Genomic DNA, 212,252 nt, shown 5'->3' on the forward strand with positions numbered 1-212,252 from the left:
CAGGCTCAACAACTGGTTCAGGCTCAACAACTGGTTCAGGCTCAACAACTGGTTCAGGCTCAACAACTGGTTCAGGCATAGCACTAGTCATTGACTGTGCTAAATTGTCATTATAATCAATACCGCTTTGCAGCTCATCGTGACTTGGTGTCTGATAATCAACATTATAAAGCTCTGGCGGCGGTGCTGACGCTTCATGTGCAACAGCATCTGGAGCTGATGTAGAAGATACTGGTTCTATAGCTGGTACTTTGGTAGCAGACCCATCACTATCATAAGTATTGCTCAAGACTTCATCGACTGGTAATGGACGAAACGCCAGCAATCGTAAGATGCACATCTCAAGCGCTTGCATCGGTGTACTTGCGAGCTTGACACCTTCACGGGCTTGTACAACAATCTCATAATACAGCTGCAAGACATCAGGGCTAATATGCTGAGCTAGCGTATAAATGTCTTTTGCTTGCGCCTCATTAACATTGAGAGCCACCTCAGGTAACAGCTGAGTCAATGCCAACTGATGTAACAGCTCAGCGAGCCCATCAAACATACTAGTCGCATCGACCATTTGCGCACGCATTTGTTCAATATGAGCAGCAACCGCCGACTTATCATGATTATAAATATCTGTGATTAGACGCACTAAGTCAGCGGCATCAATGAGGCCAAGCATTGCGTTGACAGTCGCATCATCCAGTGCGCCTTGACCAAAAGCAATGGCTTGATCGGTCAATGATAGCGCATCACGTACAGAACCCTTGGCTGCACTTGCCAACTGCCAAATGGCTGGCTGAGTATAGCCTACCTGCTCTTTGGTCAAGATATTTGCCAAGTGCTCGCTAAGTAACGTTTGAGGTAATGGTCGCAGTACAAACTGCAAGCAGCGCGAAATAATCGTAATTGGTAGCTTTTGTGGATCAGTCGTCGCTAATAAAAACTTCACATGTTCAGGTGGCTCTTCTAGCGTTTTAAGTAGCGCGTTAAAGCTGTGCGTAGACAGCATATGTACTTCATCAATCAGATAGACCTTATAACGCCCTTGGCTTGGCGCATAAGGCACATTGTCTAACAGCTCACGCGTGTCTTCGACCTTGGTACGAGAAGCGGCGTCAATCTCAATAAGATCAATAAAACGCCCCTGATCAATAGCAACGCAGTTATCACACACGCCGCAAGGGGTACTGGTAATACCTGTATCACAGTTCAAGCATTTAGATAAAATACGCGCAATCGTCGTCTTACCCACACCGCGTGTGCCTGTAAACAGGTAGGCATGATGCAGACGATTGTAATCAATCGCATTAATCAACGCTTGAGATACATGCGTCTGCCCAATCAACTCATGAAAGTTTTTTGGTCGGTATTTGCGAGCTAAAACTTGATATTGCTGCGTCATAAGAAATGCCAATGTAAATAATACAAATATAGAGGGAGCGTCAAACTAATGAATCATACTATGTTTAGGTTATAACTGAGTTTAGGTTATAACTGAGCTTGAAGTTGGGCCAGTCGGTCATATAAGCGTTGAGTGCTTTCATCAATCAATGAGCCTGCTTGATGAAAAATATCCAGATAAACCTCAGTGTTTACACTGTCTTCGCACGGCCTAAACTCTACGCCTAGTAAAAATAAATCGTCCATTACTGGCTCTTGTAACTGGACGTTGATGTCTGACAATAAATCTTTATAAGAGAGCCTAACATTCTCTGCGCTTAGCGAACTGCTATTGTCTTGCGCATAAAACACCATGAGATAATGGCGTCCAAATACATGGTAAGAATGCTCATGACGGACATAACCATTCCAGCGCGAGTCTTGATCCATGGTTCTATAAGCTAAGATTTTTTCTACTAGACATGCATAGGTATACATTGACTCATCTACCAAAATATCAACCTGATCATTTGGTAAAGGTGTACCTGCTTCATAATAACGCTCAAGCACACTGTTGAATAGCTTGAACCACATCCCAGTATTTTTTTGCATCTCAGCCATTAAGGCATCGGCAAACATAGTCTGATTCGGCTCTACTGCTTTAAGTAAGCGTAATTCAACTTGCTCAATTAACTCGTTGTCAATTAGCTGTTCTTGTACCCTAATCGCTCGTTGATGAAAGTCAGGTGATTGTAGAAACTGTTTAAGCAATGTCGATTCGTTTTGAAATGATGCAAAGCTAGATAGTTGACGACGATGGAAATCTAAAAAGGTTGTTAAATCACTTGGAGTAACCAACTGATTGAGGATATCAACGAAGTTTTGATGACTAAAGACTTGTAGGATACTTTGCTCATCATCTAAGTCTAAAACACAGTCTTCTGCAAAAAACCGACTGCCATATTCGTAGCCAACTGCATAAGATGCATGGCCCGATTGATCGTCTTGATGATTGATAGATAATGACGTTAAACCGATAAAATAAACCGCTTTATCAGTTGTCGCGGCACTTCTATCTACAATTAGGCTATCGTTTTTTTGATAAATCTGAGCGTGGCGTTTGATAAGTTGGTTAACAACTTCTTTTCTCCACTCACGAACTTTAGCATTATCCACTTCTTGCTTATTTGCCTGCATCACAACCGTATTGACGAGCAAATAAATAGTAGCGCCAGAAAACTCAAAAACAAAATCATAACCCTGAAAATGATCAGAGTCAGTGATTTTGTCATCAGGCAACTCATACAATGATAAAAAACATTGCTGAATCATTTTTTGCCATGGCGCATGTGATGCTTGCTGAATATCCATAATACCTCTATAAACGATATTTCACAAAAAAGCTGATACCCATTCTGTGAAAATGAGCAAAAGCTTTTTATGCTGAGTTAAGTATCAGTTTGGATTTATAGCAAGCAAATCCACCTTAGCTGTCTTGTTTGCGGCGCATATGCGGGAATAAGATCACATCACGGATACTAGCAGAATCGGTAAATAGCATTACTAGACGGTCAATACCAATACCCTCACCGGCTGTCGGTGGCAAACCATAAGACAATGCTTCGATATACTCTTCATCAAAATGCATAGCTTCATCATCGCCCGCATCTTTTTCAGCAACCTGACCACGGAAACGCTCGGCTTGGTCTGCTGGGTCATTAAGCTCGCTAAAACCATTGGCCAACTCACGACCACCAACGAACAGCTCAAAGCGATCGGTAATCTCAGGATTGTCATCACTACGGCGCGCTAGTGGTGAAGTCTCAGCAGGATACTCAGTAATGAACGTTGGCTGACGTAATTGATGCTCAGCCGTTTCTTCAAAAATAATTGTCTGTAGTTTACCCACACCAAACACATCTTTGACTTGCTGCTTAAGTGTCGTAGATGCATATTCTGCTAGGTATTCACGATCATTGATACGCGCCATGTCAAAGTTTTCAGCATATTTTGCAATCGCATCAGACATTGATAGACGAGCAAATGGTGCTTTTAGGCTAATGGCTTCTTCTTGATAGGTCAGCTCTGTTGTGCCCAACACATCTATTGCTAACTGATTAAACAGACGCTCAGTCAAATCCATCAAGTCATGATAATCAGCGTATGCTTGATAGAACTCAATCATGGTAAATTCTGGGTTATGACGGGTTGAAACCCCTTCATTACGGAAACTACGGTTAATCTCAAATACTCTCTCAAACCCACCAACAACCAGACGCTTAAGATAAAGCTCAGGCGCGATACGTAGGTATAAAGGCATGTCTAATGCATTATGATGTGTCTCAAACGGACGGGCTACTGCGCCGCCTGGTATCGGATGCATCATTGGCGTTTCAACTTCCATAAAACGCTCATTAAGCATAAATTGACGAATACCACTAACGATCTGACTACGAACCATAAAGGTATTGCGAGTCGTCTCATTGGTCATCAAATCAAGATGACGATTGCGATAGCGCGCTTCTACATCAGCCAAGCCATGGAACTTATTCGGCATTGGACGTAGTGATTTGGTCAATAGCGTAATTTCTTCAATATGCACATACAAATCGCCTTTACCTGAGCGACCGATATAGCCTGATACACCAACGATGTCACCCAAATCTAGTGATTTGATGCTCGCACGCGTCTCCTCATCAAGCTCTTTACGTGCTACATATAACTGAATACGGCCTGTCATATCTTGGATCACGATAAACGAACCACGGTTGAGCATGACTCGACCTGCCACGTTTACTTGTGTTTTTTCACCATTCGCTGCTTTTTCTTCAATTTCCTGCTTTGAGACACCATCAAAAGCCGTCTGTAAGTCTTGCGCATAATCAGTGCGTTTGAACGTATTAGGATACGGCTGTTTACCTGAAGCACTGATATCGTCTAGCTTGGCTTGCAGTTGTGCGATTAGCTCGTTAGCATCTTCTACGACTGGGGTTTGATCTTGGTTCTGATTATTGTGCTTTGACATAACACTCTCAATATTTTTAGGTAATTAAATGGATAAACGAAAACAGAAAAATTAAATCAATACTTATTATTATAAGAACAGACATGGTGATAAAAACGATAAAACTGTTAATACTTTTACAGACCAACTACTAGTCATTGCCACCGATACTGGCCATCAAATCAGCCTGATGCTCACGTAATAGTGCATCAAGAATCTCATCCAAGTCGCCTTCCATAATAGAGTCGAGCTTGTATAAGGTAAGGTTGATACGATGATCGGTCATACGGCCTTGTGGAAAATTATAGGTACGGATACGCTCTGAGCGATCGCCACTACCGACCAAGTCACGACGTATAGAGTCCGCCACATCGACCTGTGCTTGTACTTTGGCTTGTTGGATTTTAGAGACCAACATTTTCATAGCATGCGCACGGTTTTTGTGTTGGCTACGCTCTTGCTGACACTCTACCACGGTACCCGTTGGAATATGCGTCAAACGTACGGCAGAGTCAGTTGTGTTCACGTGCTGACCACCAGCACCGCTTGAGCGGAAAGTATCCATCTTGATATCAGCAGGATTGATATCAACGGTATCATCAATCTCAACTTCTGGCATGACTGCGACCGTACAAGCTGACGTGTGAACACGACCTTGGCTTTCGGTCTCAGGGACACGCTGTACACGGTGAGCACCCGATTCAAACTTTAGGCGACCATATACACTATTGCCAGATACGCGAGTGATGATTTCTTTATAACCGCCATGCTCACCTTCATTTGCAGAGAGCACTTCTAGTGTCCAGCCCTGGCTCTGCGCGTACTTTTGGTACATACGGAACAAATCACCAGAGAAAATCGCTGCTTCATCGCCGCCTGTCCCGGCACGAATCTCCAAAAACGCTGGTACTTTATCGTTAGGATCTTTAGGTAGCATCATCAGATTAAGCGCTTCTTCCATCTCTACGATGGTATCACGCGCACTCTCAATCTCATCGATCATCATCTCTTTCATGTCAGGATCTGTTGCATCGGCTAGCATCGCTTCTGCATCGGCCTGATCCGTTTCTGCACCCACGTAGTTTTGCCACAGCGTCGTGATCTCCATCAAGTCGCTGTGCTCAACAGACAATTCACGGAACTTATTATTATCACTGATGACACTAGGATCTGATAATAAAGCGGTGACCTCTTCATAACGGTCTACCATCTGGTCTAAACGCAGGCGTAAGGATTCTTTCATAAAAGGACTTTTAATTGGATAAGAGGAATAAGCACGTGATTATAGCAAATTTTTTGGGGTAAATTAAAACCTCTAATCATTCTTGTTGATATTGTCGGTAATCTTGACGTTACCTTCTCCAACATCTCTGTTTATATTTAGATGTCACAGCTTAATTTCAATAGCAAAAACGACAGACAAAAAAATAGCTAAGAATATTCTTAGCTATTTTTATCAGGACAAATAGTTAAAGCATTAAACCTTGCGAACTAAGACCGAACCAATAGAGTAACCGGCACCAAATGAGCAAATAACGCCCAAATCACCTGATACCAAATCATCTTTGTGGCGATGGAATACAATCATAGGACTCGCTGAGCTGGTATTGGCAAATTCAGCAATAACACTTGGGGCAATCGACTTATCGGCATCTTTACCGACCACGGTACGTAGAATCAAATCCAACATATTGGCATTGGCTTGATGCAACCACATCATCTTAACATCAGATGTTGGGATGTCGTTTTCTTGCAAGTGCTCAGTGATGATCTCTGACACTTTTGGACAGACTTCACGGAATACTTTACGACCGTTTTGCAAAAACAGCTTGTCAGTGACCGGTGCTTTGATATCTGGATACATTTCAGTCTGCGCTGCTAGATACTCTGAGCGATCCATAAAGCCATATTCGTTTTTGATGTTGGTCGAAAACTGAGTAAATAGCTTAGAGTTTAGAATCTCGTAACCTTTTGGCGTATCTAATTCTTCAACGATAGAAGCGGTCGCTACGTCACCGAAGATAAAGTGGCTGTCACGGTTACGCCAGTTTAGATGCGCTGAGGTAATCTCAACGTTGACCACAGCAATACGTTTGGCCAAACCAGAGATGATAGAACCATGTGCTTGTGACAGACCAAAAGTCGCCGCACTACATGCAACGTTCATATCATAAGCAAAGCCGCCAATCATACCAATTTCGTTTTGGATTTCGATAGCCACCGCAGGATAAGTACGCTGAAAGTTTGAGCAAGCAAGGATGATACCGTCTAAGTCATTGGCCTCAAGTCCAGCATCCGCCAAAGCGTCTCTAAGTGCTGCTGCACCCATTTCGGCCATTACCGACAGCTCTTCGCCCAAGTTGCGGTAAGGAATAACTGGTGCCATGATTTCAATATTTAAGATACCTTCTTTTTCCATCACATAACGTGATTTGATACCAGATACTTTTTCGATGAAAGCAGCTGAAGAAGGCTCAAGTGCCGTCACTGTCTCTGCAGCTATCTCTTCAGCATGTTCGGTATTATAGTTTTCAACATACTGGTTAAATGACTCAACTAGCTCTTCGTTACTAATGCTGTAAGGTGGGATATAAAGACCAGTGCCTGTGATACAAGTCGTCATGATAAGCTTCCTTGTCTACTACTGTGGTGCTTGGAATAAGCATAAAAGTGGAAAAATAATAGCCATTCAAATTCAGTGAATAACTGTAAACTTAAAATCAGTGTGTTTATTATGCCTGAATATTATAATTTTTCTAATACTTTGTTACAAATAATCTGTTTCTTGCCATAAATTAGCAAAGACTGCCGTCCTTTTTCGATAGCTACGTTATAATTGGCATCATTTTATTCTGTACTACTAATCGCACTATCTTAATTATTCAGAACATTGATACGCGCTCATACTTAGGAATGCTCATGGCAGAACTTCTCAACTGGTTATTTGGTCAATACGCTGACTACTCTACGATATTTATCATTCTTGAATTGATTGCTGTTGTCTTCGGCGTAGCAAGTGTCTTACTCGCCAGCAAAACCAATATCCTAGTCTTCCCTATTGGTCTGGTCAGCACTGCTATATTTGTGTACCTACTGTGGAAATGGCAGCTGTTTGGCGATATGTTCATCAATGCTTACTATACCGTGATGAGCTTGTATGGCTGGATTAACTGGTCAAAGAACAAGAAAAACCAGTCTGTTGAGCACAAGCAGTCAAATGCCAATAATGTCCGTATTGAACATTTACATGTAAGTGACATCCCGATACTTTCTGCTTTGGCAGCGGGAACGATAGCTTTTGTAGGATTGGTTTATTATTTCCGTCCAGTGATTAATAATGGCTTTAGTTTCGATGGTGCGGTACTTGGAATCCATCTATTTACTTGGGTCGACTATACTGACATGCTCACTACGGCTTTATTTCTGATGGCAATGTGGCTCATGGCAAGACGTAAAATCGAGCATTGGATACTCTGGATCATCGCTGATGCGATATCGGTACCGCTATACTTCTATAAAGGTTTTACTTTTACCGCGCTACAATATGTAGTCTTCACTCTTATTGCAATCTGGGCATACTATGAATGGCAACGACGCTACCGCGTACAACCTCGAGCAGCATACGCCTAAATCTGTCATTAAAGTCGCGGTCTTAGGAGCAGAAAGTACGGGTAAGACGACCTTATGTCGTGATTTGGCCGCGCATTTTGATAGTCCTTGGGTGTCAGAATATATGCGTACCTACTTACAGGCAAAGTGGGATGATGAGCAGCTGACTTGTACGTGGGAAGATCTGCTCCCTATCGCACAGGGGCAGGTTACACTAGAGAATACCTTAGCCAAACAAGTCGCTCAGTCGTCTAATGCCAGTCATTATTTGTTTTGCGATACCAGTTTGTTTGAGCTGATGGTTTATTCTTATTGGTATTATGGCGACTGCCCTACTGCCCTTGAGCAAGCAGCATTGGCCCATCATTATGATTTGATATTATTGACTGATATTGATACGCCATGGGTGGCTGATGACCTGCGAGACAGTCCACACCAACGCGATGAGATAAGTGCTTATTTCGCCAATCAATTGAGCAAGCATCAGAAATCATTTCAGCGTATTAGTGGCGATAGAAAAGCGCGCGTGCGGCAAGTAGTAGCGCAGCTCGCTGATATAGACAACATATCGCCACGTCAGGGCTAAAGTGGCTATATCTATAAATTTACTCATATTTGTGTCTTTAAGACTTTCTTGTCTTTAAAAATTTTTTGTATTTGAAACCTAAGAGATACCCATGCTAAAGAAGTTTGAGCTTTATTTAGAAAAAACTATATTTAATAGCCGCTGGATACTGGCACCCTTTTATCTAGGATTGGTGTTAGGCATTATTTTATTATTTATTAAGTTTGTCCAAAAGCTATGGCACATGTTCGCTGACATTCTGACGGCCTCTGAAGCCAGTGTGATTGTAGATATATTGGTATTGGTTGATATCTCTCTGGTTGCCAGCTTATTGCTTATCATTATATTCAGTGGCTATGAGATTTTTGTCTCAAAAATCGATACTGGCACTCATGATGATCGTCCTAGCTGGATGGGCAAAGTAGACTTCTCTGGTCTGAAGCTCAAAGTCATCGGAGCGATCGTTGCTATCTCGGCGATTGATCTTTTGAAATCCTTTATGGATATCTCTAGCGGAATGAGTGAACTTGATGCCGACAAACTCATGTGGAAGGTTATTATTCATATGACCTTTGTATTGTCTGGCTTGTTATTCGCTGTTATGGATAAAGTCGTTGGCGACACGAAAAAGCATTAAACACATTAATAATCGAAAAATAACTATCCGAAAATATCAACTTTCGCCCTTTCACAGTTTTTCCATATTTCCTGCACATCTTCTCTTCATGCCCTCTCTATGATGTCTTTTAAAGCCACAGTCTGCTATCTCGGCAGCTGTGGATTAAAGACACTTAGGAGGCGACAACATGCAAAAAACATTATTGACTAAGTTATCCATCATTGTAGGACTTTGTATCGTTTTTTCGATTGGTCTCAGTATGATTAGCGATATCATATACGAGAGACAATACTACGCAGAATCAGTGATAAAAGAAATCAGCGAGCAGCATGTCAATCCACAAGAAGTGATTAATCCATTTATCGCTATTCCCACGACAGTCACACCGGAATGTCAGTCAAATGCATCTGATACACCAAATATAAAGAGCAAATGCGAACCGTCATACTCGAAAATTGAGACGATTTTTGCCTCTCAGACGCAGGCTGCACAAAACCTAAAAGTAAACACAGACACTTATAAACGCGGTATCTATAGCGCTACTAGCTATGATGGTCAGCTGACATTCGATCAGAGTTATACGCTTGATGAGACTTTAAAAAATTTAGATCAGATTGGCACTACAATTGACGATGATGCAGATAAGACACAACTAGCCAAAACCATTACCCACTGGAACAAGGCAAAACTGATCATTCCCGTGTCTGATTTGCGCGGTGTCGCTACCCTGCCTACTGTCACAATCAATCAAAAAACGATTGCAGCAAACTATCCGCAGATACCAATGATAGAGAACTTAACCTATGTCGAAGTAGATATCCCTAAAGATGTATTGGATCAATTAAGCAATCCTACTAGCCAAAATAATAAAGACAGCCTTGTTGCCACAAGCTCAGCGGGTATAAATTTAGATAAATCAGAGGTAAGTAGCCAATTATCCAGCCCTAAAGACAATCAAGCGCTCAATATTGTGATCGACTTGCCATTAGCTGGCATTAGTAATTTAACGACTGTCCCAACTGGGCAGAGCTTTACTCTGTCTATGCACAGTGACTGGCAGACACCAAACTTCATCGGTAAAGCATTACCAAATACCAAGAGTATTACCGCTGTAGGATTCGATGCCAGTTGGCAAAATCAGTATCTAACCGTTGCCAATAACCAATACCTTTCTCAATGTCTCAGCGCGCCTAATCAACAATGTACTGTCATAAGTGAATCAACGATCAATACCGATAGTCATTCGTACAATCCTGATTCGTTTGAGGCATCAAGAGGTCTGACGACAGACAGTGTAGCAGTAGCTGGTAGTAATCAAAGTGCTCTGCTAAACAGCTTTGGCGTTAGTTTTGCAAGCCCCAATGATGTCTATCTACAAACTGAACGAGCCATGAAGTACGCCTTGTTATTAATTTTGGTATCGTTTGGTACTTTCTTTTTATTTGAAGTGCTCAAATCAAGTCGCATCCACCCTATTCAGTATTTGCTCGTCGGCTGCGCACTATTTGTCTTTTATGTCTTATTACTACCGCTTGCAGAACAAATCGCATTTTGGCAAGCCTATATGGTAGCGGCCAGTGCTTGTGTTGGGCTTATTGGCTGGTATAGCTACTATGTATTTGGCGGTTTAAAACGGGCAGTCATCTTTACCGCAACACTTGCTGGACTATATGCTGCATTTTTTGGGATTTTAAGTACAGAAGATCTCAATCTATTACTGGGTGCAATATTCTGCTTTGTGATCCTTGCCTGCGTGATGGTGATGACTCGCAAACTTGACTGGTATAAAGTTACCTAAATAAAGTCACGTAAATTATGCATGCCACTTAACCCATATACTTTATGAAACCAGTCAAACAAACTGTCAGTAAATGAAAGGTTTTTATATGACACTTTGAAAAAAGCACTTGGCTGCCTTAGCTTATCAACTGAGCTAAGGCAGCCAGGTAATAATATTATTTGACGATATGATTGTTTAACGCTTTAGCCCAGTTATTGCAATTATCCTCGCAGCGTGGGCAGCATTGGTTAGGGTCAGAGATTTCATTGACGTAACCGCAATACATACAAGCATAATAAACCCCTGCTTCTACTTGCTCGACCGGTCGGTATTGCTTAGGGAAAAGCGGCATCCCGTAGTCTGTTTTTTCAGATGTGTGCAATAAAATACTAAAATTGCCATCAGCTTCGAGCAAACCGACACGAACTTGTCCTAAATGCTCAACCCCTTGTTGGCGCATTTCAGCAAAAAACTCATCGTGTGACATCTCCCCTTGTTTAATCTTATCAAGCACTAGCATGCCATCTTCTACAATATACATTGAGCGACCCTCTAGCAGGTCCTCAAAAGGCTGGAACTTCATCATCGCCCAAGTACAGAGCCTATAGAGTGAAATGACCGTACCCATGATTAGTACTGCTTGGATAATGGGCAGGTCTTCGGTGAACATGGGGTCACCTGCAATAGAGCCCAATGACAAAATAATGGTTAGCTCGAAAATAGAGAGCTGACGGACGCCGCGCTTACCAGTGAATCGCAAAAATGTGATAATTAATACAAACATTACAGTGACACGTATTAAGATTTCTACGGCAAACAACCAAGTTGTGTCATAAATAAAAATACTTGCCCAATTCATACTATCTTTCCTATTTATTTATCTAATTATTGTGTTTCATGAGTGTTGTTCTAATAGTTCGTTTGATACGACGCACATCATCCCTATTTTTAGACCTTATCGTCAATACAACTATCGTTATTCTGATTTAAAAGAGACTTTTTGCCATAAGTACGACAAAATATCCTGTCTTGTGAGACGGCTATGGATTAGATTAATCAGTTATAAATCTATTATCTTTGCTAAGACATAAGCGTTCGTTATAACAGCGTATCTCAAGACCTAAAACTAAAATCCTATGTTTGCCTGTTTTGTGCCATTTATTCATTGTAGGAATTACTTTTGAAAGCCACTATTTATACTATTATTGCGTTAATCGCCTTTGCCGCAAACTCCCTGTTTTGCCGAATGGCATTGGCAGAAGGCTATATCGACGCTTGGAGCTTTACAGTTATCAGGCTAGTGAGTGCGACAGTTTGTCTAGGCATTATCATGGCTGTACATGCTTACAGACTGCGACGCCAAACGTCTAATCATGACAACTCTACTGTTCACGCCATATTAAATGATAAAGGCAGTTGGTTAAGTAGCGTCAGCTTAGTGATTTATGCGCTGTGCTTTTCAATTGCGTATGTAGAGCTAGATACTGGCACTGGGGCATTGATTTTGTTTTCAGCGGTTCAGCTGACGATGATTGGCTGGGGTATTTATAAAAAAGAACAGCTCAGCGCGCTACAGTGGTTAGCCTTTGCCGTTGCAGTGGCAGGGTTTGTATATCTGATGCTGCCATCAGCTGCCATACCATCACCATTGGCGGCAGCGTTAATGGCTATGAGCGGCATAGCTTGGGGAATATACAGTATACGCGGGAAATCATGTGTCTCACCGCTTCGAGCGACAGGGTTTAACTTTGTGCGTAGCTTAGTCGCTGTGCCTATACTATTACTGGTAGGTATGACGTATCTAGATGACTTGGGTTTGAAAAATATCAATTTGGAAGGTATTACCACTGAAGGTGTACTACTCGCCTGTGCATCAGGAGCGATCGCCTCAGGGTTGGGCTATAGTATCTGGTATACAGCAATGCCACTATTGAAAAACACACAAGCCGCTATCGTTCAGCTATGTGTCCCTGTGATTGCTGCGTTGCTAGGTGTGATATTTTTGTCTGAACAGCTGACTATGCCATTTATAGTTGCAAGCACAGTCATTTTGGGCGCGGTCTTGGTGTTTACCTTAAATAAAAAAGTACCAGCATGAGATAAGGCTATTAATGATTTATCATTAGCTAAGCTGCTCAGAAAAGGTTCCAGCTAATTACATTACGTTGCCAAACAATATAAAAACGCCCCGACTTTTATAAATCGGGACGTTTTATATTCGAGTTATTATTTTAATATTGTTAGTCTACGGTCACTAGTCTTTAAACAACCGTCTGTACGCAACAGCCTTTAAACAACGGCCACTTCTAGACGAGTATCGACATTGCCGCGAGTAGCATTAGAATACGGGCACACCTGATGCGTGGCTTCGATCAACTGCTGCGCCTGCGCTTCATCAATACCTGATACTTCTACAGACAACTCTATCTCTAAGTTATAGCTACCGTCAGCTTTCATACCGATACCCACTTGCGCAGAAGTTTTTGAAGCGGTAACAGGCAATTTCATGTGCTGTGCTGTCATGCTCAAAGCGCTATCAAAACAAGCCGCGTAACCCATGGCAAAAAGCTGTTCTGGATTCACGCCTTCTTTGTCTTGCTCTTGAAAAGACACCAAGTCAAATCCCAACGAACCATCGTCTAATCCAGTATGGCCAGAACGTCCACCAGTAGCGGTTGCGCGCGTTTTATAAAATATTTTCATGAGTAATTATTCCTTGTTTCATATTATTAGAGGTCGTACTTACGCTGTTGCGATGAGATTATTATAGAACCCTCTGCATTTATACGTTAGAACAAATCTCTATAACTCTTGCCTAATCCTACAAATATTTATACTATCAGGCAATCTTATAAAATAAGCACTCGTGATGAATCAAACGACTATTGACCAACTTTTAGCAGCACTACCTAGAAATAAAACCATCGAATCTGCTGTTTCAGGCTTGTTCTTTTACTGCGCGGACAAACCAAGCAAAGCCGTAAGCTATATTCAAGAGCCAAGTATTTGTATTGTACTGCAAGGTGAACGAGAGATTTACTTGGGTGCTGACTGTCAAAGGTTTAACAATAGTAACTTGATGTTCTGTCCAGTTAATATACCGCTAAGTATGCATATTAAACACGCTTCGATAAAGAACCCTGTCATTGTTTTATCAATGAAATTAGATTTAGCCATGATTAGAGATGTCTTAGCGCAGATACCGACCACACAACCAGTAGCAGACAGTCATTTAGGGATAAAGTGGCACTTAGATGACACCATAATGGACGCGTTTGAGCGATTGATACGCTTGCTTGATTATCCAAACGATATTGATTTTCTGTCTTCTTTGATCCAACAAGAAATATACTATCGCCTACTCTTAGCTGAGCAAGGCAACAAACTTAAGCAATTGGTCGTTAGCGGTAGCCATACACACCGCATTACCCAAGCGACTGACTGGATAAAGGCACATCTAGATGAGCCTATCATGGTTGAAAGCTTGGCTAGTAAATGCGGCATGAGTGTCTCAGGGTTTCATCAGCACTTTAAAGAAATAACCCAGCTGAGTCCGTTACAGTATCAAAAAAGCTTACGTTTAATGGAAGCCAGACGCTTAATTAAGATGCATGGGGCGCAAATATCACAAATAGCGATGCAAGTAGGTTACGAAAGCCCTAGTCAGTTTAGCCGAGAATATAAGCGACTGTTCGGTCTGAGCCCGAGTAATGAGTTGTAGTTGTAACCTTGTCTTTTAATAGAATTAAAAATTTTGCTTAGGCTATTTTCTACTATACCTATGAAACTCTTCCCAAAAAAACAACATTTTTAAGTTGAATAATTTGTGAAGTATTTCAAATAAATAGAAAAATTGGTTGACGTGACCATATATTCGTATTATAACATATTGTATATATTTAAAATAATGAATGTATAGGAGCAGCTTTACTCTGCGTACGATCGATGTAAAGCGATCAATAGGAAGCTTAGGGAGGAGATAACATGATTCGTTTAAGCTACACTCTCAAATGCTGGGCACTTGGCATCACGTTTTTTACAGTGTTCTATTTTATGGTAGTCATGAGTGACCCTGGCTTTAGCAAGTACATTTACATGTTGGCTTTTAGCACTTTGCTATTCCCTATTGCTAAGCGTGCCGTCGATGTCATGACCGATTTTTTCGCACCAGATATTGAGCTGTTCAATGGATTGCTACCATCACTTTTGATTAATATTGTAATTTGGATGCTTACTCCATTTATCGTCGCATTAACCGTGATTGCTTATGTACTTTATAGCATGGGTGTACTGACAGAAAAGATTAGTCATTAAATACCAATCATTAAGTGTCAATTATCAAGTACCAGTCACTAACTATCAAACATTAATCCTCAATAGCTCATAGAGAAGATAGTTTGCAAACTATCTTCTCTAACTATGTATATAGCGACTAAAACGACTAATAGATTTAACTTACAACGGCTAGTTGCTGACTTTTTTACCAACAAACTGTACTACAGCGCTAAGCCCTTGATGCCGCTTTCCTTCTGATACCATACGCAACTTCTCTACACCAATCACTTCGTTCAGCCCTACAAGCTCATTTTGAAAGTTCTGTAAACAGCCAAAACGCTCCCTTTGACTGGCTGGTGGTCCACCGACTGCCTCTGTTTCAAGCTGTCGTTCTGTATAAGCTTCGACGATAAATACGCCATCTGGCTTGAGAGCGGTGCCAACTTGTGCATGTACATATTGGCGTACCGTTTTAGGTACATGTGCCCAGATAGAAACTATGGCGTCCCATTTATCCTGACCAAAGTCGTAATCTGCTAAATCAGCTACTTGGGTGGTGATGGCTACCCCTCTATCTTTGGCCAACTTGTTTGCTTTGTTTAACCCTACTTCGGACATATCCATCGCAGTTACCTTGAAGCCTTGCTCAGCTAAGAATACTGCATTCCTACCCTCGCCCTCTGCTAGACAAAGTACGTGTCCACCTACAGGTATCTGCTCAAACATCTCTCTCAAAAAATCATTAGGTTCGGTGCCAAATGCGAACTCTGTGCCGCTATAGCGTTCATCCCACATTTTAATCGTCCTTTTATTTGAGATTGATATCCAATTTAGTAGGTAATATATGGCACCTAGAACACTTAGTCATAGAGCCCCTATCTTGAAATTGATGTGCGCTCTATAACATAACGTACCATACAAAACTAAAATTTAGCCTAACTCACCTTATCCCACATCTTGCTTAGACGCTTGGGCGATACTGCCATACGAGTTTTCATAGGCTGGGCAAACAATTGAATACGGTACTCTTCCACCATCCAGCGATACTCACTGATGGCTTCCTTATCTGCACGCCCTGCTAACCGTTCCATATGCAAGTCAAGCGCGTAAACACCGTCAAGGTCAGCGTCGAGATTGTGCTCCAGACGCTCTAGTCGAATCTGTAACGCTTCAAGATAGCGTGGGTACTGTTGCCAATGGCTATAATCCATCCGATAAACAAAATCTGCCAAATGCAAATCTTCCAACTGATCTTCAATATCATCGATAGACTCACCAAATATCTCGCGATCTAGCATCAATAACCCTTGGCGAATACGTTGCCAACGAGTGTAGACATTCTTAAGCGTTTTGATAACGCTTTGACCAGTTAATAAGAAGTTATTCACTACCACTTCGAGAGTCTGGGCATACTCTTCAGAGGTAAACGGTAGCTCTTCGCTCAATCCAACTACGATGTCATCGGCGCTTTCTGGTAAATTTTCAGAATGATCGAATAAGACGTAGTGCTCTTCGAGAGCCGCGTCTAACGCAGCATCTATAACGATCGTCTTGAGTTTATCCATGTCGCCAAGTGGCGCAAATGCCAGTTTAAATATACTGTCGATTTGGCTCGTTAACTGCTTTTTCTTTGCACCAAGTTTGCCTTTGATTAAAGTCAGCACCCCGATACGATGTGCCTGAAGTGCTGCATTGACATCAGTGTATTGATGAATCGATACAGCTTCTCCCGCTTCATCAGCGACGAGTGCTGCAAACTGTTTCATCACCACGCCTGCGCTATGATGATTTTTGCTAAAAGCAAAATGCTCAGGGAACTCAGTATGCACGCCTTGCTGCTCATTTACCGCTTGACTGGTCTCAGATGCATGACGAATCTGTAGGGTTTGTAGATCACGGCCTTTTTCGATGATACGGTTTTTCTCATCGACTACGCAGATTTGTGGCTGCAAATAACGATCAATCGTAGATGGATTGAAGTTCTCTGGCGTCACCGACATGATACCGCGACGATGCAACGCCTGACATAACTGCTTCAGCAATCCTTGTCCACCCTTTGGCTGCAACTCATCAAACAAACTGTCTGCGGTATTGGGTATCGGTACGATTTGACGACGTATCTCTTTTGGTAGCGACTTGAGCAGCTGCAATACCAATTCATAGCGCCAACCGGGCACACCCCATAGTAACTCAATCGCGTCTAGCTGCGGTAATGCGGCAAGCGGTACACGTATGGTCACACCATCATCATCGCTGGCTGGATCAAAGATATAACGGAGCGGCAACTTTAGATCGCCCAGCTTCCACACTTCTGGGAAGTCCCCTGTGGTCGGCGCTTGGCTATTAAGTACGTCTTCATCAGTAAAGAATAGATGCTTAGTATCATGCTTTTCGACTTCTGCACGCCAATCTTCAAATGCTTTGCGACTGGCAACGTGCTCAGGGATTTTCTTATCATAGAACTGATAGAGCGTCTCTTCATCTACCAATAAATCACGGCGGCGCAGCTTGTCTTCGATACGCTCAACATGAGCAATCTTATCCATATTATGTTGTAAAAATGGTGCATTGCGACCAAAGTTACCTGTCACCAAGCCATCACGAATAAATATCTCTCGTGATTCAACTAAGTTAACTTGCTCATAGTTGGTCAGCTGCTTACTAATAATAATCAGTCCAAACAGACTAATCTGCGCGTAAGCTTTGACGCGTCCTGTTTTTTTGGACCAATGTGGCTCGAAGTAATGATATTTGAGCAAATCACCTGCTGCTGAGATAATCCATTCTGGCTCGATTTTGGCAACAGTACGCATAAAAACTTGTGAAGTCTCCACCATTTCAAACGCCATCACCCAAGGGGGTATTTGTTTAAACACCGTACTGGCTGGGAATATCTTGGCCTTTTGCTGACGCGCAGCCAAATACTCACCGCGGCTTTCAGTCTTATGCGCGATGATAGACAACAATCCTGTTAACAATGCTCTATGCAGATTGGCATATTTGACTGCTTTTAACTCTTCATCTTCGATCGCTGTCGGATCATTGACAGCCACATTTTTATCAGAAGCTTTTGACTCATTAACATCAGTTAACTTCAGCTCAGTGACCATTTGCACTAATTGACGGTGTGTCTGATGCCATTCACGTACACGCGGAAAGCTTAAATAGTTTTTCTTAGCAAACTGCTTACGCTGATTGCCAGACAGTTTATTACCGTCTTCATCTTTTTCAAACAGCGCCTTCCACAGACTTAAATAAAACAAAAAGTCAGAGTCGTCTTGACGGAAGACCGCATGCTTTTGATCCGCTTGCGTACGTTTATTGGCAGGACGCTCGCGTGGATCCTGTACAGCAAGCGCGGCCACAACGATTAGCATTTCGCGAATACAATCAAAATCAGAACCAGCCACCAGCATACGTGCTAGCCTTGGATCGATTGGCATACGTGCCATTTTCTGACCAGTTGCTGTCAAACGCAGATGATCAAGCCCTTTTCTCGCTTTTGGTTTATTGGTTTTGTCCTGAGCAGCGGTATCTTTCTTAGAAGTAATAGCGCCCAGTTCATCTAGCAATTTATGACCATCAGTGACCAATCGGCTATCAGGCGGCTCAATGAACTCAAAATCATCCACACTACCTAGACGTAGATTGGCCATTTGTAGGATTACTGACGCTAAGTTGGTACGTAGAATCTCAGGCTCAGTGAACTCAGGGCGCCCACTAAAATCTTCTTCACTATAAAGACGAATACAAACACCTGGAGCGACACGGCCACAGCGACCTTTACGCTGATTAGCCGCTGCTTGCGAAATCGCTTCAATCGGTAAACGCTGTACGCGCGAGCGATACGAGTAACGCGAAATCCGCGCAAAACCCAAGTCAATCACATAGCGAATACCCGGCACGGTCAATGCAGTCTCAGCAACGTTGGTCGCGATAACAATGCGGCGACCTCGACCCGATGGCTGAAAGATACGCTGCTGCTCTTCGTAAGTCTGCCGTGCAAATAGTGGCAGTACTTCGGTATGGCGCGGGCCATGACGCTCAAGCACCTCTTGCGTCTCACGAATCTCCGCTTCAGTCGCAGCAAATATCAAAATATCAGCTTGATCAGCGTGACCTTTACTCTGCGCATCGCCAAAGCACTCTTCGACAGCGGCAACCACAGCACGCGGCAGGTTCTCCTCAAAATCATCGTAGCTGTCATCTTCTGAGCTGTTCACTGGCTCATCTGTCAACGGACGATAACGGACTTCTACCGGAAAGCTACGCCCTTCTACATTAAAAATAGGCGCAGGGACTTGTCGTTTGAGTTTATTGTCATAACGGCTGAAATATTCACTAAAGCGCTTGGTATCGAGGGTCGCCGAGGTAATAATGACTTTTAAATCTGGGCGCTTGGGCAGCATCTTTTTGAGATAACCCATAATAAAATCGATGTTTAAACTACGCTCATGCGCCTCATCGATAATAATCGTATCGTACTTACTCAAAAACCGATCATGACCCAACTCAGCGAGTAAGATACCATCTGTCATGAGCTTTACAACAGATTGTGCTGTCCCTTGCTCATTAAAGCGAATCTTAAAACTGACCGTATTACCTAATGGCTCACCCAGCTCTTCTGCGATACGGTTTGCCACACTACGAGCAGCCAATCGTCTTGGCTGTGTATGCCCTATCTGGCCTGTAATACCGCGCCCTGCCAGCATCGCAAGCTTAGGCAACTGCGTCGTTTTACCAGAACCGGTCTCACCAGCGACAATAATGACTTGATTATCGATAATCGCTTGTACTAAGTCTTCTGCCCGTTGGCTAACAGGCAAATCCAGATTTAGTTTGGCAGGTAAATCACTTGGAATACTATCGATACGTGCCTGCACAGCTTGTTGAGAACGCGTTTTTATTTTCTCGTACTGAGCACGTTTCTTGGCGAGTACATCATCTGAGTTGTTCTTTTGTTCAGAACCCTGATTAGATTGTTTATTCTTAGACACAGCAGCACGTGCCAGCTCTCGTTCAAGACGGCTTAAGTAATAGCTGTCTTTAGCAAGAACTGGTAAATCCGCCAGTGCTACTGCTGGCTTCTTAGTATCTTGAGTTTCATTTACAATAGATGTATCTGAATCGCTATTTTTAGAAGTATTGGGCTTAGAAGTATTGGGCATATTTACTTAGGCTATTTATTATGTAGAAGTGGTTAGATTATGGAGATAAATGCGGGGTGATTCAAGGTAGTTATCATGCTTAGCAGTATTAAACGAAGACACACTTAGACCATAAATATTAAATTTCACTTCATTAAAGGCATAGAAATGGTCTAAATGAGAAAACTAATTACTAACAGTATAAATAATCTGTTGTTTAGTCGCAGCCCCCACAAAAAAGGTGTGCATTTTTTGCAGTGCCAGCCTAGGAAAAGGAAGGTGTAGTGACAGTATTAATTTTTCAAACCCTAACATCTCATTAGCTAACTCTTTCGCTACATCAGGACGAATCTGCAGATTTTCATAAATATTGTCAATTAACCACGTTAATTGTGGGAAGTTAGCATTACTGTGAATCTGATAAAGGATGGGTAACATTTCATCAGAGATTTGACAGCGCGTTTTTACAATCATTCCACTTTTATAATACATATCTAGTGACATATTAGGATAATTTCCTTAAATTTTTAATACTCAGATAACCCACGTATTCTTTGTCCTCTTTGATATGGACACCGTCTGAATCAACGACAAGCTCAATCAACAACTGAACATTTGAGATAAGATCATTTACGTTATATATGTCATCTATATCTACTGCAAACTTATCATCAATATGAGAAGCTGTATTGAAAGATGACGTCTCATCTTTAAAAGTAAACTGCTTATAAAAATCACTTTTCTTCGCTTGTTTAATCGCGTCCGCCTTACTAGATGCAACGATGAGTAGCTTATAATGGAATTCTTCAAAACTACCCTGCTGATAGCCACCTAGATTGATAAAGAATAATTTTAAGTCAGTAGCAGCCTTTAATTGCTCACTTGATTCGATTAACTTGATGGCATAACTACCCACTTTAGTAATTGCTCGATATGAATCAATATGCCATTTATTTTTTACCTCAGGCCAATGTTCATTGATATCTGCTATCAAGCCACTCACTTGATAGGCTGCGCCAAAGAAAATATCGTGTTGCTCAATCAGACGGCCTTTAGGACGACCGCCCAGTTGAACCATATATAGTGTTAGCATTTTACGTAATCTCTATTAAATCAAAATCCATAGTTAATCTAAAGGTAATGCTATCATTGCTAGAATAGAATGTTTTTAAGTACTGTCGTACTGGAACTACTCTACCCGTCTTCAATGCAAATGCCCAATCTTCACGTCCGTTTCTTAGAGCCATATTTGCTGCTGCTTCATGGTTATAAGCCACTTTGACATGCTCTGTTTGCCAATGTTTACCTTGTTGAGTCTCAATACACTTGATAAGAGCATAATTAGCATGAGGCGAATAAGTTTGCATCTTATGAATAATAGGCAAATCATCTTCGTAAGCTGGATAGCCAACTCTACCACTATTCACAATAGTTTGTCCTGACGACAGTACTACTGTTCGCGGGATGTGTGTATGACCACATAAGATAACATCATTATCAATACCATCAAGTAACGCCAATATAGTCGCATCATTACGCACTATTGGTTGACCCGTTTCGATATCCTCTAGTAAATATATCATGTCATCGGTCGGCGAACCGTGGCAGAGGTATACATCCTCACTTACATGAAAATCAAATGGCAAAGACCGCATCCATTCAATCGCTTTTTTAGAGAGATCTTTGATAATAAAACCCATGGTTGGATTATTAGCAATTTCTGCCGTAGTGGCTTCATAAATCTGTCTATCCTGATTACCTCTAATGGTAATAGTATCATCTCGATTTGCCATTAATAGCTCATAAGTAGCATGAGGCGCTATTGGCCCATATAAAATATCACCAAGATTGACAATCTGATCAACATCTCGATATCTTATATCCGCAAGCACAGCTTCAAGGGCGTAGACATTACTATGAACATCTGAAATTGCAGCGATAGTTGTTATCTGTTTCTTTTCTAAGTTATCCATTTCCTGACTCACTAATCAAAAACTGCTTTACAACGTCAACGGTTGCGAACGGATCTTCTTCGTGCGGTACATGACCTAAATTATCAAATATTTTAAGCTGACTATCACGTATATCTCTATGAAATAACGCGGCGTTTTCTACAGGAATAAGATCATCTTTTGCACCCCATAAGATCAAAGTCGGCATGTCTAGCTGCTTTATTTGCAATTGATCGCTCTCATCATCAGTTTCATTTAGGCGACGACTTAATGCTTGCCGATTACCTTGGCGCAAGGTCAGTTCGTAGTATCTGTTAATCAACTTCTCATCGACTTTGCTATTATCTGCATACACACTTAAAACGCTTTTCTCAACAACACTTCTGGGTAGGGTACGATTTAAAATTGGTGACAGCATTGGATATTTAGCAAGTTTAAAACCAATAGGAATGTGTTTGGACGTTGCTGGATAACCAACTGAATCTACCAATATCAATCGATTGACACGCTCAGGATACAAAGCAGCGGTACGCCACGCTACCTTGCCTCCTAATGAATTACCGGCTAGCGTGACACGATCCACTTTCAAATAATTAAGTACCTGAATGACAAACGCCGCATAATTTTCGCTACTATATCGCGTACTCTCATCCACGTAAGGACCGGTCAAACCGAACCCTGGCAAATCCATGCTCACGACACAGTATTGATCAGACAGCGCCTTGGTCCAACCTTCCCATGTATGCAAACTTGCCGATGTACCATGCAATAAAACGATTGTTTCGGGTCGATTTTTTTCGGCTGCATTGCCACGATTTGCATGACAATTAGCTGACTGCGATACATGCGCCTGCATACCTTGTATGTTTATAAATTCGCTGTTAGGTAGTTGCCATTGTTTTAGCTCAGCGACGGTACGATCAGGTGCCCAGTATTTTGCTATAAATGCCATTACCACGGCAATTGCGCCTAGTAATATCAGAACAGTTGCTTTTAATAAGTACTGTGTCATGTGATCAAATCCATTTAATAAGATGACGTTAATAATAAACATTCTATACCGTTATCTCATACGATAAGCCATAAAAAACCCCAACGTTCAATTTGTCTTGAACATTGGGGTTCCATTTATACTAAGCAAATATGACTACGATTATAGTAACTAACTGATTATATCAAGAAAAAGTACGCCCATAGCCCGATAACGATAGTAGCAATAATATTTAATATGATACCTGTACGAATCATTTCTGTCTGTTTGATCAAACCTGTACCGAACACAATAGCGTTTGGCGGTGTGGCAACTGGCAACATAAAGGCACACGATGCACCAATACCGATGACCAATACGAGCACCTCATGTGGCAAACCCATCTGCTCTGCAATAGCAGCAAATACAGGCACTAACAATGCTGCCGAGGCAGTATTGGAAGCAAATTCTGTCAAGAAAATAATAAATGCTGAGACTGCCATCATAACGATAATAAGTGGTGCAGAAGACAACGCAGTTGCTACGGTTTCCCCTAGTACCAAAGACGCCCCAGATACTTTCAAAATTGTCGATAGCGCAATACCGCCACCAAACAACATGAGCACACCCCAATCCGTATTATCTGATACTTGCTTCCAAGACACTAACCCTAAGCTCACTACTGCTGCCGCTGCTGTTAGTGCAACGATAGCATCAGTATCCGTGATATCTAAAGCTGCTCCGATCTTTTTGGAGAATATCCAGCTCAATGCCGTAACGATAAAGACGATGATAGTGACGATACGTGGCTTGTTCCAAGCAATCGGCGCATCGTCAACAAGGACAATGGTACGATTTAGGTTCGGCTTTAGGAACACATACATCGCACCCAACAATAATGGTAACAGTACCAACATCATCGGAATACCAAACTTCATCCAGTCTACAAAGGCAATATCGAGCGCCTTTGCTGCAATAGCATTGGGCGGCGAACCAACAATCGTACCTAGACCACCAAGGCTGGCTGAATAAGCAATACCTAATAGTACAAAAACAAACGTACCGCGGTCTTTTTCACGATCAACTTGCGTCAAGATACCGAGTGCCAATGGGAGCATCATCGCAGCTGTAGCAGTATTCGATATCCACATCGACAAAAATGCCGTCACACCAAATATCAAAAATACTGCTGTACTGAGCTTGCCACCAGACATCGATAGAATCTTTAGTGCGATTTTTTTGTCTAGCTGCTGCACATGCAATGCTGCTGCCAAGGCAAAACCACCAAAGAATAGATAAATAGTAGGATTGGCAAAGCTTTGCAGACCGATTTCAGCATCGAAGTCTGGTATGCCAACCAAGGCACCGATTACTACGACAAGTAGCGCTGTTATGGTGACGTGCACAGCTTCTGTAAGCCAAAGCACCCCAATAAAAAACAGGACTGCGAGACCTTTATTAGCATTGATATCGAACGGCAACACATTATAAATAATCAACGCAATAATCGCGGCAATAGCGACAACGATCAGCCCTTTGCCTGTACCTTTTGGGAAAGTATCAGTAAATAAATATTCATTGCCATCATTAGGAAGATGGCTATCTAGCTTTTGCTCTGACATAGAATGTCCTTATTGAATCAAAGACGGTGTAAGAAACCTAAAAATAAAACATAAATTGTTGGTTAATGTATTTTAATAAACACATGACCATTGAGGTAAATCTAATTATCTGCAGACATCACTTGGGATATATACGTCGAAACTCGTCTTTCTACAACTTATGCTAGTAATTCGCAAACTTAGTCATTAACCATGTGATCAGCTTCATTATTAGTTGCATCATTAGTTACACATAGTCACTAAACAAGTGTACTCTGTATATGTACAAGACTATGACCACACTGCATACTAGATAAGTTAAATAAAAGCCAAGCGCTACTAAATACGAGCGTCAACAAATAAAGATTTAATTAAAACATCTCTATTAAGAAGTAAATAAAAATACTGGAGTACTTTATGACAGACTCACATAAAACTGATGCAACCACCAAAATGGCACCAAAAGACATTAACCAAGATGGCCTAGCCAAAGAAGATCAACAACGTACTGATGACTCTATGCTCGATATGATGCAAGGGATGCATGAGCACGAAGACCATAAAGAATAAGACCAAAGCATGTTTTGATAGCTCGCTATTCTACACCTAAATAAACATACAAAAACCAATACGGTTAATAATAGGCACGATAGTCGTTTATCACTATGATAAGCGCCTATCTTTTTTTGGTTCTCTAACCTCTGGCAGATGATCTGAGACATAGTTGTATACAAATGCTGCTGTCGACACAATCGCGATGGGAACGAACAAAGCATCATAGCTGACTTTTGCAAACAAGAAAGCGCCTACTGCGCTACCGCCGCAAAAGCAATACCAGATAATGGCTTGGAACCCCAAGGTTGGCTTACTAATAGAGCGACCAGCAAGCCAATTACCGATTGCTGCACCCATGTCTGAGGTCAGCCCTGTTAAGTGAGTGGTACGAATGACCGCCCCACTATAAGTTGCCACCATCGCGTTCTGCAATCCACATGCCATTGCTGCTGCTAACTGCCCCAAGTAATCGTGCTGCTGATATAACCAATAACTCACCAACAGTAGTGCTGCTTCTAGATATAGCGCTCGTCCATAACGACGACCGAGTTTCAATGATGTCTGTCCAATGACAAAGCCGCTTAGTATAGCCCCTGCCAAAAAGGACAGCAACAAGGTACCAATATATAAAATACTACGCGCGTCTGAATGAGCGATAGCCGCTGCAAACAAGCTTACATTGCCCGTGACATGCGACACTGATAAATTGGCAAACCCCATTAATGCCGTCGTATTCACGCAACCAGCACTAAATGCCAATACTGCCCCGCCCCATAGTATCCACTTTGGTAACTTGGTTATCATATCCCTCGCTCAAAGGCACGTAGCTAAAAAGGCGCATTGCTAAAAAAGCACGTAGCCAAAAAGACTCATAGTATAACTAGAAAAGACAGCCAATTGGCTGTCTTTTCTATTATCAAACGAATCATCTATAACAATTACTGTGCTGGTTCATCAAGCATCATCAACTGCTCGCTGATAGCTACTGTATTAAATCCTGCATCAACGAACATAATCTCACCTGTGATACCAGATGCCCACGGCGACAATAAGAATAATGCAGCGTTACCTACCTCTGTCTGTGTGATGTTGCGCTGTAGTGGCGCAATTTTTTCGCTGATATCGAGCATTTTACGGAAAGACTTAATGCCGCTAGCCGCTAGCGTGCGGATAGGACCTGCAGATATCGCATTAACACGGATACCTTCACCGCCCATAGACGTTGCTAAATAACGAACACTGGCTTCTAAACTGGCTTTTGCCATACCCATAACATTGTAGTTTGGCAATACTGAAATGCTGCCTTCATAGGTCAATGTCAGCATAGAACCATGACGCATCGCTAGTAACTCACGAGCTGCTTTTGCCAATGCAACAAAGCTGTAGCTAGAGATATCATGCGCGATGTGACTGCCTTCACGAGTCGTGGCATTGACAAAATCGCCATCCAACTGATCCATCGGTGCAAATCCAATGGCATGTACCACACCATCAATACCGTCACCCCAGTGAGCAGTCACTTGCTCAAAGCATGCAGCAATTGACTCATCAGAAGCTACGTCACATTCTAGAACCAAATCTGCTTCAAATTTTTCAGCGGCCATATCGACGCGTTTTTTGATTTTGTCATTCGGGTAAGTCAGAATTAGTGAAGCTCCTTCGCGGTGCAGCGCTTCTGCGATAGCCCAAGCGATAGAGAGTTTACTTGCGATGCCAGTTACGACAAATCGTTGTCCTTGCAGTAGCATAAGATTTCCTTTTGAATCAATCGAGATGATTTAGAATAAGAATTTATTTAGAGTAATTAGAAGATTGAGACTACTAAATAGTACAAATGAAAAGATGAGTTATTATACACGAATTAATTTAAGTAAACAGTCGTAAACTGTATTTGATTCTTGTTATTGGATTGACTGATACAAACAACTAATAACGTCAAAATGACTATATAGCAGTTTATCACTTGAAGTAGTATCGACAGTGAGAGTTTTTTGTGAGTTATTAAATTGCATTTTAGCATCAACGCTTCACGATAAAATACTCAGACTATAGTAGCTTGCTTATTTTATGAGAAAATCGTATTTCGAATATTAACACTACAACCGTTTCGATTAAGTACCAAGCACCCCTTTATTGATTAAAGATTCAACTGCTAGCCACAGCAGTATGAAGTTCAGCAGATTTCGAGTATAATCACAGCCCTTCCCAGCTTGCACAATTTTTATAAGAATCCTCACATGATAGGATTCAACGTTAAGCTACACCCACATTTTGGATGGCTGCCAAACTTATGAGTAACACCCCCATCATAACCCCAGATTATAAAGAAAGTACCGAATCTTATCGCCAACTGATTGCTTCAACTGGCGAAGACTTAGATCGTCCGGGTTTGCTAGATACGCCTGTACGTGCTGCAAAGGCCTTTGCCCATCTGACCCAAGGCTATCATCAAAGTATAGATGAAGTGGTCAATGATGCTGTGTTTCCATCAGCGAATCGCGAGCTGGTACTGGTACAGAACATTGAGTTTTATTCACTGTGTGAGCATCATATGCTACCGTTCCATGGTGTCGCTCATATCGGCTACTTACCTGACGGCCAAGTACTGGGACTGTCAAAATTTGCCCGTATCGTCGATATGTTTGCCCGTCGTTTGCAGATACAAGAAAACCTAAGTGAGCAGATTGCACAGACAATCATGGATGTTACTGGCTGCCGCGGCGTAGCAGTTGTTATGGATGCATCACATATGTGTATGATGATGCGCGGTGTTAGCAAACAACATTCAACCACGCGTAGTACCGCGATGCTTGGCGAATATCAACATAATAATCAAGCCCGTAATGAATTTTTAGGTGCGGTTCCTAAACGTCAACCAGCGTTTTAATTGGCTGTTAATTGATTAGGCTGTTGTGAATAGCAGCCAAATAAAAAGGACGCATCATATGCGTCCTTTTTGTTTGGCCGAGCGGTAGAAAAATAGTACTAACCAACTGGTTTTACATCATCTACCCAATCACCATAACCAGCAGCTTCCATATCTGCAAGCGGAATAAAGCGGAGCGCTGCTGAATTCATGCAATAGCGTTTGCCTGTCGGTGCTGGACCGTCATCAAACACATGGCCCACGTGTGAGTCCGCGTAACGGCTACGAATTTCAGTACGGGTTCCAAATATTCCTCGATCTGGCTTTTCAACCACTAAGCTCGTATCCAATGGGCGAGTAAAGCTCGGCCAACCCGTACCAGATTTATATTTATCACGCGAAGAATACAGTGGCTCACCAGATACGACGTCTACATACAATCCAGGCGCTTTATTATCCCAGTACTCATTATCGAAAGCGCGCTCAGTACCTTCTTTTTGAGTGACTTTGTACTGAATATCACTAAGCGATTTCTTTAGCGCATCTTGTGAAGGCTTTACGAATGTATCTGGGTTAAAACCTTTGCCTACCTTACTATCTGATATGTTATTTGACGTCACTTGCTGTGTGCTATCTGCTTCGGGCGTAAACTTACTAAAATCAAGCTCATAGTTTTTACCATAGACACTCTCGATAAATTGATAGCGACCAGAATTGAAGGTATAAGCTTTATAGCGTATCGGGTTCTTTTTATAGTAATCTTGATGATACTCTTCAGCAGGATAAAAAGTGCTAGCAGGAACAATCTCGATCACTACTGGCTTGTCATACACACCAGAGGCTTGCAGTGATTGCTTGGCCGCTTCTGCGATTTGCTTTTCTTGCGCATTATTGTAAAAAATTGCTGGACGATACTGTGTGCCGCGGTCAACATACTGTCCTTTATCATCAGTAGGATCAGCGATTCTCCATAGCGCCTGTACTATGCCATTGTAAGTAATCTTCTTAGGATCATAATACACCTGCGCCGCTTCTGTATGCCCAGTTCCACCTGCTGACACCTGCTTGTATGTCGGGTTTTCAGCGGTGCCACCCGTATAGCCAGACACGACTTCTACCACGCCAGGGATTTTTTCATAACCTGCTTCAACACACCAAAAACACCCACCCGCTACTGTGGCTACTGCCAATCCTGGCGTAGTCGGTGCATATGGGTTAGCGGCAGTTGTGTTTTTTACAGTAGAGCTGTTTTCAGTTGATGCACAGCCTGCGTAAATCGCACTACTCGCTATGATAACTAACCCTATAATTTTAGATGGTAATATGCGATTCATAAAAATCTCCTAAGCGTAATGTCCTTTAAATATCCTAACGCTTTTGTATCACTGAAACATTCCTATACTGTTATATATTTACAGTTTATTAAGATATTTTTTATCAACTGAGTTTAATTACAAGATAAATTAAACGGTTGTTTGATAACGATTATATATTTTATTATGACTTAACTATGGAAATAAGACAGAAGCTTTATTATCTCAATGCATTAAAAAAGCCTATCCTCCAAAGAGTAATAGACTTTTTTATTTTAATATCAGTAGCCCTACCAAAAACTATGACGCTGTTTCATTATTACTATCAGCACGTTCATCACTTGCCTGCTTAATTTTCGTTAGAATTTCTTTAATTTCAGCGGCTGATAAATACGTTGGTACTGCATAGGTGTCACTGACTTCTTTTGCAGCTGCCTTTACAATATCATCAAAGTCGCTGGTTTGCATACCATTGACAGTCGGATCAATGTTTAGAGCTGCAATCAAGTCTCTAACTTGCGTGATAAGGTTATCTGCTATCTCACTATCGCCATTGGCTGCTTGACCATTCTGTACCATACCGGTTCTTTTCGCCAATGCAGCCAGTCTTTTTTTGCTCGCTTTACGATTGACGTCAAGCACATAAGGCAACACGATGGCATTGGCACGACCATGAGGAATACTATAGTAAGCGCCTAACTGATGCGCGATAGCATGCACATAACCCAGACCTGCTTTATTAAAAGCAATTCCGCCATAATGAGCGGCGATACCCATCTCTTCTCTTGCTTTTAGATTACCACCGTCTTTATAAGCTAATGGTAGGTAATGCATAACAGATTTTACGGCAGAGGCTGCATAATAATCTGTCTCTACGCTGGCATTGGCACTCATCCATGCTTCTAAGGCATGGGTCAATACATCAATACCAGTATCTGCTGTTATATGGGCTGGCATGCCTTTCATGATAACCGGATCGATCGCTGCGGCTAGCGGTACCATTCTTGGGTCGATAGACAGTGCTTTCTGATGCGTTTTATCATCCGATACTACTGCGCCAAGTGTCGCTTCTGAACCCGTTCCAGCTGTCGTTGGTACGCAGTACAGCGGAGTCGCGGGCTTTCTTGCCTTAAGAATACCGATCAGCTGCTTTGGCTTACACTTGTTGCCTTGAGACATAGCTATCATTTTAGCCGCATCGATCACTGAGCCGCCGCCAATGGCTACGATAGAGTCACAATTGGCTTCGATAGACTGACGGAGCCCTTCCTCAACTACTTTAAAAGTAGGATCTGGTGTAATACCGTCATAGATGTGATAACTGATATTTTTCGCATCTAGATAATCGGTAACTTTTGCAGGTATACCCAGTTTGTTGAGCACCGTATCCGTGACAATAAACACATTGGTATTGCCTTCATTGATAAGCATATCGCATAGCTCATCGCAGGCAGTCTCACCGACAAAGAGCATTGGTCTTCTGATAGGTATCACATAAGACACTGCTTTTAATACCTTTGCCCGAGTCTTAGCGACAGCCAAATAACCAGCATGCTGCAAGCTGTTGTTCTTTACCAATTTAGTAATACTATTTTGTGTTTTCATGGGCACAAAAATCCTTTTTAATGATGGTTTTAACTGCAATAAAGACCGTTTTGACGAGCCAGTTAAATATTACTAATTTATGAGCGCCAGAATGTATAAGGATACGCATCACAGCATTATAAAATGGGCAGCTCTCTAAAATTATTGTACCACTGCTCTTTTCAATATGTTGCTATTATTATGAACTGCGATGTGTCAATTTTATACTAGGTCGCTTAGTTTGATTGATCAATTTAAGTGGCTACAGCAAGTCGTTTAAACTAGTCGGCACTTGCCTTTAACAGTTGCTGAGTATAAATATGTTGTGGGTGATTAAAGAGATCTTCGGTACGTCCAGACTCTACGCAAGTGCCTTGTTTTAACACCATAATATGCTGACACAGTGCGCGTACTACTTTGAGATCATGACTGATAAAAACATAGCTGATTTGCAGTCTTTCTTGGATTTCACGTAATAAACTAACTACTGTTATCTGTGTGGTACTATCGAGCGCGGAGGTCGGCTCATCTAATATAAGTAAGCTTGGCTTCATAATGAGTGCGCGCGCCAGTGCCACGCGTTGACGCTGGCCACCTGACAGCTCATGCGGATAACGCTGCGCAAATGCTAAAGGCAAATGTACTGTAGCAAGACTATCTAGCACCGCTTGCTGACGGGCGACTTTATCCACGCCTTGTACCAGCAGCCCTTCTTCAACGATTTGCATGACCGTCATACGCGGATTAATACTGGCAAATGGATCTTGAAATACCATCTGTATCTGCGCGCGGAAGTTACGTAGCGCTTTTTTGGACAATATCGAAATATCTTGCCCGTTGACCACTATCTGCCCATTCACACGTGCTTGATTGCTCAGTAGTTGGCTAAGCGCCAGCGCAATGGTGGTTTTTCCAGAGCCAGACTCACCGACGATACCCAATGCTTGGCCTTTTTGTAGCGTCATATCGACATCTTTGACCGCATCGAACCAGCGCTTGGTACCACCAAACAGACCTTTTTCAATTGGGAACTGTACGTTAAGACGCTTCACTTCTAGTACGCTTGGGTGCTTATCCGCGTTATCGTCTTCTATGGTCAATGCTTGACCAAAGTCTTGCTGAATAAGCGTCCGAGTATAATCGGCTTTGGGCTGACTAAATACCGCTGACGTTTGACCCTGCTCAATGGTTTGACCATGACGCATGACGATGACCTCATCACTATAGCGTCTGACTAGGTTGAGATCATGACTGATTAATATCATCGCCATATTATGCTGACGTTTGAGATCATCTAATAGCGCCAAAATCTCATGCTGCAACGTCACATCGAGTGCAGTCGTTGGCTCATCAGCGATTAAAATATCAGGCTGCTGAGCCAATGCCATGGCAATCATTACTCGCTGACGCTGACCACCTGATAACTCATGTGGGTAACGGTTCAATTTGTCAGCAGGATCTGCAATATTGACATCATTTAGCAAAGCAATGCTAGTGTCTCGCCATTGCTTCTTAGGTATTCCGCTTAGACGCAACGATTCAGCGATTTGTTTGGCGACCGTATGCAACGGATTTAATGCGGTCATCGGCTCCTGAAATACCATACCAATCCGCTGTCCACGAATAGACCGCAATGCAGCATTACGCGCCTTATCATTGGATATGGGCAAGGTAGACATACCTGCCGTACTTGCCAACTGAACTTCACCAGTAATCGTTAAACTATCTGGTAACAGACCTAGTAGCGCAAGACTGGCGATCGATTTGCCAGAGCCTGACTCACCAACGATAGCCAAAGTTTGCCCTTGTCTTAGCTCATAAGACAGCGCATCGACCAACTGGACGCCTGTAGTCGTTGTGATAGTGAGCTTATCTACGGTTAGCATAAGCTTATCTTGTGCACGATGAAGACTTTCATTTGGCTCATTGCTGTGCTTGGTGGCGACAATATTTTTAGTCATATTAAGAACGCCTCGGATCAAATGCATCACGCAGCGCTTCGCCGACGAAGATGAGCAATGACAAAATAAAGGTCAAACTAAAGAATCCTGACAAGGCAAGCCATGGTGCATCAAGGTTGTTCTTCCCTTGTACCATTAGCTCACCTAGAGACGGCGAGCCAGGCGGCAACCCATAACCTAAGAAATCCAGTGCAGTTAAAGCGATAATATTGGCCGTTAAAATAAATGGCAACTGGGACAAACTAGAAGTTAACGCATTGGGTAAAATGTGTCTAAGCATGATTTGGCTGTCCGAAACGCCTAAATTGCGTGCAGCTCGCACATAGTCAAAGTTGCGAGCTCGTAAGAACTCTGCCCGTACCAAACCGACCAAACCCATCCAGCCGAACAGTAGCATCATAGCGAACAACATAATGATGCTAGGACTAAACAGACTGACCAAAATAATGATCATAAATAGCTGAGGCATACCGCCCCACACTTCCATAAATCGCTGTCCTGCCAGATCTACCCAGCCGCCATAATAGCCTTGCACCGCACCGACGATAATCCCAATCAGTGCGCCCGCAAGCGTCAGAGCCAGACCAAACAGTAATGACACTCGCATACCATAAAGTATCCGTGCCAGCACATCACGCCCCATATCGTCCGTACCAAGCCAGTTTTGGGCATTGGGTGCTGCTGGATAAGGCAGACCAAGCTCAACATTCGGCGTCTGATCAGCAAACGGAATAAGCGGCATCACATAAAACCCTTGCTCATCAATCAGCGACTGCACTGCAGGGTCTTTATAATTGGTTTCGGTCTCAAATACACCGCCAAACGTCGTTTCAGGATAAGCTTTTAATACTGGAAAGTAATAATCGCCTTGATATTGAACCAGTAAAGGTTTGTCATTGGCAATGACATTAGCCGCCATGCAGATGACAAATATCACTGCGAAAACAAACAGCGATATCACTCCAAGTCGATTTTGGCGAAAGCGATTTAAACGCGCTTGCCATATAGGGTTTAAGCGTTGCTTTTTTGTGGTAGATAGCTGCTCAAGCATTGGCGCTTTATCTGGTTCGCTATTAATAGGACTGCTCTTTGATGAATGTTGATTATTTGACATTAGCGCCCCTCAAAATCAATACGAGGATCGATTAAGTGATAACTTAAATCACTGATTAATTGCAGTAGCAGCCCCACTAAGGTAAAGATAAATAGTGTGCCAAATATTACTGGATAATCGCGTTGTTGAATGGCTTCAAAACCTAGCAAACCGAGGCCATCTAGTTTAAAGATAATCTCAATCAAAAAGTTACCCGCAAAGAAGATACCAACGATAGCGGCTGGAATACCTGCAATGATAATCAACATCGCATTGCGAAATACATGTCCGTATAGCACCTGACGCTCACCTAAGCCTTTTGCGCGAGCGGTCAGTACATACTGCTTGCCCAACTCCTCTAAAAAGCTGAATTTGGTTAAATAGGTCAAACCTGCAAAACCGCCTACAGTACTTGCCAGCAGCGGTAACGCTAAATGCCAAAAGTAATCTTTTACTTTACCAAGCTCGCTGAGTTGATCAAAGTTCTCGGACGTCAGTCCCTGTAATGGAAAGATATTCCAGTAGCTGCCACCTGCAAAGAAAACCAGTAAGATCACTGCAAAGACAAACACAGGTATCGCATGTCCGATCGCTAGTAGCATAGCCGTGGCTTTATCAATGCCTGAGCCATGATGCATCGCTTTATACACTCCTAATGGAATGGCAATCATATAGATGAGCAGCGTACTCCACAGCCCAAGCGATATCGAGACTGGCAGCTTCTCTATGATAAGATCGGTCACCGACTGCCCTTTAAAAAACGACTCACCAAAATCTAGCTGAGCGTAGTTCTTTAACATAAGCCAAAATCGCTCTGGGGCAGATTTATCAAAACCATATTGGGCATTGATCGCAGCGACCATCTCCTCAGAGAGACCACGCGTGCCTTGATAAGTACTGTCGTTGCCACCTGCACTGCCCGCACCAATATTACTGCCAAGCGCATTATCTTTTGCGCCCTGCTCGATAAGTGCCAGCTGCTGCTCAACAGGCCCGCCAGGTGCTGCTTGTACGATTACAAAGTTGGCAAGCAAGATCAAAAATAGTGTCGGCAATATCAGTAGTAGTCTTTTTAAGATATAACGACCCATAATGGCGACTTCCTAAATAAAGAGAGAGGGCAATGACGTTCAGCAGCGAATTGATTTTTGTTGAAGCAGTACACAAAAGCATTTTTTAAAAGTTGTTTTTCAGCTCACGTAACGCTGCAAATACTGTCAATGACTTATCATCATCGATAGGCATTTTGGATTTCACTCCTGCGATTACACTTGGCTCTTGTGTACGTAAAAACACATTTACCGCGCGTTCATGCTCTAGTGTTACTGGCAGTGTTGCCATGCCTTGCTCAGTTTGAGCCTCTGCTCGTGCTAATGCTTGCTGCATCGCTTCGTTGTCAGGTTCAATAGACAGGCCAAAACGCAGATTACTCGCTGTATATTCATGCGCAGGATACAGTAGCGCCTCATGAGGCAAGCCGTTCAAACGCTTAAAGCTCTCGTGCAACTGCTCAATCGTACCAGTAAAGACACGTCCGCAACCTGCACTAAACAACGTATCACCGCAGAAACAATGCTTTTGCCCATCAATATCTAAGATATAGGCCATATGGCTAGCGGTATGCCCTGACACATCCCAGACTTGCGCAGAGCAGCCCCATGCGCTCACCGTGCTACCGTCTTTGATAGTTTGATCTTCATCGACGTCATGCTCACTATGCGCAACCAGATGAGTCATCGGATACGACTCCTGTAACTCTGCGACGCCGCCGATATGATCATGATGATGGTGAGTCGTCCAAATCGATGTTAGCTCAAGCTCATGCGTCTCTAGATAATCAATAACTGGTTGAGCTTGACCTGGATCGATAACAATCGCCTGCTTATTATTTTCATTGATCAATGTCCAGATATAGTTATCGCTAAATGCTTTGATTGGGTGAATACGGATACTCATGTTAAATCCTTACCGGTAGTTATTTTTGTTACGTGTTATCTTGAGTTATCTAGGGCGTGTTCTCAATTCAATCGAGTGTCCTCTAAATGGGCTAAAAACAGCTAAATTTTGCCAAACATCGTCAAATAGTTGGTCAATATCTCGATATTGACCAACTATTTTCCTCGTTTGACGGCAATTTATCTCATTTTTATCACCATTTTTAAAATGAGGACACGCCCTAATCTAACTGTTATTTGATAGCAACAGCATCTATGCTCAGCTGTCCGTTGTTACAAGGTCAAACCCTGTAGTAAATACTGTCTACTGCTTTAAATACTTATTGATACGCCCTTCTGCCTCTTTATCCACCCACCAGTAATCGATACCAACAGCATTGGTCGGTAGCTTTTCGGTATGGCGATACTGATCCCAATAGGCGACATTGGTGCCAGATTTGCCGTATAGCGGTACGACATAATGTCCTGCGCGCAACAACCGATCTAGCACCTGCGTATAGAGTACAATCTCGTCACGATTTTTAGCATTACCAAGGGCAGCAACGACTTGATCGACGGCTGCATTCTTGATACTAGCACTATTATGATTACCCGGTTCATCAGCAGCAGCACTTCCCCAGAATGCTGCTTGCTCAGCACCAGGAGATAGACTTTGAGCAAATACGTCCACGACCATATCATAGTCAAAACGTCGCATACGCTCATAATATTGCGGCCCATCGACTTGGCGCAAGGTTGCATCAAATCCCAAGCGTTTTAGATTGCGAATGTAAGGTAACAAGACACGGCCCATGGTCTCGCCTGTCATCAAAATCTCAATCTGAGCAAGCGACCCATCAGGTTGATATAATTTCATATCCTCATAATAAAACCCAGCCTCTAATAGAAGCTGGCGCGCTTCTAATAACCCTTGACGATTAAAGCCGTTCCCATCACTGGTGGGTAGCTGCCATTCTGCTAATGTTGCTTTACGCTGTGTCGGTTCGAGCTCAGATAATAACGGCGTCAATACCTGCATCTCTGCATCAGATGGCGTACCCGTTGCAGCAAGCTCTGAGCCATGGAAGAAGCTCTGCAAGCGCTCATATTGCCCATGAAATAAGGTTTTATTCATCCATTCAAAATCATAAGCAGCTGTCAGTGCTTGGCGAACTTTGATATCTTGAAATATTGGGCGGCGCAAATTCATGACCAATGCTTGCATCGGAACCGGATTTTGACTGGTTATCGTCTCTTTTTGGATAAGCCCTGCTTTTACGGCAGGGAAATTATACCCAGTTACCCAGTTCGATGCTTTATTTTCGGGGCGAAAACGGTATTGACCAGATTTAAAACCCTCAAAGGCAATCTCATCACTTTGATAATAAACAAACTTGATCATATCAAAGTTGTAGCGGCCGCGATTGACCATCAAATCACGACCCCAATAATTGGGATCACGTATATAACTTACCGAACGCCCCGCATCGACTCGACCTAGTTTATAAGGACCACTACCCATCAATGGTGACAGACTGATTTTCTCAAAATCGGTATCAATGGAAGATTTGGCAAATATAGGAAACTGCCCAACGGTCAGTAAAATCTCTTTGTTTTCAGCAGAGGTAAAGACAAACTTTACTTGTTGATCATTAATGATTTGAATGTCTTTGATATCACTTAGGTAACTGCGAATATACATGGGGCCTTTGTTCAATATCGCCTCAAAAGTTGCTTTTACATCGCGACTGGTCACACCCGACCCATCCCAAAAACGAGCATTAGGATTGAGATGATAGATAATCCAGCTCGTATCGTCTGGATCATATGTCACTTTACTTGCCAGCTGTGGATACATGGTAAATGCTTCATTTAATGAACCAGTCATCAAAGTATCATACAGATAGTCTGTGCCAATCATCGCCACACCTGTGGTCATCCATTTGTTGGCGCTATTAAACGTACCGCGAGCATCTAGAGACAGCGTACCCCCTGATGGCGCTTTTGGATTGGCATAAGGTAAGTAAGGTGCATTGATGTACTCAGTAGGACTATTGTGGCCAAGCGCGGTCGTCGTGATAGGTGCAGCGATACTGCTCGGTATCCAACTGACGGTGATGGTTAGCAATACAGCTTTTAACAGGGCATTTTTTATTATCATGACGTTATAACAAACCTCTATGCTAACCAATATAAATATCAAAACGTAAAGCCTGACAGCAAAACAGCGTTATAGCAAAATTTTATCATAACAAACTTAGGTTTTTTAACCTAATGGTTTGCCGTGGATATGATTTAATGCTATCACCATTAAGTCATATCCACGGCAAACCATTATTACTACGCGCTAGCATGACCAAACTGTTTGTTTATAAATATAAAAAAGGCGCAACCATGACTAGTTACGCCTTTCTTGATATGCAGTTTATGTATGAAGACTTTATACGTTAGCAGTTACTCTTTTGATTACGCGTGCTTTTTTTCAAAGGCAATCATAAAGTCAACCAGCTGCTGTACCCACTCAAGTGGTACGGCATTGTAGATACTGGCTCGCATACCGCCTACGTCACGATGACCCTTTAGATTTAACAAGCCAGCTTTTTCTGACTCTTCTAGGAATACTTTATCAAGGCTGCTGTCTGCTAAAGTAAATGGCACATTCATGATAGAGCGATACTTAGAATCTATTGGATTATTATAGAAACTGCTCTCATCGATTGTCTTATAAAGTAAATCGGCTTTTTGCTGATTGATTTTACCGATAGCAGCCACACCACCCTGCTCTTCCAACCAATCAAACACTAGCCCTGCTAAGTACCAAGAATACGTCGCTGGCGTGTTAGACATAGACTCTTTGTCAGCTTGATGCTCATAATTCAGCAGCATAGGACACCATTCACTTGCTTGCCCCATCAAATCCTCACGAATAATGACAATAACCAGACCTGCAGGACCGATGTTTTTCTGCGCACCCGCGTAGATCATGCCAAATTTAGACACATCTATCGGCTGTGACAAGATACAAGATGACATATCAGCAATGATTGGCGCATCTACTTGTGGTGGCTCAAATATCTGTAGGCCATGAATCGTTTCATTGGCACAGTAATGAAAATAAGCCGCGTCTTCACTGATATTCCAATCGCTTTGCGCTGGTACGTCAGTAAAGTTATTCTCTTTGCCAGTCGCAACTAAGTTAATCTCGCCCAAACCCAATGCTTCATAGCGCTTGGCTTCTTTGATCGCTTTGCCTGACCATGCACCTGTCGTCAAATAGTCACCGCGTCCACCATTTAACAGATTCAATGGAATCGCAGAAAACTGTAAACTAGCACCGCCTTGCAAAAACAGCACTTTATAGTTATCTGGTATTTCCATAAGCGTGCGTAGCTTAGCTTCCGCCTTGTCAGTAATGGCCATATACTCTTTACTACGATGGCTGACTTCCATGACCGACAGGCCGCGACCTTGCCAATCAAGCAGTTCGCTCTGCGCGCGCTCTAATACGGCTGTTGGCATAGTAGCAGGACCAGCACAAAAATTTGGCAGGCGATGCGGTGTGGCAGTTGCTGTAGACGTTGGGGTTGTAGGCATAATCACAGTCCTAGGTATGATGAAATAAAAGGATGTTTTTTATTTCAGTTTGTTGATAAAGGCATTGGTATCGATGTTAGTTTTCATACAACTCAATGAGATATCTGTTCCCACAGCTGACGTTTAGCATCACTGTCTGCGAGCATTTCTTCTAATGTCGGCACGGTGGTCAGATTGGGATGTTGGAGGCCGTCAGGCAGCGCGGTCAGTGCAGCAACTTGTATTTCTTCACTCCGGCCAATTCGAAAAATATATCCTGCAAGACTGGCATTGGCAAGCTCAGCAGTATCCATACCATCACAAATCGGGAATGATGTGGTCTCGCAAGTGATTGATAGCGCTTGAGTGATGTTTTGCCATAGTTTCTGGCTGTCACTATCTAGCGCTTTGATATCAACCAATATCACCCAGTCACCATAGCGGCCACCTTGCAAGTCAAATGGTGCTACTTTTTTTAAGCTATCATCATTTATGCTGTCATCACTAGTACTCTGTGGAAAAGTACTCTGCGCAAATTGAGGTTGCTCAATAGGTGAACTCGTAGAGGTTACAGCAGTTTGGTTCGATGCAGTACTTGGGATGTCATGATAGTTAGACCCAGCACTTGAACTAACAGTATTCGAATCAACGGAATCAAAACTATAGGTAACAGGGCTTTGCTCACTAGCCGTCTGTTCAGTGGTAGCTTGCAAATCAGTACCATACTCATCGGTAACATAGCCGTTAGTATTATAATCATTGATATGATAACCATCAGTCGGTTGATCAACTGTGTCTACCACTCCAACGCTCGCTACTACTTCATTGTTATTAGACTCAATATCAGTGGAATCGATATTTGATGGCTTCACCGAAGCTGTCGCAATGTCAGTCATATTGATGGTTTCTGACTCAGGCTGCACCCACTGATTGATACCCATCATCGCTAGAATTTGGCGTTGCTGCACACGGCGCTGTAATACAGTTAGCGGGTCTTGGGTATCACTCATTCGACTCTACTATCCTACTCATTTTGTTTATATCATTTACAGATGTGTTTATGGTTTTGGTAGCTCTCATTAAGCATGCATCACACTATTAATCAAATACTAGATTCATACCAATCAAAACAGCTGTCGAATGCCGAGCCAACGCTCTGATATTGCCAGCAAACAATCGTATTCATTTTGGCTGATTATCGTATCGTGTAACATCACCGTATGCAACGTACTTAGCCATTGGCGATACTCATTATGAGTCGGCTGGTTCATCTCACTTTCATTATAATCTATTTGGCTGCTATCCTGTTGCTTCTCTCGATAATTATCAGCATTCTGAGCACCTATCACGCGCTTGAGAGAGTGATTGGCAGAGACAGGAACCGCAGAAATAATCGCCAATAACTGAATGCTATTCAAGTGCTGTGCGGTCAATAATAACCACTGCAAATTAACATCGCTTACTGTCACAAGATCAATATCAATCAAGCGCGCATGCCGTCTCAAATCTACAATATAATGCGCCACACTGTCATTACCTTCACTCAATAACGATCGGTCATACATTGAGATCATTTGGCCTTTGGCATCTTTTGATAGTCGATAAGCCAATAAGACAACAACTGATACTTCTGCTTTATTAAGACCTGTAAACACCTGACCCGAAGGATCTAGTTGCGCCCTTACGTCTTCCATACCAGCCTTCAATATCTGTGACCATAGAGACTGCGCGTCTGTATCTTGTAAAACTTCAGACAATATCGGTAGCAACTGCTGCAAATGCAACGCTTGCCATAGTGACAATATTGGCGATTTTTGAAGTGCTAAAGCTAATGGGTTATTCAGAGCCGTAGCATTGGAGTTATCACTAGGTATATTTTTATCTGACGAATCATAAGCTAAACTTTTGGTTAAGTCAGATGTCAGCTGTTGGTTAAATAACTTAAATATTCCCTGCTGATAACGCAACAACATCGTACGGCATTTCTCTTGTTTTTTATAGTACTGATGACTGTCGTAACTGTGATCGTCTTTACTTTTAAGCTTTAGATCTTCGATACATAGTTCAGATAAATTCTGTTGACGCAATTGGTTTAAAGCGAGCTCAATCAAAGCGCTGTCCAGACGCCTATCCAAACTGGCTACTACTGTCATTAGCTTAGTATCTATCCTATGCGGCAATACTTGCTCATGGGAAGTCGAGTCAGTCGCAACAGAGAAGCCATCATTCCAAATATCATTTAAACTATAAATGGCAGTCGTTGATAAGGGTCGATGCTGATGACAAAGCAAGACAGCTTCGACTAATGCTAGCGCACCTAGAGGATGATGACTATGATTAAGTATATACTGAGGTAGTGACACCTTTTGGATATCGCTAACTTCAATTAGCGTATTTTCTGGTAGATCAGCGTCAGGTTTGGACTGCCACGGTTTTAATAGCTGGTGAACGCCAACGTCTTCGGCCTGTACTTGAAGCCGCCCATCAATTACTACAGCAAACTCTAAACCGTCATCAATCTCTGATTCGCCATTATCTTTATTACGATTGTCGCTTATAGATTCAGCAAGAACTTTTCTATCATTTGGCTGTTTCGTGTCACCTGTATCAATCGTTGCAGCTGTTTGAGATCCAAGTAACGACGACTGCTGCAAGTTTTTGTCTGGCAAATTTTCACTTAGGCTATTTTCTTTTGTTTCTGCCCAATCACCTAAGCGTCGTTGCCTATATATTTCTTTGACCTTTTGCTGATTTATTCGCTTTTCTTTGGCGACTTGTACCGCGAACCTATGATAAGCATCCGCATTAATAGCGTTCATACGCTCTGTCAAGCTTGGATGGGTGGCAAACCATGACACATCACCTAAGTCTGCCCCACTACTAGCAAAGAAAAAATGGCTGAGTCCATTGATATCGGCGATGCCAGACAAACGCGAGCCGAGCGAGTCTTGATGAATGGCTTTTAAGGTTTCGACAATCGCAGGCGTACGTGTTAACTGAACGCTGGTGGCATCAGCAAGTAGCTCGCGCTCACGATTAAAACTGTGCTTAATCAACTGCGCGCTTGCCATACTAGAGAAGCTTAAACCATGCAGTAGCAATGTCCAAGCACTACGCGAGGCTTGACGATCTATTATAGGTGGCGTTTGCACCCATTTAGACTGACGCTTGGCTGAGGACTGCTGTTGTTGTGATTGCTGCTGCCAGTAAGCGACCCATTCACTATGCGTGGTGAAATTGGCCGTTTGCGCTTCTGTATTGCGTGCTAGCATATCAACCTGTCTCTGTGATAGAGACTTTTGGGAAATACTATCGCTATCAAAGTGACTATAATTAGAGAGACGATTAGAAATGTGATTAGATATTGGGTCACTCCAGTCGTATAGTATCTGCAAGCCTGCCAATACCACCATCAGCTGTAGATTGAACGTAGCATCGCCGTGCAATATATGACCATATTCATGACCAATGAGTCCGTATAGCGCCTCATCAGACAGTTTATCTAGCGCACCTTGAGTAACGACGAGTACCATATCTTGACTATGGCGACCAGCGACAAAACCATTGATACCCTGCTCATCAGGTAACACATATAAAATAGGGGTTTGCAAACCTGCCGCAATGGCCAGTTGCTGTGCAATTTCATAATAGCGGCGATAGACGGGCGGAAAATCACGCTCGTCACGTACTGCTATATGACGTGAACGATAGCGAACCTTTTCTTCAGCTTCGTGTTGATGAGCAATTCCTTGACTGTGTTCCCATGGTTCTTGGCTGTTATCGATAAATAGCCTAACCGCTCCTACTCGCTGAGCAATAGCACGGCCACCTGCTCGCAGGCGTCGATACTCTAAAAAACTACCACCAACGAAACTACCTAACGTCAAGACAATGACCAGAACCAATACCCAATGATATATACCGCCTGTAAATACTGTCAGCAGTATAGACATGACAGCCAGTCCTAAAGCCATATGAGCAAGTACAATCAGGAAAAACAGTCCATAAAGTAATAGACTGCGCCGCGTACGTATTCGCTGTTCACCAAAAAAATCCATCAGATTAGGCTGCCTAGAGTTCGCCAAAATTATCTAAACCTTAGCTCATATTGACAATCGGTGCCTGAGCAATCGCTTCTCTATCTTCAAATACCAACGGACTGAGTGGCCGAAAGCCAAAAGTCGTACTAACGAGGTTATTCGGGAATACTTCGCGATCGTTATTATAAAACATCACGCTGTCATTATAATGCTGACGCGCGAATCCGATGCGATTTTCCGTATTGGTTAATTCGTCCATGAGCTCCTTAATCATACTATCGGCTTTTAGCTCTGGGTAGGCTTCGACGACAGCGGAGAATTGACTCAACGCTTTAGACAACATACCTTCTGCTTTTGCAAATAGTGCCATATGCTCTAGCGAGTCTGGCTGATGTTTATTAGAGTCTTGTAGATCTTGTGCGTGATTACGTGCGCTAATAACGCGAGTGAGTGTTTCTTCTTCATGACTCAAATAACGCTTGGCAGTTTCGACCAAGTTTGGAATCAGATCATGACGACGCTTTAATTGCACATCTATTTGAGCAAAGCCATTCTTTGCTTGGTTACGTGCGCGTACCAATCTATTAAAAATGGATACCCCAAACACAACTACCAACACCACAAATGCAATGAATAGCCAAACAAACATCTTCATAATCAAACTCCAAGGTGTCTAGAATGTTAATAAAAAGTTAATACATTGTATTTTAACTCATATTAATCAATAAAACCTTAGAACTAGATAAGAACTACAAAGGAAATCGAACAGGAAGTTAAATTGAAAACTACATAAGCAAATAGATAACCATCAGACAAAATTTTGACCAAAAAAAAGCCCTTTACAATGAAGGGCTTAATACATCACAAATATGTCTTTTATACTTTATAAATATAATTATCAAATTTTAGGCAAAAAAAAGCGACTCCAAAAGCACATCCTCGGCACACACTATAACTATTACCGTTGCTACCTTCCGGTCCTGGCGGGATTCATAGAACAATGTTGCGAGGCTACCAATGGAGCCACCAGTCGCAAATTATACAAGAAATTTTTAATTTTACAACCCCTATCTTAAAACTGTTTGCTTTAGACCCTAAATAGCACTGTCATTTAGTTCATTAGCTCATGTTCGCAATGTATGAGCACAAATTATATCAGTAACTTAGGTCACAAAATTCTCACAGCAACTTATATGAATTTTGCTATTTTAGTGAATGAAGTTGCACCCATGTCGATGTTTAAAAAACAATAGGGACAACTTTTCGTGTATAAATGAGCGTTGATAATTGTCATTTATATATTATTAGAATCAACTTAGGAGATAATAATGAAAAATACTTTATTGAATAAAGCAGCACTAGTTTCTGGTACGGTTTGTCTTATGACAGCGATGATGGGTAGCGCCCATGCAGAACCCACTGGCTATGATCAACTGACGTTTCAGACAGAAATAAAAGAAGAAATTCAGAACGACGAAGTACGCGCCAGCTTGTACAAGAAAGCACAGGCCACTGACTCTAAGACCCTAGCCACAATGCTTAACACCTCAATCAACAATGCCATGAAAATCGCTAAGCGCTACCCTAGCGTGACCGTGAGCACAGGGCAACAGCGTACCTATCCACGCTACGACAAAAACGATAAAATCATTGGCTGGACAGGTCAAGCAAACATAGACTTAAAAAGTACAGACTTTTCAGCGACCAGCCAACTCATTGCTGATTTACAAGAAACCTTAGTGATGGATAATCTTAATTTTGGTGTATCAGATACCAAAAAGGATGCTTTAGAGCAAAAGCTAATGACCGAAGCCTCTCGCGCTTTTCAGCAGCAAGCTAAGAGCCTTACCCGCGCTTGGGATGCTCGTGGCTACCGCGTCATCAATGTTAACCTAAACACAGGTAGCAACTATCCACGTCCAATGTATAGCGCTATGAGCATGAAAGCAGATTCGCTTGAATCTTCTGTACCAAGCCAGAGCTTTGAGTCTGGCAATAGCACTATTTCGGTGACTGCTAACGGTACAATCGAGTTAACTAAATAAGATAGCTTATAGTTAAAATAAGTGATTTATATTAAAAAAGGCAAGCATCGTTAACGGTGCTTGCCTTTTTATTCTGCTAGCGATGTCTATTCATTATATTCAATCATTATTGAGACCATTATTGTGAATTAGCAACTTCCTGTTGACGCAGTTTTAGCATCAATTTTTGATACCAAGCTAGCTTTTGATAAGCCAACAGCTGCTCTGCCTTTCTTTTGTTGTCTTGCAATGTGGTCGTATTTTGAATTACGTATACGGTACGTGTGATTTGCTCAAGTGTTTGGCCAGTTTCGCTTTGTATAACAGCCTTGATTGTATGAGCACCTGGCAAAACATCAACAGTAGCAATAGACGCGCTCAAACCTTGTGCAACCTCTTTATCATCAAAATAAATACGGGCATTATCACCTGCCTGTAACGCAGGCTTAATCTGCACATTGACATCGATATTCTGTACGGGACGACGATAGGCTCTCTCTTCGCTAGGTTCAGTAATGGCTAACTGATAGTTTACTGGCGTGGTAACCTTAGTATTTATCGCAGGCGACTCAGTAGCAGTCACTGTCTGCGACGCATTTGATGATTGGCGACTTGTATTAGGATTGGTTGTCGTATTCAGACTAGTTGATCTGCTCGTCTCATTACCCGTCGTAATAGCCATTTGACTGACTTTTTTGTTAGCTTGCTGCTCATAATCCTGTGGACGGTCGGTAAAAGTAACTTGACCGGTTTGCTCATCGACCACCTTATAAATGGGTGCAGCATTCGTGAGAGATGTACAAAGACTAGCGAGAGCAACCGTAGTCCATAACCCAACTCTAATCCTACTCTTCAAGAAACTCGGTTTTGCTAATAAAGTCATAATCCATCAACCTAGATAGTGTCTACTATTAATATAATTTTATAAAACTATTATGCGTGAGTTTTGACATGAAATCAGTAGCGATTTCAAAGAAAATTCAGCAATGGGACTGATACACTTTATTGATACGCATAAAAAAACCAGCTAAGAATAACTTAGCTGGTTTTTTTGACTCAAAATAACTGAGTGCTTTAGCGACTAATTAGCAGCTGTAGTACATGTCAAATTCGACAGGGTGTACAGTTACGTTCAGACGTTGTACTTCTTCTTCTTTCAAAGCGATAAACGCTTCTAGCATATCTTCAGTGAATACATCGCCTTTTAATAAGAAGTCATGATCGTCACGCAATGCTTGCAATGCAACATCTAAGCTCTCTGCAACCGTTGGGATTTGTGCTTCTTCTTCTGGTGGCAAGTCATACAAGTTCTTGTCAGCAGCTTCACCTGGATGCATTTTGTTTTGGATACCGTCAAGGCCAGCCATCAACAATGCAGCAAACGCTAGGTATGGGTTAGCCGTTGGATCAGGGAAACGTGCTTCTACACGTACCGCTTTTGGGCTACTTACGTGTGGAATACGGATAGATGCTGAACGGTTAGAAGCCGAATAAGCAAGCTTGATAGGCGCTTCATAATGAGGAACTAGGCGCTTATAGCTGTTCGTTGATGGGTTGGTAATCGCATTCAACGCACGAGCATGCTTGATAATACCGCCAATGAAGTACAATGCTGTTTCAGACAGACCCGCATACTCATCACCAGAGAATGTGTTTACGCCGTCTTTTGAGATTGACATATGTACGTGCATACCTGAACCGTTATCACCAACGATTGGCTTAGGCATAAAGGTCGCTGTTTTGCCAAACTGATGCGCAACGTTATGAACAACATATTTCAATTGCTGAACTTCATCCGCTTTACGTACCATCGTGTTGAATGCAACACCGATTTCAGACTGGCAAGACGCTACTTCATGGTGATGAACTTCAACTGAACCTTCACCAACGATTTCTTCGATACGTTCACACATAACAGCACGCATATCATGTGAGCTATCGATTGGTGGTACTGGGAAATAACCGCCTTTCACACGTGGGCGATGCGCCATGTTGCCCCACTCGTAAGTCTCGTTAGTCGACCATGCTGCTTCTTCAGCCGTGATTTTATGACTAACGCCAGACATATCGACTGACCACTTCACATCATCAAATACAAAGAATTCAGGCTCAGGACCGAAGTAAGCAGTATCACCGATACCAGTAGACTTTAAATACTCTTCAGCGCGACGTGCGATAGAACGTGGGTCACGGTCATAACCTTGTAGCGTTGATGGCTCGATGATATCGCAAGTCACTACCACAGTCACCGCGTCAAAGAACGGGTCAACAAAAGCAGTTTCTGGATCAGGACGCAAGATCATATCTGACGCTTCGATACCTTTCCAACCAGCGATTGATGAGCCATCAAACATTTTGCCATCTTCCATGACATCTTCATCAACGGTATGCGCTGGGAAGCTGATGTGCTGCTCTTTGCCGCGTGTATCAGTAAAGCGAAAATCAACCCATTTAGCATTAGAGGATTGGATAAGATCTAATAGTTTATTCGACATGAATAGTCTCCGTTGTGTTGATCACGTAATTGCGATTTAAAATTATTAATATGATGTTCTTGTCCAAGAATGTCAGATGTGCTCTCAATACTAAAATAGCGCATTCGATATTATGCTTATTATCAGCACTATTTTGCGTATTAGTCAAGATGCTCATCTAAAGCGTTTACTCAATCAGACCAATATTTGTGCACATGGTCTAACATACGCCAATTCAATCCTAACGACATTCTAGCAATATACAACTCATAATGCTGAACTCTTCGGGCTCTTGTTAATAATTATTTTTAGACCAGTTTTTTGGCTTTAAAAATAATCATAACAGCAATAATGCAAAGGCTATGCCAATGTATTGCCACTCCAACTCTAGATATAGTTATAGATATATTTAATTATCAATATTTACAGTGATTTATACGATTAATATCGTTATATATTAATTAATTCTCATCTAGTTCAGTTTCAGAATAGCACTTAATTAGAGCACCAGTTGAGAACCAAAAGCACTAAATTGGTGCAAATACAAATATATTTATTATTGAAATGCTATTTTATAGTGCAATGTTAATAGCTGAATTTATAACATTGGTTCCGACTACGTTATTTTATTCGTCGACAAAATAATAAAAAATATGTTTTTACTTGGTGCTTACTTAGATAGCCTATACCCTACATTTGATAGAGAACAAAATAGTGGTAAGATAACCGCGCGCAATAACGCCCTCTGTTATAGTCATAGCTGCTTGTCTTTGACAATCAAGTGACTCGATAACAGTGAGAACCAATTTTATGTTAAAAATATAATAAAACTGATAAGTTGAAGCCTTAATGATTTTGATGATCGATAATTACGATAGCTTTACGTACAATATCGTACAGTACTTCGGTGAGCTAAAGCAGGACATCACTGTCTGGCGTAATGATCAGGTCAGCATTGAGCAGATTAAAACCCTTGCACCTGATGTCATTGTGATTGGCCCAGGTCCATGCGATCCTAACCGTGCGGGTATTTCGCTGCAAGCCATTGAGACATTTAAAGGAATTATTCCTATACTGGGTATTTGCTTGGGTCATCAAGCTATCGGTCAAGCCTTTGGCGGTCAAGTGGTCAAAGCTGGCGAAGTCATGCATGGCCGCTTATCAGCTATCTATCACAACGAGCAAGGTGTGTTTGCTGGATTACCTAACCCATCACGGGTTACGCGTTATCATTCGCTCGTCATTGATAAGACAAGCCTACCAGACTGCCTTGAACTCACCGCATGGACACAAAATGCTGATGGTAGTATTGAGGAAATCATGGGTATTCGCCATAAGGCGTTTGCTGTAGAAGGTGTTCAGTTTCATCCTGAGTCGATATTGAGCGAAGCAGGTTACCAATTGCTCAATAACTTTTTACAGACTCATGGCTTGGCTACTCTGACATCCGATGAGCTACCACAAGTTGGCTAGATTTGACTAAAAGCACCTTGGTAAAAATACCGCTTTCCTAAGCCTATGCCAAATTTTACACAGATTCATATAAAAAATAATAGTAAGTGAGACTACAATGAGTACGACAAAAATAGAAGAAACGCACACGCCAGAGAGTATTGCAGAATTGTCTGATGAGCAAACACATCAATTGTTAACCATAGCTTTGGGTAGAATATTTCAACACATCGATTTAACTTTTGATGAGATGTATCAAGTGATGCTGATTATCATGCAAGGTAGATGTAGCGACGCCATGATGGGCGCTATCTTGACAGGACTACGCATGAAGGGCGAATCCATTGACGAGATTACTGCGTCTGCCAGCGCCATGCGTGCACTAGCTGCCAATATTGAACCAAAGAACTGTGATTACTTAGTAGATATCGTTGGTACTGGCGGTGATGGTGCTAACTTGTTCAATGTCTCGACTGCATCGGCGTTGGTTGTTGCGGCGGCTGGCGCACAAGTTGCTAAGCACGGCAATCGTGGCGTCTCAACCAAATCTGGTAGCTCAGACTTACTTGAGCAAGCAGGTATCAGTCTTGCGCTCACTCCAGAGCAAGCAAAAGACTGTATCGAGAATCAAGGCATTGGGTTTTTATTTGCACCCAATCATCACAGCGCCATGCGTTACGCCAACCCTGTACGCCGTGAGCTAAAGGCACGTACCATCTTTAATATTTTAGGCCCATTGACCAACCCTGCTGGCACGCCAAACTTAGTCATTGGTGTATTTACTGCGCAGCTATGTGAGCCGATTGCCAAAGTGATGAAAAACTTAGGCGCACGTCATGTCATGGTAGTAGGCGCGAAAGATGGTCTTGATGAAATCAGTCTTGCGACTTCGACCACAGTCGCTGAGCTAAAAGATGGCGAGATATCAGTCTATGACATGATGCCAGAAGATGCGGGTATCGAGTCACAAACTCTTATTGGCCTCGATGTCGACTCTCCAGCACAAAGTCTTGAGTTGATTCGTGCTGCGCTATCTGGAGCCGACACTCATGACCGTGCCGTACTTAAAGCACGTGATATGATTGCGCTAAATGCAGGTGCCGCGATATACACCGCAGGACTTGCCAGCAACTACCCTAACGGTGTTAGCCGAGCACAAAAAATTATTCAAAATGGCGATGCTTTACTAAAACTTGAGTCTTTGGCCAACTATACCCAACAGTTAGTCGCTCAAGGTTAACTTATAAGCACTAATCTACTGTCTATAGTCAAAAAAATCTAAAACGGATACAAGGCAGCCGACCGCAGATTGTACAAATCGCACATCTAGGAAGGGAAATGCCGTAGCCATTTAGTAGTTATTAATAGCTCTCTGACTATATTTACATTTAACGATATTCGGATACCAGTATGACCACAACCCATTCAGACATACCATCAGTGCTACAGCGTATTGTCGCCACCAAAGTAGAAGAAGTAAAAGCCGCTCGCGAAGCATTGTCTCTAGAGGACTTGAAAGCACAGGTCGCAGCTGATGATAAACCGCGTCGAGGTTTTGCTGCGGCATTACGTGCTGCTGGCACTAAAGAAAATGGTATCGGGATCATTGCTGAGATTAAAAAAGCCTCACCGTCTAAAGGCATTATCAATCATAACTTTACCCCTGCTCTATTTGCGCAGCAGTATGAGCAAGCGGGCGCTAGTTGTCTGTCTGTATTGACCGATCGTGATTACTTTCAGGGTGATGACAGCTATCTTATTCAGACGGCTAATACTTCAAGCTTACCGATATTACGTAAAGACTTTATGATTGATGTCTATCAAATCTATCAATCTTACCTAATGGGCGCTGACTGCATCCTACTCATTATGGCTTGCCTAGATGATGCGCAAGTACAAGAGCTACATGCACTCAGTATTGAGCTTGGTATGGACATATTGATAGAAGTACATACCCAGTCTGAGCTTGAGCGTGCGCTACAATTGCCACGCTCAGCGCACAATATTTATGGTATCAATAACCGTGATTTGAATACCTTTGATGTTGACCTACAAACCACGCTTGATCTTAAGAATATTTTAAACGACGCACTCGCTGCTGATGCTAATAGCGCTGAGCAAAAACCACTAATCGTGACCGAGAGTGGTATTCATAGCAGTGATGATATTCGTCTTATGCTAAATAATGATATTCAGCACTTTTTGATCGGTGAGCAATTTATGAAAACTGATCATCCAGGGCAAGCGTTACAATCCTTACTTGCGGGCGTCGCAGCAGACGGGTAAAGTAACTCAATAATTTATGCTTAAATAAATGCTCAATAGCTTGAATAATGTCTATGCTATATACATTGTTCAATCAACCATTCATCAATCAACGATACATTAACTTTTATGTCAAACTCTCTGTTTTCAAAAGAAATGCAAGACCAGCTCAAAGAACTCAAAGGCCAACTGAGCAAAGGCCGTGATACCAATTCACCTGAAGGTGAGAACCAAAAGCCAACTGAGCCGGTATCGCTACCGACTCAAAAGCAAGTAAAAAAGACGGTTAAGCAGCTAGATAGTGAACATATCGATGACGATAAAGTTCTGTTTATGCAAGCCATGCACGGTGTCAATCAGCTAGAAGACAAAAATGTCCGCTCACCTGCCAGCGCAACTAAAGCAGGTAAGCCTGATGCAGCGACACTATCAAAACGTGCTGCAGCTCAAGGTAGTGAAGCCAGTGATCTAGGCGCAGGCTTGTCAGATATGCAAGCACTACTGAACCCTGTCGCTGCTGAAGCTTATTTGTCTTATAAGCAGCCCACACTGCAAAATAAAATCTTTGATCAACTCAAAAAAGGCAAGCTGCGTTGGTATGATGCGGTAGATATCCATGGCTGTACAATAGAAGAAGCACGCGAAGCGATGACTCAACTATTGAGCCAAGCCAAGCAGAAAAACGAAACCATGGTAAAAATCGTCCATGGTAAGGGTAGCGAAGCGATTCTAAAAACCTGTATCAATGGTTGGTTGCGTCAATTGCCAGAAGTATTAGCTTTTTGCTCTGCGCCACCAAAAGATGGTGGTAACGGTGCGGTACTAGTACTACTCAAAAAACCTAAAGCAGATGGTGAATAGGTCTACTGTTAGTGATACGGTACTACATCAAAAGGACTGCTTATTTGCAGTCCTTTTTTTATCAATCACTTATGGTCTAGAGGTAGACTGCAACGATGTTTCCTTCAATGAACGCTCTCTTTAATGTACATTCCATTTAATGTGAGCTTCTCACCTTTTATTAATATATAGACTTGAGCACCTTCTAATTAGCAAAGCGAAATCACTATGAACATACAGACTATTGAAAACATTAACGAACTAGAACAGCAAATTGCTGCACTGATTACCATTGAACCAAGGTTCGCCCCTGTCCATAAGCAGGTCGGCACACCTAATCTTAGGCACAACGCAGGTGGGTTTGAGCAGTTGATGAGAGCGATGGTCGGTCAGCAGTTATCAGTTGCCGCCGCTGCCAGCATTTGGAAACGGTTGGTTGATGCAGAATTAATCACCCCGCAAGCTATACGCGAGGCGACAGATGATACTTTGAAGACACAAGGATTGTCTAAGCAAAAAACTCGTTATGTGCGTTCATTAGTAGATCATGATATAGACTTTGCAGCCTTAGAAACTTTGCCAAATGAAGAAGTCATAACAACCTTGACAGCCGTGACAGGGATTGGACGTTGGACAGCTGAGATGTATTTATTATTTTCGCTAAAACGTGCAGACATACTTGCAGTCGATGATTTGGCCATTAAAGTTGCAGCCATGGAGTTGTTAGGCTTAGCAGAGCGCCCAACACCCAAGCAGCTAAAAGACTTAACTCAGCATTGGTCACCTTATCGTAGCGCTGCCAGTCTACTGCTTTGGTCGTACTACGGTTTATTACGTGATAAAACCGCAGTACCTTTATAACTAATTGAGCAAAAAACATAGCCAGTGTTATTCACTACCATTCGTGAGCAAAAAGTCTCCTTTAAGGCTGATTCCATATAGAAAAGCCAGATTTATTTTTAGTGTGCTTAAACTTACTTTTTCTTAGCATATGACTTTTATGCTTTAGTGCCTTAAGCGCACCACTTCTGCTGACGGTCGCCATAGAGAATTTGTGGTGACTTGCAACATCATTTTTAGCCTTGTCGCTATCTTTACGAATATTAACGCCATCGTCGTTGTAATCTTTCCTGTATACGCTTGTGTTTACTTCCTTGTTATCAGACACTTCATTATTAGCAGAGTTACTACTGTTATCTGATTCATTTCCTTCTGCTGATTCATCAGTGCTACTTCCCACATGATGTTCAAGCTCCGTTTGATTAACAATCAACTGCTGAGTCGGCAATGCATGTTCTACTTTATATTTCGCGACTTTCTTTAATATATCGACAAACAAAGCGTTTTGTTTGTCATAGAACTCAATGATACCAATAGCATTCACATAAGCTTGCAACTGAATAACATAGCAATCTTGGCGCAGCTCCAAAATATTGACCTGATTCCATTCTTGATTGGTCAAATCATGCTCTTTTATAAATTCATCCAAGTCATTAACCATTTTGAATATTACGTCAAGATCAGCGGTACGCTTAATATATAAGTAGTGGAAAAAACGAAACATATCGCGAGAGGTAAAGTTTTCGATCTGCATCGATGAAAAGTCACCATTTGGTACCGTAACAATTGTCCGCGACAAGGTCCGTACACGCGATGAGCGAATACCAATGTCGATAACTGTGCCTTCGTAAGTACCAAACTTACAATAGTCACCGATACGCACAGGTGAATCTGCGACGACGACGACACTACCAACTAAGTTTTCAATCGTCTTTTGCGCACCAAGGGCCAACGCCAAACCACCCACACCCAGTGCGGCAATACCAGTGGTCAAATCAAAACCCAAATTGCCAAAAATGACAATCACTGCAAATATCAGTAATAGCGCTTTGACAACCTTGCGCAGCAGTCCCAATATAGAGACTCGCTCAGTATAGTTTTTCTTGTAGCTTAGATTTACCGCTCGGGTGAATATCGCATCAATCACTCGCAATAGTAGCCAAGTCAGCGCTAACCAAGAAGCGATATCCGTAAAGCGATTGACCGGCTCACGCAGTGTCACCGATACGCCTGCATAAACCATAACCTCGGATAGTATCAATGCCATAATGACCACAGAGAGTGGCAATATTACCTTGTTAGGTAATGGCAATGGCGTACCACGCAAATACGGATAAACAATCCTCAATAAGTGGTACATTAACCATACCGCGACATAAGTAAGTACAAAGCTAGTCACAATCATAGTGAGCGCGGCGACCAAATCAGCTAGTTGATAGCCGAAAAGCTTTTTGCCATCTAAAGAGTCAACCGTATAGCGCGAGACCAAGGTCGGCTCAGTATTTTCTATCACTTCTGGTACTGAGGTCAGCGTATCGCTAGAGAATTGCCAATATTGCTCATTCTGTTTTGAGACCACTCTTTCTAGCAATAGCGGAACACTTCGCTCCCCAATATTAATCACACCGACATTTTCTTGGCTAGGTGGCAGTTGGTCAGTTAGATTACCCTCAGGTGAGTTACTAATCTGTAGATCCGGCTGAAAACGCCCTCCTGCATCCAGTGCCTGTTTAAACTGTCGCACAACGGTCGTTGGGTTATCGGACTTAGATAAGTTGAGATAATTACTTGCCAGCAGATAATCATTTTCACCCAGCGCACTGATAAACCCTTGTACCGTATGACGCGGCGTATCTCGGCCAAACGAATCAGGCAATGGCGTACTTACTGTCTCTCCGCTACTGTCATTACCCACTCCAAGCGCACCAGCCTCCACAGCATAAGCATTATTTGGCAAGGTAATACTTAACAGCATAGTCAGTAATAGCATCGCGACTATAAATGGTATTTTAGTAATAGCAGAGAATGAATTAGGCGAAGGACTGGGAGTCAGATTATGCTTGATAGACAAAACAAACCTCTTAGTTTAAAAATGGCATGATAAATGACAGGTGGCGTCCATACTATAGTAACAATTATTTATAACAGCAGTGCTTTTGATTACGCAATTTTGTAGCTAACTGTATTGGTATTTGGTTTCTTACTCTATGTGCATTTCTAATAATAAGTATTTATTAAGACAGCTTTCTCTTATAAAACTAAAAAGCTGCTCATAGAATGTTTAGGTAAATTAATTTTTAATAAATTATTTAGCAAACTAACATGAATACCATTCAGCCTATCCTGAATAAAAATTAGGTTAAAGTAGTTTATAAAGCAGAATAATTTGTAGATAATGAGTGCAGTTTTGCTTATATACTGTTTTTTTGTAACTTTTGGCCCCTTTTACGTCATAATAGTTACCTCTCATTTCTGCATTTTTAACTTGATTACTTTGGAATCGACTATGTCTGTATCACGTGCATCTTCACGTACCTATCTTCGTTTAAGTATTTTGAGCGCGCTTGGCTTACTTGCAGTAAATACCGCAATGGCAGCCACTTCTGAAAACACTTCCATCAACGATAGTAACTTACCACAAGTTGAGCTTGATAAAATTGTCGTAACAGCAACCCGTACGCCGACTAAGACCAGTAATATTATCGCTCAGACACGGGTAATCGATAAAGAAGAATTGCAACGTTATCAAGGTCAAACCGTAACAGATGTATTAAAGAATCAACCAGGCATCAACATTACTCAAAGTGGTGGCATGGGAAGTGTTAGTAACTTTTATATGCGTGGTTACGACAGCAAACAAGTTCTTGTAATCATTGATGGTATCCGCTACAGCTCTATTTCTACAGGCGCGCCTGCGCTAAATCTACTATCTGCCGATCAAATCGACCGTATAGAAATTCTATATGGCGCATCAGGTTCTAGTATCTATGGTTCTGATGCAATGGGCGGTGTCATTCAAATATTTACTAAAGGCAATAACGTAGAACAATCTAACGTTTCAACGACCGTTGGTTATGGTAGCAATAACCATTACCAAGTAGGCTTAACAGGTCAGCTTAAAAATGAGACTTCTTCATTGAGTTTGGGTGTCAGCCGCAACGAAACAGACGGTTTTAACGCGCTTGCTAACCCTAGTTCTTATGATTACAATGCTGATGATGATGGCTTTAAATCTACCAATGCCAGTCTGGCATTACAACATAAGATTTCAGACTCTGTAAGTGCTGGACTCAGTGCATTATATTCTGACTCTACGACGGATATTGACTCTGCAGGTAACGCTTTCCCAAATGCTTATTCAGATCAAAAAAATGGTAGCGCCAATGTTTTTATTCAGCATCAAACACCATTAGCTGTCACTAAATTTAGCTATGGCCAAAGCATCGATAAATCCACTACTCATGATGCTAACTCTATTGATTATCAAGATGGCAGTCAATTTGATACTATTCAACAGCAGGCACGTTCAGAAACAAGTATTAATGCCCAACCTGGTACCGTGATTATTGGCGCAGAATGGTTATCACAGAAATTAGAAGCATCTGATGTTTTGGATTTTTCAGGTTATCCTGCCCCTGCCGCTCAAACTGCTTACGATCCTGAAGATAGAACTGTCAAAAGTGGTTTTGTAGGCTATCAATTATCAGAAGATAGTTATGACCTACAAGCCAATTATCGCGTCGATGACAATTCACAATATGGCAATGAGGACACATACAACATAGGTGCCGCTATACGTCCATTAGATGGCTTGCGTATCGGTGCAAGCTATGCGACGGGGTTTCGCGCGCCAACCTTCAACGATTTATACTACCCTGGTTACAGCGACCCTGACTTAAAGCCTGAGACTAGTAAAAATACGGAAGTGTTTGTAGAGTACAATAAAGGCAATCAAATCTCCCGTCTAACTGGCTATCATACTGACGTTGATGATTTCATTAGCAATGCCACTAATACGAGTAAGGCACAAATCAAAGGATTAAGTTTGACTTCAGACTGGCGCGTTAGCTCGTTTGTATTTGGCTTAGGATATGACTATTTAGACGCGAAGAACAAAACCAAAAATGATGTCAACTTTGATCAACAACTGCCCTACCGTCCTAAAAATAGTGGTTTAGTTTATATCGGATATCAGCAGCCTACGTTCGATATGCGTCTCGAGGCAAAATATAGTGATGATAGACTTACAACCGAAAATAATGAACTTGATAGCTATACGCTGCTTAGCTTAAGTGGAAGCACCTATATCACATCCAATCTGCGCGCTAACTTACGCGTTGATAATATTACTGATGAAGATTATACCCTTGCCAGCCAATTCGGTAATGAGTACGCTACCGAAGGCACTAGCTATTTTGGCTCTTTAACCTATGATTGGTACTAAACCAGTCATAAATTAATATAGTATCTATTGCAAACAATATAAAAGGTCATCTACAGGTGGCCTTTTTTTATACCTATGAAAAATATACAGGTACTTATGCCATGACTGCCTATCATTTATCTCAGTCAATAGGTGACAATTAACCACTCATCTATTACAATAACGACCTCCGAGAGGTGTTGCGCCATAACAGTGATTTACTGCATTAACATTCTATAGTTATGCAATCACAGGTTATGTTAGGCTCGGTTAACTGTCGAAAGACCATATTTTTGGTCGCTCACAGCGCAAACAACGGCACCTGCGTTTTTATTCTTTTTATCATTCGTTAACCACTGATAGGAGCATATTATGGACGCAGTGTCTACTACACCATCTGCCCATACGATCGATCCCTCTTTCACTGACTACAAAGTCGCTGACATCAGCCTTGCTGATTACGGCCGCCGTGAGATTACCCTTGCTGAAGCCGAAATGCCTGCCCTAATGGGCTTGCGTCGTCGCTACGAAGCAGACCAGCCGCTTAAAGGCGCGAAAATCGCTGGCTGTATCCACATGACTATTCAGACTGCCGTACTTATCGAGACACTAGTCGCGCTAGGTGCTGAAGTACGCTGGACATCATGTAACATCTTCTCAACTCAAGACCATGCTGCTGCTGCAATTGCTGCTGCTGGTATCTCTGTTTATGCTTGGAAAGGCGAAACAGAAGAAGAGTATGAATGGTGCCTACGTCAGCAAGTCCATGTTGGCGGCGAAGCATCAGGCCAACTTTGGGATGCTAACTTGATCTTGGATGATGGCGGTGATTTGACTGCTTTGATTCACAGCGATTATGCAGAGCTTCTTGATAATATCCATGGTATCTCAGAAGAGACCACTACTGGTGTTCATCGCTTGGTTGAGATGCTTGGTAAAGGTACGCTTAAAGTACCAGCCATCAACGTCAACGATGCGGTTACCAAGTCTAAAAATGATAACAAATACGGCTGCCGTCATAGCTTAAACGATGCTATCAAACGCGCTACCGATATGTTCCTTGCTGGTCGCCGCGCTTTGGTTATCGGTTACGGCGATGTAGGTAAAGGTTCTACGCAAAGCTTACGTCAAGAAGGCATGATCGTACGTGTTTCAGAAGTTGACCCTATCTGTGCTATGCAGGCATGTATGGACGGTTTTGAAGTCTTATCACCATACATCGACGGTGACAATACTGGCGGCGCAGCCAGCATCAACAAGCGCTTGCTTGAAGACACTGACATGATCGTCACGACTACTGGTAACTACCATGTTTGTGATAGACATATGCTAGCAGCCCTTAAGCCTGGAGCTGTGGTATGTAACATCGGTCACTTCGATACCGAAATCGACACACAATTTATGCGTGATAACTGGCGCTGGGTTGAGATCAAGCCACAAGTTCATCAAATCTTCCGCTCAGACGATGAGAACGATTATCTAATCTTGCTTGCTGAAGGTCGCCTAGTTAACCTCGGTAACGCAACTGGTCACCCATCACGCGTAATGGACGGCTCATTTGCCAACCAAGTATTGGCTCAAATGTATCTGTTTGAAGAAAAATTCGCTGACTTGCCAGCTGACCAACGTACTGACAACCTATACGTAAAAGTATTACCTAAGAAATTAGACGAAGAAGTGGCCGCTGCGATGGTTGCAGGCTTTAACGGTACGCTAACTAAGCTGACTCAAAAGCAAGCTGAGTATCTGGGTGTGCCAGTTGAAGGTCCATTCAAGCCTGACGCTTATAAATACTAAAAGGAGCCTGACTGTGAGTAAGCCTGCTTTCTCCTTTGAGTTCTTTCCTGCAAAGACCGAGCAAGGTCACGAAAAGCTTCTCAGCACTTACGATGAGCTTAATAAGTTGTCACCAGCTTATTTTTCGGTAACTTATGGTGCGGGCGGTTCAACCCGTAGCCGTACCTTAGATATCGTACAGGCACTAAGTACGCGTGGTACCACTGAAATCGCGCCGCATATGTCTTGTATTGGTGATGACAAAGCTGAAATCGCTGAACTGCTCGAGTATTATAAGACTTTAGGTATTAGACGCTTAGTAGCGCTACGCGGCGACTTGCCATCAGGTCAGGTGGGCATGGGTGAACTACCATTTGCGGTAGATTTGGTAAAGTACATTCGTGAGCATTCAGGTGATCACTTCCATATCGAAGTGGCATCCTACCCTGAAATGCATCCACAAGCGCGTAGCTTTGAGTTTGATATCGATAATCTGGTAAATAAATACCAAGCTGGTGCCAATGCGTCGATTACTCAGTTTTTCTACAACGCTGACAGCTATTTGTACTTGCGTGATAAGTTAGAGAAACGCGGTATTGATACGGTAGCTCAGCCTTTAGTCGCTGGTATCATGCCAATTACCAATTCAAGCAATCTCTTGCGTTTTGCTGATAGCTGTGGCGCTGATATTCCGCGCTATGTACGTAAACAGCTGACGGATTTTGGTGATGATCGTAAGGCTATTCGTGAGTTTGGCTTTGATGTGGTTTATCGCTTGTGTGAACGCTTGATTGCCGAGGGCGTACCTGCCATGCATTTTTATAGCATGAACAAAATTGAGCCAAACAAACGCTTGGTAGAAGCATTGGGATTGACTGCTTAAATTTGTAAGCATTCTAGAATATCCCTTAATCATTCCTGAATATATTATTAATGACTGGCGCTTCTAGGAGCGCCAGTTTTTTATTGTCAAAATTCTGACTAATAACCCTTAACCGTTTTATTCATACACTTTATCTTATTTGATTTTTAAAAATTTCTTCACTGTGTAATAATGCTGCTCTAAAAATAATTTTCTTTATTAAGAAAAATTCTCATAAAACAAATGTCATTAATTGTCTCAAGTGATATTCTATAGATCTAATAATAACTATACTCAATCAAATAATAGGAATAAGACCACGTGCGACGTTTTTTTTATGCCATTAACAACGACAACGCTGATGCCTCACCACTACCTAAATTGGGTGAATTACCGCTAGGTAGCAATGTCGAATTACCAGATAGCGTTGTCCATCACTGGTGCCGTGTACTACGAGCCAATATTGGTGATCAAGGAGTTTTGTTCGATGGATTTGGCGGCGAATATACAGTAGAGCTACAGGCAATCAGTAAAAAAAATGCCACGGCTACTTTGCTTGCTCATATAGACGACGATCGTACGCCACCTACTATCACCCAGATTGGTTTGGTAATGAGCCGCGGTGAGCGTATGGATTATGCTATTCAAAAAGCAACTGAGCTTGGGGTAACTGCTATTCAGTTACTCAGCAGCCACCATGGTGAAGTCACATTGAAACCTGCTCAAGTTGAAAAGAAACTGGCACACTGGCAACAAGTAGCAATAGCCGCTTGTGAACAATGTGGTCTTAATCGTCCACCTCTTATTCTTGCGCCACAATCTATCAATGAATGGCTAAGCAATACCAATTCTGATGCTAAGACTACTGAGGCTATGGCTACTGACGTTACGAAGGCGCGAATGGCTGTCAGTTCTATCGTTTCTGTGCTTAGTCATGATTCTTACTATCAAGTATTAGCAAACGCTGCAGATCTATGTATGCAAATGAGTGTACCAGCAGCAGGACAACCTGCCATACCTGACGCTCTATCTGATATTCTCAAACAACAAACCCCTTATATCAAAATGTTGATCGGGCCTGAGGGTGGTCTGAGTCAAGATGAATGTCAGCAGGCGGAGATTGTTGGATTTGAGCCTTGGCAAATCGGTACAAGAGTCTTGCGTACCGAAACTGCACCAGTAGTAGCATTAGCTACTTTACATGCCTTAAGCACCTAGTAAAAACTGATAAGTATTAGTATGACTATCGTAGTTTTTATCTTTTATGCTTATAGTCAAAAATAACGTCTATTCTGTATCGTACACAGTAAAACGCGATGCTAACTCAATGTTAATAAATTGATAATGCAGTTCTTATTTTTATAAGCCCTTATCTTTTGTGAGCCACTATTATGAGCAATTTTGACACTATTCCAGTATCAATCAAGCAGCAGTTGATGAGTACGCTATGTGAACAGCTTGAAGACGCCATATTTGTATTAGATGATAATTTACGTTATTTAGCGGTCAATGCTAGTTATGAGCTTATGATTGGCTACAAAGAAGAGTTCTTGGTTGGTCGGCCACTTGGTATTTATGCTGCCAAGTTTTTATCAGAAGCAGAGCAGCTGATCTTAAAAGATATCAGCAAAAACCTAGACAGTCATGGATTTTACGAACTTGATTTTTCGATGATCAATCGTTATGGCGAACCTATTGATTGCCATGTCACTTATCGCAAGATTTATGTTGAGCAGACGGCTTACCATGTGGGTATGTTGCGTGACATGTCATCCGTTATCAAAGACCAAAAACAAGTCGCGCATTTACTCAACTATGATCAGCTCACAGGTCTCCCTAATCGCAAGGTATTTTTGAGTCAGACAAGTGACATGCTATTGGATAGTTATCAAGAGGTTGTCCTTGTACGATTAAATATTGATCGTTATCGCAATCTTGCCAGCCTACTAGGGCCTGATGGCGCCAATGATTTAATAAAAAACTTCGTAGAAGGAGTCGAAAAGCTCAAGCTGCATAATTTACGCTCTTTTTCTCACTTTGGTGGTGATGATTTTGCGCTATTGTTTGAAGTTAAAGATGCCAATATGGTACGTCATCAACTAGACACACTTATGCAAATGTGTGAGCGCCCCTTCTCTACTGATAAGAGCCATGCAACAGATACAAATATCTATTACCATATTTCTGTAGGTGTCAGCTGTTTTCCAAAAGATGATAACGAAGTAACGGGTTTATTGATCAAAGCAGAAAAAGCATTGGACTATGTCAAGCAGCATGGTGGCGATGATATTCGCTGGTACGACGAGGCAATTGAAAGCGCCACCGCTGGTAGCTTAGAGCTAGAGTCTGAGCTTAGGACTGCTACCCTTGAAGGTCAATTCGTTCCTTATTATCAGCCAAAGTTCTCATTGGAGACTGGGGCTATCACAGGTTTTGAAGCATTGGTACGTTGGCAACACCCTACTCGCGGATTACTCAAGCCCGTTCATTTTATCAATGCCATTATCGCGCACAAGCTCTCCTTTGATTTATTTTCGCAACTGGCTATTAAAATCGTCAAACAACTAGCCGTTTGGCAACAGCAAGGGTTTCATCAACACGTCTGTATCAACGCTGATGCCGCGGAATTTAGCCACCCTGACTTCTTTGATATGGTGAGCACACTACTGACAGAGAATGGTGTCGATGCCCATCAGTTGCATATCGAAGTGACCGAGTCGTCTTTGATTCAGCGTCATGATAATGTAAAAAAACAGCTTAACTCGCTTAGAGAGCTTGGCGTGCGTCTAGCGCTCGATGATTTTGGTACTGGTTATGCATCATTGAGCTACTTACAAGAATACCCATTTGATTTTATCAAGATCGATAAGAGCTTTATCTCCAATATTGAAACCGATCGTACCCAGCACGCGATTGTAAAAGCCATTTTAGACTTAGCAGTCGCTTTAGACATGCAAGTCGTTGCTGAAGGTATCGAAACTGAGCAGCAGCGTGATGTGTTGTTAGATATGGGTTGCAAAATTGGTCAGGGCTATTGGTTTAGTAAACCCGTGGCTGCTGATGTCGCCACTGAGATGCTGATTAAACAAAATACTTCTGAGTAAACGCTAAGCTACTAACAAACATAAACTACCATGTTCAGACTCCTAGCATACGAGCATGTTTAATGTTTATCACGTTTATATCTGTGAAATAACTTACATGCCCGATTCTACCAAATAGTGTTGTAATTTATACCGATGCGTTTGTCTTTATGACGAACGCTATTTTTTTGGCTGTCGTTTTTTCACGTTAATACTGGTCGTATAAAGGACTATCTGACTTAGTAACGTTAGAGTTTTCATATGCTTAATACTGCTGTTTCCGAGCGCCTAACGTCGATTGCATAACCGATGCAAGATAGGTTCATGACTTATCAGTCCTGTCACCAAACTTGTATAATCACCTATGAAAGCCTATCTTTTATAGTGAATTTGTTAGAGCATATTTAATCTCTCATTGACTCTGACAATCACCACTCTTTTCAACACTATTTTATGTAATCGATAGCATGGTTGACCTGCTTTACTGTTTATCCTTTATTTAGATTTTCAGATTGGCTAGGTAAGAATAACGCACTAGAGGATAGTGCGACTATATGCTCATTATTGGCTATGATCGGTTACATTCCAAAAAGGACAGGAAGTTATGCAATACAAAGCGCCCTTACGTGATATCCAATTCGTTATGCATGAACTACTCGATAGTGAAAGCCACTACAAAACTTTGCCTGCGTTCCAAGAAGCTGACCGCGAGCTAATGGACAGCCTGTTTGAAATGGCTGCAAGCTTTGCTGAAAACGAACTGTCACCATTAAACCAAAGCGGTGATGCTGAAGGCTGTAAGTTTGACAATGGTAAGGTCACCACGCCAAAAGGCTTCAAAGAAGCTTATGATGCGTATTGTGAGCTTGGCTTCCCTGCTTTATCAGCTGAAGAAGATTTTGGCGGTCAAAACATGCCGTTCTCATTGTCTACTGTCATCAATGAAATGGTTGGTACGGCTAACTGGTCATTCTCTATGTACCCTGGCCTATCACATGGTGCTATTCAAACCATCGAGCATCATGGTACTGACGAGCAAAAGCAAACCTATTTAGAAAAAATGGTTACTGGCGAATGGTCAGGCACCATGTGTCTTACTGAAGCACATGCGGGTTCTGACTTGGGTATTATCCGTACCAAAGCTGAGCCTAAAGAAGATGGTAGCTATAGCATCACGGGGCAAAAGATTTTTATCTCTGCTGGTGAGCATGACCTAACCGGTAACATCATCCACATTGTATTGGCTCGTCTACCAGGCGCGCCTGCTGGTACCAAAGGTATCTCACTATTTATCGTTCCTAAAATGACGGTTAACGCAGATGGTAGCGTTGGCGAAAGCAACAATGTCGTTTGTGGCTCTATCGAACACAAAATGGGTATCAAAGCCTCTGCAACTTGTGTCATGAACTTCGATGGTGCAACGGGTTACTTGATTGGACCTGAAAACCGCGGCCTACAGTGCATGTTCACCTTCATGAACGTGGCACGTATCGGTACTGCTGTGCAAGGTTTGACTGCAGCAGAGTATGCGTTCCAAGGTTCACTGACTTATGCAAAAGACCGCTTAGCGATGCGCTCGTTATCAGGTACGAAAGCACCAGAAAAAGCAGCTGATCCTATCATTGTACATCCAGCGGTTCGTAACATGCTATTGACTGAAAAAGCCTTTGCTGAAGGTGGTCGTGCGCTAGTGTATTATCTCTCACATTTTGCAGATACCGTTGCAAAAGGCGAAGGCGAAGCGTTGAAGTTTGCTGATCAAATGTTGTCACTACTGACGCCAATTGCTAAAGCGTTCTTGACTGAAACAGGTCTAGAAGCTGCTAACCATGGCATTCAGGTTTATGGTGGTCATGGTTTCGTTAGCGAATGGGGTATGGAGCAGAACGTACGTGATACGCGCATTTCTTGCTTATACGAAGGTACCACAGAGATTCAAGCACTTGACTTATTAGGTCGTAAAGTCCTAGGTTCACAAGGTAAGCTACTTGCGAACTTTGTAAACGTTATCCAAGAATTCTGTGAAGAAAACAAAGAAAATGACGAGATGGGTCAGTTTATCCGCCCACTTGCCAAGCATCTTAAAGAATGGGGCGATTTGACTGCACGCATCGGTATGCAAGCAACTGAAACTCCAGATGCTGTCGGCGGCGCTGCGGTAGACTATATGTATTTCAGCGGTTATGTGACCCTAGCTTACTTATGGGCGCGCATGGCACTGGTTGCTCAAACTGCTATCGCAAACGGTACTGGCGAAAAAGCATTCTATGATGCTAAAGTTAAAACGGCTCAGTTCTACTTTGCTAAGCTATTGCCACGTACTACTACGCACGTACAGCGTATCAGCACTGGTGTAGAGCCATACATGAGCATGGACGTTGATCAGTTTGCCTTTTAATTAAAGCGCTAAATTTCGCAATCGTATAATCTGAGCGGCAATATACTTCGGTATGTTGCCGCTTTATTTTGCGCGTGCTTATGACAACTATCAACATAGTTTTAACAGTAGCAACTATCTATAAGCACCGACCCGTCTACCTTCTCACATTTCAGTTATCAGCAAGGTATCTATAAGCACTTCAATAGCCGTTGCTAACTTTTGGTGTACGCACAATTCACGAAGAAATACACTTGCTCACAAGCTTATTTGTTAAACTTTGATTATTAATCGCTAAGGTTATACCAAGAAAACAGTTGATAATCTTAACAACTTCAATTTTAATTATTTGAACCAAAGGAATGTTTATGGCTGTTTACAATGCCCCTCTTAATGACATGCGCTTTATCTTAAATGACGTATTTAAGGCGCCAGAGTTTTGGCAAAACAACGAAAACTTGGCTCATGTTGACATGGAAACTGTCGATATGATTTTAGAAGAAATGGGAAAACTGTCAAAAAACATTCTACTACCTATTAACCGTAGCGGTGATGAAGAAGGCGCAACTTTCGAAGGTGATGGCGTCGTCACGACTCCGACAGGCTTTAAAGAAGCCTATAAGCAATACGCTGAATCAGGCTGGGTTGGCTTAAGCGGTAATGCTGAATACGGTGGTCAGGGCTTCCCTAAAATGGTTACCATGCTCACCGAAGAGATGGTTTTCACTGCCAACCAATCATTTGCTCTGTATCCAAACCTAACAGTTGGTGCGACGCTTTGTTTAAATGCAGCTGGCTCTGAAGAGCAAAAGCAAACTTATCTAGAAAAAATGTACAACGGCGAATGGGCGGGCACCATGTGCTTGACAGAGCCGCATGCTGGTACTGATTTAGGTATTATCAAAACCAAAGCCGTGCCTAATGATGATGGTAGCTATGATATCTCTGGCACCAAAATCTTTATCACTGGTGGTGAGCATGACCTTACTGACAACATCATTCATTTGGTATTGGCAAAAACACCAAATGCACCAGAAGGCTCAAAAGGCATCTCACTATTTGTCGTACCAAAATTCTTGGTCAATGCAGATGGTAGCTTAGGCGAGCGCAATACGTTAGCAGTAGGCTCTATCGAACACAAAATGGGTATCAAAGCCTCTGCGACTTGTGTCATGAACTTTGATAATGCCAAAGGCTGGATGGTTGGCGCGGAAAACACTGGTCTATCATCTATGTTTATCATGATGAACTATGAGCGCGTCACTATGGGCTTGCAAGGCCTTGGTGGTTCTGAGCTTGCCTATCAAAATGCAGCGTTATATGCCAATGACCGTGGTCAAGGCCGTAGCGATACCCAGCTACAAAGCCCAGAAAAACCTGCTGATGCTATTATCCATCATGCTGATGTCCGTCGTATGCTATTGAACGCTAAAGTAAACACTGAAGCGTCTCGCTGTTTTGCGATGTACGTTGCCAAAAACCTTGATGAAGAGAAGTTTAGTACCGACCCTGAGTCAGCCAAAGCGGCTGCAGCTCGTGTTGCTCTATTAACACCAGTTGCTAAAGCGTTCCTGACTGATAAAGCACTAGAAGCCACTGTTGATTGTCAGCAGGTATTTGGTGGTCATGGCTATATCCGCGAATGGGGTATGGAGCAGATCGTTCGTGATACCCGTATTGCGCAGATTTATGAAGGCACCAACGGTATTCAAGCGCTTGATTTACTAGGTCGTAAAGTTGCTCGTAACAACGGCAAGTACGTCACTCACTTCTTGGGTGAGATTCGTGACTTTGTTAGCAACATGCAAGCAGACCACGCTATCAAACAAGCTACATTGAATGCAGCGGATACTATTGAAGAGCTAACCACCACTGTGCTTAATAACATCGGTGAACGCAAAAACGAAATCAATGGCTGTGCTGTTGACTACATGCATGCGTTTGGCTACCTTGCCTATTCATACATGTTTGCGTTGATGGTAGAAGCTGCTAATGGCAAAGAAGGTGAGTTTTATACCAATAAAGCCAAGCTTGCTGACTATTTCGTCGGTCGTGTCCTACCGCGTATCGATGCTCATGCACAGATGGTCAAAGCTGGTAGTGACCCAATGATGAACTTTGATCTTGCTTATTTCGACGTTCCTGCAAGCTAAGCTAGCTTTAGAACTAACTTAAAATACCTTGATTAAAAGGACAGTCGTGTTACTGTCCTTTTTTTTGTCAAAATAACTGCTAACAAAATAATTCAATATCAATTGGCAGTTCCGATTAAAATAACGCAAGACAAGATGTCGCTCGACTACAATTGAACGATTGGCAAACATTACTCAACCACTTATACCGACTTAAATAATAAAAACGATTAAGACAACCATGATAAAGGGTGCGACGTGTCAGAATTAAAACGCATTTTACAACAGATTACCGCCTTGAGCGACGTGCCAGATCCTGCGGTACTCAAACGCTTGATTGATGAGCTACGAGTCAGTGATAAAGAACCTGCATTGGCCAACGAAAAAATTCAATCCCTTATTGATATCATACATCAGCATCCAGAATATGGAGATGGGCTGTCTAGTTTTGTGCTAAAACTGATTATCCAATATCGACAAATTGCGCTGTATACCGATACTGGTATCATGTCCGACCAAGGGTTCTTTAACAGTTTACGCCGGTTAATTGGCCATCGGTTTTTACCATTATTACCACAAGATGACTCTGTCGTTGAACTGGTAGGCTACTTATTTAATAAACGCTCTGATGAACGTTGGCTGGCCAATATCGAAAAGGAAAAATGGGACAAACTGGTTGAGCTGGTTCGCGTAGAAGAGAAACATTTAAATCTAGTCGCTACCGCAAAAAACAGTATTTTAAACGCTATTATCATTTTGTCTTATCGCATCAGCGGTATCGGCTTGCATCCTGATCTGATGGAGTCGTATCCGCAGATACTGAACTACTCCGCGTCTTTTGTTGCACAAAATCAAGAAGCCGTACTCTTCGTCAATCAATATCGTCAAGCACATGAGCTTGATACCTTGACAGATATTACGCCTGAGCAAGCAGTCGATCCTGCACCCCTATTGGTTATGCTCGAACAGTGCGAAGATATCGTCGCTACCGTACGCAAGCGGATTTATAAGACAGGTATCTCTATTCGTTTGACTAATATGATGCTGCGTTTGGATCAAAGCTTGCAGCGTATGCGGATTTTGACTGAGCTGGTCACAGACGATAATCAAAAGCGCGATCGCGCTGTTATCGAACTGATACAGGCGCTCATCACTACGGCCAATCAGCGCTATAGTATTGGTTATTTGATTGATAACAATACCAAACTGCTCTCTCGAAAAGTCACAGAAAATGCCAGCCGCGTCGGTGAGCATTATATTAGTACCGATAAAGCTGGCTATCAAAAGATGCTCAAAAAAGCCTCTATTGGTGGCTTTATCATTGCATTTATGGCAACCATAAAAATACTGGCGTATCATTTAGCGCTCGCTCCCATGGGTCGCGCGTTCATCAACAGTATGATTTATGGGTTGGGTTTCGTATTCATTCATGTCATCCGCGGCACAGTCGCGACTAAGCAGCCAGCCATGACCGCGGCTGCAATCGCCTCTACCATATCTGAAGGCTCTGGTAAAAAATCACATCAGTTGACTAAGCTATCAGAATTGGTCGTCGATATCTTGCGTACCCAGTTTATCGCTATCATGGGTAACGTCATGCTAGCCGTACCCGTCGCTTTGATTATCTCTTTTGCTTGGTTGCAATATACTGGCGCGCCAATGATTGATACCGAAAAAGCAGGACACTTGCTACATGATCTCGACCCGTTCCACTCATTAGCACTGCCCCATGCTGCCATTGCTGGGGTTTACCTGTTCTTATCTGGTTTGATTGCCGGTTATTACGACAACTTGGCAGTTTATAACAACGTAGGCGCACGTATACAACGTCACAAATTATTAAAATACATACTACCTAGTTCATGGCTTCAGCGTTTAGGCGGTTTTATAGAGGCCAACTTGGGCGCTATCATGGGTAACTTCTTATTCGGGGTGTTCTTAGGTAGTACTGCGACTATTGGCTATATCTTCGGCTTACCAATTGATATTCGTCACATTGCCTTTGCTTCAGCAAACTTGGCACACGGGCTATTCAATATATCTGCTGATGACATCAGCTGGAGTCTCATTCTAATTTCTATACTTGGCGTGGCACTTATTGGTCTGGTCAACTTAATTGTTAGCTTTTCACTGGCACTGTTTGTCGCCTTACGTTCTAAAGAAGTTCGCTTTTTTGAATGGAGTCGCCTCACAAAACTGGTGTTTGGCCATATTATTAGCCATCCGTCTGACTTTTTCTGGCCACGTGATAAGCCAATGAAATATGCGCGTATCGATAGTCAGGGTCACATGATATTTGATGATACTTCCGCACAAAAAAATGGAAAATCTATACCAAGTAATTATGTGGTAAGGCGTCTGTCTGATGTCAGGATACTGCCTGAATCTAAACATGCTGATGCTCAACATTCCCAGACCAACACAGACATCAACTATGAAAAACAGCCAATAGATGAGCATACGCAGCCGTATAACTCTCCTGAAAAGATAATGGATTTGGATGATGGTTTAGTCGATGACGAACTAAACAGCGTTCCTTATACCGATGATATCCAATACGACAAGGCCACTAAAACGATAAGTGCGATTGATAGCGATGTCGTTAGTGATGAGCCACACCATACTGACTTTGATGATAAGCAGACCGGTGACGCAAAAACACCTCTACCAAAACCTAAAAAACCACCAAAGCTGCCTAGTTAAATAGGTAGTTGCGGTGGCTTTATGCTCGATCGACTGTTGATAATAAATTAATTTTTTATAAGACCTGTTATGAGAGTATGTTCGGTGCGCTATACAGGAATCGAACTGCTTTGGGAAATTCTTTTATTCCAACTTCCTTTTTATCTAGGAGATTTTCAAAACTCAGGCATATTAGGGAAATTTACAAACTCTTCATCTATTCTCTCAATATATGTTAATCCATCTATAGCAACATAGTCTTCATCGAACAAATCGCCCCATAAATTAAGTAGAACATTTCATTACATGATTCACGGTAGTATTTAACTAAGTTACAACCAATACAGTTAGCTTGAGATGCTTCAAGCTACATTGAATACATGTAAAATAATGGATTGGATATGACCGAAAGAGTAACCAACAAAGCAATTTTCAGTGGTAGAATTTTTTCAATTAATTATGTTACCTACCCTACTAACCACAGCGTTATGAAGCACTGTGACCCCGTGCAAAAAGGCCGTTATTACAAATTAAATTTTGTTTTAATTCAGCCTAAAGTTGGTGGTATGTTCGAGTGTTCAAACTGCATTATAAACCTGTTCGACAGAGTTTATTTATTTCGTCCCGATAAATATGAGCACAGTGTTTCACGAATTCAGTCTGGTAAACGCGTGTTATTGAGTTTTGCTTTGAATATTTAGCCAAAGCTTATTAAAGCTAGGCAAACTGTCGAGTTATTTTCCTTTGATTGGTTTGCCATAGGCATACCCCAACGGAACTAGCTATTTCACCCTTTAAGTCTATTAACAGACTACTTAAAACAGACTGGTATAATGGAACTACTTATAACAGACTATTTATTTAGCCTTGTATATTAAGACGCTTATAACCCTCTTTATGGACTCGGGCACTGTGCGCTTGAGGTTATTACCTTGCCGTCACCCAATCTATAAGCCAATAGATAATTACCCCACACGCAGCCACCGTCGAGTGCGCGTGCATGTGGCAAATCAATCTCGCCTTTTAGCGCAGCCCAATGTCCAAATAGTATCTTACGAGTGCGCGGTACTTGCCACTCGAACCAAGGCAAAAAATCGGTTGGCATAGCCTCATCTAAGCCTGCTGAAAAGATAAACTCAAGCGACCCATCCTGCTTACACAAGCGCATACGCGTAAAGTAATTAGCAATTGCACGCATCTTGGTAAATCCTTCAATACCTGCATGCCATTCATCCGCTTCTTTGCTATATAGATTCGGCAGCAATTGATCGAGCTGATTCAAATTACTTTGCAGCTGAGCTTCTAGTTGCTGCGCATATCCTGCGGCGGCCTCCATACTCCAATGCGGTGGAATACCCGCATGTACCAGCACCGTATGCTCATCAGGATAGGCTAATATCGGCTGCCTACGTAACCATTCGAGCAACTCATCACAGTCATCCGCAGCAAAGATAGGTGCCGTTTTGTCTTTATTTTTAAGCTTGGCTGCCCCGCGCCAAACTGCTATCAAATTAAGATCATGATTGCCCAATACCGTTGCCGCAGCGCCCTGCTCACACAACGCTTTGACATGGCGCAGCGTATTCAATGAGTCCTCGCCGCGTGCTACCAGATCACCAGCAAACCACAATTTGTCTTGTTTAGGATCAAAATCCAGTGTTTTTAGCAATTGTAGATACGCAGCATAGCAACCTTGCAAGTCACCGATAACATACTGATGGCGAAAACACATAATACCTCAACGATTTAAATACGATAGTTAAAGACAGATCGATAAGAAATAAATACTTAAGTACTAGTCATAAAAATAAAGCATAAAAAACCGCCATTATAATTGACGGTTAGTAGCATGCTTTTATGTATCAAAAATACATTATACGTCTAGCTGTTGTGAACGATTGCTTAGGTTCACAAAATCTGTGACGCTCAATGTCTCAGGTCGTGCCTGCGAATCGATACCACAAGCCGCAAAATCGTCTTCGCTCAATGTCGGCAGCAACGTTGATTTTTTGAAGATAGCACGTAGCGTCTTGCGACGATGGTTAAAAGTCTCACGTACGACAATAGCAAAGTGCTCTTCATCGTTCGCTACTACTGGTTTGTTGATATGCGGCGTCAAGCGGAAGACAGCACTGGTCACCTTTGGTGGTGGATTAAACGCACCGCGAGGAACGGTCAGCAAATAATCTGTATCACAGTGGTATTGCATGATGACCGATAAGCGGCCATAGGTCTTGCTACCCACGTCGGCTGTGATACGCTCGACCACTTCTTTTTGTAACATAAAATGCATGTCTTGAATCACATCGGCATAGCTAAGCAGATGAAATAAGATAGGCGTTGATATGTTATACGGTAGGTTACCTACCACCCTCAACTTACCGCGCTCTTCACTATACAGCTCACGGTAGTCCACATGCATCGCGTTGTCTTTAATAATCTCAAAGTTTGGATGGCTATTGGCACCGATACGAATACGCAAGCTATCTGCCAAATCACGATCCAGCTCCACCACTGTCATCGCATCCACTTCTGCCAATAACGGCTCGGTCAATGCGCCCATACCAGGCCCAATCTCGATCAAATTGTCATCGCGCTCTAGACGAATACTTTCGACGATTTCGCGAATGACGCTAGTATCATGCAAGAAATTTTGGCCAAAGCGCTTACGCGGCTGATGTTTGGCAGCACGTAAGCTGTTAGAAATAGTTTGAGCATCAAATGAAGTTTTGGACATAAAAGAGTCTTAATGTATAAAAGATAAATGGGCGATAATAATGTAATGGCAGCGATACGCTGACTTTATAATGACAAATTATACCACAGCTCATAATTAGGCTGTGTTTTTGAATAATTATTATCGATAGACGAGCCATGATTTCGAGTAACCGACCCAGTGATTTTTTACCTATAAATCCATTTAATATAAACTCTGATCATGCTAAATGGCAGCGTTAAATAAAGTGCTAGCAGACAGAAACAAGTCCAAAGATAAAGTCATCATAACGATTGCGGTGTAAAACCAAATCGATAATTAATCGATTTTTAACGCTTCTTAGGTTTAATAAAGCCTGACTGCATAACGCAATTGGTTATGTTTCACCTTTTGATTCTGAAAAGCGGTATTATGATAATTTAATCCTGTCAGGTATTGCTGTCTGACTCCAGTAAACCAGTCTTTGATATAGTCGGGGCTTTTCAGCCCTACGCGATCGCCAGCTCACTAAATAAACACCCTTAGGGAGTTCAATTATGATCCTGAAACTTAACGTCACACTCCATTATCGACTCTCAGAGCCAATGGATCTTTTGCTTCAGATCGAAGCCGCCGATCTTGTGGATCAGCAGGTGCGTTCGACCGAGATTTGGACATCAGACGTTGCGCATTTTTCACGGGTCGCCGCCGATGACGGTATAGGAGAGCGGATTTGGATTCACGCTGAAGGAGATTTTAGCTGCACTTACCTTGCAGAAATCGCCGTTGACCGTCCTGCCTTAGACATATCAGCATTGTCCCAAACGCCCCTGCATCTTTTGCCCGGAGAGACGATCAGGCATTTAATGCCGTCTCACTATTGCCCGTCAGAACAGTTCCATGCCTTCGTGGACGCCGAGTTTGGCGATCTCACTGGCGGCGCACGGATTGCCGCGATGCGCGACTGGATCGAGTCGGCATTTAGCTATGTACCCGGATCGAGCCATGCACAAACCACCGCGCTCGACAGCTTTGCTCAACGTCAGGGCGTATGCCGCGACTTTGCGCATGTTCTCGTAACACTAGCGCGCGCGTCGTCGATACCAGCTAGGTTTGTGAGCGTTTATGCGCCCGATGTGACACCACAAGACTTTCATGCCGTGGCCGAGGTCTATCTCGAAGGGAGCTGGCACCTCATTGATCCGACTGGCATGGCAGGTGCCGACACAATGGCCCGCATCGGTGTTGGGTCCGATGCGTCCAGCGTCGCGTTCCTAACCTCGTTCGGATCCATGGAGCTGATCAACCAATCGGTATCCGTAACCAGACAAGCTTAGGGTCCTGATCCTAGGCTTTCGAGGCTGTGTTTAAGACAGATGCTGTTCCTCATGCACGATAAAAATTTTACTAAAACGTCTTAGGCGGCTGCCTTTTTAGATAGGCATTACTGATAATGAAATTATTAAGTACTATGTGAAAAATATCTATAAGCACTGACTTATACAGCAGGTACATCGATAAGTGATTTATCAGCCATCTCATTAGCCATACTTAGTGCTTGATATAAGCTAGTCGCACTCGCACCGCCGTTTCCTGCCAAGTCTAGCGCCGTACCATGATCGACAGAAGTACGAATATAAGGCAAGCCCAAGGTTAGATTGACCGTATCGCCAAAACCGTGTGATTTTAACACTGGCAATCCTTGGTCGTGATACATGGCAATGACCGCATCACAGTTTGCTAAATGTCTGGTGGTAAATAACGTATCCGCTGGCATTGCCTCTGATATATTGACACCTGCATCGATGAATTCTTGCAACACGGGATTGATAATTTCAATCTCCTCACTTCCCAAGTGCCCGCCCTCGCCTGCATGTGGATTGAGGCCGCAAACTAAAATACGAGGCTGCGTGAGACCAAACTTTTCTCTCATGTCATCGATGACAATTTGTACAGTTTGGCGTACATTGTCGGCAGTAATCGCAGCAGGGATGTCCTTTAATGGTAAATGCGTAGTGACAAGCGCCACTTTCATCGCTTGATTGGCAAGCATCATGACGACCTTCTCACAACCACTTTGCTGCATAAAAAATTCAGTATGACCACTAAACATAGTGCAATCTAACAGCTTGATACCAGCATCTATCAACGCTGATTTTTGCAATGGCCCAGTGACGATGGCAGCGACTGTATTATTTATTGCCAGTTTATGAGCAATATCTAACTGCTGAGCCACCATCACTGAGTTAGCGATATTGATTTGCCCGCAGACAACTGGTGCCGCACAAGGAATATCCAGTAGGATGAAAGCACTATCAGCGTCTATATCTTGCTGCGATATCTGCTCTACCAAGTTAACATCGAAGTTATCGGCATTTATATCTGTATTGATAGTATGCCAGCTAGGTGTGCTTTTGAGCACGCCAGCTGCAATCAATTCCTCCGCGCGAGTTTGCATGGCTTTAGCATCAGCAGTCACCCAAATTGGTCGAGCAAAGTCTTGCAACTTACCCTCTGCTGCTAGTCCTAGTACGACGTCCATGCCAATACCTGCAGGCTCACCTGTAGTGATTAATAGCGGGCGCTTTTCTTCTGTCATAACAATAGCCTTATATCATTCAAATTATTGATTTTATTATACTTATAATTATTATTCTAAGTTTTTATACTTAGATATTGTATGGTATTTCTTAGTTCATGAAAAACAATCACTTCAGATTTAGTTCTTTATCGAGTCTAAAAAACCACATTATGTGTTAAACTTTCGCATCTGATTGTAGCATTTACAGACAAACCTGAGACCGCGTTTTGGTACTTCTATCGTAGAGGCGCGCTACGTTTGTATTGCTCTATCATCGACATCCTTTTTCATACCCATTTTAACTCATTAGGCACTCATGGCAGAAAACGACAAAACCGACGACTTACTCAATCAGACACCGCCGCACAATATTGATATTGAAAAGGCATTGCTCGCGTCTTTGATGAGTATCGAAGAGGCGTACGACAAGATTGCCGATATTGTCACCAAAGATGACTTTTATGCTGGGCGACATCAATATATTTTTGATGCCATTGCCCATTTGGCGGCAGTGAATGAGCCTTATGATACGGTCATGGTACACGACTGGTTAGAAGCACAGAAATTACTCAAAGGTGCAGGTGGTGACAGTTATTTGGCCGATATTTTGAGCCAAAGTCCTGCGACTTTGTTTAACCTGACTGCCTACGCCCAGCGTGTGCGTGAACTATCAACCCTACGCCAGCTGATTACCACTGGTAATGATATGCTGACGCTTGCCTATAATCCAAAAGACCAAAGCGTTAGTGACATTCTCGACAATGTCGAGGGTAAGATATTTAGTATCAATGAGCAGCATAACAAACGTGCGGAACAGCGCGGACCTGTTGGTATTACTTCTGTCTTGACAAATGTTATCGATAAGATTCAAGAACTAAAATCTAATCCCGATGGCATGATTGGTTTGCAGACACCATTTGCCGAGCTGAATAACAAAACCCAAGGCCTACAAGCCGGTGATTTAATTATCGTTGCTGCGCGTCCTTCGATGGGTAAAACCACTTTTGCGATGAACTTGGCAGAAGGGATTTTGTTTAATGAAGATTTGCCCGTCGTGGTGTTTTCGATGGAGATGCCTGCGGAATCTATCGTCATGCGTCTGCTATCCTCATGGGGTGCGATTAATCAGACGCACCTACGTTCTGGGCAAATGAATGAAGATGAATGGGCAAAGATGATGAACGCCATTCAACACTTGCAATCAAAGCATCTATATATTGATGACAGTACTGCCCTACCGCCGTCTGAGATGCGTTCTCGCTGCCGACGTATCGCCAAAAACCATGACGGTCGCTTGGGTGCAATCGTAGTCGATTATCTCCAGCTTATGAAAGTGCCAAGTCTAGATGGTAACCGCGTTGGCGAGATTTCCGAGATTTCTCGTAGTCTAAAAGCACTAGCACGTGAGCTTGAATGTCCCGTGATTGCATTGTCACAGCTTAACCGTAGTCTAGAAAACCGTCCGAATAAACGCCCTATTATGTCGGATCTACGTGAGTCTGGTGCGATTGAGCAGGATGCCGATTTGATTATGTTCATCTATCGTGATGAGGTTTATAATGAAAACTCGGACCATAAAGGCGTGGCGGAAATCATTATTGGTAAACAGCGTAACGGTCCTATCGGTACTATTCGTCTAGGCTTTGAAGGTCAATTTACCCGCTTTATCAATCTAACGCCAGAGTACTATCAAGGCGTGAGTTTTGAGAATGATGAGTAACTAACCTTATAAAATTTAACCCTGATCCGTACTAAGCCTTATATAGACTCAGTTTCAATTATAGGTTAATGAATAATTTTACATAACCAGTTTTAATACAATAGCCAGTACCGCATCAACCCAATCGATGCAGTACTGGCTTTATAACTTCATAATTCTACTCATATAGAAGGCGATTATGCGCACAATTACTATAAAACCAAAAGCTCTTAGCCATAACCTAAATCAAGTCAAACAACGAGCACCTCAGTCTAAAGTGTTGGCTATGGTCAAATCCAATGCTTACGGGCATGGCGTGGCGGCAGTCTTGCCAGCCCTGCAGCAAGCAGATGGTATCGGTGTCGCTACGTTGACTGAAGCGCTAGAAGCTAGAGAGTTAGGTTGGGAGAAAACCATCGGTCTAGTAGAAGGTGCATTTAGCGCTGATGAGTGGCAGCAAGCGATTGATCATGAGATTAGCTGCGTGATTCACCACGGACCACAGCTAGAATGGGCCCTGCAAAATGTCCCGCCAGCTGGCAGTGCAACCAGAGTGGCTTGGCTCAAATACAATACAGGTATGAACCGTTTGGGCTTCAATGCTGAAGGTGTGCTATCAGCAGCAAAACGCCTACATGAAGCGGGTTATCAGCTGATTCTAGCCACGCATTTTGCCAATGCTGATGACCACGACCACCCATTAAATGCGATGCAGATTGAGCGCTTCTCAAGCGTACTAGCGACTTTGAAAGATACCATTAGCCCAGATATCCAAGGCTCATTATGCAACTCTGCTGGTATCGTCAACTTCCCAGAACATCATTATGATTGGGTACGTCCAGGCATTATCTTATACGGTAGCTCTCCTGTCGTTGATAAGAGCGCACAAGAACTAGACTTGCAGCCCGCGATGGAATTTAGTGCTCAAATCATTGCTCTACAAACCGTTAGCGCGAATGATGCGATCGGCTATGGTAGCCGTTGGCGTGCGCAGCAAGACACCAGAACGGCATTGGTCAGTGTTGGATATGGCGATGGCTACCCACGTGTGGTCACTGACGATGCGTATGTCACTGTCATGGATGCTAACGACAATCAAAGCTACCGCTGCCCAGTAATTGGGCGTGTGGCTATGGATATGATTGTCATTGATATCAGTAGCGCACCTGAGAGTCTTGCTATAGATAGCAAGGTCATGCTCTGGGGCGATGCGCCGCGTGTCGACGAAGTAGCAGGTCATGCTGGGACGATTAGCTATGAGCTATTATGTCGCCTAAGCATACGTCCAAACCGTACACAGGCATAATCATTAACGGCACAGTCATTAGCATATAAGGTATTGCGGCTTGCTAATGTGATTTCGGTCTATTTGGCAAGCCATTTGATCTTGATAAAAATGAACGTTTACATTGAAAGTAAATACGCTATACTAAAAGTTTGTTGTCAACCCAGTATACGCACTGACGCGATGCTATTGAAGACTGATGACGTTTCACTGACTGCGATCGACTGCTAGGATTACTATGAGTTTGCGCCATTTTTTAACCTTATCTGATTTAACCAAACAAGAACTAGAAAACTTAATCAAACGCGCAAGCGAATTGCGTAAGATGCAACACGCAGGCGAGATATACCAGCCTTTTGTTGGTCGTACGCTTGGCATGATATTTGAAAAATCTTCAACGCGTACCCGTATCTCATTTGAGACGGGTATGGGTCAATTTGGTGGTAATGCCATATTTTTATCACCAAACGATACGCAGCTCGGTCGCGGCGAGCCACTAGAAGACTCAGCACGCGTGATTTCTAGCATGGTTGATATCATCATGATTCGTACCTTCGGGCATGAAAAAGTTGAAACCTTTGCTGAATACTCAAGTGTGCCTATTATCAATGCATTGACCGATGACTATCATCCTTGCCAGTTGCTTGCTGATATGCAAACCTATTACGAGCATCGCGGTAGTATCGAAAACAAGATCGTCACGTGGGTTGGTGATGGCAACAATATGTGTTCATCATTTATGCAAGCTGCCAATCAGTTTGGTTTTGAATTACGTGTCGCAGCGCCTTATGGGTTTGAGCCTGATCCGAAACTTATGGAGCGCTTTTCACATTGCGTCAGTTTGGTAGAAAACGTACAAGACGCGGCAAAAGATTCTAACTTAATTGTCACCGATGTGTGGGCAAGTATGGGTCAAGAATCCGAGCAAAATACGCGCGCACGTCGTTTTGCCCCTTATCAAGTGACGCCGTCTCTATTAGACAAAGCCGATCCTGAGGTGGTGTTTATGCATTGCTTGCCAGCCCATCGTGGCGAAGAAATCTCTCATGATATGCTTAATGACCCACGCTCTGTCGTTTGGGATGAAGCTGAAAACCGCTTACATGCCCAAAAAGCATTGATGGAGTTTTTACTCAAAGACAAAATCAAGTTGCCTGCATAACTTAGGCTATTCTATCAAAAGACAGTGAGATCAATAGTAAGATAACTTGCTAGTACACTCCTAAATAAGTTCCTATATAAAAAAGCCGTCCAGATCTGGACGGCTTTTTTGTTTATACAAATGATTTAGAGATAGTTTAACGCGTGAGCGTTGTCACGCCATTAGCACCTGCTTTTAGCAGAACGTCTGCTTGGTTTGCCGCAAAGATACCATTACAGACCACACCTACGATATTATTTAGCTCTTTTTCAAGCGCGATTGGATTACTCACATCCAAATCATAAGTATCTAGAATGACATTACCATAATCAGTGACAAAGTCTTCACGATATACTGGTTCACCGCCTAATTTGGCCAATTGGCGAGCCACATACGAGCGTGCTTGTGGTAATACTTCAATCGGTACTGGAAACGCGCGACCTAAGATATCAACGCTTTTGCTATCATCGACCATACAGACGAACTTATTTGAAGCTGCGGCCACAATCTTTTCGCGAGTCAATGCACCGCCGCCGCCTTTGATAAGTTGCAAGTGCTCGTTAACTTCATCAGCACCATCGATATAAACATCCAATGTACCAGCAAAGTTTAAATCGACTATTTCGATACCAAGCGCACGAAGTTTGTCTTCTGTCACCTGTGAGCTAGCGACAGCGCCAGCAAGCTTCAATTGTGGCAACAACTCAATCAAACAGTTGACCGTACTACCTGTCCCTACCCCAAGTATCATATCGTCTTCGATATAGCTTAGAGCAGCTTTGGCCGCGGCTTGCTTTTGTGCTTGCTGATCACTCATCATAAATCCTTGGAAAATAAACGTATGGTCTTAAAAAAAGTAAAAGGCTAAAACAGATAAAATGCGCGGCTATTATAACCGATGATATTAATGGATGTTAGCGCATCATGACGCTAATTTGTGAGTCCCATCGTGCCTAGCTAAGGCTTAACTTCGGCAAATACCTGCACTTCATGTAAATTCAAGCATGAAATCCCAAGAAAACTGCAATTGAGTCTTGCAAGATACTAAAAATCGGCATAGGCTAATCTATTTCGTTTTTATATTCATCTACACTTTTTATATTCACTTTGTTTAGGGATTACTATGCTGTCACACTGGGTACGAGCCATCTTACAAGCCACCGTCTATGACGTTGCTATTCAAACACCACTTGAAACGGCGCCCAAGCTGACCCAACGTTTTGCCAATGACATTAGATTTAAGCGTGAAGACTTACAACCAGTCAAATCATTTAAATTGCGCGGTGCCTATAACCGTATCAGTCAGTTGAGCGATGAGCAAAAAGCGCGCGGTGTGATTTGTGCTTCGGCAGGTAATCATGCGCAAGGCGTGGCTTACTCTGCGCGCAAACTATCACTAAATAACATCATCGTCATGCCAACCACGACTCCCGACATCAAAGTGGATGCGGTAAGAGCACTTGGTGGCAATGTAGATCTACACGGAGATAGTTTTGATCAAGCAAACCGTTATGCGATTGACCGCGCTGAACGTGAAGGCCTTACTTTTATTCCACCTTATGACGATGAACTGGTCATCGCAGGACAAGGCACCATCGGTCTTGAGCTGACCCAACAGTGGCGCAACATGGATTATGTGTTTGTTGCCGTTGGTGGTGGTGGCCTGATTTCAGGCGTTGCCGCATTTTTGGGAGAAGTTGCACCACATGTCAAAGTGATTGCGGTAGAAGCTGAGCAGTCAGCCTGCCTAAAAGCAGCGCTTGAAACAGGTGAACGTGTCAAGCTCGAGCAAGTCGGACTGTTCGTTGATGGGGTGGCAGTCGCACAGATTGGTGAATTACCTTTTGACGTTGTCCGTACGCAAAAAAGCGATAACTCAGGTCCTATCGTTGAACCTGAAGTGATTACTTGTACCAATGATGAAGTGTGTGCGGCTGTCAAAGATATCTTTGAAGAGAATCGCAGTATCGTTGAACCTGCTAGCGCGTTGTCAGTCGCGGGTATGAAAAAATATATCGAAGCCAATAATATTCAAGATAAAAACTGCGTCGGTATCATTTGCGGTGCCAATATGAATTTTGACCGCCTGCGTTATATCGCTGAGCGTACCGAAATCGGTGAGAAAAAAGAAGCCATCTTTGGGGTCACTATCCCCGAGCAAACAGGCGCTTTCTTGAACTTCTGTCGCAGTCTACACGGTCGTAACATCACAGAGTTTAACTACCGTGCCGATAGCAAGAAGTCACCAGACTCAATGGAGCCTGCCTCAATCTTCGTCGGTATTGCTTTAAAAGAAGGTGAAAAAGAGCGTCAAACCATCAGTAACCAATTGTCAGACGATGGCTACACTGCTCACGACCTGACTGATGATGATATCGCCAAATCACATATCCGTCATTTGATTGGTGGTCATGCTCATGTCGAAAACGAGCAATTGCTACAAGTGGTATTCCCAGAACGTCCAGGCGCATTGCTAACATTCTTAGAGAAATTGGGTGATGACTTCAATATTACCTTATTCCATTACCGCAACCATGGTGCTGCTGAAGGTCGTGTACTGGTTGGCCTGCAAGCCTCTGTAGGCAACTCTCGCCAGCTACAAGACGCGCTTTTAGATATTGGTTATGACTGTGCCACGGTCAATGACAACATTGGCTATCAGTTGTTTTTGAGATAGTAAAAATAGACGTAATATTTCTTACCTAATGGCAGTTTTTAAGTCGATTGAAAACTGCCATTTTCATATTAATAATGATTATTAGCTGGCAGGTATGGCACAGTGATAAACAAAGTATTAGTGATATTGACCTGTCTGATTTTCGTGCTTATAGGTTATAGAGTTCTTCAACCTAAAAATACAGTACATCAACCTGCAACCAATGCAGCAGCAGATATCGTAACGCAACCTACTCTTACCTCTAATGACGTTGATAATATTGATGATATACCGCCAACATACGTTGATTTGGGTACCACTTCAACATCAGCGCCAACTGCCACTCCAGTCTTATCAACACAATCGGTCTCAAAATTTTCATGTGATGGCAGAACGCATTGCTCACAAATGACATCCTGTGCAGAAGCCACCTATTTTACAAACTACTGTCCTAATACCAAAATGGATGGTAACCACGATGGTGTGCCTTGTGAACAACAATGGTGCAACTAACCCACAGTCATCAAATTTATTTGCAAATATTAAAGTTGCCCTAATATTGTTTATATAAAACTATGATTTAATATAAAAACGAATGCAGAGTAACTCTTATGAAAAAAAATACTGATGATAACAACCAAGGTTTGGTGAAAATCCGTCTTGATAAATGGCTTTGGGCAGCTAGGTTTTATCGTACACGTACTCTAGCCAAGCAAGCGATTGAAAGTGGACGCGTACACTATGCTGGTAGCCGGGTAAAAACCAGTAAAGAGATTTCAGTCGGAGATGAGCTAACCATTCGTCAAGGCTCAGCGACCGCGATGACCGAAAAGACTGTCGTTGTTGAGGCGCTATCTGCACAGCGTGGCAATGCGACCGCCGCTGAAGTGCTATATTCAGAGACAAAAGAGAGCGAAACCCGGCGTGCTTACTATGCCGAACAGCGTAAACTGGCTAATCTTGCTCGTCCTGACAACAAGCCCAACAAAAAAGAGCGACGCGATCTACAACGTTTTAAAAGTAATCAAGATTAAAACCGTTTCACTATCTTACCTTTTGGCCATGCATCATATGGCCAAAGCTTAATTGTTAAATGACGCTATTGTTTAGTCTCTATCCTTGCCATTCCAAGCATTAAGCGTTACGCTAGCAGCTGATTCAATCGATTGCATGCTAATAAAAGCCGCATTAACAATGCCGGTCTCTTATAGCATGTTTTTTTTGTTATAGAAGGTCATATTATGCTGATGAAAGCCTGTACTCCCTCGTCTGTATTATTGGTATGTTTGGGAAATATCTGCCGCTCCCCTACTGCTGAAGAAGTTTTTCGTCAGCAAGCAGCGATTGCTGGACTATCCATAAAAGTAGACTCAGCAGGCACCAGTGATTGGCACGTTGGCAGTGCGCCTGATGCTCGCTCACAACGTCATGCTAAATCACACGGCTATAAAATTAATAAGCTGGTCGCTCGTCAAGTCAGTGCCAATGACTTTCGTGATTTTGATCTAATCTTAGCCATGGATTCACAGAATTTAGCTGATCTGCAAGCGATCAAAGACAGCATTGCAGAGTCAGAAGATAGTTTAGCAACACTAGCGCTGTTCAGTGAAGAAGACCCTACCTATTGCGGCAGTGATGTACCAGATCCATATAAAGGCGATAACGATGATTTCGAAGAAGTGATCGAGCGTATCGAATCAAGCGCCCAAGCTTGGATAGAAAGCTGGAAAGCCTGCTAGCCATACTGTCTATATTTCTGCTACTCTTGCATCCGGTATCCTCTATAATATAGTTAATCCTCTATAAAAGAGCGACAGCGTTAATCTCGCTTGAAGTATCACAGTTACGTTTGCACTCAGTTGCCTTGTATCTCTTTTAAATTGAAACAACTATAGCTACCTTATCATTTATTATCATTTTGCCACATAGGCTATGTTATGACACAAGCTTCACGCCTTGACCACAGTACTCAGTCTACCATCAGCTCTGATGTTTCGAATGTTTCAGCGACTGCCATAGTCAATGATTCAATCGACTTATCACATGACAACACTATGGCGTTAGCCTGTATTGCTGATTCTGTCGTGACATTGGAGAATGAGGCGCAGCTTGATGATTTTATGGCAGCTTATGTAGAGGATACAGCAGACAAATTGCCATTGTTTGTGCTGTCTGGCGGTAGCAATGTTTTATTGCCTGCCGCTTTAAAAGCCATAGTATTACAGCCAAAGATGCGTGGTATTCATCTGACCGAACAAACCGACGATTATATTGATATCGAAGTAATGGCTGGCGAGAACTGGCATGATTTGGTCGTACATACGGTCAATCAAGGTTGGTATGGGTTGGAAAACCTTGCACTAATACCGGGTCTGACGGGCGCAGCACCCATACAAAATATTGGTGCATACGGCGTACAATTAGAAGACCGCTTACAGTATGTACGCGCCTATCATTTGCCGACACAAACTTGGCACCATTTATCAGCTGCTGATTGCCAATTTGGCTATCGTGACAGTATCTTTAAACGCACACCAAACACTTGGCTGATTAGTCGTGTAGGTTTCAGACTACATACTGATCCTGCTAATATTTTAGCCAGTTATGGTGATGTACAGACTGTGGCGCAACGCTATGCTGAACAACAAGGGCGTGAGCAAGCAACTCCTGTTGACGTTATGCAAGCTATTATAGATATTAGACAACAAAAGCTGCCTGACCCTAAGCAGCTACCTAATTGTGGCAGTTTTTTTCAAAATCCTATTATCGCTCAGGAGCGGTTCACAGCGCTGCAAGTAACTTATCCAGCTATCGTTGGTTATGCGATGCCTGATGCAATGGTAAAGGTGGCTGCAGGGTGGCTCATTGAACAAGCGGAATTAAAAGGCGGCGGGATTGCACCTATTTTTACGCATAAACAGCAAGCACTAGTACTGACCAACCATACGCCTCAGCAAGCCACGCAAGAGGATGTAGCTATAGCGCAAAAACATATCGCTGCTACTGTCTATGAAAAATTTGCCATTCAATTGTCACGTGAGCCAGTCTGGGTAAATGCTGATGGCTCAATTGGATATGCTGAGCATGTGGCCTAAAAAATCATGGTCTAAGCGGCTATTATCTAAACGATTATGGCGATATTACTTGCGATTTTCTGAACGCATGGTGACGCTATTTCGCATTATCAATATTACTTTTATACTAGGCTCCACCTCTGTCATTTTAGTGATTATCAGCCTATTTACCCCGCTATTTTCGCAAGCAATCGTTTATATCTTTTCTCTATTGCCGCTACCTGACATGCCTTCTGCTGCCATGAGCTCCCCGCCTACCGCATATGTAGTCTTAGGCGGCGGTCTGACCAATGACCACAACAACCAAATTATCTTGAATCGCTATAGTCTCAATCGCGCTCGTACCGCTGCAGGCGCTTACCATGACTTACCTCTACCAATTGTACTGAGTGGCGCTGAAGCTCCATGGCTCGGTCAATGGTTGATGGAACACGGTATCGATGGACTGATCAGTGAAAATGCTAGCATGAATACATGTGAAAACGCCCGTTTTACAGCCAAACGCATTCCGCTACGCCATGTATACCTGATTACTGATAGCTACCATATGGCACGTGCTCGCAGACAGTTTGCGTTAAATGGTATCAATAGCACACCACTCCCTGCGCCACTGCCAGTTAGACGCGATTGGATGAAGCCTGCGCACAATTTAAGTCACTCACGGCGTGCTGTCTATGAGGTCGCAGCCTACTTGCGCGATGTGATACGTCCACAGATGGACTGCCGCCATGCCAATGATGTGACTTCACAGCAGCTATTGACCCCAAGAGGCAATGCCGCAAAAAACACTGACGAATAAACGTTAAAGATATATACGATACCATTGAGAGACGCATTCTAAATGCTACCAGTCATCCACTACATTTGTGATGGGTGTATAATAAGAGACACTGCTATTTAAGAGATTTGCCATGCTCAGTATATTTTTATTAATTCCATTAAGTCTTATGCTGTTTGTGGTTGCTATTTGGGCAGTGCGTTATGCGGTCAAGTCAAATCAATTCGAAGATCTGGACAATGCATCACAGCGTATTATATTGGATGACCGTCAAGAACGCCGCCAAACTATGCAGGCTCATGAACGCTCAGCACCTACCCAGCAGCAAGATAAAACAGCCGCAACTGATGGAAATAACGATAACTCTGAGATAAATAAAGATTCAGAAACCTAATTTATCTACCTTATAAATGCGTAATTTATTGGTGCCGTTTTATTAACCAGTTCAGCACTAGCAAGTTCGCCCTTTACTATTCTTAGGAGACGCATTCATGACCATCGCTTTACTTGTGGCGGCATTACTAATGGGATTCTTTGGTTCACCGCATTGCTTAGGCATGTGTGGCGGTCTTGTGACCGCGTTTGGTCTGTCTATGAAAGATGTCAGCCCCGCCAAACGCCGTGCCTTGGTGGCCACTTACCACCTGGGGCGTTTAACGAGTTACGCATTATTGGGTTTAATCGCAGGGCTTATCGGTATTACTGTATTAAAGCCATTGATGACGGGTAATAGTACACCGCGTATTTTATTAGGATTGGTACTGGTATTCGTCGGTGTGACGATGCTTGGTGCACCGTTTTTGACTAAGCTCGAACGTTTTGGTATGCGCTTTTGGCAATACCTTAGCCCATTGCGTCAAAAGGTATTTCCACTCAATACTTTTCCGCGCGCATTAACAGCAGGGTTGCTTTGGGGCTTTTTGCCTTGTGGTTTGGTATATGGCGCTCTACTAATTGCGGTCGTTGCTCATAATCCATTAAGCGGTGCTGCGTTGATGTTTGTCTTTGGTCTAGGAACCATACCGATGTTAGTTGCGACGCATGAGACGGTCGGTTGGCTACGTGATAAGATTGGACGTTTTCGCTTAAGGCAGTTAAATGGTGCGGTTATGGTCATATCAGGTTTGGCAGTAGCGGTCGTGCCGATGGTCATGGCAAATATGCATGGCGGCCATGGTGAGATGAATCATGGTAGCCACACTGCTATGATGTCTGATATGGACTCTCATGATATGAGCCAGATGAATCATGATATGGATATGGCAACAGACATGGATCATAACATGCAAAATATGGACGACCATATGGATCATAGTATGCATGACATGAGTGATGAATCAATGAACATGAATCACCATGAGCATACTGAGATGATGGAACACGCTCAATAAAGTTATCGGTAACAGATATTATTAACACTTCGCACATAGAAAAGCCCTCAATACCATTTTTGATATTGAGGGCTTTTGCTTATTAAATAGTGCTCAGTTTATAGCAATTATTCCTGCCACTGCTCAAGCGTAAACTTAGTTTCCAAGTGCTTCTCTAATGCCGGTATATTAAAGGCATCATCCTCACTCACAAAGCTGATACTAATACCTGTCTGGCCCGCACGGCCCGTACGACCGATACGGTGTACATAATCATCTGGTTGGTCAGGCAACGTAAAGTTAACCACATGGCTGATATCATCGACATGGATACCGCGCCCTGCTACATCTGTCGCCACCAAAATAGATGCATGACCATCTTTAAATCGCTGTAAGTACTTCTCACGTTTTTGCTGAATGACATCGCCCGATAGCATCACAATATTATGCGCTTGACGCAGTTTGTGATACAGACGCTTTACTTGGTCTTTACGATTGGCAAAGACGATGACCTTCTCTACTGCTTCATCACTGATAATACGCTGTAGGGCGTCTAGCTTTTGATCTTCTGTCAGCAAATAAAAATGCTGATCTACTAACTCGCTGGTCTTGTGTTCAGGCTCAATTTCAACAAACTGAGGCTCATGTAACCAACGATAGGCCAAATTCATAACATCTTGGTTGAAGGTTGCAGAAAACAACAAGCTTTGGCGATCGGTATTGGCAGGCATTCGACCAACTAGGCGCTTGATATCAGGAATGAACCCCATATCTAACATGCGATCGGCTTCATCAAGTACCAGTACCTCTACTCTATCTAGATACACCATGCCTTTATTAGCAAGATCAATTAGACGGCCAGGCGTCGCTACCAAAATATCAACGTATTGACGTTCAAGCTCGTGCTGCTGAGTTTCATAGTTAGTACCGCCCATAATACAGACGCTATGTAGCGAGGTATATTTGGTTAATGCAATACAGTCATCAAATATTTGCTGAGCCAATTCGCGAGTTGGCGCCATGACCACAGCGCGCGGCTCACCAAGATAGCGCTCTTCGTCATTGGTAAATGGACGCTTAAGCAGGGCTTCCATAATAGTCAGTAGAAAGGTCGCTGTTTTCCCTGTGCCAGTTTGTGCTTGTCCGATAGCATCTTGATGTGCCAATGTATGCGGTAGTATCTTTGCTTGAATGGGCGTCAATTCAGTAAAGCCTAGATCACTTACTGCACGCAAGGTCGCTGTTGAAAGTGGCAAATCAGTAAACGTTGTAAAATTGCTCAAAAAAATATCCTTTTAAATGAATTACTTGTATTTTATTAATTATAAATAGGCTCACAATGAACCTTTATAGTGTCAAATGTAGCGTTTAAACCGTAATCAGTAAAAGTAGCTTCATCAAGTCTGCGGAAAATCATCAGACATGTAGGCATAAAAAAAGCCAAGCCCAAATCCAATCCTACCAAATATGCTGCAGTTCACTCAACATAGGTAAGATAAGATGGGCTTGACTCAGTAGTATATCAGTAGTTTGTACAGACATTATAACTAAACCGCTTTAATGTCTGAGTAAATTACTCTTCTATCTTTCTGACTTCTTCAGCTTGCAGACCTTTGTCACCTTCTACTACGCTGAACTCAACTTTTTCGCCATCTTTTAGAGAACGATAGCCATCACCCTGAATCGCGCGGAAATGGACAAAAATATCTTCTCCGCTGTCACGTTGAATGAAACCAAAGCCTTTTGAGTCATTAAACCACTTAACGATACCTTGCTCACGAGCTGACATAATATTACTTCCTAAAAAAGTCCGCTTAGCCCTAGCTTCCTTTGCGACATTGCATATAAACAGGGTCTAAGATCATGAAATCAAAAATTAAGAGTATTACTACTCTACTTACCATCGTCTATGTAGTGCTTTAATTACCTACATAGTGTTTTCATAACGAATTCGCCAAACGCACTTATCGTCATAAAATTTGATGATAGCAACAAACTTGCAATATTTATTGCATAAAAAATATCATAGCACGGGTTTTTAGCAACATAAAGACTTTTAATATGCTTTTTGATATCTAAATAATTTTTTAGACAAATTTTTATAACCTAGCTATCAAGCTGTTATGATAAAGAGCAAAATGCGTTGAAGCCATTTTAGCTTAACGCCGCGCACCTTAGATTATTCTTATACTATAATAAATTATTAACATTGCTCAATAGTTACCGAGACCATTATGACCTCTTCTACTCCGTCAAAAACAGCCGAACAATCAACTAACGACAATTCAAATCAAATACTGACTCATAAATTACTACTGGTAAACGGCGTAAATCTGAATTTACTAGGTAAACGAGAACCGCATATTTATGGTCATACGACACTTGCTGATATAGAAAAGCAACTAGTTGAGCACGCCGCTCGCCACGGTGTAGAGTTAATATGTATACAGTCCAACCATGAAGGTAAGCTAGTAGACGATATCCAGCATCATGGACTATTAGCGGATAAATCTGCCCAAGTCGATGCTATCATCATTAATCCGGCTGCATTTACGCATACTTCAGTGGCTCTGCGCGACGCGCTATTGGCCACCCAGAAACCATTTATAGAAGTACATTTATCCAATGTTCATGCCCGTGAGCCTTTCCGTCATCATTCATATCTAAGTGACATTGCGGTCGGGGTTGTTTGCGGCTTGGGACAATTAGGCTATCAAATGGCGCTTGATTACTGGTTGAGCAATATGTATGCAGTTGACACGAACAAATGATATGACGGCGCTTACTTTTTTATAAATAATTACTCGCGTCTTCACACATTAGTCAAACAGTAATCTTGCAATTAAAATAATAGAATTACGACTGAGTAAACAACCCATTATACGGTGACATGAATGGCAAAATCGTCCGGAAAACGCTTTATGAAACTCGCTGGCATGACAGCGAGTATTGCTGGCAAAGCCGCCAAAAACTCATTTAAGCATCTCTCAAGTGACGAAGAGAAACGTCTGCAAGCTCGCTCAGATCTGATGCAAGATGTGGGTGTTCAAATTGCCGAAACGTTGGGTGAGATGAAAGGCGCAGTGATGAAGGTCGGACAGATTGCTTCACAATATAAGGATGTGTTCCCGCCTGAGGTTGCGTCAGCGCTCGAAAAGCTACAGAAAGATGCGCCGCCAATGCCGTATGCGCAGATACAAGCCCAAGTTGAACGCGAGCTAAAAGCGCCTATCTTAGAATTATTCAGCGAGTTTGAAGAGACACCCTTTGCCGCAGCATCCATTGGACAAGTGCACAAAGCAACGTTGCCATCGGGTCAAAAAGTGGTGGTCAAAGTCCAGTATCCTGATGTCGATGAAAACTGCGATAGCGATCTCAAACAAGTACGTATGGCATTAAAAATCGCTGGCGTGCTCAATATGAGTAAGCAACTACAAGAGCAGCTTTTTAATGAGATTCGCCAGAGTCTGCATGATGAATTGGACTATGTCAAAGAAGCTCATAACTTACGCGTATTCGGCGCTTTTCATGCAGAAGATGAAGGCCTTATTATTCCAAAAGTGATTAGCAGCCATTCTTCTAGACGGATTTTAACGTTGACCGAAGAGATGGGAGAGACATTGACTGTCGCTGCGACATGGGACAATGACATCAAACAAAAAATAGCAGAGCGTCTGTTTCATTTTACCGCAGGGCAGCTGTTTGGGTTGTACCGTATGCACTGCGATCCTCATCCAGGTAACTTTGCGTTCCGTCATGACGGCAGTGTCGTGGCTTATGACTTTGGCGGTATTCGCAGCTATAGCGATAGCGAAGTACAGCTATTTAAACGCTTTGTCAAACATGCACTAAGAGGTGACGTCACTGCACTTGAGCAAGATTTGATTGCGCTAGATATTCGCCGCGAAGATGACAAAAACATCCCTGGTGAGTTTTATGAAAAGTGGTTATCAATTGGACTCAAACCTTTATCCATTAGTCCTTATCAAGAAGGCGAATTTGATTTTGGGAGTAGCCAAGTCCATCACGAGGCCATTGCACAGATGCGTACGTCTTTGAAGTACTTTGGTCAGTTTCAACCCTCAGCCACCACTATGATGCTAGACCGTACTGTATCAGGACAATATTGGAATCTGGTCAATCTAGGCGTCGAGATCGACCTGTCACCACTGGTTGATGAATATATCGATGCGTAGTAGATGTATTGACTGTCACGATTAAATCTATTCCTAGATATGTAGCGCGTGACCACAACGATCGCAAAAGTCTGCCCCTACTGCATGACCGAATTTACCACAGTTGGGGCAAGTCACTGGGTTAAGTTGTGGACGCATATTACGTGCTAACTCTGACGTAAAAATACCTGTTGGTACCGCAATAATCGAATAACCCGTGATCATGACCATGGTTGCAATTGCTTGGCCGAGCGGTGTCTTGGGTGACATATCACCATAGCCAACCGTCGTCATCGTAACAACGGCCCAGTAGATAGACAATGGAATACTGGTAAATCCATTTTCCGGCCCTTCTACGACATAAATAATTGAACCAAAGATGGTTACCAATAATACAAGCGATAAGAAAAAGACCGTAATTTTCTGTTGACTGGTTTTTAATGCAGACGCCAAAAACCCAGCCTGTTGCATATAGGCCTTGAGCTTAAGAACGCGAAACACACGTAAAATACGTAATACCCGTATCACGAGTAGATACTGCACGCCTACAAACATTAAGCTCAAATAACTTGGCAATACAGATAGTAAATCTACTATTCCAAAGAAACTAAAAGCATAGCGTAAGCGGTTGGGTGCTGAAAACAGCCTTAACGCATACTCAATAGTAAACAAAATGGTAAAAAACCACTCTGCATAAAAGAACAACGTGCCATACTGCAAACGCATATATAGCACACTATCAAGCATGACGACGGCCACACTGGCTAAAATTGCAATCAGCAATACAATATCAAAGAGCTTACCCAGACGAGTATCTGTGCCTTCAATAATGATATGTGTACGGTTACGCAAGTGTGTAAGAGCTTCGGCGGTTGGTTGCTTCATAGAATCAGTACTTTATAAAATCAATGGCTTGATAGCACACAATGACTTAAAATGTGATGGATAAGGGCAAGTTGGTCAAAATAGCTAAAACTGGTTTATAATATCGCTCACCTATCACAGTGAATACAATCTATAAGTTGCCACAGTGTAGCAAAAAAGCACTCTCAACAACATACAAATCGTTAACGTGCCAGTAGCGCTACTACCTCAAATAGACAAAGTAATGATAGTATAAAATCAGGCAATCAGATACCGAAGGTTGTTGTTGATCACTCTTTTTACCCATAAAAATAGTACGTAGAACTTAAGGATGTTATATGGCAGGCCATTCAAAATGGGCAAATATTAAACACCGTAAAGCCCGTCAGGATGCAGTAAGGGGTAAGATATTTACCAAGATTATTCGTGAAATCGTTTCAGCTGCCAAACAAGGCGATCCCGATCCTGACAAAAACCCACGCTTACGTGCCGTTATCGAAAAAGCCCTATCCGTCAATATGACGCGCGACACGATTAATCGTGCTGTCGACCGTGGTACAGGTGGCGGCGATAACGAGAATATGGAAGAAGTCAGTTACGAGGGTTATGGTGTCGGTGGTGTGGCTGTATTGGTCGAAACCATGACGGATAACCTTAACCGTACGGTCAGCGAAGTACGTCACGCTTTTACCAAGAATGATGGTAATCTTGGCACATCGGGCTCAGTGGCGTATCTATTCACTAAACGTGGCGAAATCACTTTTAACGATGTCAGCTTAGAAGATGAAGTCATGCTCGTTGCACTAGATGCGGGCGCCGTTGATATCGAAAATGATGGCGAAAGCTTGCTCGTTATCACTGAATGGGAAAGTTTCGGTCAAGTCCAAGATGCTCTTAATGCGGCTGGTCTTGTTTCTGACAATGCCGAGGTCACTATGTCACCATCTACTACGGCTGAGATCGACAATGTTGATGATGCTGAAAAGATCATAAAGATGATCGATATGTTAGAAGATGCTGATGATGTGCAAGAAGTTTATACTAACGTGAATTTCTCTGCTGACGTCATGGCCCAGCTTGAAGCGTAATCTTATTAATTGTTCAGTAAAAAGGGCCAGATACTAAAAGTATTTGGCCCTTTTTTATTAAGACAGATTTGGACTCAGTTTTACGTCCAACTTCCTTCTAGTGCTAGTAAATACTCTTTTTTATCCAGCCCGCCTGTATATCCACCGAGCTTACCGTCGCTTGCAATCACTCGATGACAAGGCACGATAATGCTAAAAGGATTTTTGCCATTGGCCTGCGCGACCGCACGAAACCCCTTTGGACTTTTGACACGCTGCGCGAGTGTGGCATAGCTAATGGTTTCGCCATACTCAATACCTTGTAATGCCTGCCATACTCTTTGCTGAAACTCAGTGCCCATAGAGAAGTCCAAAGGCAAATCCAATGTCTTACGTTTACCATCAGCATAGTCTTTAAGTTGAAAAATCGTTTCTATTAATAATGCTTGAGCAGGTTCATTCATGCTTAGGCTATTTTTGTCTATAAAAGTAAAATCTTCGTCTGTCAGACCATAGTACTTTTTAAGTTTAGGTACAGATTTTGAGCTATGCCATGAGTTACCTGCCAGCAGCCAGTTGGCTTCAACAAGCATAGGCTGACCATGCTCATTGACACGAGCAATCAGTGTTAATCGATGTGACCCAAAGGCTGCTGTGGTAACTATCATAGCGTCTACTTCCCTATTGTCTTAAAAATAATTTACCAGTTAAAACTGGCTCTCTTATTCTTTATCATCGGTCTCGAACAAAGCGGCGACAAATTGCTTCGGACTAAAAGAACGTAAGTCGTCAATCGACTCACCCACACCAATATAGCGGATAGGCACATCTGTCGTTTCGGCAATATTAAACACCACTCCACCTTTAGCCGTACCATCTAGCTTAGTAATGGTGATGCCTGTCAGCGGCACAACTTTATTAAACAGCTCGACTTGGTTAATAGCATTTTGACCCGTGCCAGCATCTAGCACAATCATACCTTCATGCGGAGCACTTGGATCCGCTTTACGCATGACACGTACGACCTTCTCTAACTCTGCCATCAAATGTGTCTTATTTTGCAGACGTCCCGCAGTATCGGCGATGAGCACATCGATATTTTTTGCTTTGGCTGACTGCATCGCATCAAAAATGACAGAAGCGCTGTCAGAACCATGACCTTGCGCTACCACTGGAATATGATTGCGCTCGCCCCAAATCTGTAGCTGCTCAGTAGCTGCCGCACGGAACGTATCGCCCGCTGCCAGCATGACTGACTTACCTTCGCCCTGTAGACGCTTGGCAAGCTTACCGATCGTTGTGGTTTTCCCTACGCCATTGACACCTACTACCAATATAACAAACGGCTTTTTGCTAGTATCAATCACCAATGGCTCAACTTTTGGTGTGAGGATATCAACCAACTCACTTTGCAATGCTTTATATAGAGAGTGTGCATAAATCAAGTCACCACGATCTGTTTGCTCGGTAAGGCTCTTGATGATACGGTTCGTCGCGTTGACGCCGATATCGGCTACCAATAGCTGATCTTCGACTTCTTCTAATAGCTCGTCATCAATCTCCTTACCACCGATTAAGATACTGACCATGCCTTCGGCTAAGTTTTTGCGTGACTTACTGAGGCCCGTTTTCATACGGTTGAACCAGCTGCCCTTTTTCTTATTCTCTTTTCTCTCTTGTGAGTCTGTAGCAGGTTCTTTGCTAGTAGCTGCTTGTGCGTCATTGTCAGCTACCGGGTTTACACTTGGCGTATCACCCAATTGCTCTTGCAACGGCATAGCAGGAATGGTTGACGCAGTATTAGTTTGACTTGTAGCAGCTGTCTCTGTAGCGCTCGAAAAGCTTTCAGAATTACCTTTAGGGACGTTATGCTCTTCTGTCATGACAATTGGCGTCGCCAAAGCAATATTGTCTGCAGCATCATTGCTAGAGACATCTTGGTTTACCGTACTGTCCTTTTGTGGAGCAACACTCTCTGTTTCATCAATAACGGGCACAGATTGCACCGGTAGACTGGGTAAGGTAATATCATCGTCATCTAAGTCGTCAAGACCCGCATCAAGGTTAATGACTACGCGGTTGCTATTGTTTGGGTTGTTCATAAGTTTGCCCTAAAAGTTATCACGATTAATTATTTGTTTATTGTTAATGGATTTGCATATTGTCATCTGGCTACGAACGACATGATTCTTAATTTTGACCTATTTTAGCATAATTCAAGTCATGCTCAGCCCTTACCCTATTAGACTATCGTCAAAATTGATCTGTTTAAAAAATCACTCAATGATTTGAGAAAGTTTTGCTTAAGGTTTGGACACAAAATTCTGACTTGTTACTTGTCGGACTTCGCCTACTCTACCAAGACTTATTCGATAAATACTTATTAGGAATCCGTTATGTCATTATTCTCTAAGCACTACAAAAAAATCAGCAGCATCAGTGTGGCTGTTTTATTAACGACAACTATATTGGTGACGGGTTGCACTACGACGCAAGAGTTTAGACCGACTGCTAGCGTTATGGTTGGTGCTCAGACCTCTTTGTAACGCTATTTATCACTATGATTAGCCTCTAATCCTTCTATTATTATTTTATATAAGTAGACCATACCATGCCATTGTCTTTATCTCTAGCAGCTGCGCCATTACGAATGGCTTGTACCTTAGCAGTAGCAACGTCACTTGCTGCGTGTCAAACCAATACGATGCCTACTAATTCTGCAACCGTGACAAGCTCAATCGCAACAGATAGCTTGGCTCTAAACATATCAGATGAGAATAAAACGAGCAAAGACACTCAGCCGTCTGAGTTGACAATGGACATGTCAGGTCGACATGAATATCAGTTAGAAAATGGTCTAAAAGTCGTCATAAAAGAAGACCACCGTGCCCCAGTCGCTATGACACAAATCTGGTACCGAGTGGGCTCGGCAGATGAGCCTCTTGATAAAGGTGGTATCTCTCATTTACTCGAGCACATGATGTTTAAGGGCACGACCAATGTCTCTAGTGATGACTATGAGCGGCTAATGGCCAAGTTTGGCGGCGTCAACAATGCCTTTACCAGCTATGACTATACGGGGTACTACGAGCTATTCCCTGCCAATCGTATGCCATTAGCGTTAGAGCTTGAAGCAGATCGCATGAAAAACCTTATATTCGATGACAAAGAATTTGCCAAAGAGCATCAAGTGGTCATGGAAGAGCGCCGCCAACGTACTGATGACAATCCACTTGCCAAAGCGTATGAGTCATTTCGTCTACTGGCCTTACCTGACAGCCCAAAGGGTGAGTCTGTCATTGGACCTATGAGCGAGCTAGAATCGATTAAACTTTCAGATTTAAAAGACTGGTATAAGACATGGTATGTACCAAATAATGCGACGTTAGTCATCGTCGGTGACGTGCAACCACAAGAAGTACTTACTCAAGTCAAACGTTACTTTGGTGATTTAGAAAAAAGCAACCTACCCAAACGTACTTCTGTGACTCAAAAAGGCTTCCGTGGTTATCAAAAGGTTGACTCTGAGCAAGCCGTACAAGTGCCCGTTCTACTGATGGGTTACAACGTGCCAAGCCTTGCCACGACAGACTCAAACAATGAAAAACAAGCTTATGCCCTGTCACTTGCGCAAGATGTGCTCGATGGTGGCTTATCTGCACGTTTAGAGAGTCGACTGATACGTGAGCAAGGTATATTGACGACGGTTGGTACTTCTTACGACTTGTTAGATCGCGGCGATGGGCTGTTTTTAATACAAGCAACACCTCGTGAAGGCGTCAGCTTAGAGCAAGCACAACAAGCCATAACCTCAGAAATAGAAAAGTTAAAAACCGATCCTATTGCCGATGATGAAATCAGTCGCGCCAAGACTAATACGGTGACTGGTTTGATTTATGCACAAGACAGCATGGAAGGACAAGCACGTATGATAGGCTCGTTACAATCTATCGGTCTAGATGACAGACTGCTTGCTAAGTTGCCAACTAAGCTCGACGGTATCAGTGTGGCTGACATTCAGGCTGCCAGTAAACAGTATTTGGTCAAGGACAACTTGACGGTGATGCATGTCGTGCCACCTAAAGACAATAAAACCCCAGCAAAATAGTAGCTGCCTATTATCAAACGTCTCATAAAAATGGCCATAACACTGTATTCTTAATAAGAAGAAACTCATGATTCAGAATAAATACGACTCTAAAGCAAGACAAGAATCTTTTAAGGCTGCTTCATCCTCTATAAGAAGCACTATCGCATCTACAAAGCGAGCCTACCTCAGTGCTAGCGTAGCTTTTGCTTTTAGCGTCTTAGCTACTACCGCGCAGGCAGATGCAACAGCTGCTGAAGATTACCGCTCACCTGCTGCAGTCGATGCAAGTGCGCCAATTGCTGCCTTATCTAAACTGACCAGCTTAGATGATGACAAACCTTTAAAAGTCACTGTACCAACCATTCAACAGTTTAAGACCAAGTCTGGCGTACCTGTTATGTTTGTACAAACGACCACCTTGCCAATTGTCGATATTGATTTGCGTTTTAATGCTGGTAGCGCGCGTGATGGTAGTATCAAAAAGGATGGTTTTGGTATTGCTAATATGACAGCGACGATGCTCGAACAGGGCTCAAAAAGTCTAGATGAAAACGCATTTACACGTGCAGTGGAAACGTTGGGCATCAATCTAAGCAGTAGCGCCTATAAAGATATGTTTGTCGTTTCACTGCGTAGCTTATCTGATGATAAGCATCTCCTACCAGCCATTGATTTAATGACACAGATGGTAAGTGAGCCTACGTTTGACGAGCAAGTTCTAGCACGCAATAAAGCAAGACTGTTGGTAGGCCTGCAGCAACAAAAACAAGATCCCAATAGCCTAGCAAGCATCGCTTTCAATGATGCTTTGTACGGTACTCACCCTTACGCGCATCCATCAGTCGGCACACTAGAAAGCGTTCCTACGATTGAGAAGCAACAACTGATAGACTTTAAAAACAAATATCTAGTGGCAGCAAACGCATCTGTCGCTATGACCGGCAACCTGACATTAGAACAAGCCAAAAAACTGGCAGAAGACATCACTGCTAAATTGCCTGCTGGCCAAGCTGCCACTGATTTACCTGAGCCGAAACCGCTTACCAAAGCGCAGCACGTTCATATTCCATTTCCAAGCACTCAAACCACTGTACTCATGGGACAGCTGGGTAGTAAACGAGCTACCGACCCAATAGCACAGCAGCAGCAGACCAACTTTGCTGTTGGAAACGAAGTCATGGCAGGCAGTGATTTTAATGCGCGGCTAATGACTGAGGTGAGACAAAACCTTGGCTATACTTATGGAATCTCAGGATCGATGAACCCAATGCTCTCTCGAGGTCCCTACCAGATTGGTTTTTCGACACGTAATGACAAGGCGCGTGCGGCCATTGACGCAAGCTTAGCGGTTATCAATGAGACGCTGGACAAAGGTATCACCAATGAGGAGATGCGCCTAACTACAGATAATTTGAAAAACAGCTTTCCGATGGGATTTGCGAGCAATGCAGGTATTAATGGCTTACTTGGAATGATGAACTTTTACCAATTGCCGAATAACTACTTAGCTGACTATACCAATCGCATTGATCAAGTCACACTTTCAGAGGTCAATCAAACCATGCGAGATACGCTAAAACCTGATAACTTTTTGATAGTTACAGTTGGACAAGAAGATCCGTGGAAAGAAAAGAAAGTGGCAAAGAAAACCAGTAAGAAATAAATCGCTAGGAAGTAGGTTAGAAAAGATAAGGCTTATTAATTTTGTAAACGTATTATGAGTAGTAAAAAATACTGCTCATAACATCTACTTTGATATTTGAACGGCTATAATCTTTAAATAAGAAGTGAAATATTAGGAATGCTTAGTATTAAGAATACTTGGCGTCAGAAATTTTTAGCGCAACATCATAGACAAAATGCTCAGGCTTATGGGTGGCCCCGTTATAGCTCAGACGGATAACATGCTTATCATAAGACGTCACTTTATAATTACCGTTGGCAAAGTTATGTAGCGTCGGCACAATTAATAGCGCTTCTATTTGACGGTTATCTACTTTAACATTGAGGCGCTGACCCTCTCGCGGATATAAGAAATAATCACAGTAGTCATTTACCATGACCTCTGATATACGTTCAATAACCTGATTACCTGTTTCTTCTTGAATTAATTTTGGACAGACATCAGAGCGCTTAGAGGCCAAACGAGCATAAGAGTTTTTGATACTATCTTCTATCTCTTTAGAGCTTTGTATATGTCTATCAGCCTTATCCGTCACTATCATATTGTTTTCAGAGGACATCTCTGTACTACACGCACTAATCAGCAATACCGACATAAGTGCAGAAGTAAACAAAGCACCATACTTATAGTTAGAGTGCAAAAAACTTTGTTTCTCGTTATTTAATTTATGATAGCTTTTCATTGTCGAGCGCTGATTTTTCATAGTTTTCGCTTAAAGTAAATTTGGTGGTTTTCTTTATAAGCCATGAAAATATAAAGGCGATTGATAACACATATTATTAAAGCATAGTTTTTAAAGACCAAACAAATTTTTAATGAACTCATGCGTCTATCCTATGAATCCTACCAAATAATTACAAAATTATTATTTTTAGTAAACATCGGAATAGTATATATAAAAATGAATATATATCTAGCGTTATCTCGGCTAACTTTATATTCATTTGAATTCTCGATTCTTGACAAGTCAGTTAATAGCGGCAAGAAGAAGAACTACTAGCGTGATTAAAACCCCATTTGCGATAACCATCCGTATCTAAATGAATAGCTCCCGTCGCATATAATCCTAAGCCAAAGTTATAAGGCTGCCCTTGATACTGCCAAAACTGACATAAGCCATCATGCATGGTACTCAAGCGCCATAAATTGTCTTCGTACTCAGGCACCCAGATATCCATAGCACTTGCATTCATATGCTTACTACCATCTGCCCCGCCTGCACAGTCATTCAAACCTGGGTTACGATATACCGAACGTATCTCACTGCTGAGTGGTAAAATACCTTGGTTTTTCAACTCACTATAAAGGCGCAATGTTGGTACAATGTTAGACCATAGCTCTTGAGGTGGCAATTGATACGGCTCATACCCGCATTTACTCCAGCTACGAGCAGTCGTCAGCAGTTGCGACAGTGGCGGTACATTCTGTGACCCGACTCGTGCGCTGAGATAGCGTTCATACTCTGCTACCTGTCTGGCACGATAGCTATTGCTATTTAACCATGCGTTAAAGTCCATATTCATAGAATCGTTATAAGCACCATTATAGGTGTTGTTTGCTGTACTATAAGTAGCACCGCGTCTCACTACATTCACACGTTTATTTTCTTCAATGGATAACCTAGCATCAATCTCGAAATCACGCTGTTTTTGTACAATCAAGTTTTGCATACTGTCGCCACTTGATGCATTCGCACCACTCAACATGGTGACACCAGGACGCTGATTTGAGCTGTTAGTAGAAGGCGTTATATACGCATTACTGTTATTGCTTGTACTGCTACTTTGACGTATTTGAATACGGCGTTCACTATCGTCACTGATAATAACGGCATGAGCACTGACACTGCCAACACATAGGATAAGAGTAATAATAGGTTGGCAAATTTGCCTATACGCATGGATTTTTGATTTTATCATTGCAAGAAACTACCGCTAAAAACGTTTTATCGATACTATCAAATTTTCAACAAGCAGGCTAAACTATCGCTTCTAATTTGAAGTCCAATATTGATAATTAACACTTATCCTTATAACTTTTATAATTGAGTGACTTTATTATTATTTGTGAATTATATAGCGATCGCTTGCTCGCATACTTTTATTAAAGTCGGTACTTTTAAGTACGCTTCTCATCATTATTTATAATGAGATAATTTAGTTAGTACTTCCCTCCTACACCAATTGTTAGCCAAATTCTGCCTATGTCTTCTAACCCGCAATATCGTTTTTCACGTCAAAGCCATCATTTGGGTCAAGGTCATGCACCGACACTATGGCAACGCATTCATATCGACCCATGGTTAACTTTACTGTTATTGACGGTTTGTTGTATTGGTCTGACGATTCTATACAGTGCCGCAAGCCAAGATATTGGTATGGTTATTCGCCAAATGGTCAGTTACGGTGTGGCATTTGCTGTGATGTTTACTATGGCGCAGATACCGCCCAGTCTCTATCGTACCTTTACGCCTATATTTTATGTCTTAGGACTTATATTATTAGTATTGGTAGATATTATCGGTGAAGTCCGTATGGGTGCTCAGCGCTGGATCAATTTGCCTGGGTTCGGTAGTGTGCAGCCTTCAGAGTTCATGAAGCTGGGCATGCCAATGATGTGTGCTTGGTTTTTGTCTAAGCGTGATTTGCCGCCGTCAGCATCTAGCATCGCTATTACCTTGGCATTGATCATTGTACCGGTGCTATTAATTGCTAAAGAGCCTGATCTTGGTACATCACTACTGGTCGCTGCTAGTGGTATATTTGTGCTGTTCTTAGCAGGCCTTTCGTGGCGATTGATTTCTGCTGCTGTAATTTTGGCTGTACCATTTATTGCCTTTGCTTGGAACTTTTTACTCCACGACTATCAGCGTACGCGGGTATTGACACTACTTAATCCTGAAGCAGATGTACAAGGTGCTGGGTGGAACATCATTCAATCGAAGACAGCTATTGGCTCTGGTGGCCTCACTGGAAAAGGCTATCTAGAAGGCACGCAATCGCACCTACATTTCCTACCAGAAGGCCATACTGACTTTATTATTGCAGCCTTCTCCGAGGAGTTTGGTTTGCTCGGTGTGATGCTACTGATGTTCATTTACTTTTGCCTTTTATCACGCGCCTTATATATCGCTTTCACCCATCCTGATGTTTACAGCAGATTGTTGGCTGGTGCTATCGCCATGTCTTTCTTTGTGTATATATTCGTCAATGTCGGTATGGTTGGCGGCATTTTGCCTGTCGTAGGTGTTCCACTACCATTCATTAGTTATGGTGGTACAGCTATCGTGACTCTGATGGCAGGATTTGGCCTACTCATGTCTATCCATACACATAAATCTGGCTAACTGGAATAAGATGCTTTCTGTATAAATTGTCTTTAGAGTAAGTCGTTGTAATAATTATGGTAGTACCATTAAGATAAATTGTTTTGTACTACTAATGATTTGATAAAAGACAATTAGCCATAACGCGAAGAAGAGTTTTATTCTTCGCGCTATGGCTTTTTTATTTTAATGGTTTTCATATAATGGATGTTCGTATCAATCACTATAATAGTTACAAATCCGAAATAATTATTTTTTTAGCATCCGCTATTTTTACTAAAAAATATATATAATTTCCGACATTAGCTAATCACCTACAAGTTCAGAAAGATTTTATTCCTTGTTTTTTACAAAAAATTGCGTTAACCTCGTTTTACTGTACTCTGATACATAACCCGTACATAGCTACTAATAAACTTTGCATTTAAATATATTTAGGTTGTAGCGTAGCCGTATAGTTAGCATCTTGTAGATTCCAGACTTTCAAATACACTACTTAATTAACGGTTTGATAACAAAGCGATACGCGATGTCCTCTGAACCTTTTACTAACGTAGCATTCTAAAGAAGTTTGTATATCGCACATCATGTAAATACGACATATAGTGACATTGTCACTCAGTCCTGATTTTGGACTTTGTATTCAATGCTTATCGCTAACTATCATTTGAGCGTATCGTCAGTCACTTTATCTATTAGATGTACTGAATACTGATGATAATGAAATGAAAAATTACCATATATTAATACCTATAAGAGCCATTCGTTAATCAATATGAAAACAATAGATTAATGCCATGCTCAATCTAAAATACTTAGAGTTAGGTTTTGATGTATAAGTTATAGAGGTATTTATGAACAAGCGTTTATCTGGTTTACTTACAATGTCAGCAATGTTATTTGCTGGCTCTGCAGTCGCTACCAATGCAAATGCTGTAGAAGCAAAGACCACACTTGCTATGATTTCGCAAGATAACGCCTCCCACATCGACCGTGTACTTGGTGAACTAAGCCGTCAGCATGATGGTGCATCAAGTTTGGTAAAGTCAGCCCGTCAGCCGACTTCATTGGCACTTAGCAGCTCATTGTTAGCCAATGATACGACACAAGTTACCAATGATGAAGATGTATTAGAGCGCCTAACAGCTGTCGCCTCTAACTCTGTCAGCAAATTTAAGCAAACTGGCCTTGCGTCTTGGTATGGTCGTAAGTTTCATGGTCGCAAAACTGCCAGTGGCGAAACTTTTGACATGAACGGTTTAACTGCAGCGCATCGCTCATTACCATTGAACTGCTATGTCAAAGTTACTAACAAGACCAATGGTAAAAGTGTCGTGGTAAAAGTGAACGATCGTGGCCCATTCCATGGTAACCGTGTTTTGGATTTATCTTATGGTGCTGCCAAAAAACTCGGTATTACGAGCAAAGGCGTAGGTAACGTTGCTATTGAGCGCGTTGCAGGGCCTTAATTTTAGGTATCGGTTTTAAAGACCAATAATATTACTAGCCCATATAGCAAAAAACGCCTAACTAATCATTAGTTAGGCGTTTTTTATGGTTTATATTTATCGTTCCAAACTAATAGTAGCTACTAAGCTAGTCAAAACACAGTACTATTAGTCCTATGTACTTTATAACTCAAATGCGCTTTCGATAGCGTCATCCAGGCGCTCAACAGCAATCACGTTGATACCTTTAAACTGAGGCGCATCCTTAGCAGGCGCATTGGCCTTTGGAATGATGGCATGCTTAAACCCATGTTTCATCGCTTCTTTCAGGCGCTCTTGTCCGTTAGGTACTGGGCGTATCTCACCCGATAGACCGACTTCACCAAATACGGCTAATGAAGATGGTAATGCTCTCTCTTTGATACTTGAAGCACAGGCCAACAGTACGGCCAAATCAGATCCTGTCTCTATGACTTTGACACCACCGACGACGTTGACATAGACATCTTGTCCACTGGTATGTATTCCGCCGTGACGATGCATCACCGCTAGTAGCATGGATAAACGTTGGAAATCTAGACCCAACGCCATTCTTCTAGGCGAGCCTTGTGAATCATCGACCAAGGCCTGTACTTCTACTAGTAGCGGCCTTGTTCCCTCACGACTGACCATGACAACTGACCCAGCAACAGGTTTGTCATAACGACTTAAAAATATCGCTGATGGATTGGCAACTTCTTTGAGCCCCATATCAGTCATACCAAAGATGCCCAGTTCATTAACCGCACCAAAACGATTTTTGACCGCACGAATCATACGAAAACGTGAGTCAGACTGGCCTTCAAAATAAAGTACGGTATCAACCATATGCTCCAATACTCGCGGACCTGCTAGCGTGCCTTCTTTGGTTACATGCCCTACTAAAAATAGCGCTGTACCTGTTTGCTTAGCATAGCGCGTCAAAATCGCTGCAGACTCCCTAATCTGACTGACACCACCTGGTGCAGAGTTGATAGCATCCGTATAAATAGTCTGAATAGAATCGATAATAGCGATGGCTGGCTGCTCTTGCGTTAATGCAGCACAAATGGTTTCTACGTTAGTTTCGGCCAGTACACGCAGTCTATCAGCAGGTAAATCTAAGCGTTTGGCTCGCATGGCCACCTGTGCAAGTGACTCTTCACCCGTCACGTATAGTGCACTACCTGCCAATGAATCGGCTCGTGCCATGTTGGTCGCCGTTTGTAGCAATATCGTTGATTTGCCAATACCCGGATCACCACCGATTAGCACCACAGAACCCGCCACTAACCCACCACCCAGTACGCGATCAAACTCACTAATACCGGTTGGTAGGCGTGTGTCGAGCGTCACACTTACTGCGTTAAGCGGCATGACAGCACTGTGAGTACCGGAGTAGTTACCAGCTGGCGCACTGGTACCACGAGTAGCAGCTCTAGCGTTATTGGGCTTAGCGGTGCTTTTATTATGGTGAGGCATGCTGACATTTGGGGCTTCAACCAAGCTATTCCATTCCCCGCAATCCGTACACTGCCCAGCCCATTTACCAAAATGCGCACCGCAATGCTGACAGACATAGCTGCTTTTATTTTTTGCCATAGCTTATAAGCCTTATTCAGAGGATCAATCGAGAATAATGAAGAAAGTATTGTCACGCTTTATAAGCGCTGATTCAAAAATATTTGTCATGATAAGTCAGCCATTGGTTTTGCAAGCTGTACTTGAAAGAGGATAGTGTTAATTGTAGATATAAGTAGTAACTGGCTTATAAGCTCTATATAAAATAGTGTTAGCCAGCTCTATTAGTTAATCAGAAAACACAAAATTATTGGTATGAATTTTACGTAGCGTTTGGAAAGCAAAATGCATAGGGAGTAAGGAAAATCCATACCAGATAACTCTACTTTAACGGCACCTTTTTATTTTGAGCGCACTATATAAAATAGAGTATGAGATAAGCAACTTAACGCTCTCACTTATACTTGAAAGTCTTTACCTAGATAAACAGATTTTACTAAATCATTTTCTAACACTTCAGCTGAAGTGCCTTCTGCAATGATAGCGCCTTCTGATACGATATAAGCCTTTTCACAAATAGCCAGTGTATCTCGAACATTGTGATCCGTGATTAAAACGCCAATACCGCGATTTTTCAATGTCAAAATAACGTCTTTAATATCACCGACAGAGATAGGATCTACCCCTGCAAAAGGCTCATCCAATAAGATAAACTTAGGATCAGCAGCCAATGCTCGCGCAATCTCACAGCGACGACGCTCACCGCCTGACACGCTCATACCCTGAGACTTGCGCACATGTTCTAAATGGAACTCGCCAATCAACTTTTCAAGCTCTTGCTGCTGTTCAGCTTTACTTAATTCTGTACGAGTCTGTAAAATAGCTAAGATATTGTCTTCGATAGATAATTTACGAAAGATTGATGCCTCTTGCGGCAGATAGCCGATACCCGCACGCGCACGCTCGTGCATTGCGTATTTAGATAAATCCATTTTACCTAGCGTAACACGGCCCTTATCCATATTGACCAGTCCCACCACCATATAGAAGCTAGTTGTTTTACCAGCACCGTTAGGGCCTAACAATCCAACGACTTGACCTTGCTCAACAGAAAATGAAACGTCTTTGACTACCCAACGCTTTCCATAGCGCTTGCCTAAATTTTGCATAGTCAATCGAGCGACAGGCGCCGTATTGGTATTTGATGCCGATAGGTCTAGATTTTTATCATCGCTCATAACTTACTCTTACTTTCACAAAATTTAAGCATTACTAAAGGCAGGCTTACCTACTCATAGCCTATTTATCTGGATTAACGTACGCCACTTTGGTTTGTACCATTGTTAGGCGGGAATACCAATTCAACGCGCTGATTACCACCAGCGGTTGCTTCAACATCACCTGCTTTTAGGCTATAACGGATAACATTACCAGCGAAGCTTGCACCATTTTGAACCAGTTTTGCATTGCCAGTTAGTGTAATAATCCCAGACACTGCGTTGTAGTCAATCTTGTTAGCCTGCCCTTTTGCCAAGCCCTTTTCTTGCGTGACTACTTGCTGCATAGTCGCTGGACGGCCAGTTGCTACTGCTGAGTTAATGCTACGCTGCTGAGAAAGATTGACCGTGATGTTATCAGCCGTCATCTTAAACGTACCTTGAGTGATAATGACATTCCCTGCATAACTGGTCACGCCGGTACGCTCACTATAAGTAGCTTTGTCCGCTAGCAATTTAATCTGCTGATTAGAATCTGATGGCAATGCATGACTATATAGCGGTAGCGCCAATAGCAACACCATTGGTAGTGCGCGCAATTTGTGCAAGCAGAATGACGATGCGCGTAAAGTAGGCAAAAATTTAAGTTTCATATAAATAACTCATTTCATAATAGGTGGTAGGATTTGCAAACTTTATGCTAGCTGCTATTTTTTGACACAGTAAATAAGAAAGACTTTGATTAAAATAATGCTTTATCTTGGCGTTCAGATGGAGAAAAGGCAACAGCAACTTGGCCAAATTCATACTCACCTGTCTCAAGATTGGCAGTCATACTAGAGGCTTCAAATCGATTCATGCCTTGTTCGATTTTCACAGGCGCGTCACTGTATACTTTGCCTGATTTCGTATTGCCCTTTAGCGTACTACCAGTTACTTTTATTGGTTCGATATCAGGGGTACTCTTATTGCCTTCGCTCACCAGTGTAAATCCACCTGATAAACTAAGCTCCCCTGTCTGTTGACTAATAGCTGCACTGCCCGCTTGAATACGATAGCGTTGCTCTGCAGATGGTTCCCAATTCATGGTAATGCCTGACATTTCATCCTGATTGGTCTCAGGATTATGCGTCAAAGACTCAGCGGTAAGCTCGTATTCGGTTTCACCCTGATCATTAGTCTGTACGGCTTTGATATCAGTGGCTTCATAATCGACATCTGTCGTTTCAATGTTGACTGGCGGCGTTACGTCGCCTTGCTGCTGAAAAAACCAACCCGCGATACCAGCAATAATTAAGGCTAATACAATTAAGACACGTGTATTCACGACTGTTTATCCTGAGTTTGCGCCTCATCAAGCGTGTAATGCGCGATAAAGTCTTGATAATGTCCATGACCTTTTAAGATAAGATCACATATCTCGCGCACTGCACCAGTACCGCCAGCACGAGTCGTTACCATGTCACTGCGCTTGATAACTTCAGCATGCGCATTAGGTACGGTTGCTGCAAATCCTACTGTTTGCATCGCCTTAATGTCTGGTAAATCATCGCCCATATAGGCACAGTCGGCAGCAGTGATATTCAGGGTAGAATCTAGAGACGATAGTAGCTCGTTTAGTGCAATGAGCTTATCATCACGGCCTTGCACCACATGGTTGACGCCCATTTCTGCTGCGCGCTTGTTTACCATCGCACTACTACGGCCCGTAATGATGGCTGTTAAAATACCGTAACGGGCTAAAGACTTAACACCCACACCATCCTGTACGGAGAACGCTTTGGTCTCAACACCATTGGCATCATAGATGATTTGACCATTGGATAAAATACCATCGACATCCATGACCAATAGTTTTACTTGTCCGGCTTTCTGTATCAAGTCCTGCATTATTTGTCTCTTTTTAATATTTATTTTCGAAGCGTTATTCTATATAGCTTAACTATTTCAACGGCAACTCACAGACCTTATTTGACCCCAGCTTGTAGCAAATCATGCACGGTAATAATAGCTTCTAAACGATCTTCATCATCGATAATCAATAACTGGCTAATACCACTTTCATTCATAACACTTAGCGCATCTGACGCACGCATCGTTTTACTAATATGGCGTGGATTGTTGACCATCACTTCATGCATTGGCGTTTGTAGATCGATGCCTTTTTCTAACCCTCGGCGTAAGTCACCATCTGTGAACACACCGACGACCTTATTGTTATCATCAGTCACTACGGTCATGCCCAATCGTCCGGCAGACATAGTAAACAAAGCTTGTTGCAATGGGGCCTGCTGATGAATCAAAGGCAAGTCCTCTGAGTTCGTATGCATCAAATCTTCAACACGCGTCAATAGCTGACGACCCAAGGCACCAGCAGGATGCGATAATGCAAAATCTTCAGAAGTGAAATTACGTGCGTGTACTAAAGCAACCGCCAATGCATCTCCGAGCGCTAAAGTAGCTGTCGTACTGGAGGTAGGCGCTAGATTAAGCGGACAAGCCTCTTGCGACTGACCAAGTGTCAATACAATGTCAGCTGCTCGTGGCAACATACCGCGTTTATCACGACTGATACTAATGAGAGGAATATTTAGATGCTTAACAACTGGCAGTAGCATCTTGATTTCATCTGACTCACCTGAGTTTGAAATAGCAAGTAGCACATCACCTTTTACAAGCATACCCAAGTCGCCATGTCCCGCTTCACCAGGATGCATAAAAAAAGCAGGCGTACCAGTTGAGGCAAAGGTCGCTGCAATCTTGCGTCCAATTAGCCCTGACTTACCCATGCCTGTAACTACCACTCGACCCTTACAAGTCAGGATGATGTCACATGCTTGGGCAAATCTGTCGTCAATCTGCTCTGTTAGTAGTGCTAACGCAGATATCTCTGTGTTAATGGCCTCGATAGCAGTGGTAATAAATTGCTCATGGGTTAAGTTGTTTTTGGTATCACTCATGAATCTGCTCTATTTTTATAATGAATCAATACGCTATTTTACTACACTATGTTTCATATTAGTAATGGTCTACAAAATCTACACTAATATAGTGCTTTATACTGAATAAAGAGCTTGCTGCTATTTATACAAAAAAAACCCACTATTATCAGCAGGTTTTAAACGAATAAATCATGTCTTAATGTTTTTTCAGACAACACGCTCGATTAATTCAATACGTTAGCTATTGCTATCATTAGAACCGTCGTTTGGCTTATCTTCAAAGCCTGTGTTATCTACCGTGGCATCAAACCCACGATCTTGGCCGAAGCCACCACGCTCAAACCCGCGCTCTTGACCTTGACCGAAACTACCGCGTTCAAAACCACGATCCTGACCTTGGCTAAAACCACCACGATTAAATCCACTACGACTCGATGCAAATCCGCGCTCTTCAAAGCCGCCAGCAGCAGGATTACTACCACGTTCAAAGCCACCGCCTTGATATCCAGTCGGTGCTGCGCTCTGAGGCTGAGCACTTGTACCTGTCGTTGTGCTACTACGTGGGTTACGTGCTGGCACGACTGTTGAAATGGCATGCTTATATACCATTTGGCTCACTGTATTTTTCAGGAGAACGACATATTGATCAAATGATTCAATTTGGCCTTGTAATTTAATACCATTTACCAAAAAAATAGAGACAGGAATGCGATCTTTGCGCAGCGAGTTCAAGAACGGATCTTGTAAAGTTTGTCCTTTTGACATGAAATCTCTCCTAAATATTATATAGTTATGTTTTGAGTGCCAATTATTTTAAGTGTTAATTTAATTATAATGGCTAAAAGGTAGATACAATAAGGTGTTTTCTTTATAAAACGTATCTAAATAAATATTCGTTGCTCTTAAGTGATTCCACTTTATCGCGAATACGTTATTATTGTAAATAATTAAGTAACTAGTTGTTTCGTTAATGATTTCTGCCTACAAAAGTTCATAAACCAGACAACATAACAATGCTCAACGCACTGAGCTAAATTATAACAGCTATCTATGTCAATTTTTGAAACTAATTGTGTTAGCTATCATTGCACCTTAAGACAAGTACTCTCGTGCTTCGGCCATGGTTTCAAACGTTTGTAATATCATACGACTGCTAGCATCAGTCCCACTCTCAGGTTCTGCTATGCCATTTGATGATGCACTGGGTAATTGCATTACCTTTCTTAGCCATGTGTACTGACGTTTTGCTAGCTGTCTTGTAGCATATAATGCCTTATTTTGCATTTCCTGACAAGCAAGCGCCTCGGTCTCTTGGTTAGCCACGTTTTGTTGAGCAGCTGACTGAGCAACATTATCTGAGATTTCTTTTTCTCCGTTGACAGCTGTATGCTTTCCAAAAGCTTCATAAAATTGAGCTTTATCTAGATGAGTCTCATCAAATATCGGATGCTCAATATGTACCAAATATTCTAGTACTTGCCTGTAACCCACACAGCGCATCGAAGGCATATTAGGCGTGAGCGGATACTTTTTTAGTAAGTCTATGACTTCAGTCACTAGCCCTTCATTCCACATGATATCTAGACGTTGTTCGATACGATCATGTAGCCATGGGCGATCTGGCATTACCGATAGCGCATGCCATTGCTGATTCGGATTATGTGCCAATGCTTGCTTTGGCTTGCGCTGCCAGTCACTTATTGGAATATGTGTTTGTAGATAAACTTCAACTGCTCGCGTGATACGCTGAGTATCAGTAGCATGCAAACGCTCATGGCTTATAGGGTCTATACTCCCCAAATAATGATATAGAGCTCTAATACCTTCCTCTTGACGCCACTGCTCTACGCGCGCCCGTACGCTGTCATCGCTATCGGGCACAGGAGACAACCCATCGAGTAGCGCCATGTAATACATCATGGTGCCGCCTACTAATAATGGTATCTTGCCATTTCTATGACATTCGTCAATAAGACGAGCAACATCACTGACAAACTCAGCCACACTATGGCTTTGCATAGGATCAATGATATCGACCAAATGATGTGGATAACGCGCCAGCTCAGCCGCTGTTGGCTTGGCTGTACCAATGTTCATGTCACGATATATCAGTGCTGAGTCCACAGAAATTAATTCAAAACGGCCAGTATCGTATAGCTCGTACGCCAGTGACGTTTTGCCACTAGCGGTTGGTGCCATAAGACAAACCACGCTGTTATCCGTCAGTTTGTGAGGTAGGCTATCAGACGAATGTTGCATAAAGTGGCCTTTCATAATATATGGATAACTCAGATATCAATTGGTTTAATTGCTTTAAGATGTTGTAATTATTTTCAGATATTCAGGATAGCATTAGCTTTACTAAGCGGTGACTGTCTATCGTTTTAATAGCATTGCTCATAATTATTCCAGTAAGATCATTCACAAAAATCATTGAATCCTGTGCAGACATTTGCGTATTGACACTAATAAGTTGCTGATTAAAATCAGTAGCCTTGTTTGGTAATCTATCTTTTTTGAATACTTGCTGACTAGAGGTAAGTGACTCAAATAACTGGCTTACTTTAAACTGCCAGTCTTTAGCACTTATCAATACATACTGCCCTTGGTAATAAAATAACAGCCAAGGTAGCTTTTTATCATCTGCGTTTAAGTCCATATCAATAGCTTCTAAATCATTGATGATATCTAAGCAAATTGGTAAAGATGCAGGGGTAGCTCCTACAGCGGAATAATGTGACGTGCTGTTGTTACTGTTGTTACTGTTGTTACTGTTGTTACTTTGGTCTGATCGCTCATTGATATAAGATTGCACTGGCTCTTGCAATGAAGGGTTATTCGAAAATGATTGGTTTGCAGTAGACTGGTAAGACTGTCTAGTAGACTCTACTTGATTATTCTGCCTTAGGTTATTAGTAGGCTGAATACTCGAGATGGGCATTTCAGAAGAACGACTTAAAGAAGCATCATTATTTGCCCGTTCCGCAGATTTGTATTGGCTATCAGTTTCGGTCGTCGCTACGGACGCAGATGCAGACTCAGACCCAAACTTAGCTACATCAATCGTTTTCAACTGCGTACGAACTGTATGGCCTAAGTGCGCCATAATATTATTCAATGGACTGATTTTGATACGTTGTTTAGATGGATGCACATTGATATTTAGCCATTGAGTTGGTAAATCAAAATACAGTGCATACCCCATACCTGCTAGCTGTGCACCTTGTGCCAGTTGACGTATTTGATTGCTAATCAATGCTTCTTTTACCAGTCTGCCATTTACATAAATCAGCTTTGGTAAATCAGTTTTTTCATAATGCAATGGCCATAACCAACCACTAATCGCTGCCTGATTAACATTGCTATCGTCGTACGCTACAGACGACTGTACCAGACTCGACAAATCTATCGATATTGCTAATGCATTATCTGTCAATGCCATACCAGTCGCCTGTTCCAACCGCGGTAGTGGCAAACGACTGTCATTGTTACCACTAATACTCGTAGCACTTGCAGATAATGATAGACGTTGCTTATTGTCATGAAAAAGTGTCAAAGCAACATCGGCACGCGCCAGTGCGACTTCTCGGACAATCGTTTCGATATGACCAAATTCAGTAGCAATAGATTTTAGATTGCCACGGCGGGCAGGCACATTGAAATATAAGTCTTTGACTATGATTGTTGTGCCGCGGTTATGGACAACTGGTAACAGTTTCGGTGTGTCATCCAATACGCCAGCGACCTGTAATTGACGACCGATACCGCTCCCATCATGACTACTGGTTAAGGTTAAACGCGAGACAGCAGCCATCGCCGCTAACGCCTCACCGCGAAAACCCAACGTCGTAATACCATGCAAATTAGCAACGTCAGCAACCTTACTGGTCGCATGACGAGTGATGGCCATAACCATGTCATCAGGATGAATACCGACCCCATTATCCACTACCTCAATTAGGCCCATACCGCCTTGAGTGATGCGCACCTCAATATTGGTCGCACCAGCATCGATGGCATTTTCAAGCAGTTCTTTGACTACTGCTGCTGGACGTGTCACCACCTCACCTGCTGCTAATTGATTGATTAGCAACGGCGATAGTTTTTTAATACGTGTATTAGGATGATTATCTGGCATAGATAGATGTCATATTTTTGAAAAGTAGCGATTGGTATAATTTAGATATTCATTTAGATGATAAGTTGCGATAGATCCAAGCCCTGCGCTTGACCTGCCTTTGACAGTCTCAACTGCACTTGGCGAGCTTCAGTGTCGTTATCATCGCTGACACTTTGAGTCATATCGATGAATAACGTGGGCGGCGGAAGATAGCTATCAGCACGGCTAGCCCATTCGATAATAACTAATGCTTCAGGCTCATCGAGATACTCATCAAACCCAATAAAAGACAGCTCTTCTGGATCTTGCAGACGATATAAATCTGCATGATAAACTGGTTTGATCGAACCATCTTTTCGCTGAATACTATAAGGCTCAACCAAGGTATAGGTTGGACTTTTCACCGCACCTGTATGACCAAGCGCTTGTAACCAATAACGCGTCAATGTCGTTTTACCAGCGCCCAAGTCCCCTGCCAGCCACACGCTACCTGTCAGTGGTAATGTCGCTAATTGCTCAGCCAATGATTGAGTATCTTGCTCAGAGTTTAATATCAGAGTCTTTAAGTATTTGCTATTTTCTATAGATTGACCATCACACATCAGACTGAACCTGCTCTGTCTGTACCTGCATGGTCACCGTTGGATTGGTAAAGCTTTCACCGCGAATCAGTTTGGCATACAGCTCAGAGTCAGTCCACTCAGCACGAACCTGCTCACTGAATTCAAAATCCTCTAAGAGCAGTTTACCCATTTGATCGTTTGCAACATCATCAGCAAAACACTGCGCATACCCTGTCGCCGTCTCGTGAGCAATTACTGAGTACACGCTGACATCTGCTTCACCATTTTGCATTTGTGTCTGGCGTAGTATTTCTTGCGCCCAAAAAAATATCACTCGTGAAAACTGCTCTGCCGATGGTGAAACTGGCAAGCTTATCCAACGTGCGCTAAATTTCTTACACGCTGCGACATACTCAGGATCATCTTTGTTCCAAAAACAAATAGCATGATCAAAGCTATCAATAATGTCTTTGATGGAAGATTTTAGCAGACCAAAGTCGTAAACCATTTGCCCATGGTCTAAACGAGTGGCCTCAAGGATTAGCTCAATCTGATAGCTGTGGCCATGAATCGAGTGCTTACAACGCTCAGAACTACAGTTACGAACGATGTGAGCATTTTCAAATTTGAACAGTTTACGAATACGCATAATAATTTGACCAAAACAGTAAGCACTATGGTGCTAAATGTTAATAAATAAGAGTTTGCCGCGTTTATGAATCGGTTTATGACGCATTATAGCAAATCGCCATGTATCCGTAAGTAAGCACTTATTAATACAATGATTGATTGAACGAATCAATTGATGAACTAGGACTAACCGTATTGGGTTTGCTCATCATTCTGCGCAGAGAACACTTAGCGAAAACAATAGAGGATTTGAATGATACTTGAATCGTAGAGGAATTGTGCGAGCGCTATCTATTCCTAAAGCTTAAGCCTATACTCTATTCAGTAAACAGCTATGTTAGCTGTATTCACACTGTCTTGAATTCGCTTAACTTGGCGTAATGAGTAGTGTGCTGTAAAAAAGGAAACGATGATGAGCAAAGGTCAAGATAGTAAGAAGAACGTTAAGAAAAAACCCCTTTTGACCGCTAAAGAGAAGAAAGCTGCCAAACAAGCCAAGAAAGACGACAATGGTAGCATCCTAGGCAAACATTAATAATCGATAGATCAATATACCAATCTGACCTAACCTAACCGTTTGATTGGTATTTTTTTGGTTCGTCATTGGCTTTTAGCTAAGCACTGTCTTTAATTAAGCTTAGGTTTTGATTAAGCTCCGCGCGGTGCAAACATAATAATCGCCATTCCTAATAGCGCAACTATCGAACCCACTATGTCCCACATGGTTGGTCGTATACCATTGACCGTCCACAACCACAAAATCGCCATGCATATATAAACGCCACCATATGCCGCATAGACCCTGCCCGCAGCAGTCGGATGTAATGACAGCAGCCAAACAAACGCGACCAAACTCAGCACACCAGGTATCAGTAGCCAGATTGACTTGCCTTCTCGCAGCCAAAGATAAGGTAGATAACATCCTGCAATCTCAGCCAATGCAGTAAGCGCAAATAGCCCAACCGTCTTTAATTCTGTCAAAACTCACTACTCCTCACCTACTACTGTTCTAACCTGCTAAAACCAGTCAGGTATTGTACGGCATTTCCCAAAATAATCACCCTATCTCTATCACTACTTATAAATACTATTTTGGCTGACATTACAGTTAAAATCACAGTAAAATCTATCATAACAAACAAACCTCTTAGATAACCGTTTATCGAGGCCATACCGACATTGTAAATAGGAAGTTAGCATCATGATGCGTATTGGATTATTTTTATTAACCAACTTAGCAGTGATTGTGGTATTTAGCATTGTGTTTGGTATTTTATCGAGGTTTTTTGGAATCGGTGGTGTGTACAGCGCAGGTGGTCTTAACTACATTAGCCTTGCTGTTATGTGTGGTATCTACGGCATGGTCGGCTCGATGGTGTCGCTATTTATATCAAAGTGGATGGCTAAAAGATCCACTGGCACGGTAGTCATAGAAGCACCACGCACCGCTACTGAGCAATGGTTAGTTGATACAGTCGCCAAACAAGCGCGAGCCGTAAATATCGGTATGCCTGAGGTTGGTATCTTTAATAATTCGCAGCCAAATGCCTTTGCGACTGGCTGGAATAAAAATAAAGCGCTGGTGGCGGTTTCATCTGGTCTATTGCAAAACATGAATCAAGATGAAGTCGAAGCCGTATTGGCACATGAGATTGGTCATGTGGCTAACGGTGATATGGTAACCCTCGCCCTCATTCAAGGTGTAGTCAATGCGTTTGTAATGTTCTTTGCACGTATTGTCGGCAGTTTCGTTGATCGTACTGTGTTTAAAAACACTAGTGATCGCCCAGGTATCGGTTATTTTATCACCAGTATCATAATGGATATTCTGCTTGGATTTTTGGCGTCTGCTATCGTAATGTGGTTCTCACGCTTACGTGAATTCCGTGCAGATCAAATGGGCGCAAAGCTTGCCAGCCGCGAAAAAATGATTAGTGCGCTTGATGCGCTTCGTCCTTCTGCACAGCGACTAGATCAAATGCCTGAGAGCATGAAAGCATTTGCAATTTCATCTGGGCAGACTCAAGGCTTTAGTATTGCCAACCTATTCCGTTCACACCCAACGCTTGATGACCGTATTGCAGCGTTGAGAAAATATAATCCTAATCAAGACTAACTCGGGCTACTGTTCTAGGCATAACTTATAGGTCGATTTAATGACCTATAAGTTACGCCTACTATAATGTTTATCTAGTGCACAAATGCACCCTACTCTTTAAACCTATTTCTTTCTCCACTCACGCGTTCCACTAATATTAGACATTACATCATTAAAATCAAAATTGGGATCTATATTGGGTGAGCGTTCACCTGATTTTTGATCATAAATATAGCTAACACAATCACATCTATCACCTATTTCACCACAATCAATACATTCAATATATTCAGAGTCACAGAAATCAATAATTCTATCAATAGCGTCGTATGGTTCATATTCATAAAGAAAATTACCATAACCAAAACTACCATGTATCCTACCATTAATAAAATCATCTACGTCGTTATGCGTTTTTATATTACAATCGAAAATTTTTGCAATAGGCCTCATAACTACTCGGCAATAATCAAAGCTATATAGTTGAGACTTAAAAAACACCTTTCCATCCTCAGCAGACAAGTTATGGAAATTCAAATCACCATACATTTTTATTAAATCAGCATATCTTTTTTGTTCTAATTCAACATGCTTAAACGAATTGTTCACAGCATCTAACAATTTAAACTTATTATTTATATGAGAACATCCGTCTACATGATATTTTTCATCAAATTTAGATATAAAATCCTTTCTTTTGATGACACTTGAATTGCCTGATAATTTATTAACTTTCTTGGCAATAAAAACCATGTAGTCTATCGCATGAGATAATATCGTATTGAAAGAAAAAGCGTGGTGAAGTAAGACTTGGTTTTGATTCAATAACGCAAAGAATTCTTCAGACGCTGGAATCAGCACGTCATTTATATAAGAAAGAAGATATCTAGCATCACTTTCTTCTGATACTCCTTTATAGACTTCCATTTTTTTCCTTAGATATTAGCCTTAGGTTGCTCCCAGAGCACCGAGAAATCATATATAGTTGTAAATTTATGAGCTCGCTTGTAAGCATGCAAGTCAAAACTTATTTAAATATATCTAACCACAATAAATAGTAGCAAGAATGAGATATCACCGCTAGCCCTGACAGTAGCGGCTAGGTTGTAAAGGTGGCATGGTAGCAGAATTCTATCTCGACATCAGCTACTGCCCTATCGAAGTGGCAGACAATAGTGGTTAGCAGGAATAACCTCCCTACTTCTTCATCCAATTAAAGTAAAAAAAACAGACATAAAAAAAGCCTATCTATATAAGACAGGCTTTTCTAAATAACGTTTGCTAATTAAATATCAAACTCAAGCGCTCTATCGCCTTTGTCGTCTTTGATACGCGTTGGCAAACCAATCTTATTTAGTAGATTGATAAATGGCTTGGCATCTAGCTCTTCGACGTTGACCATTTTGCCTGCATCCCATTCGCCAGTCGCGACTAGTATCGCAGCAGCAACAGGTGGCACGCCTGCGGTATACGAGATACCTTGGCTACCAACTTCATTGTAAGCATCTTTATGATCTGAGACATTGTAGATAAACACTTCAGTCTCAACGCCATTGATCTTGCCTTTTACTTTGTCACCAATGCAGGTCTTGCCTGTATAGTTCGGTGCAAGCGAGCTTGGATCTGGTAGTACCGCTTTAACAACTTTTAGTGGTACAACTTCTTGGCCTTCAGCAGTCATCACTGGCTGCTCAGACAACAATCCTAAGCTCTGTAGGACAGTGAAGACATTGATGTAATGCTCACCAAAACCCATCCAAAAGCGAATGTTTGGTACATCTAGATTGGCTGACAATGAATGCACTTCATCATGACCGCTTAGATAGCTGTTTTGCACACCCACAACTGGCAAATCGTCTGTACGTTTGACTTCAAACATTTTATTAGACTGCCACTTGCTGTCTTGCCACGAGTAAACCGTACCGGTGAACTCACGGAAGTTGATCTCTGGGTCAAAGTTGGTCGCAAAGTATTTGCCATGGCTGCCCGCATTGATATCAATGATATCGATATCCGTCACAGATCCTGCATCCATCATGTCATAGCCAAGACGCGCGTAGGCGTTGACCATACCAGGATCAAACCCTGCACCTAAAATGGCAGTGACATTGTTGTCTGCACAGCGCTCTTTACGTTGCCACTCATAGTTGTTGTACCACGGCGGTGTCTCACAAATCTTACGTGGGTCTTCATGAATAGCCGTATCTATGTAGGCAGTACCTGTCTCAATGCAGGCTTCTAGTACGGTCATATTAATAAATGCCGAACCAACATTGATGACTATTTGTATTCCAGTGTCTTGTATCAGCTGCACGAGTGCTTGGCTGTCCATCGCATCGACTTGATGCGTATGCAAGACCGCAGCCTGCTTAAAGCTGTCTTTTTCTTTTACACTTTGGGCGATGGCATCGCATTTGTCTTTGGTACGTGAGGCAATATGAATCTCGCCAAGTACATCATTATGCATCGCACATTTATGCGCGACCACTTGAGCGACACCGCCTGCTCCGATGATCAGTACGTCTTTTTTGTTGGGCTTAGCTTGTTGGTTTGTGTTCAATGAACAATCCTCCTTTGTGTCCCTGTCGATACCATTGATAGCGGCTATGCAAAACAGAAACGAGTGAATGATATGCGTGAATTAAAAAGGAAGACCGAGGAAAACCCACGCACCCGTCGGGCAAATAATACTCCATTATTTGCCCGACGCGATTATAACAATTTTTATTCCCTTATCGGTAAAAAATAATGTATCAATAGCAGATACCTTAAAATCACCCGTTATTAAGACTAAGCCTTTGTTTTCTAATATAGAAAAGTCTTAGAAATATCGCGTTAAGACAAGCTGGCTTTATAATCTTGATAATCAAACTCGCGCTGGATATCGATACTGCCATCCAACCGGCGGATGACTATCGCTGGCATGTTGACACCGTTGAACCAGTTTTTCTTGACCATCGTATAACCGGCAGCATTACCAAAGGCAATCTTATCGCCTATCTGAAGCTTACTCGGTAATGCATACTCGCCGAAGATATCACCTGCTAAACAAGAACGACCATAAATAATGGTATGGTCTGCTGACTCAGCATTCGCTTCAGACGGTGCAGCTTCTGCAGGATTGCCAATAGGCGCAATATCGGCAGCTGTATGGTTAATCGCAGCAATCGGTGCTGACTCACGATAGATTAGTAGATCAAGCATATGTGCTTCGATAGACGCATCAACGACGGCTAGGTTTTTTTGATTGTGCATGGTGTCTAGCACGGTGGTCACCAATGTACCTGCGCCATGAATACTTGCCTCACCTGGCTCAAGATACACTTGCACGCCATAGGTTTCGCTAAACGCTTTTAAACGTGCGGCTAGCTTTTCTAATGGATAGTCAGGCGCGATAAAATGAATGCCACCGCCCAAGCTAACCCATTCAAGCTGCGCTAAAATATCACCAAATCTTTCTTCAATATCCGCCAAGCTTTCACTAAAGGCTTCAAAACTGTCATTTTCGCAGTTGTTGTGAATCATGACGCCAGTGATATCACCAAGTACTGCTGCAATTTTCTCTTTGTCATGTTCACCAAGACGGCTAAATGGACGCGCAGGATCAGCGATCAAAAACGATGAGTTGCTAGTCTTTGGATTGAGTCGTAGACCTACAGGTATATTTTGCGCGGCGGCTTGCGCTTTAAAAGCGTTGAGCTGTGAGATTGAGTTAAAGATAATTTTATCCGCATAGTTCAGTACTTCAGGGATTTCATCTGCACTATAGGCGACGCTATAAGCATGCGTTTCTTTCTTATCACTGCTACTGGCATCGTCGTTCTTACCAAAGGTCTCATAGCCCAATCTGACTTCGTTAAGCGAAGATGAAGTCGTGCCATGCAAATAAGGCTGCATCACATCAAACACGCCCCATGTGGCAAAACATTTTAGTGCTAATAATGCTTTTGCACCAGACAGTTCACATAGCCTAGCAATGATTTTCATATTGGCAACGATGGCCGCTTCATCAAGCACATAGTAAGGCGTTGGTGGCAATGACGCGTTGATAGAATTCTCTAGATTTTTTGCATTCATAATAGATTACCTAATAGACACTCTGCTGTTGGTATCTTGACAGACAGATATAAATATTTGCGCTATAGTAGACTAAATTCATCATAATTAGAATATCTTATGGCACTCTCAACCGATTATTCCACCTCAGCCAGTCGATCCCATTCATCACAATTGGATCCGAAAAACATAGATTTGACTTATCTAGATCCTAATGCGCGCGCCGTGTTGGATTTTTGGTTTGATAAAAACAATGAAGCTTACTGGTTTGAACAAAACGATCGTTTTGATAAGCAGATACAGGATAAGTTTGGTGACATTTGGCAGGCAGCAAAGCAAGGTGAATGCGTTCAATGGCGCCTCGCAGAGTCCTCATTGGATGGCAATAGTTCAATCACAGCGCTAGCAGGGCGACTGGCAGAAATTATTGTGCTGGATCAGTTTTCACGCAATTTATGTCGCGGACAAGCAAGTGCATTTTCGCAAGATGGTATGGCGTTAGCACTCGCCCAAGAAGCCATTCAACAGCCTTATTTTGACACTTTACCAATGCAATGGCGTAGATTTATTATCATACCGTTTATGCACTCTGAGTCGGCCATAATTCATAAGCGTTATTTACCACTATTTGAACAATTAGATGATGCAAACACATTGGACTTTGAACATCGTCACAAACAAATTATCGATCAATTCGGGCGATATCCACATCGCAACGAGGTACTAAATCGCGACTCAACCGAAGATGAAAAGAATTTTTTAAAACAGCCTAATTCATCGTTTTAGGCCACATTCCTATTATTGTCCGAAGATAATTAAAGTTATTACACAAAAAATTTATCACATAAAAAGAAGGTCTGAATCATATTACTGGTTCAGACCTTCTTTTTTACAGTAAATATTTAGAGAGTATTAGATGCTTATCAGTAATTTACCTTACCAGTAGTAAACGTAAATGACTGCTGCTCTAATATTTTATCGTCAACCAAAATATCAAAGCTGACCTTATATTCGCTATTGCCATAAAGTCCACAGTTACCACCTTTATTACTACCTGATTCACAGCTTTTCAACGCATCAGTTAATGGCAAAATAAATGCTTCATTCGTTGGTAGCGCATAATTCGTACCTTTGTACGGATCATTGTCAGAATCAAGCAATTGAATCGGCACATCTATATTACGCTGCACATCTCGGAATTTAACGTTACTCACTTTAACTTTATCAGCGGATGGCATGTTGATATAAACAGGCTGTCCGATAGGATCAGTACGTAAATTGCGCCCAGAGCCTCTGACTGGATTTGGGGTTTCGTTATAAAGTGCAGTAACTGTTCCCGTCACATCTTGACATGGGTACGTAAAAACACCTTCAAGCGTTTTATTTGTCGTGGTTTTTATCCCTGCAGCATTGCTTACCAAAACATAGCCTTTGTTGTTAGCAGCATTTTTACCACTAGGCGTATAGGTAACCACTCCTGTTCCTACTACACCTGAGGTTGGCAACATTAAAGAGCGTAGATGATAAGGCGCTGACAACAACGACTTTGCCATAGAGCTTGCCACGGCTTCTATACTCAAAAAATTGCCTGCCGAACTGTAATAGACAGACTGGGCAATGTTTTCAGTGACACCATATTGAGAGTTGCCATAGTCTGCATTGATCAATCGATCTGCCAGATCTAACCCACTGAAAAAAGGATTATTAGAACCTGTCACACTAGCAATATCGTTGATTTCATTTTCAAAATGCGCGTTAAAGCTGGTTGGCGAGCTATTGGCAAATACATGTTTAATATAATTTGCGTGCTGAATAGCAATATTATCTAGTTCTGTATCAACAGATAAACCATTTAGACCACAACTGGTTCTTGCTAGACTGAACTGATTATTCGCACTTAATGCTGCTTGTACATTGTTCTCAGCTGACCCATTGCCACCAGCGTTAGGAGCACCACCACTTTGTTCAGTTGGTGTCGCTATAATCGGAGCAGAAGTAATAGGTTCCGACGTGGTTGGCTGGGCTGTTTCATCATTTTGTGAACTGTCTGGTGTATTAGCAGATGTAGAACTACTATCAGAATCTCCGCCTCCGCCGCAAGCGCTGAGAAATATCGTTAAAAATAGCACTGCAGCAAGATTTTTCTGAGAAGTATAAGAAGTCATCGCTCATCCTATAAAATAATAACCTGTTTGTGAAAAGCAATGAGAGTCAAAATCAGTTACAGGGTAGTTAGTGATTGATTTAACAGTGTTTTATTTCAATATAATGTCTATTGTATTACAAGTTATGAACTTTTGCTCATTATTTTGTAAAAAAACCTGCTACTCGCTGATTGCAAGTAACAGGTTTCTTTTTAGGTCTATAAATCAACACTATGCTTAAGCTATTTTCGAGGCAAAGATATCATTTATAAAGTACGATTCTTTTGTATCCGCTATACAGTCACTTTTTTATGATCACGTTTTTATAATTACTTCGTGATGGTCACTTTTTTATAGCTACTGTATTTCTAGAGCCTTTCTCACTGGTGCAAAACTACGTCTATGCGTTGGTAAGACACCATATTTTTCGATTGCTTCCATGTGCGCACGCGTCGGATAGCCTTTGTGATTGGCGATACCATATTCCGGATATTGAGTATCCAGTGTATACATCGATTCATCACGACTTACTTTTGCCAATATACTGGCCGCTGCAATACTAGTATGACGCGCATCACCTTTTACCCACGCTTGACAATCAATCGCAGATGGCGCCACCTCTAACTTTTTAAAGCTATCATAGTTCAAGTCAGGACAACGATTTCCATCAAATAGCACTTCGATCTTTAATTGATCGAGCGACGTGCTGTTAACATTTCCAGTAGTCGAAAAGCTTTCAAAAATCACTTCTAGCAATGATTCAGTACATAAGCGCATACCAAGCATCGTTGCTTGCAGTATATTCACCTGGTCGATCACTGCTGCTGGTATATCGGCGATGATATAACCGATAGCATGCTGCTGAACCAATGGATAAAGGATATCGCGCTTTTTTTCACTCAGTTGTTTGGAGTCTGTCAGTATCGACAACGGCGTGTCTTTAAGCGGTTGTTCTTCAATGAGCCCTGACCAAGTCTCAGGTAATATTGCCGCAGCCACATTGACACTACCTAGTAACGGCCCGCGTCCTGCTTCATCAACGCCGATTTGTAGTATTGATTGCTCTGTCCCTTGGTTACCATAACTGAGATATTGAGTAAGCAGCTCAGCGGTATTCATTTGCCCATATAAACGTATAGGCGCTGCTAACTGAATATATTGTCCTTTGACATCAATGTGCTCAATATTGATGTCAATTACTTGAACTGGGCTTTCTGTACTGTGTTGAATATGCATAATATTAGAAGGTCTTTCTTGTTTAATTAGGATTGGCGGTATTAGTATTTTGGATAAACCACTGTTCAATCACGCTGTTTGCAGGCTCATGGTTACTTTGCTGTTGTAATGACTGCTTTGTGACTAGTAAGTCGTGTAATTGCTCGGCATAAGCGCGTGGTTGCAGCAATCGCATCACGGTGCGGCAAATATTGTCACCGCTCGCCTGCTCTTGAATCAGCTCAGGTACGATTGGCGCATTAGCCAATATATTAGGCAATGCCACATATGGCACTTTTACCAGACGCTTGGCTATTTGGTAAGTCAGCTGATTTAATTGATAGACTACTACCATCGGCCGTTCAAGCAGCATTGCCTCCAGCGTTGCTGTCCCAGATGCCAGCATCACGATATCTGATGCCGCCATAGCATGTTGGCTAAATTCTGGCTGGGTATCATCGTAAACCACCACAATTGCTTCACGTAACTGCTCTGAGCGTTGGTCGATCACCTCTTGCACGATATATTGATGGTTCTGATCGACCGTTGGAATGATGAAGCACAGCTTAGGATCTAATAGGATTAACTTTTGGATACCATCAAGCATCAATGGCAGAATAGCCGTAATTTCACCGCGCCTAGAACCTGGCATCACACAAATAAGCTGACTCACATCATCAAAGCGTTCGATGAAGAACTGCTGCAACCCATCATTGTCCCAAACGAGCTCACTGCGACGTTGATTGATTGGTATATCGATCAGGTTCGGATCAATAGTTCGTAGTAAGGGATGGCCCACACAGATCGCTGGATGGTTATGTCGCTCATAAACTGGCAACTCAAACGGGAATAGGCATAGCACCAAATTGGTCGCCGCTTTAATATTATGGATACGCGACTCGCGCCACGCCCAGATAGAAGGACTGACGTACTGCACACAGAACACGCCTTGGGGCTTTAGTTTTTTGGATACTCGCAAATTAAAGTCAGGCGCATCAATACCGACGAACCAATCAATATTAGCAGCCTTAAATGCGCTCAGTAGCTCGCGGCGCGCTTTGAGCAAATCGGGTAGCTGCGACATGACCTCAACCAGACCCATCACTGCCAAACGCTCTAATGGGAAAATACTCTGTAGCCCTTGCGCCTGCATCTTCGTACCGCCTACGCCTACCCAGACAATATCATCACGTAGATTGTTCATTTGCCGCATAAAATCTGCGCCTAAGCTGTCGCCAGATACCTCACCTGCGACGATGCCTATTACTAGCGGCGTAGCATTTATATTTGCTACTTGAGAATTCGTCTCGGCTTGATGAATGAGGTCAGTATGGTGATGAGACGTAGCAGAATCTGTCATGACAAGCTCTCGATATTAGAAATACACAAAATAAAATAAACCGTTATTATAAAATATAACGTAATAAATCAGCGATATGGCTTTATGAATAATATAAGCACTCATCCGTACTGTTTTAATGCCACAGTTTGGGCCATCCATCGCTAATGTTGCTATCATACTTGACGATGGTACAAATAGCGAAATTCACGCATAAAATCTGAGCGTTACGCACCAAAAACTCAATCAACTCTTATTAATAGATAGAAAAACCAAATGCTAAACGTGCATTTAGAATGTCAAATATCATGCTAAGTCTCTATAAGTATAACTAAGTTTTAGTTTTCTCATTCCAGTTATCAGTCAATTAACTGCTCGACTACCCTTGTCAACCAACACTTTTGTCCGCATAATGATTATTCCTATAAATCAGCTAGACGATATATAACCATGACAACATCAGTTACCCATAATGCAGATATTGACGACGTGAATATTGAAAAATTTATTCCTTTGATTACCCCCGCCGAGCTAAAAGCCGAGCTGCCTCTGTCAGACGACGCGTATAAGACCGTACTAAAAGGTCGTAATACTATTCAAGATATCTTGGATGGTAAAGACAAGCGTTTGTTTGTGGTCATTGGCCCTTGCTCTATTCACGATATCAAAGCCGCTCACGAATATGCCGATCGTTTGGCCCTATTGGCAAAAGAAATCGAAGACAGTGTATTTGTGGTCATGCGTGTTTATTTTGAAAAACCTCGTACAACGGTTGGCTGGAAAGGCATGATCAACGATCCTGACATGAATGACAGCTTTGATATAGAAAAAGGTTTGCGCACGGCTCGTAAATTGCTACTTGATCTGAATGAAAAAGGTCTACCTTGCGCGACTGAAGCACTTGATCCAAATACGCCGCAGTACATACAAGATCTAATCAGCTGGTCAGCCATTGGTGCACGTACCACTGAGAGCCAAACGCATCGCGAAATGAGCTCTGGCTTATCATGCCCAGTTGGCTTCAAAAATGGTACTGATGGCGGTATGACGGTAGCTGTAAATGCCATGCAAGCGGTTAAAGAAGGTCATAGCTTCTTAGGTCTATCGTCAGATGGTAAAGTCTCTATCATCAAATCTAAAGGTAACCCTTACGCGCACGTGGTACTTCGCGGTGGTAACGGTAAACCTAACTATGATGAAACTGCGGTAGCTCAAGTTGAAAATGAGCTGGCAAAGGGCAAGACCAATAGCAAGATTATGATTGATTCTAGCCATGCCAACTCAGGTAAAGACCCTTACCTACAACCGATGGTTATCAAAAACGTCGCCGAACAAATTCAAAATGGCAATAAATCAATTATCGGCATGATGATTGAGAGTCACTTAAAAGGTGGTAATCAAAAACTGACTGCTGATTTAAGCCAGCTTGAGTACGGCAAATCGATCACCGATGGTTGCCTAGATTGGGATAGCACCGTCACAGCATTACGTGACTTACGTGATATGGTAAAAGATGTACTACCAAATCGCTAATAGCTATCAGCGATAATTTATCGTCGGGCAAACAATAAAAAGCCCCTTTCGTATTAGTACGAAAGGGGCTTTTTATTTGTGAACGTTTTATAAGAAACACTGTATTCTAAACTTGATTAGCAATGACCATCAATGATACATGTTTCATTAATTGGTCATTGCTAACCCTATTCTAGAAATAGTATTTTCATAAAATTGATATTACACTTCGATACATGTTGCACTGCTCTCAATTAACTATTTGCAGCACCTAACACGCTCTCTAAGCTTTCAAGCACATGCTTAGATGAAACGTTCTTGCGCAAGTCTGTTAGTTGCTCATGCGCCATCTGACGACGTGGCTCAGCCAACGTATTCCAGCGAGCCAGTACTTGCAGTAAGCGCGATGCTAACACAGGGTTGGCATCATCTAATTTCTGAATCACGCCTGTATACATCTCTAGACCTTCTGTCGTCCATAATACCATTGGCTGCGAGCTAAAAGCACTGATGACCGAACGGACACGGTTAGGCGTATTCCAATCAAAGTCCGTGTGCGTCAGTAGCGACTTGACCATATCAGGCGTCACATCGTCGGCGGCAGCTTGGACACTGAACCATAAATCGATAACCAGATCATTTGCTTGGAAACGCTCATAGAAGTCTGCTAAGTACTTATCTGCATCTACCAATTGATGATTGACCATGGCCTTCAATGCACCAAAGCGCTCAGTCATACAGCTAGCATTATCATATTGCTGCTGTGCCCAGTCTGCTGCATCATCCACATTGGCAGTCAACGCCATATCAAGCACGACATTACGCAGCGCACGAATGCCTCGAGCTTCAGCGCTGTCCTCATAAGACTGCATTGGCAAGTTATTGTACAGCTCAGCCCATTGATCTTTTAACTTATCAGCAACTTGCTTGTATAGCCCATCGCGCTGCTCTTTAACCAGCGCTGGATCGTAGTCTTTAGAAATAGCAGAAGCCAACTCTTGCGCTGATGGAATATCAAGCAATCGTGCCGCTAGCATCGCATCGTCAGCCGCTAAGACAGGCAGCGTCTGCGCCAATGCTTCTAGGTATACATCAGGGCTGCTCTTCGTACCTTGGCCTTGCAGCAAAATACGATTTACCAGCATTTGAGTTACTTGCCAGCGGTTAAACCCATTGGTTTCATGCTTAAGCAAAAATGCTAAGTCTACATCTTGATAGTCATAATTAAGCTGTACTGGCGCGCTAAAGTCACGTAGTAATGACACGACAGGCTCGCTTGCGACATTCTCAAATACAAAGGTTTGCGTCGCCTCGTCAAGCAACAACATACGCTCAGCAACGATAGCGCCTGAGTCTTTGTCAAACAATGCCGTTGCTACAGGTATCGGCAATGGTTTTGGTGCATCAAAGCCTTTGACATGGCGTGTCTGTTGATTCAAGGTGATGGTTAGCGTCTGCGCTGCGCTATCATAAGTTTGAGAACCCGATACCACTGGCGTACCAGGCTGACGATACCAATCAATAAAATTCTCTATTTTGTCGTCAGTGATACTGAGTGCTGATAAAAAGTCCTCAACCGTTACCGCTTGTCCATCATAGCGACGGAAATACTCATCTGTGCCTTTACGGAAATCATCTGGCCCCAACGTATTGGCAATCATACGCACAATTTCAGCACCTTTCTCGTAGACGGTTGTCGTATAAAAGTTATTAATTTCAACAAAACTTTCTGGACGCACTGGGTGCGCTAATGGACCTGTATCTTCGCTGAATTGATGGGCACGCAAGGTCGCTACGTCATCAATACGCTGTACCGCGCTTGACTGTTGGTCTGCTGAAAATGATTGATCACGGTAAACGGTAAAGCCTTCTTTTAAACACAGCTGGAACCAATCACGGCAGGTAATACGATTGCCTGTCCAGTTATGAAAATACTCATGAGCGATAATAGCTTTTACGCTAAAACTACGGGCATCAGTGGTCGTCTCAGGGCTAGATAACACGCAAGCGGTGTTAAAAATATTGAGACCTTTATTTTCCATTGCACCCATATTGAATTGGCTGACCGCCACAATCATATAGCGATCTAGATCATAGGCTCGGCCATAATTGACCTCATCCCACTTCATAGCATCTTTCAAAGCTTGCATACCGACATCGCATTTATCGATATCGGCAGACTTGGCATACAACTCAAGCAAGACTTCTCGACCTTCGCTGGTCGTATAAGAATCTGTCAATACATCTAAATCAGCTACCACACAGGCAAATAGATAGCTTGGCTTATTGGTTGGATCGTGCCAGATGGCATAATGACGGTCTGGCGCATCGGCCACTTCGCCTGCTTCGACTAAGTTACCATTGGCCAATAACGTCGGATAGCGCTTATCTGCTTCGAGTCGCGTGGTAAATATCGCCAACACATCAGGGCGGTCTGGATAGAAAGTTATCTTACGAAAACCTTCTGGCTCGCACTGCGTCACAAACATCGTGTCGTCGCCGCTACCGGCCATATATAAACCTTCAAGCGCGGTGTTGGTATGTGGGCAGATACGCACTTGAATATCTAAAGTAGCTCGCTCAGGGGCATTATAAATCGTCAGCTTACCCGCTTCCTGCTGATAATCCTCAGTGGTTAGTGCCTTACCGTTCATCGTAATCGTTAGCAGCTCTAATGACTCACCAAATAAGACAATATCCCCTGCCGTTTGGCGTACCATCTCAAGCTTACTGTCTACCTGCGCGTAGTCTTCAAACAGCTTAATATCTAAATGTACTGTCTCGACATCAAAACTTGGTTTGGTATAGTCTTTTAAGTTAATCTTACTTGGCGCATGGGGCGGCACATCTGGCATTTCAGGATTGATGATTTGTGCATCAGTTTCAGCAGTAGACATATGGTGTCCTATTATTATCGGTGGTTTGGTTATAAGTTATTTTTACTAGGGGTGAATAATATAATAATGAGTAATATCATTTCGCTATTTGCAAAAGGGACTAGTGTAAAGAAAGACTTTATCTTGAGGCTAACTACATGAGCCAAGCGCTTAATAAACTAAGCACATGCATAAAGCTTTGCAATGATTAAGCTAACTTTTATACTAAATTGATTTTCTCATCAAGCTTATAGCTAGATTGACCTAAATCGCTAAATTTCAAGTATATATAGTAAGATATCGTCGGTTCAAGATGATTTAAATATGAAACATACGTTATCAATTGGATAATGTCGTTGAAAATGATTTAATAGTCATACTGATGACAAATCATTTAACTAACGGCTTATTATATGACAAAAAATACGGTGAAACGCGCAGACATTACCCTACCTTTGCTTATAGAGTATGTTGACGCGCTACTACCCTCACTGACGACTCAGACAGAACTATCACCTGAACATAGCAAAGATAATAGTGAAGCATTATGGGTAACACATAACAATGCGGACTTATTAGCACTACAAGCCCAACTTGACGATACTACATCTACTAATGAGAACACTGAAGCGAGGCTGAACGCACGACACTTATCAACGTTATCAGATCTTGCTAAACAACACGTACCCGATCGTTATGAGCTTGCTTGCTTTTGGCTGCCTACCTTGTCAGAAGAGCTGACTCAACACTATGTGCCGCTATTGATGCGCTACCGTGACCTGTATGCCGCGCATTTGCTTATTGCATTGGACAGCTCGATAGATTTGAAACCTTATGGCTTTACGCCATTTGATATATTGAGTGAGCCATCTCTAAATATTGATGACATTCAATCTATTACCTCATCAACCGTTACTGCGACGCTTTGGCAATTTAATCTATATGACTACAAACAACTGCCAAATTGGCTCAATGCTGATTACTGGGCTAACCCTGAAAACTGGGGCAAGCACCGCTGGTAATACACTCAATTTTATCTATCGTAATTTACAGTAAAAATACTTACATAAATTAACATTTAGTATATTATAGATAGAGATTGCCTAAGTTTTATCGGAAGCAGTTTAAAAAAACAAATTTAATTAAAATTTTAGGAGCTCGTCATGTCAATCAGTTTTTCTAAGATCGCTGTTCTTGCTGTGCTATCAAGCGCTGTTGCGATAACCACCGGTTGTGCTACCAAGCGTTCTACCTCAGAAGTTGTCGTTGCCCCACTAGGTATTCCAGGTGGCCAAGTTGGCTACAATGGTGCGGTTATCGTTGATAACTCAAATGCTGTCATCACTGGCGCTGAGAATATTCAAGCAGTGGTCTACTTTGCCTTTGATAGCAGCGAAATTACTGCTCAATCAGCGAGCGTCCTTAACCAACACGTAAGCCTGCTAAATTCAAACCCAGCAGCGACTGTCGTTATCGCAGGTCACACTGATGAGCGCGGTAGCCGTGAATACAACATGGCACTAGGTGAGCGACGCGCACAAGCTGCTCGTAACTACCTTGCTGCTCAAGGTGTCACTGCAAACAATATCCGTGTCATTAGCTATGGTGAAGAACGCCCTGCAGCAGCTGGCAACACTGAAGACGCGTATGCACAAAACCGTCGTGCCGAGTTGTCTTACTAAATTGTGATTTAGCGTTATTTATAGCGTTCGATAGTTTAATGAAAGCCCAGCAAGAGTATATTGCTGGGCTTTTTGGATTTTTAGTAGGTTAATTAGATATAAACTATTTAAATATAGCTATTGTATGACTATCTATGTATCAAATACATAGCGTTCATAATTACACATTCTTATATATTCAATTCTACAATAATCGTTTTTGATGACTATTAATATATGCCGACTTCTAACCTCACCCAGATACAATATACTCAACTCGACACCACGACATGGTGTGTGACGGCTCAAGTGAGCGAGTCAGTGAGTCATTTAGTCACTGAAAGCTTGTGGAACAAGTCATTATGGTTATCATCATGTAATACATCGTGTAAAGACATCATCAAGTTCAGTAGCTTAAATTGGCACTATCAGGTGGCGACAACAGCACCTAAACACTTAGTACCTGCTCTAGCACGTAAACAGCGTCAGCAGCAGCGGCAAGGCGTCAGGCAACTATTGCAAGAGCTGCTCAAAAAATTAGAAATAGATGACACCTTGGATGAGTCAAGCTTTCCTTATCGGCTCGTCAACAGCCAGCATTACGTATGCTTTAGCCATACAGGAGCTGGTAGTTCAAAGCAAACTACAGAATCGAATCAGACAAATTGTACACGTTTACACAGCAAAATAGCGGTCGTGATCAGTCGTCAGCGTCCTGCTGGTATCGATATCGAGAGTAATAATATTGCGTGGCATGTAGTCAAGCGTTTCTATTCAAAGAGCGAGCTAGCCATTTTACAGGAGCTATCTACAGATCAGCGTGAACGCACTGCCAAACTGTTATGGCAAATAAAAGAAAGCTTTATCAAAGTCAACCAATATACATTAGCTCAAGGCTTGGGTATAGATTACTCTCACCTTATTTCTAGCTTAATCGAGAATGATAAAGAGATTAACTCTACCTCTGTACCCAATGATAGTGAGGATGCTAACTGCCAATCTATTTACCGCATTGCCGCGTTACAATCTCAGCAAACTGTCATCGTTTTCTGATCAAGGTCTTCTGAGCAAAGTTCAAACCTGATTTTTAGAATACCTTTTAATATTTTATTTTAGGCATAAAAAAACGACCCTAAAAAGGATCGTTTTTTTGTTTTCTACTAATGACAGTCTTTAAACTGTGATTAGAAACGGTAAGTTGCGCCAACTTTAACGATTGGCAACCACTCTAACCAATCTTTGTCTTCTAGCTCTTGCTCAGCAAGTTTAGCAACTTGACCCGCATTAAGACCAGAAGGTATATCAGTAACACCGTTAGAAACTCTCACAACATTTTCTGGGTCAGTTGCATTTACTGTAGCATCTGTTTTACCCATGTAAGCTGCGCCAATTTCACCAAATAGACCAAAGTTATTTGTGATGTTCGGACGGAAACCGATAGTAGCGTAAGGAGCTAGCTTGTTACGATGCTCCATAGTACCTTGTAAAGTACCTACATCATCTGCGTTGTATGACACATCATTAATTTTGTAAGTACCGCCTTCAGAGTTAGCAGTTACATCAAAATCGTTGTCAGGAACGATAATACCAGCGCCAACTGTGAACCAGTTACCAGTAGGACGTAATTGTACACCTAGGTACGGGTTGCTAAAATCAGAATCTACATCGTAGTTTACGTCGTCTGCGTCAAAATCACCGCCGAAAAGGTCAGCTACATCGCCACCTGCCCAACCAGCTTGCAATTCAGTTTTTTCGTTAAGTGACCAACCGATGTTAGCACCATAACCTAAAGTACCAACTTCAGCGCTAACTGATGCTGGGTTCACTACTTTATTGAAGAAACCTTTAGTCCCACCAACAACAGCGCCAGTAGTGTTGCTTACTACACCAGCGTTAGCATCGTATGCATAAGAAGCAGGTTCTGCTTGATAAGCAACTGCAACTGGCTCAGCTTCATATGCAACTGCAGCATTGTCATCAACAACGATAACTGGATCAGCAGCTAATGCAGCAGTTGATGCTAGAACAGCAGCAGAGATTGCCGTCAATTTAATCAATTTCATAATTATTCTCCTAAAGTGTGAAATAAACCCGCCCATAAAAAACGATGATTGTGCTTTTGTTAAACCATCATTTTGTTGAGGTGATTAAAACAATTCTGACTTAAAAAGTCACCCCTACTGATGCTGTTTTTATTTGCCATTATGTAAAGATTGCATAGGTACTGTAATAATTGCTACACCAATCTGCAAAAATTCGCCTTTATGTTACATAACGTCCTTAAAGTAACCAAACAGCGTAAACATGAGACTTCGCTTGCTTAATGTTTATGTAAGGGTATTGCAAAATATGTCCACATAATTATCTAGAACGCACTTTGAATCAATGACAGTTATATGGCTTAACCTTACAGAATAGTGTGGCTTGTGAGTTGACGTATCTATTGTTACTTATATAAGAGAATCTACACCAACAAATAAAACGATATAAATGATCTCATATAACGCGACTAACGCTTGCCTCAAGCGAATATTATGCTAAATTAGTTGTTATAATAGATTTGTTATAGAACGTCAGTATTGTCACCATTTGTCTTATTTATGAAAATTTTGTGATGCTGTCTGCTCTATTTCTTTACTCCTACTGAGTCATATATATGCCTAAAGTATCTTCGATTACCCGTGTCCTAGAAATCATCGAAGCAGTGTCCTATGCTTCAAAACCGCTTTCTCCACTCGAGCTTTCACAAGAGCTAGATATACCTAAACCGACCATTCATAGATTGATTCAAAATTTGGTCGATGATGGTTTTTTGACTGTTGATATTGGTGGCGGTATTATCCCTGGTAAGCGCGTACGCAATTTGAGCGTTGAGTTATGGCAGCAACGACTGTTCTTTAATGAACGTCAGATGATTTTGCAAAAATTGGTTGATGAGCTAAAAGAAACCTGCGGTATTGGCATTCCCTATCATATGGATATGATCTATACCAACCGAGCTCAGACAACCTTGCCACTACAGATTTATCTTCCTGTCGGGGCAAAGTCACCTATGTGGTGTACCGCGACTGGCAAGCTCTATTTAAGCCAATTATCTACGACTAGCCGTATGAAAATCCTACAAGGGTTGCCATTAGATAAGTTCACTAAGAATACGATTACTGATATCGATGCATTAAATGCCGAGCTTGATCGCATTGCTGATACTGGTATCGGCATCGATAATGAGGAGTTTATCTCTGAGATGGTCGCAGTGGCTGTACCTATCTTGGATAAAAAGCAACGCTATCTGGCCTCACTCTACTTACATGCGCCCACCATACGCGTCTCATTAGATGATTTGCTGACGCACGTACCAAGACTGCAAGAAGCAGCACAAGACGTTCAGGCGCTCGTCTACGATCTGCAAAGCTAATACTATCTATTAGCCATCAAAAAAGGTCTACGCTATGATTTTAGCGTAGACCTTTTTCTTTTTAGCAAATGCATTCTCTTAATTAATGCCATCTACTTGTGATACTAAAAATTCTTAATAATAGTATGTTTAAGAACTGGCATGTCTAAGAAAGTTACATTCAAAAGAAACACAGTTAAGAGAGTTACGTTTAAGACAATAATGAAACATCATGACGTCCAATAATACTAGAAAAGTCTTTATCACCATTCTCTACAGTATGTGAGGCATATAACTCTGTCGCTTTGGCACCCATCGGCGTTTCTACTTCAGTGTCTTGAGCAGTCTGCATCGCAAGGTTTAGATCTTTTTGCATCAACTTGCTCATAAATCCGCCTTGATAGCCATTGCTAGAGGGCACATTTTCCATGACTTTTGGATAAGGGTTATAAACTTCTAGTGTCCAGTTACGCCCTGAGCTTTGTAGCATGATGTCTGATAGCACTTTGGGGTCTAAGCCGTTCTTGACGCCTAGATTAATCGCCTCTGCCGTGCCTGCCATCAGAATACCTAGCAGCATGTTATTGCAGATTTTCGCCACTTGACCTGCGCCATGCTCGCCTGCATGAAAGATATTTTTCCCCATCACGGCAAGTATTGGCTCAGCCTTAGCAAAAGCGGCAGCATCGCCGCCAACGATAAAGGTCAAACTACCAACAACCGCCCCACCTGTGCCACCAGAGACTGGCGCATCCAAAAAGTCGATGCCAAGCTTACTTGCGGCCTCTGCTACTGTCCTTGCATCAGCCGCCGCAATCGTACTACTGTCAATCACAAGTGTGCCTTTTGGCAACTCTGCTAGCAGACCATCAGAACTACTATCACCTAAATATACAGAGTGTACATGCTCACCGGCAGGCAACATACTAATCACAACTTGAGCATTACTTGCAGCGTCTTTAGGACTTTCTGCGACACTAGCCCCTGCTTGCTTCAAGCGCTTAGTAGCTGTCTCAGACAAATCAAAAACAGATAGCTCGTAACCTGCCTTTAATAAGTTCTCTGCCATTGGCGCACCCATATTACCAAGCCCAATGAAGGCGACATTTGGTTTAGAGTTATTATTATCCATCGTACTTGTATCCTTTATACCCATCTCATCACTCCTTGATGATTTATGATGTAGCTATTGCTACATACTATTTAACAGTATTTATTAGTGAATTTTACTTATGTCCTACGTTATAAATTTCTTTTAGGCAGTTAGCGGACATACTGACTACTCAAAGCGTTATCACCCAGCCAATCGCCCAAAGGATGCTCACCTTTTGGATAAGGATTGACAAAATGCTTATCGATATACGCCTGCCCTTCTACACTTAAACAGTCTGCTAATGAACGCGACCATTTAGGATTTCTATCTTTGTCAATTAATAATGCTCGCACGCCTTCTTTGAAATCAGGATTGGCTGCACAGTGCACTGCGACATTGGTCTCTAAATACAGCACTTGTTCGATCGATAAGTCAGCGACTTTGTGATACAGCGCATAGGTTAATGCAGCCGTGACTGGGCAACCATGACGATAAGTTGCGACTGCGCGCTGTGCCCAACTGTCTGCTGCAAAGTCTTGGTTTAGCTGTGCGAGCGCAGTATCGCTTTGTAGCAACGCATCGATATCAGCCAGACCGCCACTATTCATCAGTTGCTGAATAGGCTGCCAGTATGTTGCAAGCTTACTATCAGGTAGTTCGGCAATAGGTAGTTCAGCAAGTGCCCCGCTGACAATACTATGTGCGCTATTGCTATGGCACTTATCTGCACCGCTCGTGTTATCGACTGCATGCCAGTCGCTCTGTTTAAGACGCTGTATGACGGCATCATAGTCATGGCTAGCAACGGCATACTCTGCCAGATTGGCCAATAGCGCGTCACTGCCATTGCACATCGCGCCAGTTAAACCCAAGAACAGCCCCGTCTTAGCAGGCATAAGCTGCAAAAACCAACTACCAGATGCATCAGGGAACAGTCCAATGGTGACTTCAGGCATGGCAAAACGCGTACGCTCAGTGACTAGACGATGACTACATCCTGCCATCAGTCCCATACCGCCGCCCATGATAATACCGTCACCCCAAAGTATTAGTGGCTTTGGATAAAAGTGCATTTGACGATAGAGGCGGTACTCGTGACTAAAAAACTCAGTAGCATACGGGTTTGGCATTGGTGCACTGGTAGACATGCTGTCATAGAGCTTACGAATATCGCCGCCCGCACAGAACGCTTTATCCCCTGCACCTTTTAATACAAGCGCTACCACTTGCTCGTCCGCTTGCCACTGCTCTAACTGCGCTGAGAGCAATTGACACATATCAACGCTAAGTGCATTAAGCGATTTGGGTGTGTTGAGTGTCATGACTCCAATCAAGTGCCCGCAATCTGTCGATTCAGTATTGAACAATACAGGCGCTTCTTGTGCTGCATTATTGACTGACGTTCGGGAGTTAATATCATTCGTCGCTGCTGTCATAAAAGTGACCTACAAAATTAAATAATAAAGATGGCTCAAGCGTTTTGACCGCTGCTTATTTGTTTTGCCAATTGGGTTTACGCTTTTCTAAAAAGGCTTGTACCCCTTCGCGCTGATCTTTTGTATCAAACAACTTCACGAACGCTTCGCGCTCATGAATAAGGTTTTGTGCAGGCGGGGTATTTCTCGCCGCTTGGATAAGCGATTTAGAATAGCTGACAGCAACAGGAGACTGTTTAGCAACTTTTTGCGCTAATGCTTGCGCCACTTTTAACCCTTCTCCTTTGGCAGCAACTTCTTCGACCAGACCAATACGCAATGCCGTATCTGCATCGACCCGCTCACCACACAGTATCATGCGCTTAGCCCAACCCTCTCCTACTAACATAGGTAGATTTTGCGTGCCGCCAGCACATGGCAATAATCCCACGCCCGTCTCTGGCAATGCCATCTGGGCGTGAGCTTCTGCGATACGGATATCACATGCGAGCGCACACTCTAGTCCGCCGCCCATCGCATAGCCGTTGATGACAGCGATGCTGACACCGCGATAGGCAGACAATGCTTCAAACGCCTCACCAAATGCAATTGCCATGCTGATGGCGCGGCCTTTATCACCGTCTGAGAAGTTGTTTAAATCTGCACCAGCTGAGAAGAACTTTTCACCATCTCCATGCACGATTAATGCATAGATATCGTCGTTGGCATTGAGGTCGGTGATGAGCTGCTTAAGCGCATGCAAACTGTCCATCGTCCATGTATGTGCCGGTGGGTTATTCAACGTCAATGTTGCGGTATGGCCATCAATTGATAGTTGTAGATTGGTATACTCTGTCATAAAACATCCTTGTTTCAGTAAAACGAGATAAATTAGCGAAGCTGACTTAACCCTTCATCTTGCAAGACCTGACGTGAAATAATCACTCGCATGATCTCATTGGTGCCTTCTAGAATTTGATGCACACGCAAATCTCGTACATGGCGCTCAAGTGGATATTCATTTAGATAACCATAGCCGCCGTGTAATTGCAGGGCTTCATTGGCAACATCGAAACAAAGATCCGTAGATAGACGTTTAGCCATTGCGCAGTAGGTAGACGCTTGCCCATCATTGTTGTCGACTTTATCAGCTGCTAGATACAGCATTTGGCGCGCGGCAATGGTCTGAGTCAACATATCAGCAAGTTTAAACTGTACCGACTGCAAGCTAGCAATTGGGCTACCAAACTGGCTACGCTCTTGTACATAACTGGTTGCGGTCTCTAATGCAGCCTGTGCCGTACCTACCGCGCAAATACCGATATTAATACGACCACCATCCAGTCCTTTCATAGCGATACGAAAGCCTTGGCCTTCCTCACCTATCAAATTCTCTACTGGGACTTTGACGTCTTTAAAACTAATCGTCCTTGTTGGTTGTGCTTTCCAGCCCATTTTGTGCTCGTTTTTGCCATACTCGATACCAGCACTATTGGCATCTACGACGAACGCTGACACGCCTTTTGGCCCTGCCGCGCCCGTACGTGCCATCACCACCAATACATCGGTTGAGCCTGCACCAGAAATAAAGGTTTTTTCACCATTCAGTACATAATGCTCGCCTTGCTTCTCCGCTTTGGTACGTAATGAAGCTGCATCAGACCCTGCATTTGGTTCTGTTAGGCAATAGCTACCAAGCCACTCACCGCTGACCATGTTAGGTAGATATTTTTTGCATAGCGTATCGCTGCCATATTCACCAATCATCCATGCGGCCATGTTATGAATACTCATATACGCTGCTACAGCCGTGTCGCCCCATGCAAGCTCTTCGAATACCATCGCTGAATCGAGTCTTGGTAAGCCCAAGCCGTCATATTCTGGATTGGTGTACAGTCCCAAAAAGCCAAGCTCACCAGATTTTTTAATAACATCTATTGGGAAGTGCGAGTTGCGATCCCATTCGGCAGCGTTTGGCTTTAGCTCTTTTTGTGCAAACTGACGAGCCGTTTGGCGAAAGGCGACTTGGTCATCGGTCAATGAAAAATCCATAGGGTCATCCTTGTTCTTATAGATCAAATAGAGGGCTTAAATCTCAGATAAACGTTAATAAAAGCGCTAGTAAAAATGTTGGTCAGAGATTTTATAAGACATTAGTGCGACATGATAGCGGCATAACGATAATAAAACTGCGTTTAATAGTATCGCAAGTCGCATTATCGTCATACCGAAAACACAAAATGTCATACTGAAAAAACAGTGAGCTGACGATTAAATTGAAATGGTCGTATTCACACCACGGCTTGCTTCATCATCAAACCAACGCGCAGTCACGGTCTTCGTCTGAGTATAGAATTGGACGGCTTGCTTGCCATAAGGACCTAGGTCACCGAGCTTGCTGCCACGTGACCCTGAGAAGGAGAACATAGGTAGTGGCACAGGGATTGGCAAGTTAATACCGATTTGACCAACTTGAATGTCTTGCTGGAATTTATGTGCAGCCGCCCCTGACTGAGTAAATATCGCTGTGCCATTGCCATGTGGGTTGGCATTCAGTAGTTCAATCGCTTCATCTAAGCTATTAGCACGCATAATACACAGTACTGGGCCAAAGATTTCTTGTTGATAAATTTGCATATCGCTTGTGACATTATCAAAGATCGTCGGGCCTACAAAGTTACCTTTCTCGAACCCTTCAACGGTAATGCCACGACCATCTAAAATCAAGCTCGCGCCTTCTTCCACCCCAGTTCCAATCAAATGCTCGACACGGGCCTTTGCAGCAGGCGAAATCAGTGGTCCCAAATCCTTGTCATTTTTGCCAGCTGAGACGACTAAGCTTTCTGCTTTTGCTTTAATCTCATCAATCCACTCACCAGCTGCGCCTACTAGTACGACGACCGATAGCGCCATACAGCGTTGACCAGCTGCACCAAATGCTGCGCCTGCTAACTGATTGAGCGTTTGTTCTTTGTTAGCATCAGGCAGGATAACGCCATGGTTTTTTGCGCCCATCATGCACTGTGCACGTTTACCTGATTGGCTGGCACGCTCATAGACATGTTTGCCTACATGAGTAGAACCGACGAAAGAAACCGCTTTAATATCTGGATGGTCGCAGATAGCATCGACGGTTGCTTTGCCACCATGTACGACGTTAAGAACGCCTTCTGGTACGCCAGCTTCAATCGCTAGCTCTACCAAACGCATAGTCACCATTGGATCTTGTTCAGAAGGTTTTAGGATGAATGTGTTGCCTGTAGCAATCGCCATTGGGAACATCCATAGCGGAATCATCGCTGGAAAGTTAAATGGTGTGATACCAGCGCAAACACCGAGTGGCTGCCAAATACTATAAGTATCGACACCTGACGCTACGTTTTCTACAAAGTCACCGATTTGCAGGTTAGCAATACCAGCGGCATGTTCGACCACTTCTAAACCGCGGAACACATCACCGCGTGCATCAGCAATCGTCTTTCCTTGCTCTGCGGTCAAGATTTCTGCCAGCTCATCCATATGATCACGAATCAGAGACTGATACTTTAGAAAGATACGCGCACGCGTGGTAATTGGCGTTTTGCGCCATGTCTCAAACGCTGTCTGTGCGGCGGCGACAGCTTGGTTAATCTCATCATTAGTGGTTTGTGGAACTTTGGCGATGACTTCTTGCGTCGCAGGATCGGTGATATCGATCCATTCATCGGTGTTTGATTGTACGAACTGACCATTGATGAGCTGTTGAACGTGGTGCATAAGATATCCTTATCTTTTTTGCGAGACTACCGTGTGACGGCACCTAGGTATTTATTAGAAAAATAAAAGCGATGAGTGTTTGTCTATAAAACATTATTAAAAACTAAATTTTAAAATGATTTATTTTGTATCGTTATTGACTATAACAATAAACCATTTTTACGGTCAAGCGCTTTATCGAATTTTTATATAAGTTTATTTTGATGGCACGTATTCGTATAAAAATTGTTTAAATAACAACAATAAAAAAGCCCATGATGACTCATGAGCTTTTGAAAGTTAACCTGACTTTGATACGCGATGAACAACATCACTATTTTTGTATAAGGCTAATTTATACCAATCAATAATCCTTCATCGCTTGCTTGATCGCATCGATAGCGGTTGGGTTATCAAGCGTTGACATATCTCCTGTCGGTTGGTTTTCCGCCAGAGCACGAATTGAGCGACGTAAGATTTTTCCAGAGCGGGTTTTTGGCAGTGCCTGCGGAAAATAGATAGCGGCTGGTCGCGCGATGCCACCCAAAGATTTGGCGACAGCGCCTATCACTTGCTGCTCGATGCGAAAACGGTTTTCGGTGGTTTCAATCTGCGTTTGATCTTTTAGAACACAGAATGCAATAGGTAGCTCACCTTTTAGCTCGTCTTGAATACCCACTACGGCACACTCTGCCATCTCTGGATGTGTGCTGATGGCCTCTTCAATCTCTTGTGTTCCTATGCGATGTCCTGCGACGTTAATCACATCATCGGTACGCCCTAAGATATAAAAATAACCCTCTTCATCTGTCACCGCATAGTCCGAGGTTGAGTACTGCTGACCATCAAACAGACCAAAGTAGCTGCTAATAAATCGCTCGTCATTACGCCATACCGTGGTAAGGCAGCCAGGCGGTAGTGGCGCTTTAATTGCAAGTAATCCTTTTTCGCCAGCCTGACAAGGATCGCCCGTTTCCTCATTGATGACATGCGCTTCATAGCCATACATCGGGTAACCAGGTGACCCCTGCTTGTGCGGCTTATGATTGAACTTTGGCGTATGGCTCAAGATTGGCCAGCCAGACTCTGTTTGCCAATAGTGATCTAAAATTGGCACGCCTAGATGCTGAGTCAACCAACTAGCCGTTGATTCATCAAGCGGTTCACCTGCCAAAAAGAATGACTTCACACTGGAGACATCGTAACGCGTCATCCAGCTTTCGTCCTGTTTTTTGAGCATGCGCACGCCTGTGGGTGCAGTGAATAAAATATTAACTTTGTTGGCTTCAACGATACGCCACCAGATACCAGGGTTTGGCATATGCGGCAAGCCCTCATACATAATACTGGTCATACCCGCTAGCAGTGGCGCATAGATCGTATAAGAGTGCCCGACGGCCCAACCAATATCAGATATCGCCCAGAAAGTCTCGCCAGCCTTGCCATCATAGACATAATCTATCGACGTTGTCAGCGCGACGGCATGACCACCCGTATCGCGCTGAACCCCCTTTGGTGTACCGGTCGTACCAGAGGTATAAAGCAAATAGGACGGGGTATTTGACTCAAGCCAAACTGGCTCTACGACTGCATTTGCCTCACAGCTATTACGACGCTCGGCCGCATAATCAACATCGATCGCTTTGGTTTCAAATGGCAATATACCGCGATTGATCACCAGCACATGCTCTGGTTTGACAGTCGCTTGCTCGACGCCTTGATTGACTAGGTTTTTATAATTGACGACCTTACCGCCACGTAGCCCTGCATCTACGGTAATGACCATTTTTGCCTCGGCATCATCCATACGGATAGCCAAGTTATGGGCAGCAAATCCACCAAATACAACTGAATGGACGGCACCAATACGAGCACAAGCCAGCATGGCATAAGCCGCCTCTAATATCATCGGCATATAGATAATGACACGGTCACCTTTGCCAATACCGTGACGCTGTAGTACATCGGCAAAATAATTAACTTCTTTATACAAGTCATTATAAGTCAGGCGACGCTTGGTATAGTCTGTATAAAACTCAACGTTATTGCCCAAATCCTTAAACGAATCAACAACCGCTGGAAAGGTTTCTATCAACTCTTGATTAATTTCTGATGACACCCACACAAAAGCATCTTGCTCTGCACGGTCTGCCAGATGACGATCGACACAGTTATAACAAAGATTGGTCTCACCGCCGACAAACCATTTGGCAAATGGCAGATTACTGTCATCTAGAATTTGCTCAGGCTCTTTATGCCAATAGATACGCTTCGCCTGCTCAGCCCAAAACTGCTCTCGATCCGTAATAGACTCATGATAAATATCAGCGAAGTTTGGCGTGTCTGTCGTTTGGGTAGAAACTGGGGATTGGGAATGGTCGCTCATAGTAGCTGTCCTTAGCATAAACGAGAAATGAGGCAATAGTATTTTATAGTTAAGGCACTCAATAAGTTGTAACGGTATTCACCTCGCGCGACGCTCTGTCTGCGTGCAACTGGCTGATACCAACTCTAAAATGCTTCAACTATAAAAAACCATGTCTTAGTAAATACTGGTCATCCTTGCCAGAATTAAAAAACCGATACATATTGTATCGGTTTAAAATGTAGCAGAGCCTATCGGAAAGGTCAACTATTAAGCGTGTAATACGCGCTACATTTTGACGAATACAAATATTTGAACATTTAACTAATACTAATACTAAATCTCAGTTTGATTGGCATACATCTCACGCATGACTTTTTTGTCGTGTTTGCCAACGGAAGTTTTTGGTAGTTCATCAACGAACTTAAACTGACTTGGCACGCCATATTTAGGAATGATACCGCGCTCTACCGCTTTTTCTGCAATCGCTTTGATATCATCAGCACTGGTATCCTTAGCATCAGGCTTTAATACCACCAAAGCCAATGGACGCTCACCCCATTGCTTATCACGCACGCCAATCACTGACACATCAGCCACTGAGGGGTGTAATGATAAAATGGTTTCAATCTCTAATGATGAAATCCATTCACCACCTGATTTGATTACGTCTTTTAAGCGATCGGTGATTTTGATATAGCCATCAGGACGTATGTAGGCGATGTCTTGGGTATGCATGTAGCCATTTTCCCACAGCTCTTTGCCAGCGTCATCGTTTTTAAGATAGCTTTGAGTCAACCAAGGAGCTCGCAATACAAGCTCTCCTGTATTGTCTGGTCCAGTTCCCACTGATTTGTTGCCTTCACCCCATACTTGGGCATCGACCATCAATACTGGCTTACCTGTCATGCAACGACGGGCAATGTCTTCTTCTTCAGTCATTTCAGGCTCATCGAGACTAAAACCCGTTAAGCTAATAAGCGGCGCGGTCTCTGACATCCCATAGCCTGTGTAAACTTCAATGCCTTGGGCCATCGCCGTCTTGGCTAGACCTTCGGTCAATCTTGAACCACCAATAATCATTTTTAGCCCATTAAAGCTAGCGTCGCGATCTTGTGCTTCTTTGAGTACCATTTGCAAAATCGTTGGTACACAATGTGTGATACTGACCTTTTCATTGACAATTAAGTCCATCAACGTATCAGGCGCATAGCGACCTGGATAGACTTGCTTTAGACCTACCATGGTTGCTGTAAACGGAAAACCCCATGCATGCACATGGAACATTGGCGTCATCGGCATATAGACATCACCATAGCTTACGCCTTGCTTATCAGGCAGCATACCCAAGGTTGCCGCTTCTGCTAGTGTATGTAGGACTAGCTGACGATGGCTAAAGAAAACTCCTTTTGGATCACCTGTCGTGCCTGACGTATAAAAGGTCGTCGCAATGGTATTTTCATCAAAATCTGGGAAATCAAAATCGTTGTTAGCAGCTTCTAGTAACGCTTCATACTCGCCTGTGACACGGCTTTGATTGCTACCAAAGATACCTTCAGCAGTGACGCCGTTGTCATCAAGCCAGATAATATGCTCAATACTTGAGTTTTCAAACTGATAGTCTTTAACCAATGGCGCAAACTCAGAATTGAGCATGAGCACTTTAGGCTTGGCATGGTTAATGGTATAAAGGATTTTCTCAGGCGATAGACGGATATTGACGGTCTGTAAAACGTACTCTGACATTGGCACGGCAAAATAAGATTCAAGATAGCGATGACTGTCCCAATCCATCACGGCAACCACATCACCTGCATCAAGCTTTAAGTCTGCCAATACATTGGCCAAGCGATTGATACGTTCAAACAACTCTTTATAAGTCAGGCGCTTTTTGTCCGCATACACAATCTCTTGATCTTGCGATACCGTTTTTGCACGGCTTAATAGCTGCTTGACCAGTAATGGATAATCGTAGGCAGATGGTGCACTGTGGTAAATGTTTGACATAGATCTGACTTCCTTGTTTGTCGTACTTATAAGGGATAAATAACAATAATAATAACAATCAAGTTAATAGCAGCATAAAATCTACTGCGCTAACCATTTTAATTTTTATAATAACATCGTTATTGATAGTAAGAAAAAAGCGGCGCTGTGTAAAGCGGTCTTACATTAAGTATCATAAGATAGCTAACTAAACATATGCTACATCAGACAGCCAATCACTTTGCCCGTACTGTGGTTTTAATCATTCCAAAACTGGCTATTAATAACGCCAATACTTGCACAAACAATAACAACCATACGGTAAGAGACCACTGCCCTCGCGCATAAGCTATGCCACCCAGCCATGCCCCTAGCGTACCGCCTGTATAGTAGCCCATATAATATAGACCCGAAGCTAATGAACGCCCCTTTTTCACATTGACCGCGATATAACTGATGGTCGCTGACTGCGTAATAAATACACCAGACGACATAATAGCCAGTCCTATAACCACCCCCCATAACGGCGTGACCAGAGTCAATAACACCCCAACCATAGATACGACGATAGCCACCCGTACTGTACGCGCTGAGCCAAATCGGCGTAACAATGTCGTAGATAATGGCGTGATAATAACACCAAGCAAATATACTGCAAAAATATTGGCGAGCGCACCAGTACCAAGCTCATAAGGCTTATCTGCCAAATGTAAGTTGATAAAAGTGAAGCAGCCTACAAGGGAGAACAGCACGCAAGCGCCAAGCAGACATGCTGTTACCACATAGCGATTGGTGACATGCTCACCCAGCGTCTGTATCGCTGAGCGAAAATTAGGATTGGCCACAAAGTGACGAGATGACGGTAGCATCTTGCCAACCCATATTGCCCCCAATAGCGTCATCGCCGTCATCACATAGTAGCCATGACGCCAGCCAATCAGCTCATGCAAATGCCCCAACAAGAACCGACCCATAAAGCCACCAAGCACGCATCCTGACACATAAAAGGACATCAGCTCAGTCATCGCCCGTCCCTCAAACTCCTCACCGATATAGGCAATTGTCACCACCGTAATACCCGGTACAGACAATCCTTGCATAAAACGCCAAATGCCGACCCATTCAATGCTCGAGCTCTGGGCAATAAGCGCTGTTGGTATCGCTAAAAACAATAAAGCACCAACGATAAAAGACTTGCGCCCGACCGCATCTGAGAGCATACCCAAAAATGGTGACATGATGGCAATGGCTAATACAGTGGCACCAACGATCATGCCAGCCTGTACTTCAGTCGCAGCAAAATCCACCATCATGACCGGTAGCACCGCTTGGATAGAGTACACTTGCAAAAAAGCAAACATACCTATAAGACCAATTGTGAGCTTCAATATCCACGACGTTGAATGATTAGAGGTGACTGGTGGCACAGCTGTTATATCTTGGATCTGATCTTTAGAATTATTCACAGGGGATCTGACTATATTGGTTATACCATGACTGCAAATAATAACCGTCACTGGCGTGGATGATAGAGAGGAATAACGGTGATTTTGCTTATGCTAAATGTATAAGCAAAATCACCGTTATTAAACGATAAATGCTTATCATAATGACAAGCAAATTATGGTAGCACATTCACTAATATACTCAGGTTTAAAAGTGTTATTGCCTCTTGATAGATTCTTTATTTGGATTCGAGATTATCGTAGAAAAACTTGACTAGGAATCACATTTCGACTTGAGACGGTGAAGACAGTTTTCGACTCACGAGGTCAAGATCAACGTTACGTTTATTGCACATACAGGATAGTATGGTTAGATGCTATTAACTAATTTGCTACGCATTTAACTTCTTTAACGATTGATAGCGTTGACCGTTCACAATCACTACCTACGTCTATTTTTTCTAACCTAAAGGCGTGCACGACCACACAACCTTTTAAAATACGATTTACTATGATGAAAAATATGGTGCTTTCAAAACTTATTATCGCGATGAGTACATTGGTTTTCTCTACGATGGCTGTAGCAGAAATAACTGTGTCAGAAACTAGCGTTAAAGGTCTCAGTCCAGTTGGATCAACACTCGACGCTACAAACTCACTAGCGGCAGTAGACTGTATAAAGGATGACGCTATCACTGCTACTGAGCTCACTAAAACACGTGATAACGGTCCGTTTTCTGTCAGTACCAAGCATGTAAGTCGCCGATCAGCCAATGGCTTTGGTGGCGGTACCATACACTATCCAACGGATGCTGCTAGCTGTGGTCTGCTAGGTGGTATCGCTGTGGTGCCAGGTTACGTGTCTTATGAGTCTTCTATCAAATGGTGGGGACCGCGTTTGGCCTCTTGGGGATTTGTCGTTATTACTATTAATACTAGCTCCATTTACGACAATCCAGATAGCCGTGCTGAGCAATTGAGCGCGGCTCTCGATCATCTCATCGCTGATGAAACAGTAGGTCATATGATAGATCAAAATCGTTTGGGCGCTATTGGCTGGTCAATGGGCGGCGGCGGTACGCTACGACTGGCAACTGAGCGCAGTACGGTGCAAGCCATCATTGCACAAACGCCCTATCACGATACGAGCTATGGCGCGATGGATACGCCTGCTCTATTCATCGCTTGTGAAAATGACCGTATCGCCCCGAATAAAAAATATACCAATACCTTTTATCGAAAAGCTGACGGTCCAAAAATGAAGGTCGAGATTAACAACGGCAGTCATTTCTGTGCCAGTCATCGTTTTAACGAGAAACTATTAAGCAAGCCTGCTATTGCATGGATGCAGCGTTATATTAACGGTGATACCCGTTTCGATAAATTCTTATGTGGTAATGAAAACTACAAAGACGATCCTCGTATCTCAGCCTATGACTACGAAGACTGTTTATAAGCTATTTTTTAATCTACTTATAAAAGGAAGGAAAGACAGCTTTCACTGCTAATGATGACATTTAAATAACAACTCTTTTTTATTTTTACACATTTACATTGCTTCTATCTTTTTTCTTACAGACATTAATGCCATAAAAATTAATAATCATACAGTCAATCCTCTATAAATTGGATACGGTGTCAGGCTTGCTTAGTCTACAACTTGTAATACTTTCACTCGCCTTCCTTGTATCTAAATTATATTGAACCGACTATAGCGTGCTACAAACAAGTAAAACGATTGAATAAATGAACGATTAAGGAGCAATGTTGATGACTGATGAGATGTATGATTTGGGTGCAGGATTTTGGAGTATTCGAGGCTCATTTATTAAAAATGGCATACTTGATATTGGGGTTCAATGTGCACTTATAAGACTATCATCAGAGCGATTTATCTTTTTAGATAGCTATACATTAACTGGTGATGTGCGTCAGCAAGTCATGGCATTGACCAATGATGGTCAAAATGTCGAAGCCGTCCTCAATGTTCATCCGTTTCATACAGTACACTGTGCTCAAATGGCCAAAGACTTCCCGCGAGCCACCTTTTATGGCAGTAGCCGACATCCAGAGCAAGTACCTGAAGCCAATTGGGCAGATGACTTGGTCGAAAGCGATGCCGTTGCTGCACGCTACCCTGAACTCCAATTCTCTCTACCTCGAGGCATCCATTACATCTCACCCGACGAGACAGTTCATGCCAGCTCATTATTGGTCTATCATCCTGCTAGCCAGAGCATTTATGTCGATGATACCTTTGAGATACCCCCTTCCAAGTTAATAAATGCCGTGCAGCCTAACCTAGGCTTACACCCTACTACCAAAAAAGCGCTCAAAGATGAGCCAAACGCAGCTAAGCACTATTGTGATTGGGCAGTAGAGCTAGCACACGAGTGGCGCGATGGTCGTCATTTTTGCGGTGCACATTCAGGCTTAGTGGTATTTAAGGAAGGTCAGTTTGAGACAGCACTTATCTCAGCGATTGATTTGGCTCGCCCTGAGCTTGAAAAATCATAAAAGCGTGAACCTTTAGCAAACATATTATTAAAACAACTCAAAAGATGAAGCTTACAGTGAAAAAGTAGCTTTGTTTTATTTCATTTACTAGACGAGGAAAACTATAAATGACTGATCAAATTCATGATTTAGGCGCAGGATTCTGGAACATACGGGGAACATTCCGTCTCGGTGGCGTACTAAATATCGGCACTCAATGCTCGTTGGTCAAGCTACCATCAGGGAAATTTATCTTTTTGGACAGTTACGCCCTAACGGGTGATGTGCGAGATGAGGTTATGGCATTGACCAATAATGGTCAAGATGTCGAAGCGGTGCTGAACGTACATCCGTTTCATACGGTCAACTGTGCTCAAATGGCCAAAGACTTCCCGCGAGCCACCTTTTATGGCAGTAGCCGTCATCATAAAAAAGTACCAGAAATCAATTGGGCAGATGATTTGGTAGAAAGTGACGCAGTCGCTGCACGCTATCCTGAGCTTAAGTTTTCAATGTCAGAGGGCATTTATTATATCTCGCCCAATGAGATGATTCATGCAGGTTCTTTATTGGCTTATCATCCTGCCAGTCAAAGCTTGCACGTAGATGATACTTTTATGAGTCCACCAACGAAGCTATTAGAAGCTGTATTGCCTGAGCTAATACTGCATCCTACGACTAAAAAAGCCCTGAAAAACGAGCCAAACGCTGGCGCGCAATATTGCGACTGGGCGACCAATTTAGCTCATGAATGGCGTGATGTTCGCAATTTCTGCGCTGCGCACTCTTATCTTGTTCAGTTCAAAGAAGGTGGGTTTGAGAAAGCACTGGTGAAAGCCGTTAAGAAAGCTCGTCCAAAACTAGAAAACGCCTAATTTTTCACACCTTAAACATATATTTTTAATAAATATAAAAATGGGTCGCTATTACTATATTTACTAGTGTAGCGACCCATCTTTGTGTGCTAGTTACAATCATATCGCCACTATTATCGAAGCTGTTACTGAAATAGCAAAGTAGCCAACTCATCTTCATTATTAAGAATATCTGCTAATGTATAACGCTCAAGCACATTAACAAATGCGGTGAGCGCTTCAAAAAACACGCTTTTAAGCTGACAGGCTGGACTAATCACGCAGCCTAGTGATTTATTCTTTTCTTCCTCAATGAATGTCACTGGCAAATCCGCCTGATGAGCGCCCTGCTCACTATCCTTATGAGACGCTGGTACGGCAAAGCACTCTACCAGATTAAAATCAGGCTCTATCTGTTTGATCAATATGCCCAAATTAATATCTTTAGGTACACGTGCCAATCGTATGCCACCGTTTTTGCCGCGCACACTCTCTATATAACCGAGCTGGCCCAGCTGATGAATAATCTTGGTCAAATGACTTTTGGAAATACCATAACTATCAGCAATATCGCTAATATTAGCCAACAATGATGGATCTGGTCTCACGGCTAAATAAATCAATGAGCGTAGCGCGTAGTCACTATAGTTGGTCAGTCGCATGTACTTGCGTTCCTATTTTTATAAATTTTATATATTAAGCTAGGGTGTGTCATCAATTAGATTATGAGCATTAAAATAAGATAAATTCATGCTAAATAAGGAAAAGTTCGCAGTAAATATGAACATATTGACAAGAACTTTGACACAGTTTAGCGAAAATTTAGCCATTTTAAGGCCATAAATTGCATCAATGTGCTAATTGATGACACGCCCTAGACAAAGTAAGTCGCATTTTTGGTAATAACATTTGGACATAGCATTTGTAAACAGTATCGTTAGCACGCTTTAACCAAATAAACCATCAGGCCGTGGACGTGCCAGCATTGGCAGATAACTGATGCAAAATAGCACAAAACACGCTATCCAAGCACTTTGCGCCACCATAATCCACATTAGGTAATGATTCATATCTCCTAGCGGTAATAGTACGCGGCTAATAAATACTAAGACCATCAAACCGTACATAACGCTTACCGTTTTTGGCGGTTGATGAATACTGCGACCGGTATGTCCCAGAGATACTCTAGTCATCATGGCTAACGTCATCATACCAACACCAGAAATCGCCAGTCCATGCATAGCGATGCTGTGCGGATAACCGAGCCAAGGCTGTAGTGCATTCAATAAGAAACTCAAACACAAGCCTAAAAATGCAATGTACAACGACCAAAGTAATGGCTTTTGCCAAATACCGTGATGATACCATCCTATCAGACGAACGATATTAATCACTGCTACGCCAAGTGCGGTAATCGTCAGCAAATACTTATTTGGATAAAATACATCACTAATAAAAAAGGCGAAGAAAAATACTAAGCTTGCGATATCTTGTCCTTTACTATTACGTAGCTTAATGGGTTCTGACGTTTCCATATCTATACCCATACTAAGACCACGTTCAATAAAAAACGGTACTACGCGGCGGCCAATCGTTAGCACTAACCCAATGATCAAGTAGAACCCAAAATAAATGCCTATCTTGGTTGTGTTCATATCAGCATTGATAATACCCCAATAGCAGAGTCCGTTGCCAAAGAACAGCAGGGCCAGTTTTGCCAAGATACCCATTTGCTTATATTGTTTAACTTGCCATACTGCTCGACATACTACATATGCCATCGAGGCGACAAATACTACATCAAAAATGGCTGCTATATATAGCCACGAGATACTATCACCTATGAGCGTCATGCCAAGCCCAAAACCCAACCAGCTCAGACGTGCCAGCAACCAACAGATAAAGATACCTAACAATTTATAACCATGCGGCATCATAACCCCTGTCCATGTTTTGACCGCGGTTAGCAAAAACCCGGCTACCACTGCCAAGGCATAACCATACACCATTTCATGGCCGTGCCAGTATAACGAGTTCAAAACCCGTGCATCGATATCGGTGTGACCAGTAAACACAAACGTCCATAGCAGCATCGTTACTACGGCAAATAGCGCAGCAGCACTAAAAAATATGCGAAAGCTTATATTAAGGATAGGATGCGGAGAGCTTGGTGGTTTGCTAGGTAACTTGATAGATTGCATAGCCATCTTCTTAAAGAATATAGATGGCTTTAATTATAAAATTCATTTTAAATGAATGTTATTAATCTTTAGTCTAACTATCAAATATTTTACTCATCGAAGTGCTACGCTTGCGGAAATCTCTAAAATAAATTTCCCAATTATAAAAATAGAGAAATCAGGCTGGCTGTTCTTTAGCTATTATTTAGACATGACTTAGTCAATACCACTTACAACTGTAATGCCGCGATGACTAACGATATGACCACTATCGCCGTGACATACTGCCTAACTTTAAAATATGTGTGACTGATAATCTGCGCTTGATGAAGGCTATAATCAATAACCAACAGACTTATAAACCCAATCACTAATAGCCAAATAAAACTGCTGGCTGATAAGATTAAAAATCCAAGCCAAAGGCCAAGCGCAATGACATTGCTATATAATGGAAGCCTAACTGCCCACTTAGTGTCTTCAGCTAAATCTAAATGATTGCCCCAATGCGCACCTGCCATAAATGAGCCAATCACTAGTCCATAAGCACTCAATACATCGAGTACTGAACCAAGCATAGGCACGGTAACAACGTCTACTATCAATAAAAATGCACAGGCGACAAACGGAATAGCACCTGCAAAAGTTAAATAAGGACTGGGCTTTTTCATCGTTTAAACCTATCTTATGATTACTCTAATAATAGCTGTCACCTGTTAAGTGGGAGTTTTCAACATACATCAATCGCTCTTTTGAGGGTTGCCTTGCCACTGACGGATAAACTCACCATTTGGATCGTATTGCTGGGTTTGCTTGTCGAGATTGAACTGCCTGCACCCTCTTGGGTCAGCACCCACACCTGCCAGATATTGCCAATTGCCCCAATTACTGCCGACATCGTAGTCGATAAGTTGTTGCTCAAAGTAAGCTGCCCCGTAACGCCAATCAAGCCCTAGCTCATGGATAAAGCAGCTGGCAACCAGTTGTCGTCCGCGATTCGACATATAACCTGTCGCGTTCAATTGGTTCATGCATGCGTTGACGATAGGATACGGTGTCGTACCGTTTTTCCATTGTGCTAACAGATTTTCGTCCAATTGAGTTGAAGGCGCGTGCTGAGCGATGCCCTTAAACCAAAATAAATTTTGCTGGTGGGTCACAGCATACCAATAGAAATACTCGCGCCACAGCAGCTCAAACCATATCCAGTAGGTAGAATCATTTGCGACGACATCGCGCTCATAGCGACGCAGACGATTTAATACTGTATTTACAGATAGCGAGCCATTTGCAAGCCAACCGGAGAACTTTGTGGAATGCGCCCACTCATCTAGCTCGTTTCGTGTGGTTTTATAAGTGCTCGGCGCATCAGAATCAAAATAGCTATCTAAGTGATTGAGACCATTTGACTCTCCACCTCTAAAACTGGATGGCTGCTGTGATGGCTTATCAAGCTCTGCCTGATTAGACAACTGCGATTCAAAAAGGTATTCGTTCCTACTCTGCATATTGTCAGGCAATGGAGCAAGTGATTCTGGCGTTGGAGAAATGGCTATATCTTTTTCTGCATGCAGCAAATCATAGTCACTTTCGATTTGTTTACGAAATTGCGTAAAGCTCTTGGGTAAGCTCTCTAACGGTAATTCGTCAAACAAAGTCGTTGTTGTATGTATATGCCACTGTATCTCTGGATATTTCGCCTGTAGAAGCTCATGTACTTTGTTCTGATTATAATCTGCCGTCTGGCTGATGCAGATATCTGTCACTCGTTGCTGCGCTATTAGATCACTCAACTGAGTAAAGACGTCCAATGCTTTATCGTCTTTCTGTAAATACAGCAACCTATTACCCCGCTGCATCAATGACACATTTAAATCAGCTAGGCTCTCATGCAAAAACTGCTGACGAGCTTGCCCCATACTGTCGTAATAATAGGCATCGTAATGGTCTTTATCGTCTAATATATCTGTCAACGATGACGCATAAACCAATAGCAGCCTTCCATCAGTGGAGATTTCAGATGCTTTTAATAGAGTGGCATTGTCCGCCACTCGCAAGTCGTTATGGAATAGTACCAATGTGACATTTCTGTTCGCTGAGTTATTCTCTGAGTTGTTCGCTGCTTGATTTGACATACCCCATCCTTCTGGCTGTTTAGCGCTAATTTATTATTTTTAATCTTGAAATATCATATACAGTGTAAAACATACTTAGCATTCAACTATGATGCGAGCCTAATACTTGTAAGGCAATGCGCTCAGCCCCAGAAACCACTTATAAGCATTGACTATCATATGTCTGACTGCTTAAATGGCTTACCTCTAGGAGAACACCATGACTCAAAATAATACTACGACTGAAGAAAATAAATCAGATGAAAAGCGTAAACTTATCAATCGATTTTTGATGAGATTGACAAAGGAACAGCCTCAAATGTATTACGCGACCACCTCTGAGATATCGCGAAGTATTCATACAATGATAAAAGAGCACACCAACCGCCTGTCGGTAGAAGAACAAGCACTGGTGAGACAAATGACGATGGAAGAGATCGAAGGGTTGCTTGGATTTCATGCCAGATAAGAGATTGACCAACTTCAAATACGTCATTATCGGTAAGTTGCCAAATAACATACAAAAAAAGACCGCTATCAAAGCGGTCTTTTTTTTTAGCTATTAGCATTCTATTTTAGGACAGTTAGAATGGATATTCACGTGGCTCATTTTGCATTGAGATCCAATGCGTTCTAGTGAACTCTTCTAGTACCCACTCACCGTTGAAGCGGCCGATACCTGAATTTTTCTCACCACCGAATGGCGTATTGCTTTCATCATTGACTGAGATGTCATTGATGTGGGTCATGCCAGCTCTGATACCGCGAGCGAAACGTAGACCTTTTTGCATATCAGCAGTGAACACCGCGCTAGATAGACCATACATAGAATCATTGGCAATCGATAGCGCATCGTCTTCGTCTTTAGCACGGATGATACCAACCAATGGTCCAAACACTTCATTGCGTGATAGATCCATTTCACGAGTCACTTCGGTAAAGATGTGCGGCGGTACGACTTGGCCTTCAATCTCGCCACTGAGTATCATTTTTGCGCCTTCTTCCTGCGCTTTAGCGATTTTTTCTTTGAGCGATTTAACTTGTTTTTCGTTGATGATTGGGCCAACAGCGGTATCTTGCTTATTAGGATCACCGACGTTCAATGTTTTAACATGCGCTAAGAAACGCGCTACGAAATCATCATATATCTCATCTTCTACAATGACTCTGTTAATCGCGATACAGATTTGACCTTGATGCAAGAATTTACCAAAGGCAGCCGCTTTTACTGCTTGTTCGATATCAGCATCTTTTAGTACAACAAATGGACTGTTGCCACCTAGCTCAAGTGCCACTTGTTTGATGTATTCGCCGCCATTTGCCAACTCACCGATATGTTTGCCCACTGAGGTCGAACCTGTGAACGACACTAGACTTGGCGCTTTGTGTTCAACAATTGCATCACCTATCTCGCTACCTGAGCCGACCACGACGTTTAATAGACCTTTTGGTAGACCTGCTTCTTCAAACACTTTTGCAAGTAACAGACCACCTGTCACTGGCGTATCACTAGCAGGCTTGAGTACCACCGCGTTACCAAGTGCTAAGGCAGGCGCGATAGAGCGCTGAGTTAAATGTAGTGGGAAGTTCCATGGGCTAATGACAGCGACAACGCCGATTGGCTCGCGATAAATGAAGTTTTCTTTACCAGGGGTATTCGATGGACGAATCTCACCATGTACACGATTAGGGAATGTCGCTGCTTCAAGGGTAATCGCGCGCGTCGCACCGAACTCGACCATGGCTTTGATACGGGTACTGCCCGACTCTTTGATTAGCCAATCGACGATTTCTTCTTGGCGCTGATCAAGTATGTTTACGACTTTATACAACACTGCAGAACGCTCTGCTGGCGTCTGCTTGGCCCACGCTTCTTGAGCTTGGGTCGCAGCATCATAGGCTTCGTTCAACTGATCCTTGGTCGCTTGCTGGATCTCTACCAGCGTATCACCGTTATATGGGTTGGTATTGGTGTTGGTGCTATCGTCTTTACCGGTTTGCCATTCACCAGCGATGAACTGCAAATGGAAGTCACTGTATGCACTCGTAGTATTGGTTGGCATAATCATCCTTATTTTTAATTTGTTATGTTAAGTATTGGTTTTCAATTATTAAAATAAAACTATGAAGTCGGCGATATCTTAATGAGAAAATATCTGGCAAGTAGTAAGTCTAAAATCGTTACCGAGCGATCAATCAATAGTTATCAATTAAAAAGAGCTCTAATGAAAAATGATCTTTAGCAATAAATACTAACGGTAACGGATAACAACAAAACCTACCTTGCTAGACGACTGGTCTAATGCTACCATAGCTACTAATAAAACAAGACTACTTTGTCAGTGAATATTGTTGATAAAACGTAACATATATAACTATATCCTATTACAATACGCCATCAACGTGACGTTCAAATGAACGCTAGCTGTTTTAACTGACTGTTTAATACATATGCTAATACAAGCGACTACTAAGGGAGACAATCCTGTTTATGTCTAATACAGACGCAACTACCCCAGATACCAAAGCTCATTTACTTGCTACTGGCTACCAATTAATTGCTAAAAAAGGTTTTACCGCTGTTGGTCTAAAGCAAATTTTAGATACAGCAGGTGTGCCAAAGGGCTCCTTCTACCACTACTTTGCTTCTAAAGAAGCCTTTGGTGAAGCCATTATCAATCATTATTTTAGTTTATATAAGACTCGGTTAGATGTCATCGATGCACAAGATGTCAGTGCGCAGCAAAAGCTATATGATTATTTTCAAAACTGGTATGACACGCAGCAGAACGGCTGTGACCATGAGAAGTGCTTGGTGGTTAAGCTCAGCGCAGAGGTAGCTGATATGTCAGAAACCATGCGTAAGGCACTCGATACTGGCTATCAGCAGACGACCATGTGGCTCGCCAAGCAGATCAAAGCTGGCTGGCTCGATGAGTCTGTCCCTCGTCACGATAACATCTCGGCTGAGAGTATGGCCAAGCGTTGGTATTTTGCATGGCTTGGCGCAAGCTTGATTGCAAAGATTAGCCAAACCAATACGCCTTTAGCAGAAATTTGGCAAATGACAACGACCCAAATGGGACGCTAATCGTTAACTGTTCGGATTTCTAGCGACTGCACCTCTAACGTAACCATTAAGGCACATTGAATATTTATAACGCTCATAGATAGTAGCTGTCAGTACTATGCTTGAGTATTCAGTGTGCTTCATTGCCTTCTATTTTCTGAACGAATTTCTTAAAGACATTTGCAGACGGCTTAGACAGTTATACAAGAGTTTTGTAAATATCACTAGACGACTGGTCTAATTGGTGTACAATGCGCACAAATATTAAGAATGAATGTCTATACGAGCATTGCTTATCATTCATTGATTGATATCAGACAATATCTCATGTCAAAACCATTTAATTGAACCGTTTTTATTAAAAACTTTTTATTACTAATTAGGAATCTTATGAATAACTTCCAATACTACAATCCAGTCCGTATCGTTTTTGGTGAAGGTCAAATCGAGCAATTATCAGATCTAGTTCCTACTAATGCGCGTGTACTTATTACTTATGGTGGTGGTTCAGCACAGCGTACTGGTACTTTAGACGAGGTAAAAACTGCATTAGCGGCAAGCGGTAACCGTACTGTATTTGAATTCGGTGGCATTGAAGCCAACCCAGAGTTCACCACACTACTTAAAGCCGCTGATATGGTTAATGAGCACAACATCGACTTCTTATTAGCAGTTGGCGGTGGTTCTGTGATTGACGGTAGTAAATTTGTCGCACTCGTTTCTTCATTGACTGAAGAAGACGGCACTGTCTCACGTGACCAAGCTTGGGATGCCTTAACTGGTTATTGCAAAAACATCGATTCTGCTGTCGATTTGGGCGCGGTATTGACTATTCCAGCCACAGGTTCTGAGATGAACTCAGGCGGCGTTATCAACTATAGTGAACGTCAAGCAAAACTACCGTTTGGTAACCCACTTGCCTTCCCTAAATTCTCAATTCTAGATCCAATCAAAACACTTACCCTGCCTGAGCGTCAGGTTATGAATGGTGTGGCTGATGCATTTGTTCATGTAATGGAACAATATTTGACTTATCCAGTAAACGCTAAAGTACAAGATGCCTTTGCTGAAAGCTTGCTCAAAATCCTTATCGATGAAGGCCTGGTTGTTAAGCAAGATCCAGAAAACCTAGAAACACGTAAAAACATTATGTGGACAGCGACCATGGCATTGAATGGTCTGATCGGTACTGGTGTACCACAAGACTGGACAACTCACATGGTTGGTCATGAGCTGACATCGTTACATGCTATCGATCATGCACGTACGCTAACCATCGTATTGCCATCAGTGATGCGTGAGCTAAAAGAAAGCAAAAAAGAAAAACTGCTTCAGTATGCGCGTAACGTATGGAACATTACCGATACTAATCTAGACGACGATGCCATTATCGAAACAGCCATTGTTTACACTGAAAACTTCTTCCGCGAGCTTGGCTTGCCAGTTAGCCTAGAAGACGTTGACTTGACGGAATCAGCGATTGATCCAATCATCAAGCAGCTTGAAGTACATAACATGGTCAAGCTTGGTGAACATGGTACCAACGACTTAGAAGTATCACGTCGAATCTTGCAGCGCGCTGTAACTAGCAAAGCGTCTTAATAAGCGCTATAGCAAGAACTGTCAAAAGAGTTATAAGAAAAATCGCGACAGTAACAATGAGTACATATCGTTATGCTATCTATAGTAGTAGCTATTCCATGCTGAGTAGCTACTACATTTAACACCACTATAATAATGACAATTAATAAATATAAAGGAGTCCTACAATGAGCTTCGACAAACAACAGAATCAACAAACAAACCGTCAAATCAAATTGGCTAGCCGTCCTAATGGTGTACCTACTGCTGACAATTTTGACATGGCAACTAGCGACATTCCTACGCCAAAAGATAACGAGATGCTACTACGCACTGTATATCTATCACTAGATCCATATATGCGTGGGCGTATGAGCGATGCAAAAAGCTATGCAGACCCGTTAGAAGTCGGTGACGTCATCATGGGTGGTACCGTAGCGCAAGTGGTCGAGTCAAATATCGATAACTTCGCGGTAGGCGACTTAGTCGTATCAAACTCAGGCTGGCAGGACTACAGTGTCAGTGATGGCGAAGGCGTCCTCAAACTGGACAAAAACATGTCAAACCCTTCTTATGGTTTAGGCGTGTTAGGTATGCCAGGGTTTACCGGTTACATGGGGCTGACTGATATCGGTAAACCACAAAAAGGTGAAACCTTAGTTGTGGCAGCAGCCACTGGACCTGTCGGTGCAACTGTCGGTCAAGTGGGTAATCAATATGGTCTGCGCACTGTCGGTGTGGCAGGCGGCAAAGAGAAATGCGACTTTGCGGTCAATGAGCTTGGCTTTGATATCTGTATCGATCACAAAGCTGACGACTTCGCTGAGCAATTAAAAGCAGCATGTCCAGATGGTATCGACATCTACTATGAAAACGTTGGCGGTAAAGTGTTCGATGCCGTATTACCACTATTGAACGCGCATGCCCGTATCCCAGTATGTGGTCTAGTATCACAATATAACGCCACTGACTTACCTGACGGCAAAGACCGCTTGGGTATGCTAATGGGTCAAATATTGGCCAACCGTTTAACCGTCAAAGGTTTTATTATCTTTGAAGAGTACGGCGACCACTTCCCAGAGTTCTTAGAAACCATGAGCAAATGGGTAGAGTCAGGCGAAGTAAAAACCAAAGAGCACATTACTGACGGTCTAGATAATGCCCCAGATGCATTTGTCAGTATGTTAAACGGTGATAACTTTGGTAAGACTGTAATCAAAGTATCTGACGTTAAATAGTTACTGGTTAAACATTGAGTAGTTAAGCAGCTACTGACAGTTAGCAATCGTTGTGAATAACTACTTAACAACATAAATTGCTAATATCACTACTGAAAGTTGCTCACAAAGCAGGAATAATGCTAACAGTCATTATTTGCATTTAGGCTAATTAAGTAAAAACGGCTAATGATGTAACGGAAAACTTATGACTGTTGGCTATATAGTTACTAACACAATAGTTACTAACACATAAATAATAAACAAGGATAATTATGAACATTTTAATGGTACTAACTTCTCATGACCGTTTAGGCGATACTGGTAAGAAAACTGGCTTTTGGCTAGAAGAATTTGCTGCACCTTACTACGCATTTCTTGACGCCGGTGTAAATGTAACCCTAGCCTCTCCAGCTGGCGGCCAGCCACCACTAGATCCTAGTAGTGACACAGAAGACACGCAAACCAAAGATACCACTCGTTTTAAAGACGATAAAGACGCGCAAGAACATTTGGCTAATACCAAAAAACTTGCTGATATGAACGCTGAAGATTTCGATTCAGTATTCTACCCTGGTGGTCATGGCCCATTGTGGGATTTGGCAGTAGATAAAAACTCTATCAATCTGATCGAGACTTTTGTTAAGCAAGACAAGCCTGTTGCTTTTGTTTGTCATTCTCCTGCAGCGCTTAAAAACGTTAAAGTCGATGGCGAGTACTTAGTAAAAGGCAAAACAGTGACTGGTTTTACTAACTCTGAAGAAGACGCAGTTGGCCTAACAGACGTAGTACCCTTCCTAGTAGAAGACGCACTGAAAGCCAATGGTGGCAACTACGAAAAAGCGGCTGATTGGGAATCATTTGTTGTTGAAGATGGTTTACTAATCACAGGTCAAAACCCTGCATCATCAGAAGAAGCTGCTAAGCGTCTAATGGCGAAGCTGAAAGGTTAGTCAAATCCACTACGCAATAAGGTCGATACCATGATTCGCTTACATCATCTCAATCAATCACGTTCATTACGGACGCTATGGCTTTTAGAAGAGCTAGGCGTACCTTATGAAGTCGTCAGTCATCAGCGCGATGCCAAGACTCATTTAGCACCAGACTCTCTAAAGGCTGTACATCCACTCGGTAAGTCTCCGGTTATCGAAATGGATGGACAGATTTATGCTGAGTCAGGTGCCATCACTGAGCTGTTGATTGAACGGTTTGCGCCCGAGCGTCTGCGCCCTGCTACAGGAAGCTCAGACTATGGCTACTATCTACAGTGGATTGATTTTGCAGAAAGCTCGCTCATGTTGCCATTAATGCTTGAATTATTTACTAACAAAGCAGGCATCAATGACAATGAGTTTTTAAACGGCTATATCGAGACAGAAAAAACCAGATTGTTTAAGTATCTGGATACCTCAGTTGAAGGTAAGTCGTTTATTGTAGGTGATAAGCTAAGCGGTGCCGACTTTATGCTGTCATTTGATTTGATTATTCTTGCTAAGCGTCAGAAACTTGATGCCTATCCGCATATCAAACAGTATGCTGAAAAGCTGGCCGGTCTTGATAGCTATCAGCGTGCGATGCAGCTAGAAGCGAAATACGATGCATCAATTTAGTATTTGATATTCATTGATACCTTGGTATTAGCCAAAATATTATGTATTAACTGACCAATTTTTCGATACACAAAGACAGCTCTGTATAGAGCTGTTTTTTATGCGTATAGTATTTTTTGCTTGTTGCATCGTTTGTTTTAATGTTCGTTAAATTGCATGAGACACTGCTATATCTTTATTCAGCAGCGCCGATGAGTTACGCGGTGATGACAAAAGCGCTATAAAGATTATGATAAAATATGCCCTGCATCTCTTAGGTTATCTTTCCAGTTTGACCAGCATTTATATCAGTAACTCCGCTGTTTTTAAGCTATGAACATTCATCGTACTGACCTGATTTTGCGTCTGGAATCTGTTCTATGCCATTCTATTTCCTTATACAGATTATGGTACGTCCATGAGTAACGAATATCAGTTTAAGCCCCACGAACAACCTATAATGGTAGGCTCTCCTGCCAACCCTGATCATCCTGCACGCCGTAAATTATTTTACTTACTGATTGGAATTTTCGTTGGTCTCACTGCTAGCTTCCAAAACGGTCTACTCGTCGCAAATCTTACTCAAATTCAGGGTCAACTGGGCTTAACGCCAGCTGAAGGTGGCTGGATATCTGTTAGCTATAATATGACTAATGCCTGTATCACCGTTCTGCTGTACAAAATTCGCCAACAATTTGGCATGTCACTGTTTAGTAAAATCACTCTGTTCTTTTTATTAGCCGCCACGAGTTTACAGTGGCTAATAAGTAGTCATCTACTAGATACGCCTAATATTGGAATTGAGCCTTATTACCTAGAGATTGTCGCCAGAGGACTTAGCGGTATGGTCGCAAGTGGCATGACCATTTTAGGGTTATTCTATTGTTTGCAAGGTATGCCAACCGTCAAGCGCACCAGTGGCTTGATATTGGGTTTTGGCTTAGTACAGTTTGGTATTCCATTATCACGAATCATCTCGCCCTATCTCGCCATCGACGGTCAGCTTGAAAACTTATTTTTATTTCAATTTGGCTTGGCACTGATTTGTTTTGGGCTGATTAATATATTGGAGCTACCACCAGGCAATACAGAAAAAGTATTTGAGAAACTCGATTTTTTAAGCTTTGCTTTTTTTGCGAGCGGTTTGGCGGCACTGGCTGTAATTTTGGTGCAAGGTAGGATTTTATGGTGGACGACGCCTTGGCTCGTCTATCCACTGATGATTGCTATTGTTGGGATTGGCATCGCTCTATGGATTGAAACACATCGCAAAAACCCAATGTTACAAGTCCGCTGGATGCGTAGCCGCAATATTATTGCCTTTATGATTACCGGCGCTGTTATGCGAATTTTGCTATCTGAACAAAATGTCGGTGCTGCAGGCCTACTTGCTAATTTGGGTTATGGTAACGATCAGCTGGTTACTTTTTATGCTGTCATAATGGCTGCCAGTGTGCTGGCTTTGGTGATTAGTATTTTTAGTACCAATCCAATGGATTTGCGCCGTCCTGTTATTTTTGCAGTGGCATTGATTGCCTTGGGCTCTTGGATGGACGTTGGGGTCTCTATCAACTCCGCTCCCTATATGTTTTATATTAGCCAGTTTTTGATTGCATTTGCCGCGGTATATTTCATGGGACCTTTGGTTTTCGAAGGATTCTTGCGAGCTATTGCTAGTGGCCCTGCTTATATCATTAGTTTTTCGGTTATCTTTGGTATTTCCCAAACGGTTGGCGGATTGGCAGGTGCAGCGGCTATTCAGGCATTTACGACCATTCGTACACAGGTCCATTATGCAGATATGGTCAGCTCACTGAATTTGGGTGATCCTACGTTTAGCGCTCAAATTGCTGGTACTCGCAGTGTATTATCAAATCAAACGACGGATACAGCGCAAGCGAATGTGGCCGCGATGAGCCAAGTGTTGCAAGGAATTCAACGCCAAGCAACTGTCTCCGCTTATAGCGATCTGTTCTTTTTGATGGCCAGTTTTGCTACTTTCGTTACAGGCATTTTATTGATTAACTATTTTTATAACCGTTACCACAAGCGTAATCCACTTGCTAAAGAACTTGCGGTTATTGCAAAAATGCGTGAGTCAAAATAACTCAGTTTATTCTATTAATAATGTTTCACCCCATTCATTTATAGCCAGTCTATTTTAATATTTATTGAAAATTTAGGAGCACGTCATGAGCCAAGAAAAACCAAATGAGCTTAATCAAACACCTCAGACGTCCACTGGCGCTCCAGCAACAGACACACCTATAGCGTCCGATATAGGTAAAGAAGAGTCTGCTGCAACTTCTTCGCAATCAGTAACTAAGACAGCAGAAGGTGATGTAGAAAACAGTTCAGACAGCAATGAAACACCAATGCCGCCAAAAGAGCCAATCCCCGATACTACTGGTTGGTCGCCCAAGAAAAAATCCTATCTAAACTTAGGCTTATTAATTTTATTGATTGTCATTGGCGTGGCATTGATTTTGTATGCATGGAAGCTCCCACCATTTACCCCAACGGTACAGCAAACCAATAATGCTTTTGTCAAAGGTCAGACGACTATTATTAGCCCGCAGGTTTCTGGTTATGTCACCAAAGTAGCAGTGCAAGACTTCGCCAATGTAAAAGCGGGTGACTTACTCATAAAGATAGACGATCGAACGTTTCAGCAGCAGCTCGAACAAGCGCAAGCGAATACTGAGGTGGCGGTCACCAACCGCTCTACCAACGATCAAGACACACAAACCAGCCAAGCACAAATCGAAGCACGCAAAGCTGACTTATATAGTGCCAAAATCAACGTACAGAGCGCTCGTGAAGATGTAAACCGCTACCAAGGTTTGGATGCTATTGGTGCGGTATCAAAGGCGGAGGTGGCTCATATCAAGGCGCAGTTGGCTCAAGCACAAGCAGGTGTACAGCAAGCAGAGGCTAATTTGCAAGCCGCTCAAGAAAACCGTGAAAAGACTAGCGGCAGTCGCTCATCGCTGGACGCAAATATCAAAAATGCTGAGGCAGGTGTCAAGCAAGCGCAAATCAATCTAGACAATACTATTATCACTGCACCTGAATCTGGCCAGCTAAGCCAAGTCAGTGTCAAAGAAGGTCAATACGTCAGCGCTGGTACGCAGCTCATGTATATCGTGCCAAAAGGCATTTGGATCATTGCAAACTTTAAGGAAACTCAAATAGCCAATATGGCAATCGGTGAGCCTGCGACCATTCATGTCGATGCGCTTGGCGGCGCCAAATTTACGGGTCACGTGAGTAATATCTCGCCAGCGACTGGTAGCGAGTTTAGTGCTGCTGCAGCCAACCCTGCGACAGGTAACTACATAAAAATTGCTCAACGTATTCCTGTACGCATCGACTTAGACCAAAACCAGCCTGAGCTGGCACGCTTACGCCCTGGAATGTCTGTCTCAGTGGATGTCGATACCAATATTAAATGAAAGGTTGAATAAAAATTTAAATAAAAAATAATGTCAGATAAGGTAAATAGCTAACGTAAAAAAGCCACTCCAGATACCAAAGAAATTGGATTTAGAGTGGCTTTTTTAGTTTTCTATAATCTATAGCTTCAAACTATAGCAACTATGGTAATAAGCGTTTGGTTGTCCAGCTTGCATTACCTTCACTGTCATCGCCGCTACTCTGCGTATACACAATTCGGTCATGCATCCGATTGGCTCGACCTTGCCAAAACTCAATACTTTCAATCGTAATTTCATACCCACCCCAAAACTCTGGCGTTGGCACGGTAGTATTGTCAGGATGTGTAGCCTGCAGCTGTTCAAACGTTTGCTCCATGACTTCACGATTGGCCACTTCACCACTTTGCGGTTGACTGACCCAAGCGCCTACTTGACTATCATGGGGACGCTTCTGGAAGTAAGCAGCCGATTTATTAGCATCAATTTTAGCGATACTACCGCTGATACGGACTTGACGCTCCAGCTCATGCCAAAAGAATAACGCTTCGGCATTAGGGTTTTCTGCGATATCCTGCCCCTTCGCGCTTTCATAATTGGTATAAAAGACAATACCCGTCTCAGTAATCTCGCGTAGTAACACAATACGGACGCTAGGCTTATTATCTGTGCCACATGTTGCCAAACTCATGGCATAAGGCTCTTGCACCTTTTGCGCTAGCGCCTCATTCATCCAAGCTTTAAAGAGCTCAAATGGTGACGTTGGTACTGACTGTTGGTCAAGCTCGCCTTTCTCGTATGAGAGGCGTTGGTCGGTAAAGTCCATGCTCATGGCAGTTCCTTATTTGAAAACTATAATGTTGTTGTCTCAAGTACTAGTCATTATCTTAAATACCAGTTGCTATCTTGAATACCACTTATTGCCTCAAATACTATTAGCCTAGTACCGATTTTATAAGATCAGCTAAGTCATTAGCCATTACATCACATTCTATTTCATCATCTGATTCTACCATCACGCGAATCATAGGCTCTGTACCTGACTGACGTATCAACAGACGACCACGACCCTCTAGCGTTGCCTGTGCTTTATCAAAAGCAGCAACCAACGCCTCATGTTTGAATGGATCTTGCATTTGAGACAAACGTACATTGACTAGCTTTTGCGGCAACACTTCAAAACCTTCAACAAGCTCACTTAGCGCACGCTCTCTGGCTTGCATCACTGCTAATACTTGCAAACCAGCAATGATAGCGTCCCCTGTGCGACTTTTGTCTAAGCAAAGAATATGACCAGATGGCTCACCACCCAATATCCAACCATTAGCTTCTAAGTCCTGCATCACATAACGATCACCCACTTTTGCACGGGTAAACTGAATATCTGCATCTTTTAGCGCCAGCTCCAACCCCATGTTACTCATGAGCGTGCCGACAACACCTTCAGCTTTGGTTTTACCTTGAGTAGCAAGTACATATAAGATACCATCGCCGTCGACTAGCTTACCCGTCTCATCAACCATTACGATACGATCGCCATCACCATCAAGTGCAATACCGACATCTGCGTCATACTCAAGCACAGCTTTTTGTAAGCTTTCAGGATGGGTAGAACCACACTCAGCATTGATATTGATGCCGTCTGGCGTATTATTGATGGCAATCACGTTGGCCCCCAACTCGCGCATTACTCTAGGTGCTACGCTATAGCCTGCACCATTGGCACAATCCACTACTACCGTCAGATGACTGAGGTCATATTGATAAGGAAAACTGCCTTTGCAAAACTCAATATAGCGACCTTTAGCATCATCAATACGATTGTTCTTACCTAAATTTGCAGGATCAAGAATAGGCATCATAGCAACGTCACTACCAACGTCGTTCATAATTGCCGTTAATTTATCATTGATTGCAGTTTGCATCTCATCAGTAAGTTTTTTGCCGTCACCTGAGAAAAACTTGATACCATTATCATAATAAGGATTATGCGAGGCTGAGATAACCACACCAGCATCTGCATTAAAGCTACGGGTTAAATGCGCAATCGCTGGGGTTGGCAATGGACCAAGCATATAAACATCAACACCAGCCGCATTAAAACCTGCTTGTAATGCTCCCTCTATCACATAGCCTGACAGACGTGTATCTTTACCAATCACTACACTTGGCTTACGCGTAGGATTTTCATTTTTTTCTATGAGTACAAGCCCAGTGACATAGCCTAGTTTTAAGATAAAGTCCGGTGTAATCGGCAATTCACCAAATTTTCCGCGAATTCCATCAGTGCCAAAATAGCTCATTATATGTTCCTCAAGTCAAAAAAATAAAAGGCCAAGCGTATACGCAGGCAATACTATTGTTGTAATAATCTGTTTCTGTATTTTACAAAAAAAACAGCCAACAATAACAGAGCATTGTTGGCTGTTTGTATCTTAAGCTCGTTGCAGCCTTACGTCTCAGCTAACATCAATACGATGTAAATCTACAAAAGATAAGCATTTTACAGAACGATCTAGTTTACTCGATAGTTCGGTGCTTCTTTAGTGATTTGCACATCATGTACATGCGACTCTTTCATACCCGCTGAGGTTACTTTGATAAACTGCGGATTGGTGCGCATATCTTCGATAGTGGCAGAACCCGTATAACCCATTGATGAACGTAAGCCACCAACCAACTGATTAACGATACCCGCAACTGGTCCTTTATAAGGAACACGGCCTTCAATACCTTCTGGTACTAGCTTCTCTACGCCATCTTTTGCATCTTGGAAGTAGCGATCTGAAGAACCGTTTGATCCTGACATCGCACCCAAACTACCCATACCGCGATACGCTTTATAGTAGCGACCTTGGAACAGCTCAACTTCACCTGGTGCTTCTTCGGTACCAGCCATGAGTGAACCAACCATGATGCATGATGCACCAGCAGCGATTGCTTTTGCCATATCACCTGAGTAGCGGATACCACCGTCAGCAATCAATGGAATGCTGTCTTTTAAAGCACTAGCAACATTATCAATAGCTGATATTTGTGGTACACCGATACCTGCGATAATACGGGTGGTACAGATAGAGCCAGGGCCGATACCTACTTTTACTGCATCAGCACCTGCGTCACGTAAAGCGATTGCAGCCTCACCTGTTGCGATGTTGCCACCAATTACTTGTACATGCGGGTAGTTTTTCTTGATCCAAGATACTTTATCGATCACGCCTTTTGAGTGACCGTGCGCAGTATCAACGACGATAACGTCAACGTCAGCAGCGATTAATGCTTCAACGCGTGCTTGCGTGTCTGCACCAGTACCAACAGCTGCGCCAACACGTAGGCGACCTTGCTCGTCTTTACACGCGTTTGGATTGTTTTCAGCTTTGGCAAAGTCATTAACAGTAATCAAACCACGCAGGCGGAAGTTATCGTCAATAACGATGACTTTTTCGATGCGGTGCTCATGCAACAATCTTTTGATATTTTCGTTGCTTTCACCTTCATGTACAGTTACTAGCTGCTCTTTAGGCGTCATAATCTGGCTAACTGGCAATGACAAATTGGTCTCAAAACGCCAATCTCTATGGGTAACAATACCCACAACGTTATCTGTGCCTTTTTCGACCACAGGCACACCTGAGATATTGTTATCTTGGGTCAAACGCAGCAATTCACCGATCGTCATCTCTGGATGTACAGTGATAGGATCAACGACGGTACCCGCTTCGAATTTTTTGACACGGCGTACTTGTGTGGCCTGCTTTTCGATGTCCATGCTCTTGTGCAAAATACCCATGCCACCAAGCTGTGCCATAGTGATAGCCATTTCAGACTCAGTCACCGTATCCATCGCCGCAGAGATTAACGGAAGATTAAGTGTGATGTTTTTGGTCAAACGAGTAGACAGATCAGCAGTTTTTGGCAGAACTTCAGAATAGGCTGGTAATAATAAAACGTCATCAAAGGTTAAGGCTTCATCGACAATTCGCAACATACAGACCCCTAGTGGTGGTTATTTTGATGGGTAGGAGCTCAGGGTTAAGCGTATCAATCATTGCAGCTGCAAGCACAGTGCCGACTCATCGCCAACCACTCAGTTATCCTATAAAAATAACGCCACATTATAACAAATAAGCGCCTCGCTGACACACTATATTTGTCAGATTATTTTACACAAGTGCGTCTTTATCGATGTCAGTCATGTCTCAAACCATTAATACCTCGCTTTTAAAGCTATTCAAGTTCGCAAAGCTCATCGCTACTCCCAATTTCTAGTCGTCTTTTGTTAACGTAAAGCGCTCTGTAGGTAGATATTTGTTTTGCTGCGCATGCAAATAACCAAGCATTTGCTCCCGTATTTCACAGGCCAGCGTCCATGCTTCTATAGGCCCTACTGATGAAACAGCGCCGCGCAGCTGAATGGTATTTTCGGTCACATCAACCACATACATTTCGGGTTCCGTTTTATTATCCCAAAGCTTATTGTCCTTGACCATCGATATAAACGCCTCTCGGATAGCGTCGATATCTGCGCCATAATCGATATACAAAAACACAGGACAGGTCTGATGAACTTCTGTATGCGACCAATTCTCCACTCGTTCAGTGATTAGCTCACGCATTGGCACGATCAAGCGACGCTCATCCCATGTTTTTAACACTGCATACGTGTAACGCAGGTCTTCAACCGTACTAAAATTACCATCCACTATCACACTATCGCCAATTCGCACTGGCTGCGTCACTGCCACCTGTACACCAGCGATGATATTCCCTAATATTGGCTGTGCCGCAATACCGATAACCACACCTGCAATACCCGCTGAAGTCAGTAACGTCTTGCCAAGGCCTTCCATATTGGCAAATTCACTCAGACCTATCCAGAAACTTCCCAAAATCATCACGAAAATAAAGACACGGCGAAATATCGATACATAAGTACGGCGACGACGTTCTTTATCGAAATGCTCTGCAGCTAGATTCTCAATCTGCATGTCTTGATAGCGATTGGCAAAAAAGTTAATGATACGAATACCCAACCACATAGTACTAAATACCAGTCCAATCCAAATAAGTGGACGAGTAGATGAGGCGACTGCATCTAAATAAGGAAAACCACCAGAAACTAAGGTAAAAACCAGTGAAAAACTGATGGTAAAGGTTAGTGGTACTGTTAGTTTGTTAACCAAATCGGCGACACCATTAGTGCTGCCAACATGCATGCTGTATTTTTCATCATCGATATAATGATTGATGATTTTTCCAGTACCTTTACTCAGTAGCCAACCCATACCCATGGTTAATAAAAAGAACAATATCAGCGCTGAGAATTCCCATAGCGCAATTCCAAAAAACTTTAGCTTTAACCAAGTAGGCAAATAACGCTCGAACTCGGCTGGATGATACTGCTCATAGAGATTATCAATATTGCCTACTGTCTGCGCCGAAAAAACCCAAACAGGGGCTTCATCCCCTACTCGCACTCGCTGCAAATAAATAGGAACACGGCGCTCGCGATAATCAACATAGCCAAGCTGAATAGAGCGTCTAGCAATACCCATGACACTGCTATTATTACCAAGCGGTGGTTCAATTAAGCCATCGGGACGATCTGGCATATCGTCGAATACATAGAGCTCTTTCTCGGATAATAAGAAATCCAGTCGCTTTGTAAGATCAAGCGCACGGCTACGTTGACTTTTTTCATCAATCAAGTTCATGTTTAGCGCGTAAGCGGCCAAATCATACTGCTGTTTCATTAATGCTGATTGAAAAAACTCTAAGGCTGCAAGCGGTGTTTCTAAATTAGGTGGCTCAGATAACGGCGGCAACCCAGCATTTAGTTTATCGAGTATATAGTAGCTCTCACTATATTCTCCGGTCAGTGCCGTATCACCTTGTAGCCTGCCTGCCTGCTCCACTGCGTTACGCTCAGTAGGGTCGAATATCTCTTCAGTGATACCAGAAATGCTGACACTTTCACCTTTAAGCGCATTTACTTGCTGAGCGGCATATTCAGTAAAACTATCAGGCTTACTAGGTGTTTGTTTTTCCGGCTCGCTCGTACTCTGTCCATTTTCATCATTTGCTGCATAAACAGGTGTATAGATCACACTTATAGCAACAATAAAAAAGCCCAACAATACTTGCAGCACATGACTTTTAAAACGACTTTTCTCTACCTCTACTTGATGATTATCATCTGAGCGCAAAACGGCACAATGATTGTTCATAGGATTGTCTTTAAGAGTATTCATGTTTTCAAAGCCATCAGTCTACAAAAGGAAAGTATAAAAAATATATCGGTGCTGCTTTAACCTAATTCAGTAAGCAAAAAAAAGCCAGCCTAAAGCTGACTTAATTTATTACAAGATTTGTAGCTATTTACCTTATAAGCGGCAAAAACTATTTTAAGCGCGGCGCCATGTCGTGCCAGCACGGCTGTCTTCGAGTTCAATACCCGCCTCTTTTAGTTGCTCACGTATCTCATCAGCACGAGCAAAGTTTTTGTTGGCTTTAGACTCTGCACGTTCGATGATTAAATTATCAATAACGGCATCCGTTAGACCATCTTCTGCCTGATCACCAGTCACTGCTTGCAAAAACTGCTGCACTGGCTGCTGTAAAATATTTAATACTTGCGCCAATGCTTTTAGTTGCTGGGCTAATTGCCATGCGGTATCGACGTCTTCCGCTTTGATTGCTTTATTAATATCACGAGCCAATCCAAATAAGACGCTGATAGCCGTCGAGCTATTGAAATCGTCATTCATCGCCTTGACGAAGTCTTGACCAACCGCGCTATTGTAAGCTTCAGCCACTAAATCTTCATTGATTACGATTGACTGTCCTTTTTGTTGCTCAGCCAATTTTAGTGCATTGTATAGTCTGCTTAGGCTATTATGTGCTTCATCTAAGGCGCTATCAGAGAAGTTAACTTGGCTGCGATAATGGCTCGATAATAAGAAAAAACGCACCGTTTCAGGTAAATACTTTGCCATGACATCACGAATAGTAAAAAAGTTGCCCAATGATTTAGACATCTTTTCACCATCGACATTGATAAAACCAACATGCATCCAGTTGCGTGCATACTCACAACCAGTCGCTGCCTCAGACTGCGCGATTTCATTTTCGTGATGCGGGAACTGTAAGTCATGACCACCGCCGTGAATATCAAAGGTACTACCTAAGCACTTAGTCGACATCGCTGAACATTCAATATGCCAGCCTGGACGCCCTTGACCCCATGGTGATGCCCACTGCGGCTCGTCAGGTTTTGCCGCTTTCCATAGTACAAAGTCAAATGGATTGCGTTTATCATTTTCAACTTCGACTCGCGAACCTGCCTGCATATCGTCCAGATTGCGCTTCGATAATTTACCATAACCGTCAAAGCTATCAACAGCATAGTAGACATCACCGTTATCGCCTGCATACGCGTAGTTGCCAGTGACTAACGTCTCAATCATATTCTGCATATCATCGATATGATTGGTTGCACGTGGCTCAGCATTTGGCATCTCACAACCAAGGGCAGTCGCGTCTTCATGCATCGCTTCAATGAAACGCTGCGTCAATGTACCAATCTCTTCACCGTTTTCAGCAGCACGAGCAATGATTTTATCATCGATATCAGTGATATTACGTACGTAATTCACGTCATAACCCAAGCGCGCCAACCAACGAACGGCCATATCAAAACCGACCATCACTCGCGCATGACCAATGTGACAATAGTCATAAACGGTCATGCCGCACACATACATACCAACCTGCCCTGCTTTGAGTGGTACAAACTGACGCTTGCTGCCAGTCAATGAATCGTAAATGGCAAGTTGGGACATCGCATCTGCAAGTGGTGTGGTCATAGTAAAAAAGCCTTGTAACGTAAATAAAATAGAGAAATGTGAAATCTCAGCCGCGGTGTATGAATAAGCCATACCAACGACTGTGACTATAAATCCAGAAAATAAAAAATTCAGACCAAAAAACGTCTTGATATAAAACGTAACCCATTATCTTAGCGAAAATAGGCGTAAAATACTACAATGAGCGTGCAACTAACGCTATTCAATCATAAAAACCGTTAAGGATGTAAAGATGGGCAATCGCTTAAGCAAAATATACACACGTACTGGAGATGACGGCAGCACTGGTATGGCTGATGGCAGCCGCCTTAGTAAAGCGGACGATCTATTTAGCGTCATGGGTGACATCGACGAGCTCAACTCGCATATTGGCTTGGTACGTGCGCAACTAAAACACAATAAAGGGCAATCTATAGAGAAAGAGTTCTCTGAAGCCTTGGTCATCATTCAGCACTTGTTATTCAATATAGGCGGCGAGCTTGCTATGCCAGAGTATGAAGGGGTTAATGCCACTCATATTGAATGGTTAGAGCAGCAAATAGATATGATGAATGCCACATTGCCACCGCTAAAAGACTTTATTTTGCCGACAGGTTCTATATTGGTGAGTCAATTACACGTGGCGCGTAGTGTGTGTCGCCGCGCTGAACGTCAAGCTGTAATATTGCAGCAGCAGCGTCCACAAGCGATTCGCAGTACTGCCGTCAGCTTTATTAATCGCTTATCTGATTGGTTATTTGTCGCTGCACGCTTTTGTACAGACCCAGAAAAAGTCTCTGAGGTATTGTGGGACAGTCAAGCATTGAAAACGTTCACTGACAATCAATAATACAAACTAAGTATTTGACAATAAATATTTAAACCCAAAAACCCCGCGACACGATTGTTGCGGGGTTTTTATTATTCAGCGATAGCAATTCGCTCTACTGGATATCGCTACCTCTTATTACAATGGTAAATTAATAAGTCGCGCTGTTGTCTTCAATGATGACCATATCGATGGTTTCATCTTTAGGTACGGCTTTTGGCGTGGCGGGCTTACTAGGCTCGGCAGCAGCTGCTTGGGTGTTTGCAGTCGAACTGCTCTGACTTTCAGCAGGTTTATTAATAGTTGGCGGCGGCGTAGGTTCAGTTGGGCGAATTGGCTCAACTGGCGTTACGGTTCTTGGCTGACGGATTGGCGCTGTTTGAGTCGTATCGTTGTTCTGTGTTGCACGGCGCTCAGCAGCACGTTGGGCGCGTTGCTCATCCATTGCAGTTTTAAAGACAGAACCTGCCATCACATCTGCAACGACAGTAATCAAAGCAGGCTGACCTGCAATACGCGTACGCACTTGACCGCCTTGAGTACCAACGATGTAAGTGAAAGCGTCATCAACGAGCATATTGTTATTGATACGGATATTGTCTTGCGCTAAACGTGATTGTAAGCTTGGCTGATTATTGGCCGCTTGTACCTGACTGGCTTGATACAAGTCTTCACTTGGTAGCGTCATGCTGACACTTGCTTGACAAGTGGTCATGCCGTTTTCATTGGCTTGTTGCAAGATGGCAGCGTTTTGAACGTCAATAACAACGCCATTGGTTTTTTCGCTAACCACACCATTTGCTAAACTGATTTCAGCATCATTTGCATAATTGGCAGCCAATGACTGTGCTTGTTGATTGAGCGTATTCTTTAGAGCTGACTTAAGGCGATCTTGCACCATAGGATCATCACAACTGATCGCAGGCGCAACACTATTTTCAGCGTCGACAGTCTCTTGTTCTGTTAGCTCTGCCTGCTCAGTAGTGTCTTCTTTATCTGAGCGATCACAGCCTGCAAGCGCCAAACCACATACCAATCCAATCCCAGCAACTTTATGCCACTTGCTCAAACTTATATTTGCTACGCTCATACTAACTCTACTCCCAATTTACAGGTTCGTACCGCCACTGACTGACAGTGTTCAACATTCAAATCGCAACGCTAGCTGCTACAGATATGAAAACCACATCATTATACGGTGTTTAAATCAAATGGTCATTAGTGTAGCCCATGGATATACAAATAGTGCCCCTCATTGTGGAAAAAACCTGCGTTTGGTTGCAAAAACATAACAAACATTCGCAGATTTGGGCTCTAAGAAGTCATATTTAAAAAAGTACGGATTGCATCGCAGTTTTCGTTAGACGCCGTTGATATGACGCTATATGATTGGGCATAAAAATCATCGATGATTGGTGCATATGATAAATTTTAGAGATACGTTATTACTAGGTCATCGAGGCGCACGCGGTGAAGCGTTAGAAAATACCTTTTCAGGCTTTCAATACTCTCAAAACCTCAAGTCAAGAGGCTTAGCAGGCGTAGAGTTTGATATACAACTAAACGCTGACGGTCACTTAATCGTATTCCATGATGACGATCTAGAGCGTATGTGCGGGCGACAATCACGCATTGATCAGTTAAAGCTCACAGAGATTCAATGCCAGTTGCAGTTTGGTCAACCCATTATGACGCTCGCAAGCATAGCGCCTGCGCTTAGTGGATTTAACGTTATTGAGCTTGAGATTAAAACACATAGCCGTACCAATTATGCGGTGTTGATTGCAGCGCTTCGGCAGGCATTTATTGATACACCTTTTGCCAGCTTACCAGTTGTATTGACGAGTTTCGATGTCGAGTTACATAACCGTTTGCAACGTCACAGACTATTATCTCATATGCCTCGCGGCTTACTCATTCGTACGCCAGAAGCGTTGGCAAGCGCGACCAATACCGCATTGCAACTCGGCTGTATTCAACTGGGCATTCATTATCCGCTTTTGACCCAAGCTGTCATCAAGCATAGCCACCGTTATGGATTGCCTGTAAGTGCTTGGACGGTCAATGATATTCCCACCATTGAACAGCTCATAAAATGGGAAACCGATGTCATCATTACGGATTTTCCAAGTCATTTGCTGTTGCCTTAACTGACTTATCCGTACTTTTTTGATATTTAATCATTTTTTTGATAAACGCATTCTTTCCTACATATCCACCCTCCTTGTTACACTTCTCCTTCATGTCTGATAAGTCACTCGTATTTTTGACCAATACATTCTATAATCCATACAAGTTATTGTTATTTAGCAATATTTTTATAGTGTATAAGTGTTCACTTTACACGCATTTTAAGGTACTATGGTGGCTTAAATTAATACCGTTAGGGATATTATATGATTGCAAAAAAAGCACTTGGCTTACCGCTTAAAGGCTTACGTTTCGCTATCAAATCTGGTGACACGCTTGTAAAAACCGCCAGCACTCAAGTAACGCGTTTTAAAACTCGTTTTGATGAGAAAAAAGCGCAAATGGCGCTTGATGAGCAGCCTGTTGCCAAACGCAATTATGCTAAAGCTTCTGAGCAAGCGGATCTTTCTGCGCAAGAGCAAAGCATTGATATGCGCGAGTTTGAATTTACCAAAGCACCGATTAACTGGATTCCGGCGACTATTTTGGTAGCGACGCCGATTGCTGCTGCTATCATTACGCCATGGTACTTGTTCACTCACCAAGTGAGCGCACCTGTTTGGGGTGTATTTGGTGCCTTTATGGTATGGACTGGTATCAGTATTACTGCAGGCTATCATCGTCTAATGGCGCATCGTGCTTATAAAGCGCATCCAATTGTCAGAAACTTTTTATTGCTTGGTTCTACCCTAGCGGTACAGGGTTCTGCGTTTGATTGGGTTTCTGGTCACCGTACTCACCATCGTCATGTAGACGATCGTTTGGATGATCCGTATTCAGCACAGCGTGGGTTCTGGTTCAGTCATATTGGCTGGATGCTACGTAACTACCCTAGCGGCAAGTTCGACTACAAAAACATTCCTGATTTGACTAAAGATAGAGTCTTACAGATTCAGCATAAATACTACGGTCTATGGGTAGTTGCCATGAACGTTGGTATGGTTGCCGCTATCGGTTGGTTGCTTGGTGATGTTTGGGGTACATTGGTTATCGCAGGCCTACTTCGTTTGGTATTGACGCATCACTTTACGTTCTTTATCAACTCGTTCTGTCATATGTTTGGTACACGTCCTTATACAGATACCAATAGTGCTCGTGATAACTTTTTCTTGGCTATCTTTACATGGGGTGAGGGTTATCATAACTACCATCACTTCTTCCAATACGACTATCGTAATGGCGTGAAATGGTGGCAATATGACCCAACCAAATGGTTAATCGCGGGTTTATCAAAACTTGGTTTAACCTCTGAGCTGCGTACTGTTGATGATACGACCATCAAACATGCAGAAGTGCAAATGCAGTTCAAGAAAGCTCAACAACAGATCGATACAGCAGCAGTAAGCGGCCTTGACCTTCCTCATGCGATGAAGAGCTTCCAAGACCGTATTAAGTTTGAATATGATGCCTTTACGCAGACTGTTGAAGAATGGCAAGCGCTAAAAGCAAAAACTATCGAGCTTAAGAAAACAGAGTTTGCTGATCGTTTGCATGAAGTTGACGATAAGTTAAAGCATGATTATGCCAAAATTGAACAGAAAATCCTTGAGCATAACAGCAATCTAAAAACCGCCTTCCGCTCTATTGGCGCGAATGAAAAAGCCGCTTAATTAATCTCTGATTAGTTTTATAATTTTGAAGCTTCTCCATCCCCCTATCCGTCCTAGATAGGGGGATTTTTTTGCTTATACTTTATCGATTATGTCATTTTAGCTACTTCTAATGACCTTATTATCATAATAAATGGTCAAATACCTTGGCTGAACCATTGCTTTCTCTAATCCAAAAACAATAACCATCTCATCCATCATATTCAGTTAATTAAAGAACGGAACTTTGTTTTTTGGTTAGATATTACAAGAGATGGACAGAGTGCAACGATGCCATATAAGAGCTATGCTATAGTGATATTCTCACTTTTATATTTTAATGGAAACGGCCTGTATGCGTTATCAAAACACTTACGTCAACCTAGACACGCGCCTTTATCATGAGCAGCCACCGACACCACTAGACAATCCTCGTGCCGGTCACTTCAATAGTCAAGTTGCACAGCAGTTGGGCTGGGCCGACGATGAGGATCTGATGACCAATTGGGTTGAGATATTGGGCGGTCAATACGTGCCAGCTGATTTCAAACCATTATCGATGGCCTATGCTGGTCACCAGTTTGGACAGTGGGCTGGGCAATTGGGCGACGGACGCGGTTTGCTCATGGCGCAGGTACTCGATAATGATGGACAGCCACAAGACTTGCATCTTAAAGGTGCTGGCTTGACGCCCTATTCACGCATGGGTGATGGGCGCGCAGTCTTACGTAGTACCATTCGCGAGTATTTATGTGGTCATGCATTGACCCAGCTTGGCATCCCCTCGTCTAACGCATTGGGGTTTGTGGTATCTGATACGAGAGTGCGCCGTGAGCGTATCGAAGCAGGTGCAGCGTTGATGCGTGTGGCGGAGAGTCATATTCGTTTAGGTCATGTCGAATGGATTGCCAGCTTTGCCCCTGATGTACTGGGTGAGTTCACCGACTATATGATTGATACTTACTATCCAGAGTGCCGAAATAGCGAAACGCCTGTCTTAGCTTTCTTGACCGCAGTGGTCGAGCGTACGGCCCGTATGATTGCTGATTGGCAATTGATTGGCTTTGCTCATGGTGTGATGAACACAGATAACTTATCTATCACAGGCCGTACTTTGGACTTCGGGCCGTTTGGCTTTATGGAGCGCTTTAATCCTGCATGGATTAATAATCACTCAGACCATACGGGTCGCTATGCTTATCAGAATCAGCCTGCTATCGGGCATTGGAATCTAAATGTCTGGCTGCCACACTTTATGCGCCTAGAAGGCGTCACTCGTGAGACGCTCGCTGATTGCTTAGCACCTTATGAAGCAACCTTTATGCAGCACTATCAGCAAGGTCTGTGCCGTAAGCTTGGCTTACCGCATCAAAGAGAAAGTCTCAGCTTGGCCTTTGAATGGTTGACGCTATTAGAAGACAACTTGCTCGACTATACCAATAGCTTCCGCGCCCTACTCGGTTTGGTCGCACCAGCAGATCATCCTTATGAGCAAAAGCTACTGGCTACCATGACCACTGAATTAAGCGTTGAGGCGCAGCAAGTATGGCAAGACTGGTCAGCACGTTATCTTGCACAGATTGAGCAGCTGCCATTTGAGCAGACAGTTGATGACATGACAACCAACAATCCTGTTTATGTCCTTCGTAATAGCATGGCGCAGCGTGCAATTACTGCCGCAGAGCAAGGTCAGTTTGAAGAAGTTGATCGAGTGTTTCGTTTATTAGCCAATCCTTATAGCGTGCAAGATATCGCTAATGATTTAGATAGCAGTGCGCCTGCGCCTGATACACCGCAGATGCCTATTAGCTGCTCATCTTAGTAGTTGCTTGTCTTAGCACCTTTCAATTCTGTAATATTTTGAAACATTATGAAATTAAGGTTGATATCTAGACGCATTTTTTGGCATTATCAACGAGATAAATAACGAATATCATTTTATTATATTATTCGCATAATTCATTGTTGTTGACTAGGCAGTGAATTAGCAATAATGCTAGAATGAATATTTTAGCTAGTTTGCTTTTTTGACCTGATCTTTGATCGTCGACCATGATTCTGATGGTCGTGAGTCGTTTAACGTTTTTATACCTTTCAATTATTATCATTCAATGATTTTTGGAGGGTTAGACGTTGTTTTTTATCACCATTTAATTTATTCCAATTTATTCCAACCATGGCAATTATTATGAATGACGATACCACTTCGAATACGGATAACCTCAGTACAGAAAAAGAGCAGTTTGAACAAGCTGCCTTACATTACCATGAGTTTCCACGCCCAGGTAAAATTTCGGTAACCCCTACTAAGCAGCTAGCCAACCAACGTGATTTAGCACTCGCCTACTCTCCAGGCGTTGCTGTACCTTGTCTTGAGATCCAAAGAGATCCAAAACTTGCGTCTAAATACACTGCACGTAACAACCTAGTTGGTGTTATCACTAACGGTACTGCTGTATTGGGTCTGGGTAATATCGGTCCATTGGCATCGAAGCCAGTCATGGAAGGTAAAGGCGTTCTATTTAAGAAGTTCGCAGGTATCGACGTTTTTGATATTGAAATTGCTCAAAACGATCCAGATAAATTCATCGAAGCGGTTGCCTCGCTTGAGCCTACCTTTGGTGGTATCAACCTAGAAGACATCAAAGCACCAGAATGTTTCAAAATTGAGCGCGTACTACGTGAGCGCATGAACATTCCTGTGTTCCATGATGACCAACATGGTACGTCAATCATCGTTGCCGCAGCCATGCTAAATGCTTTGTTGATTACTGGCAAAAAAATCGAAGAGATTAAAATTGTTTGTTCAGGCGCAGGCGCAGCAGCCATTTCTTGCCTAGATATTATTTGCGCACTTGGCGTTAATAAGAACAACATTATTGTTTCAGACTCACGCGGTATCATCAATACTAGCCGTGAAAACCTTGATGAAACTAAACAGCGTTATGCTCGTGATATCACGGCTACTTCTATCGAAGAAGTCATGGACGATGTCGATATGTTCCTAGGCTTATCAATGCCAGGTACATTATCAGAAGATATGGTTCGCCGTATGGCAAAAGACCCTATCGTCTTTGCACTTGCCAACCCTACACCTGAAATCATGCCAGAATTGGCCCATGCGGTACGTCCAGACGTCATCATGGCAACGGGTCGTTCAGACTATCCAAACCAAGTAAACAACGCGCTATGCTTCCCGTATATCTTCCGCGGTGCATTGGATGTTGGTGCAACCACTGTTAACGAAGAGATGAAAGTGGCTTGCGTAAAAGCAATCGCTGCGATGGCACATGTTGAAGCCACTCCAACTACCAGTGCTAGAAACATCGAAAAGATGCAGAGCTTTGGTCGTGACTACTTAATCCCAGGCCCTCTAGAGCCAAATCTAATCATTGAGATCGCGTCAGCTGTGGCCAAAGCAGCGATGGATTCAGGCGTTGCCACGCTACCGATCGATGACATGCAAGCCTATCGTCAGCGTCTGTCTGAGTTTGTTTATAACTCAGCGTTTGTGATGAAGCCAATCTTTGCTCGTGCTAAAGCCGATCCAAAACGTATCGTGTACTGTGAAGGTGAAGACAACAACATCTTGCTTGCTGTACAAGTGGTCGTTGATGAGAAGTTAGCACAACCTATCTTGGTTGGTCGCCCTTCAGTTATCGAAGCCAATATCAAAAAACTGGGCCTACGTCTAAAAGCTGGTGAGAATATTACCATCGTCAACGTTGATGACGATCCTCGCTACAAAGACTACTGGCAGGGTTACTACGAGAAGAACAAACGCCGCGGTGTAAGCATTGAGCTTGCTCGTCGTGATGTTCGCCGTAAGACGACTTTGATTGGTTCTTTGCTGGTTGAAAATGGTGCGGCAGATGGCATGGTATGTGGTACCTTTGGCCATTACCAATTGCATCTAAAATACGTTGAAAGCGTCATTGGCAAAAAACAAGGTATGAACGACTTCTATGCGATGAATGCGGTACTCATGCAAGATCGTAATATCTTTATCGCTGATACTTATGTCCATGAAGACCCAACAGCTGAACAATTGGCTGAAATGACTGTCTTGGCAACGGATCAGCTACGTCGCTTTGGTATTACGCCACGCGTCGCGCTAGTGTCTCATTCTAACTTTGGTGCTTCAGATCGTGCCAGCGCTGTCAAAATGCGCAAGGTTCATGAACTATTAACAAATATGAATGTCGACTTTGAGTTTGAAGGCGAAATGCAAGGTGATGCCGCGCTTAACGAAAATATTCGTCTAAACGATATGCCATCAAGCCCATTGAAAGGTGCAGCGAACTTGCTTATCTTGCCAACCCTTGATGCCTCAAACATCGCTTTCAACCTGCTTAAAACAGCGACTGGCAGTGCTTCTATTGGCCCTATCCTATTAGGTACTAATAAGCCGGTACACATTTTGACGCCATCAGCGACAGCGCGTGGTATCGTTAATATGACTGCATTGACCGTCACTGAAGCGCAAGACCTAGAAAACGAAAAATAGTCATATACCATACACAGTATGAATGCACTATAGTCAGTTCAATATAATTTGGATACAAGGAAGCCGAGTGAAAGTACTACAAATAGTAGACTGAGCGAGGCTGACACCCTACCCAATTTATAGAAGATTGACTATATTAAGAAGGGCTCTGTCATCCATTGACAGAGCCCTTCTGCTATACTAAAACCAGTCAATGCAACTTATAGAGCATTGGCTGTTTTTTTGATTTATAAAAATTGGGCTAGCAATATAAAGCTCGATAATAAGAAGAGGCTTCTATGCAAATTTACCTCGTAGGCGGTGCTGTACGCGATCGACTGCTCAAGCGTCCTATCAAGGACAAGGACTTTGTCGTCGTTGGCGCTACTGTGGCAGAGATGATTGATGCAGGGTTTCAACAAGTGGGCGCTGACTTTCCTGTGTTTTTGCATCCGACCACTCATGAAGAATATGCATTGGCACGTACAGAGCGCAAGCAAGGCTCAGGCTACAAAGGTTTTAGCGTACATGCCAGTCCTGATGTTAGTCTAGAGGATGATTTGCGCAGGCGTGATTTAACCATCAACGCGATGGCAATCGAAGTTACTAGCTTAACCGATGATACCCCGATTGACGGACAAGTCATCGACTACTATGGCGGCCTACAAGACTTAAAAAGTAAGACATTGCGTCATGTATCCAGTGCTTTTAGCGAAGACCCATTACGTGTACTTCGGACAGTGCGCTTCTATAGCCGTTACTACGATTTGGGATTTACCATCGCGGATGACACTTTAACGCTGATGCGTCAATTGGTCGATACAGGAGAGCTGGCTCACTTGAGTGCCGAGCGTATCTGGCAAGAGTCGAGCCGTGCGACTATGCAACTATCACCGCAAGTCTATTGGCAAAAACTGTTTGAAATTGGTGCCCTCACAGAGTATTTCGCGCCTTTGCATCATGCTTGGGACAATGTCCAAATAAGAGAAACAGTGCAGACAGCGTTATACTTTGCAGGACAGATGCATTTAAATTTATCACAGCGTTGGGCGCTACTAATGACTAGCCTGTCTTCATCATTATTTAATAGCGAAAACTCTGAGTCTACCTCTAACGTATCAACCGCTATAAAAAATATTAACGCTATCGGTAATAAAGCCAAAGTCCCAAAAGCACATACTCAGTTCGCAACTTTATTCGCTCAGCAAGCTGAAAAACTAAGCACAATAAACAGTCTAAATGCGGCTGAAAAAATCGATCTAATCCAAGCCTGCGGTGCGCATAAGGAGCCTGATAAGCTCTCTCAATTGCTAGTGTGCAGTCATGTGTTACAGCTGGCAACACAGCATCGCCAAATGATGCTAGCACTAAATAGCTTTCACGCCATCGGTATGACTGACATTGCGCCAGACCTTAAAGGCCCCGCTATAGGTGCAGCCTTACGCCAAAGCAGGATTGAACACTTGCAAGCACAACAATGATATAGACAAGCACACTAGAGAAAAAAGTAGTATTGCTATGAACCAAGAACTTAATACCTGCCAAACAGAAAATATGAATAACCAAGCGCCAGTGATGCTTGTCACAGGTAGTGCTAGGCGTATTGGGGCGGCTATTGTTAAAGCAGCTCATAGGCAAGATTACCGCGTCATCATTCATTGTCACCGTAGTGAACAAGATGCTAATGACTTAGCTGATGATCTGAACGACATCCGTACTAATAGTGCAAAAGTTATCGTTGCTGATTTAACGATAGTTAATGATGGTATGGCTTTAGACAGCTTTGTTAAAAATATCGTAGAGGCGTTTGGACAGCTTGATGTACTGGTGCATAATGCTTCGCGGTTTTATCCTAGCCCACTCGGTAGTATCAATCATGCACAGTGGGATGAGTTGCTTTTGACCAATGCAAAGGCCCCTTTATTATTGAGCCAAGCTCTACTACCTTATCTAAAGCAACAACAAGGCTGTATTGTCAGCTTATTGGACATACACGCGCATGATAGACCGTTTAACAACTATACTGTCTATAACATGGCAAAGGCTGCGCATCGAATGATGGTACAGTCGCTAGCGTTAGAGATGGCGCCAGAAGTACGGGTCAACGGAGTTGCTCCTGGGGTCAACATTTTACCTGACCCTACTAGCGACCAAGCTATTGACAATGAGCAACAAAAAAGTATCATCGACGCTATTCCTATGCGGCGTATAGGCCAACCTGATGAGATTGCTCATAGCGTACTGTATCTTGTGCAGGCAAATTATGTCACAGGAGAGATCATCACCGTGGATGGAGGTCGTAGTCTAACCATAGCTGGTGGTCACCTGTAATACAAAAATATGGCTCAATAAAAAATATCTTGATTACTGCCTATCTTTTACTTGAAAAATTAAAAAAATCAGGTATCATTGTGCGTCTAACGTTAGGGCCCATAGCTCAGTTGGTTAGAGCAGAGGACTCATAATCCTTTGGTCGTAGGTTCAAGTCCTACTGGGCCCACCATATATTGAATCAGGCTTGTTCGCAGAGATGCGGCAAGCCTTTTTTTATGCAAGTTTAGAAATATTATGAACAGTGCAGCGAATAATAACTGGTATTTAGCCAAAAGCAATTATCTAAAATAAAGACGTAAAAAAACCCTTCACGCTAACTTTATATAGCCTGAAGGGTTTTTTAATGCATGGTTTTTTTAATAATCGACGGTATAGCTTAAGCCATAAGTCGTGCCTGATGCAGGTAAGCGGTTTAAATCACCAAATGTGGTTTGATGATAGACCGTTAGATAGTCTTTATTAAGCAAGTTATAAACGCCATAATCTACTCGGCCGACTGGCATGTTTACTTGTCCAAGCACATCAAGGGTCATATAACCAGTGACAGGTAAGGCACTAGAGTCAGGGTCTTGTTGTTGGTCTTTAAAGGCTTTATCATCACCGCCGATTGCCAATGCTTGTAGACGAATATTGCTACCTTCATCGAAGTTATACTGAGCAAATGCCGTACCTTTTAGCGGTGTTAAACGTACTGCATCTAGCTCTAGCCAATCGCCATCTTTGTCATACTGACCACGAGTGTACGCCACACTACCGCCTACTTGCCATTTATCACTAATGTCATGACTAAGTGACCCTTCCACGCCATAAACACGCTCATCGGTATCGATGACTTCTACGGTATAGCTATCAGTAAAACGTACTACTTTGTCTGATTCGTTATAGAATCCACTCAAGCGTGCTGCGGTATCGCCATGTTTACCTTGCCAACCAAACTCGTAGTTGTTGATCGCGATCGGTTGTACGTTGTCTGAATTAACTACAAACCCTGCACGCACATCACGCAGCGCACGTTGGATATCCGCTGTGGTAAACCCTTGTGAAAAATTAGCAAAGATTTGATCATTTGGGGTTAATTGATAGCTAGTACCGAGATTAAACAAGGTTTTGTCGTGGTCTGTGCTGCCGTTTTCTACATCGCCTGCCTGATAGTCAATGCCGTAAGCTGCACTTGTTCCACTGATAGCAGAGCTATTAAAATACTCTTCAAGCAGTTGCTCATAGATGGGCGTAAAAGTATCAGTCTCTGACTTCAATTTTTGGTAACGCACACCAGCACTGGTATGCCACTTGTCAGTTATATCTACATCTGCATTGACAAAAGCACCCCATTTATCGATGGTAGTATCTGGTCCACCGTTATAAGTAAGCCCATTGGTTTGGGCGGTCAAGCCATTACTAGCAAGAAACGTATTTAGGTCTTGACCGTAGTAAGTTTGCTCACTGTTTTCACGTTCGAAATCAGCGCCGTAGCTAAACAGTGTCTTTTTGCCTGCAATTTCCGTCTCGGTTTGCATGGCGGCACGTAGGCCCATTACTTCGATGTCAGCTTCTGACTGAGTGACAAATGTTGCAGCACCTGCCAGTTTCTTCAATGTGTCTTCATCAGTTAGGCCATTGGCTTGCCATACTTCAGTCGCTTGGTCTCCTGCGGTTTTACCAGAAGGGTAAAAACGGCCTTTCTCATCTCTATAATAGCCCGTCACACTTAGGTTTGACCCTGCAATATCGTCATTATTATAGTTCAAGTTCATTGAGGTCTTAGTGGTATAAGGCTCGTTCTCTACGTTGGCACCATCGATAGCTCTTAAGGAAGGTTTTGCGCCAAATAACACTGCCAAACCATCACCATAATCTGGGCCATAGTCGGTGTTTTGCTCATCTTTATAGTAAGTCACTGCAAGATCAAGACGTTGGCTGTCAGTGAGCTCTACACCCAAGCTACCATTTACACTTAGCGATTCGGTATCTTGCTGGTCAGTTTGATTGGCATCTGGGCTGATTCGATTGCCTTTGCTATCAAACTTGCCGCCTTTATTATCATAATCAACATCTAAGCGACCATACACTCGCTCGCCGCCATACCCTAAGGTTTGTCCTACATGATAACCCAATGAGTCTGACTCAAAATTACGACTGCTACTGACACCGACTCTAGTCTGTCTGATAGGGCCATAACCGACCAAAGATTTGGTCACAAGGTTAATCAGGCCACCTGCTGCACCAGCACCGTAAATACTGGTGGCACCCGAAAGCACCTCTACCCGCTCAAGCTGCGCAGGATCGATACTATTTAGCTCGCGTGAAAGACTACGTGAACTGCTTAAAGGCACACCATTCAACAAGAACTGTACAGGGCGACCGTGCATGGTCGTACCATAATTACTGGTAGAACCACTACTGGCACCCAGACTTGGAATTAACTGTGCCAAGATATCACCAGTAGTACGGTCACCCGTTGCCTGCATCTGAATCTCATTTTCAGTAATTACTTGGGTGACTGCTGGCATCTCACTAATTTTCTGTGCCAGCGCCGTGCCCGTTCTGGCTTTAGCCGTGACATTGATAGTGTCTAAAGTCACATTGGGAGTCTCATCAGACACAGTACTTGAAGCTAGTTCCGCTGAGGTCTGTGCATCTAATACGGCATCCGCTTCATTGACATTGTTTTGTGCATATAATTGCTGACTAATACAAAGGGTAAGAACAGATAGAGCAACTTGATGATGGCTTTTCATAATTATTTCACTTAGGTTATTTCACTTAGTTGAATAAATAAACAGTGATATGATTAATATTTAGATAATAATACTGTGTGTACTAACTTTGTGAATCGCATTGTAAATGATAATCGTTTTTATTTCTATATGTATTTAAACTTTGGTAGTAAGCGTTTATTTGTACTGCTTTCAGATATGGTTGACTATTTAACCTCTGATAATTTCATTAGTCATTGAATAACTTATCTAGCTCATTGTTACGATAAGCCTCAAAAAACATCTGAAACTTTACCTCATCTTCTTTATGCTTTTTTTGGCAATCTGATAATAGCTGCTGTGCGACATCAACAGACAATATAAATATGCCGTCATTATCCATAATGGCGATGTCGCCTGAACGAATCGTCGTCGTCTGCTCACCGAAGCGATAGGCAATATCGGACGCCAGCGTGCCTTGTGCTTGGTTGCTCTTGGACGTAGTCACAGCGCTGATACCCTGCGCAAATACAGGAAAGCCCAGCTGCTGAATTTGTACTGAGTCCGTTGCCTGTCCAATGACAATGACGGCGGACAGTTTCTCGTAGATAGCGGCGCAAGTGCGTAGTGCTCCCCAACATGCTTTCACGCCCAATATCTGAGCATCAATACATAACACATCATTAGGCGCTGCTTGAATCAATGCCTGATTGATCACATCCGTGTTATCAGAGGTTAGTTGCACTGTTAACACTCGGCCTACTATAGTATTTGAGCAAGGATTGAGAGGCGTAATATCTGGTAAATAACCCTCTCCCGTCAGATGACCAATGGTTGAGGTACCTATCTCTTTATAACCGTCTATAAGGTCGTGAATATCAATATCATTCATTATATTCTCATCATGGTATTTCATAATTTTAACTACTTTTCTTGACACGCTTGAACGAATTGATCGTTTTACTTTCTCCAGCTGGCATACTGCCATGAGGATCAGCGCCACGTGCAATCACAGGCAGTAGCAATGTTTTATGCGGATAATGTGAACTGCTTAATAACTCGTCATGAAGTATCTGACGTTGATCGTCATCAAAATCGATAGTCACTAAGGATTCCTCGATACTAGTCATTGCCTCGTGCCACAGCGTATCTTCATTAATATGATAGTGCTCAACCAATGACTCGATAATCGCTCGAATATTCACTAACAGCCCTAGCGACTGTAGATAGAATATCAGCGCTTGCGGCGTCTCTCGATATAGACGATTCTTAAAATCTGGCGGACTTAGATATTTAGGATCTGATATTTTATGGCGTGCCAGCCATGGTAGATGGATGCGTACGGAGTCATGGTCACGCAATAACAGACTGGTAAAACGATTCTCCTTTAATACGATAACAATATTTTGCCCATGCATCTCAGGCGCAAACCCTAAGCGTAGACAGCGCAGCATCGTCCCCAAAAACACATCACAAAGATTCTTAAAGCATGCTATGACAGCGAGTTTTTTATTCTGTGGCGAGCCTTCTTGAAAGCTGTCTTGAGCACTGTTTTGGCTACTATTCTGGGTAGTACTATGAATACCCTCCTGAACAATCCCGTCAAAAATGTGATGGCTGACACCTTGCTTATAGACCAACATACCCAAGCTTGCCATTGGTAACAGTTGAATCGAATCGTCACACAGATCTGCTGGCAGTTGACGCAGCATCGCGCCTAAATGCGTGGGCTTTTCTTGATAAAAATACGGATTAATAGCGCTTTTATCATGCAAATGAGACGGAGACATATAGCCCCACCAAAGACGTTCATCCCATAACCGTAACTGCGATGATAGCTCGGGGTCTAACGTTCTTGCCTGCATCAATATGGCTTGATTTTTTTCACCATTGATCAGCTTGAGGGCTGGCAAGTAACGCTTTGAGTTTAGTGCGTATACACCTATAGGCAGCTTAATGCTATTTGGCGTATCTGTATCAATTAACATACTGCGCATGGATGAGCTAGCATAAGTGATCAGCGCATCAAATTTGAGCGCAACAACTGTGCCATTGGCAAGATCGTCGGCATATATGTCATCAACCACATGAGTCATTTGCCAAGGATGTACGGGCATCGCAATGTGCGTGTCTGCAATACCTTTATTGTCTAGCTCTTTTGCCAACCTTTGCTGCTGCGTTGTGTCCAAAAGATAAGTCGCTGGATTTTGCGTTGCTGTGTTTTTAACATGCTCTGCTACCATGAGATGGCTTTTGGCAACAGCAACCCATACCAGATTAATGGGCTGATTAAACTCTGCCATATAGCGTTTATACTCTTGTGCAGTAAAGCCCAGTTTACCTTTTGCCAGTGGATGAAACGGACGATCCATCAGTGATGCCCACTGCTCCGCTGCAATCAAGGTTTGATGCCAATGCGGATACTGACATACTGTCGTCGTGATGTTTGCAGTTGCTGACTGTTTCTGCGCTATAAAGGAGGCTTCTAAGCTCTCTTTTAGCTTTAAGACACCAACGTCAGATAACGCGGCACTATCCATCATTGATAAAAAGATATCTAACAACTGCTGTGCTGAGCTTACTAGTTCTAGCCAAGCGCTATGTACATTGAGATTGCTATCAACGTTATGTATGACAGGCAGACAGAATTTAGACAATCGCCACGGTGACGCATAAGCAGGCTCGACCAATAGTAATAACTGTCTATCTTGGTCAACTTGCATCACCATTAACGGGTTATCTTGGTCAAAAAAATCTTGATACTGCTGTGGTAGTGATTCTAAAAATTGATGCGCGTCTTGAGCTTGAGTCGTCTGATGGTTTTCTAAATACTCAGCGGTGGTTGTCACTTGAATAAGTTGCTCATCCACCCACTGCTCTAATAGAAAACACTCTACCAAATGACTAATCAGCGACCATTGGATGGCCTCGATATCTGGCTCAGGATTTGCATCAAGGTGGCGGTTTTGCGCAGAAGTTTGCACAGGAAATAAGGTATGCATCGTCTTACCCCCGACTCTTAAACAATGGGTTGTTGATATATTTAATTGGGAATGCTTTATCTCCGAATAATCGGCGCTTAGCCAATGACTCAATGCGCGTTTGTTCAGCGAATACATCAAACAAGTCAAACCGTATTTGATGCTCTGGATGTGAGACTTGATAGTCGGTCACGCAGTCAGCAACCTGTTGCCAAAACGCCACTTCAGAATAGTGATAATGCGTCTGCATAAAAATCGCAATGTCTGACAACGCCACAAAAAACAAGCAAGCAACCGTCATATCACGAATGCCATCGGTATCTTCGGTCTCGATAAATGAGCCTCTATTTAAGGCAGCATGGGCAGGTGGCAAGCTATAAAAATCTGGACGCAAGTGTTGTTGGGTTAAGTGCTCAGGTGAATAACGAACCCCGTCATGCAAGTCTTTTAATAAGACTTTTATGGGATAACCATTTTCATGTGCCAAGACGATGTTTTGCGCATGGCACTCTAATGCCACACCATAACCAAATAAGATATGTAGTAAAGGAGTGACAGTGACCTTAATCAACTGCGCAATCCAGGTCTCTACGCCATACTTGTCAAGCCAAGGGGCTATAAGATGCGAGCCATCAGCATTGACATAGCTGACGCCATTGAGCGGAAATGCTGTTTGACCTTTTGATAGATACTGGTTTACGTTTTCTCGCCAAATCGCAGCTAGCCCGCCATACATATTTGGATGCTGGTAGCCACGTGTGCGTAGCGCATCATGGTCTAGACTAACGCCAACGGTCTCACCCAAAAACGCAATGGGTAATGCTTTGGCAGTCTTGTCGTCGGCAATCAGTTGATTCAACCAAGTGGTGACAACAGCCGCATTCATCACAGTATGCTTTGCCAATATACGCGTGCTTGAGGTATTAATCAGGTGCATACTCAGCTTTAAGTAGGCTTTATTATTACTAACGTCAGTATCACCATTAACATTGTCATCAGCATTACCAAGCATCGTCAATGAGCGAATAGACTGCTGAGCGCGGTACTGATGACCTGCACTACCTAAGTAGATAACTTCTTGCGTGGCAAGCAGTGGCTGTAATGCTTGAATTAAGGTATTTTGCCATTGCCAAGGATGCGCAGGTATTAAGCAATAATTATTAGCCGTCTCGTGTACTTCATGAGTAGCTGTACCTTCGTCTTGCTTATTTGCGATTGCAAGTACTTCTGTGAGTTTGGCATTAAGTGCATAAAATTCATCAGCACCTACATAATCTTTCACCCATTCATTTATATCGATGTCAGTAGTAGTATTGCTCACCAGTAGCTGTTTTCTGACTGCTAACCATACTACGCCGATGTTTTGATCAAACTCTGGGCCATAGTCATAGTTATCTTGCAAATCAAAACCAATACGAGACTTAAAACACGGATGATAAGGATGCCCTGCCGTCAAATAGCCTTCGAGTTGCTCATAAGTAAGCGTATCAATAGGCATAGGTATATTAGAAGCCAGTATCTGAGACTGTGTTTCGTTCACTAAGGTATGGCGCAGCTCTTTGATAAAACTGTCTTTGAGTTCTGCACCCTCAATGTTGAGCAAGATATCACTGATTACATGTTCAAGAATGGCGTCTTGGGCAACACCATTAACCACTCGCTGCACATTTAACTCATTTAAGCGGATGATGTCAAAACTATAATGAATATTGCCTTGCGCGGTATAACTGATATCATCACCTGCTTTGATAACAAAATTCAGCAGCGTCTCGTTACTAGCCCTGTCATTAGCGTTGTTCGCACTTTCAGATTCAAACTCAATGATATTTTCATATAGTAATGCTTGTAGCAATTGCTTGATCACCCGTTGCTCAGCGCGTGCTATGATTTTAGAATTAACAGGTGCTTGCCACGGTTTAGTTGCATAAGTGACATTTGCACTATTATTATTTTTGGTAGAGTTTGCTAGATGATTGGACATAGATATAAGCTTCCTGTCTGAAAATTGAATCAAATAAAAGTATGAATTTAGATGCATATAAAGCGAATGATAATTATTTACGTTAATAAGTTAAAGTAAACCCCGATACGGGGTATTTGTTTATGAGGATCGTGGTAATTTGCACGCTGAAGGAATCGTGAATAATAAAATTACCGCGATGATCACCAATATTTCTTGAATCGAGCTTGCCATGCCGTCAGTACTACCTGCTACTAATAACTGCGCACTGCGACTGTCTATATAAAGGGTGGACAGCGTGATAAATATGGTAGAGATAATACGGCGACTGATGTTATTAAGTGCAGCTCCCTCAGTGACCGCGTCTTTTGGTAAGCTGCTAAACCCAACGGTAGTGGTTGGTAGGTACGCCAGACCCACTCCGATGCCTCGCATACTCATAATTAGCATTAATAGCCAAAGCGTTGGCTGATACAAGCACCATGCCAGCATCAAAGTAGACAGCGCACTAATCGCAATTCCTACGATGCCAATCCCTCTGGCACCTTGCTTATCTACCATCTTGCCAGCGTAATGCGTGGTGATACTGGCCACGAGCGTCGCGACCATCAGGACAATACCTGTCCATAAAGCACTCTCACCCATCACATCTTGTATCAACACGGGTAATAATAAGAGACACAGCATCAAACCGACTGTTTGGGTAATGCTAATGATATTACTGTGCAAATAGGTTTTATTACGGAACAAGCGCACGTTCAATAACGGATGTTTCTGCCGCTGCTCGTATGCCCACCAAGCCATCGCGGACAGTAAAAATCCGACAGATAATAAACCCAACGTGGCTATCTTTAATAAGCCGTCACTGCTGAATAATCCACCAGTGAAGTCTATTTTTAGTGTGCTCAGCCACACCATCATGGCCAATAGCCAAATGAGTAAGCTGATAAACCCGATGGTATCGAAAGGGCTCTTTTTATCATGTGAGCGCATATCAGGTATTAACCACCATACCATCGCCATGACCGCCACACTGAGTGGCAAGGTAATGGCAAACAGTGTCCACCACGCAAACTGCTCAACCAAGTAAGCACCGACCAAAGGGCCAAACGCCAACGACATCATAATAACAATGCCCCATAGCGCCATTACTCTGCCGTGCTGCTGCTGCGGATAAATCTGATACAGCATACCAATAGACAGTGGGATAATCAGACCGCCACTCAGTCCTTGTATGGCTCTGGCAATGATGACAAAGCTCATACTAGATGCCAGCATGCCAATGACTGAGCCTAGCATAAATCCGAAAATTGCCGCCAAGTAAACAATCTTAAAAGGGAACTTTTTGTTTAAATAGCCGCTGAGCATCAGCCCCACACTCATGGCCAAGACATAAGCATTTAACACCCAGCCGCCCATCACAATGTCGACATTAAACACCGACATAAAAACAGGAATGGCTGGATTAAGCGCACTATTACTAAAGCTGACCACCGTACCGCCGAGCAGTAGTGTCAGTAACACCTGCTGTATCTGTTTGTCGGTAAAGCCATTACCACTACTATTCGAGGCTTCGTTTATAGGCGACTCATTGGTAGATGTCTTATTTATAGGGGCATTGCTCATTAAGCCGTGGCACCATAGAAATTCAGATACCCTCTAGACTCTAGGAACTCGTCGCGATTGCAAAAATATAATGAGGCGGTTTTTTCTGGCATTTCAATCAGACGTTGTACGCGATAAGCGAAGCTATCAGCAATCCATTGATACACCTCAACCTTACTATCCGGCTCGACTACGATTTTTTTGGCCTCAGTATGCTCAAATATAAACTTGCTGATCATCATGCCTGTTGGCTTGAGATAGCCTTTGCCAACCACCGCTGGATCGCCAAGCAAAATATGCCAGCCCATGTCCGTCTCTTTGGCTTTGTAATACTGAGATAACCGGTCACGAGCCGTTTCATAAATCTCTGTATAGCCAATCGGCTTACCATCACAGAGTATGAGATAGAGACGCTGATGGTCATCGGCCAGCATTTTTTCAAAATGGGTTTTTAATTGCGGCATCGGGAGATGGAGCTGCCACTGATCGACCACATGCTCAGCATGCATCCATTTATACAGCAATGGCATATCATCTGGGTAGCTGACAGGTCGCAACGCAAACGTCTTTTGATAAGCTTCAATGCTAAACGTATCGGGCAGGTTTTGGGTGATAGTCGGCATGACTTGCTCCTAGTTATTATTTTGCTATGTGGTTAATATTTTTTAATATCGTTTCTGTTCAATATAATGCTTATAAAACACTACGCGCCAAATTTTTGAAACACTTTTAAGGCATCGGTGTCGTAAGTCTGCTCACCTGTTAACTGATTGACGATACACCCTGCTCGATAAGCACCCAACCCCAAGTCTGGTGCGCCAACGCCATGGGTATGCACCTCTTGGTTTTGTACAAAAATCTTACCATCAGTCGCATTCTCTTTTTGATCCGTTAGCACATACTTCAGTGCATAGTCTCGATCAATGATTGGCTGCTCAAAATCATCATGCGCGATGGCAGGCAGTAGCGTATTTAAGCACTCAGGCAGACCGTAACGATAGCCTGTACCAGCAATCACACAGTCATACTCAGCAGTAAAATCTTGATTCTGTTCACGCTGTCTACCCACCAGTTTTATAGTGTCTGTCGGCTCTGGTTCTTCTAGCATTGTTGTCAGTGTTGCTTCAATTACTTCACAATTGGACAGCAGCGTTGAATGCAAATCTTTATTGGTAATACTGCGTTCATAAAGACGGTGGTAAATATCGCGTATGGTCTCAAAGCCCATGCCTTTATAGAGCAGGTCTTGCTTGGCAGTGACTTGTGGCTTGGTTGCTGCGTCTAAATCATAAAAGTAATCTGTATAAGCCGGGCTAAAATGCTCCAAACCTAATGGCGAGTACTCCATGGGGAAAAATCCTGCCGAGCGCGTCATCCAATCTAGCTGAAACTTAGGGTCGTCATTAGTACTATCATCGCCATCAAACTGCTGATCAAACAGCGTTCGATACACCTCTGCTGAGGACTGCCCAGACCCCAACACCAACACTTTGGTCAGCTTGTTGTCTGTCTGGGTACTATTCAGATCAAGGCTACTAGCATTGAGGCTATCCAAGTCAAAATTGTCTGCAAAATGGGCGGTGTGCATGCAGCGGTTGGGTGTTTGTTTGGCAATATCTTGCAACGATGGTGGTAGCGTGGCCTGTGTGCCCGTACCTATGACTAAATTTTTAGCATGATAGGTGTTTTGTGTGCCTTTTTCAGAGACTGTCACTAAAAACCCATCATTGCTATCGTCAAACACCACGTCTATCACTACCGCATCAAAATTCAGACTATCCAGCTGCCCTGCTACCCATTGGCAATAGTGGTTATACTCTTTACGATAAATTTTAAACTCTTCTAAAAAGTAAAACTTGAGCAATCGGTGCTGAGTATGCAAATAATTCAAAAAAGAATACGGACTGGTTGGGTCTATCAATGTCACCAAGTCTGCCATAAAAGGCACTTGCAGCGTAGTGTTTGGCAATATCATGCCTTTATGCCAATTAAACTCAGCCTTTTGCTCAAAAAACTTGGCGGTTACGTCGGTCTTTGTCAGTAATGCCGCCAAACTTAAATTAAACGGCCCTACGCCAATACCAATAATGTCTAACACGGTCGCCCCTTAGTGATTTGGTGGTCACGTTAATTCTGATGCTAGGGCGTGTCCTCATTTTAAAAATGGTGATAAAAATGAGATAAATCGCAGTCAAACAAGGAAAATAGCGCAGATAATATCGAGATATTAGTCAGCTATTTGACGCTGTTTGACAAGATTTAGCCATTTTTAACCCATTTAGATAACTATCGATTGAATTGAGGACACGCCCTAATTCTTGTTGAACCCTAACTTTTATCGTGTGCTTATCTTTGCTGTCTCAATATGATGTGCTACGTCATCATAGGGTTTGGGATATCGACATAAATAGACTGGGTTTCGACAGGTGCGGTTAGCTCATCGAGCGCATAGAGTCTGGTGAGTAGATTGCCCTTGAACGGCAATGTAGGGCTACGCAACAACAAGTCAAATAACGAACGATGTGGGTATTGTTGCTCTAACGCCATTAGACATTCTTTAAACGTCGTGATTAATGTCTCCTCACTCACAAGCTGAGTACGAGCAATAGCAGTGATAAGACCAAATATACTGTTGCCAACTAAATAATAGGCAAAGCGTGAGTCAGCAAAGTCTTCTGGAATGACGCACTCTCCTTCGCTAATCAGCTCGGGATAAGCGTCAATGAGTGGCGTGGCGTACTCCGCAATATAGCCAAAGCCTTGATTGTCTCTGGCCCAAAATTTAGTAGGATAGCCGTCTTTTAGCTCAATCAGACTGTTTTGCTGATGTACCTCAAACCCAATACCATGCTGATAATACATATGAACCAGCGGTATAAAACCAACTTGCAAATAAGTATCAAACCATTGGATAGCCACCTGTTCTAGAGGTTCATCTGTTCTTTTATGGATGGACTTAAACAATGTCTCTAAACGATTGGTGAGACGGGTTGGATGGTCTTGGCTTAAGCTGGCAAGATTGGTGACTTGCGTATCCTCTGTAAAAGGGTTGTCACGTAAGATACAAATGGTCTCATCAATGATTTTGCCGTCGACACGTAAGGCAATCCAAGCAGGATCATTCAATACCGCAATCGTAGGATACTCGGTCTTGAGCTGAGTACCATAGTCGCTACGCCAGATTCGGCAGGCATGCATCCCGCGTTTACATTCTTTGGGCAGGTTAATCCGCACCGAATTGGTAATCGCCACAGACAACGACAGTTTAAACATCCAAGGCGCATCGAAGGCCGCTAGCGTGCGTACTGATGTCGTTGGATGCAAATGCCAACCGAGCTCCCCCAAGTCAAACAATTGGCCTTGTTCTAGCAGCTTTTGATACCACGGCTGCTGCTGCAAAAACCTTGCTTGCCAAGGGTGCAATGGCAACAGCTTATAGTCAGGATGCTCATCGACAAGTTGCTGCTGATAGCCGCTCATATCAACTTGTAGTTTTGATTTGAGCGCTGTGGTAATACTTTCGCCATCTACGAATTCTTCTGTAATGCAGTTGGGGTGCACTAGCCAATAATGCAGCTTGGTTTTGCTACTGGTCTCGGGCGCATACTTCGCCCACTCATCACCATAAAAGCCGGCACGGCCTTTGGGTGTAGGATGCATGGCATGACCGTAAATAAGGTTTTGTTCGGTCTGAATAAAATCTTGCTGATAGTCAATGATGTCATCAATCTCATCATTGCGATGCTCTAAAATAATCTGTAGCCCCTCATAACTCTCAATCCAACGTTTTAATACACCATTGGCATCTAGCGTCGCTTTGTCTTTATAACGATGTACGATGTCTTCAATAATCAAAGACGCTAGGCTCATAGCAGAAGACTTTATCCATCGGCTGTTTTGTAAAGGGTCGTCTAATTGCGTGTCTAGTTTCGAGTCTGATCGTATGCTTACCTGCTTATTCAATATAAGCGGCGTGCCCGCCAAACGATGCTGACCCAATTGGCTCACTCTGTCGATAGGTACGACCATTACCGTGTTCGAAGGCAATAGCATTAGCACTAATAGAGGCTTATTTTGTGAGGCCTGCTTCTGTATATCATCCTGCTGCTCTACGGCAATAATATCGCCGCGCCCAGTTTCAAAACAATAAGCATTGATTAGATTTTGTAGTGTGAGACGATCAAGCGTTTTATGCTGCATCATGTTATTTTCTCCCATCAACGTTCAGGTTGTCAGAATTGAGTCGGTTAAAACCAGCAATAGCCATCTGCTCAATGATGTCTGCAATATCATTGATTTGGGTATTGGGATTTAGAATGGTAAATTTAAGGCAAAGGCGCTGCTCAAACTGTGTGGTGGCCACATTGGCGATATTATTGACCAATAACGCTTGAGCAATGTGACGATTGAGCTGGGCGAGCTGATCGTCAGATAACACGGTATCTTTAGGTATAAAGTAAAACAAAACACTGCTGATAATGGGCTCATGTACCAGTACAAAATTTTCATTTGCATCAATCAGCTGTGCCGCTTGCTTGGCAGTATCCAGACAGTTATCAATCAAGGTTGCATAGTCATCCGTTCCCAGTAAGTCCAGCGCCATCCACAGTTTTAAGGCATCGAATCGGCGTGTGGTCTGTAAAGAGTACGTCACCAAGTTTGGGATATTGTCTTGTTCGTCATCAGCAGAGTTTAAATACTCACTATGATGGCGAATGCTCTCGAAATTTTGATTGTCTCGTAAGAGAAAAGCACCGCAGCTGATCGGCAAGAAGAAATGCTTGTGAAAGTCTAAGGTGATAGAATCAGCCTGATTCAGACCGTCAATCAAGTGTCGATAGCGCTGTGATAATAGCAATGCCCCGCCCCATGCTGCATCGACATGTAGCCATATCTGTGCATCACGGCAAATTTTGCCAATAGCCATGAGAGGGTCAATAGCACCCAAATCCGTTGTGCCAGCGGTTGCGATGATGGCCATCACATTGCCAGCGCCTAGACGATCTATCTGATGCTGTAAGTCAGACATCAGCATGGCGCCTGATGCATCGGTCGCTACTTTAATGACGGAACGTTGGCCTAGACCCAGCAGTGTCGCGTTTTTTTCAATAGAAAAGTGCGCCTGGTCTGAGCATAGAATACTGCCACTAAGCTGACCCATCAGGCCGTCCTTTTGCACATCAACGCCCTTAGCCTTATAGAATTGATTGCGTGCTAGCAGTAGACCCATCAGATTACTTTGCGTACCGCCACTGGTAAAGACGCCACCAGCGTTATGACCTGTCCGTTCATCAAAGAGGGCATCAGAAATGTCACCAAACTGACAACGTTGACACAGCCAATGGATTAAGTCTTTTTCGATATAGGTCGCTGCTGGGCTTTGGTTCCACGAGTCCATACTTTGGTTAGTGGCCGCTATAATCATCTCAGCAATCTGACCGATGACTAGTGTGGGCGGATGCAAATGAGCTAAGCAATTCGCATTGGCCGTCGACACACAACTGGGCAAAAACTTACTTTGTATATCCGCGAGTATCGTGTCGATGTCTCGGCCTTGCTCACGAATACTAAAGGCATTGGTTGCTTGCACTTGTTGCGGTGTGCCGCCCAAATACACGTTATTGTCGTCTAGCCACTGTTTGATGACAGCGCTGGTTTTTTGCATATGCGTGACATATTGTTCACTGCTTTGCTGATTTAATAAATGCAAAATGTCCTCACTTGTTTATTCTACGAATGTATAAATCGCAAATAAGTGACTTATTATTAGAGTCGTTATTAGAGTTGTTATCAGAGTTTTTTATAAAAGTGTGAATCATGCTAAAGCGCTGGCAAGACTATTGATTGTCTTCTAGCGCCATATCAAGCCTCTGCAAGACTTGCTGCAGCTCATCTTTGGTTATATTGAGTGGCGGTAATAATCGCAGTACTGTGCCACCGCGTCCGCCCTTTTCAATCACCAAACCATGCTTAAAACACGCTTGCTGGATTTTGGCAGCCACATCACTGTCTGCCGGATAGCTACCATCATTTTGTTTAGGTAGGCTGGGATTGATAATCTCTATGCCAATCATGAGACCACGCCCTCTGACTTGACCCATTTTTGGATAGCGCTGTTGGCGTATTTTTAACTGCGCCATGAACCATGCACCTATTTCTAAAACATAGTCAGCAACGTTGTTGTCTTTTAAGTAATTGAGGGTAGCAAGGCCAGTCGCCATGGCTAATTGATTGCCTCTAAACGTGCCAGAATGATTGCCCGCCTGCCATACATCGTATTGTTTTTTGATACCCAATACCGCAAGTGGCAGTCCACCACCGATTGCTTTTGACATCACTATCATATCGGGATCAATATCCGCATATTGATAAGCGAACCAACGTCCGGTACGGCAAAACCCCGCTTGTACTTCATCGATAATCAGCATGATTCCTAGCTCTTTTGTCACTCGGCGCACATGCTTCAGCCACTCTATTGGTGCAGGGTTGACGCCGCCTTCCCCTTGTATGACTTCTAAAATGACTGCGGCTGGTTTCACCACACCGCTCTCTACATCTTTTAAGAAATTTTCAAAGTAGCGCATATGGGCGTGGATGCTTTGCTCAAAAGGCAAGCCAAACGCGCAGCGATACATATTAGGATAAGGCAAGAATTGCACCGAGCTCATCAGACCTTCGATACCTTGTTTAGGTGCCAAGTTCCCTGTCACCGCCAGCGCGCCATGCGTCATGCCATGATAACCACCGCTGAAGCTAACCACACCTGAACGACCAGTGACTTGTTTCGCCAGTTTAATAGCCGCTTCTACCGCATCAGCACCTGTTGGTCCGCAAAACTGTAAGCAATACTCATCGCTATTGGTAGCAAGCAATTTATACATGAACTCGCTAAATTTGTCTTTTAACGGTGTGGTGATATCCAATGTATGCATCGGTAGGTTGCTGTCTAACAGCGCTTTGATGCTTTCTATGACCACAGGATGATTGTGCCCAAGTGCCAGCGTGCCAGCACCAGATAGGCAATCGATATACTTATTACCTTCCACATCGGTAATCCAAGCGCCTTTAGCTGATTGAATCGCAAAGGGCAGCTTACGTGGATAACTACGAACCTTTGATTCAAATTGTTCTTGACGATTTAAGTAGCATTCGTTATCACGTGATTCGTCTAATAAGATCGTGTCCATAGCTTCAGCCTTGTTATTGTCAGTAGTCTTGAATAAACATTCAAAAGTAAGTGTTGACGCTTACTTCTCAAGATATCGCTTATTCATATTGAATGATAATGTAAATGATAATCATTATTATTAATGAGGCGTAGTATCTACTACCAATGATTAGCTGTCAACCCAGTTTGCAAATTTTCTGTTGATAAAAATGACAAAGATAGCAGCTAGCGTGAATCTAAGAACGACGAATCAAGAGCGATTAATTAGGAGCAATGCAGGCTACTACAAACTGTCGACTAATCAATGACACACAACTACCAAGCACAGACAGTTCTAGACTATCTGTGTTCACTTTTATCGTTAGTTAAGAACTATCTAAAAACAGCGGCTACCTACTTGCTGAGGCTGGCACCTTACGAATGAGCCATAAAAAGTAGCCACCACCGATAATGGCAGCAATCGTGCCAGCGGGTAGCTCATAAGGAAAAATAACATAACGACCAATCCAATCCGCTATCACCATCACCCCTGCCCCTAAAAGTGCAGCTAGTGGCAATTGCCGTTCAAGCTTCACAGCTCCCAGTGAGGTAGCTAAGTGAGGCACCATCAAACCAATAAAACTCAATGGGCCAACGGCAAGCGTGCTGGCCGTACTAAGTGCTGCCACCAATGCCAATAACGACAAAGTCACTGGCGTAACTGCCACACCTAAATTACGCGCCACACCTGTACCTAGTCCAAGAACGCGCAAAGGCTTAATCAGCAATAGGCTGAGCACAAATAAAATAGCAGCGATGCCAATGAGATACCATACCGTACTGGGCTGAGCACTATAAGTTGTCCCTGAAAGCCAGCTGAGCATCGCTTCTAGACGCGGATCTCCTGAAAGCTTGACCATATGCATCACCCCATCCATCATGGCGGCAATGCCTATACCTACTAACAATAAATAACCTGAGCTGACCCTGCGTGCTAGCCAAATAATCAATAGCAGCACAGCCATCGCACCTGACAATCCTGAGATTAATAGCGTCCCTGCTCCAGCGGATAGCCCTAAACTTGGTAATAATAAAAACCCTAAAATGACCCCAAGTGCGGCACCCGAACTGACACCCAATACCTCAGGACTGGCCATGGGGTTACGCGTTAAAGTTTGCAGTAGCACACCGGCCACTGCCAACATCAAGCCTGTGGCCGCAGCGCTCAAACTACGAGGCAAGCGGTACTGCTGCGTGAGCGCCCAATCTGTACTAAGCCCCCAACCATTGATATCTTGTACAAACAGACAAGCAAGCAGGATAAGGGCGAGCACCCCAACACCCCATCGCCAAAATGCAATGGAGGTATGCTTACCCGCAAGCATAGGCGTCACTGTCTCTATCCGCTCGCGACGCTGACGCAAAATCAGCCAAATAATTAACGGTGCACCCAAGATACCTGTCATGGCACCAGCTGGAATCTGCATATCAAGTATCGGCTCAAGCAGTAACGCGACATTGCTGGTCAATAATAACAGCAGTGCCCCTAACCCAAAGGCAGTGGCCAAACGCTTACCAATAGCAGAGATGCCCAGCGCATTGACCAAACTTGCCGCACCAAGACCAATAAAACCAATTAAACCAACTTCACTAATCACTAAAGCGGTCACAACGGCTACCACCAATACAACAAGTGCGCGAATCCCATTAATAGGTACACCCAGACGTTTTGCCTGCGTGTCATCTAGACTCATCAGCGTTAATGGTTTCAGTAATGGCAGACATACAACCGCCATCAAAATAGCAGTGATGACTAGCGCGATACTGGTATGCCAGCTGTTTTGTGCCAAAAACCCAGCCGCCCACGACAGCATGCCATTGCTACGCTCAGCAAAAAACAGTACTAGCACATTGGCTACTGCGGCCAGCAAAATATTGACTACCAAACCGGCCAATATTAAAATCAATGGATTAAATCGACTGGGTGCTGATAAGGCAAATACCAGACCCATACTAATGATAGCACCGACAAAGGCCACATAAATTCCGCCATAAATAGCCAAGCTTGGCAAAAATAACGTGACGATGAGCATGGCCAACTGTGCACCCACGCCCACCCCTAGCGTCGTATCGGATGCTAAGGGATTTTTTACCAATTGCTGCAGTAGAATACTGACCACACCTAATAGCCCGCCAGCCAACAACGCCACTACGCTGGTCGCCACGATATGTAGCTGTATCGCCATATTGGCAATATCCAATTGCGAGCTTGGTATAAGCAAATCACTCAGTGGGCGCGTCCACTGCTGATCTATCAGTACCCAACTACTCCATAATGACAACGCCGCTAATCCGATGAGCATGGCCCACAGTCGCCAAGACAAATTGGCAAACAAGGAAGTTTGAGAATTGGGTTGGTTCGGTGGCTGATTCAGTTTTGATGACTGTTTCAATGACGTTGATGAGGGTTTTAGAACTATTGCTGCTTGAGAAGCTGATGTCATTGAATGAGCACTGTCGGTGTGGTTATTGATATTATTGTTTTGGTTGTTGTGAGTATCTGCATTGGCGCTCATAGTACTTCCCCGCCTTTTAATGAAACTTCTGACAAGTTATCTGCTAAGCTAACCAATGATGACATCCCGCCATAAATCCATACTGGTGGTAACTCTCCCACACAGCGGGTATTACCATAACCCAGACGCTGCCAAATCAAGCTGTCATCAATTTCAGCTCTAGTAATTGGGCTTAGTGGATCGATAATTAATAGACAAGTCTCATCATCTAATTGCGCCAAATCTCCCATTCGTATTGGCACAAACCCCCACTGATTGCCCTTGCCCAATACCACAAGCTCTCTACCCACCTGCTCTAACGCAGGCTGAAATAAACTATTCGCCACATACATACGCATGTTATTAGCATCCGCAAACTGTACCACTGCGAATTTCTTGGCTTTTGGATAACGCTGCTGGAATTGCTGACTGGCCAGCTGTATGTCTTTTTGACTTTGTACAATATAGTCTTCAGCCATCTTCGGATTATCAATCAGCACGCCAAGCTCCCGCGTCGGTTCGGTATAGTCAGCCCATGTTGCCGTCTCTCCTTTTGCAGCAGACATCACAGATTCTGCAGGGACATCACCGTATAAGTTACGTGCATGCTCATAAAAATAATTATCTATGACCATATCGACAGGCAGTTGAGCGATTAGCTCAGCGTTGGGCTGATAGCGGATGCCTAAGTCTGTTATCGATGTTGGCAGTTTAGGGCTACCCACCCATCTGTCCCAAACCCTAACATCACCTGTCGCAATTGGTGCATGCCCCATCGCTGTTAAAGTCGCTGCATTACCCCAGTCGGGAGACACGATATTCATCCTATCGCTATGACTGTTTTCTGCTTCTGAGGTAGCGGTTTTTTGCGTGGATGTCTGACTATTACAGGCCGTCAATACCAAGCACAATGCGAGGGCGAACCATTTCAGTGATGTCATTACTGATACTGACGTAACTATTGGATGTTTTGATAATTTATCTGTATAAAAAACGGGAGGCATAGAAGCGTATCTTTGTAGGCGAATTAAAAAGAAGGAGCAAAAACCAAACGTTAGGCGACTGCGACAGGCTGTCCAGTAATAGGATGGCTGAGTAGCTGCATATCGACATTAAAGATATCGTGTAGCACGGTAGGTTGCATGGTACTGGCGATATCGCCGTTGTGACATATTTGGCCATTTTTCAGCGCGATGACTCGATCGGCATACTGGGCGGCCAAATTAATATCATGAATAATAATTACCACGCTTAATCCTTGTTCATCCACCAAACGACGAATGAGCTGAATGACCTCGATTTGATAATGCATATCAAGCGCAGCAAGTGGCTCATCGAGCAATAGGTAACGGGTATCTTGTGCCAGACACATCGCGAGCCACGCACGAGCGCGCTCACCACCTGATAGCGTGGCAGTAATTCGATCAGCAAACGCTTCGGTTTGAGTCACTTTTAATGCTTGCGCGACTTTGTCTTTATCTATTTGAGTTGGCTTTTGCAGCCATTTTTGATGGGGATAGCGCCCTAGCATGACCAGCTCACGCACAGTAAATCCAGCAGCTTCTGGCAATTGCTGTGGCAGATATGCCATTTGCCGCGCTAACTCCTTACTGCCATAGTCATTGATACTGTGCTCATCTAAAGTGACATTGCCGCTACTACTTGCCATCTCACCCGCTAGCGCTTTGATCAGGGTCGACTTGCCAGACCCATTATGCCCAACCAGAGCCACCAGCTGATTGGTATCAATCTCACAAGTCACGTTGTCTAATAGAGTATTTCCTTGACGGCTGATAGTCAGCTGGTTTGCACGTAGCATATAAGCACTCATTGTTGATAAAAATAATATGTCATAAAAATGATGGTTTATCGGCCATCGGTTATAGACCGATTTTTGATGATCAAACCACAATAAAAATTGATTTTACTCGTAAATGATAACAAAAACAATTATCATTAACTATAAACTCATTCACTTTAATTTCAACGCCCTGTTGATTGCGAGTATTTATATGACTAATCTTCTTTTAGCTTCTACAGAAAACACCGATAACCAGAACAGACAATACACTCCCCTAAACGATCCTGAAATAGCAGGTGTGGTCGCTCATATTAATGAAGAGCACCTCGACGAACTACTTGGATTCTTGAGTGCATTTACCTCATTATCTACCGCCGAATTGGATCTGGTCGATGCGCAAATAACTGATATTTATGCTGAAGGTATTGCCATACAGACTCGTTCAAAAAACTCAGAGACTCAACAAACTGACGCTCAAAATAACTCGATCCATGACCAGACCTTCTTTATCGCTTTTGCTACTTCTATCTCCCAGCTTGATGACTTGCAAGGCCAATATATCTTGCTAAAACAGAGAGCAGATAAAAAGCTAGGCAAAAAAACAATCAAACTGACCAAGCAAGTATTTGATGTACAAAACAGTTATAGAGTCAGCAAAAATATGCTGCGCCTTGAATTGAGCATGCCGTCATTAAATAGTGATACACCATTAAATAATACTGCTCAATTAAGTAATGCTAAGGGCGCAACAAGCTCGACGTCAGTACCTACCAATGAAGCAGGTTACGCGTACTTGTTTGATTTAGAGCACAATGCAATGACCAACGCATTGATGAATGACAGCACTGATGACAATAAAGGTGACAAACATAAATCTGATGACAGCGAAAAAGAGAACATACGCCTTGCTCGTCCTCACTGTTATTACACTTTGAGAAAAGCATGGCAAGCTGATGATGGGGTACGAGCTTGGGTCGATGTTTTTTTGCATGGGGATACGCCAGGCGGCAACTGGGCAGTAGCACTGCAAGCAGGCGAGACCGTCGTCACAAAACGAGAGTTTCCAGAAAAGGTAGATCACTTACGAGACGGTCAAGCGGTACTGATTGTCGATGAAACATCAATACCAACGGCAGCACGACTGCTAGAGCTATGGAACAACCCTACACCACCATTGGTCATTTGTGTGACGCAAGATGCAGGCGATCAAAGCTATTTTGATACGGTAAAAATGCGCAGTGGCCTCAATTGCGATACTGAAAACAGTAGTAATAACTACTTTACCGTATTGCCTATAGTAACCAATCAACCAAACTCAGGAGCAGAGTTAGCCACGCTAATTGACAGTAAATTAGTCGATTATTTGACTAACAATCCTTTAGAGATTGATAAAGTTTGGGGAGCACTAGAAGCGAATACTGCCAAAGCATTGCGTCCATTGCTGAAAGACCGACTTGAGCTAAGTCGTACCGATGTCGTAGTAAAAGTCTACTGGCGTCACGATTAGTTTGCACAAAAAACGCTCCCTTTTGGGAGCGTTTTTTTACGATTCAACTATTACTTTTAGATAATATTGTCATCTATAGCGGTTTGAATGTATAGGCTCGCCGTATTACCACTATCTTGGTACAAATCATAACCTGCCTGATCAGAAGTAGCTGCCTTAGTCATATCAGATACATTAACAGTATCAACGCTATCGCCCTTGATGAACAGCTGATTATTGCCATCAGTTATGTCAACAACATCACTGAGACTTATACTGAGCGTTTGAGCAGTGTCGTTAGTCAAATCAATAGTTTCGAAATTAACAACTTGACTCATATCAGTACTAGCAATAATATTTGTGTCATTAATTAACAACGTATCATTGTCTAGACTTCCATCCGAGTTTTCACCGCCATCTATTGAAACATCATTTCTATCAAATATCAAAATATCATTGCCATCACTGCCTGATAAGATATCTGCACCGCTCAACCCTACTAGAGTATCATCTCCTGCCCCACCCTCTAGCGTTTCAGCTTGGTTAGTACCTACTAGATAGTCATTATCAGCAGTCGTTCGTGAAGGAATATCATCTATTGAGTCTGGGCTTTGCGGTGTCGCATATTCATTGTAGTTCAACGTAACCGTTGAGCTAGCTGTATCACCATCAGAATCTTGATACTCAAATGAAAATACGTCTATATCGTCCACACCTGCTGTGACAATATTAGCAATGTTTTCCGCGGTATTAAACTTATAACTACCATCAGCATAGCCAACGAACACACCATAATCGGTCCGGAATTCATAGTTAGTTGTATCACCGTCTGTGTCAATCACTTCAATCGTTGTGTCACTATCTGTGGTTGATACGCCTGACCAGATGATACCAGTACTACTCGTAGTGAGATAATCAACAGCATCACCACCAACAGCCACTTTACCTTCAATAACGACGTTGTTATCTAGTACAGGCAATAGATTGAGCGGCGTAAGTTTACCTATAAGATCATAGGTATTCTCTTGGCCTTCTAAACTGTTTACCACAAAAGTATTTTCTTCATCTAGAGCTGGGTTGTAATCATCTAAAGCGAAGTCAGTATCGACAATGTTATCACCATCACTGTCGTATTTATCAATAATACCGTCGCCATTGGTATCTTCAGCGCGTCTGCCATTCGTACTAAAGACAACATAGTCGAGATTACCAGCAGCATCTAGAACACCATCGTTGATATTATCACCATCAAAATCAATACCATCTGATATAGCATCTTTATTAGAATCAATGTAAGCAAAATTGCTATTACCAATAACGGTATACCTGAAACCTGAGTCCAAATTAGCAACGAGTTGTGCATCTCCTTCATCTCCTATAGTCCCGTTACCATTCAAGTCATAGAAGTTCCCCACATTTTGAACACCGTTGTTTGTAAACGTATTAATTGACTCACCAACAACCGCATATGTTGACTGATCTATTAGTCCGTCACCGTTATCATCGGTGCCATTATTATTTTGATATGCCTTCAAAAACGTTTTATTTCTATCAGAATCAATAGTAACAAGAGGGTCTTGATTGACAAAAGTTAAGTCGAGTTGGTACTGCTGACCAGCAATATCTATAATCTGCGTCGCATCTGGTATGACAATAAAATCACTCTGGACATAATCATCGTCATAATTTGCAGGATCTAATCCATATGTAGCAGCCGTCGCATTGTTAGGCGTCTCATTATGCTTCATCTCATATTCAACAGCGACAGATTCAGAGTTACCATTGACATCAACATTGAAATTAAGATCCAACTTAGTCTCAAGTAAAACACCTACATCTGGAAAGACACCAAAGTTAATATGGGAAAAATCACCTAAATCGATATTAGATGCAAAGTCAACTTCTGAACCATTACCTTGATAATCAGTATTTTCATAAGTGGTATATCCTGCAGGGGATGACGTTGCGTCAGCCGGTGCACCCCAGTAAATGGCTTCGTCGAGCGCATCTACGTAAAGATTGCCATCTGCCGCCTGATATGTGGCATCTTGCTCTGCAGTTAAGACACCAACCGTACCACCATAGTCACGCAGTGGGATCGTATCGCCGCTACTTCCAGCTGCCGTGTTAAGACTGCCAGCAACTAAATAAGAAGGTTCATCAACTGTGACAGGACGTGTAGGATCAGTAAATAACGAGTCAGTAAATCCTGTTTGTAGATCGGTAATGGTGACAGTCTCTTGTTGCACATCAATGTTCCAAACCACTGGCTGAGGCGCAGGAGAATCATCTTCGATGATGGCCAACAACTCGTCAGATGTGGCTAATGGATTTGTAGCAGAAGAATCTTCGTATACTTCAATACCAAAATCAACCGACAGAATACCTTCAATATCATCACCTTGAGTATGATCTACAGGTGCGCCCAACGTGACATTGTATCCAAATTGATAGCCATCAGTAATTGCTTCTTTATTACCGTTTAGACTTATGGTTAGTACATTCTGAGTTTGAGAGGCACCCAAGCTATCAATATATTCATACTCACCAACAATATCACCTGTACTTGAATCAATTCTGAAAACAACAGGATTGCCTTGACTAGTAATACCATTATCAACAGTTGGTAATACAAATTTCACAACCGCATTTGAAAGGTCAGTGTCTGTATCAGTTACTCGAATCCAGTTACCATCTGTATCAGTTACTGAATCAGTGGTATCAAGCGCTGAGTCTGGATTGCTATCTGGATTTCCTCCTTCTAACCCTTCTTCAGAAACACGACCTGGCGGCTCAACTTCAATTCTAGTTAACTGGTCGTAGTCAATAGTAACAGTTGCTTCATTAGACAATAGACCAGTTGTATCTTCAATTGTGTAACTGATTGGCGTTGGGTTATCGGTAAAGCCGGCTTCTGGGGTGAAGGTGATGTCGCCTGTGGCAGTATCAACACTCCATTCGCCTTCGCCTGCCACAACAACCGATTTGCCGTCAGCGGCGATGGTGCCACCTGCTGGCGAGGCGGTGATGATGACCGTCGTTGGGTCTAGATCGCCTTCTACATCTGTATCGTTACCGACCACAGCAACAGTAATAGCATCGCCAAGCACTTGGTCTAACTTTTCATCATCCACTGCTACTGGCGCTGTTTGTGGATAGTCAATGGTAATAGTAGATTCATTAGAAGTTAAACCAGTACTATCGCTAACCGTATAGCTGATTGGCGTTGGGTCACCAGTAAAACCTGCTTCTGGGGTAAAGGTGATATCACCTGTTACTAAGTCAACACTCCAAGATCCTTCACCTGGTACGCCAACCGATTTACCGTCAGCTGCAATAGTACCACCCGCTGGTGATTGGGTGATGATGACAGTCGATGGAAGAATATCTCCATCAAAATCAAAATCATTACTCAATACCTCAATGTTAACTAATTGACCAGAAACACCGATTTCGCTGTCATCGATAGTGACTGGTGCTGTTGGTGGATAGTCCACAATAACGGTTGCCTCATTAGAGATCAGGCCCGTGCTATCGCTAACCGTGTAGCTGATTGGCGTTGGGTCCGCGGTAAAACCTGCGACTGGGGTAAAGGTGATGGCCCCTGTTACAGGGTCAACAACCCATGTGCCTTCGCCTGGTACGTCCACCGATTTGCCGTCAGCGGCAATAGTGCTGCCAACTGGCGCTTGGGTGATGATGACGGTTGCTGGGTCAAGATCATTTTCAGCGTCGCTATCGTTACCAACGACGTCAACTTCAACGGTGGCACCTGAAGCACCCGATTCGCTGTCATCCACTGCCACTGGTGCGGTTTGCGGATAGTCAATGGTGACGGTCGCTTCGTTTGAGGTGTCACCCGTCAGGTTGTCTACGGTGTAGCTGATTGGCG

The 212,252-nt window shown here is 42.8% G+C and carries 162 protein-coding genes, 1 tRNA gene, 1 other RNA gene and 2 pseudogenes; 71 read left to right on the top strand and 95 right to left on the bottom strand.

All coding sequences use genetic code 11. The features are described from left to right. The 5 genes from dnaX to ACHEVO_RS00515 form a co-directional block, all read right to left on the bottom strand. On the bottom strand, window positions 1-1,396 hold a 1,396-nt coding region (dnaX, locus tag ACHEVO_RS00495), incomplete at its 3' end, for a DNA polymerase III subunit gamma/tau (RefSeq protein ID WP_394123498.1). Between the two features lie 86 nt (window positions 1,397-1,482). Continuing rightward, complete coding sequence (locus tag ACHEVO_RS00500) at window positions 1,483-2,745, bottom strand: hypothetical protein (RefSeq protein WP_394123499.1); 1,263 nt, start codon at window positions 2,743-2,745, stop codon at window positions 1,483-1,485. Window positions 2,746-2,860: 115 nt separating this feature from the next. Next, complete coding sequence (gene lysS, locus ACHEVO_RS00505; protein ID WP_296209946.1) at window positions 2,861-4,399, bottom strand: lysine--tRNA ligase; 1,539 nt, start codon at window positions 4,397-4,399, stop codon at window positions 2,861-2,863. Between the two features lie 130 nt (window positions 4,400-4,529). Continuing rightward, window positions 4,530-5,621: a peptide chain release factor 1 gene (gene prfA / locus ACHEVO_RS00510; RefSeq protein ID WP_057760300.1), complete on the bottom strand. Its 1,092-nt coding sequence runs from the start codon at window positions 5,619-5,621 to the stop codon at window positions 4,530-4,532. Window positions 5,622-5,855: 234 nt separating this feature from the next. Continuing rightward, window positions 5,856-7,001 carry a beta-ketoacyl-ACP synthase III gene (locus ACHEVO_RS00515; protein WP_394123500.1) on the bottom strand — a complete coding sequence of 382 codons (1,146 nt, stop codon included), beginning with the start codon at window positions 6,999-7,001 and terminating at the stop codon, window positions 5,856-5,858. A gap of 296 nt (window positions 7,002-7,297) precedes the next feature. Between ACHEVO_RS00515 and pnuC the strand changes: the two genes are divergently transcribed. The 4 genes from pnuC to creD all read left to right on the top strand — a co-directional run bounded on the left by pnuC (window position 7,298) and on the right by creD (window position 10,969). Beyond that, a complete protein-coding gene (gene pnuC, locus ACHEVO_RS00520) occupies window positions 7,298-8,008 on the top strand; it encodes a nicotinamide riboside transporter PnuC (RefSeq protein WP_394123501.1) in 711 nt (236 codons plus the stop codon). Beyond that, a complete protein-coding gene (locus ACHEVO_RS00525) occupies window positions 7,959-8,573 on the top strand; it encodes an AAA family ATPase (RefSeq protein ID WP_394123502.1) in 615 nt (204 codons plus the stop codon). The genes pnuC and ACHEVO_RS00525 overlap by 50 nt, the downstream gene beginning before the upstream one ends. 91 nt (window positions 8,574-8,664) lie before the next feature. Continuing rightward, complete coding sequence (locus tag ACHEVO_RS00530) at window positions 8,665-9,189, top strand: TIGR00645 family protein (protein WP_394123503.1); 525 nt, start codon at window positions 8,665-8,667, stop codon at window positions 9,187-9,189. A 169-nt stretch (window positions 9,190-9,358) separates the two neighbouring features. After that, the gene (creD, locus tag ACHEVO_RS00535; RefSeq protein WP_394123504.1) at window positions 9,359-10,969 is read left to right on the top strand and encodes a cell envelope integrity protein CreD; all 1,611 of its coding nucleotides are present in this window, start codon (window positions 9,359-9,361) and stop codon (window positions 10,967-10,969) included. A 157-nt stretch (window positions 10,970-11,126) separates the two neighbouring features. On the opposite strand, the gene ACHEVO_RS00540 is transcribed toward creD, so the two are convergent. After that, a complete protein-coding gene (locus ACHEVO_RS00540; protein WP_394123505.1) occupies window positions 11,127-11,810 on the bottom strand; it encodes a DUF421 domain-containing protein in 684 nt (227 codons plus the stop codon). Between the two features lie 321 nt (window positions 11,811-12,131). Between ACHEVO_RS00540 and ACHEVO_RS00545 the strand changes: the two genes are divergently transcribed. Then, entirely contained in the window at window positions 12,132-13,049 is a 918-nt protein-coding gene (locus tag ACHEVO_RS00545) for a DMT family transporter (RefSeq protein ID WP_394123506.1), read from the top strand. Window positions 13,050-13,240: 191 nt separating this feature from the next. Here the strand turns inward: ACHEVO_RS00545 and ACHEVO_RS00550 are convergent, their stop codons facing one another. After that, the gene (locus ACHEVO_RS00550; RefSeq protein ID WP_394123507.1) at window positions 13,241-13,654 is read right to left on the bottom strand and encodes an organic hydroperoxide resistance protein; all 414 of its coding nucleotides are present in this window, start codon (window positions 13,652-13,654) and stop codon (window positions 13,241-13,243) included. Window positions 13,655-13,820: 166 nt separating this feature from the next. Here ACHEVO_RS00550 and ACHEVO_RS00555 point away from each other — a divergent pair, with 166 nt between their 5' ends. Both ACHEVO_RS00555 and ACHEVO_RS00560 read left to right on the top strand, forming a co-directional pair. Continuing rightward, window positions 13,821-14,672 (top strand): AraC family transcriptional regulator, encoded by an 852-nt coding sequence (locus ACHEVO_RS00555; RefSeq protein WP_394123508.1) that lies wholly within the window; start codon window positions 13,821-13,823, stop codon window positions 14,670-14,672. A 263-nt stretch (window positions 14,673-14,935) separates the two neighbouring features. Further along, a complete protein-coding gene (locus ACHEVO_RS00560) occupies window positions 14,936-15,265 on the top strand; it encodes a hypothetical protein (protein ID WP_102091713.1) in 330 nt (109 codons plus the stop codon). Window positions 15,266-15,415: 150 nt separating this feature from the next. Here ACHEVO_RS00560 and ACHEVO_RS00565 read toward each other — a convergent pair whose 3' ends face one another. The 7 genes from ACHEVO_RS00565 to ACHEVO_RS00595 form a co-directional block, all read right to left on the bottom strand. Then, entirely contained in the window at window positions 15,416-16,021 is a 606-nt protein-coding gene (locus tag ACHEVO_RS00565; RefSeq protein WP_394123509.1) for an SAM-dependent methyltransferase, read from the bottom strand. Window positions 16,022-16,161: 140 nt separating this feature from the next. After that, window positions 16,162-20,394, bottom strand: coding sequence for an ATP-dependent RNA helicase HrpA (hrpA, locus tag ACHEVO_RS00570; protein WP_394123510.1), 4,233 nt, complete (start codon window positions 20,392-20,394; stop codon window positions 16,162-16,164). Between the two features lie 165 nt (window positions 20,395-20,559). Further along, window positions 20,560-20,877 (bottom strand): hypothetical protein, encoded by a 318-nt coding sequence (locus ACHEVO_RS00575; protein ID WP_394123511.1) that lies wholly within the window; start codon window positions 20,875-20,877, stop codon window positions 20,560-20,562. 1 nt (window position 20,878) lies between these two features. Beyond that, window positions 20,879-21,466: a DUF1543 domain-containing protein gene (locus ACHEVO_RS00580; RefSeq protein ID WP_394123512.1), complete on the bottom strand. Its 588-nt coding sequence runs from the start codon at window positions 21,464-21,466 to the stop codon at window positions 20,879-20,881. A gap of 1 nt (window position 21,467) precedes the next feature. Next, entirely contained in the window at window positions 21,468-22,346 is an 879-nt protein-coding gene (locus ACHEVO_RS00585; RefSeq protein WP_394123513.1) for a metallophosphoesterase family protein, read from the bottom strand. Next, window positions 22,339-23,337: an alpha/beta fold hydrolase gene (locus tag ACHEVO_RS00590; RefSeq protein ID WP_394123514.1), complete on the bottom strand. Its 999-nt coding sequence runs from the start codon at window positions 23,335-23,337 to the stop codon at window positions 22,339-22,341. Before ACHEVO_RS00590 ends, ACHEVO_RS00585 begins: the two co-directional genes overlap by 8 nt. 158 nt (window positions 23,338-23,495) lie before the next feature. Continuing rightward, window positions 23,496-24,917, bottom strand: a complete 1,422-nt coding sequence (locus ACHEVO_RS00595; protein ID WP_394123515.1) for an SLC13 family permease — start codon at window positions 24,915-24,917, stop codon at window positions 23,496-23,498. 396 nt (window positions 24,918-25,313) lie between these two features. Between ACHEVO_RS00595 and ACHEVO_RS00600 the strand changes: the two genes are divergently transcribed. Then, window positions 25,314-25,466, top strand: coding sequence for a hypothetical protein (locus ACHEVO_RS00600; protein ID WP_394123516.1), 153 nt, complete (start codon window positions 25,314-25,316; stop codon window positions 25,464-25,466). Between the two features lie 93 nt (window positions 25,467-25,559). Here ACHEVO_RS00600 and ACHEVO_RS00605 read toward each other — a convergent pair whose 3' ends face one another. Further along, the gene (locus ACHEVO_RS00605; protein ID WP_057760330.1) at window positions 25,560-26,255 is read right to left on the bottom strand and encodes a YoaK family protein; all 696 of its coding nucleotides are present in this window, start codon (window positions 26,253-26,255) and stop codon (window positions 25,560-25,562) included. 134 nt (window positions 26,256-26,389) lie between these two features. Next, window positions 26,390-27,199, bottom strand: a complete 810-nt coding sequence (locus ACHEVO_RS00610) for an enoyl-ACP reductase FabI (protein ID WP_101205004.1) — start codon at window positions 27,197-27,199, stop codon at window positions 26,390-26,392. Window positions 27,200-27,741: 542 nt separating this feature from the next. On the opposite strand from ACHEVO_RS00610, the gene folE reads away from it, so the two are divergent. Continuing rightward, window positions 27,742-28,338, top strand: coding sequence for a GTP cyclohydrolase I FolE (gene folE / locus ACHEVO_RS00615; protein WP_185156591.1), 597 nt, complete (start codon window positions 27,742-27,744; stop codon window positions 28,336-28,338). 98 nt (window positions 28,339-28,436) lie between these two features. Here the strand turns inward: folE and msrB are convergent, their stop codons facing one another. The 12 genes from msrB to ffs all read right to left on the bottom strand — a co-directional run bounded on the left by msrB (window position 28,437) and on the right by ffs (window position 44,835). Continuing rightward, a complete protein-coding gene (gene msrB / locus ACHEVO_RS00620) occupies window positions 28,437-29,651 on the bottom strand; it encodes a peptide-methionine (R)-S-oxide reductase MsrB (RefSeq protein WP_394123517.1) in 1,215 nt (404 codons plus the stop codon). Window positions 29,652-29,930: 279 nt separating this feature from the next. Then, a complete protein-coding gene (locus ACHEVO_RS00625; protein ID WP_394123518.1) occupies window positions 29,931-31,235 on the bottom strand; it encodes an iron-containing alcohol dehydrogenase in 1,305 nt (434 codons plus the stop codon). 260 nt (window positions 31,236-31,495) lie between these two features. Beyond that, complete coding sequence (locus ACHEVO_RS00630) at window positions 31,496-33,175, bottom strand: ABC transporter ATP-binding protein (RefSeq protein ID WP_394123519.1); 1,680 nt, start codon at window positions 33,173-33,175, stop codon at window positions 31,496-31,498. Window position 33,176: 1 nt separating this feature from the next. Beyond that, window positions 33,177-34,226: an ABC transporter permease gene (locus ACHEVO_RS00635; protein WP_394123902.1), complete on the bottom strand. Its 1,050-nt coding sequence runs from the start codon at window positions 34,224-34,226 to the stop codon at window positions 33,177-33,179. Window positions 34,227-34,288: 62 nt separating this feature from the next. Next, window positions 34,289-35,359, bottom strand: a complete 1,071-nt coding sequence (gene yejB, locus ACHEVO_RS00640) for a microcin C ABC transporter permease YejB (protein ID WP_394123520.1) — start codon at window positions 35,357-35,359, stop codon at window positions 34,289-34,291. An 85-nt stretch (window positions 35,360-35,444) separates the two neighbouring features. Further along, window positions 35,445-36,224 carry a hydroxyacylglutathione hydrolase gene (gloB, locus tag ACHEVO_RS00645; protein ID WP_394123521.1) on the bottom strand — a complete coding sequence of 260 codons (780 nt, stop codon included), beginning with the start codon at window positions 36,222-36,224 and terminating at the stop codon, window positions 35,445-35,447. Window positions 36,225-36,527: 303 nt separating this feature from the next. Next, window positions 36,528-38,360: an extracellular solute-binding protein gene (locus tag ACHEVO_RS00650; RefSeq protein ID WP_394123903.1), complete on the bottom strand. Its 1,833-nt coding sequence runs from the start codon at window positions 38,358-38,360 to the stop codon at window positions 36,528-36,530. Window positions 38,361-38,668: 308 nt separating this feature from the next. Continuing rightward, a complete protein-coding gene (serC, locus tag ACHEVO_RS00655) occupies window positions 38,669-39,796 on the bottom strand; it encodes a 3-phosphoserine/phosphohydroxythreonine transaminase (RefSeq protein WP_394123522.1) in 1,128 nt (375 codons plus the stop codon). A 92-nt stretch (window positions 39,797-39,888) separates the two neighbouring features. Beyond that, window positions 39,889-40,785: a DNA polymerase III subunit psi gene (locus tag ACHEVO_RS00660; RefSeq protein ID WP_394123523.1), complete on the bottom strand. Its 897-nt coding sequence runs from the start codon at window positions 40,783-40,785 to the stop codon at window positions 39,889-39,891. A 114-nt stretch (window positions 40,786-40,899) separates the two neighbouring features. Then, window positions 40,900-43,860 carry a M48 family metalloprotease gene (locus ACHEVO_RS00665; protein ID WP_394123524.1) on the bottom strand — a complete coding sequence of 987 codons (2,961 nt, stop codon included), beginning with the start codon at window positions 43,858-43,860 and terminating at the stop codon, window positions 40,900-40,902. 13 nt (window positions 43,861-43,873) lie between these two features. Continuing rightward, window positions 43,874-44,470, bottom strand: coding sequence for a LemA family protein (locus ACHEVO_RS00670; protein ID WP_394123525.1), 597 nt, complete (start codon window positions 44,468-44,470; stop codon window positions 43,874-43,876). Between the two features lie 268 nt (window positions 44,471-44,738). After that, window positions 44,739-44,835: signal recognition particle sRNA small type (ffs, locus tag ACHEVO_RS00675), an RNA gene on the bottom strand. A 308-nt stretch (window positions 44,836-45,143) separates the two neighbouring features. Here ffs and ACHEVO_RS00680 point away from each other — a divergent pair. After that, on the top strand, window positions 45,144-45,860 hold the full coding sequence (locus tag ACHEVO_RS00680) for an SIMPL domain-containing protein (protein ID WP_394123526.1): 717 nt from the start codon (window positions 45,144-45,146) through the stop codon (window positions 45,858-45,860). Between the two features lie 118 nt (window positions 45,861-45,978). On the opposite strand, the gene ACHEVO_RS00685 is transcribed toward ACHEVO_RS00680, so the two are convergent. Next, window positions 45,979-46,722: a DUF4124 domain-containing protein gene (locus ACHEVO_RS00685; protein ID WP_394123527.1), complete on the bottom strand. Its 744-nt coding sequence runs from the start codon at window positions 46,720-46,722 to the stop codon at window positions 45,979-45,981. Window positions 46,723-46,924: 202 nt separating this feature from the next. Continuing rightward, entirely contained in the window at window positions 46,925-48,334 is a 1,410-nt protein-coding gene (gene glnA / locus ACHEVO_RS00690; RefSeq protein ID WP_057760355.1) for a type I glutamate--ammonia ligase, read from the bottom strand. 828 nt (window positions 48,335-49,162) lie between these two features. On the opposite strand from glnA, the gene ACHEVO_RS00695 reads away from it, so the two are divergent. The 5 genes from ACHEVO_RS00695 to ACHEVO_RS00715 all read left to right on the top strand — a co-directional run bounded on the left by ACHEVO_RS00695 (window position 49,163) and on the right by ACHEVO_RS00715 (window position 53,731). After that, a complete protein-coding gene (locus tag ACHEVO_RS00695; RefSeq protein ID WP_394123528.1) occupies window positions 49,163-49,786 on the top strand; it encodes an anthranilate synthase component II in 624 nt (207 codons plus the stop codon). A 97-nt stretch (window positions 49,787-49,883) separates the two neighbouring features. Continuing rightward, a complete protein-coding gene (gene trpD, locus ACHEVO_RS00700; protein ID WP_394123529.1) occupies window positions 49,884-51,005 on the top strand; it encodes an anthranilate phosphoribosyltransferase in 1,122 nt (373 codons plus the stop codon). 170 nt (window positions 51,006-51,175) lie between these two features. Further along, entirely contained in the window at window positions 51,176-52,051 is an 876-nt protein-coding gene (gene trpC, locus ACHEVO_RS00705) for an indole-3-glycerol phosphate synthase TrpC (protein ID WP_394123530.1), read from the top strand. Window positions 52,052-52,159: 108 nt separating this feature from the next. Next, a complete protein-coding gene (locus tag ACHEVO_RS00710) occupies window positions 52,160-52,891 on the top strand; it encodes a Smr/MutS family protein (RefSeq protein ID WP_179798976.1) in 732 nt (243 codons plus the stop codon). A 207-nt stretch (window positions 52,892-53,098) separates the two neighbouring features. Beyond that, entirely contained in the window at window positions 53,099-53,731 is a 633-nt protein-coding gene (locus ACHEVO_RS00715) for a DNA-3-methyladenine glycosylase family protein (protein WP_341609250.1), read from the top strand. A 61-nt stretch (window positions 53,732-53,792) separates the two neighbouring features. On the opposite strand, the gene ACHEVO_RS00720 is transcribed toward ACHEVO_RS00715, so the two are convergent. Next, window positions 53,793-55,700, bottom strand: a complete 1,908-nt coding sequence (locus ACHEVO_RS00720) for a mechanosensitive ion channel family protein (protein WP_394123904.1) — start codon at window positions 55,698-55,700, stop codon at window positions 53,793-53,795. A 516-nt stretch (window positions 55,701-56,216) separates the two neighbouring features. Between ACHEVO_RS00720 and ACHEVO_RS00725 the strand changes: the two genes are divergently transcribed. The 8 genes from ACHEVO_RS00725 (at window position 56,217) to ACHEVO_RS00760 (ending at window position 71,066) form a co-directional block, all read left to right on the top strand. After that, complete coding sequence (locus ACHEVO_RS00725; protein ID WP_394123531.1) at window positions 56,217-58,154, top strand: TonB-dependent receptor plug domain-containing protein; 1,938 nt, start codon at window positions 56,217-56,219, stop codon at window positions 58,152-58,154. A gap of 351 nt (window positions 58,155-58,505) precedes the next feature. Further along, window positions 58,506-59,930, top strand: a complete 1,425-nt coding sequence (gene ahcY, locus ACHEVO_RS00730) for an adenosylhomocysteinase (protein ID WP_191113667.1) — start codon at window positions 58,506-58,508, stop codon at window positions 59,928-59,930. 13 nt (window positions 59,931-59,943) lie between these two features. Then, window positions 59,944-60,792, top strand: a complete 849-nt coding sequence (gene metF / locus ACHEVO_RS00735; RefSeq protein ID WP_394123532.1) for a methylenetetrahydrofolate reductase [NAD(P)H] — start codon at window positions 59,944-59,946, stop codon at window positions 60,790-60,792. A gap of 300 nt (window positions 60,793-61,092) precedes the next feature. Further along, a complete protein-coding gene (locus ACHEVO_RS00740) occupies window positions 61,093-61,989 on the top strand; it encodes a 16S rRNA (uracil(1498)-N(3))-methyltransferase (protein ID WP_394123533.1) in 897 nt (298 codons plus the stop codon). Window positions 61,990-62,162: 173 nt separating this feature from the next. Beyond that, window positions 62,163-63,875, top strand: a complete 1,713-nt coding sequence (locus ACHEVO_RS00745; RefSeq protein WP_394123534.1) for a putative bifunctional diguanylate cyclase/phosphodiesterase — start codon at window positions 62,163-62,165, stop codon at window positions 63,873-63,875. 583 nt (window positions 63,876-64,458) lie between these two features. Then, the gene (locus ACHEVO_RS00750; protein WP_341609244.1) at window positions 64,459-66,252 is read left to right on the top strand and encodes an acyl-CoA dehydrogenase C-terminal domain-containing protein; all 1,794 of its coding nucleotides are present in this window, start codon (window positions 64,459-64,461) and stop codon (window positions 66,250-66,252) included. 347 nt (window positions 66,253-66,599) lie between these two features. Continuing rightward, on the top strand, window positions 66,600-68,384 hold the full coding sequence (locus ACHEVO_RS00755; RefSeq protein WP_101204979.1) for an acyl-CoA dehydrogenase C-terminal domain-containing protein: 1,785 nt from the start codon (window positions 66,600-66,602) through the stop codon (window positions 68,382-68,384). A 237-nt stretch (window positions 68,385-68,621) separates the two neighbouring features. Next, window positions 68,622-71,066 carry a site-specific recombinase gene (locus ACHEVO_RS00760; RefSeq protein ID WP_394123535.1) on the top strand — a complete coding sequence of 815 codons (2,445 nt, stop codon included), beginning with the start codon at window positions 68,622-68,624 and terminating at the stop codon, window positions 71,064-71,066. A gap of 874 nt (window positions 71,067-71,940) precedes the next feature. Here ACHEVO_RS00760 and ACHEVO_RS00765 read toward each other — a convergent pair. Together ACHEVO_RS00765 and rsmA are read right to left on the bottom strand one after the other, a co-directional pair. Beyond that, complete coding sequence (locus ACHEVO_RS00765; RefSeq protein WP_394123536.1) at window positions 71,941-72,777, bottom strand: symmetrical bis(5'-nucleosyl)-tetraphosphatase; 837 nt, start codon at window positions 72,775-72,777, stop codon at window positions 71,941-71,943. 141 nt (window positions 72,778-72,918) lie between these two features. Continuing rightward, window positions 72,919-73,782, bottom strand: coding sequence for a 16S rRNA (adenine(1518)-N(6)/adenine(1519)-N(6))-dimethyltransferase RsmA (gene rsmA, locus ACHEVO_RS00770; protein WP_394123537.1), 864 nt, complete (start codon window positions 73,780-73,782; stop codon window positions 72,919-72,921). A gap of 515 nt (window positions 73,783-74,297) precedes the next feature. Here rsmA and ACHEVO_RS00775 point away from each other — a divergent pair. Continuing rightward, window positions 74,298-75,077: a transglutaminase-like domain-containing protein gene (locus ACHEVO_RS00775; protein ID WP_394123538.1), complete on the top strand. Its 780-nt coding sequence runs from the start codon at window positions 74,298-74,300 to the stop codon at window positions 75,075-75,077. A gap of 161 nt (window positions 75,078-75,238) precedes the next feature. Here ACHEVO_RS00775 and pdxA read toward each other — a convergent pair whose 3' ends face one another. Further along, window positions 75,239-76,339 carry a 4-hydroxythreonine-4-phosphate dehydrogenase PdxA gene (gene pdxA / locus ACHEVO_RS00780; protein WP_394123539.1) on the bottom strand — a complete coding sequence of 367 codons (1,101 nt, stop codon included), beginning with the start codon at window positions 76,337-76,339 and terminating at the stop codon, window positions 75,239-75,241. 298 nt (window positions 76,340-76,637) lie between these two features. Here pdxA and dnaB point away from each other — a divergent pair, with 298 nt between their 5' ends. The 3 genes from dnaB to argF all read left to right on the top strand — a co-directional run bounded on the left by dnaB (window position 76,638) and on the right by argF (window position 80,467). Continuing rightward, window positions 76,638-78,041, top strand: a complete 1,404-nt coding sequence (dnaB, locus tag ACHEVO_RS00785) for a replicative DNA helicase (RefSeq protein ID WP_057760393.1) — start codon at window positions 76,638-76,640, stop codon at window positions 78,039-78,041. A 178-nt stretch (window positions 78,042-78,219) separates the two neighbouring features. Beyond that, a complete protein-coding gene (gene alr / locus ACHEVO_RS00790) occupies window positions 78,220-79,326 on the top strand; it encodes an alanine racemase (protein ID WP_394123540.1) in 1,107 nt (368 codons plus the stop codon). A gap of 217 nt (window positions 79,327-79,543) precedes the next feature. Then, window positions 79,544-80,467, top strand: coding sequence for an ornithine carbamoyltransferase (argF, locus tag ACHEVO_RS00795; RefSeq protein WP_057760398.1), 924 nt, complete (start codon window positions 79,544-79,546; stop codon window positions 80,465-80,467). A 136-nt stretch (window positions 80,468-80,603) separates the two neighbouring features. On the opposite strand, the gene rpiA is transcribed toward argF, so the two are convergent. Further along, entirely contained in the window at window positions 80,604-81,263 is a 660-nt protein-coding gene (gene rpiA / locus ACHEVO_RS00800; protein WP_057760400.1) for a ribose-5-phosphate isomerase RpiA, read from the bottom strand. A gap of 306 nt (window positions 81,264-81,569) precedes the next feature. On the opposite strand from rpiA, the gene ilvA reads away from it, so the two are divergent. The 8 genes from ilvA (at window position 81,570) to ACHEVO_RS00840 (ending at window position 88,345) form a co-directional block, all read left to right on the top strand. Further along, window positions 81,570-83,123 carry a threonine ammonia-lyase, biosynthetic gene (ilvA, locus tag ACHEVO_RS00805; protein ID WP_394123541.1) on the top strand — a complete coding sequence of 518 codons (1,554 nt, stop codon included), beginning with the start codon at window positions 81,570-81,572 and terminating at the stop codon, window positions 83,121-83,123. Between the two features lie 102 nt (window positions 83,124-83,225). Continuing rightward, window positions 83,226-83,615, top strand: a complete 390-nt coding sequence (locus ACHEVO_RS00810) for an excalibur calcium-binding domain-containing protein (RefSeq protein WP_394123542.1) — start codon at window positions 83,226-83,228, stop codon at window positions 83,613-83,615. A gap of 98 nt (window positions 83,616-83,713) precedes the next feature. After that, window positions 83,714-84,136 carry an RNA-binding S4 domain-containing protein gene (locus ACHEVO_RS00815; protein WP_102091790.1) on the top strand — a complete coding sequence of 141 codons (423 nt, stop codon included), beginning with the start codon at window positions 83,714-83,716 and terminating at the stop codon, window positions 84,134-84,136. Window positions 84,137-84,343: 207 nt separating this feature from the next. Continuing rightward, window positions 84,344-84,841 (top strand): low molecular weight protein-tyrosine-phosphatase, encoded by a 498-nt coding sequence (locus ACHEVO_RS00820; RefSeq protein WP_191113680.1) that lies wholly within the window; start codon window positions 84,344-84,346, stop codon window positions 84,839-84,841. Window positions 84,842-85,156: 315 nt separating this feature from the next. Further along, the gene (gene murB / locus ACHEVO_RS00825; protein WP_394123905.1) at window positions 85,157-86,197 is read left to right on the top strand and encodes a UDP-N-acetylmuramate dehydrogenase; all 1,041 of its coding nucleotides are present in this window, start codon (window positions 85,157-85,159) and stop codon (window positions 86,195-86,197) included. Window positions 86,198-86,246: 49 nt separating this feature from the next. Continuing rightward, entirely contained in the window at window positions 86,247-86,975 is a 729-nt protein-coding gene (locus ACHEVO_RS00830; RefSeq protein ID WP_394123543.1) for a YdcF family protein, read from the top strand. Between the two features lie 112 nt (window positions 86,976-87,087). Then, window positions 87,088-87,348 (top strand): cbb3-type cytochrome oxidase assembly protein CcoS, encoded by a 261-nt coding sequence (gene ccoS, locus ACHEVO_RS00835; protein ID WP_394123544.1) that lies wholly within the window; start codon window positions 87,088-87,090, stop codon window positions 87,346-87,348. A gap of 97 nt (window positions 87,349-87,445) precedes the next feature. Next, entirely contained in the window at window positions 87,446-88,345 is a 900-nt protein-coding gene (locus ACHEVO_RS00840) for a sulfite exporter TauE/SafE family protein (RefSeq protein ID WP_394123545.1), read from the top strand. 107 nt (window positions 88,346-88,452) lie between these two features. On the opposite strand, the gene ACHEVO_RS00845 is transcribed toward ACHEVO_RS00840, so the two are convergent. Both ACHEVO_RS00845 and ACHEVO_RS00850 read right to left on the bottom strand, forming a co-directional pair. Next, entirely contained in the window at window positions 88,453-89,607 is a 1,155-nt protein-coding gene (locus ACHEVO_RS00845; RefSeq protein ID WP_102091784.1) for a DEAD/DEAH box helicase, read from the bottom strand. 290 nt (window positions 89,608-89,897) lie between these two features. Beyond that, window positions 89,898-90,113, bottom strand: coding sequence for a cold-shock protein (locus ACHEVO_RS00850; protein ID WP_057760416.1), 216 nt, complete (start codon window positions 90,111-90,113; stop codon window positions 89,898-89,900). A gap of 445 nt (window positions 90,114-90,558) precedes the next feature. Here ACHEVO_RS00850 and aroQ point away from each other — a divergent pair, with 445 nt between their 5' ends. After that, window positions 90,559-91,095 (top strand): type II 3-dehydroquinate dehydratase, encoded by a 537-nt coding sequence (aroQ, locus tag ACHEVO_RS00855; protein WP_394123546.1) that lies wholly within the window; start codon window positions 90,559-90,561, stop codon window positions 91,093-91,095. A 123-nt stretch (window positions 91,096-91,218) separates the two neighbouring features. After that, on the top strand, window positions 91,219-92,520 hold the full coding sequence (locus tag ACHEVO_RS00860) for an ABC1 kinase family protein (protein WP_394123547.1): 1,302 nt from the start codon (window positions 91,219-91,221) through the stop codon (window positions 92,518-92,520). 33 nt (window positions 92,521-92,553) lie between these two features. Here ACHEVO_RS00860 and ACHEVO_RS00865 read toward each other — a convergent pair whose 3' ends face one another. Next, entirely contained in the window at window positions 92,554-93,384 is an 831-nt protein-coding gene (locus ACHEVO_RS00865; protein WP_057760421.1) for an ion transporter, read from the bottom strand. A gap of 317 nt (window positions 93,385-93,701) precedes the next feature. Between ACHEVO_RS00865 and ACHEVO_RS00870 the strand changes: the two genes are divergently transcribed. Then, window positions 93,702-94,451 carry a YebC/PmpR family DNA-binding transcriptional regulator gene (locus ACHEVO_RS00870; protein WP_160022690.1) on the top strand — a complete coding sequence of 250 codons (750 nt, stop codon included), beginning with the start codon at window positions 93,702-93,704 and terminating at the stop codon, window positions 94,449-94,451. Window positions 94,452-94,531: 80 nt separating this feature from the next. Here ACHEVO_RS00870 and ACHEVO_RS00875 read toward each other — a convergent pair whose 3' ends face one another. Together ACHEVO_RS00875 and ftsY are read right to left on the bottom strand one after the other, a co-directional pair. Continuing rightward, window positions 94,532-95,098 (bottom strand): methylated-DNA--[protein]-cysteine S-methyltransferase, encoded by a 567-nt coding sequence (locus tag ACHEVO_RS00875; RefSeq protein ID WP_394123548.1) that lies wholly within the window; start codon window positions 95,096-95,098, stop codon window positions 94,532-94,534. Between the two features lie 54 nt (window positions 95,099-95,152). Beyond that, a complete protein-coding gene (ftsY, locus tag ACHEVO_RS00880) occupies window positions 95,153-96,064 on the bottom strand; it encodes a signal recognition particle-docking protein FtsY (RefSeq protein ID WP_227526712.1) in 912 nt (303 codons plus the stop codon). 762 nt (window positions 96,065-96,826) lie between these two features. Here ftsY and ACHEVO_RS00885 point away from each other — a divergent pair. The 3 genes from ACHEVO_RS00885 to ACHEVO_RS00895 all read left to right on the top strand — a co-directional run bounded on the left by ACHEVO_RS00885 (window position 96,827) and on the right by ACHEVO_RS00895 (window position 100,183). After that, window positions 96,827-96,976, top strand: coding sequence for a hypothetical protein (locus ACHEVO_RS00885; RefSeq protein WP_156410696.1), 150 nt, complete (start codon window positions 96,827-96,829; stop codon window positions 96,974-96,976). A gap of 65 nt (window positions 96,977-97,041) precedes the next feature. Continuing rightward, complete coding sequence (locus tag ACHEVO_RS00890) at window positions 97,042-98,538, top strand: M16 family metallopeptidase (RefSeq protein ID WP_394123549.1); 1,497 nt, start codon at window positions 97,042-97,044, stop codon at window positions 98,536-98,538. A 67-nt stretch (window positions 98,539-98,605) separates the two neighbouring features. Then, entirely contained in the window at window positions 98,606-100,183 is a 1,578-nt protein-coding gene (locus ACHEVO_RS00895) for a M16 family metallopeptidase (RefSeq protein WP_394123550.1), read from the top strand. Window positions 100,184-100,331: 148 nt separating this feature from the next. Here ACHEVO_RS00895 and ACHEVO_RS00900 read toward each other — a convergent pair whose 3' ends face one another. Further along, window positions 100,332-100,907 carry a hypothetical protein gene (locus tag ACHEVO_RS00900; protein WP_394123551.1) on the bottom strand — a complete coding sequence of 192 codons (576 nt, stop codon included), beginning with the start codon at window positions 100,905-100,907 and terminating at the stop codon, window positions 100,332-100,334. Between the two features lie 268 nt (window positions 100,908-101,175). Next, a complete protein-coding gene (locus ACHEVO_RS00905; RefSeq protein WP_394123552.1) occupies window positions 101,176-102,123 on the bottom strand; it encodes a D-Ala-D-Ala carboxypeptidase family metallohydrolase in 948 nt (315 codons plus the stop codon). A gap of 284 nt (window positions 102,124-102,407) precedes the next feature. On the opposite strand from ACHEVO_RS00905, the gene rodA reads away from it, so the two are divergent. Together rodA and ACHEVO_RS00915 are read left to right on the top strand one after the other, a co-directional pair. Continuing rightward, on the top strand, window positions 102,408-103,550 hold the full coding sequence (rodA, locus tag ACHEVO_RS00910; protein ID WP_057760433.1) for a rod shape-determining protein RodA: 1,143 nt from the start codon (window positions 102,408-102,410) through the stop codon (window positions 103,548-103,550). 1,106 nt (window positions 103,551-104,656) lie between these two features. Then, window positions 104,657-104,998: pseudogene (locus tag ACHEVO_RS00915) on the top strand (septal ring lytic transglycosylase RlpA family protein); the annotation flags it as partial. Between the two features lie 162 nt (window positions 104,999-105,160). On the opposite strand, the gene radA reads toward ACHEVO_RS00915, so the two are convergent. The 11 genes from radA to ACHEVO_RS00970 form a co-directional block, all read right to left on the bottom strand. Continuing rightward, window positions 105,161-106,597, bottom strand: coding sequence for a DNA repair protein RadA (radA, locus tag ACHEVO_RS00920; protein WP_102094543.1), 1,437 nt, complete (start codon window positions 106,595-106,597; stop codon window positions 105,161-105,163). Between the two features lie 377 nt (window positions 106,598-106,974). Continuing rightward, complete coding sequence (lptB, locus tag ACHEVO_RS00925) at window positions 106,975-107,685, bottom strand: LPS export ABC transporter ATP-binding protein (protein WP_379544987.1); 711 nt, start codon at window positions 107,683-107,685, stop codon at window positions 106,975-106,977. A 143-nt stretch (window positions 107,686-107,828) separates the two neighbouring features. Continuing rightward, a complete protein-coding gene (gene lptA / locus ACHEVO_RS00930; RefSeq protein ID WP_394123553.1) occupies window positions 107,829-108,386 on the bottom strand; it encodes a lipopolysaccharide transport periplasmic protein LptA in 558 nt (185 codons plus the stop codon). Between the two features lie 89 nt (window positions 108,387-108,475). Then, window positions 108,476-109,060 carry an LPS export ABC transporter periplasmic protein LptC gene (gene lptC, locus ACHEVO_RS00935; protein ID WP_201607298.1) on the bottom strand — a complete coding sequence of 195 codons (585 nt, stop codon included), beginning with the start codon at window positions 109,058-109,060 and terminating at the stop codon, window positions 108,476-108,478. Next, entirely contained in the window at window positions 109,057-109,623 is a 567-nt protein-coding gene (locus tag ACHEVO_RS00940) for a KdsC family phosphatase (protein ID WP_394123554.1), read from the bottom strand. Before ACHEVO_RS00940 ends, lptC begins: the two co-directional genes overlap by 4 nt. Before the next feature lie 77 nt (window positions 109,624-109,700). Beyond that, window positions 109,701-110,693 (bottom strand): KpsF/GutQ family sugar-phosphate isomerase, encoded by a 993-nt coding sequence (locus ACHEVO_RS00945; RefSeq protein ID WP_394123555.1) that lies wholly within the window; start codon window positions 110,691-110,693, stop codon window positions 109,701-109,703. Window positions 110,694-110,912: 219 nt separating this feature from the next. After that, window positions 110,913-111,440: an RNA chaperone Hfq gene (gene hfq, locus ACHEVO_RS00950; protein WP_101205039.1), complete on the bottom strand. Its 528-nt coding sequence runs from the start codon at window positions 111,438-111,440 to the stop codon at window positions 110,913-110,915. A gap of 327 nt (window positions 111,441-111,767) precedes the next feature. Next, window positions 111,768-112,934: a tRNA (adenosine(37)-N6)-dimethylallyltransferase MiaA gene (gene miaA / locus ACHEVO_RS00955; protein WP_394123556.1), complete on the bottom strand. Its 1,167-nt coding sequence runs from the start codon at window positions 112,932-112,934 to the stop codon at window positions 111,768-111,770. Window positions 112,935-113,016: 82 nt separating this feature from the next. After that, window positions 113,017-114,813, bottom strand: coding sequence for a DNA mismatch repair endonuclease MutL (gene mutL, locus ACHEVO_RS00960; protein WP_394123557.1), 1,797 nt, complete (start codon window positions 114,811-114,813; stop codon window positions 113,017-113,019). Window positions 114,814-114,866: 53 nt separating this feature from the next. Continuing rightward, window positions 114,867-115,397 (bottom strand): tRNA (adenosine(37)-N6)-threonylcarbamoyltransferase complex ATPase subunit type 1 TsaE, encoded by a 531-nt coding sequence (gene tsaE / locus ACHEVO_RS00965; RefSeq protein ID WP_394123558.1) that lies wholly within the window; start codon window positions 115,395-115,397, stop codon window positions 114,867-114,869. Then, a complete protein-coding gene (locus ACHEVO_RS00970) occupies window positions 115,390-116,007 on the bottom strand; it encodes a 6-pyruvoyl trahydropterin synthase family protein (RefSeq protein ID WP_394123559.1) in 618 nt (205 codons plus the stop codon). Before ACHEVO_RS00970 ends, tsaE begins: the two co-directional genes overlap by 8 nt. A 393-nt stretch (window positions 116,008-116,400) precedes the next feature. Between ACHEVO_RS00970 and ACHEVO_RS00975 the strand changes: the two genes are divergently transcribed. Continuing rightward, window positions 116,401-116,523, top strand: coding sequence for a hypothetical protein (locus ACHEVO_RS00975; RefSeq protein ID WP_021815223.1), 123 nt, complete (start codon window positions 116,401-116,403; stop codon window positions 116,521-116,523). A 113-nt stretch (window positions 116,524-116,636) separates the two neighbouring features. Here ACHEVO_RS00975 and ACHEVO_RS00980 read toward each other — a convergent pair whose 3' ends face one another. Next, window positions 116,637-116,969 carry a YnfA family protein gene (locus tag ACHEVO_RS00980; RefSeq protein WP_394123560.1) on the bottom strand — a complete coding sequence of 111 codons (333 nt, stop codon included), beginning with the start codon at window positions 116,967-116,969 and terminating at the stop codon, window positions 116,637-116,639. A 220-nt stretch (window positions 116,970-117,189) separates the two neighbouring features. Here ACHEVO_RS00980 and htpX point away from each other — a divergent pair, with 220 nt between their 5' ends. After that, window positions 117,190-118,104 (top strand): protease HtpX, encoded by a 915-nt coding sequence (gene htpX, locus ACHEVO_RS00985; protein ID WP_394123561.1) that lies wholly within the window; start codon window positions 117,190-117,192, stop codon window positions 118,102-118,104. A gap of 105 nt (window positions 118,105-118,209) precedes the next feature. Here the strand turns inward: htpX and ACHEVO_RS00990 are convergent, their stop codons facing one another. The 3 genes from ACHEVO_RS00990 to ACHEVO_RS01000 all read right to left on the bottom strand — a co-directional run bounded on the left by ACHEVO_RS00990 (window position 118,210) and on the right by ACHEVO_RS01000 (window position 122,163). Beyond that, complete coding sequence (locus ACHEVO_RS00990; protein WP_394123562.1) at window positions 118,210-119,013, bottom strand: hypothetical protein; 804 nt, start codon at window positions 119,011-119,013, stop codon at window positions 118,210-118,212. 358 nt (window positions 119,014-119,371) lie between these two features. Beyond that, window positions 119,372-120,646: a saccharopine dehydrogenase family protein gene (locus ACHEVO_RS00995; RefSeq protein WP_394123563.1), complete on the bottom strand. Its 1,275-nt coding sequence runs from the start codon at window positions 120,644-120,646 to the stop codon at window positions 119,372-119,374. A gap of 275 nt (window positions 120,647-120,921) precedes the next feature. After that, the gene (locus ACHEVO_RS01000; RefSeq protein ID WP_394123564.1) at window positions 120,922-122,163 is read right to left on the bottom strand and encodes a carboxynorspermidine decarboxylase; all 1,242 of its coding nucleotides are present in this window, start codon (window positions 122,161-122,163) and stop codon (window positions 120,922-120,924) included. A 99-nt stretch (window positions 122,164-122,262) separates the two neighbouring features. Between ACHEVO_RS01000 and ACHEVO_RS01005 the strand changes: the two genes are divergently transcribed. Then, window positions 122,263-122,928, top strand: coding sequence for a DUF924 family protein (locus ACHEVO_RS01005; protein WP_394123565.1), 666 nt, complete (start codon window positions 122,263-122,265; stop codon window positions 122,926-122,928). A gap of 137 nt (window positions 122,929-123,065) precedes the next feature. Here ACHEVO_RS01005 and ACHEVO_RS01010 read toward each other — a convergent pair whose 3' ends face one another. From ACHEVO_RS01010 to lpxB, 3 genes are all read right to left on the bottom strand, one after another. Continuing rightward, the gene (locus ACHEVO_RS01010) at window positions 123,066-124,307 is read right to left on the bottom strand and encodes a CAP domain-containing protein (RefSeq protein WP_394123566.1); all 1,242 of its coding nucleotides are present in this window, start codon (window positions 124,305-124,307) and stop codon (window positions 123,066-123,068) included. 336 nt (window positions 124,308-124,643) lie between these two features. After that, entirely contained in the window at window positions 124,644-125,522 is an 879-nt protein-coding gene (locus ACHEVO_RS01015) for a ribonuclease HII (RefSeq protein ID WP_394123567.1), read from the bottom strand. Window positions 125,523-125,544: 22 nt separating this feature from the next. Beyond that, window positions 125,545-126,861, bottom strand: a complete 1,317-nt coding sequence (gene lpxB / locus ACHEVO_RS01020) for a lipid-A-disaccharide synthase (protein ID WP_394123568.1) — start codon at window positions 126,859-126,861, stop codon at window positions 125,545-125,547. A 429-nt stretch (window positions 126,862-127,290) separates the two neighbouring features. Between lpxB and ACHEVO_RS01025 the strand changes: the two genes are divergently transcribed. After that, window positions 127,291-128,373 (top strand): 3-deoxy-7-phosphoheptulonate synthase, encoded by a 1,083-nt coding sequence (locus ACHEVO_RS01025; protein WP_394123569.1) that lies wholly within the window; start codon window positions 127,291-127,293, stop codon window positions 128,371-128,373. Window positions 128,374-128,606: 233 nt separating this feature from the next. Here ACHEVO_RS01025 and pepN read toward each other — a convergent pair whose 3' ends face one another. Then, window positions 128,607-131,207: an aminopeptidase N gene (pepN, locus tag ACHEVO_RS01030; protein ID WP_394123906.1), complete on the bottom strand. Its 2,601-nt coding sequence runs from the start codon at window positions 131,205-131,207 to the stop codon at window positions 128,607-128,609. A 434-nt stretch (window positions 131,208-131,641) separates the two neighbouring features. Here pepN and ACHEVO_RS01035 point away from each other — a divergent pair, with 434 nt between their 5' ends. From ACHEVO_RS01035 to ACHEVO_RS01045, 3 genes are all read left to right on the top strand, one after another. Next, on the top strand, window positions 131,642-132,250 hold the full coding sequence (locus ACHEVO_RS01035) for a DUF6231 family protein (RefSeq protein ID WP_394123570.1): 609 nt from the start codon (window positions 131,642-131,644) through the stop codon (window positions 132,248-132,250). Between the two features lie 141 nt (window positions 132,251-132,391). Further along, window positions 132,392-132,910 carry a peptidoglycan-associated lipoprotein Pal gene (gene pal, locus ACHEVO_RS01040; RefSeq protein WP_191113710.1) on the top strand — a complete coding sequence of 173 codons (519 nt, stop codon included), beginning with the start codon at window positions 132,392-132,394 and terminating at the stop codon, window positions 132,908-132,910. Window positions 132,911-133,126: 216 nt separating this feature from the next. After that, on the top strand, window positions 133,127-133,942 hold the full coding sequence (locus ACHEVO_RS01045; RefSeq protein ID WP_394123571.1) for a 4'-phosphopantetheinyl transferase family protein: 816 nt from the start codon (window positions 133,127-133,129) through the stop codon (window positions 133,940-133,942). 131 nt (window positions 133,943-134,073) lie between these two features. Here ACHEVO_RS01045 and ACHEVO_RS01050 read toward each other — a convergent pair whose 3' ends face one another. Beyond that, complete coding sequence (locus ACHEVO_RS01050) at window positions 134,074-134,952, bottom strand: hypothetical protein (RefSeq protein WP_394123572.1); 879 nt, start codon at window positions 134,950-134,952, stop codon at window positions 134,074-134,076. Between the two features lie 593 nt (window positions 134,953-135,545). Here ACHEVO_RS01050 and ACHEVO_RS01055 point away from each other — a divergent pair. After that, window positions 135,546-136,304 (top strand): IclR family transcriptional regulator, encoded by a 759-nt coding sequence (locus ACHEVO_RS01055; protein WP_394123573.1) that lies wholly within the window; start codon window positions 135,546-135,548, stop codon window positions 136,302-136,304. A 190-nt stretch (window positions 136,305-136,494) separates the two neighbouring features. On the opposite strand, the pseudogene mmsB reads toward ACHEVO_RS01055, so the two are convergent. From mmsB to ACHEVO_RS01095, 8 genes and pseudogenes are all read right to left on the bottom strand, one after another. Further along, window positions 136,495-137,445: pseudogene (gene mmsB, locus ACHEVO_RS01060) on the bottom strand (3-hydroxyisobutyrate dehydrogenase); the annotation flags it as partial. A 101-nt stretch (window positions 137,446-137,546) separates the two neighbouring features. Beyond that, window positions 137,547-138,812: an enoyl-CoA hydratase/isomerase family protein gene (locus ACHEVO_RS01065; RefSeq protein WP_394123574.1), complete on the bottom strand. Its 1,266-nt coding sequence runs from the start codon at window positions 138,810-138,812 to the stop codon at window positions 137,547-137,549. Window positions 138,813-138,867: 55 nt separating this feature from the next. Next, the gene (locus ACHEVO_RS01070; RefSeq protein ID WP_394123575.1) at window positions 138,868-139,650 is read right to left on the bottom strand and encodes an enoyl-CoA hydratase; all 783 of its coding nucleotides are present in this window, start codon (window positions 139,648-139,650) and stop codon (window positions 138,868-138,870) included. Window positions 139,651-139,682: 32 nt separating this feature from the next. Then, complete coding sequence (locus ACHEVO_RS01075; RefSeq protein WP_394123576.1) at window positions 139,683-140,843, bottom strand: acyl-CoA dehydrogenase family protein; 1,161 nt, start codon at window positions 140,841-140,843, stop codon at window positions 139,683-139,685. Between the two features lie 219 nt (window positions 140,844-141,062). Then, window positions 141,063-142,547: a CoA-acylating methylmalonate-semialdehyde dehydrogenase gene (locus ACHEVO_RS01080; protein ID WP_347163154.1), complete on the bottom strand. Its 1,485-nt coding sequence runs from the start codon at window positions 142,545-142,547 to the stop codon at window positions 141,063-141,065. 343 nt (window positions 142,548-142,890) lie between these two features. After that, window positions 142,891-144,912: a propionate--CoA ligase gene (locus ACHEVO_RS01085; RefSeq protein ID WP_394123577.1), complete on the bottom strand. Its 2,022-nt coding sequence runs from the start codon at window positions 144,910-144,912 to the stop codon at window positions 142,891-142,893. Between the two features lie 315 nt (window positions 144,913-145,227). Then, a complete protein-coding gene (locus ACHEVO_RS01090; RefSeq protein ID WP_394123578.1) occupies window positions 145,228-146,898 on the bottom strand; it encodes a fatty acid--CoA ligase in 1,671 nt (556 codons plus the stop codon). Between the two features lie 215 nt (window positions 146,899-147,113). Next, complete coding sequence (locus ACHEVO_RS01095; RefSeq protein WP_394123907.1) at window positions 147,114-148,304, bottom strand: MFS transporter; 1,191 nt, start codon at window positions 148,302-148,304, stop codon at window positions 147,114-147,116. Window positions 148,305-148,833: 529 nt separating this feature from the next. On the opposite strand from ACHEVO_RS01095, the gene ACHEVO_RS01100 reads away from it, so the two are divergent. From ACHEVO_RS01100 to ACHEVO_RS01110, 3 genes are all read left to right on the top strand, one after another. Continuing rightward, window positions 148,834-149,778: a dienelactone hydrolase family protein gene (locus tag ACHEVO_RS01100; protein ID WP_394123579.1), complete on the top strand. Its 945-nt coding sequence runs from the start codon at window positions 148,834-148,836 to the stop codon at window positions 149,776-149,778. 314 nt (window positions 149,779-150,092) lie between these two features. Next, on the top strand, window positions 150,093-150,839 hold the full coding sequence (locus tag ACHEVO_RS01105; protein WP_394123580.1) for a hypothetical protein: 747 nt from the start codon (window positions 150,093-150,095) through the stop codon (window positions 150,837-150,839). Between the two features lie 107 nt (window positions 150,840-150,946). Next, window positions 150,947-151,693, top strand: coding sequence for a hypothetical protein (locus ACHEVO_RS01110; RefSeq protein ID WP_394123581.1), 747 nt, complete (start codon window positions 150,947-150,949; stop codon window positions 151,691-151,693). Between the two features lie 125 nt (window positions 151,694-151,818). On the opposite strand, the gene ACHEVO_RS01115 is transcribed toward ACHEVO_RS01110, so the two are convergent. From ACHEVO_RS01115 to ACHEVO_RS01130, 4 genes are all read right to left on the bottom strand, one after another. Next, window positions 151,819-152,334, bottom strand: coding sequence for an Rrf2 family transcriptional regulator (locus tag ACHEVO_RS01115; protein ID WP_394123582.1), 516 nt, complete (start codon window positions 152,332-152,334; stop codon window positions 151,819-151,821). 285 nt (window positions 152,335-152,619) lie between these two features. Further along, window positions 152,620-153,873, bottom strand: coding sequence for an NnrS family protein (locus tag ACHEVO_RS01120; protein ID WP_394123583.1), 1,254 nt, complete (start codon window positions 153,871-153,873; stop codon window positions 152,620-152,622). Between the two features lie 209 nt (window positions 153,874-154,082). Continuing rightward, on the bottom strand, window positions 154,083-154,520 hold the full coding sequence (locus tag ACHEVO_RS01125) for a DUF3429 domain-containing protein (protein ID WP_394123584.1): 438 nt from the start codon (window positions 154,518-154,520) through the stop codon (window positions 154,083-154,085). A gap of 69 nt (window positions 154,521-154,589) precedes the next feature. After that, entirely contained in the window at window positions 154,590-155,984 is a 1,395-nt protein-coding gene (locus tag ACHEVO_RS01130; protein ID WP_394123585.1) for a DASH family cryptochrome, read from the bottom strand. A gap of 199 nt (window positions 155,985-156,183) precedes the next feature. Here ACHEVO_RS01130 and ACHEVO_RS01135 point away from each other — a divergent pair, with 199 nt between their 5' ends. Beyond that, window positions 156,184-156,432 (top strand): hypothetical protein, encoded by a 249-nt coding sequence (locus ACHEVO_RS01135; protein ID WP_394123586.1) that lies wholly within the window; start codon window positions 156,184-156,186, stop codon window positions 156,430-156,432. Window positions 156,433-156,547: 115 nt separating this feature from the next. Here the strand turns inward: ACHEVO_RS01135 and ACHEVO_RS01140 are convergent, their stop codons facing one another. Continuing rightward, complete coding sequence (locus ACHEVO_RS01140) at window positions 156,548-158,026, bottom strand: aldehyde dehydrogenase family protein (RefSeq protein WP_394123587.1); 1,479 nt, start codon at window positions 158,024-158,026, stop codon at window positions 156,548-156,550. 428 nt (window positions 158,027-158,454) lie between these two features. Here ACHEVO_RS01140 and ACHEVO_RS01145 point away from each other — a divergent pair, with 428 nt between their 5' ends. The 7 genes from ACHEVO_RS01145 to ACHEVO_RS01175 all read left to right on the top strand — a co-directional run bounded on the left by ACHEVO_RS01145 (window position 158,455) and on the right by ACHEVO_RS01175 (window position 166,878). After that, the gene (locus ACHEVO_RS01145) at window positions 158,455-159,054 is read left to right on the top strand and encodes a TetR/AcrR family transcriptional regulator (protein WP_057760518.1); all 600 of its coding nucleotides are present in this window, start codon (window positions 158,455-158,457) and stop codon (window positions 159,052-159,054) included. 369 nt (window positions 159,055-159,423) lie between these two features. Then, a complete protein-coding gene (locus tag ACHEVO_RS01150) occupies window positions 159,424-160,635 on the top strand; it encodes an iron-containing alcohol dehydrogenase (RefSeq protein WP_394123588.1) in 1,212 nt (403 codons plus the stop codon). A 167-nt stretch (window positions 160,636-160,802) separates the two neighbouring features. Further along, window positions 160,803-161,852: an NADP-dependent oxidoreductase gene (locus tag ACHEVO_RS01155; RefSeq protein WP_394123589.1), complete on the top strand. Its 1,050-nt coding sequence runs from the start codon at window positions 160,803-160,805 to the stop codon at window positions 161,850-161,852. Window positions 161,853-162,106: 254 nt separating this feature from the next. Continuing rightward, window positions 162,107-162,784 carry a type 1 glutamine amidotransferase domain-containing protein gene (locus tag ACHEVO_RS01160; RefSeq protein ID WP_057760524.1) on the top strand — a complete coding sequence of 226 codons (678 nt, stop codon included), beginning with the start codon at window positions 162,107-162,109 and terminating at the stop codon, window positions 162,782-162,784. A 30-nt stretch (window positions 162,785-162,814) separates the two neighbouring features. Further along, on the top strand, window positions 162,815-163,444 hold the full coding sequence (locus ACHEVO_RS01165; RefSeq protein ID WP_394123590.1) for a glutathione S-transferase family protein: 630 nt from the start codon (window positions 162,815-162,817) through the stop codon (window positions 163,442-163,444). Window positions 163,445-163,841: 397 nt separating this feature from the next. Beyond that, on the top strand, window positions 163,842-165,530 hold the full coding sequence (locus ACHEVO_RS01170) for an MFS transporter (RefSeq protein WP_394123591.1): 1,689 nt from the start codon (window positions 163,842-163,844) through the stop codon (window positions 165,528-165,530). 85 nt (window positions 165,531-165,615) lie between these two features. Continuing rightward, complete coding sequence (locus tag ACHEVO_RS01175; protein WP_394123592.1) at window positions 165,616-166,878, top strand: HlyD family secretion protein; 1,263 nt, start codon at window positions 165,616-165,618, stop codon at window positions 166,876-166,878. A 142-nt stretch (window positions 166,879-167,020) separates the two neighbouring features. Here ACHEVO_RS01175 and pdxH read toward each other — a convergent pair whose 3' ends face one another. The 5 genes from pdxH to cysS all read right to left on the bottom strand — a co-directional run bounded on the left by pdxH (window position 167,021) and on the right by cysS (window position 174,722). Next, a complete protein-coding gene (pdxH, locus tag ACHEVO_RS01180; RefSeq protein ID WP_394123908.1) occupies window positions 167,021-167,683 on the bottom strand; it encodes a pyridoxamine 5'-phosphate oxidase in 663 nt (220 codons plus the stop codon). Window positions 167,684-167,792: 109 nt separating this feature from the next. After that, window positions 167,793-169,160, bottom strand: a complete 1,368-nt coding sequence (glmM, locus tag ACHEVO_RS01185; protein ID WP_394123593.1) for a phosphoglucosamine mutase — start codon at window positions 169,158-169,160, stop codon at window positions 167,793-167,795. A gap of 212 nt (window positions 169,161-169,372) precedes the next feature. Further along, on the bottom strand, window positions 169,373-170,845 hold the full coding sequence (gene guaB, locus ACHEVO_RS01190; RefSeq protein ID WP_057760534.1) for an IMP dehydrogenase: 1,473 nt from the start codon (window positions 170,843-170,845) through the stop codon (window positions 169,373-169,375). Window positions 170,846-171,122: 277 nt separating this feature from the next. Then, the gene (locus tag ACHEVO_RS01195; protein ID WP_394123594.1) at window positions 171,123-173,108 is read right to left on the bottom strand and encodes a mechanosensitive ion channel family protein; all 1,986 of its coding nucleotides are present in this window, start codon (window positions 173,106-173,108) and stop codon (window positions 171,123-171,125) included. 153 nt (window positions 173,109-173,261) lie between these two features. After that, window positions 173,262-174,722, bottom strand: coding sequence for a cysteine--tRNA ligase (gene cysS, locus ACHEVO_RS01200; protein ID WP_394123909.1), 1,461 nt, complete (start codon window positions 174,720-174,722; stop codon window positions 173,262-173,264). Between the two features lie 232 nt (window positions 174,723-174,954). On the opposite strand from cysS, the gene ACHEVO_RS01205 reads away from it, so the two are divergent. Then, window positions 174,955-175,551, top strand: coding sequence for a cob(I)yrinic acid a,c-diamide adenosyltransferase (locus ACHEVO_RS01205; protein ID WP_394123595.1), 597 nt, complete (start codon window positions 174,955-174,957; stop codon window positions 175,549-175,551). Window positions 175,552-175,681: 130 nt separating this feature from the next. On the opposite strand, the gene ACHEVO_RS01210 is transcribed toward ACHEVO_RS01205, so the two are convergent. Next, window positions 175,682-176,620 (bottom strand): hypothetical protein, encoded by a 939-nt coding sequence (locus ACHEVO_RS01210; RefSeq protein WP_394123596.1) that lies wholly within the window; start codon window positions 176,618-176,620, stop codon window positions 175,682-175,684. A 331-nt stretch (window positions 176,621-176,951) separates the two neighbouring features. On the opposite strand from ACHEVO_RS01210, the gene ACHEVO_RS01215 reads away from it, so the two are divergent. From ACHEVO_RS01215 to ACHEVO_RS01245, 7 genes are all read left to right on the top strand, one after another. Further along, a complete protein-coding gene (locus ACHEVO_RS01215) occupies window positions 176,952-177,680 on the top strand; it encodes a glycerophosphodiester phosphodiesterase (protein ID WP_394123597.1) in 729 nt (242 codons plus the stop codon). Between the two features lie 471 nt (window positions 177,681-178,151). Then, window positions 178,152-179,330 carry an acyl-CoA desaturase gene (locus tag ACHEVO_RS01220; protein WP_394123910.1) on the top strand — a complete coding sequence of 393 codons (1,179 nt, stop codon included), beginning with the start codon at window positions 178,152-178,154 and terminating at the stop codon, window positions 179,328-179,330. A 334-nt stretch (window positions 179,331-179,664) separates the two neighbouring features. Then, the gene (locus ACHEVO_RS01225; protein WP_394123598.1) at window positions 179,665-181,131 is read left to right on the top strand and encodes a protein adenylyltransferase SelO; all 1,467 of its coding nucleotides are present in this window, start codon (window positions 179,665-179,667) and stop codon (window positions 181,129-181,131) included. Between the two features lie 366 nt (window positions 181,132-181,497). Next, window positions 181,498-183,816: an NADP-dependent malic enzyme gene (locus tag ACHEVO_RS01230; protein ID WP_057760550.1), complete on the top strand. Its 2,319-nt coding sequence runs from the start codon at window positions 181,498-181,500 to the stop codon at window positions 183,814-183,816. Window positions 183,817-184,094: 278 nt separating this feature from the next. Beyond that, window positions 184,095-185,276 (top strand): tRNA nucleotidyltransferase, encoded by a 1,182-nt coding sequence (locus tag ACHEVO_RS01235; protein WP_394123599.1) that lies wholly within the window; start codon window positions 184,095-184,097, stop codon window positions 185,274-185,276. 37 nt (window positions 185,277-185,313) lie between these two features. Further along, window positions 185,314-186,126 carry a pteridine reductase gene (locus tag ACHEVO_RS01240; RefSeq protein ID WP_394123600.1) on the top strand — a complete coding sequence of 271 codons (813 nt, stop codon included), beginning with the start codon at window positions 185,314-185,316 and terminating at the stop codon, window positions 186,124-186,126. Between the two features lie 95 nt (window positions 186,127-186,221). Continuing rightward, window positions 186,222-186,298, top strand: a tRNA-Ile gene (locus ACHEVO_RS01245). 187 nt (window positions 186,299-186,485) lie between these two features. On the opposite strand, the gene ACHEVO_RS01250 is transcribed toward ACHEVO_RS01245, so the two are convergent. The 13 genes from ACHEVO_RS01250 to ACHEVO_RS01310 all read right to left on the bottom strand — a co-directional run bounded on the left by ACHEVO_RS01250 (window position 186,486) and on the right by ACHEVO_RS01310 (window position 206,892). Then, on the bottom strand, window positions 186,486-188,867 hold the full coding sequence (locus tag ACHEVO_RS01250) for a TonB-dependent receptor (RefSeq protein ID WP_394123601.1): 2,382 nt from the start codon (window positions 188,865-188,867) through the stop codon (window positions 186,486-186,488). A 208-nt stretch (window positions 188,868-189,075) separates the two neighbouring features. Further along, on the bottom strand, window positions 189,076-189,717 hold the full coding sequence (locus ACHEVO_RS01255) for an RraA family protein (protein ID WP_394123602.1): 642 nt from the start codon (window positions 189,715-189,717) through the stop codon (window positions 189,076-189,078). Window positions 189,718-189,745: 28 nt separating this feature from the next. Then, entirely contained in the window at window positions 189,746-191,827 is a 2,082-nt protein-coding gene (locus ACHEVO_RS01260; RefSeq protein ID WP_394123603.1) for an IucA/IucC family protein, read from the bottom strand. A gap of 4 nt (window positions 191,828-191,831) precedes the next feature. Beyond that, window positions 191,832-193,787 carry an IucA/IucC family protein gene (locus ACHEVO_RS01265; RefSeq protein ID WP_394123604.1) on the bottom strand — a complete coding sequence of 652 codons (1,956 nt, stop codon included), beginning with the start codon at window positions 193,785-193,787 and terminating at the stop codon, window positions 191,832-191,834. A gap of 120 nt (window positions 193,788-193,907) precedes the next feature. After that, on the bottom strand, window positions 193,908-195,392 hold the full coding sequence (locus ACHEVO_RS01270; protein WP_394123605.1) for an MFS transporter: 1,485 nt from the start codon (window positions 195,390-195,392) through the stop codon (window positions 193,908-193,910). After that, window positions 195,392-195,994: a GNAT family N-acetyltransferase gene (locus tag ACHEVO_RS01275; RefSeq protein ID WP_394123606.1), complete on the bottom strand. Its 603-nt coding sequence runs from the start codon at window positions 195,992-195,994 to the stop codon at window positions 195,392-195,394. Before ACHEVO_RS01275 ends, ACHEVO_RS01270 begins: the two co-directional genes overlap by 1 nt. An 80-nt stretch (window positions 195,995-196,074) precedes the next feature. Further along, window positions 196,075-197,469, bottom strand: coding sequence for a lysine N(6)-hydroxylase/L-ornithine N(5)-oxygenase family protein (locus ACHEVO_RS01280; RefSeq protein ID WP_394123607.1), 1,395 nt, complete (start codon window positions 197,467-197,469; stop codon window positions 196,075-196,077). A 275-nt stretch (window positions 197,470-197,744) separates the two neighbouring features. Beyond that, window positions 197,745-199,574 carry an IucA/IucC family protein gene (locus tag ACHEVO_RS01285; RefSeq protein ID WP_394123608.1) on the bottom strand — a complete coding sequence of 610 codons (1,830 nt, stop codon included), beginning with the start codon at window positions 199,572-199,574 and terminating at the stop codon, window positions 197,745-197,747. A 1-nt stretch (window position 199,575) separates the two neighbouring features. Further along, window positions 199,576-201,081, bottom strand: coding sequence for a pyridoxal phosphate-dependent decarboxylase family protein (locus tag ACHEVO_RS01290; protein ID WP_394123609.1), 1,506 nt, complete (start codon window positions 201,079-201,081; stop codon window positions 199,576-199,578). Window positions 201,082-201,208: 127 nt separating this feature from the next. Further along, complete coding sequence (locus tag ACHEVO_RS01295) at window positions 201,209-202,558, bottom strand: diaminobutyrate--2-oxoglutarate transaminase family protein (RefSeq protein WP_394123610.1); 1,350 nt, start codon at window positions 202,556-202,558, stop codon at window positions 201,209-201,211. 370 nt (window positions 202,559-202,928) lie between these two features. After that, on the bottom strand, window positions 202,929-205,094 hold the full coding sequence (gene fhuB, locus ACHEVO_RS01300; RefSeq protein ID WP_394123611.1) for a Fe(3+)-hydroxamate ABC transporter permease FhuB: 2,166 nt from the start codon (window positions 205,092-205,094) through the stop codon (window positions 202,929-202,931). After that, window positions 205,091-206,014: an ABC transporter substrate-binding protein gene (locus ACHEVO_RS01305; RefSeq protein ID WP_394123612.1), complete on the bottom strand. Its 924-nt coding sequence runs from the start codon at window positions 206,012-206,014 to the stop codon at window positions 205,091-205,093. The genes fhuB and ACHEVO_RS01305 overlap by 4 nt, the downstream gene beginning before the upstream one ends. Window positions 206,015-206,127: 113 nt before the next feature. After that, on the bottom strand, window positions 206,128-206,892 hold the full coding sequence (locus ACHEVO_RS01310; protein WP_101205244.1) for an ABC transporter ATP-binding protein: 765 nt from the start codon (window positions 206,890-206,892) through the stop codon (window positions 206,128-206,130). 193 nt (window positions 206,893-207,085) lie between these two features. Here ACHEVO_RS01310 and ACHEVO_RS01315 point away from each other — a divergent pair, with 193 nt between their 5' ends. Continuing rightward, complete coding sequence (locus tag ACHEVO_RS01315; protein WP_394123613.1) at window positions 207,086-208,381, top strand: SIP domain-containing protein; 1,296 nt, start codon at window positions 207,086-207,088, stop codon at window positions 208,379-208,381. 56 nt (window positions 208,382-208,437) lie between these two features. On the opposite strand, the gene ACHEVO_RS01320 is transcribed toward ACHEVO_RS01315, so the two are convergent. Next, window positions 208,438-212,252: Ig-like domain-containing protein (locus ACHEVO_RS01320; RefSeq protein WP_394123614.1), on the bottom strand; the 3,815-nt coding region annotated here is incomplete at its 5' end.

Origin of the sequence: Psychrobacter nivimaris, from assembly GCF_043419765.1 — a bacterium.
GTDB lineage: Bacteria > Pseudomonadota > Gammaproteobacteria > Pseudomonadales > Moraxellaceae > Psychrobacter.

Excerpts from the sequence above, each read along its gene's own strand:
- ACHEVO_RS00500 (WP_394123499.1), bottom strand. The coding sequence starts at position 2,745 with ATGGATATTCAGCAAGCATCACATGCGCCATGGCAAAAAATGATTCAG.
- lysS (WP_296209946.1), bottom strand. The coding sequence starts at position 4,399 with ATGTCAAAGCACAATAATCAGAACCAAGATCAAACCCCAGTCGTAGAA.
- prfA (WP_057760300.1), bottom strand. The coding sequence starts at position 5,621 with ATGAAAGAATCCTTACGCCTGCGTTTAGACCAGATGGTAGACCGTTAT.
- ACHEVO_RS00515 (WP_394123500.1), bottom strand. The coding sequence starts at position 7,001 with ATGACGACTTGTATCACAGGCACTGGTCTTTATATCCCACCTTACAGC.
- pnuC (WP_394123501.1), top strand. The coding sequence starts at position 7,298 with ATGGCAGAACTTCTCAACTGGTTATTTGGTCAATACGCTGACTACTCT.
- ACHEVO_RS00525 (WP_394123502.1), top strand. The coding sequence starts at position 7,959 with ATGAATGGCAACGACGCTACCGCGTACAACCTCGAGCAGCATACGCCT.
- ACHEVO_RS00530 (WP_394123503.1), top strand. The coding sequence starts at position 8,665 with ATGCTAAAGAAGTTTGAGCTTTATTTAGAAAAAACTATATTTAATAGC.
- creD (WP_394123504.1), top strand. The coding sequence starts at position 9,359 with ATGCAAAAAACATTATTGACTAAGTTATCCATCATTGTAGGACTTTGT.
- ACHEVO_RS00540 (WP_394123505.1), bottom strand. The coding sequence starts at position 11,810 with ATGAATTGGGCAAGTATTTTTATTTATGACACAACTTGGTTGTTTGCC.
- ACHEVO_RS00550 (WP_394123507.1), bottom strand. The coding sequence starts at position 13,654 with ATGAAAATATTTTATAAAACGCGCGCAACCGCTACTGGTGGACGTTCT.
- ACHEVO_RS00555 (WP_394123508.1), top strand. The coding sequence starts at position 13,821 with ATGAATCAAACGACTATTGACCAACTTTTAGCAGCACTACCTAGAAAT.
- ACHEVO_RS00560 (WP_102091713.1), top strand. The coding sequence starts at position 14,936 with ATGATTCGTTTAAGCTACACTCTCAAATGCTGGGCACTTGGCATCACG.
- ACHEVO_RS00565 (WP_394123509.1), bottom strand. The coding sequence starts at position 16,021 with ATGTGGGATGAACGCTATAGCGGCACAGAGTTCGCATTTGGCACCGAA.
- hrpA (WP_394123510.1), bottom strand. The coding sequence starts at position 20,394 with ATGCCCAATACTTCTAAGCCCAATACTTCTAAAAATAGCGATTCAGAT.
- ACHEVO_RS00575 (WP_394123511.1), bottom strand. The coding sequence starts at position 20,877 with ATGTCACTAGATATGTATTATAAAAGTGGAATGATTGTAAAAACGCGC.
- ACHEVO_RS00580 (WP_394123512.1), bottom strand. The coding sequence starts at position 21,466 with ATGCTAACACTATATATGGTTCAACTGGGCGGTCGTCCTAAAGGCCGT.
- ACHEVO_RS00585 (WP_394123513.1), bottom strand. The coding sequence starts at position 22,346 with ATGGATAACTTAGAAAAGAAACAGATAACAACTATCGCTGCAATTTCA.
- ACHEVO_RS00590 (WP_394123514.1), bottom strand. The coding sequence starts at position 23,337 with ATGACACAGTACTTATTAAAAGCAACTGTTCTGATATTACTAGGCGCA.
- ACHEVO_RS00595 (WP_394123515.1), bottom strand. The coding sequence starts at position 24,917 with ATGTCAGAGCAAAAGCTAGATAGCCATCTTCCTAATGATGGCAATGAA.
- ACHEVO_RS00600 (WP_394123516.1), top strand. The coding sequence starts at position 25,314 with ATGACAGACTCACATAAAACTGATGCAACCACCAAAATGGCACCAAAA.
- ACHEVO_RS00605 (WP_057760330.1), bottom strand. The coding sequence starts at position 26,255 with ATGATAACCAAGTTACCAAAGTGGATACTATGGGGCGGGGCAGTATTG.
- ACHEVO_RS00610 (WP_101205004.1), bottom strand. The coding sequence starts at position 27,199 with ATGCTACTGCAAGGACAACGATTTGTCGTAACTGGCATCGCAAGTAAA.
- folE (WP_185156591.1), top strand. The coding sequence starts at position 27,742 with ATGAGTAACACCCCCATCATAACCCCAGATTATAAAGAAAGTACCGAA.
- msrB (WP_394123517.1), bottom strand. The coding sequence starts at position 29,651 with ATGAATCGCATATTACCATCTAAAATTATAGGGTTAGTTATCATAGCG.
- ACHEVO_RS00625 (WP_394123518.1), bottom strand. The coding sequence starts at position 31,235 with ATGAAAACACAAAATAGTATTACTAAATTGGTAAAGAACAACAGCTTG.
- ACHEVO_RS00630 (WP_394123519.1), bottom strand. The coding sequence starts at position 33,175 with ATGACTAAAAATATTGTCGCCACCAAGCACAGCAATGAGCCAAATGAA.
- ACHEVO_RS00635 (WP_394123902.1), bottom strand. The coding sequence starts at position 34,226 with ATGCTTGAGCAGCTATCTACCACAAAAAAGCAACGCTTAAACCCTATA.
- yejB (WP_394123520.1), bottom strand. The coding sequence starts at position 35,359 with ATGGGTCGTTATATCTTAAAAAGACTACTACTGATATTGCCGACACTA.
- gloB (WP_394123521.1), bottom strand. The coding sequence starts at position 36,224 with ATGAGTATCCGTATTCACCCAATCAAAGCATTTAGCGATAACTATATC.
- serC (WP_394123522.1), bottom strand. The coding sequence starts at position 39,796 with ATGCCTACAACCCCAACGTCTACAGCAACTGCCACACCGCATCGCCTG.
- ACHEVO_RS00660 (WP_394123523.1), bottom strand. The coding sequence starts at position 40,785 with ATGAGTGATACCCAAGACCCGCTAACTGTATTACAGCGCCGTGTGCAG.
- ACHEVO_RS00670 (WP_394123525.1), bottom strand. The coding sequence starts at position 44,470 with ATGAAGATGTTTGTTTGGCTATTCATTGCATTTGTGGTGTTGGTAGTT.
- ACHEVO_RS00680 (WP_394123526.1), top strand. The coding sequence starts at position 45,144 with ATGAAAAATACTTTATTGAATAAAGCAGCACTAGTTTCTGGTACGGTT.
- ACHEVO_RS00685 (WP_394123527.1), bottom strand. The coding sequence starts at position 46,722 with ATGACTTTATTAGCAAAACCGAGTTTCTTGAAGAGTAGGATTAGAGTT.
- glnA (WP_057760355.1), bottom strand. The coding sequence starts at position 48,334 with ATGTCGAATAAACTATTAGATCTTATCCAATCCTCTAATGCTAAATGG.
- ACHEVO_RS00695 (WP_394123528.1), top strand. The coding sequence starts at position 49,163 with ATGATTTTGATGATCGATAATTACGATAGCTTTACGTACAATATCGTA.
- trpD (WP_394123529.1), top strand. The coding sequence starts at position 49,884 with ATGAGTACGACAAAAATAGAAGAAACGCACACGCCAGAGAGTATTGCA.
- trpC (WP_394123530.1), top strand. The coding sequence starts at position 51,176 with ATGACCACAACCCATTCAGACATACCATCAGTGCTACAGCGTATTGTC.
- ACHEVO_RS00710 (WP_179798976.1), top strand. The coding sequence starts at position 52,160 with ATGTCAAACTCTCTGTTTTCAAAAGAAATGCAAGACCAGCTCAAAGAA.
- ACHEVO_RS00715 (WP_341609250.1), top strand. The coding sequence starts at position 53,099 with ATGAACATACAGACTATTGAAAACATTAACGAACTAGAACAGCAAATT.
- ACHEVO_RS00720 (WP_394123904.1), bottom strand. The coding sequence starts at position 55,700 with ATGCTATTACTGACTATGCTGTTAAGTATTACCTTGCCAAATAATGCT.
- ACHEVO_RS00725 (WP_394123531.1), top strand. The coding sequence starts at position 56,217 with ATGTCTGTATCACGTGCATCTTCACGTACCTATCTTCGTTTAAGTATT.
- ahcY (WP_191113667.1), top strand. The coding sequence starts at position 58,506 with ATGGACGCAGTGTCTACTACACCATCTGCCCATACGATCGATCCCTCT.
- ACHEVO_RS00745 (WP_394123534.1), top strand. The coding sequence starts at position 62,163 with ATGAGCAATTTTGACACTATTCCAGTATCAATCAAGCAGCAGTTGATG.
- ACHEVO_RS00750 (WP_341609244.1), top strand. The coding sequence starts at position 64,459 with ATGCAATACAAAGCGCCCTTACGTGATATCCAATTCGTTATGCATGAA.
- ACHEVO_RS00755 (WP_101204979.1), top strand. The coding sequence starts at position 66,600 with ATGGCTGTTTACAATGCCCCTCTTAATGACATGCGCTTTATCTTAAAT.
- ACHEVO_RS00765 (WP_394123536.1), bottom strand. The coding sequence starts at position 72,777 with ATGTGTTTTCGCCATCAGTATGTTATCGGTGACTTGCAAGGTTGCTAT.
- rsmA (WP_394123537.1), bottom strand. The coding sequence starts at position 73,782 with ATGTCCAAAACTTCATTTGATGCTCAAACTATTTCTAACAGCTTACGT.
- ACHEVO_RS00775 (WP_394123538.1), top strand. The coding sequence starts at position 74,298 with ATGATCCTGAAACTTAACGTCACACTCCATTATCGACTCTCAGAGCCA.
- pdxA (WP_394123539.1), bottom strand. The coding sequence starts at position 76,339 with ATGACAGAAGAAAAGCGCCCGCTATTAATCACTACAGGTGAGCCTGCA.
- dnaB (WP_057760393.1), top strand. The coding sequence starts at position 76,638 with ATGGCAGAAAACGACAAAACCGACGACTTACTCAATCAGACACCGCCG.
- alr (WP_394123540.1), top strand. The coding sequence starts at position 78,220 with ATGCGCACAATTACTATAAAACCAAAAGCTCTTAGCCATAACCTAAAT.
- argF (WP_057760398.1), top strand. The coding sequence starts at position 79,544 with ATGAGTTTGCGCCATTTTTTAACCTTATCTGATTTAACCAAACAAGAA.
- rpiA (WP_057760400.1), bottom strand. The coding sequence starts at position 81,263 with ATGAGTGATCAGCAAGCACAAAAGCAAGCCGCGGCCAAAGCTGCTCTA.
- ilvA (WP_394123541.1), top strand. The coding sequence starts at position 81,570 with ATGCTGTCACACTGGGTACGAGCCATCTTACAAGCCACCGTCTATGAC.
- ACHEVO_RS00815 (WP_102091790.1), top strand. The coding sequence starts at position 83,714 with ATGAAAAAAAATACTGATGATAACAACCAAGGTTTGGTGAAAATCCGT.
- ACHEVO_RS00820 (WP_191113680.1), top strand. The coding sequence starts at position 84,344 with ATGCTGATGAAAGCCTGTACTCCCTCGTCTGTATTATTGGTATGTTTG.
- murB (WP_394123905.1), top strand. The coding sequence starts at position 85,157 with ATGGCGTTAGCCTGTATTGCTGATTCTGTCGTGACATTGGAGAATGAG.
- ccoS (WP_394123544.1), top strand. The coding sequence starts at position 87,088 with ATGCTCAGTATATTTTTATTAATTCCATTAAGTCTTATGCTGTTTGTG.
- ACHEVO_RS00840 (WP_394123545.1), top strand. The coding sequence starts at position 87,446 with ATGACCATCGCTTTACTTGTGGCGGCATTACTAATGGGATTCTTTGGT.
- ACHEVO_RS00850 (WP_057760416.1), bottom strand. The coding sequence starts at position 90,113 with ATGTCAGCTCGTGAGCAAGGTATCGTTAAGTGGTTTAATGACTCAAAA.
- aroQ (WP_394123546.1), top strand. The coding sequence starts at position 90,559 with ATGACCTCTTCTACTCCGTCAAAAACAGCCGAACAATCAACTAACGAC.
- ACHEVO_RS00860 (WP_394123547.1), top strand. The coding sequence starts at position 91,219 with ATGGCAAAATCGTCCGGAAAACGCTTTATGAAACTCGCTGGCATGACA.
- ACHEVO_RS00865 (WP_057760421.1), bottom strand. The coding sequence starts at position 93,384 with ATGAAGCAACCAACCGCCGAAGCTCTTACACACTTGCGTAACCGTACA.
- ACHEVO_RS00870 (WP_160022690.1), top strand. The coding sequence starts at position 93,702 with ATGGCAGGCCATTCAAAATGGGCAAATATTAAACACCGTAAAGCCCGT.
- ACHEVO_RS00875 (WP_394123548.1), bottom strand. The coding sequence starts at position 95,098 with ATGATAGTTACCACAGCAGCCTTTGGGTCACATCGATTAACACTGATT.
- ftsY (WP_227526712.1), bottom strand. The coding sequence starts at position 96,064 with ATGAAAACGGGCCTCAGTAAGTCACGCAAAAACTTAGCCGAAGGCATG.
- ACHEVO_RS00885 (WP_156410696.1), top strand. The coding sequence starts at position 96,827 with ATGTCATTATTCTCTAAGCACTACAAAAAAATCAGCAGCATCAGTGTG.
- ACHEVO_RS00890 (WP_394123549.1), top strand. The coding sequence starts at position 97,042 with ATGCCATTGTCTTTATCTCTAGCAGCTGCGCCATTACGAATGGCTTGT.
- ACHEVO_RS00895 (WP_394123550.1), top strand. The coding sequence starts at position 98,606 with ATGATTCAGAATAAATACGACTCTAAAGCAAGACAAGAATCTTTTAAG.
- ACHEVO_RS00900 (WP_394123551.1), bottom strand. The coding sequence starts at position 100,907 with ATGAAAAATCAGCGCTCGACAATGAAAAGCTATCATAAATTAAATAAC.
- ACHEVO_RS00905 (WP_394123552.1), bottom strand. The coding sequence starts at position 102,123 with ATGATAAAATCAAAAATCCATGCGTATAGGCAAATTTGCCAACCTATT.
- rodA (WP_057760433.1), top strand. The coding sequence starts at position 102,408 with ATGTCTTCTAACCCGCAATATCGTTTTTCACGTCAAAGCCATCATTTG.
- radA (WP_102094543.1), bottom strand. The coding sequence starts at position 106,597 with ATGGCAAAAAATAAAAGCAGCTATGTCTGTCAGCATTGCGGTGCGCAT.
- lptB (WP_379544987.1), bottom strand. The coding sequence starts at position 107,685 with ATGCAAAATTTAGGCAAGCGCTATGGAAAGCGTTGGGTAGTCAAAGAC.
- lptA (WP_394123553.1), bottom strand. The coding sequence starts at position 108,386 with ATGAAACTTAAATTTTTGCCTACTTTACGCGCATCGTCATTCTGCTTG.
- ACHEVO_RS00940 (WP_394123554.1), bottom strand. The coding sequence starts at position 109,623 with ATGCAGGACTTGATACAGAAAGCCGGACAAGTAAAACTATTGGTCATG.
- ACHEVO_RS00945 (WP_394123555.1), bottom strand. The coding sequence starts at position 110,693 with ATGAGTGATACCAAAAACAACTTAACCCATGAGCAATTTATTACCACT.
- hfq (WP_101205039.1), bottom strand. The coding sequence starts at position 111,440 with ATGTCAAAAGGACAAACTTTACAAGATCCGTTCTTGAACTCGCTGCGC.
- miaA (WP_394123556.1), bottom strand. The coding sequence starts at position 112,934 with ATGCAACATTCGTCTGATAGCCTACCTCACAAACTGACGGATAACAGC.
- mutL (WP_394123557.1), bottom strand. The coding sequence starts at position 114,813 with ATGCCAGATAATCATCCTAATACACGTATTAAAAAACTATCGCCGTTG.
- tsaE (WP_394123558.1), bottom strand. The coding sequence starts at position 115,397 with ATGTGTGATGGTCAATCTATAGAAAATAGCAAATACTTAAAGACTCTG.
- ACHEVO_RS00970 (WP_394123559.1), bottom strand. The coding sequence starts at position 116,007 with ATGCGTATTCGTAAACTGTTCAAATTTGAAAATGCTCACATCGTTCGT.
- ACHEVO_RS00975 (WP_021815223.1), top strand. The coding sequence starts at position 116,401 with ATGAGCAAAGGTCAAGATAGTAAGAAGAACGTTAAGAAAAAACCCCTT.
- htpX (WP_394123561.1), top strand. The coding sequence starts at position 117,190 with ATGATGCGTATTGGATTATTTTTATTAACCAACTTAGCAGTGATTGTG.
- ACHEVO_RS00990 (WP_394123562.1), bottom strand. The coding sequence starts at position 119,013 with ATGGAAGTCTATAAAGGAGTATCAGAAGAAAGTGATGCTAGATATCTT.
- ACHEVO_RS01000 (WP_394123564.1), bottom strand. The coding sequence starts at position 122,163 with ATGAATGCAAAAAATCTAGAGAATTCTATCAACGCGTCATTGCCACCA.
- ACHEVO_RS01005 (WP_394123565.1), top strand. The coding sequence starts at position 122,263 with ATGGCACTCTCAACCGATTATTCCACCTCAGCCAGTCGATCCCATTCA.
- ACHEVO_RS01010 (WP_394123566.1), bottom strand. The coding sequence starts at position 124,307 with ATGACTTCTTATACTTCTCAGAAAAATCTTGCTGCAGTGCTATTTTTA.
- ACHEVO_RS01015 (WP_394123567.1), bottom strand. The coding sequence starts at position 125,522 with ATGCATATTCAACACAGTACAGAAAGCCCAGTTCAAGTAATTGACATC.
- lpxB (WP_394123568.1), bottom strand. The coding sequence starts at position 126,861 with ATGACAGATTCTGCTACGTCTCATCACCATACTGACCTCATTCATCAA.
- ACHEVO_RS01025 (WP_394123569.1), top strand. The coding sequence starts at position 127,291 with ATGACAACATCAGTTACCCATAATGCAGATATTGACGACGTGAATATT.
- pepN (WP_394123906.1), bottom strand. The coding sequence starts at position 131,207 with ATGCCAGATGTGCCGCCCCATGCGCCAAGTAAGATTAACTTAAAAGAC.
- ACHEVO_RS01035 (WP_394123570.1), top strand. The coding sequence starts at position 131,642 with ATGACAAAAAATACGGTGAAACGCGCAGACATTACCCTACCTTTGCTT.
- pal (WP_191113710.1), top strand. The coding sequence starts at position 132,392 with ATGTCAATCAGTTTTTCTAAGATCGCTGTTCTTGCTGTGCTATCAAGC.
- ACHEVO_RS01045 (WP_394123571.1), top strand. The coding sequence starts at position 133,127 with ATGCCGACTTCTAACCTCACCCAGATACAATATACTCAACTCGACACC.
- ACHEVO_RS01050 (WP_394123572.1), bottom strand. The coding sequence starts at position 134,952 with ATGAAATTGATTAAATTGACGGCAATCTCTGCTGCTGTTCTAGCATCA.
- ACHEVO_RS01055 (WP_394123573.1), top strand. The coding sequence starts at position 135,546 with ATGCCTAAAGTATCTTCGATTACCCGTGTCCTAGAAATCATCGAAGCA.
- ACHEVO_RS01065 (WP_394123574.1), bottom strand. The coding sequence starts at position 138,812 with ATGACAGCAGCGACGAATGATATTAACTCCCGAACGTCAGTCAATAAT.
- ACHEVO_RS01070 (WP_394123575.1), bottom strand. The coding sequence starts at position 139,650 with ATGACAGAGTATACCAATCTACAACTATCAATTGATGGCCATACCGCA.
- ACHEVO_RS01075 (WP_394123576.1), bottom strand. The coding sequence starts at position 140,843 with ATGGATTTTTCATTGACCGATGACCAAGTCGCCTTTCGCCAAACGGCT.
- ACHEVO_RS01080 (WP_347163154.1), bottom strand. The coding sequence starts at position 142,547 with ATGCACCACGTTCAACAGCTCATCAATGGTCAGTTCGTACAATCAAAC.
- ACHEVO_RS01085 (WP_394123577.1), bottom strand. The coding sequence starts at position 144,912 with ATGAGCGACCATTCCCAATCCCCAGTTTCTACCCAAACGACAGACACG.
- ACHEVO_RS01090 (WP_394123578.1), bottom strand. The coding sequence starts at position 146,898 with ATGTCAAACATTTACCACAGTGCACCATCTGCCTACGATTATCCATTA.
- ACHEVO_RS01100 (WP_394123579.1), top strand. The coding sequence starts at position 148,834 with ATGATGAAAAATATGGTGCTTTCAAAACTTATTATCGCGATGAGTACA.
- ACHEVO_RS01105 (WP_394123580.1), top strand. The coding sequence starts at position 150,093 with ATGACTGATGAGATGTATGATTTGGGTGCAGGATTTTGGAGTATTCGA.
- ACHEVO_RS01110 (WP_394123581.1), top strand. The coding sequence starts at position 150,947 with ATGACTGATCAAATTCATGATTTAGGCGCAGGATTCTGGAACATACGG.
- ACHEVO_RS01115 (WP_394123582.1), bottom strand. The coding sequence starts at position 152,334 with ATGCGACTGACCAACTATAGTGACTACGCGCTACGCTCATTGATTTAT.
- ACHEVO_RS01120 (WP_394123583.1), bottom strand. The coding sequence starts at position 153,873 with ATGCAATCTATCAAGTTACCTAGCAAACCACCAAGCTCTCCGCATCCT.
- ACHEVO_RS01125 (WP_394123584.1), bottom strand. The coding sequence starts at position 154,520 with ATGAAAAAGCCCAGTCCTTATTTAACTTTTGCAGGTGCTATTCCGTTT.
- ACHEVO_RS01130 (WP_394123585.1), bottom strand. The coding sequence starts at position 155,984 with ATGTCAAATCAAGCAGCGAACAACTCAGAGAATAACTCAGCGAACAGA.
- ACHEVO_RS01135 (WP_394123586.1), top strand. The coding sequence starts at position 156,184 with ATGACTCAAAATAATACTACGACTGAAGAAAATAAATCAGATGAAAAG.
- ACHEVO_RS01140 (WP_394123587.1), bottom strand. The coding sequence starts at position 158,026 with ATGCCAACCAATACTACGAGTGCATACAGTGACTTCCATTTGCAGTTC.
- ACHEVO_RS01145 (WP_057760518.1), top strand. The coding sequence starts at position 158,455 with ATGTCTAATACAGACGCAACTACCCCAGATACCAAAGCTCATTTACTT.
- ACHEVO_RS01150 (WP_394123588.1), top strand. The coding sequence starts at position 159,424 with ATGAATAACTTCCAATACTACAATCCAGTCCGTATCGTTTTTGGTGAA.
- ACHEVO_RS01155 (WP_394123589.1), top strand. The coding sequence starts at position 160,803 with ATGAGCTTCGACAAACAACAGAATCAACAAACAAACCGTCAAATCAAA.
- ACHEVO_RS01160 (WP_057760524.1), top strand. The coding sequence starts at position 162,107 with ATGAACATTTTAATGGTACTAACTTCTCATGACCGTTTAGGCGATACT.
- ACHEVO_RS01165 (WP_394123590.1), top strand. The coding sequence starts at position 162,815 with ATGATTCGCTTACATCATCTCAATCAATCACGTTCATTACGGACGCTA.
- ACHEVO_RS01170 (WP_394123591.1), top strand. The coding sequence starts at position 163,842 with ATGAGTAACGAATATCAGTTTAAGCCCCACGAACAACCTATAATGGTA.
- ACHEVO_RS01175 (WP_394123592.1), top strand. The coding sequence starts at position 165,616 with ATGAGCCAAGAAAAACCAAATGAGCTTAATCAAACACCTCAGACGTCC.
- pdxH (WP_394123908.1), bottom strand. The coding sequence starts at position 167,683 with ATGGACTTTACCGACCAACGCCTCTCATACGAGAAAGGCGAGCTTGAC.
- glmM (WP_394123593.1), bottom strand. The coding sequence starts at position 169,160 with ATGAGCTATTTTGGCACTGATGGAATTCGCGGAAAATTTGGTGAATTG.
- guaB (WP_057760534.1), bottom strand. The coding sequence starts at position 170,845 with ATGTTGCGAATTGTCGATGAAGCCTTAACCTTTGATGACGTTTTATTA.
- ACHEVO_RS01195 (WP_394123594.1), bottom strand. The coding sequence starts at position 173,108 with ATGAATACTCTTAAAGACAATCCTATGAACAATCATTGTGCCGTTTTG.
- cysS (WP_394123909.1), bottom strand. The coding sequence starts at position 174,722 with ATGACCACACCACTTGCAGATGCGATGTCCCAACTTGCCATTTACGAT.
- ACHEVO_RS01205 (WP_394123595.1), top strand. The coding sequence starts at position 174,955 with ATGGGCAATCGCTTAAGCAAAATATACACACGTACTGGAGATGACGGC.
- ACHEVO_RS01210 (WP_394123596.1), bottom strand. The coding sequence starts at position 176,620 with ATGAGCGTAGCAAATATAAGTTTGAGCAAGTGGCATAAAGTTGCTGGG.
- ACHEVO_RS01215 (WP_394123597.1), top strand. The coding sequence starts at position 176,952 with ATGATAAATTTTAGAGATACGTTATTACTAGGTCATCGAGGCGCACGC.
- ACHEVO_RS01220 (WP_394123910.1), top strand. The coding sequence starts at position 178,152 with ATGCGCGAGTTTGAATTTACCAAAGCACCGATTAACTGGATTCCGGCG.
- ACHEVO_RS01225 (WP_394123598.1), top strand. The coding sequence starts at position 179,665 with ATGCGTTATCAAAACACTTACGTCAACCTAGACACGCGCCTTTATCAT.
- ACHEVO_RS01230 (WP_057760550.1), top strand. The coding sequence starts at position 181,498 with ATGAATGACGATACCACTTCGAATACGGATAACCTCAGTACAGAAAAA.
- ACHEVO_RS01235 (WP_394123599.1), top strand. The coding sequence starts at position 184,095 with ATGCAAATTTACCTCGTAGGCGGTGCTGTACGCGATCGACTGCTCAAG.
- ACHEVO_RS01240 (WP_394123600.1), top strand. The coding sequence starts at position 185,314 with ATGAACCAAGAACTTAATACCTGCCAAACAGAAAATATGAATAACCAA.
- ACHEVO_RS01250 (WP_394123601.1), bottom strand. The coding sequence starts at position 188,867 with ATGAAAAGCCATCATCAAGTTGCTCTATCTGTTCTTACCCTTTGTATT.
- ACHEVO_RS01255 (WP_394123602.1), bottom strand. The coding sequence starts at position 189,717 with ATGAATGATATTGATATTCACGACCTTATAGACGGTTATAAAGAGATA.
- ACHEVO_RS01260 (WP_394123603.1), bottom strand. The coding sequence starts at position 191,827 with ATGCATACCTTATTTCCTGTGCAAACTTCTGCGCAAAACCGCCACCTT.
- ACHEVO_RS01265 (WP_394123604.1), bottom strand. The coding sequence starts at position 193,787 with ATGTCCAATCATCTAGCAAACTCTACCAAAAATAATAATAGTGCAAAT.
- ACHEVO_RS01270 (WP_394123605.1), bottom strand. The coding sequence starts at position 195,392 with ATGAGCAATGCCCCTATAAATAAGACATCTACCAATGAGTCGCCTATA.
- ACHEVO_RS01275 (WP_394123606.1), bottom strand. The coding sequence starts at position 195,994 with ATGCCGACTATCACCCAAAACCTGCCCGATACGTTTAGCATTGAAGCT.
- ACHEVO_RS01285 (WP_394123608.1), bottom strand. The coding sequence starts at position 199,574 with ATGATGCAGCATAAAACGCTTGATCGTCTCACACTACAAAATCTAATC.
- ACHEVO_RS01295 (WP_394123610.1), bottom strand. The coding sequence starts at position 202,558 with ATGGACACGATCTTATTAGACGAATCACGTGATAACGAATGCTACTTA.
- fhuB (WP_394123611.1), bottom strand. The coding sequence starts at position 205,094 with ATGAGCGCCAATGCAGATACTCACAACAACCAAAACAATAATATCAAT.
- ACHEVO_RS01305 (WP_394123612.1), bottom strand. The coding sequence starts at position 206,014 with ATGACATCACTGAAATGGTTCGCCCTCGCATTGTGCTTGGTATTGACG.
- ACHEVO_RS01310 (WP_101205244.1), bottom strand. The coding sequence starts at position 206,892 with ATGCTACGTGCAAACCAGCTGACTATCAGCCGTCAAGGAAATACTCTA.
- ACHEVO_RS01315 (WP_394123613.1), top strand. The coding sequence starts at position 207,086 with ATGACTAATCTTCTTTTAGCTTCTACAGAAAACACCGATAACCAGAAC.